General features: G+C 49.2%; 165 protein-coding genes and 1 tRNA gene. 67 read left to right on the top strand and 99 right to left on the bottom strand.

Annotated elements, in window-relative coordinates; genetic code table 11:
- From KO087_RS00830 to KO087_RS00775, 12 genes are all read right to left on the bottom strand, one after another.
- Positions 1-123: transposase (locus KO087_RS00830; protein ID WP_215506744.1), on the bottom strand; the 123-nt coding region annotated here is incomplete at its 3' end.
- Between the two features lie 160 nt (positions 124-283).
- Positions 284-1,681, bottom strand: a complete 1,398-nt coding sequence (locus KO087_RS00825; protein ID WP_215506742.1) for an alanine/glycine:cation symporter family protein — start codon at positions 1,679-1,681, stop codon at positions 284-286.
- 432 nt (positions 1,682-2,113) lie between these two features.
- Entirely contained in the window at positions 2,114-2,611 is a 498-nt protein-coding gene (locus KO087_RS00820; RefSeq protein WP_215506740.1) for an NUDIX domain-containing protein, read from the bottom strand.
- A gap of 11 nt (positions 2,612-2,622) precedes the next feature.
- On the bottom strand, positions 2,623-3,240 hold the full coding sequence (locus KO087_RS00815) for a V-type ATP synthase subunit D (RefSeq protein ID WP_215506738.1): 618 nt from the start codon (positions 3,238-3,240) through the stop codon (positions 2,623-2,625).
- A gap of 9 nt (positions 3,241-3,249) precedes the next feature.
- A complete protein-coding gene (locus KO087_RS00810; protein WP_215506736.1) occupies positions 3,250-4,623 on the bottom strand; it encodes a V-type ATP synthase subunit B in 1,374 nt (457 codons plus the stop codon).
- A gap of 3 nt (positions 4,624-4,626) precedes the next feature.
- Positions 4,627-6,498, bottom strand: coding sequence for a V-type ATP synthase subunit A (locus KO087_RS00805; protein WP_215506734.1), 1,872 nt, complete (start codon positions 6,496-6,498; stop codon positions 4,627-4,629).
- Positions 6,491-7,117 (bottom strand): hypothetical protein, encoded by a 627-nt coding sequence (locus tag KO087_RS00800; RefSeq protein WP_215506731.1) that lies wholly within the window; start codon positions 7,115-7,117, stop codon positions 6,491-6,493. Before KO087_RS00800 ends, KO087_RS00805 begins: the two co-directional genes overlap by 8 nt.
- Positions 7,118-7,128: 11 nt before the next feature.
- Positions 7,129-7,437, bottom strand: a complete 309-nt coding sequence (locus KO087_RS00795) for a V-type ATP synthase subunit F (RefSeq protein WP_215506729.1) — start codon at positions 7,435-7,437, stop codon at positions 7,129-7,131.
- A complete protein-coding gene (locus KO087_RS00790; protein WP_215506727.1) occupies positions 7,437-7,856 on the bottom strand; it encodes an ATP synthase subunit C in 420 nt (139 codons plus the stop codon). Before KO087_RS00790 ends, KO087_RS00795 begins: the two co-directional genes overlap by 1 nt.
- 13 nt (positions 7,857-7,869) lie before the next feature.
- Positions 7,870-9,822 (bottom strand): V-type ATP synthase subunit I, encoded by a 1,953-nt coding sequence (locus tag KO087_RS00785; protein WP_215506725.1) that lies wholly within the window; start codon positions 9,820-9,822, stop codon positions 7,870-7,872.
- Positions 9,813-10,832, bottom strand: a complete 1,020-nt coding sequence (locus KO087_RS00780; protein WP_215506723.1) for a V0D/AC39 family V-type ATPase subunit — start codon at positions 10,830-10,832, stop codon at positions 9,813-9,815. Before KO087_RS00780 ends, KO087_RS00785 begins: the two co-directional genes overlap by 10 nt.
- Before the next feature lie 12 nt (positions 10,833-10,844).
- Positions 10,845-11,153 carry a hypothetical protein gene (locus tag KO087_RS00775; RefSeq protein ID WP_215506721.1) on the bottom strand — a complete coding sequence of 103 codons (309 nt, stop codon included), beginning with the start codon at positions 11,151-11,153 and terminating at the stop codon, positions 10,845-10,847.
- A 407-nt stretch (positions 11,154-11,560) separates the two neighbouring features.
- On the opposite strand from KO087_RS00775, the gene KO087_RS00770 reads away from it, so the two are divergent.
- Positions 11,561-12,052 carry an Lrp/AsnC family transcriptional regulator gene (locus KO087_RS00770; protein ID WP_215506719.1) on the top strand — a complete coding sequence of 164 codons (492 nt, stop codon included), beginning with the start codon at positions 11,561-11,563 and terminating at the stop codon, positions 12,050-12,052.
- 73 nt (positions 12,053-12,125) lie between these two features.
- On the opposite strand, the gene KO087_RS00765 is transcribed toward KO087_RS00770, so the two are convergent.
- Positions 12,126-13,265: a homoserine dehydrogenase gene (locus KO087_RS00765; RefSeq protein WP_215506717.1), complete on the bottom strand. Its 1,140-nt coding sequence runs from the start codon at positions 13,263-13,265 to the stop codon at positions 12,126-12,128.
- A 106-nt stretch (positions 13,266-13,371) separates the two neighbouring features.
- On the opposite strand from KO087_RS00765, the gene KO087_RS00760 reads away from it, so the two are divergent.
- The 4 genes from KO087_RS00760 to KO087_RS00745 all read left to right on the top strand — a co-directional run bounded on the left by KO087_RS00760 (position 13,372) and on the right by KO087_RS00745 (position 17,768).
- Complete coding sequence (locus KO087_RS00760; RefSeq protein WP_215506715.1) at positions 13,372-14,367, top strand: aspartate-semialdehyde dehydrogenase; 996 nt, start codon at positions 13,372-13,374, stop codon at positions 14,365-14,367.
- On the top strand, positions 14,364-15,158 hold the full coding sequence (locus tag KO087_RS00755) for a nitrilase-related carbon-nitrogen hydrolase (protein ID WP_215506713.1): 795 nt from the start codon (positions 14,364-14,366) through the stop codon (positions 15,156-15,158). The genes KO087_RS00760 and KO087_RS00755 overlap by 4 nt, the downstream gene beginning before the upstream one ends.
- A 4-nt stretch (positions 15,159-15,162) precedes the next feature.
- Positions 15,163-16,317, top strand: a complete 1,155-nt coding sequence (locus tag KO087_RS00750) for a M20 metallopeptidase family protein (RefSeq protein WP_215506712.1) — start codon at positions 15,163-15,165, stop codon at positions 16,315-16,317.
- Between the two features lie 266 nt (positions 16,318-16,583).
- Positions 16,584-17,768, top strand: coding sequence for an aminotransferase-like domain-containing protein (locus KO087_RS00745; protein ID WP_215506710.1), 1,185 nt, complete (start codon positions 16,584-16,586; stop codon positions 17,766-17,768).
- A gap of 261 nt (positions 17,769-18,029) precedes the next feature.
- Here KO087_RS00745 and KO087_RS00740 read toward each other — a convergent pair whose 3' ends face one another.
- The 11 genes from KO087_RS00740 to KO087_RS00690 all read right to left on the bottom strand — a co-directional run bounded on the left by KO087_RS00740 (position 18,030) and on the right by KO087_RS00690 (position 30,247).
- Entirely contained in the window at positions 18,030-19,034 is a 1,005-nt protein-coding gene (locus tag KO087_RS00740; protein ID WP_215506708.1) for an electron transfer flavoprotein subunit alpha/FixB family protein, read from the bottom strand.
- A 13-nt stretch (positions 19,035-19,047) separates the two neighbouring features.
- Complete coding sequence (locus tag KO087_RS00735; RefSeq protein ID WP_215506706.1) at positions 19,048-19,842, bottom strand: electron transfer flavoprotein subunit beta/FixA family protein; 795 nt, start codon at positions 19,840-19,842, stop codon at positions 19,048-19,050.
- Between the two features lie 19 nt (positions 19,843-19,861).
- Positions 19,862-21,001, bottom strand: a complete 1,140-nt coding sequence (locus tag KO087_RS00730; RefSeq protein WP_215506704.1) for an acyl-CoA dehydrogenase family protein — start codon at positions 20,999-21,001, stop codon at positions 19,862-19,864.
- Between the two features lie 281 nt (positions 21,002-21,282).
- Complete coding sequence (locus KO087_RS00725) at positions 21,283-22,470, bottom strand: pyridoxal phosphate-dependent aminotransferase (RefSeq protein WP_215506702.1); 1,188 nt, start codon at positions 22,468-22,470, stop codon at positions 21,283-21,285.
- Positions 22,471-22,514: 44 nt separating this feature from the next.
- Positions 22,515-23,885, bottom strand: coding sequence for a branched-chain amino acid transport system II carrier protein (gene brnQ / locus KO087_RS00720; RefSeq protein ID WP_215506700.1), 1,371 nt, complete (start codon positions 23,883-23,885; stop codon positions 22,515-22,517).
- A 51-nt stretch (positions 23,886-23,936) separates the two neighbouring features.
- Positions 23,937-24,926 carry a 2-hydroxyacid dehydrogenase gene (locus KO087_RS00715; protein ID WP_215506698.1) on the bottom strand — a complete coding sequence of 330 codons (990 nt, stop codon included), beginning with the start codon at positions 24,924-24,926 and terminating at the stop codon, positions 23,937-23,939.
- 108 nt (positions 24,927-25,034) lie between these two features.
- Positions 25,035-26,150, bottom strand: a complete 1,116-nt coding sequence (locus KO087_RS00710) for a 2-hydroxyacyl-CoA dehydratase subunit D (RefSeq protein WP_215506696.1) — start codon at positions 26,148-26,150, stop codon at positions 25,035-25,037.
- A gap of 2 nt (positions 26,151-26,152) precedes the next feature.
- Positions 26,153-27,415, bottom strand: a complete 1,263-nt coding sequence (locus tag KO087_RS00705) for a 2-hydroxyacyl-CoA dehydratase subunit D (RefSeq protein WP_215506694.1) — start codon at positions 27,413-27,415, stop codon at positions 26,153-26,155.
- Between the two features lie 13 nt (positions 27,416-27,428).
- Positions 27,429-28,214, bottom strand: a complete 786-nt coding sequence (locus tag KO087_RS00700) for an acyl-CoA dehydratase activase (RefSeq protein WP_285814616.1) — start codon at positions 28,212-28,214, stop codon at positions 27,429-27,431.
- Between the two features lie 39 nt (positions 28,215-28,253).
- The gene (locus tag KO087_RS00695) at positions 28,254-29,495 is read right to left on the bottom strand and encodes a CaiB/BaiF CoA transferase family protein (protein ID WP_215506692.1); all 1,242 of its coding nucleotides are present in this window, start codon (positions 29,493-29,495) and stop codon (positions 28,254-28,256) included.
- A gap of 80 nt (positions 29,496-29,575) precedes the next feature.
- Positions 29,576-30,247 carry a GntR family transcriptional regulator gene (locus KO087_RS00690; protein WP_215506690.1) on the bottom strand — a complete coding sequence of 224 codons (672 nt, stop codon included), beginning with the start codon at positions 30,245-30,247 and terminating at the stop codon, positions 29,576-29,578.
- A gap of 376 nt (positions 30,248-30,623) precedes the next feature.
- Between KO087_RS00690 and KO087_RS00685 the strand changes: the two genes are divergently transcribed.
- Entirely contained in the window at positions 30,624-32,135 is a 1,512-nt protein-coding gene (locus tag KO087_RS00685) for a class I adenylate-forming enzyme family protein (RefSeq protein WP_215506688.1), read from the top strand.
- Positions 32,136-32,219: 84 nt separating this feature from the next.
- Here KO087_RS00685 and KO087_RS00680 read toward each other — a convergent pair whose 3' ends face one another.
- The 4 genes from KO087_RS00680 to KO087_RS00665 all read right to left on the bottom strand — a co-directional run bounded on the left by KO087_RS00680 (position 32,220) and on the right by KO087_RS00665 (position 37,442).
- Positions 32,220-33,767, bottom strand: coding sequence for an acyl CoA:acetate/3-ketoacid CoA transferase (locus tag KO087_RS00680; RefSeq protein WP_215506685.1), 1,548 nt, complete (start codon positions 33,765-33,767; stop codon positions 32,220-32,222).
- A gap of 88 nt (positions 33,768-33,855) precedes the next feature.
- Positions 33,856-34,965 carry a copper amine oxidase N-terminal domain-containing protein gene (locus tag KO087_RS00675; RefSeq protein ID WP_215506683.1) on the bottom strand — a complete coding sequence of 370 codons (1,110 nt, stop codon included), beginning with the start codon at positions 34,963-34,965 and terminating at the stop codon, positions 33,856-33,858.
- Positions 34,966-35,070: 105 nt separating this feature from the next.
- Positions 35,071-35,907: a YjjW family glycine radical enzyme activase gene (locus tag KO087_RS00670; RefSeq protein WP_215506681.1), complete on the bottom strand. Its 837-nt coding sequence runs from the start codon at positions 35,905-35,907 to the stop codon at positions 35,071-35,073.
- Positions 35,907-37,442 carry a YjjI family glycine radical enzyme gene (locus KO087_RS00665; RefSeq protein ID WP_215506679.1) on the bottom strand — a complete coding sequence of 512 codons (1,536 nt, stop codon included), beginning with the start codon at positions 37,440-37,442 and terminating at the stop codon, positions 35,907-35,909. Before KO087_RS00665 ends, KO087_RS00670 begins: the two co-directional genes overlap by 1 nt.
- Positions 37,443-37,543: 101 nt before the next feature.
- On the opposite strand from KO087_RS00665, the gene KO087_RS00660 reads away from it, so the two are divergent.
- Positions 37,544-38,152, top strand: coding sequence for a Crp/Fnr family transcriptional regulator (locus KO087_RS00660; protein WP_215506677.1), 609 nt, complete (start codon positions 37,544-37,546; stop codon positions 38,150-38,152).
- Between the two features lie 318 nt (positions 38,153-38,470).
- On the opposite strand, the gene KO087_RS00655 is transcribed toward KO087_RS00660, so the two are convergent.
- The 10 genes from KO087_RS00655 to KO087_RS00610 form a co-directional block, all read right to left on the bottom strand.
- Positions 38,471-49,546: an InlB B-repeat-containing protein gene (locus tag KO087_RS00655; RefSeq protein ID WP_215506675.1), complete on the bottom strand. Its 11,076-nt coding sequence runs from the start codon at positions 49,544-49,546 to the stop codon at positions 38,471-38,473.
- A gap of 787 nt (positions 49,547-50,333) precedes the next feature.
- Complete coding sequence (locus KO087_RS00650; RefSeq protein ID WP_215506673.1) at positions 50,334-55,001, bottom strand: S-layer homology domain-containing protein; 4,668 nt, start codon at positions 54,999-55,001, stop codon at positions 50,334-50,336.
- Positions 55,002-55,018: 17 nt separating this feature from the next.
- Positions 55,019-61,216 carry an Ig-like domain-containing protein gene (locus tag KO087_RS00645; RefSeq protein ID WP_215506671.1) on the bottom strand — a complete coding sequence of 2,066 codons (6,198 nt, stop codon included), beginning with the start codon at positions 61,214-61,216 and terminating at the stop codon, positions 55,019-55,021.
- Positions 61,217-61,805: 589 nt separating this feature from the next.
- Positions 61,806-62,342 carry a hypothetical protein gene (locus KO087_RS00640; RefSeq protein WP_215506669.1) on the bottom strand — a complete coding sequence of 179 codons (537 nt, stop codon included), beginning with the start codon at positions 62,340-62,342 and terminating at the stop codon, positions 61,806-61,808.
- A 454-nt stretch (positions 62,343-62,796) separates the two neighbouring features.
- The gene (locus KO087_RS00635; protein ID WP_215506667.1) at positions 62,797-75,516 is read right to left on the bottom strand and encodes an Ig-like domain-containing protein; all 12,720 of its coding nucleotides are present in this window, start codon (positions 75,514-75,516) and stop codon (positions 62,797-62,799) included.
- 97 nt (positions 75,517-75,613) lie between these two features.
- On the bottom strand, positions 75,614-79,888 hold the full coding sequence (locus KO087_RS00630) for a hypothetical protein (protein ID WP_215506665.1): 4,275 nt from the start codon (positions 79,886-79,888) through the stop codon (positions 75,614-75,616).
- 260 nt (positions 79,889-80,148) lie between these two features.
- Positions 80,149-81,270 carry a hypothetical protein gene (locus tag KO087_RS00625; RefSeq protein WP_215506663.1) on the bottom strand — a complete coding sequence of 374 codons (1,122 nt, stop codon included), beginning with the start codon at positions 81,268-81,270 and terminating at the stop codon, positions 80,149-80,151.
- 653 nt (positions 81,271-81,923) lie between these two features.
- The gene (locus KO087_RS00620; protein WP_215506661.1) at positions 81,924-82,466 is read right to left on the bottom strand and encodes an LURP-one-related/scramblase family protein; all 543 of its coding nucleotides are present in this window, start codon (positions 82,464-82,466) and stop codon (positions 81,924-81,926) included.
- 48 nt (positions 82,467-82,514) lie between these two features.
- Positions 82,515-83,723, bottom strand: a complete 1,209-nt coding sequence (locus KO087_RS00615) for a CAP and S-layer homology domain-containing protein (RefSeq protein ID WP_215506659.1) — start codon at positions 83,721-83,723, stop codon at positions 82,515-82,517.
- Positions 83,724-83,937: 214 nt separating this feature from the next.
- Positions 83,938-84,495 (bottom strand): hypothetical protein, encoded by a 558-nt coding sequence (locus tag KO087_RS00610; RefSeq protein ID WP_215506657.1) that lies wholly within the window; start codon positions 84,493-84,495, stop codon positions 83,938-83,940.
- A gap of 63 nt (positions 84,496-84,558) precedes the next feature.
- Here KO087_RS00610 and KO087_RS00605 point away from each other — a divergent pair, with 63 nt between their 5' ends.
- The 4 genes from KO087_RS00605 to KO087_RS00590 all read left to right on the top strand — a co-directional run bounded on the left by KO087_RS00605 (position 84,559) and on the right by KO087_RS00590 (position 89,869).
- Entirely contained in the window at positions 84,559-86,280 is a 1,722-nt protein-coding gene (locus KO087_RS00605) for an ABC transporter ATP-binding protein (RefSeq protein WP_215506655.1), read from the top strand.
- Complete coding sequence (locus KO087_RS00600; RefSeq protein ID WP_215506653.1) at positions 86,273-88,078, top strand: ABC transporter ATP-binding protein; 1,806 nt, start codon at positions 86,273-86,275, stop codon at positions 88,076-88,078. The genes KO087_RS00605 and KO087_RS00600 overlap by 8 nt, the downstream gene beginning before the upstream one ends.
- A gap of 95 nt (positions 88,079-88,173) precedes the next feature.
- Positions 88,174-88,425: a GlsB/YeaQ/YmgE family stress response membrane protein gene (locus tag KO087_RS00595; protein WP_108832182.1), complete on the top strand. Its 252-nt coding sequence runs from the start codon at positions 88,174-88,176 to the stop codon at positions 88,423-88,425.
- 290 nt (positions 88,426-88,715) lie between these two features.
- A protein-coding gene (locus KO087_RS00590) for an IS3 family transposase (RefSeq protein ID WP_215506651.1) occupies positions 88,716-89,869 on the top strand; the annotation gives its coding sequence in 2 pieces (ribosomal slippage) (positions 88,716-88,994 and positions 88,997-89,869; 1,152 coding nt in all).
- A gap of 390 nt (positions 89,870-90,259) precedes the next feature.
- On the opposite strand, the gene KO087_RS00585 is transcribed toward KO087_RS00590, so the two are convergent.
- Genes KO087_RS00585 through KO087_RS00575 form a run of 3 tightly spaced genes read right to left on the bottom strand, consistent with a single transcriptional unit; the run spans position 90,260 to position 92,393 of the window.
- A complete protein-coding gene (locus KO087_RS00585; RefSeq protein WP_215506649.1) occupies positions 90,260-90,910 on the bottom strand; it encodes an amino acid ABC transporter ATP-binding protein in 651 nt (216 codons plus the stop codon).
- On the bottom strand, positions 90,907-91,551 hold the full coding sequence (locus KO087_RS00580) for an amino acid ABC transporter permease (protein ID WP_215506647.1): 645 nt from the start codon (positions 91,549-91,551) through the stop codon (positions 90,907-90,909). The genes KO087_RS00585 and KO087_RS00580 overlap by 4 nt, the downstream gene beginning before the upstream one ends.
- 20 nt (positions 91,552-91,571) lie before the next feature.
- Positions 91,572-92,393, bottom strand: coding sequence for an amino acid ABC transporter substrate-binding protein (locus KO087_RS00575; protein ID WP_251374883.1), 822 nt, complete (start codon positions 92,391-92,393; stop codon positions 91,572-91,574).
- 174 nt (positions 92,394-92,567) lie between these two features.
- Between KO087_RS00575 and KO087_RS00570 the strand changes: the two genes are divergently transcribed.
- Positions 92,568-94,085 carry a ClC family H(+)/Cl(-) exchange transporter gene (locus KO087_RS00570; protein ID WP_215506645.1) on the top strand — a complete coding sequence of 506 codons (1,518 nt, stop codon included), beginning with the start codon at positions 92,568-92,570 and terminating at the stop codon, positions 94,083-94,085.
- Positions 94,082-95,173: an ABC transporter substrate-binding protein gene (locus KO087_RS00565; protein WP_215506643.1), complete on the top strand. Its 1,092-nt coding sequence runs from the start codon at positions 94,082-94,084 to the stop codon at positions 95,171-95,173. The genes KO087_RS00570 and KO087_RS00565 overlap by 4 nt, the downstream gene beginning before the upstream one ends.
- A 63-nt stretch (positions 95,174-95,236) precedes the next feature.
- Here the strand turns inward: KO087_RS00565 and KO087_RS00560 are convergent, their stop codons facing one another.
- Positions 95,237-97,525: an S-layer homology domain-containing protein gene (locus KO087_RS00560; protein ID WP_215506641.1), complete on the bottom strand. Its 2,289-nt coding sequence runs from the start codon at positions 97,523-97,525 to the stop codon at positions 95,237-95,239.
- Positions 97,526-98,268: 743 nt separating this feature from the next.
- Here KO087_RS00560 and KO087_RS00555 point away from each other — a divergent pair.
- Positions 98,269-98,409, top strand: coding sequence for a hypothetical protein (locus KO087_RS00555; protein WP_215506639.1), 141 nt, complete (start codon positions 98,269-98,271; stop codon positions 98,407-98,409).
- 129 nt (positions 98,410-98,538) lie between these two features.
- Here KO087_RS00555 and KO087_RS00550 read toward each other — a convergent pair whose 3' ends face one another.
- The 6 genes from KO087_RS00550 to KO087_RS00525 all read right to left on the bottom strand — a co-directional run bounded on the left by KO087_RS00550 (position 98,539) and on the right by KO087_RS00525 (position 120,152).
- Positions 98,539-99,729: a pyridoxal phosphate-dependent aminotransferase gene (locus tag KO087_RS00550; protein ID WP_215506637.1), complete on the bottom strand. Its 1,191-nt coding sequence runs from the start codon at positions 99,727-99,729 to the stop codon at positions 98,539-98,541.
- 784 nt (positions 99,730-100,513) lie between these two features.
- Positions 100,514-101,491, bottom strand: a complete 978-nt coding sequence (locus KO087_RS00545; RefSeq protein ID WP_215506634.1) for an ATP-binding protein — start codon at positions 101,489-101,491, stop codon at positions 100,514-100,516.
- Positions 101,492-102,478: a DnaD domain-containing protein gene (locus tag KO087_RS00540; RefSeq protein ID WP_215506631.1), complete on the bottom strand. Its 987-nt coding sequence runs from the start codon at positions 102,476-102,478 to the stop codon at positions 101,492-101,494.
- Positions 102,468-103,049, bottom strand: a complete 582-nt coding sequence (locus KO087_RS00535; RefSeq protein WP_215506629.1) for a GNAT family N-acetyltransferase — start codon at positions 103,047-103,049, stop codon at positions 102,468-102,470. Before KO087_RS00535 ends, KO087_RS00540 begins: the two co-directional genes overlap by 11 nt.
- A 111-nt stretch (positions 103,050-103,160) precedes the next feature.
- Positions 103,161-112,364 (bottom strand): InlB B-repeat-containing protein, encoded by a 9,204-nt coding sequence (locus KO087_RS00530; RefSeq protein ID WP_215506627.1) that lies wholly within the window; start codon positions 112,362-112,364, stop codon positions 103,161-103,163.
- Between the two features lie 12 nt (positions 112,365-112,376).
- Positions 112,377-120,152 (bottom strand): InlB B-repeat-containing protein, encoded by a 7,776-nt coding sequence (locus KO087_RS00525; protein ID WP_215506625.1) that lies wholly within the window; start codon positions 120,150-120,152, stop codon positions 112,377-112,379.
- A 374-nt stretch (positions 120,153-120,526) separates the two neighbouring features.
- Between KO087_RS00525 and KO087_RS00520 the strand changes: the two genes are divergently transcribed.
- Together KO087_RS00520 and KO087_RS00515 are read left to right on the top strand one after the other, a co-directional pair.
- Positions 120,527-122,374, top strand: a complete 1,848-nt coding sequence (locus KO087_RS00520; RefSeq protein ID WP_215506623.1) for an LTA synthase family protein — start codon at positions 120,527-120,529, stop codon at positions 122,372-122,374.
- A 99-nt stretch (positions 122,375-122,473) separates the two neighbouring features.
- Positions 122,474-122,986, top strand: coding sequence for a macro domain-containing protein (locus KO087_RS00515; protein ID WP_251374882.1), 513 nt, complete (start codon positions 122,474-122,476; stop codon positions 122,984-122,986).
- A 60-nt stretch (positions 122,987-123,046) separates the two neighbouring features.
- Here KO087_RS00515 and KO087_RS00510 read toward each other — a convergent pair whose 3' ends face one another.
- From KO087_RS00510 to KO087_RS00500, 3 genes are all read right to left on the bottom strand, one after another.
- Positions 123,047-123,994 (bottom strand): putative ABC transporter permease, encoded by a 948-nt coding sequence (locus KO087_RS00510; RefSeq protein WP_215506621.1) that lies wholly within the window; start codon positions 123,992-123,994, stop codon positions 123,047-123,049.
- Between the two features lie 143 nt (positions 123,995-124,137).
- On the bottom strand, positions 124,138-125,298 hold the full coding sequence (locus tag KO087_RS00505; protein WP_215506619.1) for an ArgE/DapE family deacylase: 1,161 nt from the start codon (positions 125,296-125,298) through the stop codon (positions 124,138-124,140).
- 11 nt (positions 125,299-125,309) lie between these two features.
- Positions 125,310-126,584, bottom strand: a complete 1,275-nt coding sequence (locus tag KO087_RS00500; RefSeq protein ID WP_215506616.1) for an MFS transporter — start codon at positions 126,582-126,584, stop codon at positions 125,310-125,312.
- 278 nt (positions 126,585-126,862) lie between these two features.
- On the opposite strand from KO087_RS00500, the gene KO087_RS00495 reads away from it, so the two are divergent.
- The 3 genes from KO087_RS00495 to trhA all read left to right on the top strand — a co-directional run bounded on the left by KO087_RS00495 (position 126,863) and on the right by trhA (position 128,806).
- Positions 126,863-127,234, top strand: coding sequence for a CidA/LrgA family protein (locus tag KO087_RS00495; protein WP_215506614.1), 372 nt, complete (start codon positions 126,863-126,865; stop codon positions 127,232-127,234).
- A complete protein-coding gene (locus KO087_RS00490) occupies positions 127,227-127,928 on the top strand; it encodes an LrgB family protein (RefSeq protein WP_215506612.1) in 702 nt (233 codons plus the stop codon). Before KO087_RS00495 ends, KO087_RS00490 begins: the two co-directional genes overlap by 8 nt.
- Before the next feature lie 227 nt (positions 127,929-128,155).
- On the top strand, positions 128,156-128,806 hold the full coding sequence (gene trhA / locus KO087_RS00485) for a PAQR family membrane homeostasis protein TrhA (RefSeq protein ID WP_215506610.1): 651 nt from the start codon (positions 128,156-128,158) through the stop codon (positions 128,804-128,806).
- 460 nt (positions 128,807-129,266) lie between these two features.
- Here trhA and KO087_RS00480 read toward each other — a convergent pair whose 3' ends face one another.
- From KO087_RS00480 to guaA, 7 genes are all read right to left on the bottom strand, one after another.
- Positions 129,267-129,830, bottom strand: coding sequence for a KwaA family protein (locus KO087_RS00480; protein ID WP_215506608.1), 564 nt, complete (start codon positions 129,828-129,830; stop codon positions 129,267-129,269).
- Between the two features lie 13 nt (positions 129,831-129,843).
- Positions 129,844-130,752, bottom strand: a complete 909-nt coding sequence (locus tag KO087_RS00475) for a Kiwa anti-phage protein KwaB-like domain-containing protein (RefSeq protein WP_215506606.1) — start codon at positions 130,750-130,752, stop codon at positions 129,844-129,846.
- Between the two features lie 49 nt (positions 130,753-130,801).
- Positions 130,802-131,245, bottom strand: coding sequence for a very short patch repair endonuclease (locus KO087_RS00470; protein ID WP_215506604.1), 444 nt, complete (start codon positions 131,243-131,245; stop codon positions 130,802-130,804).
- A complete protein-coding gene (locus KO087_RS00465; protein WP_215506602.1) occupies positions 131,245-132,330 on the bottom strand; it encodes an HpaII family restriction endonuclease in 1,086 nt (361 codons plus the stop codon). The genes KO087_RS00470 and KO087_RS00465 overlap by 1 nt, the downstream gene beginning before the upstream one ends.
- A 3-nt stretch (positions 132,331-132,333) precedes the next feature.
- Positions 132,334-133,377: a DNA cytosine methyltransferase gene (locus KO087_RS00460; protein WP_215506600.1), complete on the bottom strand. Its 1,044-nt coding sequence runs from the start codon at positions 133,375-133,377 to the stop codon at positions 132,334-132,336.
- Between the two features lie 6 nt (positions 133,378-133,383).
- Positions 133,384-133,599 carry a helix-turn-helix domain-containing protein gene (locus tag KO087_RS00455; RefSeq protein WP_215506598.1) on the bottom strand — a complete coding sequence of 72 codons (216 nt, stop codon included), beginning with the start codon at positions 133,597-133,599 and terminating at the stop codon, positions 133,384-133,386.
- Positions 133,600-134,031: 432 nt separating this feature from the next.
- Entirely contained in the window at positions 134,032-135,564 is a 1,533-nt protein-coding gene (guaA, locus tag KO087_RS00450) for a glutamine-hydrolyzing GMP synthase (protein WP_215506596.1), read from the bottom strand.
- A gap of 145 nt (positions 135,565-135,709) precedes the next feature.
- Here guaA and KO087_RS00445 point away from each other — a divergent pair, with 145 nt between their 5' ends.
- Positions 135,710-136,285: a helix-turn-helix domain-containing protein gene (locus tag KO087_RS00445; RefSeq protein ID WP_215506594.1), complete on the top strand. Its 576-nt coding sequence runs from the start codon at positions 135,710-135,712 to the stop codon at positions 136,283-136,285.
- Positions 136,286-136,298: 13 nt separating this feature from the next.
- On the opposite strand, the gene KO087_RS00440 is transcribed toward KO087_RS00445, so the two are convergent.
- Genes KO087_RS00440 through KO087_RS00430 form a run of 3 tightly spaced genes read right to left on the bottom strand, consistent with a single transcriptional unit; the run spans position 136,299 to position 140,484 of the window.
- Positions 136,299-136,793: an NUDIX hydrolase gene (locus tag KO087_RS00440; protein WP_215506592.1), complete on the bottom strand. Its 495-nt coding sequence runs from the start codon at positions 136,791-136,793 to the stop codon at positions 136,299-136,301.
- Positions 136,790-138,397, bottom strand: coding sequence for a CTP synthase (pyrG, locus tag KO087_RS00435; RefSeq protein ID WP_215506589.1), 1,608 nt, complete (start codon positions 138,395-138,397; stop codon positions 136,790-136,792). The genes KO087_RS00440 and pyrG overlap by 4 nt, the downstream gene beginning before the upstream one ends.
- 8 nt (positions 138,398-138,405) lie before the next feature.
- Positions 138,406-140,484 (bottom strand): glutamine synthetase III domain-containing protein, encoded by a 2,079-nt coding sequence (locus KO087_RS00430; RefSeq protein WP_215506587.1) that lies wholly within the window; start codon positions 140,482-140,484, stop codon positions 138,406-138,408.
- 439 nt (positions 140,485-140,923) lie between these two features.
- On the opposite strand from KO087_RS00430, the gene proS reads away from it, so the two are divergent.
- On the top strand, positions 140,924-142,366 hold the full coding sequence (proS, locus tag KO087_RS00425; RefSeq protein WP_215506585.1) for a proline--tRNA ligase: 1,443 nt from the start codon (positions 140,924-140,926) through the stop codon (positions 142,364-142,366).
- Between the two features lie 52 nt (positions 142,367-142,418).
- On the opposite strand, the gene KO087_RS00420 is transcribed toward proS, so the two are convergent.
- A complete protein-coding gene (locus tag KO087_RS00420) occupies positions 142,419-143,720 on the bottom strand; it encodes an ArnT family glycosyltransferase (protein WP_215506583.1) in 1,302 nt (433 codons plus the stop codon).
- 163 nt (positions 143,721-143,883) lie between these two features.
- Here KO087_RS00420 and KO087_RS00415 point away from each other — a divergent pair, with 163 nt between their 5' ends.
- On the top strand, positions 143,884-145,065 hold the full coding sequence (locus KO087_RS00415; protein WP_215506581.1) for a coenzyme F420-0:L-glutamate ligase: 1,182 nt from the start codon (positions 143,884-143,886) through the stop codon (positions 145,063-145,065).
- Between the two features lie 54 nt (positions 145,066-145,119).
- Here the strand turns inward: KO087_RS00415 and KO087_RS00410 are convergent, their stop codons facing one another.
- The 7 genes from KO087_RS00410 to murJ all read right to left on the bottom strand — a co-directional run bounded on the left by KO087_RS00410 (position 145,120) and on the right by murJ (position 155,016).
- The gene (locus KO087_RS00410) at positions 145,120-146,475 is read right to left on the bottom strand and encodes an aldehyde dehydrogenase family protein (RefSeq protein ID WP_285814615.1); all 1,356 of its coding nucleotides are present in this window, start codon (positions 146,473-146,475) and stop codon (positions 145,120-145,122) included.
- Positions 146,476-146,716: 241 nt separating this feature from the next.
- On the bottom strand, positions 146,717-147,781 hold the full coding sequence (locus KO087_RS00405; protein ID WP_215506577.1) for an S-layer homology domain-containing protein: 1,065 nt from the start codon (positions 147,779-147,781) through the stop codon (positions 146,717-146,719).
- Positions 147,782-147,797: 16 nt separating this feature from the next.
- Positions 147,798-151,784, bottom strand: a complete 3,987-nt coding sequence (locus tag KO087_RS00400; protein WP_215506575.1) for a leucine-rich repeat domain-containing protein — start codon at positions 151,782-151,784, stop codon at positions 147,798-147,800.
- Between the two features lie 351 nt (positions 151,785-152,135).
- The gene (locus tag KO087_RS00395) at positions 152,136-152,564 is read right to left on the bottom strand and encodes a DUF3021 domain-containing protein (protein WP_215506573.1); all 429 of its coding nucleotides are present in this window, start codon (positions 152,562-152,564) and stop codon (positions 152,136-152,138) included.
- Positions 152,565-152,574: 10 nt separating this feature from the next.
- Positions 152,575-153,015, bottom strand: a complete 441-nt coding sequence (locus KO087_RS00390) for a LytTR family DNA-binding domain-containing protein (protein WP_215506571.1) — start codon at positions 153,013-153,015, stop codon at positions 152,575-152,577.
- 117 nt (positions 153,016-153,132) lie between these two features.
- Positions 153,133-153,438, bottom strand: coding sequence for a hypothetical protein (locus KO087_RS00385; protein WP_215506569.1), 306 nt, complete (start codon positions 153,436-153,438; stop codon positions 153,133-153,135).
- A gap of 15 nt (positions 153,439-153,453) precedes the next feature.
- Positions 153,454-155,016, bottom strand: coding sequence for a murein biosynthesis integral membrane protein MurJ (gene murJ / locus KO087_RS00380; protein WP_215506567.1), 1,563 nt, complete (start codon positions 155,014-155,016; stop codon positions 153,454-153,456).
- Positions 155,017-155,114: 98 nt separating this feature from the next.
- Here murJ and KO087_RS00375 point away from each other — a divergent pair, with 98 nt between their 5' ends.
- Both KO087_RS00375 and KO087_RS00370 read left to right on the top strand, forming a co-directional pair.
- Positions 155,115-155,999, top strand: coding sequence for an N-acetylmuramoyl-L-alanine amidase family protein (locus KO087_RS00375; protein WP_215506565.1), 885 nt, complete (start codon positions 155,115-155,117; stop codon positions 155,997-155,999).
- 9 nt (positions 156,000-156,008) lie between these two features.
- Positions 156,009-156,803: an AIM24 family protein gene (locus KO087_RS00370; RefSeq protein WP_215506563.1), complete on the top strand. Its 795-nt coding sequence runs from the start codon at positions 156,009-156,011 to the stop codon at positions 156,801-156,803.
- Between the two features lie 38 nt (positions 156,804-156,841).
- Here KO087_RS00370 and KO087_RS00365 read toward each other — a convergent pair whose 3' ends face one another.
- From KO087_RS00365 to sufC, 7 genes are all read right to left on the bottom strand, one after another.
- On the bottom strand, positions 156,842-158,485 hold the full coding sequence (locus KO087_RS00365) for a DUF1343 domain-containing protein (protein ID WP_215506561.1): 1,644 nt from the start codon (positions 158,483-158,485) through the stop codon (positions 156,842-156,844).
- 114 nt (positions 158,486-158,599) lie between these two features.
- Positions 158,600-159,094, bottom strand: coding sequence for a MarR family winged helix-turn-helix transcriptional regulator (locus KO087_RS00360; RefSeq protein WP_215506559.1), 495 nt, complete (start codon positions 159,092-159,094; stop codon positions 158,600-158,602).
- A gap of 200 nt (positions 159,095-159,294) precedes the next feature.
- Entirely contained in the window at positions 159,295-159,720 is a 426-nt protein-coding gene (sufU, locus tag KO087_RS00355) for a Fe-S cluster assembly sulfur transfer protein SufU (RefSeq protein ID WP_215506557.1), read from the bottom strand.
- Positions 159,707-160,954 (bottom strand): aminotransferase class V-fold PLP-dependent enzyme, encoded by a 1,248-nt coding sequence (locus KO087_RS00350; RefSeq protein WP_215506554.1) that lies wholly within the window; start codon positions 160,952-160,954, stop codon positions 159,707-159,709. Before KO087_RS00350 ends, sufU begins: the two co-directional genes overlap by 14 nt.
- Positions 160,941-161,960, bottom strand: a complete 1,020-nt coding sequence (locus KO087_RS00345) for a SufB/SufD family protein (protein WP_215506552.1) — start codon at positions 161,958-161,960, stop codon at positions 160,941-160,943. The genes KO087_RS00350 and KO087_RS00345 overlap by 14 nt, the downstream gene beginning before the upstream one ends.
- Complete coding sequence (gene sufB / locus KO087_RS00340) at positions 161,960-163,366, bottom strand: Fe-S cluster assembly protein SufB (protein ID WP_215506550.1); 1,407 nt, start codon at positions 163,364-163,366, stop codon at positions 161,960-161,962. Before sufB ends, KO087_RS00345 begins: the two co-directional genes overlap by 1 nt.
- Entirely contained in the window at positions 163,359-164,105 is a 747-nt protein-coding gene (sufC, locus tag KO087_RS00335; protein WP_215506548.1) for a Fe-S cluster assembly ATPase SufC, read from the bottom strand. The genes sufB and sufC overlap by 8 nt, the downstream gene beginning before the upstream one ends.
- Between sufC and mutY the strand changes: the two genes are divergently transcribed.
- Genes mutY through KO087_RS00320 form a run of 3 tightly spaced genes read left to right on the top strand, consistent with a single transcriptional unit; the run spans position 164,096 to position 166,434 of the window.
- Entirely contained in the window at positions 164,096-165,250 is a 1,155-nt protein-coding gene (mutY, locus tag KO087_RS00330; RefSeq protein ID WP_349665968.1) for an A/G-specific adenine glycosylase, read from the top strand. The two genes, sufC and mutY, sit on opposite strands and share 10 nt — an antisense overlap.
- Positions 165,237-165,779, top strand: a complete 543-nt coding sequence (locus KO087_RS00325) for an NUDIX hydrolase (RefSeq protein ID WP_215506544.1) — start codon at positions 165,237-165,239, stop codon at positions 165,777-165,779. Before mutY ends, KO087_RS00325 begins: the two co-directional genes overlap by 14 nt.
- Complete coding sequence (locus KO087_RS00320) at positions 165,769-166,434, top strand: YoaK family protein (protein WP_215506542.1); 666 nt, start codon at positions 165,769-165,771, stop codon at positions 166,432-166,434. The genes KO087_RS00325 and KO087_RS00320 overlap by 11 nt, the downstream gene beginning before the upstream one ends.
- Before the next feature lie 45 nt (positions 166,435-166,479).
- On the opposite strand, the gene KO087_RS00315 is transcribed toward KO087_RS00320, so the two are convergent.
- On the bottom strand, positions 166,480-166,836 hold the full coding sequence (locus KO087_RS00315) for an arsenate reductase family protein (RefSeq protein WP_215506540.1): 357 nt from the start codon (positions 166,834-166,836) through the stop codon (positions 166,480-166,482).
- A gap of 63 nt (positions 166,837-166,899) precedes the next feature.
- On the opposite strand from KO087_RS00315, the gene KO087_RS00310 reads away from it, so the two are divergent.
- The gene (locus KO087_RS00310) at positions 166,900-167,544 is read left to right on the top strand and encodes a thermonuclease family protein (RefSeq protein WP_215506538.1); all 645 of its coding nucleotides are present in this window, start codon (positions 166,900-166,902) and stop codon (positions 167,542-167,544) included.
- A 110-nt stretch (positions 167,545-167,654) separates the two neighbouring features.
- On the opposite strand, the gene KO087_RS00305 is transcribed toward KO087_RS00310, so the two are convergent.
- The 14 genes from KO087_RS00305 to rpmH all read right to left on the bottom strand — a co-directional run bounded on the left by KO087_RS00305 (position 167,655) and on the right by rpmH (position 178,308).
- Positions 167,655-168,509 (bottom strand): diacylglycerol/lipid kinase family protein, encoded by an 855-nt coding sequence (locus tag KO087_RS00305; RefSeq protein WP_215506536.1) that lies wholly within the window; start codon positions 168,507-168,509, stop codon positions 167,655-167,657.
- A complete protein-coding gene (locus KO087_RS00300; RefSeq protein WP_215506534.1) occupies positions 168,506-169,093 on the bottom strand; it encodes a cyclodeaminase/cyclohydrolase family protein in 588 nt (195 codons plus the stop codon). The genes KO087_RS00305 and KO087_RS00300 overlap by 4 nt, the downstream gene beginning before the upstream one ends.
- Positions 169,090-169,962, bottom strand: a complete 873-nt coding sequence (locus KO087_RS00295; protein ID WP_215506532.1) for a PhzF family phenazine biosynthesis protein — start codon at positions 169,960-169,962, stop codon at positions 169,090-169,092. The genes KO087_RS00300 and KO087_RS00295 overlap by 4 nt, the downstream gene beginning before the upstream one ends.
- Entirely contained in the window at positions 169,955-170,791 is an 837-nt protein-coding gene (locus KO087_RS00290) for a ParB/RepB/Spo0J family partition protein (RefSeq protein ID WP_215506530.1), read from the bottom strand. The genes KO087_RS00295 and KO087_RS00290 overlap by 8 nt, the downstream gene beginning before the upstream one ends.
- Positions 170,791-171,540: a ParA family protein gene (locus KO087_RS00285; protein WP_215506528.1), complete on the bottom strand. Its 750-nt coding sequence runs from the start codon at positions 171,538-171,540 to the stop codon at positions 170,791-170,793. The genes KO087_RS00290 and KO087_RS00285 overlap by 1 nt, the downstream gene beginning before the upstream one ends.
- Before the next feature lie 81 nt (positions 171,541-171,621).
- Complete coding sequence (locus KO087_RS00280) at positions 171,622-172,041, bottom strand: hypothetical protein (protein ID WP_215506526.1); 420 nt, start codon at positions 172,039-172,041, stop codon at positions 171,622-171,624.
- Position 172,042: 1 nt separating this feature from the next.
- Entirely contained in the window at positions 172,043-172,744 is a 702-nt protein-coding gene (gene rsmG, locus KO087_RS00275; protein WP_215506524.1) for a 16S rRNA (guanine(527)-N(7))-methyltransferase RsmG, read from the bottom strand.
- Positions 172,725-174,632 carry a tRNA uridine-5-carboxymethylaminomethyl(34) synthesis enzyme MnmG gene (gene mnmG / locus KO087_RS00270; RefSeq protein ID WP_215506522.1) on the bottom strand — a complete coding sequence of 636 codons (1,908 nt, stop codon included), beginning with the start codon at positions 174,630-174,632 and terminating at the stop codon, positions 172,725-172,727. Before mnmG ends, rsmG begins: the two co-directional genes overlap by 20 nt.
- A gap of 9 nt (positions 174,633-174,641) precedes the next feature.
- Positions 174,642-176,000: a tRNA uridine-5-carboxymethylaminomethyl(34) synthesis GTPase MnmE gene (gene mnmE / locus KO087_RS00265; RefSeq protein WP_215506520.1), complete on the bottom strand. Its 1,359-nt coding sequence runs from the start codon at positions 175,998-176,000 to the stop codon at positions 174,642-174,644.
- 38 nt (positions 176,001-176,038) lie between these two features.
- Positions 176,039-176,869 (bottom strand): RNA-binding cell elongation regulator Jag/EloR, encoded by an 831-nt coding sequence (gene jag, locus KO087_RS00260; protein ID WP_215506517.1) that lies wholly within the window; start codon positions 176,867-176,869, stop codon positions 176,039-176,041.
- Between the two features lies 1 nt (position 176,870).
- Positions 176,871-177,590 carry a YidC/Oxa1 family membrane protein insertase gene (locus KO087_RS00255; RefSeq protein ID WP_251374879.1) on the bottom strand — a complete coding sequence of 240 codons (720 nt, stop codon included), beginning with the start codon at positions 177,588-177,590 and terminating at the stop codon, positions 176,871-176,873.
- 17 nt (positions 177,591-177,607) lie between these two features.
- The gene (gene yidD, locus KO087_RS00250) at positions 177,608-177,823 is read right to left on the bottom strand and encodes a membrane protein insertion efficiency factor YidD (RefSeq protein WP_215506515.1); all 216 of its coding nucleotides are present in this window, start codon (positions 177,821-177,823) and stop codon (positions 177,608-177,610) included.
- Positions 177,820-178,170 (bottom strand): ribonuclease P protein component, encoded by a 351-nt coding sequence (gene rnpA / locus KO087_RS00245; RefSeq protein WP_215506513.1) that lies wholly within the window; start codon positions 178,168-178,170, stop codon positions 177,820-177,822. Before rnpA ends, yidD begins: the two co-directional genes overlap by 4 nt.
- A 3-nt stretch (positions 178,171-178,173) precedes the next feature.
- On the bottom strand, positions 178,174-178,308 hold the full coding sequence (rpmH, locus tag KO087_RS00240) for a 50S ribosomal protein L34 (RefSeq protein ID WP_215506511.1): 135 nt from the start codon (positions 178,306-178,308) through the stop codon (positions 178,174-178,176).
- A gap of 475 nt (positions 178,309-178,783) precedes the next feature.
- On the opposite strand from rpmH, the gene dnaA reads away from it, so the two are divergent.
- The 18 genes from dnaA (at position 178,784) to KO087_RS00150 (ending at position 194,329) form a co-directional block, all read left to right on the top strand.
- Positions 178,784-180,118, top strand: coding sequence for a chromosomal replication initiator protein DnaA (gene dnaA / locus KO087_RS00235; RefSeq protein ID WP_215506509.1), 1,335 nt, complete (start codon positions 178,784-178,786; stop codon positions 180,116-180,118).
- 156 nt (positions 180,119-180,274) lie between these two features.
- A complete protein-coding gene (dnaN, locus tag KO087_RS00230) occupies positions 180,275-181,372 on the top strand; it encodes a DNA polymerase III subunit beta (RefSeq protein ID WP_215506508.1) in 1,098 nt (365 codons plus the stop codon).
- On the top strand, positions 181,369-181,590 hold the full coding sequence (gene yaaA, locus KO087_RS00225; RefSeq protein ID WP_215506506.1) for a S4 domain-containing protein YaaA: 222 nt from the start codon (positions 181,369-181,371) through the stop codon (positions 181,588-181,590). Before dnaN ends, yaaA begins: the two co-directional genes overlap by 4 nt.
- A gap of 57 nt (positions 181,591-181,647) precedes the next feature.
- Positions 181,648-182,748, top strand: coding sequence for a DNA replication/repair protein RecF (gene recF / locus KO087_RS00220; RefSeq protein ID WP_215506504.1), 1,101 nt, complete (start codon positions 181,648-181,650; stop codon positions 182,746-182,748).
- Complete coding sequence (gyrB, locus tag KO087_RS00215) at positions 182,742-184,661, top strand: DNA topoisomerase (ATP-hydrolyzing) subunit B (RefSeq protein WP_215506502.1); 1,920 nt, start codon at positions 182,742-182,744, stop codon at positions 184,659-184,661. The genes recF and gyrB overlap by 7 nt, the downstream gene beginning before the upstream one ends.
- A 9-nt stretch (positions 184,662-184,670) precedes the next feature.
- Positions 184,671-187,097 carry a DNA gyrase subunit A gene (gene gyrA / locus KO087_RS00210; protein WP_215506500.1) on the top strand — a complete coding sequence of 809 codons (2,427 nt, stop codon included), beginning with the start codon at positions 184,671-184,673 and terminating at the stop codon, positions 187,095-187,097.
- A 53-nt stretch (positions 187,098-187,150) separates the two neighbouring features.
- Positions 187,151-187,465, top strand: a complete 315-nt coding sequence (locus tag KO087_RS00205; protein WP_215506498.1) for an STAS domain-containing protein — start codon at positions 187,151-187,153, stop codon at positions 187,463-187,465.
- The gene (locus KO087_RS00200) at positions 187,465-187,821 is read left to right on the top strand and encodes an ATP-binding protein (RefSeq protein WP_215506496.1); all 357 of its coding nucleotides are present in this window, start codon (positions 187,465-187,467) and stop codon (positions 187,819-187,821) included. Before KO087_RS00205 ends, KO087_RS00200 begins: the two co-directional genes overlap by 1 nt.
- Before the next feature lies 1 nt (position 187,822).
- Positions 187,823-188,614 carry a SigB/SigF/SigG family RNA polymerase sigma factor gene (locus KO087_RS00195; protein ID WP_215506494.1) on the top strand — a complete coding sequence of 264 codons (792 nt, stop codon included), beginning with the start codon at positions 187,823-187,825 and terminating at the stop codon, positions 188,612-188,614.
- Complete coding sequence (locus tag KO087_RS00190; RefSeq protein WP_215506493.1) at positions 188,611-189,237, top strand: phosphate-starvation-inducible PsiE family protein; 627 nt, start codon at positions 188,611-188,613, stop codon at positions 189,235-189,237. Before KO087_RS00195 ends, KO087_RS00190 begins: the two co-directional genes overlap by 4 nt.
- A gap of 72 nt (positions 189,238-189,309) precedes the next feature.
- Positions 189,310-189,386, top strand: a tRNA-Arg gene (locus tag KO087_RS00185).
- A gap of 149 nt (positions 189,387-189,535) precedes the next feature.
- Positions 189,536-190,024 carry a MarR family winged helix-turn-helix transcriptional regulator gene (locus tag KO087_RS00180; protein WP_215506491.1) on the top strand — a complete coding sequence of 163 codons (489 nt, stop codon included), beginning with the start codon at positions 189,536-189,538 and terminating at the stop codon, positions 190,022-190,024.
- 3 nt (positions 190,025-190,027) lie between these two features.
- Positions 190,028-190,213, top strand: coding sequence for a hypothetical protein (locus KO087_RS00175; protein ID WP_215506488.1), 186 nt, complete (start codon positions 190,028-190,030; stop codon positions 190,211-190,213).
- Between the two features lie 101 nt (positions 190,214-190,314).
- Positions 190,315-191,448: a TlpA family protein disulfide reductase gene (locus KO087_RS00170; RefSeq protein ID WP_251374878.1), complete on the top strand. Its 1,134-nt coding sequence runs from the start codon at positions 190,315-190,317 to the stop codon at positions 191,446-191,448.
- A gap of 1 nt (position 191,449) precedes the next feature.
- Positions 191,450-191,596: a CD1871A family CXXC motif-containing protein gene (locus KO087_RS00165; RefSeq protein WP_215506486.1), complete on the top strand. Its 147-nt coding sequence runs from the start codon at positions 191,450-191,452 to the stop codon at positions 191,594-191,596.
- A gap of 13 nt (positions 191,597-191,609) precedes the next feature.
- Positions 191,610-192,476: a 4Fe-4S binding protein gene (locus KO087_RS00160; protein WP_215506483.1), complete on the top strand. Its 867-nt coding sequence runs from the start codon at positions 191,610-191,612 to the stop codon at positions 192,474-192,476.
- 70 nt (positions 192,477-192,546) lie between these two features.
- A complete protein-coding gene (locus KO087_RS00155; RefSeq protein ID WP_215506481.1) occupies positions 192,547-193,218 on the top strand; it encodes a response regulator transcription factor in 672 nt (223 codons plus the stop codon).
- The gene (locus KO087_RS00150; protein ID WP_215506479.1) at positions 193,205-194,329 is read left to right on the top strand and encodes a sensor histidine kinase; all 1,125 of its coding nucleotides are present in this window, start codon (positions 193,205-193,207) and stop codon (positions 194,327-194,329) included. The genes KO087_RS00155 and KO087_RS00150 overlap by 14 nt, the downstream gene beginning before the upstream one ends.
- 283 nt (positions 194,330-194,612) lie before the next feature.
- Here the strand turns inward: KO087_RS00150 and KO087_RS00145 are convergent, their stop codons facing one another.
- Both KO087_RS00145 and KO087_RS00140 read right to left on the bottom strand, forming a co-directional pair.
- A complete protein-coding gene (locus tag KO087_RS00145) occupies positions 194,613-196,337 on the bottom strand; it encodes an ABC transporter ATP-binding protein (RefSeq protein WP_215506477.1) in 1,725 nt (574 codons plus the stop codon).
- A complete protein-coding gene (locus KO087_RS00140) occupies positions 196,330-198,099 on the bottom strand; it encodes an ABC transporter ATP-binding protein (RefSeq protein WP_215506475.1) in 1,770 nt (589 codons plus the stop codon). Before KO087_RS00140 ends, KO087_RS00145 begins: the two co-directional genes overlap by 8 nt.
- 129 nt (positions 198,100-198,228) lie before the next feature.
- Here KO087_RS00140 and KO087_RS00135 point away from each other — a divergent pair, with 129 nt between their 5' ends.
- The 5 genes from KO087_RS00135 to KO087_RS00115 all read left to right on the top strand — a co-directional run bounded on the left by KO087_RS00135 (position 198,229) and on the right by KO087_RS00115 (position 202,184).
- Positions 198,229-198,840 carry a TetR/AcrR family transcriptional regulator gene (locus tag KO087_RS00135; RefSeq protein WP_215506473.1) on the top strand — a complete coding sequence of 204 codons (612 nt, stop codon included), beginning with the start codon at positions 198,229-198,231 and terminating at the stop codon, positions 198,838-198,840.
- A gap of 134 nt (positions 198,841-198,974) precedes the next feature.
- Positions 198,975-199,562: an MptD family putative ECF transporter S component gene (locus KO087_RS00130; protein WP_215506471.1), complete on the top strand. Its 588-nt coding sequence runs from the start codon at positions 198,975-198,977 to the stop codon at positions 199,560-199,562.
- Positions 199,562-200,293: an energy-coupling factor transporter transmembrane component T gene (locus KO087_RS00125; protein ID WP_215506469.1), complete on the top strand. Its 732-nt coding sequence runs from the start codon at positions 199,562-199,564 to the stop codon at positions 200,291-200,293. Before KO087_RS00130 ends, KO087_RS00125 begins: the two co-directional genes overlap by 1 nt.
- Positions 200,294-200,305: 12 nt before the next feature.
- A complete protein-coding gene (locus KO087_RS00120; RefSeq protein WP_215506467.1) occupies positions 200,306-201,811 on the top strand; it encodes an ABC transporter ATP-binding protein in 1,506 nt (501 codons plus the stop codon).
- On the top strand, positions 201,798-202,184 hold the full coding sequence (locus KO087_RS00115; protein ID WP_215506465.1) for a metal-dependent transcriptional regulator: 387 nt from the start codon (positions 201,798-201,800) through the stop codon (positions 202,182-202,184). Before KO087_RS00120 ends, KO087_RS00115 begins: the two co-directional genes overlap by 14 nt.
- Before the next feature lie 55 nt (positions 202,185-202,239).
- Here KO087_RS00115 and KO087_RS00110 read toward each other — a convergent pair whose 3' ends face one another.
- Positions 202,240-202,572 (bottom strand): helix-turn-helix transcriptional regulator, encoded by a 333-nt coding sequence (locus KO087_RS00110; RefSeq protein ID WP_215506463.1) that lies wholly within the window; start codon positions 202,570-202,572, stop codon positions 202,240-202,242.
- A gap of 439 nt (positions 202,573-203,011) precedes the next feature.
- Here KO087_RS00110 and KO087_RS00105 point away from each other — a divergent pair, with 439 nt between their 5' ends.
- From KO087_RS00105 to KO087_RS00090, 4 genes are all read left to right on the top strand, one after another.
- Positions 203,012-203,476, top strand: coding sequence for an RNA polymerase sigma factor (locus tag KO087_RS00105; RefSeq protein ID WP_215506461.1), 465 nt, complete (start codon positions 203,012-203,014; stop codon positions 203,474-203,476).
- The gene (locus tag KO087_RS00100; protein WP_215506459.1) at positions 203,469-204,149 is read left to right on the top strand and encodes a DUF4367 domain-containing protein; all 681 of its coding nucleotides are present in this window, start codon (positions 203,469-203,471) and stop codon (positions 204,147-204,149) included. Before KO087_RS00105 ends, KO087_RS00100 begins: the two co-directional genes overlap by 8 nt.
- Before the next feature lie 73 nt (positions 204,150-204,222).
- The gene (locus KO087_RS00095; RefSeq protein WP_215506458.1) at positions 204,223-204,435 is read left to right on the top strand and encodes a hypothetical protein; all 213 of its coding nucleotides are present in this window, start codon (positions 204,223-204,225) and stop codon (positions 204,433-204,435) included.
- 40 nt (positions 204,436-204,475) lie between these two features.
- Positions 204,476-204,721, top strand: coding sequence for a hypothetical protein (locus KO087_RS00090; protein WP_215506456.1), 246 nt, complete (start codon positions 204,476-204,478; stop codon positions 204,719-204,721).
- 156 nt (positions 204,722-204,877) lie between these two features.
- Here the strand turns inward: KO087_RS00090 and KO087_RS00085 are convergent, their stop codons facing one another.
- From KO087_RS00085 to KO087_RS00075, 3 genes are read right to left on the bottom strand one after another with little or no spacing between them, the layout of a single operon-like run.
- Entirely contained in the window at positions 204,878-206,155 is a 1,278-nt protein-coding gene (locus tag KO087_RS00085) for an MFS transporter (protein ID WP_215506454.1), read from the bottom strand.
- A 13-nt stretch (positions 206,156-206,168) separates the two neighbouring features.
- Positions 206,169-208,106 (bottom strand): oxidoreductase, encoded by a 1,938-nt coding sequence (locus KO087_RS00080; RefSeq protein WP_215506452.1) that lies wholly within the window; start codon positions 208,104-208,106, stop codon positions 206,169-206,171.
- An 8-nt stretch (positions 208,107-208,114) separates the two neighbouring features.
- Positions 208,115-208,588 (bottom strand): nuclear transport factor 2 family protein, encoded by a 474-nt coding sequence (locus tag KO087_RS00075; RefSeq protein WP_215506450.1) that lies wholly within the window; start codon positions 208,586-208,588, stop codon positions 208,115-208,117.
- Positions 208,589-208,749: 161 nt separating this feature from the next.
- Between KO087_RS00075 and KO087_RS00070 the strand changes: the two genes are divergently transcribed.
- Positions 208,750-210,255 carry a PucR family transcriptional regulator gene (locus KO087_RS00070; protein WP_215506448.1) on the top strand — a complete coding sequence of 502 codons (1,506 nt, stop codon included), beginning with the start codon at positions 208,750-208,752 and terminating at the stop codon, positions 210,253-210,255.
- Between the two features lie 158 nt (positions 210,256-210,413).
- On the opposite strand, the gene KO087_RS00065 is transcribed toward KO087_RS00070, so the two are convergent.
- Both KO087_RS00065 and KO087_RS00060 read right to left on the bottom strand, forming a co-directional pair.
- On the bottom strand, positions 210,414-210,944 hold the full coding sequence (locus KO087_RS00065) for a DUF3783 domain-containing protein (protein WP_215506446.1): 531 nt from the start codon (positions 210,942-210,944) through the stop codon (positions 210,414-210,416).
- 109 nt (positions 210,945-211,053) lie between these two features.
- On the bottom strand, positions 211,054-211,701 hold the full coding sequence (locus KO087_RS00060; protein ID WP_215506444.1) for an HAD family hydrolase: 648 nt from the start codon (positions 211,699-211,701) through the stop codon (positions 211,054-211,056).
- A 67-nt stretch (positions 211,702-211,768) separates the two neighbouring features.
- Between KO087_RS00060 and KO087_RS00055 the strand changes: the two genes are divergently transcribed.
- The 11 genes from KO087_RS00055 to KO087_RS00005 form a co-directional block, all read left to right on the top strand.
- On the top strand, positions 211,769-212,800 hold the full coding sequence (locus KO087_RS00055; RefSeq protein ID WP_215506443.1) for a DNA polymerase IV: 1,032 nt from the start codon (positions 211,769-211,771) through the stop codon (positions 212,798-212,800).
- A gap of 10 nt (positions 212,801-212,810) precedes the next feature.
- Positions 212,811-213,221, top strand: a complete 411-nt coding sequence (locus KO087_RS00050; protein WP_215506441.1) for a PaaI family thioesterase — start codon at positions 212,811-212,813, stop codon at positions 213,219-213,221.
- A 9-nt stretch (positions 213,222-213,230) separates the two neighbouring features.
- Positions 213,231-213,647: a hotdog domain-containing protein gene (locus tag KO087_RS00045; protein WP_215506439.1), complete on the top strand. Its 417-nt coding sequence runs from the start codon at positions 213,231-213,233 to the stop codon at positions 213,645-213,647.
- Positions 213,637-214,527: a DMT family transporter gene (locus KO087_RS00040; protein ID WP_215506437.1), complete on the top strand. Its 891-nt coding sequence runs from the start codon at positions 213,637-213,639 to the stop codon at positions 214,525-214,527. Before KO087_RS00045 ends, KO087_RS00040 begins: the two co-directional genes overlap by 11 nt.
- Before the next feature lie 91 nt (positions 214,528-214,618).
- Entirely contained in the window at positions 214,619-215,731 is a 1,113-nt protein-coding gene (locus KO087_RS00035) for a hypothetical protein (RefSeq protein WP_215506435.1), read from the top strand.
- The gene (locus KO087_RS00030; protein WP_215506433.1) at positions 215,728-216,369 is read left to right on the top strand and encodes a DNA alkylation repair protein; all 642 of its coding nucleotides are present in this window, start codon (positions 215,728-215,730) and stop codon (positions 216,367-216,369) included. Before KO087_RS00035 ends, KO087_RS00030 begins: the two co-directional genes overlap by 4 nt.
- A gap of 47 nt (positions 216,370-216,416) precedes the next feature.
- Positions 216,417-217,526, top strand: coding sequence for a cysteine desulfurase family protein (locus KO087_RS00025; RefSeq protein WP_215506431.1), 1,110 nt, complete (start codon positions 216,417-216,419; stop codon positions 217,524-217,526).
- On the top strand, positions 217,523-218,599 hold the full coding sequence (mnmA, locus tag KO087_RS00020) for a tRNA 2-thiouridine(34) synthase MnmA (protein ID WP_251374877.1): 1,077 nt from the start codon (positions 217,523-217,525) through the stop codon (positions 218,597-218,599). Before KO087_RS00025 ends, mnmA begins: the two co-directional genes overlap by 4 nt.
- 9 nt (positions 218,600-218,608) lie before the next feature.
- A complete protein-coding gene (locus tag KO087_RS00015) occupies positions 218,609-219,064 on the top strand; it encodes a MaoC/PaaZ C-terminal domain-containing protein (protein WP_215506429.1) in 456 nt (151 codons plus the stop codon).
- Positions 219,065-219,271: 207 nt separating this feature from the next.
- On the top strand, positions 219,272-220,600 hold the full coding sequence (gene brnQ, locus KO087_RS00010; RefSeq protein WP_215506427.1) for a branched-chain amino acid transport system II carrier protein: 1,329 nt from the start codon (positions 219,272-219,274) through the stop codon (positions 220,598-220,600).
- 167 nt (positions 220,601-220,767) lie between these two features.
- The coding region (locus KO087_RS00005; RefSeq protein WP_215506744.1) for a transposase at positions 220,768-220,890 on the top strand (123 nt) is incomplete at its 3' end.

Below are 220,890 nucleotides of genomic sequence, written 5' to 3'. Positions count from 1 at the left end.
TCCAATTTCTAAGCGCTTCGATCCATAAAATACTTTTCGCCTGTATTTCGGAGCAAACACTACGTGATACTTACAATTCCATTTTGTGTGTGATAAACTATGGGTGTGATTTAGTGATGTCATTATTCCCTCCTGATTGTGATTGGTTGGCAGACCTTTCTTATCATACCATTCTGGGAATAACGGGTGATTATCGCTAAAGCTAAACGGAACCCCCGGTCTAACCGGGGGTTTTCTAATGCAAAAAAAGCGCCTGCGAGAGGCGCTTCAAAAGGCGATGCTTTTATTTCCAATAATCCAATTTGCTTTCGTCGAGGCCGATGTTTCTGCCGATAAAGTGGGGATTTTTGCCGGCGTGGGATTGTTCCTTGTAGTCTTTTAATGCGGCCAGGGCCTGATTGCCCAAAAGTAAAATGGCGGGGATGTTGACAAGCACCATGAGGGCCATTAAAAAGTCCGCCACGTTCCATGCCAGTTCCATTTTCATGCTGCTTCCCAGGAAGATGAGGAGAATCGCCACGAGTCGGTAGCAAAGCATGAAGGTTTTCGAGGGGGCTTTTTTGTGGAGATAGTTGAGGCAGCTGTCCACGTAGTAGAGATTGCCCAAGAGAGTGGTAAAGGCGAAGAGGGTCAAGGACAGGGAGATAAAGACGTAGCCGTAGTGGCCGAAGACCGTGGCCAGTGATTCCTGTACATAGGCGGCGCCGGCCAATTCTTCCGTGGCTTCAACCCCCGATGCCATGGCCATAAATGCCGTAGCGGAGCAGATAACCAGGGTGTCTAGGAAGACGGAAAACATTTGAACCAAGCCTTGTTTTACCGGGTGGGACACATCCGCCGAGGCTGCTGCGTTGGGCGCAGAACCCATACCGGCTTCGTTGGAGTAGAGCCCCCGCTTGATCCCTTGGACCAGGGCGGAACCGGCCAAGCCGCCGAAGATGGCTTGGAAGTTGAAGGCATCGGAGAAGATGTTTTTGAATACGGTGGGCATGTAGCTGATGTTTCTAAAGATCATAAACAGGGCCATGGCCACGAAGATAATGCCCATGAAGGGCACCAAGGTGGAGGTGGCCTTGATGATGCGCTTGCCGCCGCCTAAGATGCAGTAGCCGGCGACGATGGCGAGGACGGCGCCGATGATCCAGGTGGTCTTGCCTTCCACGAAGAAATCGTAGACGCGGAAGGAGTCGGTCATGTTGAAGGAGGCGAGCATATTGAAGCCCACGGCGTAGGTTAAGATCAAGAAGACGGCGAAGAGTACGCCGATGGTTCTGGAGCCCAAGGCGATTTCAATATAATAACTGGGCCCGCCGTAGCTGGTGCCGTGCTCGCCCCGGCGCTTATAGATTTGCGCCAGTGTGGATTCGATAAAGGCCGATGCGCCGCCGATTAAGGCGATGAGCCACATCCAGAACACGGCGCCGTAGCCGCCGAGGCAGATGGCTTGGGCCACGCCGACGATGTTGCCCGTGCCGACACGGGAGGCCGTGGAAACCATAAGGGCTTGGAAGGAGGAGACTTCCCCTTCGTGGGGCTCTTCTCTCAAGACGCGGAGGGATTCTCCGAACATCGATAATTGCAAAAATCCCGTGCGCACGGTGAAGTACAGGCCGGCGCCGATTAAGATAATAATAAGTATAGGGTAGTACAAATATCCGTTTACTTTCAGTAACAGATCCATGGGTCACCTCAGTTTCATCACAATGTATACAGCGTTCACAGTTGCTCACATTTTATCACAACCGACTACATTGTAAAAGTTTGTTTTGCATTAACACGGATTTTTCCGCTCTGCTCTGAAAAAGCGATGCCTTTCTCTCGAAAAAGCCGCTTTTGACGCAAAAAACCTCTCCGTCGCGGGGCCTGAGACGGAGAGGTTTTTCATCCCTTAAGAAAGTGAGGCGCGTTTTATTTTTTATTGGCTATCTTCGCCAGATAGTAGACAACCAATACCATAAAGACGAGCTTTACGACGATGGCGATTCCGGAAAATATACTTCCAAACAAAACTGATTCCATAAAACACCTCGCAAATAATCATTTCTACAAAAACGTTCGATTGCTTCCTTTGATCTTAAAGCACAGTTACTGTTTGTAAAGGCGCTTGTTGAAATTAATCGGCGAGCTTCGGTGCGATTTTTTCCATGTAGGTTTCGATGCGCTTGGCCATGGGCGGGGCGAAATCCCCGGCTTTTAACATGGCGTCGAGCTCGCTTTTCCCAACAAATTTGTAATCTTCTACTTCGCTTTTCTGCATTTTAATTTTGTCTACGTCCCTTACGAGGAGAAAGACTTTGGAAAATTTCTGATTTTCCTTCAAGGTACCGAGGAAGGTAAGGTCTCTGTCCGTGGCGGCGATGCCCACTTCTTCTTTCAGCTCCCGCAGGGCGCCTTCAAGGGGGCTTTCTTTATCCACGACGCTTCCCATGGTAAATTCCCATTGGTGGGGGAAGGTCTTGTTCTTGGCCCGCCTCGTCACCAGGAGTTTGCCTCGGGAGATGACCATGACGCCTGAGACGACGAAGTATTCCGTCTCCTCCAACACCTCTTTACGATCTTTTAAGTAGCCCAGGTAGTTAAAATCCTCGTCGTATATGCGTCTCAGTTCCACAGCGACCTCCTTTATTTGCTCACATTGTTTTTCACACGCTTCAGGCGGAAGAAATCTTCCCGCTCTTTTTCCGCCAAAATCTCTTCGATTTCTTTTTTCGCCGCCTCGTATTTTGGTATTTGGATTTTTTCCAGGGCATTGGCCCGCTTCACGGTTTTTTTGATTTCCTTGGCCAGGCGGTACAAATCCGTTTCGATTTCCGCCAGCTCATAAATCCTCGCCCGCATGTCGTGCATGCGAATGTAGGCTTCGTCGAAGGCGAAATTGGATTCAAACATACTGAAGGTGGATTGGGGCTTGAAGGCCTTGTAGTGAATCTCCGGTATCTCCACCCCCATGACGGAGCGGTAGCCGATGTGGTAGGGCTCTTCCGTGGGCATGGATTTGCTCATGCTCACCACGGATTCCCATCCCATGGTCACTGAGGCCATGGTGAGGGCGTCGTAGGACTGGCCGAAGCGCTCTTCCACCTCTTGTTGAATGGTTTGGGCCCGGGCGTTTAGGCGCATGATCTCACGCATAAGCACGGCCCGCTTTTTGTCTAAAAGACCGTAGCCTCTTTGGGCAAAATCCAGGGCGCTTTTTATTTTGATTAAATTGGCTTTCGTCGCCGTCACGCGTTTCGCCATAGCTCACCTCTAATAATATTTTTCCAGAATTTTGGGATCGATGCGAACCAAATTGTCTTTGGGCAGTGTCCTCAAGAGCTCCCAGGCCTTGTCCAAAGTCTCGTAAATAGTCGAGGATTCGTTAAAGTCCTGGCCGATAAATTCGTTTTCGAATCGTTTACCGAATGCCAAAATCTTTTGGTCGTTTTCCGAAAGTTCTTCTTCCCCGATAATTTGTGCCAAGGACCGCACCTCGATGCATCGGGAATAGGAGGCAAAGAGTTGGGCGGAGACGTCGGCATGGTCTTCCCTGGTGTAGTCGGCCCCGATGCCGTCTTTCATTAAGCGGGACAGGGAATCCAAAATATTAATGGGAGGATAAATGCCCTGGCCGTGAAGATCGCGGGAAAGGACGATTTGCCCTTCGGTAATGTAGCCGGTCAAGTCGGGGATCGGGTGGGTGATGTCGTCGGAGGGCATGGTCAGAATGGGAATCAAGGTGACCGAGCCCTTTACGCCTTTAATCATGCCCGCCCGTTCATAAATGGCGGCGAGGTCGGAGTAAAGGTAGCCCGGGTAGCCTTTTCTCGAAGGCACTTCTTGTTGTTGGGAAGATACTTCCCGCAAGCTTTCCCCGTAGCTGGTCATGTCGGTCATAATGACCAAGACGTGTTTGTGGCGCTCAAAGGCCAGGTATTCCGCCGCGGTAAGGGCGCATTTCGGCGCGATGATCCGCTCCATAATCGGGTCGTCGGCGTAGTTCATGTAGATGACGACTTTGTCCATGACGCCGGCTTCCATAAAGCTGTCGGTAAAGAAGGAAGCCACTTCCCGCTTCAGGCCCATGCCGCAGAAGACCACGGCGAAGTCGTCGCTGCCGCCGTCGTCGGCAATGTTGGCCTGGCGAATAATTTGGGCGGCGAGCTCGTTGTGGGGAAGCCCGGCGCCGGAGAAGATGGGGAGCTTTTGCCCCCGAATCAGGGTCATAACCGAGTCGATGCCCCGAATCCCCGTTTGGATGAAGTTTCTCGGGTATTCCCGCGCCACCGGGTTCATGGGTTGGCCGTTGACATTGTAAAATTTGTCGGCATAGACGGGGCCGCCTTTGTCGATGGCGCGGCCGATGCCGCTGAAGCGGCGGCCTAAAATTTCCGGGGACAGGGGAATTTCAAAGGGCCGTCCTTCGAAGACCACATTGAGGTTTTCCGTGGAGACCCCCATGGATTCGCCGAAGACCTGTACCGTGGCGGCATCGTCGTTGATGCCGATGACGCGGCCTACCAACATCTCATTGGTGTCTCGATTGGTAATGGAGACGATTTCGCCGTAGCGTACTCGGTGCAGGCCGGAGAGTTGAATCAGGGAGCCTTCAATGGTATCTAAGCGTAAATACTCTTTCTTCACGTCCTACACCTCCTTTTCTTCCGATGGGCTTTCGCCATCCGTCTCTTTGCTTTGCCCTTCGGCTTGTTTCTTTTCTTTAATTTCGTAGGCTTCCATTTCATTTTCGGCGATGCCGTATTCGATGCGGATTTCTCTGTAATGTTCTTGAATGTCGTTGATTAAGTGGGTAAAGGCCCTTAAATCGTCGTTTTCGATGTTGTACTTCATGTTGACGATTTTCGTGTAGAGGGCATTGTCTTTCACTTCTTCAATGGAAATGCCCTTTTCCAGCACCACTTTGCCCTCTTCGTACAAGGTGTCGATGACTTCCATCATGGCAAATTGTTTTTCCAAAGGCACGTATTGGTCGATGGGGTTAAAGGCATTTTGTTGCAGGAAGGCGTCTTTAATCATGCGGGCGACGATTAAGAGGAAGCGTTCCTTATCGGGAAGCACGTCCTCGCCGACGAGCATGACGATTTCCTGGAGCCGGGCTTCTTCGGTGAGGATGTTCATGAATTTCTTCCGAAGGCCGGGGAGATCGCCGTCCAGGCGGTTGTCGTAGTAATTGGACAAGGCGCCGATGTAGCCGGAGTAGGAATGGAGCCAGTGAATGGCCGGGTAGTGTCTGGAATAGGCCAGGTCTTTATCCAGGGCCAAGAACACATTGACGAAACGGCGGGTGTTTTCCGTGACAGGCTCGGAGAAGTCGCCCCCTGCCGGGGAGACGGCGCCGATGGTGGTGACGGAGCCTTCCGCACCGCAAAGGGTTTTGGCGGAGCCGCTGCGCTCGTAGAAGGAGGCGATGCGGCTGGGAAGGTAGGCCGGGTAGCCTTCTTCGGCGGGCATTTCTTCCAGTCGGCCGGAAATTTCCCTGAGGGCTTCCGCCCAACGGGAGGTGGAGTCGGCCATCATGGCCACGTCGTAGCCTTGATCTCTGAAGTATTCGGCGATGGTAATGCCGGTGTAGATGGAGGCTTCACGGGCCGCAACGGGCATATTGGATGTGTTGGCGATTAAGATGGTGCGCTCCATGAGGGGCTTGCCGGAGTTGGGGTCGATAAGTTTCGGGAAGTCTTCCAATACTTCCGTCATTTCGTTGCCCCGCTCGCCGCAGCCGATGTAGACGATAATGTCCGCGTCGCAGAATTTGGCAATGGCGTGCTGGGTCATGGTCTTGCCCGTACCGAAACCGCCGGGAATGGCCACGGTGCCGCCTTTGGCGATGGGGAAGAACACGTCCAATACCCGCTGGCCGGTGACCAGAAGTTGGTCGGCGTCTAAAAATTCGCTGACGGGTCGGGGAATACGCACGGGCCAGGGATGACTCATGGCCACGTCGTGTTCTTCGCCGGCTTCGTCTTTGACTTTGCAGACGGTCTCGACGATATTGTACTCGCCTTCCTCGGCGATCCACACCACTTCCCCGGAGACGTTGGGGGGAAGGATGATGCGGTGGGTGATGATTTCCGTCTCTTCCACGGTGCCGATGACGGCGCCTTTTGAAAGCACATCCCCTACTTTGACCGTCGGTTTAAATGCCCACAACTTTTCCAAATCCAAGTTCATCATGCCGATGCCTTCGGGGATAAAGTTGCCGTATTTTTCATTGATGCGGTTTAAGGGCCGCTCGATTCCGTCGAACATATTGCCCAACAGGCCCGGGCCCAAACGCACGGAAAGGGGGCCTTCGGTGCTCACAATGGCTTCATCCCGCATAAGGCCTTCTGTTTCTTCGTAGACTTGTACCGTGCCTTCGTCGCCGTGAATGGCGATGACTTCGCCGATGAGCTTTTTCTCCCCGACCTGCACCATTTCCCGCATGGAGAAATCCCCCATGGGTCGTCCGATGACGACGGGGCCGTTGATCTTGATGATTTTCGCTTCTTTACTCATGGTCCATCTCCTCTCGGAACAGGCGGTAGAGCAACTTGCCGATGGCGTAGCGCTTTTCGTCGATCATGGTGTAGATATCGTAGTTTAAACTATAGGTTCTGTCCATGTCGCTGATGGTGTGCCCGCCGATGCGCGTATCCTCTAGCGTCTCTCCGTGAAGGGTGATGCCCATGCCTTCGGCCATGACCTTAAATCCATCGAAGAAGCGATCCATATCCGCCGCCACCATGGAGAAGCGGTATTCCCCGGGCTTTAACTCCTTCAAGGATTCTTCCACGCGGGCAGCGAGGTCCTCGGCATACTTTTTCGTCCGCGTGTATTCCACGGCTCGCTCGCGAATGGCTTCGATGAAGTCTTTTTTTAATTCGTTGATCTTTTTCAGTTCCAAGACACGTTCGTTTTCCTTGGCCTTGGCAATTTTTTCATTGCCCATGACCCGGGCGAGCTCCGCACGACGACGAACGATGTTGTCTTTTTCTTCGTCCAGTTGTTTTTCCTTGCGCTCAATAAGGCTGTTTTTTTCCTGTTCCCAAGCCTTTTTGCGCTTTTGTAAATCCACGAGACGCCGCTTGTAGACGACGTCTTCGAATATTTCCAGTTTGTTTTCGACTTGCAGCATTTTCTCACCTACTAATCCAGTTTGACCCCGATGGCATCGCGAACGTATTTCATAATGAAATCTTCTTCCGAGTAGCCATCTCTACCGGGCAATGTGCAGATAAAGGGACTGCGCTTTTTCTCTTTCACCGCCAGAACCTTCTCTTCCAACGCGCGAAAGTCTTTTTCGTTTAAGATAATCATGCCGATGTTTTTGTCTTCAAGGGCGGCGTCGAATTGGGTGTTTAATGCCTCTGTATCGCTGCAAAACACGCCTTCGAAGCCGCTCATGCGAAGGGCGACGAGAAATTCGTCGTCGCGAGAGATGACCCGGGAGATCATTAGAGCTTGCCCAGGATCATAATGGAGATGATCAAGCCGTAGATGGCGATCCCTTCCGCCAAACCGACGAAGATCAGGGTTTTACCTAAGATGGAGTCGTCTTCACTGACGGCACCCAGTGCGGCGGACCCGACGATGCCCACGGCATAGCCCGTGCCGATGGTGGCAAGGCCCGTGGAAATGGCGGCGGCCAAAAGGCCCAGGCCGTTTACTTCAGTTGCGCCGGTTGCGGCGTGAACGACGCCCGGTGCGAGGAGCACATAGGCGGCGAGGACGGTGGGGATAAAGGCGAGGAGATTGGTGCGCATAGCTTTTTTCAGTTTCACGCGGTCGGCGGAGACGCCTCGTTCCAAAAAGACGAAGCCGGCTGCAATGGTGGATAAGACGACGAGGGATGCTAAAAATAATATTTTTTCCATAATAAACTCCTTCTCAATGCTTGTTTTTCAATTTCAGATTGTCGGAGCGGAATTCCCGTCCGCTGCCGTCGTAGTAGCGACTGAACAATTCGTAGTATTCCAGGCGCAGGCCTTGAATAAAGACGATGAGTCCTTCCAGGCCGATGATTAAAATGTTGCCTAAAATTAAGATCACGTAACCGCCTATATCGTGGGAGGCCATTTCGCTCATGACGTGGAAGGCCATAAAGAGCCCCACGTGGTTAATGGCAAAGGCGCCGACACGAATAAAGGACACGATCCCCGATAAGGTGGAGATCAACAGCTCGATCATGGAGAAGGAGCTTTCGATGAAGTAGCCGCTCTTGTTGCCTTGATAGTCCACATCGGTCTTTTGAATCTTCGCCATAATGGGCTTTTTGAAGATCATAAGCACGATGGATAACACGAGGATTCCCGCCGCCACGGGCATGGGAATAAAGGACACGATGCCGGCCACATCGAGGATCATGGCTAAAAGCATGGCGAAAACCAAAAAGCCGAAGAGGCCGTGTTCGCCGAAGAGGCCCCGGGCCAGGTCTTTGTTTTTAATGGCATTGGCAAAATTCATGCCGTAGGCCATGACAAGGAGCACGATGCCGAAGCCGATGGCGGCCATAAGCACTTGCTCGATGTTTTGGAAGGGCCTGAGCCACAAGGCGTCGATAACATCTTCGTAGCCGAAGACGGAGCCGTACAAAAAGCCGAAGACCACAGAGGATGCGCCCATGCGCATGAGGAGGCCGCCCATGTCTTTTTGTCGGCGCTTCGAAAGAATCAGGCCGATGAGGAAAAAGACCGCCCCTTGTCCCACGTCACCGAACATGGCGCCGAAAAGGAGCATATAGGTAATGCCGACGAAGATCGTCGGGTCGATTTCATTGTAGTGGGGAATGCCGTACATGCGAACGAGAAGTTCGAAGGGCTTGAAGAATTTCGGGTTGTTCAGCTTTGTCGGCGGGGTAATGCCCTGAGCCGCTTCTTCTTCACTTTGGGTGGTGATAATGACATCGGGGAATTTTTCCGTGCGGCGGCGTATTTCTGCAACGCCGGCCTCGTCGGTCCAGCCCGTAATGAGGAAGTGTTCCTTGGCCGTAGCCATTTGTTGCTTGGCTTCTTCCACCCGGCCCAAAAAGAGCATGTGACCTAAAATTTCACGCACCTTGTCCCGATCGTCGCGGTAGAGGGTCTTTCGCTCCTCATCCAGCTCCGACAGGCGAGTGTAGAGATCCGTTTCTTCTTTTTCAAGCTTGGTCAGGGTTTCTTTGGCCGTACCCATGGCATTTTCCATAACGGGCACGTCGATCCAGTGCAGGGATTTCAACACCCGATCGATTTCATCGGCGACCTCGTTGGGGTAGACGATCATGTACACTTCTTCATCTTCAAAGGTGCCTGTGTGAAACACAATGGCCAGAAGATTTTCGTAGCTGTTTTTCAAGCGCACCCGCGCCGATTTTTCCAGGCGGCCGAAGCGGGCCGTGAAATACTTCATGTCCCGAATTTGGTTTAAATCCACATCCACGTTTTCAAAAAGAGACACATTCTCCTTGAACATGGCGATGGCCTCCAGGCGCTCGTGAATCGCGTCGTACTCCTTGCGCATGGGCTCGACTCGATCTAAAAGGGCCTGATACCTGCGGTTAAGGCTGTCGGCATCTTCGAAACCGGTGATCTTTAAGTCCTTAATATGGAAGTAGTCCACCAATTTTTGCGCCTCTTGGGCCTTTTGTCTGATGTCCGTATTGACGGGAAAAGGCGCCAGATTGTTTAAATCCACCACCATGTCCACATTGTCTTCGAGAGAGTAAATATTGCTGTTCTCCGCCAATTGCGTCATGGCATCGACCATATCCAGTGCCTGGGAATCCAAAATCTCGAAGAGAATATCCCGCAGATTTTCGATTCGGCCGACGGCACTAAGCATGACCATTCTCTCTACTGCCATACTTCACCTTCTTTCATAGGAATCGTAAGTAGACTCCTGATTAAATCTTTTCCGAAACCGAGTCGGAGCCCTTCCAGCGTGGTGGAGACGTCTTTAATGGCATCTTCCATCAAGATGGACAGGGCCACGATTCGGCCCAGGCTTAAACCCGCCTGTTGGTACTGTTTCATATACATCAGGGCGAGATCTCGCGTCGCCAAAATGTCGGTCATGTGATTGTCCCTTTTTTCCTGAAACAAGAAAGAAAAGGAGGAGGCGCGCACGGAGCGCACCAGAGCTTCCACATCGTCGGCGTAAATCCACGTCTGCAAGAGCTTTTTGGGAATGTTGCCGCCGCGAATGGCGAAGTTTTCCATTTCCGACTTTAAAATGTCGTAGGTTTTTTTGCCACGGTAAATGTATCGGATATTCAACAGATCCACCCGGCGGTTCAACATGGCCGTCACGGAAGCTCTGTCTTTTTTCGGCAGCTGTTTCGCTTCTTTAATTAAATGCTCGTAATAGCTTCTGTCCAGCTCCATTTCGATGTAAAAAAGAATCCGATCCCGGGAGACGTCCTTGTAGGGCGCAAGGATACGTCCGTAGGGGGTGGCATCTAAGATTTTAAATAATTCATCGGGACCCAGGGGCTGATCCTTCGGAAACAGGGCGGGGTCCAAGGCGAGAACGCTGTTTCTTACAATGTTCACATCCTCGTCGTGGTACACCGCCCGAAAGATTCGCTTCAAATCCTGAATTTCGTAGCGCGTTAAGATGGCGTTGTAAAAGCGCCGGGCCGGTCCCTGTAAGTAATAGTGGAAGCTGTTCAACGTGTCGTAGACTTTGTGGGCCATTTTCACGTTGACTTCCAGTAAATGGGGATTCTCGGAAAGTTCCAAGCCCCAAGTGCTTTCCAAAATCGCCAGGCCGTCTTTAATGTTTCCCGCATCCAGAATCCTCAGAGGCACTTCAGGCTTGAGAAAGCGGGCGTAAACGGCCACGGCTTTGGTGTTGACTGCCGCGTAACTCATATTCGCCTCCCACTAAATGTCCAGGAGTTGAAACGCTTCTTCCACCAATTCCGCTTTGTGGGCTTTATAGACCGCATCCACCGACTCCAACTTTTTTCGATTGTTTTCTTTAATTCCTTCGACCACTTCCATGGCCTCGTTGTAAATCTTATCGTAACTTTCCTTCGCCGATGCCTTCGACGCTTCCCGCTCGTCTACTTCCAATTCCGTGAAATGTTTCTGCAGATCCGCCTTTTCGTCGTCGATGGCTTTTTCTTCATTGCGAACCATGGCGTCGGTTCGTTCGTCTAAATCAATGACGCTTCGAATCAAGTGTTCCAACGTACTCCCCTTTCCATTTTATATTCGGTAAATCCTCAGGCGAGAATTCACAGTTATGATCATTTTAGCACTTGCCCCATGTTAAAGCAAAAAAACGCCCCTGTAAAATCCGCAGAAAACGCCGATTTGTGCCGTTTATATTGCGAAAAGAAAGGTTTATCAGCAAAAAAACGGATCCGAAAAAAATCCCCTCTGTCAAAACCAGTCGAAAAAACATGTTCTTACATTAAATAAAGGGAAAAAAGGACAAAAGAACGTCTCTTTCGGCCCGCCTTTTCTATTTTCTCTACACCAAAGTAAAAAAAGGTGGCTTTTTTGCAAATTTTTTCCAATTCTCAGTGAAATTACGCCGCTTTTTTGGTATAATCTCATTAACCCATTTGTTTTGATTAAAGGAGGTGCATATCGTGCACATCAATCGCTTTACCGGTGATTCTATCGACACATATATTATTTCTCTATTAAACGAAAACAGCCGCATGTCCTTAAGCGATATTGCGAAAAAGGTAAGCTTGTCCGTATCGGCCACGCGCAATCGCATCCATCGCCTGGAAGATGCAGGCGTCATTGCCGGCTACACCATTCTCCTCGGCGGAGAAGCCGATGATTCCTACATCCACTCTTTCTGCCTTATCGACATTTCCGAGGAAGACAACACATTGGAAGAGTTTATTAACTACATCCAAACCTCGGATCAAGTCACCGACTGTTGGAAGCTCATGGGGGAATACCAATTCTTAATTCGCATTAAATCCACTTCGTCCAAGGCTTTAGACGACTTTTTGATGCGCCTCAGGGAATCCATTTCCATCAAACGAACCAACACCATCGGCGCTTTGAATCAAGTCAAGGGCAAGGACATTCGGGAACACAATGCCATTCGTATTAAGGAAAAATAAAAGCGGGCGCTTCGGCGCTCGTTTTTTCGTGGACGCAAAAAAGACAAACCCCCTCGAGGTTTGTCTTTTCTTTTTAGTCTTCGATGCGGGCAAAGAAGGTGTCGTTGTCCAGTTGCTTCAACAATTCGTCTCGTGCCACGCTCTTGGTGTAGGTGAAGCCTTCATCCACGCGGTCCACGAAGTCGCCTTCCAGTTCTTTGGCCACGAAGTAGCGGCCGCGAATGGGCATGAGTTTCACATCGCCTCGTTTCATCAGGGGCATGGCGCTTTTTGTGGCGGCGGCGACGATGTCGGCTACCACGGCGTTGCCTGTAGGCTCTTTCCCTGCGCCGGGGCCGGTGAAGGCCAAGTCGCCGACCCAGCTGCCTTTCACATTCACTTGATTAATGGCATCGGGCAAAATGGCCAGGCTGTTTGCACCGTCTAAAAGCACCGGTTCCACCACGGCTTCGATGCCGCCATCTACCGGTTTCGCCGAGGCCACGAGCTTCACCTTCTTGTCATTTGCCTTGAGATAGGCCACCACATCTTGATTGATTTGGGCAATGCCCCGAGTGGGAATGGCGTCGCCGTCCACGTGACCGAAGGCCATTTCGATTAAGAGGTGGAGCTTTCTGCGGGTGTCGTAGCCTTCCACATCGTCGGTGGGGTCTTGCTCGGCATAGCCCAGCTCTTGGCACAGGGCGAGGGTGTTTTTGTAATCGGCGCCGTCTTTAAACATGGCGTTTAAAAGGTAGTTGCAGGTGCCGTTTAAAATGCCCTTCACATCCAGAATGTCGTTTTGAAGGCACAGGGCCCGAAGGGGCGTAAGGACGGGAATGCCCCCGCCGACGGCCGCTTCAAACAAGAAGGGCGCGCCGGTTTTTTCCGATAGGGCCACGAGCTCTTCGTAGTGGGCGCTGACGCAGGCCTTGTTGGCGGTCACCACGCCGACGCCTTTTTCCAAAGCCCGGCGCATGTAGTCGTAGGCCATGTCCATGGCGCCGGTGGCTTCGGCGATGCAGTCTACCTCGGCCAGGACCTCGTCGTATTCCTTGGCCGTGACCACGGGCTCGTCGATTTCAAGCTCCAAGGTGTTTCTGCTGCGATCGGAGGCCACCACATAGGCGATTTCCACAGGGCCCACGGTCTTCTCCAAAACCTCTTTGCGATCCTTTAAAATGTCGTAGGCGCCGCGACCCACGGTGCCGAATCCGATTAGTGCCAGTTTCATGTTTTCCCCTTTCTTTTCATCTCTTCATTTTATGAATTGACTATACTAGAGTGTTTTTGCTATAGTCAAGAAAAACATTGCTCATTCATAAGAAAGAAGGTTTATTATGACGATCTATCGCACAGCTATTTTAGGCGCGACCGGGCTTGTAGGCCAAACCATGCGCAGTATTTTAGAAGAAAGGAAACTCCCCCTGGAACTTTCCATGTTCGCATCGAAAAACAGTGCGGGAAAGACCTTTACTTTTAATGGTGAAGAACACGTCATCGAAGAGCTTACGGAAGAAGCCTTGAGAGAAGGCAAGTTCGACTATGTCCTCAGTGCATTGGACGGGGATTTGGCCGCGAAGTTTTGCCCCGTCGCCGCCGAAGCGGGGGCCATTGTCATCGACAACAGCTCCCACTTCCGCATGGTCGACGGCATTCCCTTGGTGGTTCCGGAAATCAACCCGGGGGACATTTCCGACAAGGCGGGCATTATCGCCAATCCCAACTGCTCCACCATTCAATCGGTGGTGGCATTAAAGCCTGTGGAAGACCTCTTCAAAATGAAGCGAATCGTCTACACCACCTTCCAAGCCGTCAGCGGCTCCGGCGTGCGGGGCATTGCCGATTTGGAAAAGGGCGTCAAGGGCGAAGCACCGGAATTTTATCCCTACCCCATTGCCTTCAACTGCCTTCCCCACATCGACGACTTCCTGGACGACGGCTACACCAAGGAAGAAATGAAGATGGTCAATGAATCGAAAAAGATTTTCCACCGCCCGGATTTGGCCGTGACCGCCACCGCCGTACGGGTGCCGGTAAAAGGCGCCCACGCCATTTCCATTAACGTCACCTGCGAAAAGCCCATCGACCTGGACAAACTCCGCGCCGCCTACGAAGCCATGGACGATGTCATCCTTCAAGACGATGTGAAGAACCTTATCTATCCCCTTCAAATCAATGCCGAAGGCAAAGATGAGGTCTTCGTCGGCCGCATCCGCAAAGACGATTCCTGCGAAAACAGCTTAAATCTTTGGGTCGTCGCCGACAACATTCGCAAAGGCGCCGCATTAAACGCCATTCAAATTCTGGAAAAACACTTACACGCACGGGCATGAGAGTCTCTGTTATTCAGGCCCCCATCGGCCCCATGCTCATGGAGGAAAATCGAAAGACGATTTTCCACGCCATGGAATCGGCATTAAAAGATGATCCCGATGTGATCGTACTCCCGGAAATGTGGAACACGGGCTTTTATCCGGATAAGTTTTCAGCCGACGACGATTACATGGAAGAAGCCCTGTGCCGGGATCTGTCGGCCTTTGCCGCAGCCCACGGCGTCAACCTCGTGGCGGGGAGCCTCACCGTGTGGGATAAGGGCCGTCGGGCGAACCGTGCCTTTATCTACGACCGCAACGGTGCCCTTTTAGGCACCTACGACAAGGCCCATCTCTTCCCCATCGGGGCGGAAAAAGAACTTTTCACCCCGGGGGATAAAAATCTCGCCTTCGAACTGGACGGCGTGGATGCGGGCATCGTCACCTGTTTCGATTTGCGCATGCTTGAGTGGGTGCGCCTCGCCGTCATGGGGCGGGCAAAAATTCTCTTCGTTCCCATGGCCTGGGGCTTTTCACGCATCCCCCACATGCACCTCTTCGCTCGGGCACGGGCCGTGGAAAATCAATGCTTCGTCGTGTCGGTGAACTGCACGAAGCTTGCCGACTACCACGCCATGGGCGGCGGAGGCAGCTGCATCTACGATCCCATGGGCGAGGAAGTGCTCATGACGGGCACAGAGGCATGCATCCACACCGTGGATCTGGATTTAAACAAGGTAGACGAAGCCAAGGCCATGTTCGATCTCTACAACGAGCGGCGGTCGGAAATTTACGGCGGACTGGTGAGGTAATACAATGAAAAAAGACATTCTACGGGCGGCGGAGGCGGCAAAAGCCCACTACCGCCATCTCCACACCCATCCGGAACTAAGCGGCGAAGAAGTGGAAACGGCCCGCTACATTCAGGGGGTGCTGGCGGATCTTTCGATCCCCGTACACAACTACACAAACGGCGGCTTTCACGGCGACATCAAGGGCGCAAAAGAAGGCCCCGTGGTAGCCATTCGCGCCGATATGGACGCCCTGCCCCTGAAGGAAGCCACAGGCCTTGCCTTCGCCTCGGAAAACGACGGCGTCATGCACGCCTGCGGCCACGACATGCACATGGCATCCCTATTGGGTACGGCCATTTACTTCGCCGCGCACCGGGATTTTCCCGGCACCATTCGCCTGATTTTTCAGCCTAATGAGGAAAAAGACGGCGGCGCCGAAGTCATGGTCAAAGAAGGGGTCATGGACGGCGTGGATTACGTCACAGGCCTCCACGTCTCTCCCTTCCTGGATGTAGGCACCGTCGGCGTGCGCCCCGGCTTTATGTACGCCGGCGTGGAAGACTTTAAAATCACCTTAAGGGGCAAGGGCGGCCACGCGGCCAATCCCGAGCGCTGCGTGGACCCCATTGTCTGCGGCGGCCACGTCATCGTGGCCCTGCAAAGCATTGTGGCCCGCCACGTCTCCCCCTTTACCCCGGCAGTCATCACCATCGGCGCCGCGCACGGCGGCAACAAGCACAACATCATTCCCGATGAAATGATCCTTGAGGGCACCATTCGATCCGACACGGTGGCCAACGGCGATGCCCTTCGCCGCGGCCTCACCCACATGGCTACCGCCACCGCCGAGGCCCACGACTGCAGTTGCACCGTGGAAATCATCAAGGGCTACATTCCCCTTATTAACGACGAAAAGGCCACGGAAATCGTGGCAAGGGCCCTTCAGGCGGCCTGGGGCGATGAATCCGTCGTCGCCCTTCCAACCCCCACCATGGGCGCGGAAGACTTCGCCTACTACCTGCAAAAAGCACCGGGCACCTTCCTGAACCTGGGCGTAAAAAAACCGGGCGAGGAACGCCACGCCATTCACACGCCGCAGTTTTTCCCCGACGAGGAAGCCCTCCGATGGGGCATTTACGCCGAAGTGACGGCCGCCTTGGCCTTTATGAAGCAATAACCCTTCCCCCGCCTTGTCGGGGGAATTTTTTTGCCGACAGGTCGTTTATTTCCGTGAGATTTTCGTCCGCCTTCGATGATACGTTTGTCATCAAAAGCCCCATCCCTATTAAAGATTTTTTTCTTTATTATGCCCGCCATCACGGCTTTTACCGGGTCTGTTACATTTCGGGCCATACAACATCATTGACTTTCAACAATGTACGATATACAATAATTCTGTAAAACGTTACCACGCAATTTTTTCTACGATGAAAGGAGTTCTTAATGCCTAAATTTGCAAAAAGAATGGACAATCTGAAAGCGTCTGAAATCCGTGAGCTACTCGCTTTAACGGCTGACCCGAGTATTATCTCTTTCGCCGGCGGTCTTCCCGCAGCTGAATTATTCCCCATTGACAAATGGATCGAAGCTGAAAACAAGGTTATGAAAGAAAACGGCGCCGCAGCCCTTCAATATGGCCCCACCGACGGCTACAAACGCTTGAGAGAACACTGCATTACCCGCATGAATAAAGTCGGCGTTAAAAACGTTGAAGCCGATGACATTCAAGTTCTGTCCGGTTCCCAACAAGGTCTGGACTTTATGGCCAGAATCTTTATCGATCCGGGCGATTACATCGTCGTTGAAAGTCCTACTTACTTAGGCGCATTGAACGCCTTCAAGGCTTACGAACCCAAATTCCTTCAAGTACCCCTCGATGAAGACGGTATGGTTCTTGAAGAACTGGAAAACCAATTAAAGAACCATGACAATGTCAAATTCATCTATGTCATCTCCGATTTCCAAAACCCCTCCGGCAAAACCTGGACCATGGAACGCCGCAAAGGTTTAATCGAATTGGCAAACAAATACGACGTTATGATTCTTGAAGACAACCCCTACGGCGAATTACGTTTCGAAGGCGAAATTCAACCCTCTCTTCGCAGCTTAGACACCGAAGACCGCGTTATCTTCATGGGTACCTTCTCCAAAATCTTCAGCCCCGGCATCCGCGTCGGTTGGTTCAACGCAGCCAAAGAAGTACTCGAAAAGTTCAACATGGTTAAACAAGGTGCCGACCTTCAAACCTCGACCACGACGCAAATGATTTTGGCTCAATTCCTCGACGACAACGACTTGGAAGCACACATCGACGAAATCATCAAGGTTTACGGCAACCGTAAAAACATCATGGTCGACGCCATGAAGAAATACTTCCCGAAAGAAGTTACCTTCACCAACCCCGAAGGCGGCCTCTTCCTGTGGGTAACCCTTCCCGAACACTTAAATGCCCGCGACATCGCTGTTAAGGCCATCGAAAAGAAAGTTGCTTTCGTACCCGGCGGCGCTTTCTATCCCGACAGCCCGGAAGAAAACCACTTCCGCCTGAACTACAGCTGCATGTCCGAAGAAAAAATCGAAGAAGGCATTAAGCGCTTAGGCGAAGTATTAACCGAAGCTGTTAAATAAGTCTATTTATAAAAAATCCGTTGGCGATTGCCGCCGGCGGATTTTTTATTGTGCGAAGTTTTTTCCGGTGCGAAGCTTCTTCCCGGCCCTAAGCTCTTCCTGTGCTAAACTTTTTTCCGGTACGAAGCTTTTTTTCGGTGCGAAGTTTTTTCTAAATCATGGTGTCGCCTTCCTGCCGCGAAACCGCCACACCCCCGGCGAGACCGGGGGTTTTTCATGCAAAAAAAGACCTCCCGCAGGAGGCCTTTTCGAAACCGGCGATTAGAGTTGTTCGCTCAGTTCTCTTTCTTTTTTGATGAGTTCTTCAAGCTTCGGTACGATGGCGTTTAAGTCGCCGACGACGCCGAGGTCGGCTACGTCGAAGATCGGTGCGCCTTCGTCTTTATTTACGGCGATGATCAGGTCGGATTCTTCCATACCTGCCAAGTGTTGGATGGCGCCGGAAATACCTAATGCCAGGTACAATTCGGGACGTACGGTTTTACCGGTCTGTCCGACTTGTTGGGATTTTTCGATCCAGCCGGAGTCGACAGCGGCTCTGGAGGAAGAAATTTCAGCACCCAGTTCGTGTGCCAGGCCGTCTAAGGCGTCGAAGCCTTCGGGACCGCCTAAGCCGCGACCGCCGGATACGAGGATGTTGGCTTCAGTGATGTCTTTTTTCTTGTTTTCGATTTTCAAGACTTCTTTTAAGCGAACAACGGGTTCGGCGTGGCTGAATTCGAATTTGTCTTCGATGATTTCGCCGTCGTCGGTTTGTACTTCAACGCTGGGCATAACGCCGGGGCGTACGGTAGCCATTTGAGGACGGAAGTCTTCGCAGACGATGGTAGCCATTAAGTTACCGCCGAATGCGGGACGGGTCATGCGAAGGAGTTTGCTTTCCGGGTCGATTTCCAGTTTCGTACAGTCGGCGGTCAAACCGGTGTGTACGCGGGCAGCCAAGTTCGGAGCCAAGTCACGGCCGATGGAGGTTGCGCCGAAGAGCACGATTTCGGGTTCGTATTTTTTGATGATGCCGTATACCATGTCGGCATAGTCTTCGCTTAAATATTCTTTTAAGCGGGGATCTTCAACAACGACGGCTTTGTCTGCGCCGTGGCGGAAGAGGATTTCAGCTTCGCCCTTGACGTTTTCGCCAATGAGCATACCGACAACTTTTTGACCTAAATCGTCGGCCAATTCGCGGGCCTTGCCCAGGAGTTCGATACCGACTTTTTCAAGTTTGTTGTCTCTTTGTTCGATAAATACGTATATATCTTTACTCATGTGGTTCTCCCCCTTAAATGATGTATTTTTCTTTAAGTTTTGCGAGAATAGCTTGTGCAGCTTCGTCAGCGGTTAAGTCTGTAAGCAATACGCCTGCTGCCTTACCTTGTTTCGGGAAGGATTGTTTAACGCGGGTCGGAGAACCTTTCAGACCGATGTTGGACAGGTCGAGTTTGTCTTCGATGTCTTTTAAACCCCAAACGGTAATGGGTTTTTCTTCCGCTTCGTAGATGCCGCGAATGGTCATGTAACGGGGTTGAGCACATTCAGCCAAGGTGGTAATCAACAAAGGCATGTCGGCTTCGAGGATGTGGTAACGATCTTCGAATTGACGTTTAACGATGACTTTGCCGTTTTCAACTTTTACATCTTCCGCATAGGAAATGGCGGGGATGTTCAGGTGTCTTGCAATTTGGGGACCGACTTGTGCCGTGTCGCCGTCGATGGCTTGACGACCTGCGATAACTAAATCGTAGTCGATGTGTTCGATGGCTGCGGTAATGGTACAGGATGTTGCCCAGGTGTCGGCGCCGCCGAATGCGCGGTCACTGACTAAGATGGCTTCGTCTGCGCCCATGGCGAGGGCTTCGCGAAGTGCGTATTCTGCTTGGTTCGGGCCCATGGAAAGTGCGTAAACTTTGACGTTTTCCGGATCTTGGTCCTTAATGCGCAAAGCGACTTCCAAACCGGATAAGTCGTCCGGGTTGATGATGCTGGGGACACCTTCACGGATCAAGGTGTTGGTTTTGGGATCCAAGCGTACTTCCGTTGTGTCAGGTACTTGTTTAATACATACCACTATATTCATGATAACCTCCTGTATGCTCTTATTTCAAAAGTTGGCTGCCGATAACGAGGAGTTGAACTTCGCTGGTACCTTCGTAAATCGACGTAATCCGCGCGTCTCTGTAAAGACGTTCGATCTTGTAGTCTTTGATGTAGCCGTAACCGCCGTGTACTTGAAGGGCGTCGTAGACGATTTCGTTGCAAGTTTCAGAGCAGAAGTATTTAGCCATGGAGCAAATCTTCGATGCGTCTTCGCCGCGGTCTTTTGCTGCAGCTGCTTCGTAAACGAGGAGTTTGGCGGCTTCTAATTTAGCGGCCATTCTTGCGATCTTGAAGCTGATGCCTTGGAATTTAGCAATGGGTTGACCGAATTGAACACGTTCTTTAGCGAATTTAACGGCTTCGTCTAAAGCAGCTTGAGCAACACCGATGGCTTGGGCGGCGATACCGATACGGCCGACGTCCAAGGTCTTCATGGCGTTGGTGAAGCCTTTGCCTTCTTTACCTAACATGTTTTCTTTCGGTACGCGGACGTTTTCGAGTACGATGTCCGAGGTGGGGCAGCCGATGATACCCATTTTTTCTTCGGGCTTACCGAAGGATACGCCTTCGCTCTTTAAGTCGACGATAAATGCGGTGATGCCGGCACTGCCTTTGGCCTTCATGTCGGTCTTGGCATAGATAATGCTGTAATCGGCAATGGGCGCGCCGGTAATAAAGGTCTTGCGACCGTTAAGGATCCATTCGTCTCCGTCCAATACGGCGGTGGTTTTGGTGCCGCCGGCATCGGAACCTGCGCCCGGTTCGGTTAAGCCGAAGCAGAACATGAGCTCGCCGGTAGCGATTTTGCTTAAGTATTTTTCTTTTTGTTCGGGGGTACCGCTTAATTGAATCGGTGCGCCGCAAAGGGAGTTGGGGCTCGATACAAATACGGAAGCTACAGCGCTTTTCTTTGCGATTTCTTCCATAACGGTAACGTAGGCTACGTGGTCGCCGCCGGCGCCGCCTAATTCTCTGGGAACTTTAATGCCGAAGAATCCGGCTTTACCCATTTTGCGAACGACGTCCAGGTCCAAACAGCCGGTTTCTTCAGCTGCATCCAAAACGTCATCGGTTAATTCCTGTTCAGCAAATTTAATTGCCAAATCCCGAATGAGTTTGTGCTCTTGCGTAAATTCCATGTTTTCCTCCTAATTTTTCTGCACTGTACTCATATGTACAGCCTGCGTTTGTCGAATTGGTAGGGACGTTTTCCCGGCACCCGGCAAATTCCGTTTTTTGCTTTATGCCGCGTCTTTTACCAACTAAATAAGATTTGGTCACAGGGAAGGAAATGAAAACCTTCTTGTATACCAGTATACCTCATATGCATAAACATCACAAGAAAAAAAAGCAAATTTCCAGGCTTCGTTTCCGAAGCCCGGATTTGCTTTTTTCAGATGTTTTGCCTACACCATAGGGTTTAGCGATAGTATTTGTCCATCATTTCTTTGAAGATGGGCAGGGATTTTTCGCAGGTTTCCGTGTCGACACAGTAGCTCAAGCGCATGAATGCCTTGGAGCCGAAGCCGGTGCCGGGAACGACGAGCATATCGTATTCTTTTGCACGATCGGAGAAGGTTTCGCTGTCTCCGTCCGGCGATTTAATGAACAGATAGAATGCGCCTGCCGGTTTTGCTACGACATAGCCCATTTCGGTTAAGCCGTCGAATAAGAGGTCTCTGTTTTTCTTGTAAACTTCGACATCGGCATCGACATCGACGCAGCGTTCGATGACTTTTTGCATCAAAGTCGGTGCACAGACGTAACCTAACGCACGGCCTGCGCCGCCGATAGCGGGCATAAGGTCTTTGTCTTCAACTTTTCCGGGAACGAGGATGTAGCCGATACGTTCGCCGGGTAAGGACAAGGATTTAGACCAGCTGTAGCAAACGACGGTGTTGTCGTAAATGCTGGGTACCCAAGCGACTTCCACGCCGTCGACGAGGACGAGTTCGCGGTAGGGTTCGTCACTTAAGATATAGATGGGGCGGCCGAACTCTTTGCTCTTCTTTTCGAGCATGGCTGCCAATTCTTCCAATGCTTCCTTGGAATAGATAACGCCTGCCGGGTTGTTCGGCGTGTTGATTAAGACGGCACGGGTGTTTTTCGTAATGGCCTTTTCGACGTCTTCGGTATGCAGTTGCATGTCGTCACGGGGATCGACGAGAACCATTTTTCCGCCTTGGGATTCGATAAAGACGGTGTATTCGGGGAAGAAGGGTGCGAGAACGACGACTTCATCGGTGGGTTCTTCGATCAATGCTGCCAATGCAATGTTTAAGGAAGCAGCGGCACCACAGGTCATGTAGAGGTTGTCTGCGGTGTAGTCGGTGCCGAAGCGTTTGTTTAAGTTGTCGGCGATGGCTTTTCTCGTGGATTCCAAACCGTTACCGGCGGAGTAGCTGTGAACCGCTTGGGGCGCTTCGTTTTGGATGATGTCCAAAATTGCTTCTTTTACTTCCTTCGGTGCGGGAACGCTGGGGTTACCGATAGAGAAGTTCAAGACGTTTTCGGGACCGACGATTTTTGCACGTTCTGCGCCAAAACCGGCCAATTCACGGATAACGGATTTTTGTTTACCCAGAGAGGTCATAATTTTATTTGCCATATAAAACTCCTTTTTTTAATTTTGCTTTTAAGTGACAGGGTGGATTATGCGTTTTCCAACGCTTTGCGTTTTTCTTCGCGGATGGCTTGTTCGCGATAGGTGTCTTCGCGGGTACCGCCAAAGCCGGTTGCCTTGCCGATGAAGCCGCCGATCACCGCACAGATAATGGCGGGGACGATCCATTCAAAGGCGAAGTTAGCCAAGGGTAAGGTGTTGATTTTTTCAACGAGGCTACCCAAAGCATTGCCGCCGTTCATTTGAGAGAACAGGTTGATGGCTTCGATGACGCCGATAGCGCCTGCGCCGAGTACGCCGCCGATGAAGACGCCGTTGTACTTGATTTGGAAATCAAAGATCGATGCGAGGATCAAGAAGATAACGATGGGGAATACAGCCGTGAGTACGGGAACGGCGATTTTGATGATGCCTTCGACGCCGATTAAGGAGATAGCGAAAGCGATGACGTCAGCCACAATAACGATGTGTTTGTATTGTAATTTGCCGTCGGTAACATCTTCGAAGAAGTTCCCGCAGGTAGAGGTCAAACCGGTGGAGGTGGTGAGGCAAGCCAGTGCAACACCTAAACCTAAGAGGAATTTACCTACGCCGCCTAATAAGGTTTCGACGGTGCCAAGTAAGATGGCGGTACGGTCCATATCCGGTGTGAACATAGAGCTGACGGTACTTCCGACGTAAACGAGGGAGCCGTAGACGAGGGCCAAGCAGATAAAGGCGATGATACCGATTTGGATGCTTGCTTTAACTTGGCTCTTGTCGTCGGTGTAGCCGCGGCGGATCAAGTCGGTTAAGACGATACCACTCATGAGGGATGCCCCAAGGGCGTCCATGGTTTGGTAACCTTCTTTAAAACTCATTTTGAAGAGTTCCGGGGTGTCGGTAGTAATGGCTGCTGCCGGCGGGTTGGCAATGGCTACGGCGGTAATAACCGCGAGGATGATTAACAGGCCCGGTGTGAGGAATTGGCCGATGTAGTCCAATACCTTGCCGGGGTTAAGAACCAGGTACAGGGTCAAGCCGAAGAAGACGACGGAAGTGACCAACGGGGGTACGCTGGGAAGGTTCGGTGCAATAAACATTTCGTGGGTCGTGGCACCGGTTCTGGGAACGGCGAAGAACGGCCCGATGATTAAAATACAGATAGCCGAAATAACAGCCGAGAATTTCCAACCGACGCGCTTTCCGAGGTCGATGGCCCGTCCGCCTAAACGTGCGGTGACGATAACGCCGAGTACGGGAAGAACCGGGTCAGAGAGAAGGAAGCCGAGTGCGGCGGTGAACCAACGGTCACCGGCTTCTACGCCCAGGTAGGGCGGGAAGATCATGTTACCTGCGCCAAAGAAGATGGCAAATAGTGCAAAACCACAGACGATTATGTCTTTTCTTTTAATTTCCATAAGCACTCCTTAGCCCTTTCGGGCTTCTGTGTTCGTAGCCTGAATTTACGATTACAGACCGTTTACGATGTTGATGGGCTTTTCGCCTTTTTCGATTCTTGCCATGTTGTCGTAGGACCATTGGCTCATACGCATGAAAGAATCATCGGTGGTACCGGCAATGTGGGGCGTAATGGAGAAACGAGCCAAGCCGGTTTCATTTAAGTGGAACAAGGGATCGTCCGCTGTCGGCGGTTCCGGTGCGATAACGTCGATGGCAGCGAAGATCTTGCCTGCGTTTAATGCTTCAGCAACATCGGCATTGTTCATTAAGTCGCCGCGAGCAACGTTTACGATAATTGCGTCTTGTTTCATCTTTGCGATGGCTTCTTTATTGATCATGCCGCGCGTGGAATCCAATACCGGTACGTGGTAGGAGATGATGTCGCATTTTTCGTAGATTTCGTCGAGGCTTAGGTATTCGACGTCGTATTCTTTTTCGAATTCTTCTTGACGGAAGACGTCATAGTAGTACATTTTGCAGCCGAATGGTTTTAATAATTTAACTGCTTCGTGACCGATGGCACCGAGGCCGACGAGACCGACGACGCGGGAACCCATTTCAACTTGTCCCTTTTCGGTAAATTCTTTGTAGCTTTCTTTGAAGCCTTCAGCGCCTTTTAATTTAATCTTCATGTCTGCTTCGGGCATTCTGCGAAGGCTGGTGAGCATGTGGCCGATGGCCAATTCAGCGACGGGGCGAGCGTTAACGCCGCGGTTGTTACATACGTAGATGCCTTTTGCCTTAGCAGCTTCTAAGTCGATCTTGTCGAAGCCGACGCCTAAGGATTGGATCAATTTGACGTTTTCCAATTTGTCGATGACTTCTTTTCTGAAGAAATCGACGGGACCGCAGTGGATGACGTCAGCGTCTTTACATTGTTCCGCTAATTCTTCGTCGGAGCAGGGATAATTAATGTACTTGTAGTCCCAGTCTGCCGGTCTTTCCACGCCGAATTTTTCAACGTAGTTTTTGTTACAGGTACTTCTGATTTTTAACATTGTTTCCTCCTTCTTCTTGGGTGTGAAATAGTTTTCCTACCGTTCAGCCGAAACCCCCTCTCGGGGGCGGCTAAACAAATTTATATACACGGGACACCGGTATACAGCTTAGATAATGTCTGCAAAAGTTTGAAGTGCCGTCTTCGCTTGTTCGAAGCTGACCATTTGTTGATCCACTTCGATCATGTTCATGGGAATACCTTCGGCTTGCAAGTCTTTGCGGACGATGGGGAAGTCGAACTCGTCGGTGTCGCTGAACTTGGTCAGGAGATAGACAACGCCGTTTGCACCGTGTTTTTTGACCTTTTCCGCGATAATGGGGCCTCTGAGTTTCTTTTCGTCGAAGACGAAGGTGTTGCCTTCGATATTGGCAAATACTTCGGCCAAGGCGCGAACCGGGTTGCCGGTCTTTTCTTTTGCCGAGGCTTCGTATTGATTGGATTCGTGGATGACGTTGTCGTCAACGATGCCGAAGCCGAATTCTTCGAAGATCTTTAAGATGTCTTCCGAGTTGGCGATGATGCCGGTGGTGACGATTTTTTTGCCTTTAAATTCTTCTTCGGGCATGGCGCGAAGTGCTTCGTTAATGGCTTTTACCTTTTCGAGGTGTTCGTCCTTGGCATAAACATAGGCACTGGAGAATACGCGATTACGCAACAGCGGCGTAATGGTGTTTAAGTGCTTGGCAGCCAATTCGTTGAATTCCAACATGGCTTTTCTGTGTTCGTTGTAAAGCACGATGGCTTCTTCGATTTTTTCGTCGGCAATTTTTTCACCGGCGATTTTTTCCAATGCATCTTTGAAGTGCAGGAATTGTTTTTCGTTGAAGACGATGCCGGCTTCGATCTTACGGTTTTGGCCGTAGGGGATGTAGAGCATGGGCACGTCGATGGCGCGTTTCCAGTTTTGGCTGAGGCCCTTTAAGCCGTCGCTTAAGTTGGTAATGACCATGCCGGAGAGTTTGTCCAGCTTGCCTTCCAAGCCTAAGTCCATGGTTCTCAGGATCACCGAGGCGTAGAATGCGGGGAAGTATTCCTTGCTTTCTACGACTTCGCCTTTGGCGCCCCAAATGGTAATGGGGACCATGCCTGCGGCGTGGATAATTTCTTCCGGAACAACGCCCGGTGCCGAAATACCGATGACTTTCTTGCCTTCGTTTACATAGCGATCGATCCCTTTCAGGGCATCAATTTCTAAGGATTGAATTAAATCTACCGCGCTCATCCTTATGCCTCCTTCGATTTCTTTTGCTTGTTCGCTTCCATAACTTCGATCAGCCCTTGGACACGGGTGTCATATTGGGCCTCGGAGAAGTTTCTCGGGTCTGCTTGGTCGCCGTCGAAGGTCGCCGTGGGAAGGCCGGTCTTTTCTCTGAAGTCTCTTTCCATTTGATAGGAAATGGCACTCCATTGTTTGCAGGAGCGGTTGATGTGAACGAGCATGCCGTCAACGTTGTTTTGCTCTGCGAGCTTCAGACGCATATCTAAGGCGCGTTCGTAGCTGATGGCATTGGGGGTGCCGCAGTAAGCTTGCATTAATTCCCTGGTGTTGTCATAGACGTAACCGAATGCGTCGGCATAAACGGTACCGACGACGTTGACGCCGGCGCCTTGAAGGCCCTTGTAGGTGTGGCGCAGGTGCGGCCAGCAAGCGATACCTTCGAAGATGATGCGGTATTTTTCTTCGCCCTTGAAGCCGGAGACGCCGTCTTTGACTTTTTGGTCGAATTCTTCAGCCAAGCGTTCGAAAGCGATGGCGGATTCCAATTTACCTCTTGCACAAACGGCAACGGCCATGTGGTTGAAAATGTCGAAACCGTTGAAGGGCGAGGGGGTGTATTTGGAATAAGCCGTGGCGTCGAGCCATCCTCTACCGGTTCTGTCGGAGATTTCCATGACTTCTTCGAATTTTTCTTGATCCCATTTCTTGCCGGAAATTTCTTCCAGTTGTTTAATGGCGACGTCGAATTGTCCCTTTAAATAAGCGACGCGGTCTTCGCCGGCTTCGTATTCGTTGTTGTAGGGAACGTCGATCATGATAAAGGGAATGTCCAGGTCTCTTGCCAGGTTTTCATACCATTTGATCATGCAGTTACAGATGTTGTTGCAGCAAGCGACAAAGTCGGGTTGCGGCATGTTCAATTCGGGAATGTCCGTTTCTTCTGTGTAGGCCATGGAAATTCTGGCGTAAGCACAGATGTCGTTGGAATAGCCTTCGTCTTCGGCAACATTACACATGCGTTCCCCGCCGCCTTTGGCTGCAACAGCCGCTGCGTGGTTTTCCGGATATACGACCTTAATGTCTAAGGTTTCCAGAATTTCTTGGGGGAAGTTCGATGCACACCAGCCCACCGGTTCGCCGGCGGCCTTGGCTTCTGCTGCTTCCTTGTAGCCGTTGCCGGCGATCATGGCGATCATTTTTGCCGGCGGAACGTCTTTATACTGTTCTCTGATTTGCGCTTCTCTTTCTTTTAACGATTCTTTAGACATACTCCATCCTTCCTTAATCCTTCTGTTGACAAGCTTCATAGGCGTAAAGTGCTGCGCCTAATGCACCTGCCAGTTGCGAATCTTCTGAAACTTTAATTTCGCAGTCCAATTCGTCTTCCAATGCGCGTACGATGCCGGGATTTCTCGAGACGCCGCCGGTCATGACCACCGGTTGTTTTAAACCGACTCTGCGTGCCAGACCTGCCACTTTCGTCGCCACGGAGGCGTGAATCCCGCGAACGATGTTGGGAATGGGATTGTCTTTTGCCAGGGCGGAGATAACTTCCGATTCCGCAAACACCGTGCAGGTGGAGCTGATCGACGCTTTGGCCGTGGCTTCGGCATCGAGCTTTCCTAAATCGTCGATGTGCACGTCCAGGACGCGGGCCATGACTTCCAGGAAGCGGCCGGTCCCTGCGGCACATTTGTCGTTCATGAGGAAGTTTTGCAGCATCCCGTCTCTGACGGCCAAGGCCTTAATGTCTTGGCCGCCAATGTCTACAATGGTGCCGATGTCGCCAAACAGGAAGACGCCGCCTTTGGCGTGGCAGGACAACTCACTCATGGTCTTGTCCGCCCCTTTAAAGGAGTTGCGTCCGTAACCTGTGGCTACGAGGTAATCGATGTCTTCTCTCTTGAGGCCCGTCTCGGCGACAACCTTGTCGATGACTTGTTGTGCACCGGTGGTGCCTGCGCCTAAACTGACCACTTCTTTTGCCAAAACATCTTTTCCGTTCTTCAAAATCACTGCTTTTGAAGAAGTGGAGCCGATGTCGATGCCCATGGTTATAATGTCCACTTTCCCATCCTTCTAATTTCTTAGTATCGTTCGTTCAGCTTATTTATCCCATTCGTAAGCAATTTTGCTTTCGATGAGTTCCTTGATCTTGGCGTCGTCGTAGCCCAGTTCTTTTAAGACTTCTACGGTGTGTTCGCCAATGAGGGGGCCTTTTTCGTAAGGCGTTTTACCCATTTCGTGGTAACGAACCGGTTGGTTAACGAGAATGCGTTCGCCGCTGGGGTATTCCATCTTGCGGAAGCAGTCGTTGGCCCAAGCTTGTTCGTCTTCCAGGAGTTCTTCCCAGTTCTTTGCCAATGCGAAGGGAATGTCCGCTTCAACTAAGATTTCGTTCCATTCGGCGATGGTCTTGGTTTCGAAGCGTTCCATAATGGCGTCGTAAAGCTTCGGTCCTAAGCCGTTTTCGATTAAGTTTTGTACGGGGAAGTACTTGTCTTTGTCGTCGCCTAAGAATTCCGTGAGGCCCAATGCCGTCATGAAGCGTTCGAAATAGGTATTGTAGTCGGGCATACAGGTTTGTACGTAGCGACCTTCTTTACTCTTCCAGCAAGCCAGGAAGGGGTTCGGGGAATTGCGAATGTCGATGGGGTATTTTTCGCCGTAGTCGGTGTATTGAGCAGCTTGAACCATCATACCCATGTTGAAGATGGCGGTTTCGAACAAGCTGGTTTCAACTTTTTCGCCCTTGCCCGTCACTTTTGCATGATAGAGGGCTGCCAAGATACCGGCTGCTAAGTTCATGCCGACATTGTGGTCGCCGACGCCGGGTACGACGTTCATGGGGACATCGGATTTTTGTCTCAATGTTTCCAAATAGCCGCCACGTGCGAAGAAAGAGGTAAAGTCAAAACCGGGAAGGTCTTTGTCCGGGCCGTATTCGCCGTAGCCGGTGCAAATACCGTAAACGAGTTTCGGGTATTTTACCTTTAAGGTTTCGTAATCCAAGCCGGATTTAACCAAGGCTTTGGTACGCCAGTTGGTAATTAAGATATCGGCTTCGTCTAATAATTTGAAGAGGATTTCTTTTCCTTCTTCCGTACGGGTGTCGATAGAGAGGCAGCGTTTGTTGCCGTTTTCCAATTCCCAAGTGGTATTTTCGTGCATATCCAAGGGTCTGCCTTCAGAAGGGGCAGTGTAGCGAAGGGGGTCGCCGTTTTTTTGTTCGATTTTAACGACGTCTGCGCCTAAGTCTGCTAAGAACCGACCGGTTGTAGCCGCTGCAATAAATGTGGCCAGTTCAACAACCTTTACACCTTCTAAAAGTTTTCTGCTTTCTGTCATCTGATCCTTCCTTTCAAGTCCTTCGGGACTAAACATCCCCATAACCTTGACAAAATTACTACTTAACAATCTTAACGATCCTAAACCTTTTCAAAATAACTTGAAAATTTCGGATCGCTGAGAACCAATTCGTGGACCGTGTTAATGTGCACGTCCGTGGCATCCAGCGCTTCGTTTAAATTCCGCGCTTCGATAGCCCTTAAAATGCGGTGGTGTTGATCCACCAAGATCGACAGGGACACGCCGCTGTCGACGTAAATATTGCGCCATCGGGCAATATGAAGAAGGTGATCGTCCAATAAGTGCAGCACGTCTTGCGAGTCGTTGGCGCCTAAGATAAAGTTGTGAAACTCTTCGTCCAGAAGGCGGAAGCGCTCGACGTATTTTGTTTCGCCGACAAAACGCCTCTGTTCTTCCAAATTGGCCTCCATCTTCCCGTAAATGTCTGATTTATCAACGGGACACTTCATAAAACCGCGTAAAACTTCTTTTTCTACTGCCGCCCGTATAAACAGGGCTTTGCGTATGTAGACCGGGTTTACCAAGCTTACGTAGGTGCCGCGTTGCGGGTAGACGACTAAAAATTTTAATTGTACCAAGCGCGCAAATGCGCTCCGAACTACCGACCGAGACACATCGAATTGACGGCTGATAGCGTTTTCGCTGATGCCCATACCCGGATACAGCGTCAGGTCGATGATCTGGTCCAGAAGTGCCTGATACAGGGTGTCCGAGTTGGTCCTGCTTTCCATACACGTCTCCTTCTTGTCTACTAGTCTACTATGTCATAAAAACAATTGCAAGTTGTTTTTATATTGTGTAATAATCCAACTTCCATATTCGAATCTATTCTATCACACTTCGCAAAAGCCGTGTTTAACCTGTTTTTTCTTTTCCGACTTTTTTCCAATGAAATTGCATCGCCACGGGCAATTTTTGCAATAGTTTTCCCGTTCTCGCCTTAAAAAATTCATCCCCCGAGATTTTCTACGGTATTTATCTGCTTTTTTCTGTTTTTTCTCTTGATAAAAATTTCATTTGTAGTAAAGTATTACTTGTATACAAGCATTTATAGCCCACGCATTGAAAAAGATAACGCTTTCTGCAGCGAAAACATAGGAGGTCACCATGGACTATAACAAGACCCTCGGGCACATGCCTTTTTTGTGGCATGAGATGTATCCCGAACGCGTCGCCATTATACATAAGGAGAAGGAGTACACCTATAGGGATTTACACCATATTTCTCTGTCTTTCGCCGCGTACTTCGCCACCTCGGGCATCAAGCGAGGCGATCACGTGCTTATTATGGGCAAAAATTCGGCAGACTGGATTTTCACCTTTTTCGGTTTGCAAATGCTCGGTGCCGTCACCGTGCCGGTGAACCCTTCTTTTACGACCTCTGAAATCGCACAAATCATGGACATAGTCGGCGCCAAAACCGTGGTGACCAACGGCCAGCAGGATTATGCCCAACACATTCGCGACCTCTACAAAATCAACAAGGATTTCCACGTCCTCTACACCAACGAAGGCTACAATTATTCCCACTTGCTGAGTTTGGAGCTTGCCGATAATCCCACGGAAGTGGCGTGCATTCTCCTCACCTCCGGCACCACCGGCGTGCCCAAGGGGGTGCAGCTCACTCACAGAAACCTTATTTCCAATGCCGATACCATGGTAAAAGTCGTCGGTTGGGACGAAACGGATCGCTTCTTGCTCTGCGTACCCATGTTCCACTGCTTCGGCCTGTCGGCCACGGCTTTGTGCGCCTTTATGTGCGGCGGCTCCGTGGTGATCTTGGATAATGTGAAGTCCTACAATCAATTGGCCTCCATCGGTCGCTACAAGATCACGGTCTTTAACGGCGTGCCCACCCTCTTTATCGTGGCCATGCGCCACAACAATTTGGAGGACTACGACCTCTCCTCCTTAAAGAGCGGCATTATCGCCGGCTCGCCTTTGACGCCGCATGAATATGAAACCATCAAATCGGCCTTCGGCTTCGAGCATTTGATTCAGTCCTACGGCCAGACGGAGACCTCCCCCGCCGTTACCCTGGTGCGCCCCGGCGAAAGCGAAGAAATTGCCTCCACCAGCGTGGGCACCCCCATCGACGGCGTGGAAGTGGCCATTGTGGACAACAACCACAAGGAACTGCCTCCCAATTATCCCGGCAATATTTACGTTCGCGGCATCAATGTCATGGTCGGCTACATTAACGGCAAAAACCGCTACACGGAAAAAGACTGGCTCTGCACCGGGGATGTGGGCTACAAAGACGAAGCGGGCCACCTTTATATTTCCGGCCGCACCAAGGACATTATTATTCGCGGCGGCGAAAACATCTCCGCCATTGAAATCGAAAATGTGGTGAAGGAACTGGACTTTATCGATCAGGCCCGGGTACTGGCGACGCGGGACGCTTTTATGGGCGAAGAAGCCTGCCTCCACATCTCCCTGTTGGAAAAAATGGACGAAGACGAGGTCAAGGACACGATTCGCAGATACATCAACCGCAAATTGGTGAAGTACAAGGTGCCGAAATACATCGTGATTCACGACGCCCTGCCCACCAACGGCACGGGAAAAATCGACGACAAGGCCCTTATCGCCTACATGAAAGACCATTTGAACTAATAATCGGACCGCTTCGGCGGTCTTTTTTTATTGCACATTTGCGAGGCGGGTTTTCGCCCGCAAAAAAAGGACGGTTCCCCGTCCTTAAGCCAAGTGCATTTTTTCCGGCGCGAAGATCCGCGGATCCATTTCCTTCACATCCGCCGCCACTTTCGGCGGAAAGGCCATGTGGGCCGCAATGTCTTTCTCGATGTCCACCCCCGGCGCCACTTCCGTAATGAGGAAGCCTTCTTCCGTAAGCTTCATGACGCAGCGGTCCGTAATAAAGGTGATGTCATGGCCCTGTTCCAAGGCGTAGGCGCCGTTAAAGGTTCTTTGGGGCAGGGCGTCGATAAATTTCATGCGACTGCCCTCTTTGTCGATGACGAGCTTGCCCCCTTCCACGTGTTCTACCAGGCCCCCCGTGGTAAGGGTGCCTACGAAGAAAATCCGCTTCGTGGCTTGGGAGATGTCGATGAAGCCGCCGCAGCCGGCGAAGCGCCCGCCGAAGCTGGACACATTAATGTCGCCTTTTCCGTTCACTTCCGCAAAGCCCAAAAAGGCCACGTCCAATCCGCCGCCGTTGTAAAAATCAAATTGCTGACTCATGGGCATGACGGCGTGGGCATTTAAGGCCGATCCGAAATTCGCCCCGCCCAGGGGCACGCCGCCGATAATGCCGCATTCCAAGGTGAGGGTGATGGAATCGCTCAGGCCCTCTTCCGCCGCCACGTGGCCCACGGCCTCGGGCATGCCGTAGCCTAAATTCACCACATCCCCCGGGCGAATCTCCATGGCCGCCCGGCGGGCGATGATCTTCCGCTCGTCCAAAGGCGCGTCCTTCACCTTGGCCACGGGCCGCTTCGTGTGCCCGGCGATGGCCGGATCGTAATATTCGGCCACGGTCTGGCGGTGGGTCTTTTCAGGCTCTGTGGCCACTACCACATAGTCCACGAAAATCCCGGGAATCACCACGCGGTTGCGATCCAGGGATTTGCTGTCCGCCGTGTACTTCACCTGCACGATGACCTTGCCGCCGCAGGCCTTGGCCGCCATGGCGATTTCACGGGCATCGACGATCCCCGATTCCTCTTCCATAGTAATGTTGCCTTGCTCGTCGGCGGTGGTGCCCCGAATAATGGCTACGTCCACAGGCTGGGCCTTGTAGTACAAATACTCTTCTCCGCCTAAGGTGACGACTTCCACCAAATCTTCCGTGGTGATGTTCGTGAGCTTGCCGCCCCCTTCCCTCGGATCCACGAAGGTGTGAAGGCCGATGGTGGTGAGCACGCCCTTTTGCCCTGCCGAGAGAGCCCGATACATTTTCGACAGCACCCCTTGGGGGAAATTATAGGCCTCGATTTCGTGCTTGGACGCCTGTTCCGCCAAGCGGCGATTGCGAGCGAAGTGCCCCGTTAAATAGCGGCGCACCATGCCCCGGTGAGAGATCTCCATAATCCCCTCGTCGCCGTTGTTTCCCGTGCCCGCCGCCTGAAGCAAGGTCATGTTCCGGGGATGGCCCTCCTCCAAAAAGCGATTGCCGATCTCCCGCAAAAGCTCGCTGGGCGTCGTGGCCAACAAAAAGCCCGATACGGCCAAAGTGTCTCCGTCCTTAATCAGTCGCGCCGCTTGTCGCGCATCGATTCTCTCCATTCCTTCGTCCTCCTTTATCTAGTCCGTTTCAGTGTATCTTAGGAAAAAATAGAAGTCAAACAAAAAAGGAGCCCCTCGGCTCCTCTTCTTATTTCACGGTCTGGAGAATGTCTCCTGCTTTCCCCACACCTTCTTCGTAGGCTTTTTTCAGAACCGGATCCTTCAGGCTCGGCTTATCCGCCCTGACGAAGATCAGGCTGCCGTCTTTATTGTATCGGAACAGGCGGTAGTCCTCTTCTATTTTCTCCAATTCCTTTTGATTGACCACGCGGAAGGTGCCGATGAGGCCGCTGCCCTTTTTCGCCTTTTCATTGGTCTTTTCAAAGAGCAACACATTTCCGCCGGCTTCTTCCACGCCGATCACGTCTTTGTAGGCCTCGGGAAGCACCATGGACACCTCGCCCACCTTCACGCGGTCGGCTTCCTTAAATACGTCGTTTATTTCCACGGTCTTTAAAATTTCCCGCACCAGTTGATTAGATTTCGTGTAACTGTCACAAAGCTTTTTGTTCCCCGTATCCGCCACCTGCACGTCGCTCGAAAAAGTGAACAGGGTGTAGAAGCAATTGCCCTTAGCCAGAAGAATGGCGGGCACGGGATAGTCGGGATTCGCCGTGTTATAGATTTCGCCGATGCGGCCGTAGCCGTCCTGAGCGTCGTGATTCATTTTGTCGTAAAAGGTCACTTGATTATAAGCGTAAGTAATGGTCAGCTGTTTTTCCCAATCTTTCGGCAGGGAGAAAGTCACATTGCCGTAGGTCACGGTCTTCTCCGGCGTAAAGGCGGGCGCGCTCTTGTACTCGCCGACGACGGCCGCCCGATTGTTTTCGTCCCAAGTGACGGGGAGCTTCATCCCCTCGGCCAAAAAGCGCACGGGCACGTAGGTGCGATCTTTTTCAATAAAGGGGGCCACGTCCATGGTCTTTTTTTCGCCCTTCGCCACATAGTCTTTTTCGCCGACGACCATTTTAACATCGCCGACGGTGACGGTCTTGCTCTTCTTGTCCCAATCTGCTTTCACGCCCATGGCTTCCGTGACGCTTCGCACGGGAAGGAACAGGCGATCCTCCCGCACAATGGGCTGTTCCTTGTAGTCTCTCGCGTCGATCCCGTTAATATAAAGGGTGATGGGTTCAGCGGCAAAGGCCAGGCCGGGAATCATGGCCAGGGCCAGTGCCAAACCGAGTAATTTTTTCATGTTAACCTCCTTTTCTCGATCCTTCTTTCTTTCATTATACCCCCCCCCTATATAAAATCAACACCCTCAATTCACGGCACAAAAAAACCTGCCGAAACAGCAGGTTTAAATATCCACGACTTCATGAAAGCCCAGCTCCTTCGCCAAGGCCAAGAGCTGGTCTTTTTCTTCTCGATCGGGGGCGCGAAGCTCGTCGATGAATTCGCCTCGTACGCCGAAATGGCGATAGCTGATAAGTTTCGCCCGAGTGGTGTGAATCCTTTCGCCCAACACCTTCGCCGCTTCCCGCAGGCTGTGTTCGTTGTCCAAGGTGTCCAGGAGCACGAAGCGCAACTCTTCGATTTTATCCGCTTCGGCGAGATAGGCGAGGTTTTTCTTCACCGGTTCGTTATCCCGGCCCGTAATCCGAAGGTGGTCTTCCTTCTCCCAGGCCTTCACATCCAGCATAACCCCGTCGGAAATCTCGAGGAGGCGGTTTAAATCGCCCTTGGAGAAATCCAGGCCGCCGTTGGAGTCGATAAGGGCCGTGAGGCCTTTTTCTTTCGCCATGTGAAAGAGGGGGATCAGCTCCTTCGCCTGCAAGGTGGATTCGCCGCCGCTCACGGAAATCCCTTCGATAAAGGGCATGGCCTTTTCGATTTCCGCCATTAAATCCGCGGCGCTCATGGCCCGCACCTTCGGCGAGGCCCCGTGGGTGCAGGTGGCGATGCACTTGTCGCAGTCCACGCATTTTACGGGATCCCACACCACTTTTCCACCCGCGAAAGAAAGGGCATCCGCAGGGCAAGTGGCCACGCAGTCGCCGCAGTGGATGCAGCGGTGAATGGTCTCGGGATTGTGGCAGTATTTGCAATTGAAATTGCATCCCTGGAGGAAAATAGCAAAGCGATTCCCCGGACCGTCCACGACGCTCATGGGAATCAGCTTGTTGACGAGAAGCATTAAACCCCTTCCACCTTCCGGTCCAAAATGCCGTATTTTGTCAGGGGATCGGCGGCGTATTGCACCGTGTCGTAGGACACTTGCTTGCCCGCCTTAAAGGCTTCCACGTCGGATTTCTTCACGAGGTAGCCCGTGACACGGATCAGATCCCCGTCGTCGTTGTAAGCGGAAAGGTAGCGGTTCCCCAGCTTAAAGCCGCCCTTAAACACATCCAGCACCGCCTTCGGGTTTCTCTTTGCCGTTTCGTCGAAGGGGAAGTGATCGCCGACACCGGAGGGGAAGTATTTTTGGAACTTCGCCGCTTGGCGAATGTGGGTATAAAGATCCGGCTCTTGGCCGATGGGAATGCGGTGGGCCGCCGTGGTGCCTTCGTCGTTGGCAGCACCCACTTGGGCGTGCAGCATAAAGCGGTGGTTCCACACCGGGCTGTAGGCCGATTCAAATTGGCCGACCCGCTCTTGAATAAAGTCCATGACGCGAATGCCCATGGCATCCGCCGCCTCGTCCGTGCCATACTTGCCTTCCACGCCGTCAAGCTTCAGAAGCGCTTCCGTGCATTCCGCCAGGCCCACCATGCCGAAGAGGCCGACGAAATTGTTTATATCGATGAAATCTTCCTTTACGAGGAAATTGGATTCAAAGAAAGCCGTTTCTTCCACCAAATAGCGAATCTTCGATTCCATAAAGTGGAGCATGGTGTCGATGGCGTGAGGTAGATTCTTTTCGAAGAAGGATTCCACGCTGTCGGCGCCCAAGGCGATTTTGTTCAAACGCAGGCGGCTCAAAGTAAAGGCGCCGCCGTGTTTCGGCAGGGCATTGTAGCAGGAAGCGATGCCGTAGGGGACCTCGCCGAAATCGGCGCTGTAATAAGCGTCGTTGGCGAAGGCCGGATTGGCGCAGGTCAAGCTGCAGGCCAGTGCCTTTTCAGCGAAAGTATCCGGCGTCTTTTCTTCGTCGTAAAGAAGGGTCATGTTCGGCGTCACGATTTGCAGCTCTTCCAAAAGTTCCAGCAGCAGATTCCCCGTCTTCGTTTCGTAGGGGCCGATGTTGGCGTGGCAGAACGAGTCGTCCACCGTGCGGTCCAGCTGCATTAAAAAGCTCTTTAAAATCGCCCGTGCGTCGTCTTCGCTCGTCTTTTCAACAAAGGGCTCGAGGAGATCGTCCAATGCGCCGATGTAGACCGGGAAGCGGGTGATGCTCGGGACGTGGTGATACATAATCAAAAGGGCCGTCGTGGCTTCGATGAGCGTCTTCGGCGGTTCGATGCGCAAAAATTCACTGCCTTCTTTCAAAAACTTTTCGTAATCGGGCAAAATGTAGCGCGGCGCATAGGGGGCGTGGCCTTCGTCTAAATCGCAAATTTCCCCCTTGGCGTAGAGGTCGTAAAAGGCGTCGTCATCGGCCACGGGATAATCCAAACTGTTTTCCGCAAGCTTTGCCAGGCGGAAAGTTTGTTGCTCGTAAGTTTGCGCCGTGTCCTTTTGCACGTCCCGCACCGCTTGATGAAATTCGTCCATGGTGAAAAAGCGTTCCATAATAGCCTCCTGTCTCAAATAACGTCCCTTTTTTCTTAACTACAGTGTATACTTATTTGTAAGAAAAAAAGATGCCACTTGGCACCTTTTAGGAGGAAAGTATGAATTTTCAAGAACTTTTTCAGAGGCTAAACGCCCCGGCCATCGCCTTTCGTCCGGGGGATGTGCTTATGTACCCCGACAGCGCCGAATTTTCCATTCTGCTTTTGGAATCCGGCACCGTGGAAGTGTCCCGCTACGCCCAAGACGGGAGTCGCATCCTGCAAAGCTTTATGACCGCCCCCCAATGCCTGGGCCTCATCGAAAGCCTCACCGAAAGCCCCGTCCTCTCCGGCGTAAAAGCCGTTACCGCCGGGCGCTACTACAGCCTGAGCCTAAAAGATCCCCTCTTTCAAAAGCCCGAGGTCCTCATGCTCCTCTTGCGCTACCTGGCGAGCCTCAGCGAAGAAACCATGCGGCAAAACGCCGAGGAGAAACACCTGTCGAAAAAAGACCGCCTCGCCTACGCCATCTATAAAAACACCAAAGCCCCCTTCCCCGCCACCTTGCCCCTGAAGCGAGAAGACCTGGCCGATCTCTTGGCCATCCCAAAAAGGAGCTTGTATCGGTATTTAAATGAACTGGAGGAGGAAGGGTGTGTGTTTAGAAAAAACGGAAAAATTTTTGTCGGCGAGGAAGAGCACAAGAGACTGGGAAGTAAGATGCGGTGATTTTATTCGAGCATGACCTGGCCTTGGTTTCAGATCCATGATTAACAAATATTAAGGCACGAAAGTTGATTGAAAATCATTTGTTCAACCAATTTGAAAATTACTTCTTAAATTAAATCACCAAAAAATAATAAGAAGAGCCTAGTTTTCACTAAACTCCCCAATCATTGATGTAGAACCAAAAGAACCTGTTACACAGCGTAACAGGTTCTTTCTTTCCCCATGCATATACAGGAAATGGCAAAACTGCCGTCCCCTGGACCAACGCCAGGGCGAGGAGTAAGGTGATGATTTTTTTTATCAAAATTCTCCTTTTCTTTAATCTACAGTCTCACTATATATACCATCGTTATAACCGACTTTGCTGGCTTCAAGGGTTACATCTTGATCTGCCTTCAGCCCTTCCGATAAACCTTGCGAGTAGGTGCCAAAGGAGCTTGTTGTAATGGTTTTGATTGTTTTTCCGCCAATCTTAATGACTACGGTGGCACCAGGTACGGAGGTCCGAATTTCTAAAGTTTCTAGGCCTCGACCCAAACTTTCGACGCCAACTTTGATTCTTTCCTGATTGATTTTAGCAATGGCATCGTCGATTTTCTTCGTGGCATCGGTTTTGGTCTTGTCATCCTTAGCGTCGATGGCCTTCTTGCCTTCATCAATAGCGTCATTCAGGTCTTGAACGTCTTTTGGCGGTTTATCTTTGATGTCGTCTTTCTTCAGCCGGTCTTCGCCTTCCACAATTTTCTTCGCCAAGTCCAGTCGATCTTGCAGGTCTTTCTTATCTTTGTCGTAATTAGGAGCCTTGGGATCGGTGGAGCCTTCGATCTTATCGATGGCTTCTTGTGCAGCTTGAATGTCTGCAGGTGACGGTTTTTCGCCCTTCTTGACTTTATCTTCCACTACGGAAACTTTGGTGTCGGCGTCCTTCTTGTTCAGGGCGTCGCGCAGTTCTTTTTCCGCTGTATCGATTTCGTCTTGAGTCGGGTCATTGGCGTCGCTATTGTCTTCGGCATCTTTAATGACTTTGTCGGCCTTATCCATCTTATCCTTCAAGTTTTTGTCGAAGGGATTGGCGTCCGGGCCATCGGGCTTCCAGTTACCGTCTTGTTTGGCCTTATCGACGACGCCGTCAGCTTCTTTCTTAGTTTCCTTGATCTTATCCAGTTCAAGGCCCACTTTCTTGGAAGCTTCAGAGGGGTCTTTGTCTTTGGCAGAAGCCTTGACGGTGACCTTTTGACCGTCTTTCAAGTCATTGACCGGGACGGTAAAGGTTCCATCTGCATTGACGCTTTGGTTCGTTTTCTTTTCAGCTTCCGAACCGTCTTTATTGGTAATAATAACGTCTACTTTTTCTGCACCGGGGGCTGTACCGGATACGGTCTTGTCCCCTTGTTTCGGCGTGTTGATTTCAGGTTTGGCCAAGGGATCTTTGTTGCTGACGGTCTTGATGGCCGGTTCGGATTCGTTGTTCGACTCATCGTAGACATTGGCAATGACTTTTTGGTCTTCCCTGAGTTTGGTATTCGGCAGCGGGATGGAAATTCTGTCCGTATCGTCTACGGTCAGGGGCTTGCCATCGACTTTCCAAGCATCGCCGTCTTTGATTGCTTCGACGGTGGTGACGGGATTGCCGTCTGCCTCGGTTACTTTCACGATAATCTTCTTCGCATCCGGTTCCGTAGGCACTTTCATGGTGACTTGGGTGTCCTTGGTCCGCGGCGGATCCAGCTTCGGTTGTGCCGGAGCTTGCAAGTCGCCGTCGGGTATGCCGTCGCCATTGGCGTCGGGCAGGACGATGACGGTTTGCGGTTCCGATTCGGTCATCGGTGCCTTGATTGCGGTGACCTTGGCTTCCGTGCGGTCGGGCAATTTCTTGCCGTCCTTGGTAGCCTTGATGGTGTAGTTACCCTTGTCGTCCGCTACGGCTTCGCCGACTTTTTCGCCGTTTACTTTGGCGATAACCGTTGCGCCCGGTGTGGCTTTCCCTTTAATGGTGGTGAAGTTATCTTTCCCCACATTGAGGGCGGTGGCCGTCGGGGTGTTGGTTTGTCCGCCTTGGTATTGGGCTTCGATGGTTACATTGTTTGCAACCAAGTAATCATCAGGCTTGGACCAGCCTTCAAATACATTGTCGCCTTTGGCGGTCAAGGTCAGGTTGGCCTTCAAGTCGCCGACGGTTTTGGTCTTGGGCAGGACGTCCATGCAGACAACGGAAAGGTTGGTCTTTTCGACGCTGTTAATGGTTGCCGTCATGGTTCCCTTGCCGTCTGTCTTAAAGGTGGCGCGTACATAGCCTTTGGGAATTTCCGAATTGGGATCGTCGGTAATAATCACGTTTTGATTATAGGTTGCCGTTACTTCCGTTTTCGCATTGACAACTAATTCCGTCGTATCCGCTTTATCCCAAGCCTTGAAGGTGTAGCCGTCAGCTGCTGTTACTTTCGGCTTCTTCACTTCGCCTAAGGTGCGCTTAACGTCTTTCTTCATCAGGACGTCGTAAGCGGTGGTTTCGCCTTGGGCAAATTTCCCGTGTTCGCCGGCCTTAAAGACCACGCGGGCGTAGCCTTTGGGAATGTCGGAGTCGGGATCGTCGACAGGCTTCATATCGTCGTTGTAGAGCGCTTTTACCGTCAAGGCTCTGTTCGCAATGTTTTCATCCAGCTTGGTGTCATCTTTTGTATCCCAGCCGGAGAAGACATTGCTGCCTTTTCCTTGGACCGCCGGCTTGGTCAGATCGCCTAAGGTCTTATTGGCGGCGATGAGGACGTCTTGCGTGGCGGTGCCGGAGGTGATGGTCCCTTTATCCGTCGGGTCAAAGGTGACGCGAACGTAGCCGTCGGGGACGGGCTTGGTCGTGTCGGGATTGGTGATGACGGTTTGTTTATAGAGGGCCAAGACGATCATGTTTTGATCCAGCTTGGTGGTGTCTGCCTTGTCCCAACCGATGTGGGTGTAGCCGTTATTGGGGATGACGGCGGGTTTACCCAGGTCTTTCAAGGTCTTGTTGGCGTCCTTCCTTACATCGTAGAAGGTGGGTTCGCCGGCCTTGAATTTACCGTCGGTGCCGGGGGCGAAGGTGATTCTTACGAAGCCTTCTTGCGGCGGTTTATTGGGATCGGTGCCGGGGATAATATCGCCGGAGTACAGAGCGGTAACGTTCATGGACTCAGTGATGAGGGTATCGTTGCCCTTATCCCACTTGGTGAAGAAGAATCCTTCATCGGCCTTGACCTTGGGTTTGTTCAGATCGCCGATGGTTAATTTCGCGGCGATGCGAACATCGAAGTTGGCCTTGGACCCGGCTACGAAGCTGCCGTGGTCGCCCGGTTTAAAGATGACGCGGGCGTAGCCTGCCGGCGGCTGCGGCGTGTTCGGGTTGTCGATGATGTCTTGGTTGTACGTTGCAGTAATGGTGTTCGTTTCGTCGGTGAACTTGGCTTTAATAGATTCGGTGCCATAGGTCTTTGCTCCGAATGTCCAGCCGCTGTGGCTGTAGTTTTCGTTGGCGATGACCTTCGGTGCCCGAGCGCCTAAGTCCACTTCCGTGTTCTTTCTTACATAAACTTCAGTCGTTGCGCCTTCTTCAAACTTCCCGTTTGCACCGGGTGCGAAGGTGACTTTCACGAAGCCGTCTTTGGGCTTGGTCGAAATGTCGCCGCCGATGAGGGCGTAGATGACGGTGTCTTGTTCGAATTTTGCTTTCAGGTCGTGGTTCCATCCGTCTAAGGAGTAACCTGCCTTCATAATCTTGACATCCGGCGCCGTTAAGGTGACTTCTTCCTTGGGATCGACCAAATACTTGGTGATGCCGCCGGAGATTGTTGCTACACCGGTGTCGTAGTCGAAGATTCTGAATTCGACGGTCTTCCAGTTCTTGGGAGCCGGTGTCGTATCGCCGGGCAGTTGACCCTTGGATACAACATTTGCTTCAAAGGTCCAGGCTTTATTAACCGTAATGTCGCCATCCACTTCCGGCGTCCACTTGGTCTTGCCTTGCTTGTAACCGTCGTAGTATTCCAGTTCGGGTTCGGCGAAGTTGCCGGTAAGCAATTGACCTAAAGTCTTATCGGCATTCGGGTTGACGTAGTAGGCGATTTCACGCTTACTCGGATCCATACCTTTAAACTTGGCAAATTCACCGGCTTTAAAGGTGATGGCTACATAGCCTTTTTGCGGTTTGTCGGAAATGTCGGCTAAGTCACTGTATTGCGCTTGATATTGAACCGGGGTACTTCCGTTTTTCGGGAATTTGCCCTTAATGGCATCTCCGACTTTAACGATGTCACCAGTTGCCAGGTTCTTCCATCCGGTGAGTTGCCATCCTTGATCCGCGTCGATTTGCGGCGGTTGAATGGTGACCACTTTTCCCGGGTTGGCCCACAGGGAGTAGGTCTTGTCGGCGACGCCCACTAATTTACCATGTTTGCCTGCCAGGAATTTGATTTCCGTGTAGTTGTCGTTCTTGTTAGGCGTTACGTCCGTGGATTCCATGGACGTGGGGGTAATGGTCGTGTCTGCCGTGAATTTTTGAGTCAGGTTGGCGGTCCAGCCGATGTGCATGTAGCCGGCATCAACGGTAACGTCCGGTGCGGGCAGGCTGACGACTTTGTCCGGGTTGACCCAGTAGTCTTTCACGGCGCCCTCGGCAATCTTCACGTGGTCGCCGTCGGCGAAGGTAATGTGTTTAAAGCCTTCGACGGGTGTCGTGGAGATGTCTTTGGGGTCGTTGTAGGTGGCGGTGATATCCGTAGCGGCTGCAAAGGTGGCTTTCAACGGTTTATCCCAGCCGGTGTGGACGTAGCCTTCGTTGGCCTTAATCTTCGGCGCCTTTTCGGTTAAGTCCACTTCTTTGTTTTGTTTTACATAGACCTTGGCGTTGCCGCCTGCAATGCTACCTTTATCCCCTGCTTTAAATTCCACGAGCACGAAGCCGTCTTTGGATTCGCCGGAAATATCCGAGGTGTAGGTGGCTTTGATAACCGTGTCTTTCGTGTACTTGACGGGTTTGGCGAGATCCACTGCTGCGCCGTCGACGCTCCACTTGTCGAAGGACCAGTTGGTGTCGGCCACGACTTTGGGCGCTTTTTTATCCAGAGCGATTTCTTTTTCCGGATTGACGAAGATGATGGTCTTCTTGCCTGTTTCTTCTACTACTTTACCGTGTTCGCCGCCGTCAAATTGAACCATGACGTAGCCGGCTTGCGGTGTGTCGGAGATATCGGGCAGGGCTTCGTATTGAGCGGTGGTAGTAAAGTCTTTGTCGAAGGCAGTTGGAATCAAGGGATCCCAGGCTTCGGCCTTTACCTTGTAGCCGGCATTGGGGATGGGCGTCGGTGCCGGTACGTCTTTCGAAGGCGTATTCGGTTTCACATAGAATTTCGACGTGCCTTCCAATTTGCCGTTGGTTCCTGCGCTGAATACGACGTCCAGGTAGCCTGCCGGTTTGGTGACGTTTACGCCATCTTGAACGGGGATAACTTTATCCTTGTCGTAAAGACTTGCCGTTGCCGTGGTATCTGCCATTACAATGCTTGCCGCATTTTGATTGTCAGAGTAGGTCCAGGCGGGGTAGCTGACGGCGTATCCTGTAACAGGCACGATTTTCGGTGCCAAAATGCCGCCGAGTTTTACATTGCCCTTGGGGTTGACGTAATAGGTGGTTTCGCCTTCCAGCGTAGCTTGGCCTGCGTCGGCCTTGAAGGTAACGGTGACGTAGCCATCGGGCTTGTCGTTGCCGGTGCCCGGGATGACGTCGCGGCCTTCTCTGTATTGCGCAAAGACAGAGGCGTCTTGATCAAATTTCTGTCCTCCTGCCGGGAAGGCATTGGTGCCTTCTTTATCAAGAGCCCATGCGTTAAAGGCCTTGTCTTTCGGCGGGGTCAGTCCTCTTTCCGCAACGGCAAAGTCGTTTGTCGTCATGGTGTAGGTCTTCTTTACATAGAAGGAAGACTTGGTGCCTTGAGCGAAATGTCCGCCGTTGGCGTCGAGGCTGACGGTGACGTATTTGTTCGGATCCGGATTGTCCGGTTTGTTCGGATCTTGCGGATCGAAAGGAATGACGTTGTCGTTGGCCTTGTAGCCGGCGTAGATGGTTGCATTTTCAGCAAAGGTCTTGCCGGTAAATTCTTTTGTATTTTCCTTATCTTCCGTCCACTTGTCAAAGGCCTTGTTGGCCGGTGCTTCCAGGCCCAGGCGAGCTTGGTCAAAGTCTGCCGGTTTCACTACATAGGTCTTTAAGACGTAGAAGGAAGATTTGATACCTTGGGCGAATTGGCCGCCGTTGGCGTCGAGGGTTACGGTGACGTAACGTTTGTCATCGGGATTGGGTGTCGGTTTGGGATCGTTGGGATCGAAGGGGATGATGCCCGCATTTTCCGTCACGGTGGTCTTGGCTAAGGGGCTTTCCTTGCCGTGTTGGGTTGCGACGGCGCCTACTTCCGTGCCAACTTTCTTGGCAGGACGGATATAGGTGGTGTACTTGCCGTCTTTATCCACGATGGCGGTGCCGATGGGCGTGCGGATTTCCGTTTCTTCGCCCGTGGTCGGATCTGTAATCTTGGTAATTTCGAAAATGGTTACCGCAGCACCCGGGTTTTTCGACGTACCGCTGACGGTGGTCGTGTTCGCATCTTTGTTTTCAGCGACGATGGTGGGCGCATCCGGTGCGACGTAGTCTTCAACGATCTTAATCATGGACCGAGGATTCAGCATATCGTCCAAGACGATGACTTGCGCCTTGTCCTCCGGATTGAAAATGCGGTTGAATTCGACGGTGAGTTTGCCTTCTTTCATGATAAGCGGGTTAAACTTATCATCTTTCCACAGATCGGTGTGGTCTTTATCGCGAGTCAGGGTCTTTTCTTGTCCGCCGACGCGGATAAAGATCTTGGTCGTGTCATCGGTAATGCCTGTGAGCGTTAGGCTTTTTTCACCCGGCGGCAAGGATTCGACTGTAGGAGAATTCGGTGCCTTGACGTCCATAGGAACGACGAGGGCTTTGGATTCTTTCTTGTCTTTTTCAGTTTGGGTAATCCAAACTTTGTCGCCAATGTTCGTACCCACGCCTTGGCTGATGAAGATTTCTTGATCGGCTTCAGTGCAGGGCACAGTGACCGGCGCTGTTACTGTGGCATTGGTCGGCTCGGCCAGGTAAACCTTGAGGGTGGTACCTACTTTGCCGCCTGCGATTTTAATCTTATGACTGTATTCGCTGTAGTCTTTGCTAATCTTATTGGGTACTTGGACGGCGCTATTTACATTGTCCGAGGTGGGTCGGTCGACCACTTCCACGGTCCAATCTTGTTCCGTCTTGTTGCCGAATTTATCTGTCATGACCAAGGTGACCGTGCTGGATCCCTTGGTGTCGCCGGCTTTACCGGTGGCTTTCCACTTGGTAGCAAGTTTGGTCGCTTGTTCCTTGGTTAAACGCATGGTTTTCGGCAAGCCTTCAAAGCTCGTAAGCAAAGCGTCTTCGTCGGTGGTAATGGCGGAAGGTACATTCACATCTTCCCCTGCGTAGACGGTAAGCTTATCGGCGGTGATGCCCGGGCCCTTTAAGTCTACTTTACAGGGAATGGTGGAGCGAGAGGGCTTGTAGCCTTCCTGCTCTGCGTAAGCCGCTACGTTGCTGCCGTCTACCAAGCCCGGGTTCTTGGACTTAGGTACGCGGAAGACGTAGTAGCTTCCTTCGCGGGTACCGGTGACGTCGGAACCGTCCAGGTTCTTGTAGGCTTTTTCCTTTTCCTTGCCCTTTTCAGCCGAAGCGTCGAAGAGGGTGAGGACGGCGCCGGCTTGGAATTGTTCCAATTCTTTGGTCGGTGCCAAGGCTTTGATGACCACGTATTCTTCCCCGTTTTTAGTTTCAAGAACATCTTGTTCCAAACCATTTAAGGACGGGGCATCTTTTTTGTCTTGAACGACTTCGACGGCGGTGCCGGATTTGTCGTTTACGGTCACGCTGTAGTAGGTTGCGCCTACCTCTTGACCTGTTTTCAGATATTTGTATCTGTTCTTACCTTCCAAATCCAGCTTGAGAACCAGTACTTTTTCGCCGCCGTCATCTTTTTCCGTAAGGGTATAGTTTGTTTCGTTTGAAGCATCCCATTTACCCGTGCCTTTGTTGACGGTGACGCGATTCCATTTCGTTTTGTCGGTGTCGTCCCGCTTGAAAATAATCTTTTCAGCGACTTCCGGCAGATCAAATTCCACAACTTGTACGCGGGGATCTTCCGGCGCCTTTAAGGTGACTTCTTTGTCTTCATTGTAAAGTTTCTTAAAGATCGGGTTGGCCAAGTTGACTTTTACATTGTAGAACTTGGTTACATAAGCGGGCTTGGTGCCGACAGTGGAGTTATTGGCTTGAGTTTCGGTGATGGCCGTGCCGTCTTCGTAAAGTTTACGAACCGTGGCGCCTGAGAAGGCATCCACTTTGCCATTGCCCTTGGGCACAACCAGGGTTTGAACTTTGGAAATTGATTCGTTGTCCCAAACTTCGCCGGGCTTTTTGTGGAGATTGTCCGCTACGGAGGCCCAGATGTTGGTCCATTTTTGACCGAATCCGTTGTACTTGTCTTTACCGGATTGACCTTGTTCAAATTCTACGGCAATGTAGGAAAGCCGTTTGCCGTAGGCGTCATAGGATGGCAGGTTCCATTTTAAGGGACCGCCGTTTTTCGGTAAGTCTTGCAGACTGCCGTCGACCAAGTAGTAGTTGGCTTGACCGGTAATGGTCGGGTCGTTGGCTTCGGTAACGGCCGTCCGGTAAAGGAGACCGATTTGAATGGGTTCTGCCAAGGACGCATCCGACGGCGGCGTTTGTTGTTGGTTGCCGTGAGCCAGGAATTGCAGGATTTCCTTGACGGTTTTATCCTTGAATTCCGGTTTGGTGGAGTCGTACCAAGACTTGGACAGGGTAACGTCAAAGTAAGGTTTCCACGCCGCGTAGAGATGGACTTCATTGTTTTTGTCCGGCGTGATTTGTTTAAAGAGCTTACCTGCCGCCGCTTGGCCGATGCCTTGCGCTTTGGTGCGGACGGTGGACAAGTAGTACTTCCCGTCTTTACCTTCTCCATCTTTGGCAAGCATCCCCATATTGGAGTACAGATCTTCGATTTTTACATTGCTGTTGTCTTTAACGGTAGACCAGCCTACGAGGTTGTAACCGGCGCGCTTGCCGAAGACTGCTTGTTCGCCGTCTTTGGTCGCATAGCCGTTCGGCAGTTTGGCTAAGGAAGAGTAGTGGCCCTTGGCCAATTCGCCGTATTGTTCTTCCATGGATGCAATGCCGTCCATGGTTGCCTTAGTCGGCAATTTTTCGTCGTAGGCCAGCTCAATTTTCTTTTCGCGATTGGTGCCGTCGTTGGCGTGGAGGACGATGGTAATGCCCTTGCTTTCTTCTTCCCATACCGGGTAGACCCGATAGGATTTGTTGACGGGTACGGTGCCGTCAAATTGATAGGCCTTGCCTTCGTTCCATTGTTCGACCTTCGTCAGTTTTTCCGCTTTGGCAAATTCACTTGCGGTGGTCTTTTTCGTGGACCAGCCTTTGAAGATGTAGCCGTCGCGTTTGGGGTTTTCGGGCATCTTGGCTTCGCCCAGACCGTTTTCTACATAACCGGTTTCGCCTCTGAATTTATCCGAGGAAGGTACGGTTACGGCTTTGTCTTTAACGCCGTCGTACTTGTCGAAGATAATCCGCGCTTTTACCTTTTCGATGGTGGGACGGGATTTGTAGTAGTTGGCGTAACGGTAAATGGTTTCAAAGGAGAGCTTGTCGTCCTTTTGCATATTGTCGAAAACGCCGTCAAAGTTTTGCGGATAGAATTCGATTTTTCCGTCGGAGTTGACCAATCGGGTCTTGGTCTTCGCCGGGTCTTTGAAATTCTTGGCGACGACGAAAACATTGCTGTTGGCATTGTTGTAGCCGGTGTCCCCGGTAATCTTCTGATCGTCGGTATAAATATCGTCGATTTGCGGCGAATTGGTCATGTTCTTCGTGACGGCGAGAGAGTTCATGGACTCGGAGTTTTTAAGGACACCGCCTTCAATTTCATTATCATTTCTTGTGACAAAGAAAGAGCTGAATTGTAAATCGTCCAGATTGTCAAAAGCTTTCATGAACTTATCCGGATCGATGTAGTAAATCATGTGGTTGGCAATGGGTCCATGGGTCTTGGAGTAGGCCATGTAGCGGCCATTGCTGGCACTCAAATTGCTTCCGTAGGCTTGGGTCGTTTCGGTAACCCAGGTCCAGGGGTGGGTGTAGCCGGAGACATTGTTCGGAATACGCAGACGATAACCGGCCAGGCCATCTTTCGTTCCCGCAAACGAATTCAAGTCCGTAAAGGCAATCCCCCTGTCATTACCCCAAGCCAGGTCACCCCGTTTATACACGTGGTTAAACTTGGCGTAAACGCCGTTTCGCGGCGCTAAGGCTTCCTTTAATTTTTCAGGGAACAATTGCACGAATTGGGTACGGTCATGGGCTCTAATATCTTCTGTCGTCTCATAAACGTAGTTAACGTGGAGCTCGTTAGTATTCCAATCGATGTAGACATCCGAGTAGGCATTTGACATCACATCTTGCCGGTAGCTTGAATACTTTGGCGGATTGCTTACCGTATTGTAAGGAACATTCAAGTTGCCGGTGTATTGCATATAAGCCGGCGAGTCAAAGGCTCGGACGTCTGTGTTTTCGATCCCCATGATGTAATCTCGAATATAAATTTGGGAATAGAGATCATTGGTTTTGCCCATGGTGCGGTGCTCAATTAAATAATTGGTGCCGCTGACTAAGTTGTGGCCATCTTTCAGGTACAACTTCATCGTTGCCCGTTGATCTTCTTGGGGTGTCCAGTCCTTTTTGAAAATACTCGTCATGGGAATGGACACCGAGTAATCGTCGGTCTTATAAATATCGGCATTGCCCTTTGCTCTGAATTTCAGATAAAAGGTGCCTGCAGGACCCGTAATGCTTGACTTGTCCAAGTCCAGATTTTCAAAAAGCACCGGGTCAAAGTGCAGAATCAAGTGGGACCAGCCCACAGCGTTGCTCAAGTTGCTCGCGCTGAAGTTGCCTTCGTCGTAAACTTTGCCGACTTGAGTGACTTGAACATTAATGTACTCACCATCATTGCCGCGAACGGTTCCGCCGTACTTGAGACCGGTGGAGCCGGTGGCATTAGGCGTCTGACCGCTGTAGTTTGGCATCAGCGGAAAATTGCCCGTAGGCCATTGGTTGCTGACTACCTCTTCACCGGTGCCTCTCGGCTTCGTCTTTAAAGCCGGAGCTTCAGTGCGCTCTGCCGTATACTGCCGACTTGCGGCTAAAGTATGTAGCGGAAGCGCAGTAATCACCATAATGATTGCAAGAAGTGTCGCTAAAAATCTTCTCATCATAACCTCCCTAATTTGTGAATGCGTTCTCACAAGCTTTAAAAAGCATATGTGCCATTCCCACCGACAAAATCGCCGAGTCGGGAATCCTTTCAGACAATCCTTCGGCACATTTAAGTGCCCGAGAAGTAAACCATAGAAACCACCCCTTTATTGCGTATAGCGCATTTCATTGAAAAATGTATGATAAAACAGTTATTAGCGTAAACACCAAATACCACAGCTTTCACCGAAAGGCGAAAGAAAATACAACATTCGATGAGGTATTCTATACCTGTATACTTTTATTTATTGAAATCATTATAGACCTTTCTCATAGATAATTCAATACTTAAAGGCGGCTAAACGTTGAAATCAAGCCTTCTCTCCGAGGCTCCGTCTCAAAAAATGAATATGAAATCACGGAATTCATACTGAATCATTTTTCAGTTTTTTTGCAGCGCTTTTCTTCAAGAGTCTCCCGAACAAAGGACCCTACCCTGAAAAGCCTTGAAATAACAAGGATATAAAAATATATCCTTCTGTCTGATTACAAAAAATTTTTCTCTTTCCGCTTTGCTTCATGTTTTAATGAAGTGAATGCCGCTTCAATATATTGCCACAAAAAAATTTTCCCTTTTTTTATTAAAATAAAATGACCACAGTCCATGGAAAAATACCTTGGAAACCATGAGCCAAAGGCTTTCCTCTTGCCAGCCAAAGCTTTCGCTGACAATGAGATAATCAAAACGTCTAAAGCTTTACACAAAAAAAGAACCGAGAAATTTCTCGGTTCTTCTTCATTGCTTTAGCCGCGTGCTAAAAGATCTTTCCAAGTTTGAATAATCTTAACCCAGGTTTCTGCTACCTTGCCTTTTTCGGTGCGGTAGAATTCGTGGGTGTTGGATGCTTCGATGACTTGATAGTATGCCCAGTGGCTGCTATTCGTGTCGTTGAAGTCAACCAAGCTGCTTCTAACATTGGCGAGACCTGCTGCATCCACGCTGCGATCGTAAAGCTTGTTAAATACGGTCACCGCTTCAGCACGGGTGATTTGGTTGTCCGGGCGGAAGGTTCCGTCGGGATAACCGGTGATCCGACCGTTGGCGTAAGCTTGCGCAATGGCGGGCTCTGCCCAGTGGCCTTTCGCATCGGCGAAGGGCATATCGGCGGTGTTGGCCTTGTCGATGGATTTGATCATTTGTGCAAATTCCGCACGAGTGATCTTACCGTCGGGACGGAAGGTGCCGTCGGGATAGCCTTTCATATAGCCGGCGTTGACGACGGCATTGATGACTGCATTGTACCAGCCGCTGCGTACGTCGACAAAGTCGGGTCTTGCATCGTTGGAGGTATCCAAGCCTTGCAGACGAGCGAGCATGGCTGCCGCTTCGGCACGGGTCATATTGCCTTCGGGACGGAAGGTGCTGTCTTCGTAGCCAAAGATGTAGGCCTTGTGAATGGCGGTTTCAATCTTCGGTTCCACCGGAGTGACGGGATAGAGGATAAATCCGCCGCCACGTCTTGCACGTTGAACCGTGACTTCTGCCGGATAAGATTCTTTCAAGTCCTTCGTCTTTTGTGTTGCCGTGATCTTGTCGCCGTCTTTCAGGTGGATATCATTTGGTACTTCTACCGTCCAGTCGCCGTTTTGATCGACTGTCACCTTAATGGGATCTTTTACGCCGGGGATCGTTACCTTAACTTCTGATCCGGGCTCACCCTTACCGGTGATGGTCTTATCATCAGGCTTGACGGGATTGATGCTCGGAGTTAAGGAACGACCTGGTTCTGTAAATTTCCAGGTTAAGGTATAAGTGATGCTACCTTGAGTTGCGCTTGACTTTTCCCAATTGCCAGCGATTGACCAGGTGCCTACCTTTTCCCCGTTTACAGACTCAACAAGAGCGGATTTTTCGGGTTCTTTTGATACATCCGGTAGAGCCGGAACTACTACCTTGTCTTCATAAATAGGAGTAGTAATATTTTCAGGTTTTAAATCTGCAAGAGCCTTAGGAAGGGTCTTATCAGCAGGGTCAGTTTTGAATACATAGTTAACAGTAACCTTGCCTTTTTCAGCAACCACTGCCCAGATAGTTGTTGCTTGTGCAAATTTCTTATTCGTGTAGTCTGCTTGGTTGAATTTAGCAGTGTAAGAAGCATCTTTAACTACTAGTTCAGGAGCTGTAAGTGTTACTGTAGCCTTAGGATCAACTTTGAACTTAGCTTGTTGATTAGCTTTGATTTCGGCTTTGTCTGCATCTGTATCTTTAACTTTAAATTCTACAAATACATAGTTGGTCGGAATTTCTTCGCCGTTCTTGCCTTTTTCATCATTTTCATTGTCAACAGGAATGACATCTTTTGCGGTCTTTTCCCATTGTGCGAAAAGTTCTGTGTTGGCTTTTATAGCAAACTTAGCACCTGCTGCATAAGCAGTACCTTTGCCGTCAGCTTGAGTGTTCCAACCCGTAAATTTGTAGCCGGCTAGCTTGTTGTCAGCTGCTAAAGCTTTTACTGTAACTTGATCATCTTTCAGGTAGTTATCTGTATCAGTCGGAGCATTTCCTCCTACTGTTAAACCTTTCGGAGCATTTAGTTTGTAAGTTACAGAGAATTCATCAGCTTTACCAAATACAGCTGTATAAGTTACATCAGCGTCGCCTACTTTAGCAAATTCTGTAACTTTAGTTCCATCTTTTTGCCATTCTTTGAATGTGTAGAATTTAGTAGTACCTTCAAATTCAGTTGGAACTACTACTCCACCTTTAACAGCGTCTGCCCACTCAGTGTTCTTCAATACTGCGTAAGCAATACCCTTTTCTTTTACAGTACCATTTTCCTTGATCTTACCGTTAGCATCAGCAACGAATTTTACAGTTACATAGTCTGCATCTTTTTTGCTGTTGTCAGTAGGATCTTTCGGGAAGTTGGTCGGATTTTCCGGATCGTCAAGTTTAACAACTTTATCTTTTCCGGTAGCCTTTGCTGTGAAGACTGCATTTGCTGTTACTTTGTAATCATTGGCGGTTGCTTCTGTTGTTGCTTCGTCCTTGTACCACTTGGCATCTTTAAATCCTTCTTTTGCACCTACTGCAGGTGCATCTCCTTTAACGTCAGTGCCCGGTTTAACATATTCAGTCTTTGCTGTACCTGTTACACCGTCACCGATCTTAAATTCAACCTTTACGGCATCTTTCGGTAAATTCGTGTTGTCGTCATTCTTGTGAGGTGCTACATAAAGTGTTTGATCCTTAACATCTAAAGAAGAACCATCTTCAAACGTAACTTTTAAGTCGCCTTTTTGTCCTTTGGGAAGATTTGCAGCATCAGAATTTCTGTTGCTTTCGTCAGTAACTTTAGTTTCAGCTTTGTCTAAAATCTTTTGAAGATCTTCGTTAGCTTCTTTAAGCTTAACGCCCTTCTTCCAGTCGATTGTATCTCCAACCCAAACTTTGATGTCTTGATGGTCAAGTTTATCTTTAAACTTATCCGCAGTGGTTTGTTTGAAGTTGACTTCCATGGTGACGCCAGTATCTTTAACATTGTCTTTTCCTACAACAGTAGTAAGAGCAAAGTCAGTGGCCGGATCGGATTTTGTTTTTTCAGTTTGAGTTGGATCGAATTTCCAAGGTTTAGTTGTATCAATCTTATCCTTGTTTTCATCTACTGCTACTGCTGTTAAACCTGATGCTGTTAAAACATCATTAAGATTTTTTCCTTCAACAGGATTTACATAGTAAACAAATTCACTTCCGGTTACGTCAGCGCTATTCTTTTGGAATTTACCCTTATTGCTATCAACCTTGATAGTTACAGGCTTGTAAGTCGCCTTTACATCAGGAGTTACCTTAGGATTGTCATTACCATTATCATCCTTAGCAGGGATGATAGGATCAAGCTTTTTGTACTTATAGATGACCCTGAATTCGCCATTTTCCGTGTAATTTGCAGTTTTTCCTACAGGCGGTACAGGTTTCGACAGAATGTTGTCGATTTTATAACCGATAAACTTAGGTGCCTTCGTTTTATCAAAGACTGCATCCGCGATCTTTTCGCCCAGGTTGCCCTTTAATTCTGCCGGATAATCTTGACCTTCGATTTTGTACTTCGCATCAATTTCAGATGCATCCTTTTCGGTACCATCAAGATCAAATTTAACCTTCGCTATGCCTTGTGCCTTTTCTGCATAGATGGCATAGAAGGTTTCATCCTTAGTAATAGGGGTGGCGTAGGTGTTGTCTGTAAAGAGTGCTTCAGTCGCATTTGCATCGGTGTTCCAGCCGATGAATTTCTTTTCTGGTTTGCCAGCATCAACAGCCGGTGCTTTTAAATCAGCTTCCTTAGGAACGTTAATAGGACCTAAACCTGCCCAAGAATCACCCAACTTCATGGAGTGGCCAATGGTTTGCGCTTCCGGCGCATTCCCGGATTTCCACGTACCCTTATTGGCATCAAAATTCACCTTTAAGTCTTGGCGAATGGTGAAAATGTGGGTCTTTATATGGTCGCCAGTGACTTCGTAGTGATAGGGCGTACCATTGTCCTCAAAGGTGCCGGGACCACGGTCAAACTCGGTTTTTCCCGGAGCCTTCATTTTCATCCTACAACGGCCTGCGGTAATTTCTTCAGAAATTTCCAAGGAATTCAAAGTGTCATTCCCATAATGCTCTTTAGCAATCTCCAATTTCTTACCATCGTAATATTGATCTACATATCCGGAAACAGGTTTTGCCCAAGAATAATACTCGTTGTCTCCTAAATTTTTACTATTAATAGAGACTTCGTCTGTTTCGTTATTCTTATTTGTCCGTTGAACTTTTATGGTGGGGTTGGTCTTGTTTGTGTAATACTCTGCCCGGTAAATAGGGTTACTGCGTTGAACAATTTGTGCTGCCATATCAGAGGTAGATAAGTGGCCATTAGCTCCTGTCTTTAATCGGACATCAAACTTGTAATTATCGAAGGCTCGCATGTTCCAATTTTTTGGATCGTGACTAACATCCGAATCATTCCATGCCGGTAGTTTGTAAAACTTGTGTACACCCCCGGCGGTTATATTATCTGTTTGGGCAATGAATTTTCTCGTTGTCTTATCCCGAATTTGAAAATAAAGAGGAAACCCTAAATCACCCGGCTGAAGGTCATAGGTGGTCCATTGAACATCCACACTGTACTCTGTTTCTTCTCCGAGAGCAGGGTTTGCAGTTTGCATGGGTTTCATGGCTTTCATGGCTTTAAAGGCTTTCAGCCGTAAGGTATTCACGCCACCTGATTTTTTCAAATCTTTACGAGGCTGCGTTCCAACCAGATCCGTAAATTCATAGACCTTGTAGATCCTACCGTCTTCCTTTTCTACCTTGTAATCCGCCTCTTTAAATTCGTTCGAATTTCCCTTTGCAAGGACCGGAGACGGCAAGATTGCCGTCCCCAGGACCAATGCCAGGGCGAGGAGCAAGGTCATGATTTTTTTCATCAAAATTCTCCTTTTCTTTAATCTACAGTCTCACTATATATACCATCGTTATAACCGACTTTGCTGGCTTCAAGGGTTACATCTTGATCTGCCTTTAGCCCTTCCGATAAACCTTGCGAGTAGGTGCCAAAGGAGCTTGTTGTAATGGTTTTGATTGTTTTTCCGCCAATCTTAATGACTACGGTGGCACCCGGTACGGAGGTCCGAATTTCTAAAGTTTCTAGGCCTCGACCCAAACTTTCGACGCCAACTTTGATTCTTTCCTTATTGATTTGATCGATGGCTTTTTCGATAACCTTCGTCGCTTCAGTGATGGTTTTGTTATCTTTCGTCTCAAGGGCTTTTTTGCCGTCTTCAACCGCTTTCTTCAAGTCATCGACATCTTGTTTTGGCTTATCTTTGATGTCCGGTTGTTTCAACCGATCTTCGCCTTCTTTGATTTTCTTGATGAGGTCAAGCTTGTCTTGAAGGTCTTTTTTGATCGGGTTGTAGTCTGCCGCATTCGGATCTGTAATAGATCCCGAGATCTTATCGATCTTATCTTGCGCATCCTTGATGGCTTCATTTTTAGCATCATCGGTTGCTTCGGGATCTAAGACTTTGTCTTTGGCGTTATCCACGGCTTTATCGGCTTCTTTTTGTGCAATGGCTTTGTCTAGTTCTTTTTTAGCATCGTCCACTGCTGCTTGATTCGTGTTGGGATCGCCGTTGTCGCCGGCTTCCTTAACTTTTTTACCCTTATCTAAAGCGTCTTTCAATGCTTTATCGACCGGGTTTGTATCAGGCTTAAAGTTTGCACCATCGTCCGTAACAATCTTGTCCGCTTTGTCGATGGAATCTTTCAGCTTGGACGTGTCAACGCCGACAACTTTTTCGTCGGATGTGTTGTCTGCCTTGCCGGGTTCGGATGCAGTTACGACCACTTTATCGCCATCTACTAGAGGATCGGTCGTTACCTTGTAGTTTCCATCTCCATCAGCTTTGCCTGTAAAGGTCTTGGGTTCTCCGCCTTTAGGCGTGACGGTTACTGTTACTTCAGCACCCGGTGCTGCCGTACCGGATACGGAGTTTTCATCTTTGTTGGCCGTTTCAATGGTCGGCTTTTCCGTCTTTTCCAGATCCACCTTGCCGTCGTTGTTGGCATCTCTGCCAACCGTTTCTTCGACCGGCTCGGATGGTTTCTTTTCCGTTCCGTCTTTCGCTGTCGGTTCGGTGACGATGACCTTCACGATTTTTCCGGGCTCTTGTTTTTCAACTTCGGCAGTGAAGTTGCCATCATCATCGACTTTTACTCCGTCTGCCGGTGTAATGTCCTTGCCGTTTTCGTCTTGGATGGTGATCTTGGATCCCGGTACCGCCTTACCTGTTACCGTAGTGGTATCCTTCGGATCGTTCCTTGTGGGATCTGCATTGGGCTCCGTCTTGTTTTGGTTAAGAGCTTTAACATCTTCAGCCGGTTTTGACGCTTGTTTGTCGTCGTCAATTCCGTCGCTGTCTTTGTCAATAAAGACCTTCGTCGGAACTGCATTGGACGGATCTTTGCCCTCTTCTTTTGCTGTGACGAAGACGACCGCTCCCTTATCTTGCAATGGGATTTCTGCAGTAAATTTGCCATCTTGATCTGCAATAACGGGTTTATCCGTTTCGATGGGTCTGCCCATGGCATCCTTTAAGGTAATTTCCGCACCCGGCGTCGTCTTACCTTCAACAGTTGTCGTCGTCGGATTTTCTCCCTTGTTGGATGCTTTTACATCTTCTGCATCAGCCGATTTAGAGATAATCGTTGCCGTCGCTTCATCAGACGGGTTGTTGAACTTATCATAGGCGACTGCAACATAATCTTTAGCAGTGTCTGCTTCAACACCCTTGGGTATTTCAAAGACTGCCGTGCCATTTGTAAAGTCTTTCTTTTCTTGAGTTAAGACTCTTCCGTCGGGAAGTTTCAAAGTTACTTTTTCAGTATCCTTGTCCCTCGGCACGACGATAATCTTATCTGCACCTTCTTTGGCTGTTGCAATATACGGTTTGTCCGGACCTTCCGTATCAAGTACTACCGGAACATCTTTTGAAGGTCTGTGATTTTCTTCTTTTTGAGAAACAATAATCTTGCCCTCTACGATGTCTTTCGGATTGACAATCAATTCCGTCTTACCGGAATCGTCCAGTGTAATGGTACGAGCCACATTTCCATCGGCATCTTTGAAGCCGATTTGGGCATTTGGCTTACCTTCTACTACAATTCTTGCCGTTTCATCACCTTTTTTGGCGATTTGAGTAACTTTCGGTTGAGCGGATTCCGGCAATGGATTTACCTTAAGCGTAAAGACCTTTTCCGATTTATTACCTAAATCGTCTACGGCATGTAATTTAAGGGTCGTCTCATTCACCACTTCACTCGACTTACCAAGCAGCGTCGATGTTTTTCTATCGTCTTTTCTCAAATCGAAACCTTTTGGCAGTGGCGTTTTTGTATCCAAGGTTAAATCTGCATATCTATTGGTTGTGATCGCTTGATTTAAATCTTGATCCACGGTTAAGACGATGTCCGGCGCTGTGATTTCAGGTCCGTTTAATACCAAGGGTAGAGATAAATCGGAGATGCTATCCGTCTTTCTGTCTTCTGAAGCCCTTACCTTCACTCTTTGGCCGTCTTTTAAAACGCCGTCAGGTACTGTAAAGCGAATGGTTTTATCGCCTTCGACGGCATTGGAGAACTTGCCTTCTATTTCCTTGCCGTCATTTGTGGTAATGGGCTTATCTTGATCATCCACAAGGATGTACTTGTTCGATGAGGAAATGCCGAGGAAAGGTCTTTCGGCTTCAAGAACTACATTATAGTTTTCGTCTCTCTTGGCTTGTGTCGGTGCCTTGGTTTTAGATGTTGGAGGTTTTGGAATAACCGTCTTTGTTATCGTATCTGAAGTGGCTGCGTCTACTTTTGAGTAGGCTTCTACCTTATCTCCCGCCGTAAATGTTACGCCGTTGGGTAAAGTGATTCTATAATTCGGTGTGCCCTCAATGGCTTCCGCTGTGGCATTGCCGTCTTGTGCCTTCCACTTTCCGTGTTCATCTTTGATTAAATTGATGACGTACTTCTTCGTTCCGCCGCCGTCTTTCACCTTTACGACGACGTCGACCTTGGCCACTGTATCTTGTTGGGGAAGGCCGATGGTGAAGTAATTGTCTCCGTCTACAATGTCTTCGAGACTTGGCGGTTCGATGCCGAGCTTGGTGTTTTTGGCTGTGATTTCATATTTAAAGGTCTCATAGCCATTATCTACATAAGATTTAACCCTACGAGTTGTGGCGCCGGAGTAGGCGTCGATTTGACCGCTGTCACGTTTGGCGTAAACAATTTGTTTCTTGCCGCCGTCTGTGGAGGTCGTGTTATCTGTAATAACGATGTTGATATCGGACCATTTACCCGACCAGTTTTCGAGTTTTGCTTTTTGCTCCGGCTCGATTTCGCCCAGTATAAAGGATAATCTCTGTCCCTTGGCGTCATAGCCCGGAACTTCCCAGTTAAACTTAATGGATTTGTCCGCATCACCATCTGCAAAAACTTTCTTCGCACTCTCTTGGTAAGAGCCCGGGTAGTAACGGTAGTCTGCCAATTGCGCATCGATAACAGGGTCGGATGCTTCCCCTACGGCCGTTCTGTAAAGTAGTCCAACGCCAATGGCAGGTGAGTATTTCGTCGCTCCCGATGTGGCGTCCGCATGCCAGGTTTTGGTTGCAGATACTTTTACATAAGGTGCATAGACCGCATATAAGTCCATGGTGTAGGGTTTGGTCTTTCCTTTAAAGGATACCTTGGATCCGTCGAATTGGTAGGTTACCCTTTCGACAGACTTCCCTGTACGGGGATTGTTGAAAGTTTCCGTTCCCGTTGCCTTCGGCACTTTATCTGTGGCATTTTCTGCCCAGCCTCTAAAGGTGTACTTGTCAATGTGGAAATCTTTTAATTCGGAGCCGTCCTTGTTGACTTCCGGTAAAACCCAGTTGCCGTCTTCATCCGGCTCAGCCACATATTCCACAACCTTGTCATCTGTCGGGCTAAGATTTCTATGAAGGCGCACTTTAAATGTGTCTTGTGCCCAAACGGCATAGACCGTTTCTCCCGATTTGCCCGGAGAAGTGGCATCTACCTTCATCGCGCTATCTTTATCCCAGTCGGCTTCGGTTGCCAGTGTGGCTAATTTTCCAAAGTCACTTTCTGAGATATTGGCCTTTGTAGACCAGCCCAATAGGGTGTAGCCCTTTCTCGTAGGCGCTTGCTCAGGTAAAGTAACTTTGCCTTCCTTCATGATGACAGGTTGTGACGCCGTGGAATCGCCAAATTGACCACCATTGGGGTTGAAGTTAATGACGGTACCTACCGAAATAATATCGCCGATCACCGGATTTTTGCCATCGGGGCTATAGGTTACAATGGCAATTTGTTTGACGCTATCCGGAATGATGTTGGGTCTGATGTTTAAGGTAAAGGGACCCTTATCTAAATTCGCTTTGGAGATGGTCGTTCCGGCATAGACGACTTTCTCGTTAATTTCCGGCTTTCCTTCTTCATTTACAGAATAGGGAACAGCTCGTACAATAAGACCGCCTGCATCATCGCTTTCAACCGGCAATGCTTCCTTGGGTTTAACGAAAGGTTTAGCATATTTGCTTCTCGGTGCCATTCCTTTTATAGCAATCGCCTTGTCGCGCGGAATAGCCTTCGTATCCGTTGTTGCCTTTCCGGGCTTGTAGCTGTTCGCCTTTAAGGGATCGGTTTTGTCCGTCAGAACTTCTTGCCCGTCGGGCACGCCGTCGCCGTCTGTGTCGGGATTTCTGTAATCTGTTTCATAGATCCACTCCAGCATATCGAACAAGCCGTCGCCGTCGGAGTCGGTCGATTCGATAAAGCCGATGTGTTCGGAACGGTCCAGTTTTCTGGGCGGTTCTGCATCGCCTTTTTCAGCCCATTTTACATAGTCCCCTTCCATCCAAGATGTGAATTGAACTTGTTGGTTGTGCTCTTGAACGTACTTAACGATAGTTTCAACAAACTCTTTGCTGGTCTTATCGTCTTTAAGCTTGTATTCAATGGTGTAGTTTCTCGATTGACCGAGGACGCCGTAGAAGACGTTATGGTCTAAGTTTTTCCTAGCTTCATCCAAGTTATCTTTATTGGCATTGCCTGTCGTTCGAATAGAAATATTGGAGCTTTTTGATGTGTCAAAGACATAGCGCCCCTGGTCGTCGGTGTACAATTCGACGCTTAACTTGCCTTTGGTAAATCTATCTTCATTACCTACTTCATCAGTCCTCTTGACCCAGGCAACATTTTCTATAAACGGAACCAGTTCTTTGGGAACTAATTCTTTGATATATACAATCCAGTTGTAGTCCGATTGCAGGAAGTTTTCATCCGACTTGAAAGAGTGAACCGTTTGTAAAACGCCTTCTTTCGGTCTGTAGATAATCTTCATACCCGGCTTACCTGTCAGGAAGTTGTTTTTAAACTCGCCATTGGTAGTTTCCTTGTTGCTGTTGATCATCGTATTGGATACAGATTCAGCTGCAATCTTGCCGTTATTAAGAACCCAGACATGATTGATGGCAATGTCCTTGCCTTCAAGGCCAAGGTCTTTTAAGGTCTTGCCGGATTTCATGGTGATTTTAAGTTCAGAGTTTGTAACAACACCTACTAGAGCGTAGCTAACCGGTGCGTCCGTGATTTTAATCATCCATTGAGCACCGTTAGGGATAACTTCTGATTCGTTTTTATACTTTAGGTCTTTTGTTAATTGCCTAGTGGAGCCACCTCTTGAGAGCTCTATCTTCTCGATGTTTTCATAGAAATTCTTATCGAAAAAGTTCAGGATGATTTGACCTGAATACTTGTCATCTCTTTTGTGACCAAAGCCGACACTTGAGTCTGTCCACTTGGACAAGTTCATTGTGATGGTTTCGACCCCATCTTTTACTTCTGTGCTTTCATAGTTGATATTGGCATACCGTAAATTCGACCTTTCCATCCCGCGGACATCGTAATAGGTCTTCAGGTTCGTGGAAAGGGTCGGGTTTGCAATATCGAGGGTCGGGTCTGAAGTTTCAGTCCCCTCACCCGTGCCCCCTGCCGCCAATGCGCTGTAGGGGATCATGCTGAAGAGCATGGCTATCACCAAAAACAGTGATAAATGCTTTTTAAGTATCCCTTTGTTTATCATTTTACCTTCCTTTGTGTTTCCACTAATTCTTCAATTAGCTTTAATTGTCGTACATCCATTCTCTCCGGACATCACCCCTTTAACTCTGCGTCTCCATTTTCCCGCTGAATGGTGATTTAAACTGCTTTCGGCAAACGAAGTGAATTTTCTTGGTTGCCATGGAGGTGATTCTAAAAGGTTGACACCTGTTAAAACCGACTGATTTTAAATTGTGACAAGAAATTTGTTCACCGCCTCCATATACATTGCTATTTTATCATAGATCATTAGGAAAAACATTGAAATTCCAAAGCTTTTTTCCTTTTTTTATGTTCACGCTAATTCTTCTTACGTGGAATTAAAGTAATGTACCTTCGGTCTGTTTTAAAGGACGCATTAAAGACCCCTTGATCTTTCAAAGGACCTTCACTTTTTCTATGAATTCCGGCTCTAAAATACCCATTGAGGAGGTTACTCTACTCGATGGATTTTTAGAGCCTTTTTATGACTTCTTTATCTTTTGGCCAAAAAAACCCCGAAGATGGACTACATCTCCAGGGGACTGGTTACGATTCGTGTTCGTTTTTGAAATTTGGTTAGAAAACCGGTTTTACTTCTGTTTCAATAGGGATTTGAGTAAGAGGAGGTCGCGTTTTAGTTCGAGGCTTGCGTTCCATAAATCTAACATTTTTATGCAAAAATAAGTGATAATTGCCGCCATCGCTACAAAGGTACCAATAGAAACACCAAATTCGATGCCGCCCGCCGATTCCTGTTCCGTAAAAAGTAGAAGGCCTGTTTTGATTGTTTCTTTTATCAAATCGTTCATTGCCGTTGCAACAAACGCCAACATCGTACTGACAAGTATTGGTCTAAAGCTCTTCGAGAAATTACTGTTCAAGTAGATATCGATTGAATTGGCAATTTCTTTTCTTTGTTCGCAGGAGCCTTCTAGCTCTCCCGCAATTTTATACACATCCTCTGTATTCCTGACTAATTTGCGTATATCCTCGGATGTGCCTTTGAGCAACGCATTTTTTAGTAAAACATAGCTTGATTCCGGGATTTTTGTTTTTTCCTCTTTCGTTGTGCCCTCAAGTAGCTGTTCCTTTAATGACTTCCTTTTTTGTTTTTTTGATTTTTTCATAGTGCCTCCGTAATTACATTAGTTTACTTTATTCTATCTATTTTTTTATATTATACGAAGGACATGGGCTTTTCGCAAGGTTTGTATCGCCACTTCCCAAGTCACCGGAATGCTTATGTTTCCTAAATGCTTTCGCTACGATCCTCTACCTCGCCATTCCCAGTGGGTGGACTGCCATTTCGAACTTCGCCCCCGGCCCCTAAGCAGTTTCTCCGTTTGGTTTATAACTGAAATTTGCCATTAAAAGACCCCCAAGGATTGGATCACTTGTCCAACCCCTGGGGGTCCGTGCATTTTAGACGCTCTTTTTTTTGCACGATTTTTATGCGGCTTATTACAAAAGATCGTCTCTTCCTTAGAACCATTTTGTCAGGTCGATTCGACGGTTGACTACGAGAAGATTTTGCTGGGATGAGGAAATAATAGAGTTACTTCCACTAATTACCTCTCTTCTTTAATCTACAGTCTCACTATATATACCATCGTTATAACCGACTTTGCTGGCTTCAAGGGTTACATCTTGATCTGCCTTCAGCCCTTCCGATAAACCTTGCGAGTAGGTGCCAAAGGAGCTTGTTGTAATGGTTTTGATTGTTTTTCCGCCAATCTTAATGACTACGGTGGCACCCGGTACGGAGGTCCGAATTTCTAAAGTTTCTAGGCCTCGACCCAAACTTTCGACGCCAACTTTGATTCTTTCCTTGTTGATTTGATCGATGGCTTTTTCGATGGCCTTCGTCGCTTCGGTAACAGTTTTGCTGTCTTTTGAATCGATCGCCTTTTTGCCTTTGTCAATGGCATCTTTCAGGTCTTGAACATCTTTTGGCGGCTTATCTTTGATGTCGTCTTGTTTCAACCGTTCTTCGCCTTCTTTGATTTTCTTGATGAGGTCAAGTTTGTCTTGAAGGTCTTTTTTGATTGGGTTGTCATCAACCGTACCAGGAATGTTGTTGATCTTGTCTTGGGCATCGTTGATGTTTTGATCAGAAGGATCGACTTTTGCTTGATCGACGGCTTTATCGGCTTCTTTTTGGGCAATGGCTTTGTCTAATTCTTTTTTAGCGTTGTCCACTACTGTTTGATCCGTATTCGGATCGCCGTTGTCGCCGGCTTCCTTAACTTTTTTACCATTATCTAAAGCATCTTTCAATGCTTTATCGACGGGGTTTGTGTCAGGTTTAAAGTTCGTGCCATCTTCCGCAACAATCTTATCTGCCTTGTCGATGGATTCTTTCAGCTTGGAGGTATCGACGCCAACGGTTTTTTCGTCGGATGTGTTGTCTGCTTTTCCGGGTTCGGATGCCGTTACGACAACTTTATTGCCGTCTACTAAGGTATCTGTCGTTACCTTGAAGTTTCCATTTTCGTCGGCTTTGCCTCTAAATTCAGAGGACGTGCCGTCTTTCTTCGTCACTTTAACGACGATATCTGCATTCTTTTCAGCAGTACCGGTTACGAAGTTGGTATCTTTTGTTGCCTCTTTTATTACGGGCTTCGTAGTTAAGACTTTATCTTTAACTTCGATTTTTGTCGGATCCGATTCAACTTTCGAATCATTGATCGTCCTTACTTCGATCTTGTCGCCTTTTACAGCTTTCGGATCGAGGGGAACGACGATTTTTCCATCTTCTACTTCCACTTTGGTACCCGGTTTTTCTTTTATCTTCCAAGTACCGTTGTCTTGTTTTTCGATGGTCATTGAGTCGTTGTTATTAACCTTTACCTTAATGGTCGTGGCCGTTTCGTCTGCACGGGTCGGGTCGGCAATTTTTACATTGTCGTCGCCGGTGTAGACTTGATCGACGATGGGTTTTTGACTTGCCTTTTGAACGGCTCTGCGATCAAAGGCTTCGTTGGCCGGAACTTCTCCGTCTTTGAAGGTGACTTTGATCAGTTCTCTGTCCTTTAAGGGAAGTTTACCATCGACGGGGATTTCAATCTTACCGTCTTTTTCTTTCACTGTCGCTGCCGGATTAGAGCCTTGAACGTTCCACGTTTTATCCGCCGTATCTTTTACAAGGGTGACGGTGTTTCCACTCGGATCTTCGACGACAATGGTTTGAATCTTGTCTTCCGCCTTCGGTGCTTCGACCGTTACGGTTTTATCATTTTCACGGATGGGTGAAATGACCGGAGCGGAAAGATTGATGGTCTTGCCACCTTCCCAATTCGAATTTTTGTCGCGAATGACACGGGCTTGTTCGGGGGAAGATTCTTTCTTGCCGCTTTCTTGAGCAGTGATTTCCACTAAGGTTCCTTCGGGAAGTTTGGTATTTAATGTGGCGATGAAGTAGCCTACATCTTTACCGGTTCCTGCAACAGGTGCGTCGACAATAAGATTTGCCTTAGTCGCATCATCTGCTTTGTAAATCTTAATGGCTGCACCGTCAGCAGCTTTGAAGCGTACCTTGGTTGCAGTGTCGCTTCCTTGGTTAGCTGCCGTAACGTCTGTGGGTTTCGCCGTTTGATCTTTGTTGACTTCAAGTGCCGTGGGTGTTTCACCGGAATAGGTTTTTTCGCTATTTCCGATGGCCACTTTGACTTCGGCCTTGATCTTTAGACCGTTGTGACCGCCGTCGGCAACATTTTTATCGGAAAGCTCGATATTGTTCAAGGGGCTTACTTTGATGTCATAGGCTTCAAATTCTGAGAATTCGACAAGTTTCTTGTTGCCCATTTGATCGGTCAAGAGTACTTTCATGCCCGTGAGATCGAGTTTTTCTTTGTTGTTGTAAACCATTTTGTTCGGCGATGCGACGACTTCAAGTCCTCTGATCTTGGTCTTGTCAAAGGCTTGTGAAGTGTCCGGTTGTCCATCGCCATCGAGGTCGTCGTAAACGACGGTTTCTTGTGCAGGCGATGTGCCCTTAGGATCTAAGGTGGCGGTGACGCTTACTTTGGTTCCCTTGGGTAGTTTTGCGTTATTTTGGGTTGCGCTGATTTCGTACTTACCGTCTTTATCGGCTGTTGCGTTGCCGACTTCAACGGTTCCTACTTTTGCTACAACTTTAGCGCCCGGTTCCGCTTCGCCCTTGATGGTGGTTTTGGCTTCGTCTTTAAAGTTGTAAGCCAATGCGGAGGGGCGTTCGGTCTTGTTGGCATTGGGATTATCTGCTTTTCCATCTGCGTCTAGGTCGTCAAATACTTTAGTTGTGATTTCGCCTGATGGGTTCTTATCGCCGAACTTAGCGCTTGCTGAAACCTCTGTATCAGCAGGAAGTAGAATGTTTTCTGCTTCTGTCGCACCTTTTAGTTCAAGTTTATAAGCTCCAGTTTGGTCATCTGCTTTGACAGTCTTGACTACTTCTTGTCCATTATTTTGGAACTTGATTGTTACTGTTGATCCTTTTTCTGCCATACCTTCAATTGTTGTGAAAGTTGCAGCTTTCTTAGGACTTGTAGTTCCAGTACCAATATTTCTAGCAATCACTGATGTGATTGTTGTTGTTTCGTCATTGTCAGCTATACCATTTTCGTCTGCGTCAACTTGAACTGTGATAGGTTTAGTAGATTCTACTGATGGTTTTTCTGTTAAATCAGAACCTTTTACGGTAACTTTAAGTTTGGTATTGTTTTTATCCACACCAATTTCTGCTTGGTCAGCAGGTTCTACCGTAATTTTGTCAGTCATGTTCTTTAATTCACTAGCAGTGTATTTAATTTCTTTTCCTGCTGAGTCAGTAATCTTAATTACTAGTCCAGCTGTTTCAAATTTAGTTTTACTATTCTTATCTTTAACTAGATAATCCATCTTAGTTGGTTCTTCGACGATTTCTACCTTGGCTGCTTTTTTGATGTCAAAGTCTTGACCCTTGTCATCTTCTTTGTTGTTATCAGCGTCTCTTCTGACGACTGTCGCCGTGGGATCGGAGACGAGTTTCTTATCTGCTTGAGCAGTTACTTTGATTTCAGTGTCTACATCAATCACGCCACCATTTGGTTGACCGTCTTTAGTAGCTTCGATAGTGTATTCGCCAGTTTGAGCATCTGCTGTCGTTGTGCCGACGATGGTGTTACCGACTTTGGCAACGACTTTCGCACCTTTTTCCGCCGTGCCGATAATTGTCGTCGTCGCTTTTGGTTTGTCCGTTACTTTGCCGCCTTCTTCAATGTTTTGATTGAAGGCTTTAGCTGTAGGTGTTGCAGTTTTTTGGTTTGCATCTTTGTCAGCTTTGCCGTCGTTGTTGGCATCCCGTGCTACGGTGGCGTCTGCCGGTTCAGCCGGTTGTTTGCCTTTTTCCGTGGCGATGACTTGAATCTTGTCGCCTACATTTTGTTTGGTAATTTCGGCTGTAAAGTTACCATTTTGATCGATAGTAAGCTTTGCATTGTCTGTTGGTGTAAGGTCTGTTTGACCATCTGCCGAAGTGATTTTAACTGTCGCACCCGGTTTGACCTTACCGGTAACGGTGGTGGTTGCCTTCGCCTTGTCCGTGGGCTTGTTATTGCCATCCACTTCGTTTTGGTTCAGGGCTTTGACATTTTCTGCCTTGGCAGATTTGTTTTCATGGATCTTCAGGGCTGTGATGGTTTCACCGGTTACCTTGTTGGGATCTTCGCCCTTGGTGACGACGATGTGTTTGTCGTTGTCGGCCATTGCCAATTCTGTGGTTACGACTTTCTTGCCTTGTTCTTCTTTAAAAGTAACATCTTTATCGGCAACTTTAATTGTTGCACCTAGTTTGGCATTGTTGTTTGTTTTATCGACCAACTCGCCATTGTCGTAGTCGTAGGTCTTTTGCAAGCCTGCGTCGTCAATAGCGATGACTTTTAACCCATCGAGGTTCAGTTTTTCACCGACGCCGTAGCCCATTTGGGTGGGGCCGACAACCATAATCTTCTTGATCTTTGTCGCATCAAATGTTCCTTCAGTATAAGATGCTGTAATTTTGGTTGCCTCCGTCACCTTTACCTTGGTCAGGTCGTTGGCATTGCCGTTGATGGTCCAGCCAGTGTGACCGTAGCCGGTATTTGGCATGACCTTCGGAGCTTTTTCTCTTAGGTCAAGTTCTACATCTTTTTTGACGTAAATTTCTTTTACCGCTTCTTTCACGAATTTACCGTGGTCGCCTGCATCAAAGGTAACTTTTACAAAGCCTTCCTTTGCTTCCGGTGAGAATGCATCTTCGTAAGTGGCGGTAAAGGTCGTCGCCTTAGTGAATTTTTGTGCTAGTTTTGCGTCGACATCATTCGTGCCGTCGTTCCAAGCTTTTAAGCTCCAGTTGGGATCCGGGTTGATCTTGGGCGCGATGTCTTCGAGTTTCAAGTCAACGGCGGGATCCACCCATTTCACATTCTTTTGACCCTTAGCAAATCTACCGTGGTCACCTTGGTCGAAGTCTAATTGGGTCCAGCCTTCCACAGGCTTATCGGAAATGGATTCCGTGTACTTGGCATTAATGGTGGTTGCATCCGTAAATGCTGCTTTTAACGGTTTGTCCCAGCCGGTGAAGGTCTTCTTGTCCTTGCCGGTGACTGTGGGTGCTTTGTCCGTCAAGTCGACCAATTTGTCTTTTTTGACGTAGAAGGTGGTCTTTTGGTCTGCACCGTTTACTTGTTTAAATTCGCCGTCGGTTCCGGCGTCGAATTTAACTTCGACAAAGCCATCCTTGGCTGTTTCGGAAATATCCGATTCGTATTGAGCCGTGTAGGTCGTTTCTTGAGTATATTTTGTCTTTGCAGTTAATGCGACGTCTGCCGTTCCATTATTCCATGCCTTGAAGGAATAGTTGATGTCAGGTTTGACCTCGGGGGCAATGGTGCTTAATTCAGTTTCCGAGTCGGGGTTGACGTAGACCACTGTTTCCGCATCTTTGGCGAAGGTGCCGTGGTCGCCGGCTTTAAAGGTGATCTTTTTATAGCCGGGTTTTTCCGTCTTGGACGTGTCGGAATCTTTTGCATATTGGGCTGTGAAAGTTCTAGCATCTTCTGCCGTATCAGCTTTAACAGTTACCTTTGTTATTTCCTTATCCCAGCCATTTGCCTTCCAGCCAACATGAGCTGTAACCTTCGGTGCTTGATCCGTCAGGTCGACTTCCTTATCGGGTCTTACCCATAGAGATTTTTCTTTAATAGGTGTTTCACCATTTTTGCCGAAGTTCCCGTTGTCCCCTGCCTTGAATTTCACTTCGATGAAGCCTTCCTTTTTTCCTTCAGAGAAGTCGGATTCATAAGCAGCCGTAAAGGTGGTGGACTTGTCGTAGCTTGCGGCAACACTTAAGTCCGTGACGCTTGTTTCTTTGTCTTTCTTCCAGCCGATGCAGGAGTAGCCTTTTTGGATTTCAAGGCCGGGTACCTGATCGTCTAATGTGATCTTTGTATTGGGTTTCACCCAAATGACGGTCTTTGCGTCTGGCTTAAAGAAGCCCTTGTCCCCTGCGTTAAAGGTGATTTGGGTCCATCCGTCTACCGCTTCCGTTGCAATGGCGTTTTCATTTTTCCCAGTGTGGATCGTATCTTGCGTATAAACTTTTTGCAGAGGCTTATCCCAACCGGTGAAGTAGTAGCCTTTTTCGGGGGTGACCTTGGGTGCTTTTGCCGTCATGTCGACTTCTTTGTCTTTTCTTACATAGACAATTGTTTGTTGATCTTTCTTTGGATCTCCAACTTGTTCAAATTTACCGTGGTCGCCGGCCTTAAATTCTACTTTTACAAAACCTTTCTTGGCTTCATCCGAGAAGTCGGATTCGTAGGTTGCCGTAAGGGTTTTTTCTGCATTGAATTTTTGAGCCGTGTTCATATCGGCGGCAGCTTGGCCGTCCATCCACTTGTCGAAGGACCAGTTGGTGTCGATGACCAGCTCCGGTGCGATTTCCGATAGTTTGACGTCGGACTTGGGATTGACCCAGATGTCCTTTGCTTTTACCGGGTTATTTTCCTTGGTGCCGAAGTTTCCGTGTTCACCGGAGTTAAAGGTAATCTTGGTGAAGCCTTCGATTTCAGTTTCGGAGGAAATCTTTTCGTATTGTGCCGTAAAGGTGGCAGGTGCTTCAAATAGCTTTTCTGTTTCCAGATCCACATTGGCGCTTCCGTCGTTCCATGCGGACAGTCTGTAGTTTTTGTCCGGAGTGATGCCGGGGGCGATTGCTCCCAAGGTGAGTTTCACCTTCGGGTCGACCCACTTCACGGTAACGGCGTCTTTGACGAAGCGTCCGTTTTCACCGGAGTTGAATTGGAGTCTTGTCCAGCCGTCCACGGGCTTGTCGGAAATGGCCTTGGTGTATTGGGCGGTGATGGTAGTGTCTGTGCTGACTTTAATCTTTGTTAGGTCAGCAGGAGCATTATCAATTGCCCAACCCTTGTGTGATAAGCCACTCTTAGGTGTTACCTTAGGTGCTTTTTTTGTAAGGTCGACTTCTTTGTCTTTTCTTACATAAGTTTCAGTAACAGCATCTTGTGCGAAGCTACCGTCTGTACCCGGAGCAAAGGTGACTTTTACGAAACCTTCTTGTGGTGTCGCAGATATATCAGACTTATAAGAAGCTGTATAGGTTTTTGCTTCCTTGTATTTGCCGGCAACATCCAAGCCGGTAGCGGCATTTTCGCCGTCCATCCACTTGTCGAAGGACCAGTTCTTTTCGTCAATGGTCTTCGGTGCTTTGTCGGATAATTTTACGTCGGCTTTCGGATCGACCCATAGTTTCTTTTCAACGATGGGTGTCTTGTTTAGGGTTCCGAAATTGCCGTGTTCGCCTGCCTTGAAGGTGATTTCCGTCCAGCCGGGAACCGGTGTTTCAGATGTGGAACCTGCGTATTGGGCTTTGATTTCCGTTGCTTGGTCGGATTTTGCAAAGCTGCCGACTAAGTCTTTGTCCCAGCCGGTGAAGGTCTTACCTTCTGCTGTGACCGTCACTTCCGGGGCGGATTTTCTTAAATCCACCAGGGTGTCCGGTTTGACCCAAATGGAAATTGCTTTTTTGCCGTCGGCAAATGTTCCGTCGTCGCCTGCCAGGAATTTAATTTCTTGGTGGCCGTCGATTTTTTCGGTGGAAATTTCTTGCTTATAGGTTGCCGTAATGGTGGTTTCTTCTTTGTATTGCTTCGCCGGGGTTAAGGCAGGATCCCAACCGGTGTGTTCAAAGCTCTTGTTGGGGATGACACGAGGTTCCGGTAATACCAGTTCCTTGTTCGGGTTGACCCAGTAGGTGACTTGGGCGCCTTCGGCAAATTTGCCGTTTGTACCGGCGTCAAAGGTGACTTTTGTAAAGCCTTCGGTTTCTTCCGTCTTAATGTCGCCGGCGGAAGCATAGGTCGCCTTGATGGTGGTTGGCTGTTCAAATTTAGCAACCAGCTTGTGATCCCACTTGATGAAGAGGTAGCCGGAATTCGGCGTAACTACCGGCGCCTTGTCCGTCAAGTTGACTTCTTTATTGGGATTGACCCAGTAATCTTTCTGGGCATCATCGGCAATGGTTCCGTTCTTGTTCGCATCAAAGGAGACTTTGACGAAGCCAGTTTTTTCCGTTTCGGAAATGTCGGATTCGTAAGCCGCCGTAATGGTGGTGGCTTCCGTGTATTTTGCTTTTTTGCTTAAATTAACCGCTGCATTGTCCTTGGTCCAGCCGGTGTGGGAATAGCCGGGGTGGGGAACGATGCCCGGTGCCGGTAAGGTTAATTCTTTTGCAGGGTTTACCCAAAGCTCGGTCTTTGCATCTTTTGCAAATTCGCCGTTGGCTCCCTTATCAAAAGTGATCTTGGTGTAGCCGGCTTTTTCTGTCGTGGAATAGTCGGAATCCAAGCCGTATTGGGCGGTGATGGTTTGGTTGCCTGCATCGGCCTTGAAGTTCACCACGAGATCTTGGCTCCAGCCTGTGTGGATGTAGCCGGCGTTGGCCGTTACCTTGGGTGCTTTTTCCCTCAAGTCTACAAGGGTGTCGGGTTTTACCCAGTAGTCTGTTTTTTGTGCAGGGTTGGTTTCATTAAATTTACCGTGTTTGCCATTGGCGAAGGTGACTTTAATGTAGCCTGCTTTTTCCTTGTCGGAAATTAAATCATCGCTGGTGTAGGTTGCGAGAATTCTTTCTTCCTTGGTGTATTTCTTTGCCGTGTCGATGGCGGGATTCCACGCCTTAAAGCTGTAGCCTGTGTTGGCTGTGACTGTGGGGGCATTTTCAGACAGGTTTACATCCAATGCCGGGTTGACGTAGATGGTCTTTGTTCTTGCGTCGCCAATTTTACCCTTGTCCAGGGCATCGAAGGTAATGGGGGTATAGCCGGCTTTTGGCGTATTAGATGTTGCGTCATCTAATTCGCATTGGGCAGTGGTCTCAAAGTCTGCGGCAAATGTTGCCGGAATGGCCTTATCCCATCCGCCGTTGTCGGTTTTTACCTTATAGCCAGCTGCCGGTACGATGGTCGGCACCTTCACTTCGGAGCTTGCAGTATCCTTCTTAACGAGGAAGGTGTTTACGCCATTGAGTCCGCTGTTTGCGTCTGCATTAAATTTTACGGAGACATAGCCTTCGCGTGTTTCGCCCGGTTTCGGGTTTTCGATCACACTCGGCCGTTTGTCTTCTACTTTAATGGCAGATGTTTCTGCGTCTAAGGTCTTGTTTTCTTTGTAGGTTAAGGTAACCTTGACCTTTTTACCGGTGTCGGCTGTCGTTAATTCTTTTGCCGCCGCTTTATCAAAGGCATCGGTTCCCAGAGCCAGGGCAAATTTAGTGTCGCCCTTGATTTCTTCGTAACCGAAGTATTTGAAATTGCCCAAACTGTCGGTGACTTTGACGACGATGGATTTCAAATCCAGGCTTGCCTTGCCGGTCTTGTGATCAAGTTCATAGTTCAAGGTCGGCTGATTGGTGATTTCCATGGACTTGGCCTTGGCGATATCGAAGTTTTCTTCGGTGTCCGCCACGCCATTGCCGTCGCTGTCGATTTGAACAATGATATTCTTGCCCGCATTGGCTGTTAACTTTGTATTGCCAGCTTCATAGGTCGCCGTAATCACTGCCGGCGATTCTGCAACGGCTACTTCTTTCGGCGCAATGGTCAGCTCGTCAATGGCTTTTTCGCCGATTTTGAACTTGCCCGTTGCTTTATCGTAGGTCGCCGTTTCTGTATCGCCATTGTTCTTGGTAAGGGTAATGACGGTGCCGGTGTAGTCGGGCTTCGCTTTCGTATCCTTATCTTTTACAAGGTATTTCGTCTTCGTGGGATCGGTGGTAACGGCGATCTTGGTGTAGACGATGTCCTTGACGACCAAGGTCATGGTGAAGGTGCCTTCTGCGCCGGATTTATCCTTTGCCATGTAGACAACTTCATAGGTGCCCGGTGTTTGATTTAAGTTCTTTAGAGCATCGCCTTTTACTTCAACTTTTTGATTTTCACTGTTGGTGGTGTAAACCTTGTAGCTGAAGTCTTTGCCGCCTTGTTGTGCAATGTCGGATTCGGTTTGCGTGGAATCCGCATCGGTCACTTTAATGCCGGCTTCTAAATTAAGGTCTTCGCCCTTAAAGATTTCTTTAAAGGCCGTCCCTTTAACCACGGGCGCGGTGTTGTCGGTTAATGCTTTAATGGCGTCGTTAATGGCCTTTGCCGCATTGTCCAGGGATTTTTGTCCATCATCGGAAACTGCCACGGATGCTGCAGGCTTTTGTGCCATTTGTTTATCAGCATCGGCGGCTTTTGGAACTAATGCATAGCCGGCATCGACCGCTTCTTTCAATTTATTCAGCTTCGCCTTGCTAACGCCGGGCTTGCCTTTCAGATTGTCGTAAAGCTTGTCGCCTACGGGGAGGACTTTGTTTAAATCGTCGGGATTGAGTTTGACTTGCTTTTCGACGGGGGCCGATGCTTTATCGACGCCGGGAAGGGTGACGATAATATTAAGTTTTTCCCCGGCGACGAGGGGTCTTCTCGTACCGACGACAAAGCTGCCGTCCTTGTTGGCGAGTCCTCTGCCGATCACTTTATCGTCTTTATCTTTAATGACGATGGTTGCCCCGGCGACGACGGTGCTTGTATCCGCTGCGGAAATCTTGCCTTTTACGACTTCTTCTTTTGCACGAGGTGCATTGGCGTCATCATTGGCATCTTTGTCGAAGTTGATTTTAACTTCCGTTTCCTTGACGATGAGTTTTTGGTTTTGTACTTCGATGGTGGAGCCGTCGGAGAAGGTCACTTTCAGTATGCCTAGTTTTTCGCCGGCTTCTTTCGTGGTTCTTCCGGATTCATCGGTAACAGTGGCTGCATCTAAGAGCTTTTGAAGGTCTTCGTTTGCAGTGCTTAATGCAACACCCTTGTTCCAGAATTTACCTTCTGTTGAGTCGCCCTTGAATGCTGTAATGTCAACTGCCTTTAAGCCACCGTTCTTTGTAATCTTGTCTGCTGCTTCTTGAGTTGCTTTTGCGATAAAGTCTGTTGGTCCGTAGATTACATGGTTTTCTGGTGTAGCTACTTTTTCAGTGCCAACATACCATGCTGGGTCTTTGTAGCCTTTATTAGCTGCTTCTGAAATATCAACAAATGCTTCTTTTGCTAATTTATCTCCTGGTTTAACTGTGTAGTAACCCTTCGTTACAGTTCCAGCTTTTATAGATGCATCGTCTTGGCTTACAGAAACTCTCACCCAGCCTTCTGGTATTGGGTCGTTCTCGCCAACTTTTGAGCCTGACTTAATAAAGTATGCTGTGTATACACTGCCTTCTTGTGGAACTCCTAGTTGTGGTTCCCATTTTGTAAAGCCGTAGTCCTTTACCGGTCTTGTAGAGATTTCTTCTTTTTTGGATAAATCTACATCAGGTTTTACTTTTGCAAGTACTGTTTCGCCTTCCTTGTCCCCAATTCTAACATTACCCTTTTTAGCGTCTTCTGACTTGAAGGTAACTGTTAGGTAATTAGTTGGAATTGGAAGTCCATCCTTATCCTTTGTAGGAACTTCTTCACCCGGAAGGTAAGGAATGATTTCCTTATCACTTGACTTGTAAGTTGCATTTAAAGTTTTTGTGTCTTTTGCAACGGCATTTCCTAGTGTGCCTAACTCTGGTGTCCATTTGTCAAAGGTCTTACCGGTGTCTTCTTTCTTTTCGGCGGTTAAGGGGTAGGGCTTGCCTTGTTTTTCGATTTCTGCTTGGGCAGTGGTGTAGGCTTTGCCTGCTCTTACGTCAACAACTCTTTGAGTGTCTTTTGGGTCGCCTTTTGTAAAAGTACCGTCGGTTTTTCCACCTAGGGCATCTGCCGAAAGGTTAATTCTTGCATAGCCATCTGGAGTATTTCCAGGATTTTTTGGATCTTTTGGTGTTACTACATCTTTTTGTCTTTGGATAGTAACTTTACCACCATTAATAACATCGTAAGTGGAGGTAAGCTTGTAGTCGATATCAATTGAAGTGATTTTATCTTTTGTTAAGGTCATTGCTAGAGATGAGCTCATCAACTCCCATTCATCTAGATTTTGTTCTTGCCAAAGAATTTCTTTACCTGTGTTCTTTAGGTCAAAGCTAATATCGTCCCCGATTTTACCGATGCCTTTAAGATCCTTTAAAAGTGGTTTTTCTTCCTTATCATCCTTAAGGTCAATTGCTTTGCCGTATTCATCGATTAGATTGTACTCTATCTCTGTACTGACAATTTGATAAATGTCCAAGCTGAATACTAATTCTTTTCCACCTTTTGGTGATAGCTGTGGAGCTCCCGGAAAAAATGCTTTAATCTTAAATGCGTTTGCCGAATCTTGATACTCAGTTCTCAAATAATATTTGTCAACTGTCTTTTCTGCATCTACTTCAACTTGAGTTTCAATCGTTCCGGCTTGGCTGATCTCGATATCTTTGGAAACCTTGTACTTTTTAGGTCTGCCGTTTTCATCTTTCTCGCCAATATAGGATACTTCAACCCAAGCTGTAAATTTTTGGTTATCTCCAAAGGCTTTCCAGTTAAACTCTCCTTCGTCGAGGCCGGTTGTTTCTGTAGTGATTTTTAAGTTTTCTGTCTTAGTTAATGAAGCATTTCTGGCCCCATATGTGGACTGAGTGCCTCTAGAAAACCATGACATTTTAGGTTTTTCAGTGTTGTTGAATGTAAACACTTCTGATCTATCACTTATTCTTTGTCCTTCTGATTTTTGAACCTTGCCGCTTTGTCCCATGGACAGGGCTTGAGCCGGCACCGGCGCAACTATTTGAAGGAGCATGAGAATGGATAAGATCAGTGAGAGATATTTGTTCTTGCTCATTATTCCTCCTTAGGAATAATCCCTTGGGGAGCAATCGCTCCCCTAAGGACAGTTAACTTCTTTCTATATTATATGGCAGATCTCCATCAAAATGAATTTAGTCGATGGGCATCTCCCAGGGATTGGTGGTGTAGGTCTTATTGCCTTCTACGCATGAACCTTCTATATCAAGGTCTGTACCTTTTTTCATCTTGTAGCCGTCGCTTAGTGTGAATTTTTGGTACTTGTTAGCTTCATTTATCGTAACTGTTTCAGTGTGATCAACTTTTCCATTGACGTAGAAGGTAAGCTTAACACTTGTGTTTGCCTTTTCCGACTTAAGTCTTAGATAGTTACGTCCTGGTCTAAGTCCTGTAACTCTCATATCTAGTTGATAAGTTTGGTCATAAGTCAACTTAGTTGTTTTTGTATTTCCAAACTCATCGGTAGCGGTGATCCAAACGCCGTGTAGGGTTATATCATCGTTGTGAGCGATTTCGTTGTAGAACTTAATGACTTTGTCCTTGTCGCCTGTGAAGATTGCGTTACCTTTAGCGCCTTGTTCACCCTTAGTGCCTACTTCAATAGTAACTTGTTTGCCGGGAACTTCATCAAGAGTAGCGTCGATGTTGATATAGCGTCTGAAGCGTTCGTCCTTGGCTTCACCTTGTACCGTCGGTCCTACCAGGTCAAGTTTAACGTAGTGGCCAGTATCTGCCGGTGGTACATTTGGTGTACTAGGATCTTGTACTTGTGGTGTGTATGCTCCACTGTCGGCATCGCCTACGGAGTAGGATTCCAGCTTGCCGGGTTCCTTGGACTTGATGCGGATAAGGTCGCCGTCTGCTACATCGCCAGTGATTGGCATTTCAGTTGAAGATCCTCTTAGGTTCGTTCCTCTAACAGTCGTTGTTCCTACATCAACCCACTTGTTTTGAGTTTTGTCAAATTTTTGAGCGGTATAGGTTGTACCTGATACAACTTGGTCTGTCGGGCCTTCGTCGGGGATCACAAATTTGAGTCTGGCTTTATCTCCATCTTTCTTTGCGATTTGTTCCATTTGTTTAATCGGAAGTGAAGTTAATACTCTGGTGATAACGACCTTGCCCTTGTCGCCTTCGACCTCTGTTTTTTCACCTTCAGCGCCAACTTCTTTGACATAGGATCCGTAGATTGTTCTGTTTGGTTCATCTATTGGAAGACCTTTGAAGTCAAAGTTTCCAATTGTAAGCTTTCCTGTGTTTTGATCTAAGGTGGCCGTCATGCCATTAGGTGCCGTGAAGGTTTTGCCATCGGTGCCGATTTCAAAGCGGAAATCTTTATAAGTTGTAATCTTTCCATCTGTTGATGTAGGAATCTTTAACTTAAGAGCTTTTAGCTTTTCATTGATAAGGCCTTGACCAAAGTTGATGTCGATAGTTGTATCTGTTTCCTTCACCGAGTTAAATTCAGGAGTCGGCATGGACTGCGGTGTGTTTGTAAGGGAGATGTTGTAACCTGTTACTTCTTCTTTGGTTCCACGAGCTGTTCTTACTGTAGCTTGTCTCGATGTTGCCGAGGTAAAGGCGTCTACCTTGCCAGCAGCATCTACACCAAAGCTTTGTTGCTTGGCAAGTCCGATTCCGTATGGGTCCCCATTTGGAATTGTTTCGTGTAGGTTTCTAGGCGCCCCCTTGTCTAGCTCTGCTGATTGGCCGGAAAGCTTAACATAAGTTGTAATGCCCAGGGAGTTCCAGTCGTAGATTCCGCCATCTGGCTTTTCTTGCTTGAATTTTTTGTAGGCTTCTGTCTTTCCTTGAGGTACTACAGTTGCTACATAGGATTGTCTCATACCTTCACGGTCGTAACCCGGTGCCTTCCATGTTAGGGTTTTATTATTATTATTTCCATCCCATGGTTTGATGACAAGGTCATTTGGAAGTAGGTCTTTTTCTGTAAGTGGGTTATAGGTTGCCCCTTGAAGTACGGTGGGTTCTTTATAACCAGTTACAGCAGTTCTATATAGTAGGGCAATTTCTAAGTTTTTCTTCTTAGCTGCTTCTACATCGTCAACATACTTACCATATTGATGATTTGCATCAGCTTCGCCAATGTTCATATATTGTGGCTTAACATTGATTTCGAAGTAAGGTCTATAGTTTGCATATAGGTGGATGTCCTTACCTTCCTTCATCAAGGCTTCATAGCCTTTAGATACGGCAAAGTTATAACCGTTGGGAACATAGGCATCTTTAAAATGACCTAGATATTGAGTTGACTCTGTTCTCTTTGGAAGACTCTTGCCATTCTTCGTTTCACCCTTTTGGATTTCGCCAAGACGGTCGTTGTTGTTACCTGCAACGAAGTCAGAATTTTTATCATTTGTATGACGGTCTAGAGTCCAGCCAACGAAAGTGGAGCCTTCCATTATAAAGTTTTCAAGTCTTGGGTCAAATTCCTCTCCAAGAGCTTTGGACCTATATTTGTAAGGTGCCAGCGGAAGTTCTTTGATTACATTATTGTTCTTTAAGTTTTCCTTAGTTGCCGATGTCATAGCATCAATAATCTTGTTTGTATGGGTAACGTCATCCGGCGTGAAAGGAATACGGACTACAGTTTCTTTATCTAAGCTAGTGTTGTTGGAGTGAAGCACTAAGCTCGGTGTACCCCAAACGGCATAGACTGTTCTGTTTTTATCAACCGGTGAGTATTCGTTGAAGATGTAGTTTTCTTTATCATCATCAACATCTTTCCATTGACTAAGGTCAGTTAAAACCTTCTTATTCTTTTCCAGTTCATAGAATTGGTCGACGGCATCCTTTGTAGGCGTATCCTTAAGTTCCTTGGTCGTCCAACCGATAACTGTCTTGCCGTCTGTTCTTGGTGAAGCGTCGGCTTTTCTCGATAAGGCTTCATCGAATTCGGCATCCGGATAGAGGCGCTTAATGAATTCTTGAGCTGCTCTTTCTTTTATAGCCGGATCCGAGCTGTTTACGCCGTAGGCATAGCCATCGTGGTTAAGGAAGTTTGGATAGGTTACTTCTTTGTCCTTATTAAAGGCGTCTGTTGATGTTAGAGATTTTCTCTTAACGGAAATGGTGGGATGGTCTTTATCCACACGAATGTTGTTTTCGCCTTCTTTTGCCTTAAAGCCGTTTCCTTTATAGTTCGGGTTCGGCTTGCCGGTGGTTTCAAGTCTTGCAGCTGCTTCAAGTCCTTTTTCGTTGAGTTTTTCAGGCTCGATAGAGTATTCCGTGTTTAGAGGCACTATCTTATCCAGGGCAACATTTTGCTTCGGATAGAGCATGAATTTAACTTTCGCTTGAACTTGTTCGTAAACCGGCGCAGATTTTAAAGAGGTATGTCTAAAGGAGTTGAACATAACCGGCTGGTCCTTGATAAGGCCCATGTCTTCAACTTTTGTTTCTTGATTGGCATCCTTAAATTCATCGCCACCAAAGTAAAGCTTTTTGATGGTAAATCTTAAACCTTCAAATTCCTTGTCTACAACATTGTTCTTAGTATCAAGGCCTTTAACCGTTCTCTTTTCCTTTATTTTGTCAGGATCTACAGTTTCAGGGTTTTCCTTGTCTTTAAGCTTACCGTCTATTCTTTCGTAGCCAGTGATGTTTCCATCTTTATCGGATTCTGAGTCAATCCAGTTTTCGCCGAAGTGTTCGGTAGTCGAGTTATCTTCTTTTTTAGGCTTGTAAAGGGATGCCAGGACACCACCTTCAGTTCTCATAATGCCTGTAAAGTCTTTAGAGTCTGTGAAAATTTCATCGATTATAGGTGTATATTGCTCTCTGATTGCTGAACCACCGATTGTGGAAACGGTGTTCTTGATATACATTGGTGGATAGAATACGTCAGACCCGTTTTTCTTCTTTTCCTTCTTAAGGGTTATCTTCTTACCGCCCATTAATGACTTGGCATTAGTCAGTTGGATCTTGGTAGCTCCAAGTTTGTCACCTGTTACTAAGTCAAAGTAAATTTTATCTACTTTTCTTGAATAGGATTTAGGAATATAGACTGTAATTTGCGTGCCTTTAGGGATTGTTCCACCAATGGTCATGTTGTGCTTAGTTAAATGCATTTCCTTACCATAAGGCGAAATTGCATATGCGTTAGTACCGTCATTAAACCAAGCAGCACCTTCACGCTTCCAGGACTTCCAGATTCCATTTGGTCCACCTATATTTAAGACAATATCTGCAACCTTGTTAGCGCCTACCATACCAGTAGTTATTGATTCGTAAGGCTCCGTGCTTAATCTGTAAAAGTTGTTTCTGTTTGGTCCAAATACAAGGTCTTCTTCTAAAACGCCTGTGTACTTACGAACACCATCATTGTTAGATGTTATATATCTGGTGTCAAACATAAAGTTCTTGGAGAACTCTTTCTTCTCGATCATAGATGCGTTAATAAGACTAGGGTCGATATTGTACTCAAATACGCCCAAACATCCATCACCTTGTTCGGCTTTAAAGTAAATGTTTTGGGCATCGGTGCTTTTCGTAAAGATATAGTTTGGATCTGACGAATCCGGGTTTTCCTTATCTTTGAATTCTGTTGTGCCAAATTGGATGAAGACCGATTTGTCCTCTCGCGTATAGATTGGGTTGTTATTTTCGTCTAGCTCAATTTTTCCATCTGCTGTCTTTTTAACGCCATTTAGGTCCTTTGCAAAGATATCAATGGGTTCACCATATTTTTTTCGTTTGGATAGAAAAGTTGGTAGGTACCGATCTTTGTATCCGGTTTTGATAAATCAAGGTAGCGTACAAAGTCCGGGTCAAGGGTTTGACGTAGGCCGATATCTTCACCATACATCTTATAGTCTGCACTATCAGTATATCCCTTTGCAACGTTATATATTATCCTTACTTTTTTATTTTCTCTATCTAGCTGCAATGTTGAGTCGGCTGTGTGGAATACGTCATCATAAAGACTTCTCATTGATGCAGTAGTTGATTCTACAAGGTCGCCAGGACGTTTTGAAAGATCGCCTACAACTGCCGTCTTTGTATGGGTGTTGTAACCGAAGGATGTGTACTGTTTGTCTGCGCCTCTGGCTGATGTGGAGAACATCTTCAAGTTATTATTGTTATCACTATATAGTCTAAGTTGTACTACTTGTGATTTGCCCGCAAAGTCCTTTTCCCAGTTGACGTCCTTCTTTAAAACGACGTTTACTTCTCTGTGACCGTATTGGGCACCGAAGTTTCTATATGGGAACTGATAGGTATAGGCAGTTTGCTCTCTTACGGTCGTGGTTTCGAATCTATCGAAGTTGTCGATTCGATAGGTTTCGGTTTGCTTCCATAGAACAAACGACGCATCTGTATCGATAGCATTGTAAAGTTCTTTTGGGAAGCGCATGACATATTTTTTCCACACACCGGAGTCAGCCATGGCTCTGTGTCCGATGTCGAACTTAAGTACGATACGTCCTTGATCGTCTAGGTATTTGCCTAGGTAGGTGAAACCAAAAGTGTTTATCACTTCCGGAGAGTTGTGGGCGTTGATGATGTTCACGCCTGACGGTAGCGACCAATAGGCTGAGCCGTCATCACGACCTTCTCCGGCACTTTTATCCCAGTCTACCAGGGGTTTACCTTCGGCATCCACGGCACGGGATGAGGTATTGGGTGGCGTCGCGCTTTCGTCGCCTGCTTGATTTTGGCCCGTATTGCCGTTTGCGAAAACGCCAAATGGAATCATGGTGATCACCATCACCATTGCCAGAACCAATGCAAGTAAGCGTCTTGAGTAGGTACTCATTGAATCGTGCATAATTTATCCTTTCATTGATAAGCTATTGTAATAACGTTTGCTATATAGGTGCTCCGCGATTGGTTATGATCTCCTTGCTCTCAGTACCCTCTCCTTTCATCTTTCTTCAATGTCATGTTCCAATCAAACCATCAATCACTGTCTTTAAATAGGGAGCCGCGGATTCCTCCGTTTCTTTACCCTCGACAGGGAAGGAAAAAATTTTTTTAATTTTTGGTTTGATGAAAAATAAATCTATATAGCTATATTATAGTTAGACCATTCCCCTGTCAAGCGATCTGCCCCTCCATTTTGCCTTTTATCCTTGAATTTACGCCATTTGTATGTGATCTACAGGATTTTACTTTCATACTTTATTGCTTTTTTGCGGCCGATCATTTTAGATTGGTTTTTCTATTTCCTTAAAATTATTTCTTTCGTGGTTTTGAGGCCCATCCCCTTCTCATAACCTATTCCGACGAGCGAGGTGCGTCGCCGGAAGATCAGATACCCTCTTGCGCCGGCTCGAGGCGCCGGTGCTTGTTCGAAACGGATAGGGCGTCGTAATGCCTCGCAACCTTTAGTCTGCATTGCTTTTTTTGCAAAAAAAGAGTTGTGAACCCATTGCTAAAGCGGCAACGGGTTCACAACTCACTTTCTTTATTGGCTATAGCCTAATGGCTATTCTGCTCCATATCGATGATATGATCCACGACGATCATCATGGCCACGGCCACATCGGCGTAGGCGTCGTCGATGACGTCGATGACGAAGGTGTCGCCCCAAGCGAAGACTTTTTTCTCGATGGCGGCCACTTCTCGGTCCGCATCATCTAATATTCGAAAGTCCCAAGAAAGGATGTCGCCCTCGAGGCGCAGAGTTTTCCCCTCGTAGGTAATGTCGATTTTCTTTCTGAAGAGGGCGAAGCGGGCCTTGATGTCTATGACCTCGCCGTTTTCGAAATACACATGGTAGGTGGGCAGCAGGTGCATAAGCTCCTGTTCCACGGAAAACAGCGGCTTTTTCTCACTGTCCGAGACGCGGACGTCGAAGCCGAAAAATTTCAGGTTTTGGTCAATATAGTAGACCGGCGTTTCCGACTCGTCGGTGACGGCGTAGTGATCTTCGAGTTTTAATACTTTCTGCTTTGCGTAAAGACGATACATGGCGACCTCCAAATCAGCCCTTTGTTTCGTTTCGTTTTCTTTTCTGCTCATCTCAGGGTGCGGCCTATGGCTCGTTTCCGAAAAAGCGGCCGCCCTTATTTAATGATATTCTCCGCGGAAATGGGTGGTCCCGACGAAGTACACGGTGTTTTTCCCGGGTTTTTGAAGTTGGGCGTAGTCGCCGACGCGAACTTGCAGATTCATGTAGCGAAAGGTCGGCTCCATCATATTGGCGCGGTGGCCGGGGGAATCCCACCACATGCGATAGAAATTCTTCGCAAGGGCCTGTTCGTCGGTCATGAAAAGGCGGCTCTTTTTTCCGATCCGATCGTTGGACATGTGGATGATTTCAGCCAAATTTTCACCGAACATGGTGGTTCCCGATTTCGGGCGAATGTAATTAAAGGCCGTGGTCCAACTGCTTCCGTCGAGGCGCACGTGGTCTTGGCCGTTGACGTCGATGGAGCCGTTTTTCAGAAGTTCCTCCACCCGCGCGGTGGCGCCGGGGGTTAAGTCGTCGCCCCATTTTAATGGCACGAGGCCACGCTTGGTGCGATCTGCATTGATTAATGCCATAAATTCTCGGTTAAACTTTTCGTGGTCGAAGGTTTTGCCGCTGTTAAAGGAAGCAAATTCATTGCCTGCTGAAGGCCTCGCCGGCTGCGGGGGATTTGCGGGGGCGGGTTGTTTGGTCGCCGGGCGAGAGGGGCTCTCACTGCGCGGCTTCACCTTTTCGCCCGCATTGTAAATCATGACAAACACATCGCCTCGCGTGGCAGGTGCTTTCACGTCCAACGGGCCGACATCACTGCCTGCGCCGACGATGCCTAATTCTTCCGCCCAGCGGATCCACGACATGGGCCATTCGGCGCCCTTTGCATCTGCCTGCGTCAGCCCTTTCTTTGCCGCCACCGTCAGCATTTTCATCATCTCGGCATTGGTGACGGGGTTTTCCGGTCGGAAGGTGCCGTCGGGATAGCCGATAATGGCCGAAACCCCTTGGGGATTTTTCAGGCGGGCGGCGGCTTCGACATAGCCGCTTGCCCAGTGGCTCGAAGGCACATCCTTAAACACCTGCGCCCCGTGCCCCTTGACCTTGTTGCCCGTCATGCGAATTAAAAGCGCGGAAACCTCCCCACGGCTAATGGGTCGCTCAAGGCCCAGACTGCCGTCGGGATAGCCTGTCACCAACCCTTCACTTTTTAGGACATTGATCTTATCATTGCGACCCTCTGCCCGGACAGGGCTCGGAGTCAAAAGAGAGGTGGCCAGCATGAGCGCCGCCAAAAATTTACACCATTTCTTCATATATTCCTCCTTTATACTGAAATCAGCGTAGCATACCACCAACAAAACTACAAGCGACCGATGCCTTCTAAACCACTGAGATTGGGTGACCTACACTATAGGCACATCATTTCCTCGCACTTCTCGCACACCTTTTTCAAAAAAATCGCGACACGCAAAATTTAAGTGTCCCTGAAAGCAGGGATAAGCGGTGTGCGAGAACAAAAGAAAAAAACTATTTTATAAAAAACATCCTCCTATACATCATTCCTCGCACAAACAGCTCTTCAAACCGCATTTTATACCGCCTCCCCCAGGAGGAAAACCGCACATACACCTCGCCCTCGTCTTCCACCAGCTCCGTAATGGTCACCCAATGATAGCGAAAGGCTTTATGGGGGTGATTGGTATTCAAAAGGGCCACGGGGCAATCACCATTTAGCGCACGAAGGAGAAATCCTTTGATCTCTTCATCGGTGGCGCGGGGTTTTAGAAATTCCGCTTTGTATTTCCTCCCCATGGGGCCCATGGCTCTAATGAGGATGCCCCCGGCGGCGATGCCCCAAGGTCTCGGCGGGGCGAAGCGGAGGATCTCGCCCATAAGCTTCAGGGCCGCGCCTCTGTCTATTCGTCGTTTGCCTTCGGTGTAGGCGATAAGGTTGGCCAAGGCGGCGATGCCGCAGGCCCGATCCGCCGCGTAGGCGCTCTTTTCTCGAAGCAGGCTTTGATCGAAGCCGTAGCCTCCGTCTACGTCGATGAAGTTTTTGTGTTTTAAGGCGGCCAGGGTCTTCATGTGTACGACCTTTCTTTTCGGGTAGGTATAATAGATAAGCGTTTTTTTGAAAAGGATGGTGAAATGAAACAATACATTAAACCCTATATACCCTTAATTGTCGGCGAAGTGTTGCTTATCGCCCTGAGTATTTTGGCGGATCTTTACCTGCCGCGGCTCATGAGCCACATTGTGGACGCCGGGGTGTTGCGAGGCGATGTGCCTCTAATCATCCATAAAGGCCTGGCCATGATCGGACTCGCCGCACTGTCGGTGCTGTTAATGACGGTGGCGGGGCTCATGGCGGCGAAGATTTCCATGGGCTTTGCCCGCGACCTACGCAGCGGCCTCTTTGCCCACGTGCTCTCTCTGGATTTTCCCTCCTTCGAGACCTTCGGCGCCCCCTCGATTTTAACTCGCGCCACCGACGACATCAGTCAGCTGGAGCGCATGGCCGTGGTGGCCCTTCGCCCCCTGGTTCGCGCGCCCCTTATGTTTCTCGGCGCCACCTACATGTGCCTTACCACCGACGTGAAGCTTTCCGCCATTATTTTGTTCTGCGCCCCCATGCTTCTCGCCGTGGTCATGGCCATCGCCCGTGCATCCATTCCCTGCTTCCGCCGCATTCGCGAACTCATGGACGAGATCAATCTCCGTTTCCGGGAACGGCTCACGGGGATTCGGGTGATCCGGGCCTTCCGCAAGGAAAGCTACGAAGATCGCCGCTTCGACGAGGTGAATCGGTCCATGCGCCGCACCTCGGAGCAGGTAAACAACTACCTCATTACCATGCTTCCCGCCTTTAATTTGATCTTTAATTTTACCATGGTTGCCGTTCTCTTCTTCGGCGCAGGCCGCATCCATGCCAATGCCATGGAAGTGGGAGATCTTATGGCCTTTATCCAATACGTGGTGCAAATCATGTTTGGCCTCAGTATGTTTGCCATGCTCTTCGCCATGTACCCCAATGCCAAGGCCGCCTACGACCGCATCGTGGAAGTCCTCCAAACGCCGCCGGCCAAGGAAAATGTGAAGGCCTCTCTACCGGATGGCGGAGAAACCTCTCTCGTCTTCGACCACGTGAGCTTTGCCTATCCCGGGGCGGAGCGGCCCGTGTTGTCGGACGTTTCCTTTGAAGTGAAGGCCGGGCAAAAAGTCGCCATAATCGGCGGCACGGGCAGCGGCAAGAGCACGATCTTAAAGCTCATCCACCGCTTCTACCACGTCTCCGGCGGCGAAATCCGCTTAAACGGCGTGAACATCGAAGACCTTTCCGCCAAAGACCTGCGCAGCCGCATGGGCTATGCACCTCAAAAGGCCATGCTGCTTTTAAGGAGCGTGCGGGAAAACATCGGCCTATCCCACGATATGCCCTTAACCGACGAAGAGGCGGATCGCTACCTTTCCATCGCCCAGGCGAAGGACTTCGTTCACGGCATGGAAGAGGGCGTCGATGCCATCGTGTCTCAAACGGGGAAAAACCTCTCCGGCGGACAGAAACAGCGCCTCTCCATCGCGCGGGCGTTGGCGAAAGCGCCTGAGGTGCTTCTCTTCGACGACGCCTTTTCCGCCCTGGACTTTCAAACGGACAAGGCCCTGCGCCGCGCCCTGGCCCCCATGACGGAGCACACCGCCACCCTCATCGTGGCCCAGCGGGTCATGACGGTGTTGGACTGCGACGAAATTCTGGTTCTGGACGACGGCAAAATCGTCTCCCGAGGCACCCACGAGGAGCTTATGAAATCCTCCACCCTGTACCGGGAAATCGCCGCCTCTCAATTGGGAGAGGAGGTGCTCTATGCCTAGACTCAAAGGCGTTACGGAGCGGGACCGACGGAGTCTTCGAAGCGCCGACAGCCGCCGCATTATGAAGCGGCTCATCGGCTATTTAAATCAAGACAAACTGCCCATGGTCCTGGCCATTCTCTTTACGGCCACGGCCACCATCATCGACATCTTCACGCCCTGGATTTTGGGCCTGGGGATCACGAACATCTACGATTCCGTGAAGGCGGGGGCGGGCATCGACTACGGTTATTTAAACCGCATCGCGGCCATCCTCCTCGCCATGTATGTAACCTCCTCGATTTTCTACTTCTTCCGGGGCCGCATCCTCGTGAAGATCACCCAGAAAACCGTCTTTACCCTGCGTAAAGAATTTTCCGAAAAAATTCAGCGCCTCCCCGTGGCCTATTTGGACCGCTTCACCGTCGGCGACCTCCTTTCCCGCATGACCAACGACATGGAATCCGTGGTGAACAATATGCGGCAAAACATCGCCCAAATCATCAGCGCCGTGGTCACCATATTAGGCACCTTGGCCATGATGGTTTACATCGAGCCCCGGCTCACGATCATTTCCTTGATCGTACTTCCGGTAAGCGCCTTTGTCACGGCGAAAATCGCCGGCCTCAGCCAGCGCTACTTTCGCGCCAAGAGCCACGACATGGGCCGGGTAGACGGCTACATGGAAGAGATCATCTCCGCCCAGGAAGTGGTGAAGAGCTTCACCTTCGAAGACCGCGCCATCCATGAATTTAATGAAATTAACGACGCCCTCTACGCCAACGCCTACATGGCCCAGTTTATCAGCAGCGAAATCATGCCCCTTATGGGCTTCATCTCCAACTTGGGCTACGTGGCCATCGCCGTCTTCGGCGGCTTCTTGGTCTTAAACGGCGCCATTACTCTGGGCGCCATACAGGCCTTCTTCCAATACTCGAGAAAACTCAATCAACCCATCAGCGGCATGGCGGAAGTGGTGGGGGCCCTGCAATCGGCCATCTCCGCCGCCGACCGCATTTTCCGCGTCCTCGATGGGGAAGAAGAGGCGCAGACCGACGACACCACCGTCCTGAAAGAATTAAAAGGCGAAGTCACCTTCGATCACCTGCGCTTCGGCTACGAGAAAAACCAAGTGGTCATCGACGACTTCTCCCTCCACGTGAACCCCGGCGAGACCGTGGCCATCGTCGGGCCCACCGGCGCGGGAAAAACCACCCTTATCAACCTTTTAATGCGCTTCTACGAGCCCGATCACGGCAGCATTTCCGTCGACGGCGTGGACATTCACCGCCTCACCCGCGACGATCTGCGCCGCCACTTCGGCATGGTGCTTCAAGACACCTGGCTCTTCACAGGCTCCATTAAAGACAATATCGCCTACGGCAAAGAAGGCGCCACCGAAGGCGAAATCCTCGCCGCCGCCAAGGCCACCTATGCGGACAACTTCATCCGCACCCTGCCCAATGGCTACGACGAAATCATCACCGAATCCGGATCGGAAATCTCCCAAGGCCAGCGCCAACTTTTAACCATCGCTCGTGCCCTCATCTCCGATCCCGACATTCTGATCTTAGACGAAGCCACCAGCTCCGTGGACACCCGCACGGAAAAACTCATCCAAAAAGCCATGGACCGCCTCATGCACGGCCGCACCAACTTCGTCATCGCCCACCGCCTCTCCACCATCGTCGGCGCCGATGTAATCCTCGTCTTAAAAGACGGAAACATCGTGGAACAAGGCGATCACGAGAGCCTCATGGCGAAGAAAGGCGAATACTACGCACTCTACCACAGCCAATTTGAAGGAAAAGAAATTTAACTGCAAATACTTTTCTCCTCACTGAATAATTTTTACAAGCGCGGGTAAGTATAAAATAACATCATTATTAGGACTCATTCGAAAGGAGATCTTTCATGTTATTTTGGTTAATTTTCGGCGCATTGGCCGGCTGGATCGCAAGCAAGATCATGGGCAAAGACGAATCCATGGGCGCTGTAGCAAACATCGTCACCGGGATCGTCGGATCCTTCATCGGCGGCTTCATTGCAAGCAACGTCTTCCACATGGGCAAAGTGTCCGGCTTCAACCTCTACAGCCTGATCATCGCCGTCATCGGCTCCGTGATTTTGCTGTGGATCGTGAATGCAGTAAAAAACAGAAAATAAGGCAAGAAAAGGGGCTTTTGAATAAGCCTCTTTTTTCTTGCCCTTTTTTCTGTTAAAAAAGACGGATCTTTTCGGGATTTTCTCACAGGGAAAGTCCCCGTGGCCCCAAAAATTGATATGCGTAGCGTAGGAAATTTCGTGTTGTTTTCTATTTCGCTTAAAATACCATTCCCGCAAGGTTTTGAAACCCGGGGAAGGGGCTAGGGCGTTGCGATTCGCCCTGGATAGGTTACAATAATTAGGACAGTTTCCTTAAGGTGTGATATCTTAAGATCACCAAGGAGGATCAAATGCAAAAAGTACCTAGAAAAAGAAGACACTTTACGAATGAATTTAAGCAGCATGTGGTTGACCTATACGAGGAGGGCATGAGTCGGCAAGAGATCATCGAGAAGTACGCATTAACTCCTTCTGCCTTTGATCGCTGGGTTAGCCAGTTTCGCACCACCGGTTCGTTTAAAGAAGCCGATTCGTTCAGCGATTCGGATAAAGAAAAACTCGCCCTAATTAAAGAAAATCAACGGCTCAAGATGGAGAATGATATTTTAAAGCAGGCCGCGCTGATACTTGCAGAGAAAAACGATACGTCATCGATCGTTTGAAGCACAAATACCCGGTATCAGCGCTTTGCAGAGCCTTAGGCATCAGCCGCTCCGCTTACTATTACCGGCCAAGGCCCCTTTCTGATGACGCCATCGAACTGGAGATCAAAGTCCGTTCCATCTTTCGCGCAAGCCACAACGTCTATGGCGCGCGCAGGATAAAAAGCAAGTTAGAGGCAGAAAACATCGTCGCCTCCAGGCGACGAATTCGCGGCATCATGAAGAAGCTTCACTTAGTATCTGTCTACACCAAAGCAAAATACAGGCACTACCCGACAAAGAAAAACGAAGAGAAAATACACAACGTTCTCAACCGAGAATTTAGTCATCGCAGGCCGCTGGAAGTCATCGTATCCGACCTGACCTATGTTCGAATCAACCAGCGATGGGCCTATGTCTGCGCCATTACTGATCTTTTTAATCGCGAAGTCATCGGTTACTCATGTGGCCTTCGGAGAGACGCTGCCCTTATTCAGGAAGCATTTAGCACCATCCCCTACCCCCTCGATGCCGTCGAATATTTTCATACCGATCGAGGCAAAGAATTCGATAACAACACCATTCGAGCCATTTTAGAGGCGAACGGCATCAAGAGATCCTTAAGTCGCCCGGGTATGCCTTACGACAACGCCGTAGCAGAAAACATATTTAAAAGTTTCAAAACTGAGTTTTTAGAGAGAGACACCTTTCAAAGCCTGAACGAATTAAGAGAAAAACTCAGCGACTATGTGCGGTGGTGGAACAACGAGCGGGTGCACACAAGCCTTGAAAACATGCCGCCGGTCGCTTACCGGGCAAAGAAAGCGGCGGAAGACAAAGGCCATGTAAAGTTGACACCTTAAGAAAAGTGTCCAAAAAAGTGTTGCCATTCCAATCGCAACGCCCTAGGCCCTTCCCCTGGTCTCAGAGCCATGTAAGAATCAATTTTAAAGCGAAAAAAGTAACTTGATTTCATTACGTTCACTACGCATTTAAAAGGAGCTACCACTTGAACTAACGCCCTTTTTCCCTCCCCCGGAAAGAATCACGAAGATATAAATTGTGAAAGAGAAAATAGGATCGCGAATTACAAAAAGTGAGCGCTATGAAAGCGAAGAAAAAAAGGTGTGCGAAGATAAAAGATGAGCGAAGAAAAAACACCGCAAAAAACCCACGATGGGGGCTCATCCGCCCTCTCGTGGGTTTTGCGAAACATGGTGGTGTACAAAGGAAAAACAAAAGACATTCCTCTCTTATGCTACAATCTCTTCTCTCAGTTGTCCTTCTTCGAAGTGCAATATCCTGTCGGAGATTCGCTCGGCGAAGGCCCTATCGTGGGTCACGACGATCATGCCCATGCCTTTTTCTTTTAGCCGCCCCAGGGTTTGGGCCAGCTTGTCGATGGTTTCCGCATCCAAGGCGGAGGTGGGCTCGTCGAAGCAGAGGATGTCGGGCTCAAGCATACAGGCCCTGACAATGGCCACCCGCTGTTGTTGGCCGCCGGAAAGGTTTCTCGGGTATTTGTCTTTTTCCTCGTAGATTTCCAGTTCTTTCATGAGCCGCTCGGCCCTTTCTTCCGCTTCTTTTCGGTCGATGCCGTGGTAGACGGGAGCCAGGAGGATGTTCTCCCACACGGTCATTTTCGGAAACAGGTAGTAGCCTTGAAAGACCATGCCGATTTTCTTCGCATCGGTGGTGCCTACAGGCATCACTTTGCCGTCGAAGGCGACGGTGCCGGCGTCGTAGGTTTCCAGGCCGTTGAGGCAGCGGAGGAAGGTGGTCTTGCCCTGGCCGCTTTTGCCCGCAATGGACACGATCTCATCGGAGGTAAAGGTGAGGTCGATGTTGCTCCAAATGCAGCGGTCGCCAAAGCTCTTTTTTAAATTGTCCACGGTAATTTTCATGACGCTTCAATCTTCCTCTCTGAGTATCTCAAAAGCAAGGTCAACAGACCGACGACGATAAGATAAACCACCCCGACGTAAATGTAGGGAAGGATGGATGACATGGTGTTGGAAACGGATTTGGCCGCTTTCAAAATATCCATGACGCCCAGGATATAGACCAAGGAGGTGTCCTTGACCAGGGTAATGACTTCGTTGGAATAGGCGGGGAAACTCCGCTGGATGACCACGGGCAAGATGACTTTAAAGAAGGTGTAGGGTTTGGAAAGGCCCAAGACCTTGCCCGCTTCCCACTGCCCGGGATCGATGGATTGAATCCCGCCGCGCAGGATTTCCGCCAAGTAGGCGGTGTAATTGAGGACAAAGGCCAGAAAAATGGAGGTAAACCGGCCCAAGGTAATGCCCGCAGGCAAAAGGGGCAGCCCGAAAAACACGAACATTAATTGAAGGAGCAAAGGCGTCGCCCGCATAATATAAATGTAAATCGCCGCCAACTTCGATATAATGGGGTTAGGGGACAAGCGCGCCCACGCCACCGGGATACAAAGGATGGACGATAATACGATGGTTACGGCAAATACCGACGCCGTCACTTTCATGCCTTCCCCCAATAGGGGGATTAAACGTTCCAGAACTTCCAAAACTGCCTCCTGCTATCCCATTAGTCGGCGAAATACTTGCTGTAGATTTCGTCGTAGGTGCCGTTGTCTTTCAGCGTCTTCAGCGCCTTGTTCAGTGCTTCTTGTAAAGCCACATCGTCTTTACGCATGCCCACGGCAAATTGTTCTTCGCCGAAGTTGTCGTCTAAGACCTTGTAGTTTTCTTCGCCGTTTTGCTTCATGTAGTAGCGCGCCAACACTTCGTCGACGACGATGGCATCGCAGCGTTTCGCTTCGATGTCTTTAAAGCATTCGTTGTTGGTGGCGTATTCCACCGGCGGTTCGGCCAAGGTTTTGACAAAAGCTTCGTCTTTCATGACGGCTTCCAGTGCGGAAGATTCGCCTTGCACGGTGATGCGCTTGCCGGCCAAGTCGGCCTTGGAGTTCACGGGAGAATCCTTTAAGGTAACGATGATTTGGCGGTTGTCCATGTAAGGATCGGAGAAGAGCAATTTCTTTTGACGCTCGGGGGTAATGGAGAAGCCATTCCAGAGGAAGTCCACATTGCCCGATTCAAGTTCCGATTCCTTCACCGTCCAGTCGATGGGTTGGCATTCGATTTTGATGCCCATTTCTTCGGCGGCCTTTTGCGCCAGGTCTACGTCGAATCCGACGATGTTGCCCTTTTCGTCGCGGAAGCCCATGGGCGCGAAGGTGTCGTCCATGCCCATGACGTAGGTCTTGCTCTTGTCCAGCTCGCCTGCGGCTTCCTGTTTGGCGTTATTTGCATTGTTTGCCGCTTTATTCTCCGGCTTCGCACCGCCGGAACAGCCCACAAGCAAAAGCATGGTCAGTGCGGTCAAGGTAAATAGTCTTTTCTTCATGATCGGTTTCCTTTCTCTGTTTATCGCTTTACTACGGTAAATTATCATGGACTTATAATACATCCTTTGCCCCCGATTGTAAAGCTTTTTTTCAAAATATATTGTATAGACGGTTTTTCGTCTCGTTTTTCATTTTATGTACGCCATCCTTCGTCCGTTGGGAAAGGAGTTTTCATGGATACCCACCACGCGACAAATTACGATCACAATCGCCTGCGCATGCACTTGGTCTTCGGCGGCTTCGTCGTCGGTCTGGCCTCGGGCATGATTTCCGTCCTGTACCGATTCACCTTAGGCAAGCTCGACGACGCGAGAATGTTGCTCTATGCCAACATCACCCTGGGCCGCATCGCCCTCATGCTCGGGCTCTTTTTCGCCATGGCCGTGGCCATGCACCTTTTACTTAATTGGTCCCCCTTAAGCGGCGGCAGCGGCATCCCGCAAATTCGCGGCGAGCTTTTAGGTAAAGCCGACATCGCCCCGGTGCCTACCCTTATTTCAAAATTCTTCGGCGGCGCCATGGCCGCCTTCTCCGGCCTCACCCTCGGGCGGGAAGGCCCCTCCATTCAATTAGGGGGCACCTTGGCGAAGCTCCTCGCCAAAGTTTTCCGCGCATCGGAAATGGAAGGGCGCTACTTCATCACCGCCGGGGCCTCCGCAGGTCTCGCCGCAGCCTTTAACGCCCCCTTGGCCGGCGCCCTCTTCGCCCTGGAAGAGCTCCACAAAAGCTTCTCCCACTTCTTCGTCGTGCCCTGCGTCGTGGCCTCCGTGGTGGCCAACTGGATCAGCTTCCGCATTCTGGGCATGGAGCCCGCCTTCTCCTTTCCCATGAAAGAAATGCTCCCCACCGGCATGATCTGGGCGCCTGTGGTCGTGGGCATCGTCGGCGGCATCTTCGGCGCCGTGTTCAACAAAGGCCTGCTCTTTGCAAGCACCCGCACGAAAAAACTCCCCATGCCCCGCTACCTCGTCATCTTTCTCGCCATGGTCCTCGCCCTTTTGGCCGGCCTCTACAACCCCATCCTCTTAGGCGGCGGCCACGACCTCATCGAGCATTTGGCCACCACCACCGTCGCCGGCAAGGCCCTTATCGCCTTCTTCGCCATCCGCATGCTCCTCGTTTGGACCGGATACGGCTCCGGTGCCCAAGGCGGCATCTTCCTCCCCGTACTCACCCTGGGCGCCCTCATCGGCGCCCTCCTCCACGGCATCCTCATCGGCACAGACATCTACTACGCCAACTTCCTCTACCTGGGCATGGCCGCCATCCTCTCCTCCGTGGTGCAGGCCCCCCTCCTCTCCATCCTCCTCGTCTCGGAAATGAGCGGCACCATGCTGCAAATGATCTCCGTCACCACCACCGCCATGATCGCCTACATCATCGCCCAGCTGTTAAAGAGCGGCCCCATCTACGAATCCCTTTACGACAATATGTTCCAAAAAGACATCGGCAAGCTTCACGACGACTACACCATGCAATACTTCCTCGTCCCCGGCGGCGCCAACTACATTAACGTTCCCCTGAAAAGCCTCCACATCCCCCACCACCCCGTCATCGCCTCCGTGCAGCGGGAAGACATTACCTTCACCCCCAACGCGGACACCACCCTGGAAGGGGGCGACGAACTCCTCGTCCTCTGCGAAGAGCGGGATCTGGAAGCCCTGGCGAACTTTTTCGGAGATGCAGAATGAAACGACTCCTTACCCTTCTCGTCCTTTTGCTCCTCGTGGGCTGCACAAGAGAAAAAACAACTGATGGTGTCACCATCGGCGTCTTTGAGCCCCAACAAGGCCTCTACGGCGAAACAGGCCAAGACACCTGGCGGGGCGTCAAACTCGCCCACCGATTGCGCCCCGTGGCAGGCGGCAAAAAAATCCACCTCGCCCTCTACGACACCAAAAGCCAATCCATGGAAGCCGCCAACGGCGTCAGCGTCCTTTCCGATGAAGGCGCCCTGGCCCTCATCGGCACCTTCGGCACCGACAGCATGAACCACGCCCGCCCCGTCATCAAAGCGGCGAAAATCCCCACCGTCACCGGCTCCACCGCCGCCGATCTGAACAAAGACTACCGCATCACCCCCCTGTCCATGAACGACAACGAACAGGCCCGCGCCATGGCCGCCTTTGCCGCAAACACCTTGGGCCTCAGAGACATCGCCGTGGTGGTGGACGCCGAAACAGGCTACGGCAACGACCTGGCACACGCCTTCATCGAAAGCCTCCCCGACTACGTCCGCACCTACCCCATCGACTACCACACCGGCGAAACCCGCTTCAAACGAGAAATCGCCCGATTGAAAAAATACCCCGTCGACGGCATCTACTGCCCGGGAGACGCTGCCGCAAGCGCCTACTTCATTCGCGCCGCAAAAAAAGCAGGCATCCGCGTCCCCCTTATGGGCGCCGACCGCTGGGAAAACCCCTCCTTTAAAGAAATCGGCCGAGACGCCGTGGAAGACGCCTACTTCACCGCCCACTACGCCCGCTACGAAACCTTTAACCAGGCCTCCGACGCCTTCTTAAAAGCCTACGAAAAAGAATACGACCGCGCCCCCACAAGCTACGCCGCCATCGGCTACGACGCCTACAACCTTATCGCCGACGCCATGAACCAAGCCGGCCCCGATCGAGACGCCATGGCCCGCTACCTCCGCCGCCTCAACACCTTCGACGGCGCCCTGGGCATCACCAAACGCCACAAGACCAGAAACGTGCCCATTATGCGGCAAAAAGGCAATAAGGCAAACTACGTGAGCACCGTGGAAGTGAAATCGTAAAGGCCGGCACATAAAAAGACCACAGATTTTTCTGTGGTCTTTTTTCATGTCATACAAAGGGACTTAATAGCGCGTGTATTCGGCAACCTTGTTTTCGGAATAACGAATCACCAAGCGTCCGTTTTCCAGCTCCGGACCCTTGTCAGCCCCTCTAGTGGAGATGCCTTCCAGGCTCACGTAATTGCTTCGCCGAAATTCCAATTCCCCGGTGGAGGGATTCAGGCGTACATTCCTGTACTCGCCTACATAATATTCTCCCGTTTCGACGATACGACCGGTTTTGCGCACCAAATACGTCCCATCGGGGTTTTTCGAAATACGGAAAGTGGCTTCTACATTGTGAATCGCTCCAATGCTTACTCTACGTAAATAATCGTGGCCGATCCAGCTTCCCACGAAGCCTTCGCCGGGCTTTTGATCGTACTTGCCGAACTCGTCGTACTTAAACTTCAACTGATCGTTGTCCTGACGAATTTGCACGACCTTGGCCTTCCGGTCCACGGTTTTTTCCTTGGCCACAAACTTGTCCAGGGCCGTGACGCGGGCGCCCTTTAAGTTTTCGCCGCGAAGCGAATAGCCGAAGGGATCCTTATTCAAATACAGATCCCGCTCGCCGCTGCCTTCCACTTCCACGGCATTCCACTTAAACAGCTTATTGGGCGCATCTTCACCCATGCTCACCCAATACTTGCCCGTCTGATCCTTCATGTGGAACGTGCCCTTGCCCGCATCCAACGCGGTAGGCCGCTCCGTTTCAAAGGCTAAATAATAGTCCTTGCCGCGAATGGCAATATTCCCTCCGGCAAAGGAATACACCTTATACACCGACCTCGCCGGTACCGTATAGATGTACGTATCTTCATCCGGCACCACTTCGGCCTTCTTGGGATCCAGTACCCAGGATTCGGAACCGCTCTTCACGGTAACCTTTTGCTTACCCTTGACAATAAATTGCGTGGGAGTATTCGTCGGCGTAGGATTTGCCCCCTTCATAATCGTGTTCGTGGGGAAGGCATAAGAATATGCCACCATGATCCGCCCGGACCCGCCGGAAGCCGTCGTCGCAGACTTGGCGACCATGCGGTTCGTGCCCAAATCGATCACGACTTCCTTTTGATCCAAGCCGATGTAATTCGGGTCATACACCTTCAGGCGCAGCACATTGCCCTCTTGAACGTAATCGTAAATCGCATTGGCATGGCCCACATTCCGGCCGCCCATTTCCCAGAAATAAGCCAACTGCACCGTGGTGTTCTTCGCCTTCGCCTGATCCACCATGGCCTTTAAATTCGCGGCGTAAGTCGAAAGATCCTGCGTATTCCTCTTAATCCGAGGGCAAAGCCAGCCAATGCCGTTGTTGTTGCGGTTATTATGAAACGTACGCGTACTTTGCATGTTTTGATGCAGATTAATCACCGACTGCGCCTTGTAATTACTTTGCGCTTCCAAATCCCCGATCGTCGAGCGCGCGGGCTCGTTGAGATTATTCACCGGCAAGCGGCCTTCCTTATAAAGGCCCGCCGTCGCCGTAAAGCCGTAACAGGAACCGCCCCAGCCGCCCCGCATGGCCCGACGGATTTCCTGGGCGTCCGTCCCATTGAAAAACTTCGCCGCACGCTGCAAGACATCGGAATTAATCTGATAGCCCTTGCCGAAATTCGACGGCTCATTGATGAAATTCCAATTCCAATTGCCGGAAGGCGACGGCGACGGTGCGGGCTCCGGACCCAAATCGGGATGCAAGTGATTGGCCAGAACCGTCACCACTTCCGCCCGCGTCATGCTGCCCTCGGGGCGGAACGTCCCGTCGGGATAGCCTTGAATCAAATTATGTGTCTTCGACGCGCCCACGGCTCCCCGCAGCTCTTCCTTCACGGAATCATAATCCGCAAACTGACGGGCCGCTTCCGCATCGTCGTCCCACTTTTGAACGACGGCGAAAATCCGCACCGCTTCCTGACGCTCGATCTTTTCACCGGATTTCAGACTTTGCCCTTCACCCGATCCTAAGTAACCGGCCTGTACGCCCTTCTTTACCTCGGCATAAAACCAATCGTCCTCCTTCACGTCCGAATAATTCACCTTTACATCCTTCGACGAAAGCGCCGGATCGTGAAGCTGCGGCGTAAATTCATTGACGATGCGGTAATACTCCGCATTGCTCACCGGCGCATCGGGACGAAACGTGCCGTCGGGATACCCCTTCAAATACCCTTCCTTCGCGGCCCACACAATCGTGCGCTCCGCCCAGTGGCCCTTGACATCGCTAAAGCCCTCCGCCCGCACAAGCGTCGGCACCTGAGCAAAAACCATGATCAGAGCCAGAAGGACCGATAGATACCTCTTTTTCACAATAACTCCTTTCTAAAACCATATAACACCCGCGAAGAGAGAAAAATCCTCCGCGAGAACGACGAAGATCGCCGAGGAAATGGTTTTCCGCGTAGATAAACGATCTCCTCCGCGTCATCTAAAGTTATCATAATATGAATGATAATGGGAGTCAATGGAAAAGAGAGAGGATTTGTTGTTTTTATTTTTCTTCGCACACTTTTTATCTTTGCATGACAAAGGGCAAAGCTGATGTGGGTTGTTTTTTGAAACCCGGCCCACAGAAATCAAATCCCCCTCGAATTCGAGGGAGATTTGATTTCCGAAGATGTCTGCCCTATCGGCGGTCGAGAGGAAGCCTTATGACTTTCGCAACCGTCTCCTATTCTTTTTTCGCAAAAACCTGCTTTATCTCATTTCTATAAAGAATTCGTGCAGGCTCTTCTTTGGAAGGCGTGCTCTTTGCATAGGCTTCGGTTTGTGCCATGGCGCGGGCAATAACTCTTTTTTACTTTTGTTTTCGAACTGCCACCGACTTTAAAAAACTTTTTGTCGCCACGCTTCCCCTCCTTTTTGGCTTGATTTACATGGACGAGGCGATTTCATCTATTGTGCGTTTGTCACTTCGCTCTCTTAGTATTTTTAAGATATTCCGTAAAGGACCGCGCGCCGATCTGTCTGCGCTTATTCAACATAGCCTGCCAAATAGCGTTTCCCTCGGCCTCCGTAATCAGCCCTCGTTTAAAGAAATCGATCGAGACGCCATGGCCCGCTACCTCCGCCGCTTCAACACCTTCGACGGCGCCCTGGGCATCACCAAACGCCACAAAACCAGAAACGTGCCCATTATGCGGCAAAAAGGCAATAAGGCAAACTACGTGAGCACCGTGGAAGTGAAGTCGTAAAGGCCAGCACAGAAAAAGACCACAGATTTTTTCTGTGGCCTTTTTTATCCTTCCCACATCGGCGCAGGATAATCTATGTAAAAAAATAAGAACCACGGAGGATTTCACCCGTGGTTCTTATGGTTTTTCTTATCTCGCTTTGTAGGCTTTTAAGCCTTCGTCGAGGATGTGCATGGCTTTTCTCAAAGCGTCGACGTTTAATACGTAGGCCAAACGAACTTGGCTCATGTAGTCTTCGCTGTGTTCATAGAAACCTGCGGCGGGAGCCATCATTAAGGTTTCACCGTCGACGTCGAATTCTTCAAGCAACCAGCGGCAGAAGTCTTCGGCATCGTCAACGGGCAGGTCGGCTACGGTGTAGAAGGCGCCGCCGGCCATGTTGCATTTCACGCCGTCGATTTTGTTTAATTCTTCGACGATGACGTCGCGGCGTTCTTGATAGATTTCGGAGATTTGATCCAGGTAGGAATCGTCGATTTCATAGAGGGCTGCGGCACCGATCATGTCCACGGTGGGGCAGGCCAAACGCGCGGTGGCCAGTTTGTTGGCGGCGGCGATGAAATCTTTGTTCATGCAGGCCAGGTTACCGATACGAGCGCCGCAACCGCTGAAGCGTTTGGAGATGGAGTCTTGAAGGATCAAGCGGTCTTGGATGCGTTCGATGGTACCGAAGCTGTGGAATTTTTTGCCGTCGAAAATGAATTCGCGGTAAAGTTCTTCAGCAATGATCCAAAGGTTGTGATCAATGGCGATGTCGGCGATCATTTCGATTTCTTCTTGGGTGTAGACGGCACCGGTGGGGTTGCCGGGGTTGGCCAAGAGGATGGCTTTGGTTTTGTCGGTAATCTTCGATTCGATGACTTCTCTCGAGGGGAGGTGGAAGTCGTTTTCTACGACGGTGGGGAAGGTGGTTACCGTGGTGGAAGTTTCGATGAAGTAAGAAAGGTAGTTGGTGTAGTAGGGTTCGCAGGTAAGGATTTCATCGCCTACGTCGGTAATGGCGAGCAGGGTGAAAAGAAGGGCTTCGGAGCCGCCTGCGGTGACGACGATGTCATCGGCGGTCATGGGGGTGTCTCTGCGTTGGTAGTATTTTGCCATGCCTTCACGAAGTTCGGGAAGCCCCGGAGAGGGTGCATAGCTTAATACTTTCATGTCGATGTTTTTAATGGCATCGAAGAATTCTTGCGGGGTTTCAACGTCCGGTGCACCGATGTTCAGGTGATAAACTTTTTTGCCCGCTTCTTTCGCCTTGTTGGCGTAGGGGGTCAGTTTACGAATGGCACTATAGGGCATGGACTCGATACGATTGGATAATTTCATAATAGTCTCCTCTCTTTCTCTATGACTATCTTCATTATAGTGGATATAAAACGATTTCTCAAGGGAGGAAGGCAGGGAGATTCTCCCCTGAGCCCCCGGAATTATTTTGCCGACATTCTCACATGATTTTTTCTATTCGCCCATCTTTTATCCTTTGCTTTTGATAGCGCACTACATGTGCATGATCTCCTTTTATTTTTTCACACTATGTCTTCATCCACCGGTCCCGGGGGAGGGAAAAAGGGCGTTAGTTCGAGCGAGGCACCTAATTTAAATTGCAAAGCTTACGTTGTGGAATCAAGTTTTCTATTTCGTTTAAACAGCATTTTTCCATGGTTTCGAGACCCGGGGGCAGGGAAAAGAGCTCAGAGCGGAAGGCCGCATTTTCCCCGCCCCCGGGGCCCCCACCCCTTTTTTGGCCGCGTTTAAGCTGTATGAAAATGCCTGCGGCATTTTCTGCTATTTGGGCGTGCCGCGGACTGAAGAATGTGTGTCGGGCGACGTTTCTTTTTCGCTAATAAGAATTCTTTGCCTAATTCACTTTCTCACGTTGGCGACACAGCCCAATAGGAATCGAAGCCCGCCAGGGCTTCGCACATTAGAAAAGCGTTAGGGTGGAGGGGGATGGGGTCCAGGGGAAGGGCCAGAGGGCGAATCGCAACGCCCTAGGCCCTTCCCCTGGTCTCAGAGCCATGTAGGAATCAATTTTTAAGTAAGAAAGTAACTTGAATTCATTTACGTTCGCTATGCGTAGCTCGCTGAATAAAGCGACTCGCAAGTGGCTTTATTCAGCTTCCCAACGTAAATCTTTCCCGAAAAAGGCCATGGGTACAAATTTATGGAAGATGCGGCTGAAGATTCGGTCGCCGTAGACGGCGGAGAGTTCTCTCGGGCTCAGATTGGTGCTGATGATCATTTTTTTGCCGTCGATCATGCGGCTGTTGACGATGTTAAAGAGTTGGGAATTGGTGAAGGAATTGGTGAGCTCGGTGCCCAAATCGTCGATAATCAAAAGATCCGCGGAAAATAAGCTGTCGTAGGCCATTTTCACTTCGTCTGTCGCATCCCGATTAAAGGTTTTTTCTTCGAAGATGCGCACCATACCGAAGGCGGTTTCGTAGACCACGGATTTTCCCGCCGCCATAAGCTCGGCGGCGACAGCGTGGGAAAGAAAGGTCTTGCCCAAGCCCGTGGGCCCGTAGAGGAGCAGATTCATGTCGTTGGCCTCGTCGAAGGTGGCGATGAAGTTTTCCGCCACGGCGAGAATCTCTTCCATGTTTTGCCGCGGGGAAATGCCCTCGTCGGCAAAGGGCAGGTCGGAGTAAATGTCCAGGCGAAAGTTGCCGAAGTTGTTTTTTTCGATCTGCCGCTCGATGTGGCTGGAGCGGTGCAGATAGGCGGTGATCCGCCGGTTCATGCAGCTGCAGCGCAGGCCGTTTTCCAAATAGCCCGTGTCCTTGCATTGGCCGCATCGGTAGACGGGATCCAGGTAATTCGCCGGAAGCCCCGCCTCCACAAGCATGGCCCGTGCCATGGCTTCGTAGGTTTTGAGCTCCTTCACGGCCGCATCGGCCACAGACGCATCGCCGCTCACGAGGGTGGCCTTGGCCGCTTCAAAGCCCAGGGCGCGGATGTTTTCTTCCACCGCCTCAAGCCCCGGCGCCATGGCGTAGGCTTCCTCCCGGCGCTCGCGGAGGGTCTGTTCATTTGCTCGCCTGAGGGCGTCGTAATCCGCCCGAATTTTATCGAAGATGGATGCCATCTATTTCTGTCCTTTCCCCTCTATAAATTGCCGGCGCTTCCTTTGCGCCATTTTTTCCAAGGCGTCGGCGCTGTATTTGGCCGTGGCCGAGCCCGCCATGGGCTGGGTTCGATGGCCGCGAAGCACCTTGGGCTTTTGATCCTTGGAAAGATCCTCGGGCTTTTTAATGCCCTTCGCCTTCCACGCGGCGAGAATGCTTTCAAAATACCGCCAGTTGGGCTTTCCGATGCCCCCGGTGCGTTTCGCCGCCTCTTCCAACAGGGCGAAGTCCATTTCCTCGGCATAGGAGGCCACGGCGTCGGACTCACCGCGAATGTAGGGCTTATCGGATAAGCCCATCAATTGAAGCAAGTGGCGGTAGCGGTAGTAGGCCCCATCGTGGGTGCGGAAATTTTCCGCCAAAGCCTCGGGGGTGCGCACATTGGCGTCGGCCCAATTCCGCACAATCCCCTCGATGTAGGGGACAGAGCGCTTGTTTTTCTCCTCGGTGCCGTAGCGAAAAGCCTCCAAAATCATCTCCGGCGTCATGTTGTACACCTCGCGCCAGGCGGCGATGTCCAGCTTTTGCTGATAGGGCACCTGCTTGCGCATGTAATATTCCACCTTGGAAAAAAGATTGGCGATCTCCGTGTCCTCCAGCCGGCGCACGAAATCACTCTTCTTGTCCTCGGGGCTGTAGACCTCTTTCGTGTAAAGCTCCTTCAGACGTAAAAAGCGAATGCCGTAGCTTTCCCCTTCGTAGATCTTCTCCACAATGCCTTCCGATTCCCAATAATCCCAGGCCCGCTTCACGTCCGTCTCCAAGAGATTCAGGCGATCGGCCAACGCCTTGTGGTCTCCCTCGCCACCGTTTGAAGCCAGCTGCAGCCCGGCCAAATAGACCTTCACGAAATCCCCGTCGGCCTGGGGCATGTAATCGTTTAAAAAAATATTTTCAATGGGCGTATCCCCTAAATCCAATTTCGGCGGATCCAATTTAAATTCCACGCCGCCACCTGCCTTTCGTGAGTTCCATTTGATGCACCGACACGACACAAAACTGCCCCATGGTGCGCATCTGCTTTCGATAGGGGGCAAAGGCCGCTTCATACAACGCCCCTTGGGGCAAATCCACCCGGCGAAAAGCCCTGCCCATCCGTTCAAATCCCAAAGACGCGTACAAATGCATGGCCCGCCCGTTCCAGGGAAGCACCTCCAGAAGAATCCGCTCAAGCCCCAAGGTGTAAAAGCCGTAGTCCAAGAGCCAGCGCATGGCTGCCCGGCCCAGACCCCGATCGATGACCGCCCGGTCAAGAATAATGCCCACTTCGGCGGTGCGGGTAATGAGGGAAATATGCTTCAGGCCCATGTAGCCCACGGCGCGGCCCGCTTCCAAAATGGCGAAATACTGATCCCTGTGGCCCTTCGTCTTCCAGCGGTACCAATCCCCCACCGTGTCCTCGTCTTCCATAAAATTATACATACTAAAGAGCGGGTCCTCGTAATCCGTCCAGGTCAAAAAATCGCGGACGTGGGCTTCCTCTAAAGGCGCTACGTCTATGGCATATTTGTCGCGCAAAAAACCCCCTCCTCCTCCTATGATTGTACCATAAGGGGCGAGGGGGTTTTTTCACTTTTTCCTTCCCGGGCAAAAGAAAAAAGACAGGCGATGCTGTCTTTTCTCTTTACACTAGCGATGCCTCGGGATCCGTTGGAAGAGATCCTGCTCGATAATCGCATCCTTCACGTCGATTGTGTAGGCCTTGTCGCCGCGCTTGTAGGCGATGTAGGCACCTTGACGTTGGTGAAGGAAGGTATTGCTTGCACAGAGAATGTCGTCGTAAGCCCACATATCTCTGTTAATGTCCGTGTAATTAATCATGAACTTGTCATTTCTACGGATGTAATCCATGTCGCGCACCCGGCGGAACGCGCGGTTGGATACGGCGGCCACTTCCTTCCGAGAAATGGGTTCATCGTAATTAAAGGGGGCTTTCTTTTCCGTGTAGATGGAAAGCCATCCGCTCCGGTACGCCGCTTCCACCTCGGGAATGGCCCAGTGGTTTTTGCGCATGTGGAGGGAATTGCCGCCCACTTTATCCACGTATTGGAACCTGCGCAAGGTGGCGATCCACTCGGCGCGGGTGATCTTTCGTTGCGGCTTAAATTCGCCGTCGTCATAACCGATAAACACATCGGCTTGGGTGGTGATCCTTACCGCATCGTTATACCACATTTCCTTCGTCGTGTCCTTATAAGGAAGCTTGTAGCGGAGATCGAAGGGATAGCCGTCTTCCTTCAGTGCATTGGCCAAAATTTGCGCCGCTTCGGCACGGGTCAAGCCGTCGTCGGGACGGAACTTGCCTTCGAAACCTTGCATGTAGCGCACTTCGCGGCGAAGCACCGTGCGATCCTTATAGACCGTCTTCGTTTCACCGGGGACGGGATAAGGCACGAAATTGGGCTGCGGCGTGGGGTAGGGTTGCGGAATGGGATCCGGCTGCGGTGTGGGGTAGGGTTGCTCCTTATTTTGAACAAAGACCTGAACGGGAATTTGAACCGTCGTGTTGTCCTCATAAGTGACCGATACCCTGGCCGTCGTCATGCCTCCCTTATCCACATTGGGTTCTGTCACTACAGCGACACGCTTAATGGTCTTGCCTGCCGGAGGCGTAATAACTTTTTTATAGTCGTCCGGCTTGGGCTGAACCCCTCGTTCCGTTATAACGTAACCCGCTGTGGGGAGTGGCGTTTGTTTCTTGGAGAATTTCGCTGTAATCGTCGTTTCTTTAGCCGTAAATTGTTGAGTCAACTGATTGTCCCATTCGGTGAAGACCATGTCCTCTTTATTCGCCGTCGGGGCATCCACCGGAATCGTGACTGTCTTCGTCGGATTGACCCAGAAGACTTGCGTTTGACTTTCGCCTGCGGCGAGTTTCGCATTTTGGGTTTTATCGACGATAACTTTAACGAATTCGTCCGGAACGACGGGCTTTGTATTGGGATCCTTTTGTTCCACCACATCGCCGGTGACATTGTAAGTGACATCCACCGTCTTGGTTTCGCCATTGGGATAGGTGATCTTGATGCTCGTGGAATTATTCGTTCCGGGTTGATTCGTGTTCGGTTCACTACCCGGAACGAAATCAAATCTGGTTCCCGGAGGCAGATTGTTCGAATTGTTCGGGTCGTCGTCATTGTAGGGATTTTTGATGAAATCCTTCGGCGAAGGAACGCTTCCTTTAGGAATCCATTGACCGCTGTTCGGCTGAGGATCTACATTCTTACCGTACCCGTAAATAGCGACAATCTTCGATTCTTTTGCCGTAAAGATACCCTTGATGTCCGTTCCGTGGTCGTAGGTGATTTCGGGATTACTGTCTTCTAATTTCCATTTTTTGAAATTATTGGTTAGCGTAACGCCCTTCGCATCCGTTTCTAATTTACCCGTAGGATCGAGGATGCCGGGAATCTTGACTTCCACATTGGGTTTTACCCAGAACACTTTCACGAACTTGGTATTGTCCGCAGCTTTGTCCGTGGTGTCCACCGTGACCTTGACGTAGCTGGCGGGAACGAGAGGCTTGCTGCCGCTTTCGCCGCCCGTTTGGGGAACCACATGCTCTACAACTTTAATGGGCACTTCAACGATGGTCGTTGCCCCACCCGGATACTCAACTTTCACTTTTGCCGTTATATTTCCGACATTGTCAACCTTGGGTTCTTCCTCATAAGTGAAAGTCGTTCCCTCGGGTAAGTTATTTGTATTTGTCGGATTGTTCTTGTCATACTTGTTTTTAATCAAGTCTTCAGGTTTAGGTCTGTCACCTTTCCCCGTAACAATATTTTCTTCTGCAATAGGCTCTTTCACTATATTAATCCAGGTAAACTCATACTTAGCCGTAATTTCCGTTTCCTCGATAAATTTACCTGAAATAGCCTCGCCGGGCCAGGATGCAATAGAACCCCTGGTTACTGTCCAGCCGATAAATTTGAAAGAAGACTTGCTTCCATTTGCAGTAATTTCTTTACCTTGCGGTTTATTTTTAATTTCAACCGTTTCCTTCGGATTGACGAAGAAAACTTTATTTTCTTTCGTGTCATCCGTGGCCTTCGCCGTCGGGATAAGCGTTACTTTTACATAACCCTGGGGCTGATCATTCGTTGTCCCATTCGGATTCTTTTGCGGAATAACATTGCCAAGCTTCTTAAAGGTAAAGGTGAAGGTGGTATCGTCAGTGAATTTTTTATTAAATTCTTCTGAACTCCATGTTCCGCCGACATCTGTATAACTGAAGTCCGGCGTCTTCGTAAAGCCATTTACTGTATTGGTGAAATCTACGACCTTTTCAGGGTTCACATAGAAAACCGTATCGACAGCCAAAGTACCATGTTCTCCTACAAACCTAACTGTTTTGTAACCACTAGGTCTGTCGGAACCGTCGGTATTCTTTTGAGGAACAACCTCCTTGATGGAATCGTATTGAGCCCTGATGGTGGTGTCTTTGGTAAATGTTTGCGTTAATTGCTTATCCCAAGCCTCCGCTCCGTCTTTTTGCTTAAAGCCCGTTGCCGGCGTTACGGTAGGCGCAGGGACGGTCACTTCTTTGTTGGGCTTGACATAGTAAACGGTCTTGCCGCTTAACGTTCCGTGCTCGCCCTTGTCGAAGGTGACGGTAAGATAACCTGCCGGCTTGTCGCTGCCGCCGGTTTTTCCTTGGGGAATCACATCGTCCTTTGCATTGTATTTCGCTTTGATAACATCTTTGTCCTTGTATTGAATTGCTCTTTCGATTTGGGTATCCCAAGATGCAAAATCAAATCCGGTGTTGGGATCCACTGCCGGAGCAAATGTATCCAACGCGACGGCCTTGTTCGGATTGACATAGACGACTTTTGTCTTCGTGTTCGTGGTGTCTTTTATCTTACCATTTTCTTCCGTTGAGAAGGTCACAGTAATATATTTGTCGGGAATTTTGTTTTCCCCGCCCTCAGGATTATCCTTCGGTACGACATCCGGGATACCAACATATTTAGCTGTGATGTCAAAATTGCGGTCAATCTTGGTCTTATCTGGTACTGGCCACCCAACGAATTCCCAGCCGGTTTCCGGTGTTACCGTCGGTTTAATGTCACCTATCGTTTTCAGCGGATTAGCCTCCGGATTGACGTAGAATACCGTTTGACCCGACAATTCTCCGTGGTCGCCTTTATAGAATTTGACGGTGACATAGCCGGCGGGTTTTGGCTTACTGCCATCTACGATGTCATCCAGCTTCGTAAAGCTGGCTGTTACCGTCGTATCCTTGTCATACCTTTGCTTTCTTGTCGTTTTTTTGTCCCATTTTTCAAATTCATAACCGGTGTTCCCCTTCGCTGTCGGTGGATTGATGATTACGTCGCGATTGGGATCGACATAGTAAACGGTGATTTCGTCTGCGGGAATCTGCCCTTGTTTGTTGGCTTCAAAAGTCACAGTGACATAGCCGGGCGGCTTCTCAGACTCATCTTTCTTCGTCTTGGGAATGACGTCTCCCAGTCCGTTGAAAGAAGCGGTGATGGTGGTGTCTTTGTCGTACACCGTAGGAATCTTCGCATCTTGACTCCAAGCACCGAATTCATAGCCGGTGTTACCTTTCGCATCATCAGGCGGCGTTAAGGTTACATACTTATTCGGATTAACGAAGTAAGTCTTTTCTTTCACGGTGCCGTTTCCGCTGTTATCCGCTTTGAAAGTGACCGTCACGTATTTGTCATCAGGCTTATTCGGATGCTCGTTGGTCTTCTCTACGAAATCAGGAATCGATGCCGCCTTGGCTGTTACGACAATATCCGATGCTTCGATGACAAGAGCGTCTTCCTTGTCCCACTTAACAAACTTGTAGCCGGTTTCTGCTTCATAGCCCGGTTTCTTAAGCTCAGCATTTCCAAGGGTGATGCCTGCGTTTTTCTTGACGTAGTAGGCTTTTTGTTGAGTTAACTTTAAGCCCGGGTCCGCCGCAAAGGTAACCCTTACATAGGTGTCATCCGGTCTTGTTGTAGGGTTCTTAATCGGATCATAAGGAATGATCGTCTTATCATTTGTCCATTTTGCAATAGCTTTGCTATCTTTTGTTAAGATAATCTCTTCGCCGACTTTATAGTCTTTGCCATCAATTGTCCAGCCCGCAAAGCTTGCATCTGTCTTTTTAAGATCGCCTTGGTTTGCAAGTCTAACGCTTGTGTTGTAATCAACTTTTACTTCAGCAGGTGCCGTTCCTTCTGTAGCTCCACCTGCATCGTAAGTTAATTTTACTTGCTTAGGCTTAAACATTGCTATATGCACCCTACCTCTTGTGATAGGTGTTTCAGTGTCAATGTCTGCACGCCATTGGTCAAATCCATATTTAGTAGCGTCATAAGGAGCGGTACTTGGTACAGGTAAAACTGTATCACTTGCTGTTGCATTTGCAGCGGCAAGTTTAACACCCTTGTCCGGATTTACAAAGTAAACTATCTCATTTTCATTAGTTTTTGGATTAGTTTTATCTTCGTATGCTGCATTGCCTGTTATCGTGCCCCTTCCATCGGTTTCAAAGATAATTACTACATAGCCATCCGGGGCTGTGTCCTTGGGTCCTGCTTTGATGATATTTGGAAGTTGAGTATAGGTTGCTGTTACATTTATATTGTCCGGTCCTTTTATAGGTGTACTCATTGGCTTATCCCAAGCTTCAAACTTGTAAGTTGGACTTGGTACTACAGTAATTCCACTAGTATCAAGGTCTTTTAGCTTCTTGCCAGCATTTGGATTGACATAGAATGTCGTTTGTCCATCTAGCACGCCGTTTTTTCCCTTTAGGAATTGAACTGTTACATAGCCTTGCGGTTTGGCATTCACTGTACCGTCAGGATTTTTAGACGGAATTATCTCATCTAGCTTTGTGAATTCGCCTTTAACAGTTGTTACAGGATCAGAATATGATCTTACTTCTGTAGTGTCTATACTCCACTTTTCAAATTCATAGCCTACATTTGCTTTTGTCTTTGGTGGCTGTATTGTTACATCTGTATTCGGTCTTACAAAATAAGTGGTAGTTTGGCCAGCTTCAATCTTTCCACCTGTAGCTGGATCTATTACAAAGTTAACTGTAACAAAGTTTGCTGGTTTATTGTTTGCTGTTCCATCTGGCTTTGTCTCAGGTATAACATCACCTTCCGGATTAAACTTTGCAGTTATGGTTGTGTCTTTAGTGTAGTTTATATTGTTTGCCAATATAAAATCCTCACCATTACTGCACCAAGTTGAAAACTCATAGGAAGTATTTGGAACTGGTGTTGGTGGAGTAAGCTTTACATACTTAGCAGGGTTTACATAGTAAACTTTTTCTGTAATATCTTTGCTATTTTCTTGGATCTTACCATTGTCTCCGGACTTAAATGTTACTGTTACATAGCCTGCCGGTTTTTCATTTGGAGTGCCGTCATCTTTAAGAGCTGGTATTACATCGTCAATTGCTTCATATTGTGCAACTACAAATGTATAATCGTTTATAACTGTGGAATCTTGTACATCCCAGCCTGTATGCTTCCAACCTGTGTCAGGTTTTACCGTAGGCTTTGTCAAGTCTCTAATAGTTTTCGCAGGATTAGCCTTTGGATTGACATAATACAAGATTTGTCCATCCACACTGTTCGCGTGGTCTCCTCCGATGAATAAGACAGCGACATAGTCTATCGGTTGTAGGTTCGGCGTTCCGTCTTGATTTGTTGCCGGTATGATGTCTTTCAGTTTAGTAAAGCTGCCATAGATGGTCGTGTTAACCGTATATTGCTTTTGGTCAGCAGGATTAATTATTGGGTCAGTAGGGTTCGTTCCCAGTCTCCATTTATCAAAGATAAATCCTGTGCCGGCCATCGTCTTAGGTGCTTTAAGGGATACTTGTCTTGTCGGATCCACATAGTAAGTTTTAACTTCACTGTCAGCAATCTTACCGCCTATGCCGGAAATTGCAAAAGTAACTTCTACATAGCCGGCCGGCTTTGTTGAGCCATCCAGTTTTGGATACACTGCATCCTTTTGGTTGAACATTGCAGTTATAACTGTATTTTCTTTATAATTTACAAAGTTTGCTAGACTAAAATCACTTTGAGACTTGTCGCTCTTCCATGTGCTGAAATCATAGCCTGTGTTGCCTACCGGCGTAGGTGCCGGTAATTTTACAAACTTGTTCGGGTTTACATAGTAAACTTTTTTATCTACCTTTGTACCATTGTCCCTTATCTCGCCATTTTTATCAGCTACGAAAGTAACTGTTACATAGCCTTTCGGCTTATCTGTTCCGTCGGTATTCTTTTGAGGGATAAATTCATCAAAAGGAGTCGCCTTTGCTGTGACGACGATGTCATTTGCTCCAATTGGAGTTGTGTCGTCTTTATCCCACTCTTTAAACTTGTAGCCGGTTTCTGGTTCGTATTTCGGTTTTACAAGAGTCGGGTCGCCAAGTTTAATGTTTGCGTTTTTCTTGACGTAATAGGCTTTTTGTTCCTTGAGCTTTAAGCCCGGATCCGCCGCAAAGGTCACTCTTACATAACCCTCCGGGCGGACCATAGGATCTGCTGCGCTCGGATCATAAGGGATGATGTTCTTCGATTCATCATAGGTGGCGGTGATGGTAGTGGCTTGTTCAAACTTTTGTGCTTCGTTAGGTTTATAAACTGCACCTTCCGCATTTACCCCTACCTTCCATTCCTTAAAGGTGTAGTAGGTTTTCCCTACGGGATTGGCCACGGGAATGGTGACTTTCTTTTCCGGATTGACCCAGAAGATTTTTTCCGCTTTGGTTGCATCCGTCGCCTTGTCCGTGGGAACGAATTTCACTTCCACATAATTCTTCGGAACTGTATCCGGTTTGCTTCCATCTTCATTCGGGGAAATGACATCGGAAACGTATTGAGCTTCGATGGTGGTTTCGCCACTAAATTGATATCTCGGATGCTCGGAAAGTTTGTATTCCGTCTTCGTTCCCTTGATTAACCATTTGGTAAATTGGTTACCGTCCGTTCCCGTGGGGTCTTCCCCGGGGATAACCACTTTCGCTTCGGGATTGACATAGTAATAGGTCTTTTGAGGATCCTTCGCCTTGGTGGTGGGATCGACAATGACTTTTACATAATCAGTCGGTACATAGTAGGGCCTATCCGTTAAGGTCTTGGCTTCGTAAATGTTTTTGACGACCTTAATTGGAATGTCCACGGTTTGGCTCGTGCCGTTTGCGTGGGTGACTTTGGCCTTGACGGTGACCTTACGGGAGACTTCTGTAGTGTCCTCTTCTTTTAATTTGTCATAAAGATAATTCTTTAAGTCATCGCCGTCAGCTTTATATTCATTTGAGCCGTCAACTATTGCAAAGATATCATCATTTGCTAATGCTTGTGGATCTCCATTTCCGTCTTTAATCGTCACTTGTCCCTTTAAGGTTTCAAGTGTCGGAATAAAGTCGTTAGTATATTCTGTCGCTCCATCAGCTTTAAAAGACTCATGAACCGTCAATTCTTCCGCCGCAATGGCGTTGTTGTCCCAAATGGCGTAGAAGGTTTTGGCTTTCGTAATGTTTTTAAAGTCTGCGTCGGTAGCAGGGGTTTTCCCGTCTTCGGTTGTCGACCAGCCTTTAAAAGTTTCACGATCCTTCGTGGGCTTTTCCGCCTTGTCCGTCAGCGTGCCGTCGTAGTCCACTTCCTTCTTAATCTTTTGCTCTGCATTCGGATCAGTAATGGAAGCAAACTTCCCACCATTAGCATCAAAGGTCACGGGCAAGATCTCCGTCATGGTGAGCTTACCACCATTGATGACGTCGTACTCTAGGTCATACTTGTAGACCTTGTCATTGGCCGTAATGCGCTTGGCATTTTTGTCGATGGTATAGGTCTCCGGATCTTCAAGCTTATCCTCATCGACGGTAACTTTGGGCACCTCTCTTAACTGGATCGGTGTTTGAGGCATATAACCCGGCCATTCGTCCTTATCTAGGTCAAACTGTTCCCTACGTATTTTTAATACGTCAGTGTCATTTATTGGAAATGGAAAATAGTTGTAGTCGTCTGCAGTTTTGTTGTTAAAGCCACCCACGACTTTCGGCCGTTTCGCTTCTTGGACATTGGTGTTCCATTTGGACACAAACTTTGTCGAAGCTGTTTGGCCTATTTTCAAATACAGGGGAATGTCGGCAACAAGATTTCCCTCGCTATCCGTTGTGTAGGAGGAGGTTTCACTACCCGTATTTGATAAATTCATGGTTAATAGGGTTATTTTTTCCGAAACGCCTGTTTCCAGTTCCACCTCGTACTTATAGGGCTCTAAGGCTTTGGAGTACAAGGGCAACTTGGCGGGCTTTCCGTAGAGGTCCTTTAAACTGTATTTCCCTGCCTTATCGACGGTTAATTTAAAGGTGTTAATTTCCTTGTTGGTCTTGGCATCTCTTTGAACGAAGTAAATATTGGCCGTTCCCGGATTGCCATTGGAATCTGTGCCGAATATTTCATTCCATTGGAAGGGTTTTGGTTCTCCCTTGTCTTTCAAACCTTCGGTAACAAATTCTACCCGTAAATTACCGTAAGCCGCCGCCTTTTCATTGTCCGTCGGATTTTGTCCGGGCAGGTAGGGGCTTCCTACTGAAAAGAAGCCGCTACGCCCCGTTCTAAATCTGCTTTGATTTGTTCTTGCTTGTTTTTGAATTGCTAAGATCGCCTTTTTATCCAGTTTAGGATACGTTTTGGGATCTAATGCACCCATTTTCACGAGCTGAACCGTCGTTTTCTTTGTTGGTTCACTCGTTTTCGCCCGTGCCACTTCCGGCGCAAAAACTTGCGCCAGCATGAGCAGGGCCAGCATAAATGCTGTATATCTTCTTTTCAAAGTATCCTCTCCTTACTTAATGGTGATCTCTTTGATGTTTGATTTCAACTTGTCGTTTTCTGCCCAGTGACGAATCAAGTCTCCGGATTGTAACTTACCTACTTCTGCAGGAATCTTAAATCCGAACTTCACTTGTTTTACTTTGAATTTGCCGATTTTTTTTGTGTTGGTATATTCCTGAGCAGGTTCGGCACTGTATTTTTTGCCGTCGCGAATAATTTCCAGATGACCCACTACGCCTTCTGCCAGGCTTTCTCTCTTAACATCGACAAAATCAAAGCCTGCCTCCGGAGACACTATTTCCATTTCCGTAAGGGCTAAGCCAATGGCATAAATCGAAGTGTCTGCAGTATAGGTTTCTTTCAAGAGTCCCTTTTCATCGAGTGTTATCTTTTGCCAGCCTTCAAATTTATTTGCACCCGGTCGATTGTAAACCGTCGGCGGCGTAATGGTGACTTCTTTATTCGGCGCCACATAGAATTTGCTGGGTGCCAGCATAAAGGCTTTTTTATCGTCGACGACAAATTGAACAAGAACCATACCTTCCGGCTTTTCTTTATCAATGATTTTCGGATCCGTTTGCTTCGGGTCGATGGGGATGAGGTCGGCGACCGGTGCGTATTTCGCCGTAAAGACTTTTTCTGTTTCGCCTTGAGCTAGGGTTAAGTCGAGTGCTTTATCCCATCCGGCATTAGCGTCTAGTGCCTTGTAGTATTTGTTCGGTTGAATTTCGGGAACGACGAGGCCCTTGGCTTGTGCTTGTACCAGGTCATAACCCTTGGCAACCTTGTAGGTCACTTCACCGCCTGCTAGTTGTCCGTGTGCACCTTGTTTGAAGATGACTTTGACAAATTGGTCTTCAACCGGATCGCTCTCTTTAATCTTTTGAACCGGATCTTGCCAAATGGCGACGAGGACTTTATCTTCGGTAATGGCTTGGTCGAGTTTGAAGAAGGGATCTTGTTCTCCTTCCTTCTTGATTTCTTTCCAGCCCATAAAGACTTTACCTTCGTAAGTCGGCGGATCGAATGCTTTTATTTTTTCGCCGTGTACAACTTCTTGAATGTCTACGTTACTTCCACCCTTGGTGTCGAACCGCACGGTATGAGTTACGGGTTTCCATTGGGCGATGGCTTTTGTGTCACCGTTTAGGGTTACTTCTTGGCCCGCTTGATAAGTTTTGTCGCCAATCTTCCAGCCGGTAAAGACGGAGTTGTCTTTCGTCAAACCGTCGGCATTTGCAAGGACAACCGTTCCTCCATAGGGTGCGGATTGCTTGGTGGGTACAGTGCCCGTTCCTCCGCCGGCGTCGTAGGTTAAGGTGACGTCGTTCTTGGTGAACTTGGCTACGTGTTCTTGATCGCCTTTGATGGGGTTGGAATCGATGGGTTCTACCCAGCCTTTGAAACTGTAATTAGCATCGGGGCTCGTTTTTGGTACTGCAAGTTCTTTTTGACCTGCTGTTTCATTTTCGCCTAATACTTTTAACTTAATGTCGGCGTCAGGGTTAACGAAGTAGGTTTTTTCTGTAATGCCACCTTCGAGCTTACCGTTTGTATCCGCCCTAAATATGACGGTGACATAACCATCCGGCTTGTTGGGATTTTTGTCGGTTTTCTCTACGATATCTTCGGATTTAAAGAAGTCGTATTTAAATACCGTTTCTGGGTCTGCGAAAGTACCTTTCAATGCTTTATTGTCTTTATTTACCCACTTGCCGCCGTCAGCAATGTAGCCGGTATCCGGTGTCTTGCCGATAGCATTTGCCGTTGCATTCATATCCACTTCAACTTCGGGGCTTACATAGTAGGTGAAGTTGCCGGTGAGGGTTTTGTCCAGCTTTCCGCCTGTGCCTGCCGTAAAGACGACTTTGACGTAGTTGGCCATGGCATCACTAGGTTTCTTACCATCCGGCGTTTCCGGAATGATGTTTTTGTGAACTTCCACGGGAATGACGATGGGCTTGTCAGTGCTGCCTTCGGTGGAGCCATCTTTGTATTTGATGGTGACCTTGGCTTCTTGTTTGCCCGGATTGTTCGGATTGGGTTTTTCGACAACCGTAATCGATTCAATTTCCTTGCCTTCACGCGGGGTAATCTTACCGATTAAGTCTTTGTCGGTGATTTCTTTACCTTCAGGGGTATCGAGTTTTTCAACCTTAATGGGCTTGAGAATCGGTGTGGCGGCAAATCGTTCGAAGTAGGATGCTTCGATGACGGTGACTTTGTCGGTGTATTTATTCTTGGCCAGGTCGATTTTTACTGCCGGATCTACTTTTGTTAAGCTGTCTTCCTTTTCGCCAGCTTGTACCTTTTGCCATTGGTTGAAGACGTAGTTGACTTTCTTCTTGCCGATCTTCGGTAAATCTACTTCTTGATCCGACTTGCCTTCGGGTTTCGTAACCTCAATGGCCACTTCCGTCGTGGGGTTAACCCAGAAGGTTTTTTCGAATTCTGTCGTCGCCTTGTCCGTAGACTTCACAATGACTTTCACGTAGCTTTCCGGCACATTGGGTTTGTCTTTGCCTTTTTCTTGTTCTACCACATCGCCGGCAAAGCCCGGTGTGATGACGGTGTCTTCGGTAAACTTATGACGCTTCTTAAAGTCGAAGACGCCCTCTTTTTTGCCTTCTTCATTTTGAGCATCTTTATCCGCTGTCCAGTTGGTAAATCTGGAATTGTCTTTCGTGTCAATTTCAGGAATTTCCACCCAAGCCTTGGGGTTGACGTAGTAGACCTTTTTGTCTTTGGACTTCAAGTCTTTCGTCGGCGACACGGTGACCTTGACATAAGCTTTCGATACAGTGTCGCTTAAATAGTCTTTCAGCCCGCCGTCTTTTGCTTCTTTTCCTTCCGCATCGGAGAGGTATTTGGGCTTGTCGCCTTTTTCGTTCAAGGCTTCGTAGCGGTTTTTGTAAACGGTGATGGGGATGGGAAGCTCTTGGGGCTTCTTTGCATCTCCGCCCTTAAAGGTGACCTTGGCGACGATGTCGAGGACGCGGACGGTTTGATCTTTATCCTCTACGTTCATTTCTTTGACCAGGTTAAAGAGGTCTTCGTCAGTCTTGATTTCTGTTTCTTTTCCAGCTTTATCCTTATAGACGAATTTGATATCCGTGCCTTCGGGAATGTCTTTAACCTCATTCCCTTCTTTCCAGACAAGTTGCGCTTTCAAGTCGTCCAGCTTCGGAGCAAAGTCATTGGTCCATTTGCCGTTCGGATCCGTATAGGCTTCGGTGCGTACCAAACCGGTGGATTTTGTGGACATGCCGGACCAGTCGAAGTAGGCGGTGAAGGTGTAGTTTTTGTTGATTTCGGTTTCGGCATTGAGCCACTTTTCATTATCCCAGCCTTTAAAGGTCTTGCCTTGGTCGGGGGTAATGTAATAGCGGTTTGCTTCTTTTTTCTTTTCGTTGCCTTGGGCATCCATGCCGCCTTCCCAAATGACGGGGTGGGGCAGGTTGTTGGACTTAAGTCCCTTGATGACGTCGTAGTGGAGTTCGGTCACTTCTTTGCCATCTTTGTCCTTAAAGACGCCGCCTTTGTGCTTGTCGTCGATTTTAAAGGTGACGCGGACGTAGCCGTCGGGTACGGGATCCTTGGGGTTCTTTACTTCGATGACGCGGGCGTCTTTATAATAGAAGTAAATTTCGTTGGAGCCGGTGCCGTTGATGCCCAAAAATTCGTTGGTGTTTTCGTTGACATCGTAGAAAAGTTGTTGTTGGGGATCGCTGACTAAGGTCCAGCCGGGAATGGGCCGGTAGTTTCGGGCATCGTAGTGACGACATTGACTGGTCACTTTTTCCTTGTTGATGACTTTGTAGTCGCCGAGGATTTTTTCCAGTTCTGCTCTCTTGGCTTTAAACTTCGCCTTGTTTGCAGTATTTGCCTCTAAGAGCGCATCGTCTGTTAGGCCTGCGGTATTTGTAAGATCCAAGCCTTTGAAGAAGTCTTCAACTGCCTTCTTGCCCCGTTCGTCAATGTAATTGACCTTGTAGTTCCGAGTACGGAAGGGGCGGTAGTAGAATCTGAAGATGTTTTCTGGATTGGGCTCGTAGATCGGATTATCTTCGGTGCCTACATTTATATTGTCTTGCACCCTAAAGGATTGGAAGAAGGTGTTGTTTAGCTTAACACGATCGTTGTAGGCTTCGTATTCCGGCTTTAAGGCATGGTCTTTCCCGCCATCCTTATAGGTGCCATCGAGTTTTTCCATTAACTCGCCATGGTCGGCCAGGATCCAGTGCTCGTCTTGTTTTTCCCCTGTGGCGGGCACGTAGTCGCCGACGCGTTTGAAGGCGAGGTCGTTGGGTTCCGGGTTGGGGTACTTCGATGTATCCAGGACGAGCTTTTCGCCGTTCTCGGTTTTTTCGTTCTTCAGGTAGTAGTGCAAGACTTTCACTCTGGCTCGCTTGTTTTCGACCCAAATGGCCTTGAGGTAAATGGGGGATACCACATCGGTGCCGAAGGAGTAGAGCTCGGGCACCTTGTATTTGTCGCGGTAGGAATTGTCTTGCTCATTGGTGTAGTTACCGAGGTTATCTGTTTTGTAGCGGACAACTTCCCAACCCAGGAAGTCGTAGCCGTAGCGTTCCGGTTTCGGAAGGTTTTTCAGCTTTTGTTTTTGGACTACGGTAAAGACTTGGGTGCCCGCCTTGGCCGTTTCTCCCTCATAACCTGCTACGGGATAGGTGTTTTCTTCTTCACGACCGATGTCCCCTTCTTTGATTTTCTTCATCTCGGTGGTGAGGCTACCCGGATCTATGGCGCTAAGTGTGCCGCCATTGGGATCGACGGTGACCTTCCATTTGTAGTCCGGTTCGTCCCAAATGGCATAGAGGTTCATCGGGTGGAAGGGCATGGTTTCGTCCTTGTTTTTCCAGACCATTTTTTGTCCGGCAGGGTCCATGGCCCAGCCTTTAAAGATCATTTGGTCGGAAAGGCCTTCCGGTCGTTTGATTCTATAATGCTTGCCTTTGTCTTGGGCAAATTTCTTCGGATCCGTTTTATCTCTTTGCAAGAGATCGTACAGGCCCAGTTTGTATAGATTGTCCGGATTGTCCAGGAGGTTTTTCGGGTTTTCTTTGAAATACTCTCTATCTTCTCTAGCTAATTTATCATCAACTAAATCGGGACTTAAAACTTTTAGAGGGAATTGGTAGAAGGTTTCCAGGGCGTTGGCCTTCTCGTTTGTAAATCCAGTTCCACCTTTCACAGGGTAGCTAAACTCACTGTCGTCCTTGATCTTGGTGGGGTCTGTATTAAATCTTAGGGGATACTTGTTGCGTTTGTAATGGAATTGAAGGTAGCCGTTTTCTGTAAATTCTTGACCGCCTTCAATTTTGTCGCCAAATTCATCGGCATCGCTAAAGAAAACGCGGATAAAGTTCAGCTGGCCGATGGGCAATTTGACGCCCTGGTTGTTGTAGTACGTCCCACTGGTGTTGGGGGTGATTTCGTCCCGTTCGTCGTTTAGTTCCCCAATTCTATCTTCATCCACACGGCCATCCTCCTGCGAACCCTCTTCAATTGTCGGCCATTGTTTTTTAGGATCATAGTCACGAGGGGTAAAGCCTGTAACTATGGGGTACCGGTGACCATAGCCCAGACCGGCGGTGTCCGCCTTGGTCCGCACCAAGTCGTAACGGATGATGGTTTCGCCTTTCTTAAAGCCGTCCATCCAAAAGTCCATGTGGTGAGGGATGGAAGGATGATCCTGTTTGATGCCGAAGGAAAGGGTTGTAAAATCGAGTGTATCTAAATCGATGGTTGTGCCGTCGCCCTTGTCTATGTGCTTCACATAGCCGCCCCATTTAATGTAGTTTTCCATGTCGAGGAACTCATCGGCATTAAGTCGATAGGGGGGCGTATCTAAGTGAAGGGGCCAGTTGGGCGTAGTATAGTTGGGGCCCCAACCGAAACTTTGATAGCCGAGAGTGAAGCCCTTGGTTTGCTTGGCATCATTGGGCCACTTATACATCATCTCGTTGAATCTGGCCTTGTAGTGGTAGGGATTGCCGGGGCCGCCTAACATCACCGATTCTCCCTTTGCCGGATCGTATCCCCAAATTTCGGGGTAGATGGTATTTTTCTCAGGTTGTACATTGGACTTGGTAAAGTAAAGATCGTAGACCTGCCGGTCGTAGTAGATGTTGTAGACGGTTTTGCCGGTGGCGGATACGGCCTTTGTCACGGTTGGTTTGTTAGGGTCTTTGTTTTGCTCGTCGGTTAATTTTTCATTGTAGACAAAGAATTTATTTAGATAAAGGTCTCTGCCACGATTGAATTTATCGCCGTTCCAGATTTTTTGTAAGCGCGTTTTGTCCAGGTCGGGGAAATTTAATCCCGGTAAAGTTTTTGTACCTCCATTGACTTCAATCGTTACCGGACCCGGATTCTCGTCTTTTAAGGCAGGTCTTTTGCCCGTAGGCTGCTGTTCATAGACGCGGGTGCCCATGTAGTCGTACTTATTTAAGAGGGAGGCATTTTCCGGGTGGTCTGCCTTTTCCGCCCAGAATTGGATGGCGTAGTCGGCCTTTTCCTTGTCTTTCCACACGGCGGTGAAGGTGAGCTTTTCTCTGGGGATGGATTTGCCGTCTCCCAGCTTCATGGCGGGCACCTTGAGTTGAATGTCTGTGGCATTCTTTTCTTTTACAGGATCGCCGTTTTCTACGACAAGTTTGTTGCCATTATCTCTTTTGTAGTAGATGTTACCCAGGTCGACGACGGCATGGCCATTGGCATCTTTAATGATGTCGCCTTTTTTATATTTTGTTCCGTCTGCCCCCTCCAGGTCGCGGGAGGGTTTCCAGCCCAGGAATTCGCAGCCGATCTTGGTGGGAATGCTGTTTTCATCGATTTTGGGAATTTCTTGGTCGTAGTAGTAGGTGCGAGTGGGCAGGGGGGTGCCGTCTTGGGTGTCGAAGACCACGTCGTAGGCCGCCCGGTTGTAGCGGTACTCGATTTTAAATTCCGAGGTGTCTTCCGGCACTTGGGTCTTTAATTTTTCTACCTGGGGTTCAAAGCCCGGCCGTTCATTTTCTTGCAGGGGTTGGACTTCCAGGGTAGACCCGGTGTTGCCGCTCAGGATTTTGATGGTTTCGTGGTCGCGGACGAATTCTTGGTATTGTTCCTTTTGAGCCGGATCTTTGAGATCATACTTTGTTTCTGTTCCGTCTTTTTCGATGACGGTGCCGTCATTTTTAGTGATGGTGCCGTCTTTGTTGGTAAACTTGTTAAAGTCTTCCATGTTTTGGAACGTGTGTTTGACTTGAATGTTGTTTTGAATGGCCGTGTACTTGTATTCCTTGAGGGCCAGGTATTTCTTCCCGTTGTCCGTGGTTTCGTGGCCATCTTTTGCCGCATCGACAATGGCGTCATAGGAATTAGTAAAGGATGTTTCTCCCACGGGCATTTTGTAGCCCGCCATGTTGGGCAGGTCGATTTTCTTGTTGACCTTGGCTTTTTCTTCCGGCGTCGCTGCTGCCCCAACGCTGGCCACATAGGGCTGGTAGTTGACGCTGTACTTTTCGCCCTTTTCCGCCTTAAAGTCGGTGCGCAGGGTGTAAATGGCCGGCAGATCGGGCGCTTTTACGAGGTCCGCCGCCGTCTTGCCTTCTCCCGGCCGTGCAATTTGCACCGGGGTCAGACTGTTGACGAATTTGGCCTTGTCGCCGGCGATGTCGTTGTGATTTACGTTCAACGCCTCGGCATAGGCGCTCATGGGCCCGGACAGTACCATGGTCAGGATCAATGTCCAGAGACAGAGTTGTTTCAAAATGTTTTTCATATGCCCTCCTCGTTTCTATGTCTATCTATTTCATCTGTCGGCCGGCCGCTTTTTGCCGGGCAGGAAAATATAATTGCATACAGTGCCTTATTTTTAATAGTATCCTTGTTTCATTTACTTAGCAAGTCTTTTGAAGGCTTTCAATCGTTTTTATTTTATATTTCTCTGTTTTCGCAAAAATATGCCGATGGCGGCGGTGCAATTGCCTTTGGGCTTTACTATTTTCCCACGGCTTTTTGCCAAAAAGGGTCTCTTCTTTTTTGTTAATATAAAGGAAGTTTTTGTTGCCTGCATTTTTCTTTTCTACCTATTTTTGTAAGGGCGGCGCCTATTTGTGGTAAACTGTGTGTAAAGTTTTTTGAAAGGATGTCTGCATGAAGCGTGAAACTTTTTGGTGGCGGCCTCTTCTTTTTATGGTCGTTGCAAGTGGCTTGATTACGTTGTTTACTTTGCATTACGCCTGCGGCACCGGCCCGATGCACGAGGCGCTGTTCAGCAGTTATTTACATAACCCGCTGCTTTTGTTTATGAATTTTCTCCCGGTCTTTTGCACTTTGGTCTTTCTCTATGCTTTAAGCGGCAGGATGTGGCTGGGCTTTTCCGTGACGTCGGCTTTGTTTTTTGTGCTTTCCGTGGTGCAGCAATTTAAGCTCATGTATCGGGAGGAGCCTTTTGTCATGCCGGAGATTTTGCTTTTCCGCGAATCGCTGATGATGAAGGGCCATTACAATATATCGATCTTCGCCTCCAATCCCTTGACTTTAATCGGCCTCATTGCCATGGTTTCTGTGACTGTCTTTTTGTTTTTGCAGCATCGCGAGCCTTGGGTGGGCAAAGCGCGGCGGCGGCTTTTAATTGGCTCGGCTCTGGCTGCTCTTTTTATTTTTCAGGGGGTGAGCGGCCCGTATTTTTCGCCGAAAATTTCTATTTGCGTCGGCGAAAATGCGCCGATCAATACTTTAAACGCCACGGAAAATTACATGGCCCGGGGGCTGGTGTATCCTTTTATTCTGAGTGCTAAAAAGTTTAGCGGCAACAAGCCCGAAAACTACGACAAGAAGCTTTCGGCCATGTTGTGGGAGAAGGTAAAGGAGCCGAAGGTGCCCGAGGAGAAGAAGGTGCACGTGATTTCGATCATGCTGGAATCTTTCTCGGATTTTTCGGTTTTCGACAACATTCCCATTCACCGGGACGTGTATAATTCCTTCCACGCCATTCAAAAGGAATCGGTGCACGGCCGCATGATCGCCGATATTTTCGGCGGCGGCACGGTAAACACGGAGCGGGGCTTTTTAACGGGCTTTTCCGGCACGGGCTATGCGGAATCCACGGCCATGATGAGCGACACCTATTCCCACGTGCGGTATCTGAAGGAAAATGGCTACGTCACCGAGGCGCTCCACCCGATTTACGGCTGGTTTTATAATCGGAAGAATGTCAATCCCCGCTTGGGCTTCGACGCGTTTCTCTCTTACGACAATTACTTCAACGAGGTGGAAGAGCGGGTAGGGGACACGGATTGGCTCTACACGCGGGACAATCACTTTTTCCCTGAAGTGGAAAAGCGCATGAATGATGCGGCGGCCAAGGGGCAGTATTATTTTTCCTACGCCCTCACTTACCAGGGCCACGGGCCTTATGCCGATTACAATATGGCGGACAGAAATTATGTGGACCGAATGGAAGGCCAGGACGTAAAGGACTGGGCCATGTTTAACAATTACCTCTCCAACATCGCCGCCACGGACGATGCCCTGGGGGATTTGGTGGAAAGCCTCAGAAAAAATCCCGCGCCGGTGGTGCTGATCTTTTTCGGCGACCACAAGCCCGCCCTCGGCGAAGGGGACAGCGGCTACAAGAGCATGGGAATCGACATCGACCTATCTACTTTAGAGGGGCAGATGAATTATTACACCACGCCTTATGTGATTTGGGCCAACGACGCCGCCAAAAAGAAGCTGGGCAAGGATTTCGTCGGCGAGGGTCCGGATCTGAGTCCATGCCTCTTGATGCGCTATCTTTTCGACACCATGGGCTGGCCCCACGACGGGATGATGGCGGTGCAGGACGAGTATCTGCCCGAAACCACGGTGCTTCATACACCCTATATTCGTAAGGACGGGAAGTATCAATTGATTGACGACAACCCGTCGCTGTCTGAAATGGTGCACCAATACCGCTGCATGGAATATTACCGCGCCAATGAAAAGGTGAAGAAATAAGGTCGCTTGAGCGGCCTTTTTGCCTTCTTGCATTTTTCGCGCTGCTTCGATAGGCTATGGGAAGAATGGATTCGATGATGATAAGAAAAGGGGTTTTATATGTTAGGTACGATTACCATGGTTTTAGGGGATCTCACGAAGGCCAAGGCCGATGTGATTGTCAATGCGGCCAACGAGCACCTGCTTCGGGGCGGTGGCGTCTGCGGCGCCATTTTCCGGGCGGCAGGGGACGAGCTGGATGAGGCCTGCGGCGAAATCGGCTATTGCGCCACCGGGGATGCGGTGATCACGCCGGGCTTTGATCTTTATGCGGATTATATTATTCACACGGTGGGGCCGGTGTGGCACGGCGGCGAGAGGAATGAGGCGGCCCTTCTCGCCTCTTGCTACGACAAATCCCTGGCCCTCGCCGAAAAGCACGGGCTGAAATCCATCGCCTTTCCCTCGATTTCCACGGGGATCTTCGGCTACCCCACGGAGAAGGCGGCGAAAATTGCCGTGGCGCGGGCCCTTGAATTTGTGGAAGACCACGCCATGGATGTGATGTGGGTGCTCTTCGACGAAAAAACCAAGGCCATTTACGACGGGGCTTTGGCGGAGGCGATGAAGTAGGCTGTTTTTCGAAAATCTATGCAATGAAAAAGGCGCAGACATCACGGTCTGTGCCTTTTCTTATTCCGCCCGCATGAGCCGCAAGCGGCGTTCTCTATTTTCCAGTGTTTCTTTGTTTTCACGAATGGCTTCTTCCAGCGCCTCAAGGTCCTTCTCGTCACCGCCGTCTTTTAACGCGGCGATGAGGGCGTCTTGTTTTTCGATGATTTCACGCTGCAGGATTCGAGTGGGGGTGAGGTTTTTCGAAGCGGCTTCCCGGGCGTAGGCTTCCATGGCCTCGACTTTTTCTTCGGCGAGTTGGCGAATGGCTTCGCCTTCGTTTCGAATGCGCTCCAGGCGGGCCTTCACCTTCTCGGTACGGAAGGTGAGCTCGGGGTAGGCATCGAGGATCCGCTTGTGGAAGACGGAGCGGTTTTCCAGAAGGTAGCGGACTTCGGCGGCGATTTCTTCGCTCTTGTCGGCCCGGCTTTTTTCCACGCCTTGCTTCAGGAGGTTCATGATGAAGTAGCTCGTGATGCCGTCGGCGACGAAAAGGATGCTTAGGGCGGTTAAGAGGGCGGTGAAAAGCCTCGGCTCCATGTGGGCGGCCAGGGCGAAGAGGCGGGGGTTAAAGACTTTTAGGATTAACACGCCGCCGATGCCGAAGAGGATGAGGTTTCCGATCCACACGCGGCCGTTTAGATTCATGGGCCGACGGGTGTAGTCCCACCAGCGGGCGTGGAAGTATTTTTCCAGCAGGTAGCTTGTCATGTATTCCAAGAGGCCGCAGAGGACGAAGGCGATGAGAAAGCTCATGGCCCAGGAGCGATCCACGGGCAGAAGGAGGCCTGCACCCATGGTGATGATGACGGCGCCGGTGCCGTAAATGGGGCAGTAGGGCCCGATGAGAAAGCCTCGGTTAATGAAGCGTTTGTATTCTAAGAATTTTAAAAAGACTTCCGTCACCCAGCCGGCGAAGGAATAGACAAAAAACAGCCACAAGAGGCGGTATCCCTCGGCAAATTCCATAGCATCCTCCCTTTCTTTTCTTCCCTTCTATGGTACTCGCCCCGCGGAAAAAACGCCACTCTCTTTTCGCCTTTTGCGGGATATTTTTGCAGCAAAAAAGGCAGGGGCTATCTGCCCGTGCCTTCGCTTTATTATTCGCTGTTTTATTCGCCGCTCAAAAATAGATTCGCCGTGTCTTTAAAGAGGCGGATGGTGTCTTCGTATTCGTCCAGCTCGATGTATTCGTCGACTTTGTGGGCCATTTTCGTAAGGCCCGGGCCGTAGACCACGAGATCCACGTCCTGAGGCAAATGGATGTAGCGGGAAAGTTCGCAGGTGCCGATAAGGGGGCGAACCTGAATGTTTTTGTCTTTGCCCGCTTCTTTTAATGCGCGGATCAGGGCCGTGTCTTTTTTCGCCTCAGCGGCATCCAGCACTTGGTTCAACTCCAAGGTGAGGGTGGCCTTTTCGGGATCTTCGTTGTTTTTGTCCACGGCACGTTGAAGGAGCTCGACGGCGCGGGCGGAGTCGTATTCCGGCACGGTGCGGGCGTTGCCTTTTATAACCACGTGATCGGGGACGGAATTAAATTGCCGGCCCCCTTCGATGACGGAAAAGACATTGAGTGTGACGCCCAGCTCCTTGTTGTGGTAGTCGGGATTGTTTGTAACCTCGTCGAATTCTCTTTGGGTGCTTTGAATAAATTCCGCTGCGGTCATAATTGCGTTAATCCCAAGCTCCGGCATGGAGGAGTGGGCGGCTTTGCCTTCGCCGTGGATGGTGTACATAATGGAGCCTTTGGAGGCGAAGATGGCTTGGTTTTCGCCGTCGCGCTTGGTGGGCTCGGGGATGATGATGCCGTCGACCTTATCCAGGTGGCCGCCTTCCACCAAATCCAGGGCGCCTTGCATGCCCACTTCTTCGCCGACGGTGCCGATAAACCAAATTTCTCCGGCGAAATCTGCGCCTTCATCGGCGAGATCCAGCATCATGGCCAAAGCCGCCGCCACGCCGGCTTTCATGTCGCAGGTGCCGCGGCCGTACATTTTGTTGTCTTCGATGACCCCCTCAAAGGGCGGGTGCGTCCAGCCTTCGCCGGCCTCCACCACGTCCAGGTGGCCGGAGACGGCAAAGATTTTTCCGGGGCGGGCGCCTTTTAGCTTCACGAGAATGTTGGCCCTGCCGGGATAGGAAGGGATGAGCTCGGTGTTTACGGCGTCGTAGTCTTTAAACAAATCGGCGATGTAATTTGCCACGGCTTCTTCGCCGTCGTTGACCGATTCGATTTGAATCAGCTCTTTTAAAATCTGAAGGTGTCGTTTCATGGTTATCTCCTTTATTTTTCTGTCTTCCCTGCGAAGGGCTCGGCCTTTTTATGGGCGAGGAGCCACAGGAAGGCGATGAGCAGGGCGAAGCCGATGTTAATGATCCAGGCCATGTAGTAGCTGCCTGAGGCGTCGAAGATATAGGATACGAGCAAGGGACCGAAGGCCGCCCCCACTTGGGTGGCGGATTGCACGAAGCCGTAGGCCTCGCCGTACATATCCCGCCCGTAAATGGAGGCGGTAACGAGAGGCGGAAGGACGGATCCTAAAGCCAGGCCGAAGCCGAAGACCACGGCCACGAGCCAGGGCCCCCACGCAAAGGGCACAAAGAGCATGGCCACGAAGCTTAATGCCAAGGTGGCTGCGCCGAAGAAGAGGGCGTGGTAGATGCCGTATTTATCGGCGATGCGGCCCAAGAGCAGCTTGCCGAAGACGCCGAGGAGCAGGTAAATGGATACGACGGTGCCCGCCGTTTTAAAGCCCGCCGCTTCTTGCAGGGCCGGCGGAAATTGCAGGGACGCACCGTTGGCCAGGCCGTTCATCACCGAACCCAAGAGCAGGAAGATAAAGAAACTGCAGGAGAGGGATGCGGCAATGGAAAGGCCGACGTTTAAGGATTTGTTGGTGTCCTTTGTGGGATCTGCGGGCAGGTCGTCGGATTCTTTGTAGCCGTAGGGCTTCATGCCCTTGTCTTCCGGCCTGAGGTAGATCAAGAAGATGCCGAAGACCACAGCCAATGCCAGAATAATCAGGGCGTAGACCCGATAGGACATGCGCCAGCCCACATTGGCGATGAGGCTGTTGACCAGGGGGCTCAACAGGGCGCCGCCGGCGGAAATGCCGGAGACGGCGATGGAGGTGGCCAGGCCTTTCTTTTCCGAGAACCAGTTGTTAATGAGCATCATCATGGGAATTTGCGCCGTGGTTATGTAGGCTGCACCGACGACGAGGCCCAGGGCGTAAAACTGGTATTGATTTTGCGCAAGGGAATAACCGAAGACTGCCGCGGCAAAGGCGATGGCCGCCGCCGTCCATATGCGCTTGAAATTATATTTCGTGAGAAACACGGAGACGACGGGCCCGAGAAAAATCCCCACGGCCTGGGTGATGGTGCCGGTAAAAGAAAATGCCGTTCTGGAAAAGCCCAAGTCTTCGGTGACGGCGATCTGCCAGGTGTTGGACAGGGAATTGACCACCGGCACATAGACCCCGAGGACCATCATGGCCACAATTAAAATAACCCAGGCGTAGTGGAAGCCGCCTTCTCGATTGGATTCACGTTTCATAATTGCCTCCCTTACTGAATAGGATCTTCATATTGCTCTCATGTATACCCTATATTTTTTGAAAAAACCCTTTTCTTTCTTTCATGTCGTTTCTTTCACCGCCATGTCGTTTTCTCGCCAAATCGCCGTTTTCCGCCCGCAAAATTCAGTACTTTGTATAATTGTGCAGTAAATACGTTATATTTCCGCAAATTTTAATTTATCTCTTGTAATAAACTCCTTTGTTTTATATATTAGAGGCGCTATGTTATTTAATAAACTAAGTGAGGAGTGAAAACGTGTTATTCCAATTATTCGTCATGTTCGGGACGGCACTTTTGGGCCAAATCATCTCCGGCCTTCTGCCCTTCCCTTTCCCCAGTACCATTATCGCTGCGTTGATTTTGTTTCTCTTGCTGGAGTTCAAAATCGTCAAATTGGATCAGCTGAAAGACGTGATCCGGCTTTCAAACAAGTACTTAGCCATCGTTTTTATCCCCGTCGGCGTGGCCGTCATGGAGTATTTCTCGGAATTTTCTCTGGACGTGTGGCTTAAAATCGTCGTAATCATCGTCATCACCACCGGCGCCACCATGATGGTGACGGGCAAAGTGAGCGATGTGGTGATCGCGCTGCAGGAAAAAGTGACAGGAGGTAAAAAAGATGCTTGATCTCATCACCCAAACCCCTTATTTCGGGCTGGTGCTTTCCCTTCTCTTCTTTATTTTGTTTTCGAAGCTCAGCACCCGCTTAAATGCGCCTATTTTGAATCCCCTTTTGTTTTCCATTATCGCCATTATTCTCGTGCTTACCGTCTTCGACATTCCCCTGAAAAATTACCAGGCCGGCGGCTCCATGATTCAAATGGTGATTTCCCCGGTGGAAACCATCGTTATCGGCGTGAGCCTTTACAAACAAAAAGACACCCTGATTAAATACCTGGTGCCCGTCCTCGTGTCGGTCACCGTGGGCTGCGTCTTTGTGGTGCTTTTTGTGGTGTTTTTAGGCAATGTTCTGGCCGTGCCCCAAGAGGTACTCATGGCGTCGATTCCGAAATCCGTGACCACCGCCATCGCCATGGAAATTTCCGGCAAAATGGGCTGGATCGTCTCCATTACTGTTATGTTCGTTATCTTGACCGGCATCGTCGGCGCCGTCATCGCGCCCTACTGCATCAAGCTTGCGCGCATTAAAAGCCCTGTCTCCAAAGGCTTGGGCATCGGCACCGCCGCCCACGCCGTGGGCACCAGCTACGCCATTACCCTGGGCGAAGTGGAAGGCGCCATGAGCGGTTTAACCATCGGCCTGCACGCCATTATCGCATCCATGGTCATGCCCCTGTTGATTCGCCTCTTGGGCCTGTAAAAACGCCCCCTATATCTTGAATCGCGTACGCACATAAAGGACCCCCGAAGCATGGATTTTTCTCCCGCCTTTGGGGGTCCTTTTGTTTTTGGCTTGTTTTTTCCGGTGTGTTGTACGCACGGCGCCATGAAGGATATAATGGAGACAAATCGTTTACTCGATTCCTACAGCCCATTGGATCTTTCATCGATTGATTAAAACGTGTTAAAATTTTCGGGAGGCGAAAAATGAGAATCATTAAATACAGCAAGTCTGAAGAGGCTTTAAATATTGCCACCCACATTATCGGCTTTCTCTTAAGCCTGATTTTCTTTCTACCGGTCATCGTCGAAGCGTACAGAGGCAAAGACGTGATTGGATTTTTGGCGTGGCTCGTTTATTTTATCGCCATCGCCGTCATGTTTTTATCCTCAAGCCTTTATCACGCCATGACCCGGCCCATGGCGCGGACCATCTTTCGGGCCATCGATCACGGGGTCATTTACCTGACCATCGCCGGCTCATATACGCCGATTATCTTAATCGGGCTCAGGTCCTCTTTTGCCATCGTTATCTTTGTTCTCATCTGGATTCTGGCACTTATCGGCATCGCGATGAACATCATCGCCTTTGCCACGGCCAAAGAAGACAAAATAGGCAAGGCTTCCATGGCGATCTACATGGCCATGGGGTGGATTTCCCTTCTCCTTATCTATCAGATCTATAGGGCCATCGGCCTGAGCTACATTCTGTTTTTGGTTCTCGGCGGCCTTTTCTATACCCTGGGCGCTGTTTTCTATTCAATTAAGAAAATTCCCTACAACCATGCGATCTGGCACATTTTTATCCTCGTGGCAGCCTTCGTCATGTTTTACGGCAACTATAAATTTTTGGGATGATGCAAGAAAAGAGACGGAAGAAAAAAACGGCCCTGGAGAAGGACATGCACAGCACGCCTCTTTTAAACCTTCCCGCAAGTGACACAAAAAGAGTCGATGGGATCAAAATCTTTTTTCCGGAAATTTCTTGCGATCTCAGCAATCTGTCGCAGCTTTTACGATTCACATAACCACCTACTTGCAAATACGCAGTTTAAAACCGGTGCTTTTCATACAGATACGCATTAGAGAAGGATAGGTACGCGCCTATCCTTTGTTTTTCACTTATTCCCATTCGATATGTCCATTGATACTGTTTTGTATGAACGACATAAAATCAAGGTTTTTTATATCGGTTTTAGTTCTATTATCCATTTTATTTCTGTTTATCTGATTTTTTGCAAGCATATTGCAAGCAGAGAAAACGCTCCTCTCTAGTTTCTCATTCTTTATATCATTGGGATTTATTAAGACGAGAAAACTAATTGTCTTTTTTATGAGCAATAAATATATCATTACTTATATAGTATCCTTTTAATCTTTCTTTATGCCTTAACACTTCTCTAGAAATGTTGGTTATTACAATCTCTTTATTGGCGTCTCTATATATAATATATCCAAACATAGCCCACAAAGGATTTAAATATATTAAGTTTAATCTTAAATAAATATATCCAATTAAGATAAACAAAAGAATGTCAACTATATAAACTTCTTTTGAGCTATCTCCATTAGTAATGAGTGGAATTATATATGTCATAATATAGCTTAATACTGTATCATCAGGATTTTCAAGATTATTGTTAATAACTTTTTCTTGAGTTCCTTTTCCGAGTTTCAATAAAATCACGCTTATAACTGAAATAAATATTAAGATCAACGTCAATGCAGCAAATATTATTATTAATATATTTTTTCCCAGGAACCCTTTTTCTATTTTAGGGAGGTACAGAATTATAATCATAATGTAAAGTGGGAAATAGGATGATATAAACATAATAGTTCTTGTTATTATGTTATAAATTTTATCCATTCTATTATTCATAAAACACCAGCTTTTATTTATCATCTACCCCTATTTGCTCATTAATGATACTTCTATAATATGAATCTCTCAATATTCTTAAAATATCCATTATCTGAGTTTTATCTTCATACACTATTGAAAATGAAGGCTCTTCGTTATAATTTATCTCTAAATTAAACATATCTATAGTTTTCTTTATATTTTCATAATTTTCATATGTTTTATTAATATTTATGTTTTCACTGGTCATTTTTGTAAGAGTTTTTCTATAACGCCCATCATTTAAACAATCTTCATAAAAACTTTCAAAGTTAGTTATGCCATCACTTAATCCCTCTTGATTTAAAAAATCTGATGCTGTATCTCTAAATTGATCGTCTAAATTAAAAATTCTCTCTAATGAATAATGAGATAATATTAGTATATCATCATTAACAGCTATAAAATCTACTTCTCCATCTATTCCAATTAATTTACTTTCAATTTTATTTAAGGTATTTCCATTAAATCTTGCAATAATCCCTCTTGAATGCAACTTCTTAAATTTGGTTACTCTTCTAAATATTTTTATATTGGGAAATTGATCATCATTTTTAGTTATCTCAAAAGTATAAAAACTATAATTGTCAGGATCTATTTCTGTTTCAACATGATCTGAATTATTAAAACTTTCTAAAACCCTACAATAATCATTTATATAGGATGTTTTACAACTTTCTATAGTCTCATCTCTGTACCCTGTTGGATTATAATCTACACTCAACTTCTCTGCAAATTTATCAATGTAAACTATTATTAAACTAATTAAATCGTCATAGATTTGTGCATCAATGTTAGGCGAAAAGCTCACATAGTTTCCATTTCTTAATTTTCTAGTAAAGAATAGATTGAATTCTAAATCATTTTCTTGCAGCTTAGTTCTTAAACTATTTATATCCATAACTTCCTCCTTAAATTATATCAATATTATGCTCAACAGTTTTGACATTTCATTCTTTTTCAACAATGCGTATAATCTCATGAACTAAGTTATCCAGTCTCCTTTGTACTAATTCCTTGTCTTTCATCATCTGTTTAATTTCACACCCCCAAACAACGATTACTTTAATGCCCATGTTTTCAAGTTTGCTGTAGTTTTGCTTATCTCTTTCAACATTTCCTTCAAGTTTGTTTTTCCAAAAATCGTGATTGTTTTTAGGAATGGATGAATACCTACAATTTTCATGCATATGCCAAAAGCAACCGTTTACAAAAATAGCAACTCTGTATTTGGGAATATATAAATCAGGACTTCCGGGCAACTCCTTATAGTTTAATCTATATCTGAACCCCTTATGCCACAGAAGTTTTCTCAGGAAAAGTTCCGGTTTTGTATTTTTACTTTTCACTCTTGCCATATTTTGACTTCTGGTCATAGGCTTCTTTTTCTTCATTATCTGAATCTCACTTGCAAATTTAAGTTAATAAAATCTTCCCCGTTCTCGCTGTATATTTCTCCAAAACCATGCCTTGAAGTGGATGCCGTTTCATATCTTGTGTTCTTCAATAGATATTCTTCAAAGTAATTTCTGTTGTATATATGATATGCAAGAATATTACCTTCTTTCGTTACGACAATATACCCTCCAGTTGCTTCATCCACACCGTCCCAAACCGTAGCAGGTTTCATTCCCAATGCTACGGCGGTCAGGAACTTCTTGAACTTATACCTATAAGCATTAACATTTCCGTAGTTCATAGGATTTACCTGTTCAAGTTTTTCAACCATTTCATCGCAATTGCTGATCCCGTCCCTATAGAAATATAAAAGAGTTTCGGCAATAATTTTATCCATATTGCTGTCAATCAATACCAAATTATCGCTAAAAGTCCGATTATTCATTTTCCAATATTTCAATCGCCCGTTTTCATCAATGATTTTATTGATACGTCCTCTAACATCCGTGTGATTTTTACCCGCCGATACGATATATATTTCATTTGCTTCTCGAACCAAGTCGGGATAACTGTGGATGATTTTATAAATAAAGTTTGTGGTTTTTCCAGCATTTAACAGAGTAGGAGAGGAGCCCAATTCCGATTTTATGGAAAACCCTACCGTAGGGCTGTAACCGGTATTTATATCGATTATTTTTATTGTAATGTCGCTTTTGTCCGTTGCAGGTGCCGACAACTTATAGCACAAAATTTTATCCATAAAATTCTGCGTTTTTTCTACAGAAAATGCTCCTTTCGAAGTTTTAGAATTAATTTCATTTAACAGAAGTTCGGACTGCGTTTCAAACTCGGTCGCAGATAATTCTTTCACTTTTGAACCGTTAATGTATATGGATATGATCTCTCCTGTAGCATACTCCTTGATTTCACCTTTGTTCTCTTCTCTTATTATCTTAATGATAGGAAAGTACACATTCTCCAATTTATTCAATTCACTGTCGGCTGCATATATCTTTCCGTCAGCTAAGAGTCTTAACAAAACATATATTTCGGACCATTCACCCTTGTTCCCTCTTATCACTTTTTACCTCCACGCAAACTCTAATTGTTCATAATACTCATTCTCTTGAGCGAGATCATCAATTATAACACCCTCCAGCTGGTTTTTAATTTTTTCTGCAATCGCTTTAATAACTGGAACCGTTACAGAATTTCCGAATTGCTTATATAAGTGAGTATCGGCAACAACCAGTTTAAATTTATCTGGAAATCCTTGTAATCTTGCCCACTCTCTTGGTGTCATTTTTCGTATATATTCTCTGTTTATCTTTCCTTTTATATGAGTTACAGGCGTGAAATCAGTTAACCTTTTATCTATGATTAGATTTCTTTCTCTTCCCATGCCTCCACACACGATGGCTCCGGCAACAGAATTGACATCTCTTATTTCATAACCAAAACCGTTTCCCTTATCTTGGTGCCTTTGCTTATGTCTTCTTAAAGAATCAAGATATACATCAGATAAATAATATTTGGGAGATGTCTCTTTTTCTTCCATTATGTCGGCAATGACCTTCGTATCATCGATTTTGTCTGGGAATATAAAGCTATTGGGTGAAATATCTTCTCTAAATGCAACTATATATATTCTTTCTCTATTTTGTGGTACTCCAAAATCTTTACTATTAAGAACTTTGTGAAAAACCCTATAACCAAGTTCATTCAACGTTTTTTTAATTATCTTAAATGTTTTACCCTTGTCATGATTAACTAGGTTTTTAACATTTTCGCAAAAAACAACTTTTGGTTTATGCAATTTTACTATTCTAGCTACATCGAAAAATAAAGTACCTCTAGTATCTTCAAATCCCTTTTTTTGACCTGCTAATGAAAATGCTTGGCACGGAAATCCTGCAAGAAGAATATCGTGACTGGGTATATCTATTTCATTGATTTTTGTAATATCTCCAAAAATATTTATTTTATCTCCGAAATTTGCTAAATAGGTTTCCTGCGCTTTTTTATCCCATTCGGATACGAAGACAGTATTGATCTCCTCACCAAAGGCTTGCTCAAAGCCAAGTCTAATTCCTCCTATTCCTGCAAATAGGTCTATGGATTTATACATCATCAATCACCTACTGTATTCCACTATATCTTTAACATCGCATTCTAGAACATAACAAATCTTTGCAATGGTTTCTAAATCTATCCTTTTAACCTTATTATTGCAATAAGAATTAAGTTGCGTCCTTTGAAGATTTGCCTCTTTTTCTAATTTATTTTTGCTGATATTTTTCGCTTCTAAAACTTTGTCTATTTTAAAAATAATCTTTCCAAAATTCTGCATAAATTCCTCTCCTTTTAAATCTCCTGAATCGAAATTTAATCTATCCCTATTATAACATAGCCTAAAACTTCTTACAGGTCTAAGATTTCATCTTTATTCGACTTAGATTATAAATCTAAGCAAAAGAAAGACCGTAGCAGCTCACTACGGTCTGATTTTGTCCAAATGCAAACCATTTGGAACGATTATTTCGTGTATTCTTTTTTACTTCCGGTACCATTTGAGTACCAGTAGCCATTTTTCATTCTCTTTATAGCTTATCGTTTTTCAAATTTTACTTAAAATTGTTCCCGCTCCACGACTAAACATTAATTTTTGAGGAAAAATAGATGAAATAGACGAAGTGCAAAAAAGCCCACAGTGAGGCGTACACAGGTACGCCGCAGCGCGGGCTTTTTGAAACGAGTCTAGTTCGCCATTTTCACCAAAAATTTACTCCCATTCAATCGTAGCCGGGGGTTTCGATGTAATATCGTACACAATTCGGTTAATGTGCTCCACTTCGTTAACAATCCTCACGCTGACTTTGTCCAGCACGTCGTAGGGGATGCGGGCCCAATCGGCGGTCATGAAGTCGGTGGTGGTGACGGCTCTAAGTGCCAGGGTGTAGTCGTAGGTTCTGAAGTCGCCCATGACGCCGACGCTCCTGTTGTTGGTAAGGACGGCGAAGTATTGGTTGATGTCGTGGTCCATGCCGGCTTTGGCGATTTCGTCGCGGAAGATGTAGTCGGCATCTCTTAGAATGTCGAGTTTTTCTTCGGTGATTTCGCCCATGACGCGGATAGCGAGGCCGGGTCCGGGGAAGGGTTGGCGCCAGACGAGTTTGGGATCGAGGCCGATGGCTTCGCCCAGTTTTCTGACTTCGTCTTTAAAGAGGTCTCTTAAGGGCTCGATGAGGTCTTTGAAGTCGACGACGGCGGGCAGACCGCCGACGTTGTGGTGGCTTTTGATGACGGCGGCGTCTCCCGCCCCGCTTTCAATGATGTCGGGGTAGATGGTGCCTTGGGCCAGGAAGTCGACGGCGCCGATTTTTCTGCCTTCGTCTTCGAAGACGCGGATGAATTCTTCACCGATGATTTTTCGTTTTTGTTCGGGGTCGGTGACGCCTTTTAGGCGCTTTAAGAAGCGGTCTTTGGCATCGACGCGAATGAAGTGCATGCCGGTGTCTTTAAAGGCTTCTTCCACTTCGTCGCCTTCGTTTTTGCGCATGAGGCCGTGGTCGACGAAGATGCAGATGAGGTTTTCGCCGATGGCATCGACGAGGAGTTTGGCGCACACGGAGGAATCGACGCCGCCTGAGAGGGCGAGGAGGACTTTTTTGTCGCCGACTTTTTCTTGGATGGCGCGCTTGGCTTCGATTGCGAAGTCGTCCATGTTCCAGTCGCCTTTGGCGTGACATACTTTTTTCAGGAAGTTGTCGATGATTTCGTGACCGTGTTCTGTGTGATTGACTTCGCCGTGGAATTGAATGGCGTAGATGTTTTTCTCTTTGTTTTCCATGGCGGCCACGGGGCAGCTGTCGGTGGATGCCACGGTGCGGAAGCCTTCGGGGAGTTCTTTGACGTAGTCGATATGGCTCATCCAGGTGCTTTGTTCCACATCCAGGCCGTCGAAGAGTTTCGAGGCGGGATCGACCATGGTTTTGGTCTTGCCGAATTCTCGCTTGTCGGATTTGGTGACGGTACCGCCCATGTTTTTGGCGATGAGTTGCATGCCGTAGCAGATGCCTAAGATGGGCAGGCCCATGTTCAGTATTTCGGGATCGATGTCGGGGCTTTTGTCGTCGTACACGCTGTTGGGCCCGCCTGTGAAGATGAGGCCGATGGGCTTTTCTTTTTTAATGGCCTCCAGGGCTTTTTTGTAGGGCACGACTTCGGCGTAGACGTTTTTTTCCCGCACGCGCCGTGTAATCAGTTGATTGTATTGACCACCGAAGTCGATGACCAGTATTTTTTCTCTTTCCATGGAAAACCTCCTTTTCGGCTTTTATTATAGCATATTCGGCGCCGGTCTTTTTCCCGCGCGGCCGCATTGTTTTTTCAATTTTTCGAAGAATGTATGGTATACTATGTTCAGTATATATTTTTACATTAAATGCAGGGGGTGTTGTATGTCCGGAAAGTTTTCGGGACAAAAAATTCGAACCATGCGCAAGGCTTTGGGCATGAGTATTAAGGATTTGGCGGAGGCGGCCAATTTGTCCACGGGGCTGATCAGTCAAATCGAGCGGGATTTGGTTTCGCCTTCGGTGAATGCCATGTTGCGCATTGTGGATGCTTTACATACGACCATGGGGGAATTTTTCGAGGATGTACCTTCGAAGAAGAAGCCCACGATTATTCACAGCGGCGACCACATGATGTTGGACGACGGTGCCGCGGACCGCAGGGTGCGCCTTTTGTCGCCTGAAGGCCGGCGCCACTACGAGGTGGTGGAGATGCGCTTTGAAACCACGGACAGGAAGGATGTGCTTCCTACCACCGACGATGAGGGGGAAGCCTTCGGCTTTATTACGGCGGGCCGCCTCACGGTGATGGTGGACGATGTGCTCTATCCCATCGAGGCGGGAGACAGCATTGCCTTCGACCGCAGTGCCCGGTATGCGCTTTTTAATGAACACCGGGAGCCGTGTCTGTCTATGTGGGTGTTTTTACCGCCTTCGAATTTGAAAAAACAGGGGTCTTGAGATCCCTGTTTTTTTATTTCCATTTTTCGAAGAATTCTCGGTAGTAGGACAGTTTGGTCATGTGTCTTGTTTCCACCCAGTTCATGATGGCGTCTTTGTCAAGGAAGATGAAGTCGTCGACTTCTTCCGGATCCATGGTGATGTCGGATTCGGTGAGTTCTTTTTCGATGCGATAGATGTAGTAGTGGGCGGGAAATTCTGTAATGATCCGATCGAGGATCAGTTCGTCTTCTTGAAGGCGAATGCCCATTTCTTCCTGCATTTCGCGGATCATGGCTTCTTCCGGCGTCTCGCCTTTGATGGCGCTGCCGCAGGCGGTGCAGGACCAGTAGCCGGGGTAGTTTTTCTTGTTCATGGAGCGTTTTTGCAGGATGTAGCGCCCGTCGGGGGTGCGGATCCAGGCTTCCACGACGCGGTGGTAGCGGCCCTTGGGCATGCGCTCGCCTCGGCGGAGTTCTTCGCCGGTGGGGCGATTGGCTTCATCGTAGAGATCCCAACGTTCGCTCACACCAAGGCTCGCTTTCCCGCTGCTTCGACAAAGCCGTGGAACAAGGGGTGGATGTGGTTGGGGCGGGATTTAAATTCCGGATGGAATTGACAGGCCACGAAGTAGCTGTCTTGCTCCAATTCGATGACTTCCACGAGATCCAAGTCTTCGTTGATGCCGGCGATGGTGAGGCCGGCGTTTCTAAGCATGCCTCTGAATTCGTTGTTGAATTCGTAGCGGTGGCGGTGGCGTTCTAAAATGTCCGCTTCTTTGTAGAGCTTGGCGGCGCGGGTGCCCTCGGTTAAGTGGCAGGGGTAGTTGCCCAGCCGTTGGGTGCCGCCCATGTTTTCCACGCCTACTTGGGCTTCCATAAGGTCGATGACCGGGTAGGGAGCGTTGACGTCGAATTCCGTGGAGTTGGCGTCTTTTAAGCCGGCGATGTTTCTCGCAATGTCGATGACGGCGATTTGCATGCCGAGGCAGATGCCGAAGTAGGGAATTTTGTGTTCGCGGGCGTATTTCGATGCGCGGATCATGCCTTCGATGCCTCGCTCGCCGAAGCCGCCGGGAACGATGATGCCGTGAACGTCTTTTAATGCCTCGTCCAGGGCCTTTTCATCGACCAAATCTTCCGCATCCACGTAGTCGATGGTGACCAAGCGGCCCATGTCGTAGCCTGCATCTAAAAGGGCTTGGGTGACGGAGAGGTAGGCGTCGTGAAGCTGCACGTATTTGCCGACGAGGGCGATGCGGATGGTGCCTTCCGCTTGTTTAAAGGCTTCCACCATGTGGCGCCAATCGTCGGCTTTTAATGCCTTGGGCTCAAGCTTCAGGTGGTTCATGATGATTTCGTCGAGGTTTTGTTCTCTGAACACATTGGGTAGTTCGTAGATTAAGTCGACGTGGCGGGATTCGATGACATTTTCTTCGGGCACGTCGCAGAAAAGGGAGATTTTCTTGCGAATGGAGGCGTCGATGGCGCCGTCGCTTCGGGTAATGATGATGTCCGCCTTGATCCCTTGGCTCATGAGTTGTTTAAAGCTGTGTTGGGTGGGCTTGGTCTTCAGCTCGTCGCTTCCCGGAATCACGGGAATGAGCACGGTGTGCACAAAGAGCACGTCTTCCACGGCACATTCCGAGTGGATTTGGCGAATGGCTTCGATAAAGGGAAGGCCTTCGATGTCGCCGACGGTGCCGCCGATTTCGGTGATGACCACATCGGCACCGGATTCTTTGCCGGCGCGGTAGATGGCGTGTTTGATTTCGTCGGTGACGTGAGGAATGACTTGCACGGTGGCGCCGTCGTAATCCCCGCGGCGTTCTTTTTTAATGACGCGGGAATAGATTTTTCCCGTGGTGACGGAGGCGGCTTTGGTGAGCTCCTCGTCGATGAAGCGTTCGTAGTGGCCCAAATCCAGGTCTGTTTCCGCCCCGTCGGCGGTGACGAACACTTCCCCGTGTTGGTAGGGGCTCATGGTGCCGGGATCCACATTCAGGTAGGGATCGAATTTTTGCATAAATACGCTGAAGCCGCGATTTTTCAAGAGGCGGCCGATGCTTGCCGCGCTAATGCCTTTGCCGATGCCGGAGACCACGCCGCCGGTTACAAATATATACTTCGTCATAATGCCTCCTAGTTGAGTTCAGTGAAAATGTCTTCGTAGGTGGGAATCGTCCAGTGTTTTCTGGAAATGCGATTTTCCAGTTCGTCGCAGATTTTGCGTATGTGGGGGAATTGGGTAATGACTTCTTTTTCGAAAAATTCCGCCCGGGCGTAGCCTTCCAGGGTCTTGGCCTTGGCGTAGGTGGCTTTTAATTTCTTGTGGCGCAAAAGGAGTTCCTCAAATAGCACATTTAAGGTTTCCAGGCGCTCTTTAAGTGCCGCATTTTCCAAGCGACCGGTGACGTTTAAAATGTCGTTTAATTCCGCCACCACCGCCGGTTCAACGTCTTTTGTGAGCATGGTCATAAGGGTTCTCGCTTCCAAAAAGCCGTGGACGGACACGGATTCCAGGCCCACTTCGTAAATGGCCTCGACTTCGCTTTCGCTCAGGATGTCGTAGTCGCCGAAGATCTTGATTAATTCTTTGTCCTTTAAGGCTTGAATGGCTTCAAAGAAGGTGCGGTAATGGGGCAGGCCCCGGCGCTCGGCTTCTTCTATCCAGGCTTGGGCGTAATTGTCTTTATTGTAGAGAATCCGCTCGTGGTCTCTGATGATTTCCGCGATGACGGTGTAGGCTTCTTTTCTGAGGGTTTCCTCGTCGGCGGCAAAGGGCTCCAGGCGCTCGGCGATTTTTCTTAAGCTGTGGCCCAGGGCCGTGTTAATGACGATGTTGGCATCGGCCCCGGTCATGGAAGAGCCCACCATGCGGAATTCGAATTTGTTGCCCGTAAAAGCCAAGGGGCTTGTCCGGTTGCGGTCGCTGGAATCCCGCGGCGTGTAGCCCAGGGAATTGATCTTGATTTCCGGCAGGGCTTCGATTTTCGCGTGGTACTCTTCGTGGGCGATGTCTTTTAAAATTTCTTCCAGGTCGTTTCCAAGGAAGATGGAAATAATCGAGGGGGGCGCTTCCAGCCCGCCTAAGCGCCTGTCGTTGGACGGCCCGCCCGATGCGATGCGAAACAGGGGTGCGTAGTCGTCGGCGGCTTCGATCATGGCCGCGAGGAATAAAAGGAAGGTGAGGTTTTCTTTCGGATTGTCTCCCGGATCGAAGACATTTTTACCGTAATTGGTGGTGAGGGAATAATTGTTGTGCTTGCCGCTGCCGTTGACGCCGGCAAAGGGCTTTTCGTGGAGCAAACAGACCAGGCCGTAGTCGGTGGCCGTTTCTTTTAATATGCTCATAATGAGCTGATTGTAGTCCACGGCGATGTTGGCATTTTCAAAAAGAGCCACGATTTCAAATTGGCAGGGCGCCACTTCGTTGTGCTCCGTCTTGGCGAAGATGCCCAGTTCCCAAAGCTTTTCGTTCACGGCCTCGTAAAAAGCCATGACCCGCTTGGGAATGCCACCCAGGTAATGGTCGCCCATTTCCTGGCCCTTGGGGGCGCCGGCGCCGATTAAGGTGCGGCCCACGCTTTTTAAATCGCTCCGTTTGTCGTAGTGGCGCTTGTCGATAAGGAAAAATTCCTGCTCCAGGCCCACCTTCGGCTTCATGCGGTAGGTGTATTCTTCCTTTTCAAAGAGATTCACCACCCGGGAGCCGTACTCGCTAATGAGGCCCATGGAGGCGAGCAAGGGGCCTTTTTTGTCCAGCTTGTCGCCGTTAAAGGAAACGAAGATGGTGGGGATGTATAAAATCCGGTCGATAATAAAGGAATTGGCCGTGGCATCCCAATAGGTGTAGCCTCTGGCTTCGAAGGTGCTGCGCATGCCGCCGGTGGGGAAAGAGGATCCGTCGCTTTCGCCGCGAATCAATTCCTTGCCGGAGAACCGCTGAATCACTTCGTATTTGTCCGTGCGGTCCAAAAAGGCGTCGTGTTTTTTCGCCGTAAGACCGTTTAGCGGCTGAAACCAGTGGCAATAATGGGTGGCGCCCTTTTCCAGGGCCCATTCTTTCATGGCGTGGGCGATGGCATCGGCGGTCTCCCGATCCAACGGCGCCTCGTTTCTGACGGCATTTTTCCAGCGGTGGTAAATGGCGTGGGGCAATCTTTCCCGCATCATGCGCTTGTTAAACGCCATTTCCCCGAATTTTTTGTCTAGATCCATATTCCCTCCTAAAATAGAAAAAATTGGTTCTCTCGAAAGATAACCAATATAAAAAAACCTATGACCCTCGCGGCGCAAGGGGTGTTTTCTTTTATAATAGTAAAAGGAATTTTCAATGTCAAGAACCGATAGAGGGGCCCGGGAAAAAATATGAAATCGACGCCCCTTCACTTGACAAGACCCCTCGTCCCTGTATAATGGATGTATTAAAAACTTCGATGGAGAAAAGTACGCGTGGCTAAATCTCAGGGAGTCGAATTCATCGATTGCAAGATTCGACGATGGCCGCCCGCGGAATCCCGCTCCGGAGTTGTCCGCAAAACGGACCGCTTGTCCCGTTACGACATGGAGGATACCCGATGAGGGTATTGAATTTGGGTGGTACCACGGTTTTTCGTCCCTGAGAAACCGTGGTTTTTTTATAGTCTAGGAGGATAAAATGGCTAAAGACAAGGAAAAATTTGTAAGAGAGATTACAGCCCGCGACGATGATTTCGCTCAGTGGTACACCGACGTGGTTTTAAAGGCGGAAATGGCAGACTACGCCCCGGTTCGCGGCTGCATGATTATTCGCCCCTACGGTTTCGCCGTGTGGGAACGAATTAAGGAAGAAGCGGACAAGCGCTTCAAGGCCACGGGCCACAAAAACGCCTACTTCCCCATGCTGATTCCGGAACATTTGCTGCAAAAAGAAGTGGAACACTTCGACGGCTTCGCCCCGGAAGTGTTGTGGGTTACCCACGGCGGCGACGAAGAACTGGCGGAACGCTTAATCGTACGCCCCACGTCAGAGACGATTATTAACTCCATGTATTCCAAATGGGTGCAAACCTATCGGGATCTGCCGGTGTTAATTAACCAATGGTGCTCCGTCTTCCGCTGGGAAAAGACCACCCGCCCCTTCCTGCGCACGGTAGAATTCTTGTGGCAAGAAGGCCACACGGTCCACGAAACCTACGAAGACGCTCAGGAAGAAACCCTGCGCATTCACGAAATTTATCGCCAAGTCATCGAAGATGAAATGGCCATTCCCGTCATCTTAGGGAAGAAGAGCGAATCGGAACGCTTCGCCGGCGCCGATGCCACCTACACCTTAGAGGCCATGATGCACGACGGCAAGGCCCTGCAATCGGGAACGAGCCACAACCTGGGCCAAAACTTCGCGAAAATGTTCGACATTCAATTCCAAGACAGAGAAGGCAAGCTCGCTACGGCATGGACCACGAGCTGGGGCATTTCCACCCGCTTAATCGGCGGCCTCATCATGGTTCACGGCGACGACCGAGGCATGGTCATGCCGCCTCACGTGGCGCCGACCCAAGTGGTCATCGTGCCCATCGCCATGCATAAAGAAGGTGTCAAAGAAAAGGCCCAAGATCTCTACGACAGCTTAAAGAACCGTTTCACCGTGGAACTGGACGACCGTGAACAATACAGCCCGGGTTGGAAATTCAACCAATGGGAATTAAAAGGCGTGCCCCTACGCGTGGAAATCGGCCCGAAAGACATCGAAAAGAACCAAGTGGTCTTCGTGCGCCGCGACACCAACGAAAAAATCTTCGTTCCCATGGACAACCTGGCGGATACGATCGACGACATGCTTGAAACCATTCAAAAAGAAATGTTTGAAGCGGCGAAAAAACGCATGGAAGAAAATACCTTCTCCGTCACGGACTACGACGACTTCAAGGAAAAAATGGCCGCAGGCAATCCCTTCCTGAAAGGCATGTGGTGCGGCGACGAAGAATGCGAGGCGCAAATCAAAGAAGAAACCACCGCCACCATTCGCTGCATCCCCTTCGAAGAAGAACACCTGTCAGACACCTGTGTCCACTGCGGCAAACCCGCCAAGCACATGGTCTACTACGCAAAGGCTTATTAATTTCACAGAAAAAGCACTCGGACGCATCCGAGTGCTTTTGTTTTGCTCGAAATTAATTTTCCATCTTCTGCTTTTTCAGCCCTTCCCGATAGGCCCGCTTGCCGCGAATGTAGCGCCGCAGGCGCCGGAAGATGTCCACCGCCGCGGGAATCAAGAAGCCGATGGCCACGTAGCGGTAGGGCAATAAGGTTTGGGCGTAGCGATCGAAGACGTAGGCGTAGGCGTACATGTAGACCTGAACCCAGTAGGCGAAGAGCACGAAGTAGGTTTCCGCCACGGTTTTTTTCGCGAGAAGCACCGCCACCGCTGCGGCCATGGCCAGGGTAAAGTCGATCTGCCGCAGGTGGATGATGGGGTATTTCGTTTTGGGAATGACTTCGTCCCAATAAAAGGTATCGAAGAGCATGCTCTTGGGCTTGAGCCACAAATAACTTTTCAGCATGGAATCCCGGTCGTGTTTCCACCAATAGACCATGCGGCCGCGGGCCAGTTTTTCGTCGGTTAAAAGCTCCAGGTAGCGCTGGTGTTTCGCGGAAAATTTGCCGTCTTTGTCTTTTAAGAAGGCGTGTTCTTCCCGCACTTTTTCATCGAAGGGTGCCCGATCCACTTCCTCATCGGTTGGATAGCCTTCGCCCTGATAGGTGCCTAAGAGCAGGGGATTGCCGATGCCGTAGGTGGTGGGAATAAAGGCGCGGAATTGTTTGTAATTGCGCACGCTCCAGGGCAGCATAAAGGCCAAGAGGGCCAAGAAGATCATAAAGGCCTGACCGTAGAGGCGGGTGGAGGGGTATTTCTTGATCCACAAGTAAGGCAGGGGCAAGAAAAAAAGGCAAATGGCCTGGGCTTTGAGCAGAAAGGCCAAGAAGGCGCTTAGGGCCATGATAATGAAGCCCGCCCAGTCTTTTCTGTTGCCCATGCGAATCACGCCGTAGAGGTAGAGGGTCACGAGAAAGAGGTAGGGGGTCTCCGTTAAAATCAAGTTGTCTTGCCAGGCGAAGTCCGGCGTAAAGTACATGAGGGTGGGCAGGACGGCGGCGTAGGTGGGGGCTTTTTCTCTTATGGTGAGGTAAGTAAACCAGGCGGCCAGGGTGCCCATGAAGCACCAGGCCACTTTTAAGGCGAGCCATAGCCCGCGGCCGGTGCCGAAGGCCTTGGCGAATAAGGCGATGAGAGCGGGAAGCCCGGGCATGATCTGGGCACTTACGACGCCGTGCATGGTTAAGGTGGCGGTGCGGTACATGGTAATGCCCGCCTTCATGTAGCTTAAGTCGTCGCTTTTAAGGCTGTAGGCGGCGCCTAAACGGGAAAGCATCCACAGGCGCTCAAAAAAAAGCAACCAAACAATGATAAGCATCACCCAATGGTTGCGGAAAAAATTGTTTCTTTGTCGATACACGCCTTCCACCGGCCGCCCTCCTTTTCCATCTCTTTGATGTTCATCATACCACCTTTTGGCGAAGTATGGTAGAATAGGATAGTCATTTTTACTTTTGAATATGAAAGAGGCGATACGTATTATGAAGCGTTACATTGGAACGACAACCCGAGGCATTCGACTGCCCATCGTAAAGAAAGGTGACAACCTGGTCGACGTGGTTTTTGATTCGGTGAAAAAAGCCATCGAATCGGAAAACATCGAACCGAAGGACAGAGACATTATCTGTGTCACGGAATCTTTGGTCGCAAGAAGCCAAGGCAATTACGCCACGGTAGACGACATTGCCAAGGACGTCGCCGAATCCTTCGACGGCCCCTTCGGCGTTGTTTTTCCGATCTTATCACGGAACCGCTTTTCCACGATCTTAAAGGGTCTGGCAAAGAGCGGCCGCAAGCTCCATATCTTGCTGAGTTTTCCCTCCGACGAAGTGGGCAACCACTTAATGGATGAAAACAAGCTCTACGGCACAGGCATCAACCCCTACCGCGACGTCATTACGGAAGCGGAATACCGGGAACACTTCGGCGAAGAAGTAAAACACGAATTCACGGGCATCGACTATGTGAAGCTCTACAAGGAAATTGCCCCGAACAGCGAAATCTACTTCTCCAACGACCCCCGCACCATCCTCTCCTACACCAAGGACGTGTTGGTGGCAAGCATTCACACCCGGGAACTGATTAAGCGGGAATTAAAAGATTCCGGCGCAAATAAGGTTCTGGGTCTGGACGATGTTTTGGCCAAGGAAAGCACCGAACACGGTTACAATGCCGACTACGGCGTTCTGGGCAGCAACATGGCCGGCCCGGAAACCATTAAGCTCTTCCCGAGAGACGGACAAATCTTCGTCGACGCCCTGCAAAAGCGTCTCAACGAATACTTCGATGCCCACTTCGAAGTCATGATCTACGGCGACGGCGCCTTTAAAGATCCCGTCGGAAAGATTTGGGAACTGGCCGACCCGGTGGTCTCCCCGGCCTACACCGACGGCCTGGAAGGCACGCCCAGCGAGCTGAAGATGAAGTATCTCGCCGATACGGAATTAAAAGATTTGAGCACGGAAGAAATGCAAGCGGCCATCGTGGACAGAATTCACGAAAAAGATGCCAACTTGGTAGGCAAAGACGAAACTTTGGGCACCACGCCCCGTCGTCTCACCGACCTTTTAGGTTCTCTCGCCGACTTAACCAGCGGCAGCGGCGACAAGGGTACGCCGGTGGTCATGGTTCAAGGCTATTTCGACAACTACGCAAACGACTAATCGTCTATTATGAAAGCCCCGAATTGAGTTTCGGGGCTTTTTCTATGCTCAGATTTAAAAAGGATGGTAGCGGAGGGAAAGATCGAAGCGGGGGGATTTTTTCAGCACGGTGCGGGGGCGGGAGAAGGCCTCGTAGCTCCACTTGCCGTGGTAGCATCCCATGCCCGAGGGCCCGATGCCGCCGAAGGGCGCCTTGTTTGACGCCAGGTGCATGAGGGTGTCGTTGACGCAGACGCCGCCGCTGTCCACGGCGCGGATGGCGCGGCGAATAAAGCCTTCGTCCGTTGAGAAGAGATAAAGGGCCAGGGGCTTGTCTTTTTCCCTTAATTCTGTGAAGAGGGCGTCTTCCGATTCGTAGGCGATTACGGGCAGAAGGGGCCCAAAGATTTCTTCCTCGAGGAGCCGCCCCCGAGGATTTTCCACGACGCAGGGAAAGACGTGGAGGCTCTCGTCGTAGAAAATGCGCCCGTGTTTCGTGCGAATGTCCCCCTCCTTCGCCAGCTCCTTCATGCGTAGGTAGCGGCCCCGGTGGTTCATGCGCACGGTTTCGTTAATAAAGTAATCTTCCGTGGGAAAGGCTTCTTCAAAGGCATCGGCGAGGGCATCGATGAGGGCCCCTTTTTGCGACCCGTGAACGTAGACCGTATCCGGCGCCACGCAGGTCTGCCCGGCGTTCATGGTTTTGCCGAAAGCGATGCGCTTCGCCGCCATGGGAATGTCGGCGGTTTTATCGACAATGACCGGGCTCTTGCCTCCAAGCTCCAAGACGACGGGCGAGGGGTGTGCCGCCGCCTGGTTCATCACCGCGCGGCCCACATCGCTATTGCCTGTAAAAAACACCTTGTCGAAGGGCTCGGCCAGTAGGGCTTTCGCCGCCGCTTCCTCGCCGAAGACGAAAGACACCAGGCCTTCATCGAGCACGCTACGGCACAGGGCCTCGAGCACCTTTGCCGTCTCGGGCGCAAACTCCGATGGCTTCACCACCACGGCGTTTCCCGCGGCAATGGCTCCCACCACGGGCAAAAGGCTTAGCTGAAAGGGGTAGTTCCACGGGCTGATAATAAGCACCGCCCCATAGGGCTTGCGGCAAACGGCGAGAGTACTCGGCAATTGGGCCATCCCGGGAAGGGGGCGCAACGTGCGGCCGTAGCGATTCATGTGGCGAATCATGTGGCGGATCTCTTCTTTTACGAGATAGACTTCCGTGAGAAAGGCTTCTCTGGAAGACTTGTTTAAATCCGCCTTTAAAGCGGCGTCGATGGCGCCGCGGAAACCATCGATGCCTTTAAGGAGGGCGTAGAGTTGTTTCTTTCGATAAAGGAGGGGCCGGGTCTTTCCCGAGCGGAAAAAATCCCGGGCCGTCATGTATGCGTCGTGGCTGTTCATTGTTTCACCTCTTTTTAGATTCATACCCTTCGCAATAAAAAAACCGCCGTTGTGGCGGCGGCTTTATTTCACCACAGATGCCGTAATTTATATTAACTCTAAAATAATATATATTAATTAGATTATATTAAAAGGAGCTACTATAGATTTAAGCAAATCAATTCTGAAGTAGCTCCTTTTATCATTTGATTTTCATAATAAGCCTACAGACTTACGGGCAAGGATAATTCTAATGATCTTGCACCACTTCTGCCGGTGGCATTCCTTATCTTTTCCCCATTGTCCTCCAGATGAGAGTAACGATCTGTGCTCTAGTACAATCGTTACTCGGACCAAATGAGGATTCTGTTATCCCTTTTGTTACATTTTCCTTAACTGCCCACATTACCGCTCTTGAGTAGTAAGCGTTTGACGCCACGTCATTAAACGGGTTACTTACATTGACCTCCGGAGACTTTTGTTCTCGCCAAATAAATGTCACTATTTCGGCGCGATTGCAATTTTTATTCGGGCTAAATGTATCTTTGCTTGTACCAAAGCAGATACCTTTTTCTACTGCCCATGCAACTGCGTCGTAGTAATAACTATCTTTCGTAACGTCCTTAAACTTCTTAATAGACGTATTTGAAGTCGGACTACCTGAAGCTCTCCATAGGAATGTAATAGCCTCAGCACGAGTACATACTTTGTTAGGTGAAAAGGTATTGGTGGACGTGCCCTTGGTAACGCCTTTATTGACTGCCCAAGTGACCGCATTTTCATAGTAGGAACCAGACGGAACATCTGTAAAATGATTAACCATTCCACTAAATGCGTCCGGAGTACTCCCTGGAGAAGAACCGGACCCTGCATTTGTTCCTTTTTCCGGTTTGATGGGGCTTCCTGGGCCTACAGGATTATTATGCCCACCAGGTTTAACCGTTCCGCTTGGATTATCTGGATCTTCTGGCTTGACGGTGCCTCCTGGACTGTCCGACCCGCCGCCTACTGTGAACGTATTACTTACAACCACAGAACCGTCATCGTTACTATAAATATAAATATGGTAAGAACCTTTTTCCAATTTTCCCGTCGGGATTTTTTCTTTCATTTTTCCCTCGGCATTAGAATCCCCACTTTTTAACGCAATAACAGAATCTTCTTTCTGAATAGAAATCAGATGATACAACTTGTTCGGATCAAGACCTGTCGAGGCCACTATAACTGTTCCGCTTGCTGCATCATAAGAAGCATTTATTTCAGGCTGTGCTGCATGTACTGGCACAGCTAAAATAAATGATAATAGAATCCCTGCCAATAAAGATGATATTCTTTTACGTTTTTTATTCATAGATATCCCCCATTGACTACAGAGAGGCCGATCCAAAGATTCTACCACCTGCATTTGGTGTTTCGGCGGTCATTTTTGGTTGACGTTCTGTTAGCCATACAGTCACACGATTATCTTTGGCATAAGAAAGGTTCATTAAGCCGTTTTGGGGTACGGGCACTGCGTAAATGGAATTTACACCAGAGGGATTCGTAATTTGAACCAACAGATAATTACCATTTTGCATGTTTGAAACCTTAACCTGAGCCACCTTACCTAATCCTCCATTTCCTTGAGCGACAAGCTTAACGGTGGGTGTTTCTAATGACTCGCCATTTTTTACTCGTATATGAGAGCCGTCAACCAATGCTTCGGAGACCAGTTTATTTTTGACCGCTTCGTTTTGGACTGTAATGACATAGTCGCTTGCCATTCGATAGAATGCATTTGCTCCAACCTTTGATAATGCTGGTGATTCGATAACAATACTTCTTAGCTTATTACAATCTCTAAATGTGTTTTTACCAATAACATCCGTTTTTTCCGGAATGTTAATTTCTTCCAAAGAAGTACAGCCCTCAAAGACGCCGGTCAATTCATCTTCATCCTTTTGAATTAGGTCGCCCAATACCTTCAAGCCACTTCCTAATTTAATACTTCTAAGTCCTGTGCAACCCTCAAAAGTTCCGCCCTTTAATACTTCAATGTCGTTGCTAAGCTCAATGGAATTGAGCCCAGTACAATGAAAGAACGCTTTCTCGCCTATGTTGCTGATTTTCGTCAAATCAATGTCTTTCAGCGCATTACAATTCCAAAATGCAGTATCGCCAATTGATGTTACGGTGGCCGGTAAAATAACTCTTTCCAACTTGGAATCGCGGGCAAAGGTTCCTTCAGGCAATTCCGTCCATGAAGAACCTTCTTCAAAATTTACCTCACGCAGACTATAGTTAAAGAACATCGTACATTTTCCAATATCCTTCACCGTCTTTGGTAAAGAAATTGTCTCAAGTGCGGAATTATCACTTAAGGCTCCATTTCCTAGCTTTTTCAAATGGCTGCCGGGTTTATAAGTGATCGCTTTTAGCTTATGGCAACCGCTAATCGCATTAACCCCTATCGTCTCCACGCCTGAAGGAATTTCAAACATTGTCAACTCCGGAGCTTTGTAGAGAGCATGATCTGATATGGTTTTTACCGTATCTGGTAAATGAAATTCCGTAACAAGGCTATTTAGCAAAGCATTTGATGCCACAGAGATAACATTATAGGATTTGTCTTCATTTTTTATAGTCGCAGGAATCGTAACAATACCTTTTGCTTTAATTTCATTGGACCCATCACCGATTTGAACAGTGCCATTCTCTCCGGAAGCCGGTTCTGTAAGAACTTTATAAAAGACACCATTCACTGTGAAAGAGCCGCTTGGTACAGGTAGTGGCGAGTCCTTTATCTTAACTTGTGCTTCACTAATACCACTAGCTACAACCATGTTTTTTATAGCATTGTTAGTAACTGTCACAACCAAATCGGGTGATGTTACAGAGAATGCACCTTTTGCCATAGAATTCATTTGTGTTGCTAAAATTTCAATGGAAGAAAGGCCAGGGCATTTACCAACGGCGGAGTTTTCAATCTTCTCTACAGATGCAGGGATTTGTAAATTGCTTAAGCTCTCACAATCCCATATTAAATATGTGACCATTGTTTTTAGGCCGGAAGGAAGTTTCAATGTTTCCAGATTGGGGCATTTGTAAAAACTGAGTCGTTCAATTGATGTTACAGAATCGGCAATTGAAATACTTTCCACTTTCGATTGCTGGAATGCAAGAGATTCAATGTTTTCTACGCCTTTTCCAATAACAATCTCTCTCAATTTAGGCGATGTCCCTTGAAACGCATAAGTCGAAATTTTTTTCACGCCCGCCGGTGTTGTGTAGCTAGAGCCTTTTTTATTGGCCGGATATTGCAATAATGATGTCCCATCTTTATTAAATAAGACCCCATCCACAGACTTAAACATGGGGTTATTGTTCGCAACAGTAATTTCTGTTAAACCATTACAGCCTTCTAAAGGCCGCTTGCCAACTTTATTTAGAGAAGCAGAATAATGAAAATTAGTGATCGAAGTAGATTGGAAGGCATTCTCTCCCAAACTATTTAATTGATTGTTTTTTGTCAAGCCAATGCTTTTTAGTGCCGTGCAGTTATTGAATGCTTTGTCTTCAATAATCTCCAAGGTGTCAGGCAGTTGAATGCCCTTTAAACTATTGCACCATTGAAATGCGATTTTACCAACTGTTTTTAGCCTACTCCCCACGGGGATCACGACTTCTCGAAGTGCCTCATCACACCAAAAAGCCTGTTCTTTTATTGTTGTAAGGCTTGCAGGCAAACTCACCTTTTGTAAATCGCTGCAACTGCTAAAAGCCATCTCGCCAATTTCTGTAATGCCCTCCGGAAGATCAACTGTTCTTAGACCACTATAGGAAAAGGCATCTTTTGGAATAACCTTTAACTTGGGAGATAGGGTTATTTTCATCAAGTTGCTGGCCATGCAAAAGGAGCTTTCGTCTATTTGTTCTACGGTAGAAGGCATTTCAAAAGATGTTAATTGCGCTCCGCGGAATGCACTTTTCCCTATGGTTTTAATTCCTTCCGGTAAAGTCACCGAAGTAAGTTTGGAACCTTTAAATGCATAGGGAGCAACGGATACGACAGTATAGTCCTTTTCATCTCTCTTGACATTAGCCGGAATTGAAAGGCTTCCATTAGCATCGGTTGCTAAAGTTTTTCCATCCCCAATTTGGACTGTTCCTTTTTGACCGTCATTCGCCTCAGACAACACCTTGTACATCACACCATTGACTACAAATGTTGGCTCGGCAATTGGTGCTGATAGCGTAATGTTATCGTCAGCGATGCCAGAGGATTTCAACAGCGTTCTAGTTTCTTCAGAAGCAACCACAAACTTAAGATCACTACACCCATAAAAGGCATTTCTTCCAATGGAATGCAACGAGGTTGGGATGGTCAATGTTTCAAGCCTAGAACAATTCCAAAAAGCCAAGTCTCCTATTGACTCCAAGCTATTACCCAGGTCCAGTGACGTCAAGCCAGTAGATTTGGAAAAGGCATACTTTCCAAGGACTTTAACTCCTTCCGGTAATTTCACACTTTGAATATTGCTATTGTTCGCGAATGCATAATCCCCTATGTTTTTTACTGAAGCCGGGACAGTAAAGTCTGTATCTTTTTTCCCTTCAGGATACTTTATAACTGTCGTTTTATCCGCTGAGTACACCACTCCATTTTCACTGGCATAGAGTGTGTTCCCTTGAGTAACAGATATATTCTTTAAGCTAGGACAATTGTTGAATACATTCTTTCCCATTGTAGTTAAACTGGCCGGTAGAGTTATAGATGGTAACTGCTTATTATGTGAGAAAACTTCGTCTCCGAGGGAAGTGACCCCTTCAGGTATGACTACAGAAGTTAATTTACTACACTTCGTAAAAGCTGACGTACCTATCGTCTTTACTGAAGCAGGTATATTGATAGATTTAATAGATGTAGTGTCAAATGCATTGTCTCCAATAGCTTGTAACTGACTATTTTCTGCAAATTGGACGTCGCTCAATGATGTTAAATCTGAAAAAGCAGATTTGCCGATTGAAGTCACTGAAGCAGGTATTGTCACGCTACCTAAGCTATTTTCCTCTGTACTATTATCAAAGGCTTTGTCTCCAATAGCTACTACTTTAAAAGTTTCGTTTTTATCATTGGTAACAGTTTCTGGTATTTGAAGGCTCTTTTTGTTAATAGTCATAGAAAATTTTCCATTACCAACTTGGACGGCCCCAGGAGTGTCCTCTGTTTTATCTTTTATGACTTTATATGTTATTCCATCTTTTTCAAATGTGTCTTTCTCCCCATCTGCAAAAGTTGCTGATCCCATAGATGTAAATATAAGTAACAAGGATATTATAAATGACGCTATGCGTTGAAATAGTCTGCCTCTCATGTCTGTCCTCCTTTTTATAAATAATCTGCCTTGGCGCTTTATGCGAATTGCTGCCCATGAAACTAGCAAAATATAAGCTAAATTTTTAAGTGCCTTTCATGTCATTTCCTCCGATCTAATACCTGCTAAGTGACGCCAATAGTAGTGGCCTTAAATCAGACCCTTTTGCTACGATTAGCTTCTTGATAGATATTATCATAACCGGCATTCTATGTAAGCTTTTTTCCGAAGATTGCCTCATGCTAGATTTGCACTTGACTTGGCTTGACAATTCAAGCCATAAAAAAGAGACAAACCTCGAGTTTTTATCGAGGTTTGTCTGCAGTCTGACCGCCGTCATGGCGGCGGCTTTTATTTCAGTTGTCGATTCATTTTTTCCACCATACGCTTTTCCTTAAAGTAGATGGCGATCCAAATGATGAAGTAGATCGCAGCAAAGGAAAGGACGGAATAAAGGACCGAGGTCGGGTCTGTGAACCACTTTAGGTAAAATCCCACGAAGACAAAGTAGACGAGAAGGATGAAAAAGTGCAGGCCATGCATAAGGTAGAATGCGCCTTTCTTGCTTTTACAAAATTCGCCGCACAGATAGGACACGAGGCCGAAGCCGCCGTAGCAGAAACACTGAATGATTTTCGCATAACCGGGGGCCGCGGTATCGACAAATTCCGATACGCCGACGATGTTCATGCCCAGTCTGATGGAGACAAAGGCTTCGATAAGGGCACCGATGCCCACGCCGATTAAAAAAGAGACCATCGCATTTCTTAAAGTTTTCATAATAGACCTCCTAAAGTCCCAGGGCTTCTTTAAATGCCCGCAGGTTTCGCCGAGATACGTAGACCACGTCGCCGTTTTTCATTTCCACGGCGATGGTTCCCGTAAAGCTTAAATCCAATTTCTTCACGTAATCTAAATTAATGATGTCGAAGCGGGATATGCGCAAAAAGCGGTGGGCCCTGAGGCGCTCTTCGCAAGCGGCAAGGCTCAGCCTGAGGCGGTAGATCTCGCCCCCCGCCACGGCGTAAACCGATTTGTCTTGGGCATAGATCCGCAGGGTATCACCGTAATCAAGAAGAAAGACCTCTTCTTCCTTCATGCCCACTAGCTTTTCGATGGCTGCCGTATTTAATGCCTCTCGTAGTTTTTCCACTTCTTCCGTCATGGTCCGGGTGTAAATTTTCACCGACGGCTGCTCGTAAGCGTCGTCTAAAATGATTTCGACCTTCATGTCGCACCTCCTGCGTTTATAGTAATGGACGGGACGGATAATTTCCGCTGTTTTTCGACAAGCGGTATCTTTTTTCTCCCGAGCGGTACAAAAAAAGGCACCCGCAGGTGCCGCAATTTATATTTCCATGACGCCGTTGGTCACAAAGAGCCGGGTCACGCCTAAGAATTTTTCCGCATCGATGATGATGCAGTCTCCCTCCACTTCGGTGTAGTAGGGGTAGTACACGTCCACGCCGCGATCCTCGCACTTTTTGTAGACGATGGGATCTTTCTTCGGCAGACCCTTGGATACGGTGGCGCTCATGACATCGGCGACACCGCAGCAGGCCATCTCCGGCGTATCCACGGAGAGGGCGGTGATGTTTTTCTTTTTTACATAGGCCATGGCGGCGTCGGTTAAGCGGGCGCTGGTTGCTTTCATGGGTATCCTTTCTGTTTATGCGATTTTTTTCTTCATGAATTTAATGGCCACGATTTTTTTAATGTCCTTTACTTCTTTTAAGCCCAAGAGATCCAGGATAAAGAAGTAGAGTACGGAGGAAAGGGCCACGGTGAGGGTGAAGAGAATGAGTTTGACGGCGTTGCCCGCATTGCCTAAAAGGCCGAGGCCGCCGAAATAGAAGTAGTAGGCGAAGGCCCCCATAATCACCGAGGCGATGACGGTTTTTACGGTGATCTTCACATAGCTTCGCATGCCGATGTGGCCGATTTTCTTTCTCAGCATGGTGAAGGAGAACCAGGTGACCACGGTTTGGGCGATGGACACGGAAAGTGCCAGGCCGTTGATGCCCATGGTGCGTACCAAAATCAAGTTGCATCCCACATTAAAGAGCACATTGACCACGCCGAGGTAGAAGGGGGTCTTCGTGTCTTCCAGGCTATAGAAGACCCGGTTTTGCACATTGTTCACGGAGATGGACACGAGGGCCAAGGTGTAGAAGCGGAGGCAAATTGCCGTGGCGTCGGCATCGGCTTGGGTGAAGACGCCGCGCATAAAGGCGAGTTCCACAATGGGCTGCGCCAGGACGATAAGCCCGGCCATGGCGGGAATGGTGATGAGGAGCACGGAGCGCACGGAGCCGTTCATGATCCGCTTGCCTTTTTCCATTTCTCCTTCGTCGAAGGCCTTGCTCATGGCGGGATAGATCACCGAGGTAATGGCGGTAATAAAGATCCCGATCACGAGCACATTGAGCTTGTTGGCGTAGTCCAGGCGACTCATGGAGCCGGAGGCGAGGCCCGATGCCAATGCCCGGTTGACCAAGGTGTTAATGTTGTTGACGCTGACCGTAATAATGGCGGGAATGGCCAAGAGCAGGGTCTGCTTCGTGTGCTCGTCTTTTAGATCCAGCATGGGCTGAAAGCGGTAGCCCACACGGTGGGAGCCGTACCAAACGCAGATGTATTCCGCCACGACGGCGAGAACGGAAACGATGGTAAGGCCGTAGATGCCGAATTTCGTGGAGAAGATCATAAGGTAGCCCAGATACACCAGGTTCAACCAAATGGGCACCGATGCGGCGATGCCGAAGCGGTTGTGGAAGTGTAAATAGCCGGTGAAGATCCCCTCGTATGCGGAAAAGACGATGACGGGCATACCCAATTGAATGAGCTGCACCGTAAGGGCCTTGGTCCGCGGATCGAAGCGGGGGCCGACGAGCATGGTCAGAAGGGGCGCCCCCACAATGCCTAAAATCATGATTAAAATCGTAAGCAAACTTACGATGGAAAAGATGTTGTTGGTAAATTTATGCTTGCCTTCTTCTCCGTATTTGGAAAAGACCGACTGTAAACTGGGGATAAAAACGGTACTGATCCCCATGACGATGTACATACTCACCGTCGACGTTGCCGATTGGGCGGCGACGAATGCGTCTTTTTCAAAACCTGCCCCGAATATGGCGGCCACCATGGACTCACGGACGAAGCCCATCATTTTTCCGATAAGGGAAAATAAAATAATGAGCACCGTGGATTTGGCGATGGATGTCTTCTTCATACTGCCTCCTTACAAAGCTACATTATACCAAATGAAGAGGCGAGGAACTCAAAAGTTTTCCAAAGATCTATGGTAAAATGAGAGAAAAGGAGCGATTTATGAGAAAATGGATTATCGGTGCCATCCTTCTCCTTCTTGTGACGGCCGTGGGCCTGAAAATTTATGCCGCAAAAACGGAAGCGGCCCTTACCCGCCAGGTAAAACAGGAACAGGCGCGGCGCGAAGAAAGAGAAGAAGCCCGAAAAAAAGAAGCGGCGAAGAAAACGCCGCCGAAGGAAGTGAAAAAAGAACCGCCTGCCCCGGCAGAGATGCCGAAAGAGAATCCGCCTCAGGCGCAAACGCAGGTTCCTGCAGGCACGGGCCCCATCGTCGCCATCGACGCCGGCCATCAGGCCCACGGCAATCCGGAGAAAGAAACCATCGCCCCCTCGTCCAATGAAATGAAGGCGAAGGTAACTGACGGCACCCGCGGCGTGGCCACGGGCATCTACGAATATGAATTTAATCTGACTTTCAGTCGATGCCTGAAGCAAAAGCTGGAATCGGCGGGCTACCGCGTGGTGATGATTCGCGATTCCAACGACGTGGATCTTTCCAATCAGGCGCGGGCGGCCATCGCCAATGATTCCGGGGCGGATGTGTATTTAAGGATTCACGCCAACGGCGGGCCGAGGGCGGTCGCAGGCATCGAGACCTATTATCCGTCGAAAAATAATCCCGACGTGGGCCATTTAAGCGACGCATCCATGCGCCTTTCGGAGCTGATTTTAAGCGAAATGGCCGCCGCCACCTCGGCGAAGCCCCGCGGGGCCATCGCAAGAGACGATTTAACAGGCACCAATTTCGCCCATATGCCCACGAGCCTCATCGAGTGCGGCTACATGTCCAATCCCGAGGAAGACAAAAAACTCAACGACCCCAATTACCAAGAGGCCATGGCCTTAGGCATATTGCGGGCCCTGAATCGCTATTTCCAAAGATAAGGAGCGACTATGTTTACCATCCACAATTTTACCGACAACGACGACATTCGCATTGTAGAAGAAAAAGGACCTTTTCAGGTGCTGGAATACAAGCGGGATCTTTCCGTGCGCAGAGAAGAAGCCATGGAGGCCTACTTCGCTTCTCAAATGAATGTAAGGAAGCGGCAAGTGTACTGCGATCTTTCCAAGGGCGATGTCACCGTCCAACCCGGAGCCATGCAATGGATGCTGGGGGATGTAAGGGCCACCACGGGAATTAAGGGCGCCAAAGACTTTTTCGGCAAGGCCGTAAAGGGCAGCCTCTCCGGCGAAAGCGCCATTAAGCCGGAATACACGGGCACGGGACGCTTGTGCCTCGAGCCCACGGATGTGTATATCCTGCTGGAAGACCTGGCCGATTGGAACGGCGCCATCATCTTAAAAGACGGCCTTTTTATGGCCTGTGACGGAAAACTCGAGCAAAAAGTCGTGGCACGCACCAATGTCTCTTCCGCTTTCGGCGGCATGGGCCTCTTTAATCTGAGCCTCAAAGGCAACGGCGTCGTGTGCCTCGAATCCCCTGTGCCGAGGGAAGAGCTCATCGTCATCGATCTCGTGGACGACGTGCTGAAAATCGACGGCAATTTGGCCCTGGCCTGGTCCAACAGCTTGGAATTTACCGTGGAACGAAGCGGCAAAAGCTTAATCGGCTCCGCCGCCAGCGGCGAAGGCCTGGTCAATGCCTATCGAGGCACGGGCCGGGTGATTATGGCGCCGGTGAAGGACGTGCGCCGGCAATTGCAAGATGCCGTGAAAAACGATTAATGCCATGTAAAAAGCCTCCGATTTTTCGGAGGCTTCTTTTATTTGTAAAGTAAATAGGCTTGTCGTTGGGCTCTAAAGGCGTTTACATCTTTTTCATAGGCCTTCACCATGGCTTCCGGCGAGGTTCTCGCCCGGAAGAGGTTGGCGATTTCTTCCGATCCCTGAATGAGATAGAACATGGAGTAGGGCTTTTTGCAGGCGGGCACATTGATGGGCCGCATTTGATTGGCCATAGCCAGAGTGTAGATCCCGGTGCGGGCCGGATTAAATCGGTGGGGATCCGTGATCTTCACCCGTACGCCGCCCCTTGCGCCTTTCGGTGCGGGAACAAAGGTGACGCCGGGCAAATTCGATGCGTTGAGCCGGCGGGCGTATTCGTTGGAATCGATGTTTCTGCCGCCGACCCAGTGGAAGTATTCGCTTTGGCCGATGCCGGTTTCCTCGCCGCTTCCCGTGGCCATGTATAAAAAGGCGCTTTCCAAATTGGGAATGTTCGGGCTGGTTTGGGCGAAGGGCAGGCCCGTGTCTTGCCATACCATGGTGCGGGTCCAGTTTTTCATAGGCACCACGGTGAGGTCGGCGCCGATTTCCCGATTAAAGAACTGCCCCAGTTCCCCGACGGTCATGCCGTGGGCCATGGGGATTTTGTCGATGCCCACAAAGGATTTGAAGCGGGTCTCCCGAAGGAAGCCTTCCACGATTTCGCCGCCCAGGGGATTGGGCCGATCCAAAACCAGGATGGGAATGTTGTTTTCCTTCGCCGCGACCATGGCGTTTTGCAAGGTGGAGATGTAGGTGTAGGTCCTCGCGCCGATGTCCTGCATGTCGTAGACCAAGACGTCCACGCCCTTAAGCATGTCGCGGGAGGGCTTTCTCGTCGGGCCGTAGAGGCTGTAGACGGGCAGGTTCATTTTCGCATCGAAGTAGCTCGCCACGTAGGCGCCGGCGCTTTGCTTGCCGTCGAGGCCGTGTTCCGGACTGTAAAGGGCCACGAGCTTTGCGCGGGGATAGGCCTTGATTTTTTCCGCTACGGGGATGCCATTGGCATCGACCCCCGTTTGATTGGTAATGAGGCCCACCCGCTTGTTGTCGATTAAATTGTTGTATTCCGTAAGGAGCCGTTCGTTGCCTAAAATCACCCGGCCTCGAGGCGCCTCAGGGGTCGGTTTCGGCGCAGGCACCGGCTTTTTTTCCGCGGCTTTCGTCGTAATCACGGCTTCATTTCTCGCCGCGTCGTAGCTTACGTCGAAGCCTAAAATCACGCCCAAGCTTCTCAGGCGGAAGTAGTTAAAATCCTTAATATTATAGGCGGTTTCCACAAGCTCCGCGGGATGCGCGCCGATGACCGTGAGCTGCATTTGCCGCCCCAAAGCCCGCTCCCGCGCTCCGCCGATTTGATCCCCGGGGATGGGGGTGTAGGTCTTGGTGCAATCGATGGTGATCTGTTTGCTGTTTCCCGCAAGGTCGAAATCCACCTTGCCTTGAAGGGCGCGGGCCAGATCCCGGAGGCGGTAGTGGTTGTAGCCGCCGATATTATAGCCCCGCACCTTCGTCAGCTCGCCGTCGATGCGAAGGGCCTGGGGGCTTTTCACCGCCTGGGCCCCTTTGGCTTGGGCCGCTGCGGGAATCATCGCCATTAAAAAAATAAGCAGAAAGATGCTGCGTTTAAAAAATTTCTTCATGTTCTCTCCTTTCTCCTTCTATTATAAATCATGGGCCGAGGATTTTTCCCCGCTCTTAACGATGACTTGGATTTGACACATTTAAAAAACCTCCGCACCGAAGCGGAGGCCTGTTTATTTCTCGTGTTTTTGTCGCAAGAGGGGCATTTCTTTTCTCCGAATGGCCTTCACATCCTCCGACTCGTTAATTAGTTTGTTGACATTTTCCATGCTCTTTAAAATAAAGCGCAAATCGCCGTCTGTCAGGTAGTCGCCTAATTTTTCGATGAAGGGCGCCACGATGCTGCGAAATTCCCCCACATAGGCCTGACCCTGCTCTGTCAGCTTGATGTTCACGATACGGCTGTCCACATCGGAACGCTCACGGTAAACGAAGCCTTTTTCTTCCAGCACGGTACAGATCTTGGAAATGTTGCCGTGATCCCGGTGCAGGGACTTGGCGATGGAGCGAATGGAGGTGTCCTCGAGGGAGTCGACCTGGCCCATGACGAGCACCTGCAATTGCGTAAGCTCATAGGATTTTGAAAAGAATTCCGTTAGGGCGATTTTTGTATCCGACGCATCTTTGATTAAATTCCAATAAGACCATAAAAATTCTCTGGATTCCATAGGTGCCTCCTCGTGTTAACTAACTGCACAAACCCGAAAGAGCATGTGTCCGATCACCTTTTTGATATAGGTAGTTAGTGAGATTATACCACATATTTACATTTTTAAATACAATATTTAATTATTTTTCCATGTTTTTCTATTTTTCTGTCGTTTTATAACCCTTTGCATAAAAAAAGAGCCGCACCTGGCGGCTCAAATCATCGTTCCAAAATGTTTTTCAGGGTGTACCAGGGAAGCACGGCGCATTTCACGCGGGCGGGCAGTTTGGAAATGCCCTCGAATGCCATGGCGTCTTCCAGTGCGTCTTCTTCCTCTTCCGTAAGGGAGACGCCTTTAATCATGCCGATAAAGGTGTCGGCCAGGTGCACGGCTTCATCTCGCGTCTTGCCACGCACGGTGTCGATCATAATGGAAGTGGACGCTTGAGAGATGGCGCAGCCTTCGCCGGTGTAGGACAGGTCTTTCAGCACGTCGCCGTCCATTTTAATCTGCAAGGTGATTTCGTCGCCGCAGCTCGGGTTGTGGCCCAGTTCTTTATAGTCCGGGTTTTCCAAATCCCCTTTGTTGTGCTGCGAGCGAGACTCTTCCATAATCAGTGTGGTGTAAATATCATCGAGTGCCAAGGCCCATCAACCTCCTTACTTCGTCGAGATTTTTAATAAAGTAGTCCACTTCTTCAATGGTGTTGTAGACGGCAAAGCTTGCCCGGCAGGAGAAATGAATGCCGAAGCTTCTGTGCAGGGGTTGAGCGCAGTGGTGGCCGCTGCGAATGGCGATGCCCTTGGAATCCAAAATGGATGCCACGTCGTGGGGGTGGACATCTTTAAAGTTAAAGGTAATGAGTCCGCCTCTCGGGTTGGTGGGGCGGGAGAGAATGGTGATGTCGTCCATTTGGCTCATGGCCTCATAAGCGTAGTCCACGAGGTAGCTTTCGTATTCGTGGATTTTGTCGAGACCGATGGCGTTTAAATAGTCTATGGCCACGGGCAAACTCGATGCGGCGCCTACGTCTTGGGTGCCGGCTTCGAAGCGTCCGGGGGCGCTCAGGAAGGTGGAGTGATCTTCATAGACGTACTCGATCATGTCGCCGCCGTACATATAGGGCTTCATGGCGTTTAAATTGTCGAGCTTGCCGTAGAGGACCCCTGCGCCCATGGCGGCGAGCATTTTGTGGCCGCTGAAGACGTAGAAGTCGCAGTCCAGATCTTTCACATCCACGGGCATGTGGGGTGCCGCTTGGGCGCCGTCAACCACAGCCTTGGCGTCGGGGCTCACCTTTCTCAAGTGGGCGATCATGGCCTTCACATCGGGCATGGTTCCCAACACATTGGAGGATTGGGTAATGGCCAGAAGCTTGGTCTTGGCTGTGATTTTTTCTTCGATTTCTTTTTTGGGAATCTCTTTGTTTTCGTCAATGTAGAGGTAAACCAGTTTCGCGCCGGTTTTTTCCGCCACGTACTGCCAGGTGACGAGGTTGGCGTGGTGTTCCATAATGGACAGAACGATCTCATCGCCTGCTTTGAGGTTTTCAAGGCCCCAGCAGTAGGCGAGGAGGTTGAGCCCTTCCGTGGCGTTTCTGGTAAAGACGATTTCTTCCACGCTGTTTGCGCCGATAAAGTTTTTCACCGCTTCCCGGGCGCCTTCGTAGACTTCCGTGGCCGCCATGGACAGGCGGTGGGCGCCGCGGTGGGGCCCGCCGTTTTCATAGCTGTAGTAGCGGTTCATGGCTTCGATGACTTGTCTCGGCTTTTGCGTCGTGGCCGCCGAATCTAAATAGACCAGCGGTTTTTCTTTCGTAGACAGTTCCAGGAAGGGAAAGTCTTTGCGGATTTCTCTGATTTCACTACTTTGCAACATGATGTCGCCTCCCCATAATCCGTTCCAATTCCTCGTAGATGGCTTTGCGTTCCTCTTCGTAAATCACCGCGTCGATAACCGGGGCAAATTTCGCATCGATAATCATGCGCTCAGCCGTTTCGGCGTCGAAGCCGCGGGTGAGGAAGTAGTAGAGCATGTCCTGATCCAGTTTGCCGGCGCTGGCGGCGTGGTTGCCTTCCACGTCGTCTTCGTGGCTCAACAGGGCCGGCACGGAAATGCTCCGGGCCGTGGAATCCAGAAGAATGGCGAATTCTTCTTCGTTGCCCCGACTGTGTTTGGATCCTTCCAAAAAGTCGATGCGGCTCTTAAAGACTTTGTAGCTGTCTTCCATTAAGGCGCCGTCGACGATGAGGTTACTGGTGGTGTCTTTGCCTTCGTGAATCATGTCGTAAATGAAGTCGTAGGCTTGGCCCTTTTTACCCAGGTAGATGGACTGAATGTTTCCCAGGGAACCATCGCCCTTTAAGAAGCATTTCACATTGCTGGTTTCGTTGCCGTCGCCTAAGTGGAAGACGTAGGCGTCGAGCTTGGCGCCTTCTTCCAATATGGCACCCATGGACAGGTAGTTGTCCACTTCCGTCTGATCGATATTCACGAAGTAGAGGCGGGCGACGCCGTTTTTCTTCACGTGAATACGGCTTAAGAAGGAGCGGTAGCCGCCGGTTTTTTTGCTTCTGAAGCAGCCGGTCATGTGGGCTCCTTCTTCCACAATGAAGTCCATGGTAACCACTTCATCTTTCGTGCCTTCAAGGCTTTCGATGCCCATATCCAACGTGTCTTCGGCGACGATTTTCCGGTAGACAGTGGCGTGGTTGTCGTGGAGCTGAATCATTTCCGGGCTGATGCCGTAATTGTAGCCGTCGAAAACCGATTGGCCTTCGGCTTTTTTAACGCCTGCGGATTCCCGTGCCGCCACGTCGGTTTCGTTGACATTTAAATAGTCGTAAGTTTTGTATTCTAAAATATTTCCCTTGTGTGCCTTCATTAGCCAATGCTCCCTTCTAATTCCAAGGAGATGAGATTATTCATCTCGACGGCGTATTCCAGGGGCAGTTCCTTGGCGATGGGATCGGCAAAGCCTCGAACCACCGTGGCCCGCGCTTCTTCTTCGGGAATGCCGCGGGTCATAAGATAGAAGATGACCTCGTCGGAAATGCGGCCGATTTTTGCTTCGTGACCGAAGTCTACGTCCCTGTTGTGAATGTCGATGGCGGGAATCGTGTCCTGACGACTCATGTCATCGAGCATGAGGGATTCGCAAGAGACGGTGGATTTCGTGTGCTTGGCATGATCCGCCACTTTCACGAGTCCGCGGTAGACGCCGATGCCGCCGCCTTTTGAAATGGATTTCGATTGAATGGAGCTCTTGGTGTCGTTGGCCGCGTGAATGACTTGAGCGCCGGTGTCGATGTTTTGGCCGGCCCCGGCAAAGCTGATGCCGGTGTATTCGTTTTGCGCGCCGTCGCCTACTAAGACGCTCATGGGATAGAGCATGCTCACCTTGGAGCCGAAGGAGCCGGAGACCCATTGGATCTTGCCGTTTTTGCCGACAATGGCTCGCTTGGTGTTTAGGTTGTACATATTTCTCGACCAGTTTTCGATGGTGGAGTAGCGCAGGGTGGCGTCGTCTTTGACGAAGAGCTCAACGGCCCCGGCGTGTAGGTTCAGGGCGTTGTATTTCGGCGCGGAACAGCCTTCGATAAAGTGGCATTTAGCGCCTTTTTCGATAATGATGAGGGTGTGTTCGAATTGGCCCGCCCCCGGCGCGTTTAAGCGGAAGTAGGACTGCAGAGGCACGTCTACATCCACGCCTTCGGGGACATAGACGAAGCTGCCGCCGCTCCATACGGCGTAGTGCAGGGCGGCGTATTTGTGCAGATTCGGGTTGATGCACTTGCCGAAGTATTCCTTCACGATGTCTTCGTATTCGTGGAGGCCCGTTTCAAAGTCCGTGTAAATAACTCCTTGATCCAACAAGTGTTGTTGAATGCTGTGATAGACCACTTCCGAGTCGTATTGGGCGCCGACACCTGAAAGCATGGCTTCTTTTTCCGCCTCGGGAATGCCCAATTTGTCGAAGGTGCTGCGGATTTCTTCCGGCACGTCCTTCCAATCGGCGGCCAAATCCGCGTCGGGACGAATGTAGGTGATGACCTTGTCCATGTCCACTTCCGACAGATCCGGTCCCCAGTCGGGATTTTTCTTTTCGTTAAAGATCTTTAAGGCTTCCAGACGCTTTTCAAGCATCCAAGCCGGTTCGTTTTTCTCGGCGGAAATTTGGCGCACGATGGATTCGTTAAGGCCTTGTTCCGTCTTTTTGCGATAGGTGAAGGGATTTCTTTCGTCGTAAATCCCCCGGTCCATGTCTTGAATTTCTGTCTTCTTACGCATGTTGCCCATCCTTAATCCAGCCGAAGCCTTCTTCTTCGATGCGATCGATGATTTCGTCGCCGCCTTCGGTGACGATGCGGCCGTTGTTAATGACGTGAACGAAATCCGGGTGGATTTCCTTCAGGATTTCCCGGTGGTGCGTAATAATAATGGCGGATTTTTCGCCGTCCAGGTATTCCTTTAAGCCCCGGCTCACGGTGGCGACGGCATCCACGTCGAGGCCCGAGTCCGTTTCGTCTAAAATGGCGAGTTTGGGATCGAGCATTAAGAGTTGAAGGATTTCCGTCTTTTTCCGTTCACCGCCGGAGAAGCCCACATTTAAATAGCGGCCGGCGTATTCCGGCTTCATGTCCAGAAGCTCCATTTTCTTTTCCAGGGCCTTTTTAAACTTCACGATGGATGTTTTTTCGCCGCGAGCCAAGAGGGCTTGGCGAATAAAGTTTTCCACGCTGATCCCCGGAATTTCGTAGGGGGTTTGGAAGCTTAAATACAGGCCGCGACGGGCGCGCTTGTCTGTGGATTCGTCGGTGACGTCGTCGCCTTCGAAGTAAATCTTGCCTTCGGTCATGGTGTAGGCCGGGTTGGCCATAATGACATTGGCCAGGGTGGACTTCCCGCTGCCGTTGGGGCCCATAATGACGTGTACTTCGCCTTTGTTGACCTCCAGGTTCATGCCGTTTAAAATTTGTTTTTCTCCTGCAGAGGCGCGTACGCCTTCTACCTTCAATAATGCATTCATCTATTCAACTTTCCTCCTATATCCGATTATTTCTGTATGATATCCTTTTTTACTATAACATGGTTGGGAAATACCGTCAATATAGACCTTTTCGGCCTTTTTGTTATAATAGCTTTATGTGTATTTCGAGTAAAATTTTAAATTGGTACGCACCGGAGGACCGTGGATTGCCTTGGCGAAAAACGAAAGATCCATACGCCATTTGGGTCTCTGAAATTATGCTTCAACAAACCCAAGCGAACACGGTGATTCCCTATTACGAGCGTTTTATGGCGGCCTTTCCTACGGCAAAGGATTTGGCCCGGGCGGAGGAGGAGGCTCTTTTAAAGCTTTGGCAGGGCCTGGGCTATTACCGCCGGGCGAAGCATTTAAAGGCCGCGGCGGAGATTGTGGCCCGAGATGGCATGCCCCGGGACTTTGCCGGCTTAAAGGCCCTCCCCGGCATCGGCGAGTACACGGCGGCAGCCATTGCATCCATTGCCTACGGGGAGGCGGTGGCGGCGGTGGACGGGAATCTTTTGCGCATTTTCAGCCGCCTTTATAGGATCGATGAGAAGATCGACAAGTCGGCGGGGAAGCGGCTGATTTTTAATCTGGCCAACGAGGCCATTTCCCGGGATCGGCCCGGGGATTTTAATCAGGCCATGATGGATTTGGGGAATAAAATCTGCACCCCCACATCCCCGGCCTGCGGCCACTGCCCCCTTGGGGACAGTTGTATGGCCTATGATGCAAACTGCGCCGAAGATTACCCGAAAAAGACGCCGAAGAAGAAGCAAAAAGAAGAGGATGTGACGGTGCTTCTTTTGGATCTGGGGGGCCGCTTTTTTATCGAGAAGCGCACCGGCGGGCTCTTGGCGTCCATGTGGGGCTTTCCCACCATCGAAGGGCACCTTCGGCAGGAAGATGTCATGAAGCTTTTGGCGGAGTCGGATTTCGTCGTGAATGATGCAAAAAAGATGGCCGCCTACCGCCACATCTTTTCCCACCGCATATGGAATGTGTGGGTCTATTACGCCCATGTGGAGTCCCTCTTTGCCGCGGAAGATGCCCGCATCTGGGCCACGAAGGAAGCACTTGAAACTGTGTACGCCATACCGTCGGCCTTTGCGCCGGCACTGGAGGTCATTGATGGAATGGATTGAATCCTACGAACCGAAAAATGAAAAAGAAGCCGAGGACAGGGCCCATTTGCTACGGCTGGATCCCTCCCTTATTGCAACCAATCGCGACGCCCCTTACCACTACACCACTTCGTCTATGGTTATGGATTTTGAGGCGGATAAGCTCTTGATGATTTATCATCCCATTTACAAATCCTTCTCCTGGCCCGGCGGCCACGTGGAGGAGGGGGAGGATCTCTTTTATTCCGCCCTTCGGGAGCTTTACGAGGAGACGGGGATTCTCTATGTGAAGCCCCTCTCAGAAGGGCCTCTGGCCTTGGAGCTCATGCCCGTTTCCGCCCACATTCGAAAGGGCGAAGCCGTGGACAGCCACTTCCACATTAATTTTTGCTACGGCTTTGTGGGCCACGAAGACGACACCTTGCTTGAAGTGAAGGACAATCGCAAGTGGGTGGCGGTTAGGGAGCTGGACACCTTTGTCTCCGAAGCCCATATGCTTCCTATATACGAAGATTTAATCGAAAGGATGCGTGGGATTTATGAAAAATAAAGCTTGGTCCGAATCCCTGTTCTTCGCCACCTTTCTCACCTTGGCCGGCGGCCTGCAAGACGGCTATTCCTACGCCCTTCGGGGGAAGGTCTTCGTCAACGCCCTTACGGGCAATGTGGTGCTCATGGCTTTTAACTTGGCCGAGGGAAATTTCCCCGCCATGCTCCGCTACTTTATTCAAATCGCATCCTTCGCCCTCGGGGTCTATGTCTCCGGCCGCGTGGCCTTTGCTGAAAAAAGGCGCATGGGCCTGCACTTTAAGCAGCGGATTTTGGCCGTGGAGATTCTTATTCTCATCGTCGTCGGCTTTCTTTCCGGCGAATTCGACAGCCTGGCCAACAGTATGATGGCTTTCTCCTGCGGCATGCAGGTGAATACCTTCAGAAAATTCGCAGACATTAACGCCGCCACCACCATGTGCGTGGGCAATGTGCGCACCATTATGCACAATTTGGCGGGCTACCACCACACCAAAGGCCTCGTCCACCGGGACACGAGCCGCACCGTGCTTTTTATCGTATGTATCTTTTTTATCGGCGCCCTTATCGGCGGTCTGTTCTTTTCCCTTTTGGGCCTTAAGACCATTTGGCTTTCCGCCGCTTTTCTCGCCGTCTCCTTTATGATTCTTCACATGGACCCCACCATTCGCACCTAATGGCACGGGTTTTACCAGAGAAAAAGGCACGCCCCTCAGCGTGCCTTATTTCTTTTCCTCTTCGGCCCATTTTTTCCACACGTCAGGCGCATGGCCCAATACTGCCCGCTTTTTGCTTCTGACAACGGGCAGCTTCATAATGCTCGGGTGATCGATAATATAGGCTTCTTTGCTTTCATCGGTCGCGTATTTCACATAGGCCAGGCCGTCTGCGTCTTTGGAATTTTCGTCGATCCATACGTCCAATCCGCCGATGGATGATGTAATGGAATCGAATTCGCCCCACGACATTTCTACTTCATTTAAATCAATAAATTGAAATTTAACGCCCCGCTCCTTAAAAAAACGTTGGGCTTTTTTCGTGTCATTGTTTTTCTTCGTGCCGAAAATTTGAATGGCCATGGCTTTCCTTCTTTCTGTTATACTGAGGGTATGAAACATTTAAACAAACGCTTACGAACATTTTTGCTGATTGTACTGGCTCTGGCGGCGACCTTTACCGCCAAAGGAAGTCTTTCCCCCGCCCCGGATGCTGCCGGCGTGATGGTGAAGCGGGTGGTGGACGGGGACACCCTGGTTCTCGACGATGGACAGGACACGCGGGTGCGCCTCATCGGCGTGGACACGCCGGAGACGGTGAAGCCTCGGGGTCGGGTGGAGCCTTGGGGAAAAGAGGCCTCGGATTTCTCGAAGAAGTCTCTCACGGGAAAGGCCGTCTTTTTGGAATACGACGAGGAAAAAGAGGATCACTACGGCCGCACCCTGGCCTATGTCTGGACGGAAGACCCGAGGACGAGCGAGAGGCCCAAGGAAGAGATTCTCTATAATTACCAATTGGTGGCCTCCGGCTACGCCAGAGAGCGGGCCTACGAGCCCAACACCAAGTATCAGGCCCTGCTCCACGAAGGGGAGATCGTCGCCATGGACCACGTCCGCGGCATTTGGGCCGTGGAGGGAAAGGAGGGCCCGGCCAAGGGCAATAAAAAAAGCAAGATCTATCATTTGCCTTCGGACAAATCCTACAACAAGGTGTCGCCGCAAAATGCGGTAATGTTTGAAAATGCCATGGCGGCGGAGCGTGCCGGCTATCAACGCACCTTCAGTCGGTAAATTTAACAGCCCTGTTCTTATGAATGGGGCTGTTTTTTTGCGGAAAATTTTCGCCTTTGTCTTTCATCGAAAGGGCTTTTAAAACCAATTCTATCAATAGAGTGATGTCTTTACTGATTCGACGGCCCTACATAAAGGAGCTCTTTCGGCAGAACGCGTACCGTCACCGGGCCTTTTTCTCGGAAGTTTTCCCCGTCTAAATTCACATTGGCTTCTTCAAGTAAGGTAAACTCCATGGACTGAAAGGATTGGTGCACCATGTCTTTTTTCCAGAGATGATCTTTCCCCGCAAAGAGGCAGATTAAAAAGGGCAGGATGAATTTCAATCGGCTCTTGCCCGCCCCCAAGAAGAGGAGCTCGCCGGAAAATGGGCTTGCTTTCGGAAAAATGGGAAATCCGCCGCCGTAATAGCCGCCGTTTCCTATGGTAAAAAGGGTCCAGCGCGTAAGGGGAATGCCTTCTTTTTCGATGGCCCTTGCTTTGTAGGTAAACAGGGTTTTGACTACGCTTAATGTGTAGCTGAAGGGGCCGAAGCGCTTCATTGAATCGCTGTTGTTGGCATTAACATCGGCATCAAAGCCCACGGATGCAATATTGATGAAGTAGCGATCGTTCCACATGGCGAGATCCATGGGGCGAGGCGCGGCCTCTTTCGCTTCTTTCAATATAGTGAATACATCCCCTTTGATTCCCAAGGATCTGGCAAAGTCGTTGCCGCTTCCCGCCGGCACGATGGTCAGCTTTCGCGCCGACGTCTCCATCATGGCGTTAACCGCGGCAAATATGGTGCCGTCGCCGCCGACGGCCACGAAATGATCGTAGTCCTTCAGGGCTCGGGCGTCGTAGTCGCGAATGTCTCCCTTTAAAAAGTCGTAGTCCTCGTTTAGACAGGCATTCGCCGCGTTTTCGACTTCCTTCTTTTTCTCAGGCTTTAATCGGGGGTTTAAGATAAATAATGTCTTCATGCCCGGTGAAATGCTGCGACGTCACCGTGAATCTCGATCATATGCTCGGTCATGGCCTGAATTTTTTCGCTGTAGACGCTGCGCGTCGCGTCGTCTTTTAATGCGGCCACATTGATCATGGCCGTGTCTTTGGCGCCGTTAAAGGCGGTAAGGGCCAAATCCGCCGCCATGTACAAATCGCTCAATGCCTCGTCGCCGATCAATGCTTCCTGGGCTTTTAAGGTTTCGACGACGCCCAAGGCCGCTTCCATGGTGGAAAGAGGCACGTCGATGGCCCGCTTATAACCCTCTTGAATGGCGAGGCTGCGGATTTTTTTCTCTTCCTCCGTGGTTTTCGCCATGCGAAAGGCTTTCAGGACGTCGTCGAAGGAGGTGCTGTCGTCGTCGATGTTTTTTTGAAGCACCTCGGAATATTTCCCGTAGTTCTTCGCCGCATCCTCGGCGCCGGATAAATTCAGCACCATGGCGGCCAGTGAGGCGGAGAGGGCGCCGCAAAGGGCGGCGATGGAGCCGCCGCCGGGCACCGAGGTCTTGTCTTCGGCCTTTTTTATATAATCGGTCAAACGCATATCCACTAATTTCATAGGCGCATAATTCCTTCCATAACCACGCAGGCTTTGCCGCCGACGTAAATGGCGCCGTCGATTTCCTCGAGGACAATTTCCGAGGGACGGCCGATTTCATCCCCTTGGTAGCAGGTGATTTTTCCTTGAGCCAAGCGGTTTTGCTTCTTTAAATAGGCGTACATGGCGCCGCTGGCGGTGCCTGTGCCCGATTCTTCCCAAGTGCCCACAGCGGGGGAGAAATTCCTTTGATGGACGGCGCCGTTGCCGTCGTAGTAAAAGAGGTGGAAGCATTGGGCGCCGTATTTTTCCGTGAGCAGGGCCATGCGTCGCCGCTTGGGCTCCATCTTTTTCAACAGATCCCGATTTTTTACGGCAATAATCATGGCCTTCATGCCCGCGTCCATGACGACAGGCTTTAATGTGCCGTCCAACTCCTCAGGCGTCAGCTTAAAGGCCGCCGCAACCTCATCCACAGCTTCGATTTCTTCGCCGATTGCCATTTTCGGCATTTCAACCTGTACGAAGGTGACTTTTTCTTCATGAAATTGAATTTTTACCCGCAGTGGGCCGACTTTCGTATACTGGCGAATTTGGTGCTCGTCGTCCCTGCCGTCGATGTAGCCTAATTCCGCCAGGATCCAGAAGGTTCCCAGGGCCGCGTGGCCGGAAAGGGACACTTCTTTCACGGGAGAAAAGTAGCGCACGTGGTAAATGTCCGTATCCATTTGTTGAACGCAAGTGGTTTCCGCGTGCTTCAGCTCCCGAGCTGCTTTTAGAAGCTCTTCGTCGGTCATTTTGCCTTCTGAAAGGACGATGCCCGTGGGGTTGCCCACAAAGGAGCGATCCGTGTAGGCGTCAGCAACAAAGTATCTGTATTCTCTAACCATCGATGTCTTCTCCTAAAATAATGTCGCAGAGGCGCATCAAATCTTCCTCCGTGTAATAATCGATGACGATTTTTCCCTTTTCGTGATTGCCTTTAATTTCCGCCTTCGTGCCTAATGCGTCCATAAGGGCGTTTTCCAAATAGCCGTAGTAGCCCTGATGGCCGCTTGTTTTTTTCGATTTCTTTTTCGTATTTTCCGCGCTTTCGGCAATGGTTTGGCCTTCTTCCACCATGCGCTTCGCCTGCTTAATCTGTTCGTTTCCATCTTTTACGGAGAGGAGGAGCTTGCCCTGGCTGATGGTGAGCTCTTCCCTGCGTAGCATTTCCATGACCACGGGCTCCAGCTTTAAAAGGCGCAGGCTATTGGCAATGTAGGGCCGTGATTTACCCACGAGGCCTGCGATTTTTTCCTGAGTGTATTTGTATTTCTTCCTTAATGTGTCGTAGGCCTCGGCTTCTTCCATGGGATTTAAGTCTTCCCGCTGGATGTTCTCAATAAGAGAGATTCGATCGCCTTTTTCTTCGTCCACATCGATGAAGCGCACGGGCACTTCCGTTAAACCGGCTTTTTTCGCCGCCCTAAGCCTGCGTTCTCCGGCGATTAAGAGGTTTTTGTCCCCGTCTTTTTTAATTAAAAGGGGCTGTAGAACGCCTACGGCTTTAATGCTCTCTGCTAATTCCTCGATGCTTTCGTCGGAAAAGTACTTTCTCGGCTGATGGGGATTGGCGACGATGGCGTCCACGGCCAAAGTTTCAGCCACTTTTTCCTCTTCTGTTTGGGGCCCGAAAAAATTATCCAGACCGCGACCTAAACCACGTTTCTTTTCCATTAGGACCTCCTCTTTTCCACTTCGTCGGCCAACGACGCGTAGGCCTTGGCGCCGCGACTGTTTTTGTCGTAATCCATAATGCTCATGCCGTAGGACGGTGCCTCCGCCAAGCGCACATTGCGGGGAATCACCGTGGAGAAGACGGCGTCTTTAAAGTAGTTCTTTACCTCTTCCACCACCTGCATGCTGAGATTGGTGCGTCCGTCGTACATGGTGAGGAGCACGCCTTCGATGGCTAAGTCGGGATTGAAGCCGCCCCGCACCAGCTGAATGGATTCCATGAGCTGAGAGAGGCCTTCCAACGCATAGTATTCGCATTGTACGGGAATTAAAATCCCGTCCGCCGCAGTGAGTGCCAAAATAGACAGAATGCCAAGCGAGGGCGGGCAGTCCATGATGATGTAATCGTAGCCTTTCAATTCGGCGATGCGATCTTTCAGCACACTCTGCCAGTTGTCTCTTCGAGCAAATTCGATTTCGATTCCTGCCAGCGTAGCACCGGAGGGGATAATGGACAGATTATCCTTCACCTGAACGGCGAAGTCGCCTTCCGCTCCTAAGAGGTAATCGTAAATCATGCTCTCTCGATCTTTTTCTATGTTTAGTCCGCTGGTGGCGTTACCTTGCGGGTCCAAATCTAAAATTAACACGTGATGGCCCTTGTTTGCCAGGGCATCGGCTAAGTTTATTACAGTGGTCGTCTTACCGACGCCGCCTTTTTGATTAAATACGGCAATACTTCTTGTCATAGTGCCACTCCCTTCTCCACTATAGTATCAAAGCTTCGGGCAAATAAAAAGAGCGGAGTGTTCCACGTGGAACATTTCCGCTCAATTTTCTTCTTCGTTTTGTTTCGTCTCGCCAATTGTTCCATGTGGAACATTTTTCTCACTTCGTTTTAAGTAGATTATTTTTTCTTCGTCGGACTTATCGTTTGTAATGACGATGCGCTCATGCTCATCGCCTATCTCCGCCTCGTGCTCCGCTGCCTCCCGAGCCATGCGCCGCTCCTTTAAGTACTCGCTTCTGGCATTGGTGTATTCCCGGCGGGACAGATAGATCAAGTAAAGGGAAGAGGCAATGGCCACGGCGGGGAAAATCACGTGGACGGGCTCGATGAAATAGTTCTCCGCCCCCATATAGAAAGCGCCGCTGACTAAACACAGAAGAATGAGAACCACAGCCGTCTTCGTGCGGCTTTTGTAGAGACGGTAGATGAGAAAAATAAGGGCCGGTATATAGAAAATCATACTACAGAGGATCCTTTCGCGGTTTGCCGCCGCCGCGAGGGTATTTCGCCGGCGTTCCCTTCACTTTTTTTATGACCACCAGGTGGCGTTCGTCGCCCCCGGGGAGCCGGAGGTCGACTATTTCTTCAATCTTTCCGCCTAAAATGTCGATGGCTTTCTTGGCTTCCTCCACCTCTTCCACGCCTTCAGCGCCTTTCATGGCGATGAGATGGCCGCCTAAGCGTACGAAGGGGAGGCAGTATTCCGCCAGTATATTTAGCCGCGCCACGGCGCGGGAGACGACGAGGCCGTATTGTTCGCGAAACTTATTCTCCCGCCCTGCCTCTTCGGCGCGGCCGTGGAAAGTGCTTACATTCGTAAGCCCCAGTTCCTCCACCACGTGATCCAAAAAGGTGATCCGCTTATTTAAACTGTCCATTAAATGAACGTCTCGCTCCGGCGATACCATGGCGAGGACCATGCCTGGAAAGCCTGCCCCGGTGCCTAAATCCAAAATCTTTCCCGTGCCCTCGTAGGCCGAAACCAGCGTGGGGGTAAGGGAGTCGATGAAATGTTTATCCATCATTTCGTCTTCGTCGGTGATGCGGGTGAGATTCATGCGCTCGTTCCAGTCGAGGAGGATGTCGCCGTAGCGGTCGAAGGCCTTGGTGGGAATTTCTACGGGAAATTGCTTCAGATAGTCCTTACGCGTCTGCCAGTTCATTGCTCTCCTCCCTGTGTTTTTGCTCTAAATAAATCAACAAGACATTAATATCCGCCGGGCTCACGCCGCTGATGCGGCTCGCCTGTCCCACGGATTCCGGTTGAATCTTCGACAGCTTTTCCTTGGCTTCGTTCCTGAGGCCGCCGATGGCCGCATAGTCCAACTCCTTGGACAACAATTTCGTTTCCATCTTCCGAAATTTTTGAATTTGCGCCGCCTGCTTTTCGATGTAACCCCTGTAGCGTATGTCCGTCTCCACCTCGTCGATGACGTGGCGGGGCAGATGGGGCCTATCAGGATCAAAAACAGCCAGTTTATCGTAGGTAAGCTCCGGACGCTGCATGAGATTCAAAAGGGGCGTGGCATTTTTCAATGTAGCCGAACCGAGTTCATCCAGCTTTTCGATGTTTTCGTCCGTGGGATTGATCTGAATGGATGCGAGGCGCGCCCGTTCCTTTTCAATGGCATTCCGTCGGGCGATGAACTTTTCGTACTGTTCGTCGCCGACCAATCCGATTTCGCGTCCCCGCTCCGTTAGGCGCAGATCCGCATTGTCTTGGCGCAGGGTGAGGCGATACTCCGCCCGGGCCGTCATCATGCGGTAGGGCTCTCGGGTGCCCTTGGTGACGAGGTCGTCGATCAAGACGCCGATATAGGCCTGATCCCGCCCCAAAATAAAGGGTTCCTTGCCTTCGATGGCGAGGGCCGCGTTAATGCCCGCCATAAGCCCTTGAGCCGCCGCCTCTTCGTAGCCGCTGGAGCCGTTGATTTGCCCCGCCATGTAAAGATTCGGCGATTCGGTGACCTGAAGGCTTAGCCTCAGTTTCGTGGCGTCAATGGCATCGTACTCGATGGCGTAGGCCGGACGCATAAATTCGCAATGCTCCAAACCGTCGATCTTTTTGTAAAGGGCCATTTGCACCTCCACGGGCAGGGAAGAAGACACGCCCTGAACGTAGATTTCCTTGGTGTTTAGCCCCTCCGGCTCGAGAAACACCTGGTGGCGATCCCGATCGGCGAAGCGGGTCACCTTGTCTTCGATGGAAGGGCAGTAGCGGGGGCCGATGCCCTCGATGTCCCCCATGGCCATGGCCGAGCGGTGGATATTTTCCCGAATAATCTCGTGGCATTCAGGGGTCGTATAGGTTAAATAGCACTCAATCTGCTTCTTGTCACTGTAATCCACATCGAAATTAGAGAAGGAAAAGGGCACGATGGTTTCGTCGCCCTTTTGCACATCCATGCCCGAAAAATCAATGGAATCACGGTGCACCCGCGCCGGCGTCCCGGTTTTCATGCGCATGGTTTTAAGACCCAATCCCTCGATGGCGGCGGTAAGCTGGTTGGCCGGCTGCATGCCGTCGGGGCCGGAGGCGTAATTCACCTCCCCCATAAAGACCCGGCCACGAAGGTAGGTCCCGGTGGCTAAAATGGTTTTCTTCGATTGATAAATGGCGCCGCTTTTTCCGATAACGCCGGAAACTTCCCCGTCTTCCATGTAAAAATCAACGGCCTCGTCTTGAATTAGGTGGACATTTTTCGTGTTCTCTAAAGTCTCCTTCATGGCGGCGTGGTAGTTCCACTTGTCCGCCTGGGCTCTCAACGAGTGAACCGCCGGGCCCTTGGAGCGGTTCAGCATGCGGCACTGAATAAAGGTCTTGTCGATGTTTCTTCCGATTTCGCCGCCTAAAGCGTCGATTTCACGGACTAAATGGCCCTTGCCCGTGCCCCCGACATTGGGATTGCAGTTCATGGCCGCCACATTATTTAAATTAATCGTAAGTATAGCCACAGAATGGCCCATGCGCGCCGCCGCCAGAGCCGCTTCACAGCCCGCGTGGCCCGCGCCGACGACGACGATATCGACGGTTTTAGCTAAAAAATTCATTTTCGCTCCTTATTTCCCGATACAGAATTTAGAAAACACGTGATCCAAGACTTCCTCGCCGGCGGTTTGGCCGGTAATTTCGCCTAATTTCAAAAAAGCATCCTCGATATACACCTCGGCAAGATCCAACCCAATACCCGAACGTATGTCCTCCACCGCCTTCGAAAGAGATTCTACGGCTTCAGAAAGAAGAAGTTTGTGGCGCAGGGAATAGATCTGTGTCTCGTCTTCCTCGATGGTGCCGGAGAGGAACCAAGACTGGATTAAATCCTCTACGGCGGCGAGGCCCTCGTCTCGAATAAAGCTGGTCTCGATGACGGCGCCGGGGAAGTAGGCCTCCATGGCCTTCTTGTCCAATACCGAGCCGAGATCCTGCTTATTTAAGAGGCAAATCACCCGCTTATCCTTGACTCGCTCGATGATTTCCATGTCTTCCTCATCCAGGGGGCGAGAGGCGTCGAAAAGGGCGATAATGAGATCCGCCTCCTCCATGCTCGCCATGGCCCGCTCGATGCCGATTTGCTCGATGGTATCATCGGTCTTGCGAATCCCCGCCGTGTCCTGTATCTTGAGGTGAATCCCGTCCAGGGAATAACCGGCCTCCAGCACATCTCGCGTGGTGCCTGGAATATCCGTGACGATGGCCTTGTCTTCCCGGAGCATTTTATTCAAAAACGAGCTCTTTCCCACATTGGGCTTGCCTACAATAGCCGTAGCGATGCCTTCCTGTATCAGCTTGCCTCGAGTGAAAGTGGATTCCAAGGCTTTCATTTCATCTAAAATGGCCTCGCAAGTGGTAATTAAAGCGCTTATATCGACAGGTTCCACCTCTTCCGTGGAAAAATCGATATCCGCCACCAAATGGGCCAAGGTGTCCTTGATCCGCGTGCGAAAGTCTTCGATCTTACGATACAAATGGCCGGTGAGTTGGCGGGCGCTCTGCTTCTGGGCCGAAATGCTCTCCGCCTCGATCATGTCGATAATGGCCTCGGCTTCCGTTAAATCCAGCTTGCCGTTTAAAAAAGCGATCTTCGTAAACTCCCCGCGCTTCGCAGGCTCCGCCCCGGCACGAATAAAGCAATCTAAAATCCGTTCCAGGCCGATGCGGCTGCCGTGGGCCTGAATTTCCACCATGTCTTCGCCGGTATAGCTGAAGGGTGCGTGAAAGGCCACGGCCAAGACCTCATCCACCACCTCGCCATCGGAGACGATGTGGCCGTAAAGAAGCTTGCGGTCGTTTAAAGGGTCTGTGAGGCGCTGTTTGCCCTGAAAAAAACCGTCGGCCAGAGAAATGGCCGCCTCGCCGCTTAATCGCACGATGCCGATCCCCGCCGGGGACTTGGCTGTAGAAATAGCCGCAATAGTCATAGTCGTCAACCTTTCCTATAAAAAAGCCTTCATAGAGACTATGAAGGCTGGGATGTATCCTTATGAATAACGACGCGCCTATGGGGATCTTTGCCCTCGCTTCGCGTTCGAATGCCATCGACATTGGCCAGGCAGGCGTGAATAATGCGCCGTTCCTGTGCATTCATCGGCTCCAATTTAATGGATTTATTCGTCTTTAATACCTTATTCGCCGTCTTTCCGGCGATGCGCTTCAGCACCTGCTCCCGCTTCTTTCGGTAGCCGCTGCAATCCACGATGACCCGGCGAAATTCTTCGCTCCGTTGATTCACCATGGCGGAAAGCACGATTTGAATGCCGTTTAATGTGGATCCGTGCTTGCCGATGACAATGCCCGTCTCCTCCTTCTTGCCGTCGATGGAAACGTCAATTTCATTTTCCCTGAAATCCACGGACAAGGTGTAGGCCAACTCCATGGCCCCCATGATTCGGTCGATGTACTCGCGAATCATCTCTTCCATGGCTTCGTCGTCGAGATAATCGAAATCCAAAGCCTCCTCAGACGCCGCTTCCCCTTCATCCGCCTCGTCAGACGGAGCTTCTGATTCGTCGTCTTCGATCATCGCCGCTTCCTCTTGGGCTTTTTCCTCCAAGACCGTGCGCACACTTTGGATCTCTTCATCCTTTAAAATGGATTCCACAATGTCCTTGTGGTCCATTTTTTTCTTCACTTTGACAATCGCATCCTTGCCCCCAATCAGCCCTAAAAAGCCGCCGGAGGGCTCTTCAATTACTTCGATGTCCACCTCGTCTCGGGTGGCTTTCAACTCGAGAAGGGCCTTTTCCACGGCCTCGTCGATGGTTTTTGCCGACTGAATGGAGAAATTCATGCTATGCCTCCGCTTCTTTTTCTTTTTCGATGATTTTATTGCTCACAAATTGTTGGAAAATCGTGTAAATACTACCGACGATCCAGTACAAGACCAAACCCGCCGCCATTTTTCTCGCGAAAATAAAGATCATGACAGGCATCATCATAGACATGGTGCGCATCATTTGCTCCGATTGCTCCGTAGAAGGCGCTTTGTTGCTCTTTTGCACGAGATAGGTGGACAGCCAGGTAAAAAAGGCTGCGATAATGGGAAAGACCAACTTCGTAGGGTCCCCGTGGTCGAGATCTTGAATAAAAAAGAAATTTTTCTGCATGGACGCGTAAAATTCCGGATTCGTAAAGGCAAATTTCGTCGGGAACATAAAGATCCGATAAAAAGCCAAGAGAACGGGAAATTGAACCAGCATGGGCAGACAGCCGCTTAAAGGATTAAACTGCGCTTCCTTGTAGAGCTGCGACTGTTTTTGCGCCAAGAGCTGCGGGTCCTTTTCGTATTTTTTTTGAATTTTTTTCATTTCCGGCTGCAATTTCGCCATCTTCAGCTGGTTTTTCGTTTGGAATAAATTCAAAGGCAAAAGGGCCAAACGAAAAAGCAGGGTCGTGACGATAATGGAAATCGCATAAAAGGAAATCATCTTCGGTTCCGACCCGAGCCCCGCCACGAAATTGTAGATGGCGTGGAGAAGGGTGCCGAAGAAACTCGCTAAAGCGTTAATCAAGTGAACTTCCTCCTAATCTATGGAAGTGGATCATAGCCGCCCTTGTGGAAAGGGTGACAGCGTAAAATGCGCCTTATCGTTAAATAAAGCGCTTTAAAGAAGGGGTATGTCGAAAAAGCTTCGTAGCCGTATTGGCTGCACGTCGGGTAAAAACGACAGTGCGCCCCGGGCAGTATATAAGGAGAAATCACTTTTTGGTAGAAACGAATCAGTCCTAAGGCCAAAGTCCTCATGACTTTTTGCCCCCCTTTAAAAACTTCGATACGCGAAACAGATGGTAAAAGGCGGATTTTGTCGCTTTGAAATCCAATTCCGCCACATTGTTTTTGACGACGATGACATAATCATAGCCCGGTGTGAGACGCGGGTACGCTTCCTGATAAAGGGCCTTCAGTCGCCTTTTTATTTTATTACGAACAACGGCCTTGCCCACCTTCTTGTTGATGGAAAAACCCATCCTGGAATGGGCCAGGCCGTTTTGCTTGACGTAAAGAGTAAAATTTCTGTTTCCGAACGTTTTTCTCTTCCTATATACTCTTTTAAAATCCCCGTCTTTCGTAAGAAAGTACTTTTTTTCCATGGATTATGCGGAAAGTCTTTTTCTTCCCTTAAGTCTGCGGGCGCGCAAAACCTTACGACCGCCGCGCGTTCTCATGCGCGCACGAAAACCGTGTTCTCTTTTTCTTTGTTTGCGTTTCGGTTGGAACGTTCTTTTCATGATTACACCTCCTCTATGGGATAAAAAAATGCCCAATGGACCTATTTTTTTAAATACACTCTATATATTATAGGGACTCACGCCGCCGAAGTCAATAAATAGTGGGGAATTTCCTTCTTTATGGGATAAAAAAATTCGAAACAAAGGCCCTTTTTGCGGCAATCGAGGGCCGGCGAATATGTTGATAACTATTTTATCTTTGTGTATAATTATTTCGAGCCTGTGAATAAAAATAAAGTCTGTGGATAGATGGTGGTTATGCACAAATTGTGTATAAGTTGTTGATAAGTTTTCTTTATTCACTTTCTTTCTCGTAAAATACGAAAAAATGATCCCTTTTTATGAACAAGTGAATAACGACACCTTGTTCATAAACAGTTTATCCTCACAATCCACAATTATGTGGATTTTTTCATCCATAGGGATTTTTTCCACATGTGACTATGTTAATACATACCCTTAAGGAGCGACGTATATGTCAACGGATGTTAAAAAGCTATGGGACGATGCCTTTCAATTGATTCTCGAAGAAAACCTCTACGAGTCTCAAATAAACACCTGGTTTCGCCCCATTCAACCTCTGGCCATTCAAGGCGACGCCCTCATTTTAGGCGTGAGCCGGGAATTTGTTTTAAACCATTTAAAAAAGAATAACAACAATTACAAAAACCTCATTCGCCGCGTAGTGAAAGAAGCCGGCGGCCGGGATCTGGAGATTCAATTTGTCCTCACCGCCGACGGAGAAAACCGGTCCATGCCTGCGGAAAATACCGCCGAGGCCTTGTACCACTTAAATCCTAAATACACCTTCGATTCATTTGTCGTGGGCCAATCCAATCAATTTGCCCACGCAGCGTCTTTGGCCGTAGCGGAAAATCCCATCGAGGCCCACGCCAATCCGCTGTTTATCTACGGCGGCGTCGGTTTGGGGAAGACCCATTTAATGCACGCCATCGGCCATTTTATGCATCGCAATGATCCGAACAAGCGTATTTTATACGTCACCAGTGAGCAATTTACCAACGAATTTATCGCATCCATTCAAACCAATCGCAACGAAGAATTTCGCAGGAAATACCGCTCACAGGATCTGCTTTTAATCGACGATATTCAATTTATCGCCGACAAAGAATCCACCATGGACGAATTTTTCCATACATTTAATGAACTCCACGCACGAGACAAGCAAATCGTCCTGACCAGCGACAAACCGCCGAAGGATATTCAAAAACTGGAACAGCGACTGATTTCCCGCTTCGCCTGGGGCCTGGTGGTGGATATTCAAGCGCCGGATCTGGAAACCCGCATCGCCATTTTAAGAAACAAAGCTAAAAGCGACGGCTTCCACGTTCCCGACGAGGTGATTAATTACATCGCCACCCACGTGAAAAGCAATATTCGTGAACTGGAAGGGGCCCTGTCTCGGGTGACGGCTTATTCCAAGCTCACCACCGGCGTCATTACGGAAGAGACGGCGGCGACGGTATTAAAAGATATTTACGAAAACAATCGGCCCGTAAAGATTACGGTGGAGCGGATAAAAGATGTGGTCTGTAAAAAATATCAATTAACCGTGGAACAAATGGACAGCAAGAAGCGCTCCCGCCCATTGGCCTATCCCAGACAAATCGCCATGTACCTGACCCGGGAGCTGACGGACATGTCCTTGCCGAAAATCGGCCAGGAATTCGGCGGAAGGGATCACTCCACGGTGATTCACGCCTGCGATAAAATCAAAGACGATATGGAAAAAGACACCAATCTCTTCGTCACCATCGAATCCCTGAAAGAAACCATTAAGGGCAATTAATGGGATTGTGGATAAAAAGAGAAATCATCCACGGGAATATCCATAAATTATCCACAGGGCTATTACGAATCCAATCCTTTTAAACGAGGGTATCCACATATTCACAGCCCCTACTACGAATACGAAGTACTAATCTATTAGTTAGGAGGAAAGCATTTGAAATTTCAAATCGAAAAATCCGCATTAGCTTCTATTGTCTCTACCGTCTCCAGAGCCATCTCGGCAAAAACCAGTATGCAAATTCTGGAAGGCATCTACATGGAAGCCACAGAGGATCAATTGATTCTCAGAGCCACGGATACGGAAATATCCATGGAATCACGCCACGCCTGTTTCGTGGAAGAGACGGGTAGCATCGTATTAAATGCCTCATTATTCGGAGACATTGTGCGCAAACTTCCCAACGCCATGGTGCATATAGAAAGCGACGGCCAAAAAATCACCTTAATTTGCGAGCAATCGGAATTTGAAATCATGGGTCAAAACCCGGAAGAATATCCCCAATTGCCGGAACTGGGCGGCGATGAAAAAATCGTGGTCACCGGCGAATCCTTATTAAAGGCCTTTAAGGAAACGCAATTCGCCACATCCAACGACGACATGCGCATCGTCTTAACCGGGGTCTTATTAGACGTTCAGCCGGAGGGCATTACCTTCGTGGCATTGGACGGCTACCGCATGGCATTAAGCCGCATTAAGGGAGAACAATCCGTGCGTAGGGATTTAATTTTGCCCTCGAGAAGCGTCTCGGAAATTTCAAAACTCATCGACGAGACCAAGACCCTCACATTGGAAATCGGAAACAATCACATCTTGATTCAATTCGACGAGACGAAATTCTTTACCAAGCTCTTAAACGGCGAATTTTTCCGCTACAACAGCTTGATTCGCACGGAACACGACGTGAAAGTTGTCGCCGACAGAAAACAATTAATCGACGCCTTGGAGCGGGCCAGTTTAATGACGGGCAAAGAGCGAAACGGCTTGGTGCGCCTGGAAATTAAAGACGATCAAATCGAAATCCTCTCCAATTCCGAAGTGGGCAAAGTCCACGAAACCATTCGCGCCGAAAAGACAGGAAGCGATTTAACCATCGCCTTTAATGCCCGCTATTTATTGGAAGGCATTCGGGTCATGGATGACGAGCGCATCTCCTTAGGCTTTACCGATGCGGTAAATCCCTGCATCATTACGCCTTTAGAAGGCGCCGATACACTGTACCTCGTACTCCCCGTCAGGTTGGCCAATCTATGAAAATAACCACAGACTATATTAAACTCGACAGCTTTTTGAAATACGTGCAGTGGGTGGATTCCGGCGGCATGGCCAAAATGGTGGTATCAGACGGTTTGGTTTTCGTCAACGGCGAGATGGAGAAGCGCCGTGGCAGAAAGCTCTACCCCGGCGACGTGGTGGAATTTATGGGAGAAAAAGACACCATCGAAGGAGACGAAACCCATTTGTCGGAATAGAACATTTGTACTATACTAAGGTTAAACGACGAAGATGAATCGCGGCGGGAGGACGATGTGTTTGTTTCACAATTAAACATGGTCTCATTTCGCAATCATCGACGCCTTTTTATGGACCTTGAGCCCAAAATGTATCGCATTGTGGGCCCAAACGGCACGGGAAAGACGAATTTTTTAGAGGCCATTTACTTATCCATGACGGGGCGGAGCTTTAAAACCGCTTCTTTAAAAGAAGTGATCGCCTTCGGCGAAGAGAGCGCCTTTGTGGGAGCCACCGTCGTACTCGACGATTTCGAGCGGGACATGGAGATTACCGTAAAAAAAGACAAGCGCCGCTTTTTAAGGGATCGCAACCCGGTAAAAAACACCTCGGCCTACGGTCGAGGCATGGGTGTGGTGCTTTTTGAGCCCGGCCACTTGCAAATGGTGCAGGGTTCTCCCTCTCGTCGCCGTGGATTTATCGACGAGATGCTTCGCATGATCTCCCCTGCCTACGACGAGGCCTACAGTTCTTATTACCACGTGCTCTATCAGAGAAATGTTGTGCTCAGAAAACTTCGGGATACGGATCTTTTAGATGTTTACGACCGGGGATTGGCCTCCTTTGCGGCGGTAATTTTAAAAGAGCGGCTAAAATTTTTAAAGCGCATGGCCACCTCCGTGTCGAGCTACTACGAAGCCATTGCAGGAGCCGGGGAGCGCTTGGAGCTACGCTACAAGGCGTCCTTTCCCGTGGCCCTGGACGGGGAATTGGAAGGCGCTTTTTACGAAAGCCTGAAGGCGAGACGCGAAACGGATCGCGAGCGGGGGCGGACGTCCATCGGGCCCCACTTAGACGATTTATCTTTTCTGCTAAACGGGGAAGAAGCGAAGAAATTTGCATCAACAGGCCAAATACGAAGCATTGTCTTGGCCATGAAGTGCATGGAAATTGATCGCATTACCGAACACGTCGGCGAATCGCCGGTGGTACTTTTAGACGACGTCATGTCGGAATTGGATGAGAAGCGGCGGCGCATGCTTCTTTCCATGATACGAGGCCAATGTTTTATTACGGCGGCGGAGCCCATGGAGGCCTTGGAAGAAGCCTCTCGGCCCATTGATTTAATCAGTATAAAAAAGAGCGCAGACACTTTGCGTGAGGAGGATTTATGGTAAGGGAAAATGAATACAATGCCGGTAACATACAGGTATTAACGGGCCTTGAACCGGTTCGCAAACGTCCGGGTATGTACATCGGCTCCACCGGGCCCAAGGGCTTGCATCACTTGGTTTACGAAGTGGTGGACAATTCCATCGACGAAATTTTAGCCGGCCGCTGCGATCAGGTCATCGTGGAACTAAACGAAGACGGCTCTGTTTCCGTGCGCGACAACGGCAGCGGCATTCCCGTGGATATTCATCCCCAAACGAAAAAATCCACCGTGGAAACCGTCCTTACCATCCTCCACGCCGGGGGTAAATTCGACAGCAACGCCTACAAAGTTTCCGGCGGCCTTCACGGCGTCGGCGTCAGCGTCGTCAACGCCCTGTCGAAAAAACTCATCGCCCATATTCATCGAAACGGAAAGGCCTATGAACAGGTCTTCTCTAGGGGCATTCCCCAAACGGAACTCACCGTCGTAGACGAAAACATTGAAGATACGGGAACCACCATTACCTTCTGGCCCGACGAGGAAATATTTAAGGAAACCGTGGTATTCAGTCGCGAGGTATTGGCCCGTCGCTTCCGGGAAATGGCCTTCTTAAACAAGGGCGCCTACATCGAGTTTATTGACCACCGAGACGGCGATAAATTTAAGGAAATCTACCACTATGTCGGCGGCATTCAAAGCTATGTGGAATACATTAACCGCAATAAAAAGCCCATTCACGACAAAATTCTCTACCTGGACGAAACGGAACAAGACACCAATGTGGAAATTTCGATTCAGTACACGGACAGCTACCGGGAGACGGTTTTATCTTTCGCCAACAACATTAATACGGAAGAAGGTGGCACCCACTTATCCGGCTTCAGAAGCGCCCTCACCAAAAGCATTAACGAATACGGAAGAAAATACAATTACATTAAGGAAAAAGAAGAAAATCTCTCCGGTGACGACGTGCGGGAGGGGATCAGCGCCGTCATCAGCGTGAAGATTCCCGATCCCCAATTCGAAGGCCAAACCAAAGCCAAGCTGGGCAATTCCGAAACCAAGGCCATTGTGGAGCGGGTGTTGAACAATTACTTAACGGCCTTTTTGGAAGAAAACCCGAAAATCGGCAAGATTATTTTAACGAAAGCCCTCTCCGCCCGCCGGGCGAGAGAAGCGGCGAGAAAAGCCCGGGATTTGACGCGGAAACGCTCCATTTTAGACAACACCCCCCTTCCCGGCAAGCTCGTGGATTGCCAATTAAACGACAACGAAAAGACAGAGATCTTTTTGGTGGAAGGGGACTCCGCCGGCGGCAGCGCCAAGGGCGGAAGAGACAGCAGCTATCAGGCTATTTTGCCCCTTCGCGGAAAGATTATGAACGTGGAAAAGGCGCGCATGGACAAAATTTTAAACTCCAATGAAATTCGCGCCATGATCACCGCCTTCGGCACGGGCATCGACAAGGAATTCGACATCGAAAAGCTCCGCTACGGAAAAATCATCATCATGACCGATGCGGACGTGGACGGTGCCCACATTCAAACCCTGCTCTTAACCTTCCTTTTCCGTCATTTGCCTGCGCTTATCGAGGCGGGGCACGTCTTTGTGGCCAAGCCGCCCCTTTACGGCATTAAGCGGGGATCGAAAGTGTTGGAATACTGCTATAACGAAGACGAGCTTCGAGAAGCCATGAACCGCCTGGGCCGGGACAAGAATTTAAAAATCGGTCGCTACAAAGGTCTCGGTGAAATGAACGCGGAAGAGCTTTGGGAAACCACCATGAATCCGGAACACCGGGTGCTCCTTCGCGTAAGCGTCGAAGATGCCCAAATGGCCGACGAAGTATTTTCCATGCTCATGGGCCAAGAAGTGGGACCGCGGCGGGAATTTATCGAAGAAAATGCAATTTACGTCGAAAATATCGACGCTTAGGAGGATACAGTGGCAAAATTTGCAAATGAAAGCGGCATTCAAGACGTCGTCTTAGAAAAAGCCATGAAAAAGGCTTACTTAGAATATTCCATGAGCGTCATCGTCGCCCGGGCCCTGCCCGACGTGCGGGACGGCTTAAAGCCCGTGCATCGCCGTATTCTCTACGGTATGCAGCAACAGGGCCTCACGCCGGATAAGCCCCACAGAAAAAGCGCCCGCCTCGTCGGGGATGTTATGGGTAAGTATCACCCCCACGGGGACTCGTCCATTTACGACGCCGTGGTCCGCTTGGCTCAAGACTTTAACATACGCTATCCCTTAGCCGACGGCCAGGGGAACTTCGGCTCCATGGACGGGGACAGCCCGGCGGCCATGCGTTATACGGAAGTGCGCATGTCGAAGCTGGCCATGGAAATGCTCAGGGACATTAACAAGGAAACCGTGGACTTCGTGCCCAACTTCGACGAAGAATTAATGGAGCCTTCGGTGCTGCCTTCCCGTTTTCCCAATCTTTTGGTCAACGGCTCCGCCGGCATCGCCGTAGGGATGGCCACCAACATGGCCCCCCACAATATGAACGAAGTCATCGACGGGGTCATTGCCTATATGAACAACGAAGCCATATCTCTTGAAGAAATGATGACCCACATTAAGGGACCGGATTTTCCCACCGGCGCCTTTATTATGGGAAAAGACGGCATTAAAGAAGCCTACAAAACCGGCCGCGGCAAAGTAAGGGTGCGTGCACGGGCGGAAATCGAGCCCCTAAAGAGCAAGCACCAAATCGTGGTCACGGAATTTCCCTACCAGGTAAACAAGGCGCGGGTCATCGAAAAAATTGCCGAATTGGTGAAGGATAAAAAACTCGACGGCATTTCCGACATTCGCGACGAATCCAATCGCCGCGGCGTGCGCATGGTTATTGAATTAAAGCGGGATGCCAATCCCAATGTGGTTTTAAATCGCCTTTATAAAGAAACCCAGCTGCAAATCACCTTCGGCATTATTAATCTCGCCTTGGTCGACGGCGTGCCCCGAGAATTAACCCTTCTCGAGCTCATTCACTATTATGTGAAGCATCAGCGCGACGTGGTCACCCGCCGCAGCACCTTTGACTTAAACAAGGCCAAGGCCCGGGTGCACATTATCGAGGGCTTGAAACTCGCCATCGCCAATATTGACGAAATCATCGAAATCGTCAAAAGCTACCGCACCGACGAAGAGATTAAGGCGAAATTTACCGAACGCTTCGGCCTCACGGATATTCAGGGCCAGGCCATTTTGGATATGCGCATTAAGCGCTTAAGCGGCCTGCAAGTGGAAAAATTAGAAGAAGAGTATCGGGAGCTTTTGGCCCTCATCGAAAAATTAGAGCTGATTCTTTCCGATCCCAAGGTCTTGGACGGGACCATTCAAGAGGAACTTTTAGAGATCAAGGAAAAATACGGCGATCTGCGCCGCACGGTCATCACCAAATCCGACGGAGAAATGGACGATGAAGATCTCATTGAAGAGGAAAAAGTGGTGGTCACCCTCACCAATTCCGGCTACATCAAGCGCATGCCGGAAGGCACCTACAAGCCGCAAAATCGCGGCGGCCAAGGCATTAGCGCCTTAAATAAAAAAGCCGACGATTTCGTCACCAGCCTCTTTATTACATCCACTTTGGATACGATTTTATTCTTCACCGACTGCGGCCAAGTCTACAAGAAACAGGCCTACGAAATTCCCGCCGCCGGCAGAAATGCCAAGGGCACGGCCATTGTCAACCTCCTTCAATTGGAAGAAGGGGAGCGGATTCAAAGCATTATTCCCATCGATCAGGTGGCGGACGACGACAATCTCTTCCTCGTTACCCGACAAGGCTACATTAAAAAGACCAAAATGGGCGAATACAAAAACATTCGCAAAAACGGCCTTATTGCCATGGGCTTACGAGAAGGCGACACCATGATCGGCGGCATTCAATGCGGCGACGACGAAGATCTGCTCTTTGTCACGAAAAAAGGCATGTCCCTGCGCTTTAAAGGCAAGGATCTCAGAGAACAAGGCCGAACCGCCATGGGCGTCATCGGCATTCGCCTCGATGAAGACGACGAAGTGGTCAGCTTCGTAAAGGCCGAAGCGGGCAAGACCCTGGCCGTCATCAGCGAATACGGCTACGGCAAGCGCACGGCCATCGAGGAATACAACGTACAAAACCGCGGCGGCAAGGGCTTGATTACCTACCGCATCAAGGAAAAAACCGGCCAATTGGTTGCGGCGAAAGTTTTAAATGATTCCGATGAAATCATGATGATCTCCGAAGACGGCGTCATTATTCGCCTGAAAGCGGAATCCATCTCCCTTTTAGGCCGCGCCACATCCGGCGTGAAGCTCATGAACATTAAAGACAGCCACATCGTCGCCGTGGCGGAATACGTGGGGGAAGAATAATTCATTGCCTCGACGCCTTACAGCCGATATACTGAGAGATAAAGGAGGGCGGAATGTTTACACTGAAAATAAAAGAAGAAGGGGATCATTTATGCCTCATCCCCTGCGGCGAAATGGATATGTACTACACGGCCCAATTCAAAGATGAAGCCACGGCCGCTTACGACGCCCATAAGAAAAACATTCTCGTGGACTGCACCGATTTAAACTACGTGGATTCCACGGGACTGGGCGGGTTTATTTACCTGCTCAATTACGTCAAAGAAAACGGCCATCAGGTGCAATTAAAGCATTTGGATCCCAATGTAAAAAAGCTCTTTACCATTACGAAACTGGACAAATTATTTCACATTGAAGGAGAGGCCTAATGGGAGAAAAAGTCTATTTAACCATTCCGGCCAAGCCACGCTACCTATCCCTGGCCCGCTTAAATGTGTCGGGGATTTGCGTGGAAGAAGACATCGACATAGACACTTTAGGGGATATTCGCCTGCTTCTTACGGAAAGCTGCAATTTATCCTTTGCCATCGGCATGAAAGACACCATCGACATCGTCATGGAGCCGGAAGAGGGGGCCATTCGCTTCCGCGTCTCGGGCATTAGCGAGGAAAAAGTGAAGGCCGACGAGCGCCTGGCCATTACGGCCATGATTATCGAATCCTTGGCCGATGAATTTTCCTATGGCGACGATTATCTCCTCGTCTACAAAACCTTCGGAGCGTAGCATGGACAAAGAAGCCTATTACAACATGGATCGGCCCCTTTCAAAACAGAAGCGAAAGGAATTATTTGCCGAATACGCCGAAACCGGCGACAAGACCCTTCGGGACATTTTAATCGAAGAGCACCTTTACATCGCCGAAATTCTGGCGAAAAAATACACGGGAAAGGGCATCGACTACGACGACATCTTTCAAGTGGCTTCCATGGGCCTGATCTTTGCCGTGGAGCGCTATGATCCGTCCAAAGGCTTTGAATTTTCCTCCTTTGCCACGCCGACCATTATCGGTGAAATTAAGAAATACTTCCGGGACAAGGGCTGGACCATTCGCGTGCCCCGCAGGGTGCAGGAGTTGTCGAAAAAAATCAACGACGCCAAATTAACCCTGGCCCAGACGAACCAAAAGACCCCCACCATTTCTGACATTGCCGAATTTTTAGACATTTCCACGGCGGAAGTGCTGGAAGTAATGGAGGCATCGAAGGTGTATTCGCCGGAAAGTTTGGACATGAATTTCGATACGGGAAGCGAAGACAGGGATCTGTCCCGGGGAGATAAAATCGGCGTGGAAGAAGAATACTTCCAAAAAGTCGAGATGAACGATTTTATTCAACGGGCCATGGAAAAGTTTAACGATGTGGAAAAAACCATCTTAATCGACCGCTACCAGTACCGGAAGACCCAGGTGTCCATTGCGAAAAAATTGGGTATTTCCCAAATGACCGTGAGCCGCATCGAAAAAAAACTCTTGGAAAAAATGCGTAAGGAAATGGAAAAGTCGGGAGAAATGGGATGAATCGAAAGCAATATGTATCCGGGCTCCAAAGCCTGCTCTACGCCTTGGAATTTGCTATGGCTGTCACCATTATTTTCGGGATTATTATCTCCGTTCCCGATCTTTTTAAATACATGGTGGACATCCTCCACAGCACCAAAGGAAGCAGCTATCAGCTCTTTCAGGATTTTCTCTCCCACGTGCTGTTAATGGTCATCGGCCTGGAATTTGTGGCCATGCTGATTAATCACGAGGAATACCAAATCATCTACATTATGATTATGGTGGTGGCGAGAAAAATGCTTATTTACGGCGACAACACGCGGGATCTTTTCATCGGCGTCTTGGCCATCGCCGTCTTATTTATCGTGCGCAAATACTTTACCATCCACAAAATCCTCGCCAATGCCGGCGTGGCTATTTTCGATGCCAAAACGAAAATGGACAAAGTCAATGAGCACTTGGTTCGAGACATCGAAAGCAAAGAAGAGCTATTAGGGGATTACATTCAAAAAATATTCGACGAACAGGGTAAAATCGTAGAATTAGGCGGTGTCGTGGAAGACGAACGCTACGTCTATCAAGTGGAAGAAATGGAAGAAGGACGCATGCGCATGATCGCATTGGAAGATAAATACAAATAAATGTAAAAGATTTTTGTGTGGCAATGAATATGAATTGCAAAAAATAATTTACCTGCGTATACTATTCATTGTGGAGCTGTAGCTCAGTTGGATAGAGCAGTGCCCTCCTAAGGCACGTGCCGGGGGTTCGATTCCTCTCAGCTCCGCCAATACATAAGCGACAATTCGCTTTAACGAAAAAAGAACAATCCCGATGCGGGCATTGTTCTTTTCTAAATTCAATGGATTTGGCAAGAATCTAACGATTAATTATGTATGGCACGATCATAGTCTTTTATCTAATCGAGTGAGGTGTGTAATGGAAAACAATAAATCGATGAAAGAAGTCATGAATTCAATTTATTTGAAATACAAATTAAATTTCTACAAGAATCTGTATCGCAATAACCGACAAGCGGATTCTTTAACGGTGATGGAAAAGTTTTGTGCCGAGGCAATTTATGCCTTGCAAGGGCCGACCATTAACGAACTGGCAAATTTTATTCGCGTCAGCCAACCCAATGCCGCCTACAAGGTCAATAACTTAGTGGAAAAAGGCCATGTAGAAAAAGTACGCAGCCAAAAAGACCGCCGCCAAGTACACCTGTTTGTTACGGACAAATTCAAGAAGTACTACCAAGTCAATTACGATTTTGTGGAAGATGTATTGAAATGCCTGGAAGAAAAGGTGCCCGAAGAAAAGATGCAGGTCTTTAAAGAAGTTCTGGACGTGTTAGACGACGGCATTGTGGAAGCGGTCACCGAAGAAATGGACGAAATGTACTACCCCAACCACAAGGACGTGTAAGGCGTGGACAGAGAATCCCTTCGCACCTTTAGGCGATTGCAAAAAGATATGTTGCGAACGGAAAAGGCCTATGTCCGGGCGCTGACAAAAGCCCTGGATGAGAAAAATGTCGATTTAGCTGCCCTTCAGGGGCTTCAGGATCGATTCGAGGCGGCCATTGGGGAATTTAAAGATGCCCTGTCCGATTAAACATTCCGAGGAAAAATAATTCCTCGGATTTTTATTGTCTTAACATGGCCTTAACAGGCCGTCGGTTAAAATGGATTTACCATCGAAAAAGGAGTGTTCACATGAATAAGAAAATGAAAAAGATTTTGGCAGGCGCTTTAATCGCAAGCTTAAGCTTCAGCCTCTTGGCCTGCGAGAAGAAAGACAATCGCCGGGAAGACCATCCGGAAGAAGTGGCCCAAGGCGAAAGCATCGAGGCCTCCAAGGCCGGCATGGGCAATGAAATGATTAAGCCCGCCGATTACGCCTGGCAAGTAAAAGATACTTATGAATTTCCCTACATGGGTGCAAAAATCACTTTGCCGAAAAACTTACAAGACATGATGACGAAAAAAGACGTGATCATGCTGGACGATCAGTCCTTAGGCGAGAAAAACGAAATTAAATACGCCATGCTCACCTTCTCCGCTTTAACGGAAGAAGACAAGAACAAGGAAATCCCGAAAATGGGCGACGACTATCCGAAGTGGCTGGAAGCCATTAAGCGGGCTGGCACCATCGGGATCTACGACAAATCCATGGACGAGGCCGCCATTAGTAAGGTCACCAAATTAGACACCCATACGAAACTCGGTGAAAGCAAAGACGGAAAGTACAATTACTATTTGTCCACGGCGAAAGATGTGGATCCCGCCATTCTGGAAGCCTTAAAGGGCGTGAAGCTTGAAACCATGGATCAAACGCCCATGGCGGAAAACGGCTATGTGTTCCAAGAAAAAGAAATGAAGCAAACGTCCGATGCGAAATCCATTGCTCCCTTTAAAACCCAAGACATCGACGGCAAGGCCTTTACCGACGCGGATCTGGCCAAGAACAAACTCACCATGGTCAATGTCTTCGCCACCTGGTGCACGGCCTGCATTCAGGAAATTCCCGATCTGGAAAAGCTGAACGCCGAAATGAAAGACAAAGGCGTCGGCGTCGTCGGCGTGGTCATGGACACCCACGAAGACGGAAAAGACATTCCCGATGCATTGGATAAAGCCAAGGCCATTCAAAAGAAATTAAAGACCACCTACCCCTTCTTAAAACCCGACGATCAATTAATGAAGGGCCGCCTCCAAGGCATTCAAGCATTGCCTGAAACCTTCTTCGTGGACAGCAAGGGCAATATTGTCGGCGATTCCTATTCCGGCGCCAAGAGCTTGGACGAATGGAAGGCCATTGTGGAAAAAGAATTGAAAAACGTAAAGTAAGATGAAAGAAAAATACCGTGCCTATTTAGGCCCTGCTATTCTCCTCGCCTCCGTGGCCATGATGGCCTACGGCGTCAATCGGGGAGAGATGCAGGTGGTTCTGAACAAGGCCATAAGAATTTGCATGGAGTGTATCGGCATTGGCTAGTGAAAAAAAATCCATGAAAGAAACGAAGCGCCACCTTTTTCAGGGCCTGTGGTTTCTCGCCACCAATTCCTACCTGGAAGGATTTAAGACGGGCAAAATCTATCAGGGCAAAATGAAAAACCTCTGCGTACCGGGGATGAATTGCTATTCCTGCCCCGGTGCCAAGGGGGCATGCCCCATCGGCGCCCTGCAGGCCGTCATAGGAAATATGGACTATAAATTTTCCTTTTACGTGGTGGGATTTCTCTTCTTTATCGGCGCCCTTATGGGCCGCTTCGTCTGCGGCTGGCTTTGCCCCTTCGGTCTGGTGCAGGATCTTTTGCACAAAATTCCCTTTCCGAAGAAAATAAAAAGCTTCAAGGCGGACAAGCATTTGAGAAAAATAAAATACGCCATCTTACTGATCTTCGTCCTACTCCTCCCCCTTTTTCTCGTGGACGTCCTGGGTCAGGGATCCCCGTATTTTTGTAAACTTATCTGCCCCGTCGGGATGCTTGAAGGGGGCCTCCCCCTGGTCCTGAAAAACGAAAGTATGCGTGGCGCCGTCGGCTTTTTATACGCCTGGAAAGGCGCCATCCTCGCCGCCACAGTGCTCCTGAGCCTCATCATCTATCGCCCATTCTGTAAATACATTTGCCCCCTCGGGGCTGTGTACTCTCTCTTCAATTCCATTTCCGTATTTAAATACAGACTGGACGAGAATGCTTGTGTGCACTGCGGCGCTTGTGCGAGGGCCTGTAAAATGAACGTCAACCCTGTTGAAAATGCAAACGCCGCCGAATGTATCCGCTGCGGCCAATGCGAGAAAGCCTGCCCCACCGGGGCCATTACCAAAGGCCTTTCTATGAAACAGACAACAAAAGCAATACCTGAAAACTAAAAGATTCCGAAAACGCAAAGAGGCGCCGCCTGTTTGCGTTTTTGCTATAATGAGAAAAAAGGAGGCGCCCATGCGACTGTTAATTGTAGAAGACGAAAAAGAATTGTTGGAATCCGTCGCCGAAGGGCTCAGGCTTTCGGGCTACGCCGTGGATACGGCCCGTGATGGCGTCGAGGCGGAGGATCTCTTTTGGAGCGAGACCTACGACCTCATCGTGCTGGACATTAATCTGCCGAAAATCGACGGTTTCACCCTGCTCAAAGAAATTCGCGAGGAAGACAAGCAGGTCAATGTGATCATGCTGACCGCCCGCACCCAAGTGGCGGACCGGGTAAAGGGGCTGGACCTCGGGGCCAACGACTACTTAATTAAGCCCTTTCACTTCGATGAACTGGAGGCGCGGATTCGCTCCCTCCTTCGCCGAAAACAGGTGGTGGAAGACAAAGTCATTACGTACAAAAACCTCTCCTTCGACACCGGGACGAAAATCCTCACCGTGAACGGGGAAGTGATTAAGCTTACGGCCAAGGAGCTGGGCATTTTCGAATACCTGATCTTGAATCAGGGCCGCACCATCTCCGCCGAAGAGCTTATGGAACACGTGTGGGATATGAATGTAAGCGACGTGTCAAACGCCGTGCGGGTGCATATGTCCGCCCTGAGGCGAAAGATCAAAGAGGCCCTGGGAGAAAACATCATTCGAAACGAAATCGGAAGGGGGTATGTCATTGATAGGGAATAAAACCCGGCGCTCCATTATATTCAAGCTGACGGCGGCGAGCGTGGCCCTTTTTATGCTCATGCTCGTCCTATCAAACTTTCTCATCGCCCGGCGCCAGCAAGACATCGCCGAAAACCTTACCGCTCAAGTGGAAAGCCGCATGAAAGGAAAGACAGACGACTCGGTCATGGTCTTTATCGACCAGGAGGAAGTGCGCCACCTGGCGGATTTTAAGCTCTACGCCCTCGGCGTCGTTCTCGCCACGGGGCTTTTCGGCGGCACCATATTTATTCTTTTGATTCGCCGCACCTTGAGCCCTCTCGCGGTTTTAACGGAAAAAGTGGCGGCCACGGACATGGATGCCATGGCGGAAAAAAATAGCCTCGTGTTAAAAGAAGGAGCCTACGAAATCGTGGCCCTTTCCGAAGCCTTTCAAAAGACCCTGGATAAAATCTACGACAATTACGAAAAAGAGCGGCTCTTTTCCGTGAACGTGGCCCACGAACTGCGCACGCCCCTCGCCGTGTTGCGCACCCGCATGGACGTGTTTAAGAAAAAAAGAGGCACCATGGATCCGGAACTTTCTGCCTTTGTGGAAAGCATGGAGAAAAACATCCGCCGCCTCAGCGATTTAGTAGAAGAGGTCCTCTTTTTAGGTCGCGACGGTGCCCCGGAATTTCGCCCGGTAAATGTGAAGGCCATGGCACAGGAGCTTCTTTTGGATCTGGAGGAAAAGGCCGAGGCGAAAGACGTGGCCCTTTCCCTTGAGGGAGAAGACATGGTTCTTGAAACCGACGACGCCCTTCTTGAGCGTGCCTTGTATAATCTCTTCGACAACGGCATTAAATACAACCGGCCCGGGGGCAGATTAACCATCACCTTCTCGGAAAAAGGCGACGATGCGGTGATCGCCGTGGCCGATACGGGGGTGGGCATGGATGATGACGCAAAGGCGAAAGCCTTCGACCTCTTCTACCGGGCCGATCCTTCGAGAAACCACGACGGCTACGGCGTGGGCCTGGCCCTGGTCAAAGAAATCGCCCGCCGCTTAGGCGGAAAAATCCAAATTAAGGACAATCCCCCGACGGGCACCATTTTCGAATTCATCCTTCCGAAAAAAGGGCTGCGGTAAGGATGAAATGATTTTTTAAGACAAATCTCAAGGCCTTCGGGATTTCAGGATGTTGAAAAAGAAAAAGACCACGGCCAGCGGTAAGCCGGTCCTGGTCAAAAGCGTTCACAGAACGCGCAGCCACAGAATGAAATTCTGTGTTCAAAGGGGCTTGGGGGCGCTGCCCTCAACAAGCAAGCGGAGAGGAAAATCACAAAGGGATTTTCTTCTCTGCGGGCCTGTGTGTATTAACACAGGCATTGCTTGCTACAATGAGTTTGCCCCTGAAAAGTACTTAACTTAATTAGAGTGCCCATCCAGCGGATTCAAGTTTTTGCTTTAAGAAATTTCTATAAATTCCTTCTTGTGAAATCAAAGATTGATGAGTTCCCCGCTGAACAACTCTACCTTGATTTATTACAACAATTTGATCTGCGTTCTGCACCGTACTCAAGCGATGGGCAATCGAAATCAATGTTTTATTCTTTGTTAGTTCTACAATGGCAGATAGAAGTGCTTGCTCATTTTCTGGATCGACGCTGGAAGTGGCTTCATCTAAAATGATAATGGGGGCATCTTTTAGCATGGCGCGAGCAATAGAAATCCGTTGCTTTTCGCCCCCGGAAAGTGTAGAACCGCCCTCACCAATGATTGTGTTGTAACCATCTGGCAATGCGGAAATAAAATCATGGCAGCAAGCGCGTTTTGCGGCGGCTTCCACTTCCTCATGTGTGGCGTCCGGCTTACCAAATTTGATATTGTTTTCAATGGAATCGTGAAAAAGATACACATTCTGAAAGACCATGCTGATATATTCCAAAATACTATCCGCAGTATAATTTTTGACATCTTTTCCTCCAATCCGAACAGCGCCGTCCTGCACATCCCAAAATCGGGCAATTAAATTACACAAAGTTGTTTTACCGCTGCCGGATGGCCCTACAATAGCACAGGTTGTATGTTCTGGAATTTCCAAAGAGATGTCATGGATAACCTGCCGCTTGCCATAGCCAAACGAGATATAATCCAGTGCTATATCGTAGTGGGAAGTTTTTAATTTATCTGTGCTGGTATCCATTTGCGGTATATTGGTGACTTCTTCCAAACGTTCCAGTTCTGTGATTATTTTCTTGCTCAAAAAAGCACTGTTTCCCATAGTTTCCAAATCAGAGTACACCGTAAACGCACAAAACAGGAAAGTCAAACAATACGGCAAACTAATTTCTCCTGCCATGAAAATCAATGCTGCCACAGCAATCAGCACACAGCTCATGAGCTTATATACCAGAATATAAAAACGAAGAACTCCGGCTGTGGCTTTTTCCTGCCCATAATCTGCATCCCACTTTTTTTGAAATGCGCTGCGTACTTCTCGTTGTCCTTCCTCACCTTTGGAGAAAGAGCGTAGAACAGAAATCCCTCGGATATATTCCATTGATTTACTCACCAGATTTTCCTGTGCTTCTTGATAAATGGGAGTATATTGTGCGGCTCTACTGCGGACCCAACGAAGAGCAAGTAAACCTAATAATAGCCCGATCAGACTCAAAATGGCAATAATTGGGTTGAAAAAGAACATCATAATTGACATGAGAGCTGTCATAGCAACACCGCTTGTCATCTGCTCGATTGCAAGCATGGAGTAACCCTCTAAATCCGCAATCGTCGTAGTAAGTATTGTCTGAATAGTTCCTAAATTTTGCTCTGAAAAGTAGCCCATAGGAGCCTGTTTCAATTTTTCTCCTATTTCCAGACGATAATCACGGAAAATATCATATCCCGTTCCACTCATGGTACGGTCATACATCCATTGGAAGAAAAAGCGTCCGATAACACTTCCTAATACAACGCCAAAGGCTTGCAGGATAATAGTGGGTGTAAGATTTTCTAAATGCAATAAAATCCAAAAAACACCGAACATCATAAAACTGTTGAAAAAGGATTTGAGAATATTAAATGTGATGCCAACGATGATTTTCTTTCGGCTTCTACCCGCAATCTTAAAAATTCGGCGTATCATTTCAAACATGGTTTTTCACTCCTCCTTTCATGTCTGCTTCTTCTATGGTTCCGGCATAATCTTGCCACATCTTTTGATAGATGGGGCATTCCCGGAGAAGTTCTTCTTGTGTCCCACGGCCTGCAATATTTCCGTTTGCCACAACCAGAATTTGGTCGGCATTGCGAATTGTATTCAAACGGTGCGCTACAACAATCAATGTCTTTCCAGCCACTAATTTGCTGATTGCCTGTTGAATGAGTGCCTCATTTTCCGGATCAGCATAGGCAGTGGCCTCGTCTAAAATGACTACAGATGCCGGTTTTAGCATGGCCCGCGCAATCGTAATACGCTGGCGCTCCCCGCCAGAAAGACGGTCTCCGGCATCACCGGCCAGTGTGTCATATCCCTGCTCTAACTGCATAATAAAGTCATGACAGTTAGCAGCTTTTGCGGCAGCTTCCACTTCTTCATCTGTTGCTGCTGGATTACCCATGCGGATATTTTCCCGAATGGATTTGTCGAATAGGTAATTGTCCTGTGCCACATAACTGATTTCACCCATCAATTGTTCAAAGGGGATTTGACGAATATCCTGGCCGCCGAAACGCACAGAGCCGGAAGTCACATCCCAAAAACCAGCCATCAGTTTCGCAATCGTGGATTTACCGGAACCGGAAGGCCCAACAATAGCCGTCATAGTGCCGGGTCTGGTTTGAAAAGAAATACCGTGGAGAACTTCGGTTTCTTTATAACCGAAATGTACATTCTCGAATTGGTAAGTACGTTCTCCCAAAGATACAGGTTCAGAGGGCCGGACAAGTTCCGGGGTTTTTAGGAAAGCTGTTACTTGCTCCAAATTACCTTTTATCATGCTGACTTGCTCCATCGCTTCAGACACTTTCATCAATGGAGCAACAAACCCCAGCGGAACTACTAAAGATATTAAAAATACGGGGAGTGAAAGCGTTCCTTCCATATAGAGCCATGCGCCAACCGGTAATGTACCCAAAAGAGTAGAGGGCAGAACGGCCCTCGCTGCGGCGTTCCAGAACCAGCATTGGCTCCACCACTCCATTGTGGAATCGTGAAAATAGTTGACAGATTCCGAGTATTTTCCATAAGAAGAAGCAGAGCGATTAAAGGCTTTAATGACTTGAATGCCGTTGACGTATTCCACTAAAGAACTATTCATATTATTCGCAGAGCGTATATAATTCTCCATTCGGGGGCCATAACCGCGCATCATAGCAGCAAAAAAGAGAATACCCAGTGGAACTGTGATTAGGGATGCAAGCCCCATGTGCCAGTCCAGGATGAAAATCAGGAGGATGCTGCACAACGGTGCCGCAATATTTGATGGAAGCTCTGGCATAAAATGTGCCATAGAATCTTCCAGCTTTGCAACATTGTCTACAATCAAGTTTTTGAAAGTTCCTGTGGGCGTTTCCAGCATAACACCCATTGGGACTTTTGCCATCCGATCTGTAATCGCTTCACGGACATTTTTCAAAATCGTAAAAGAGATTTTGTGGGAAATAAGAGAGGAACGCCATGTAAGAAGCATTTTTATAATCTGACATATGGCAGCAATTCCGCTGAAAAACAAAACGCTCTGCGGAGTAGCTGTACCGTGATAGAGTTCATCTGCCAACAGTGCCACCATTAGAAATGGTACGATACCAAATATCTCTCCCAACACAGCAAGAAGAATAGAAATGCGCATTTTTCCATTACTCTCACCGACAAAAGCAAATAGTTGGCGGATTGCACCCGGTTCTTTTTGGAACATAAGAAAGTCTCCTTTCAGGCCACAAAATGCAAGGAAGGTATTGCATTTTTCGTGTAACCGTGCTATAACGTAAATTACGATGTAATATTACACTGTAATTTAAGTATAGGATGAGGGATAGAAATGTCAATGGATTTTCAACAAACCCATGAAAATCTTTTAGCCTGTGCAAAAAAACATTTTCTGGAAAACGGGTTTGAACGTGCCAGTATCCGTAAAATATGCAAGTCTGCTCATGTGACAAACGGGGCTTTTTACAATCACTTTGAGGATAAAGAGGCTTTGTTTGGCGAACTTGTAGAGCCGGTAGTTCAGGCGGTATCAGAGATGTATTCCGATTCTGTTGCTAAGCACTTTGAATTGGCCCGGACGGATGAATTAAAGCAGCTCTGGAAACTGTCGGAGGACACGATCCGTCAGATTATCGAATACATTTACGAACATTTCGATGTATTCAAATTGCTGCTGATGCAGTCTGCCGGCACAAAATATGCTTCTTTTCTGGATGATGTGGTGCGTTCCGATGTTCGGGAGACAAAAAAGCTAATAGCAGAGCTGAAAGATCGCGGAGTTTCCGTACATGATCTGGAGGATGACGAGTGGCATATGCTCGTTCATTCTTACTATTCATCTATCGCAGAAATTGTCTTGCACAATTATTCAAAAGATGCTGCGATAAAATACGCTCATACATTAGCCACTTTTTTCAGTTCCGGGTGGCAAACCGTTTTGGGGATTTGATCCCCAAAATTTTTAACCATAAGTTAGCGTAGTCTAACTATCTATCTAGGAGGTGCGTCTGTAGCATTGCTTTTGTATAAAGAAATTTTTTTACTTATTTATTTATCTAATTATATGGAAAGGACTTTTTGAAAATGGAAAATACAAATAAGCTCACAGGTAAAGATCTTATTAACATCGGCATCTATTCTGCCATGACCTTGGTTGTTTTCTTTGTTGTTGGACTGCTGACTGCGTTGCCGGTAGTATACCCGTTCTTGTTCTTGATCTGGCCGATCGTTTGCGGCATCCCTATGATGCTGTATTACACGAAAATCAGAAAATTCGGAATGCTTACCATTACTGGCGCTATTGGTGGTATTTTCTTCTACCTCATTGGTTATGGATGGATTGGCCTGCTCGGCTGGTTTCTCGGCGGTTTTCTAAGCGATGTCGTGCTCAAAATCGGCGGCTATCAGAAATTTAAGGTCACTGTTCTGAGCTATGCCTGCTTTTGCTTCGGCTTCATGGGCTGCCCCGCCAATCTCTGGTTTGCCGGTGAAGCATATTGGAAAAACATTCACACCTCCATGGGTGATCAGTACGCAAACACTTTGCAATCCATGATGCCCTCCCGGATGATGTATGTGGGCTTTGCGCTGCTGTTTGTGGGCGGTATTCTGGGCGCGCTTCTGGGCCATAAAATGCTGAAAAAACACTTTGAAAGAGCGGGAATTGTGTAATGGAGCAGCTTCAAGCAGTTGTTGAAAACAGAACAGGCTTTTGCTTAGACCCACGAACCAAGCTTTTGCTAATGGCCGTTGTCGCTACTGCAGAATTCCTATACAGCCACACCGCCTTTATGATTGCGGTAGCGATGATCCCATTTATCCTGCTGTTGACTAACCGGCAGTATAAAACGGCAACCGTGTTCTTCTGCCTGTTTGTGGTCGGGCTGTTTGTGCAGGCCATCCAGAACTCAGTCCAGTTCCCCATGATCGTCAATATGCTGGTAGTCCTGCTGGTGGGGCTGGTCCTGCGGCTGTTTCCGGCCTATGTGATGGGGGCCTACATCATCAAATCCACTACGGCCAGCGAGTGCATTACCGCGCTGGGCCGGATGCACATTGGGCGGCAGATCACTATTCCACTCTCCGTCCTGTTTCGATTCATCCCCACTATGCAAGAGGAGTCGGCAGCCATCAAAGATGCCATGCGAATGCGTGAGGTTCAGTTCGGAACAAAGAAATTCTGGCAAAACCCCGCCGCTCTGATTGAATACCGTTTTATTCCCCTGATGATCTCGGTGGTCAAAATCGGGGATGATCTCTCTGCGGCGGCCCTGACCCGCGGCCTGGATAACCCGGTCCAGCGCACCAATATCACAAAGGTCGGTTTTACTGGCTGGGATCTACTGGTGGTGTTGATTGCCGGAGCCGCACTGCTCTCCACATACTTTTTCAGGCCGTGGTAAGGAGGTGATACTGTGATCGAATTGAAAGATGTTTCCTTTTCTTATGAGAGCGGAGAAACCCAAAACAACCTGAACCATATCAATCTGACAATCCAGGATGGCGAAACCATCCTGCTCTGCGGAGAGTCCGGCTGCGGCAAGACGACGCTGACTCGGCTAATCAACGGCCTGATCCCGCATTATTACGGCGGGAAGCTGACTGGGCAAGTCCTTTTAGATGGGAAAGAGTTAAAAGACTATCCTCTTTATCAAATCGGGCAACGGGTGGGATCTGTATTCCAAAACCCAAGAACACAATTCTACAATGTGGACACCACCAGTGAGATCGTTTTTGGGTGTGAAAACATGGCCCTGCCGGTCCCGGAGATGCGGGAGCGCCTGGAAGAGACTGCCCGCAGCCTCAAGCTGGAAAAGCTGCTGAACAGGAGCTTGTTTGCTCTCTCCGGCGGAGAAAAACAGAAAATCGCCTGTGCCTCTGCCGACGCAATCCACCCGGATATCTTTGTACTGGACGAGCCATCCTCCAACCTAGATATTGCCACTATCGAAGATTTGATTGGTGTGATTCGGCACTGGCAGTCAGAGAAAAAGACTGTGATTGTCGCGGAACACCGACTTTATTATCTCGTTCCCTATGCAGATCGAATTCTCTATATGAAGCATGGAAGTATTGTGCGGGAATTTACCGGGGCGGAGTTTCAAAAATTATCGCCCGATGAATTGCAGGAGATGGGGTTACGGGCACTGGACCCATTCCACCTGTCCCCAGAGGCTGCCCCCAAACCGACCGCTCCGAAATTGCATATCAAAGGATTCCGGTTCTCCTATGAAAAGCACGGCCCCCTCAATGTGGATGTTCCGGACCTAAACTTGCCTCAAGGCGAGATTATCGGCATCATCGGATACAACGGCGCAGGAAAATCCACCTTCGCCCGGTGTCTGTGCGGTCTAGATAAAAAAGCGAGAGGTGTGCTTGAAATGGATGGGGCCTCCTATGACGCGAAGCAGCGCAGGCATATCTCCTATATGGTCATGCAGGATGTAAATCATCAGCTATTCACGGAAGATGTGATGGACGAATTGCTACTTAGTATGGATGGCGAGGACGAGAAAGCAGACACAGCCTGCGCCAAGGAGATACTGACAAGCCTTGACCTGTCGGAGAAGGCAAAGCTGCACCCCATGTCCCTGTCAGGCGGTGAAAAACAGAGGGTGGCGATTGGCAGTGCAATAGCCTCGGACAAAAAGATCCTGATATTTGACGAGCCTACCAGCGGATTGGATTACCGGCATATGCTGGAGGTATCAGACAACTTAAACCGCCTGAAAGAACTGGGAAAGAGCCTGTTCCTGATTACACATGACCCGGAACTTATTTATAAATGCTGCACCTACCTGTTGTTCATTCAGGGGAGCAAGGTGCTGTGGCACCGACCTATGGACGGGGAGGCTGAGAGTCTCTTATGGGCTTTCTTCTCCCGCGAGCAAGAAGCAGGTGCAGTCAATGCCTCCCGGTAAAAAACTGTACGCTTCCGGCGAGGACTATCTGGAGGCTGTGTTGGTAATCCAGAAAAAGAAAGGCAAGGTACGCTCCGTGGATGTATCCCGGCACATGGAGGTGTCAAAGCCCAGCGTGAGCTATGCGGTAGCGGCTTTACGGGATGGCGGCTTTCTCACAATGGATGAAGATCGCTTTCTCCATCTGACCGATATGGGCCGCGAAGTTGCTGAGAAAATTTACGAGCGGCACTGTTTCTTCCGCGACAAGCTCATCGCCGCAGGCGTTGATCCCAAGAGAGCGGAATACGACGCCTGCCGGATGGAACACAATATCAGTATAGAATCCTTTGAGAAACTTCGGGATTACTATTCTTCTCAAAAGGGAAAATAGTTGGCCCATTCAGTAACGGACAGAGCAATGCGGCCGGGCAATACACCCGACCGCATTATTTGTCAGCTTTCTTCTCTTTGGTATCCGGCATTTTGTCAACCGGGGTAAGCAGCAACTCCTGATCCCGCTGGCTGCATTGTGGAACCAACCGCATGATCCGGTCAACGATTTCGCTGTCTGCGTTCACCTGCGGTGCAAGAATCTCATCAAAAGAAGCGCCAATGGCATTGTCAAGGCGAATCAGGACATCCAGGCTCGGCTTGCGCCTGCCGCTTTCTATGGCCGCTAAAAAACGAGGACTGATTTCTGCATGCTCCGCAATCTGTTCTCTCTTATAGTTTCGTTTTTCTCTGGCATTCCGCAAGGATGTCCCAAACGAAAAAGCCATAAGTCGTATTTTTTTATCTACTCTCCGTCACATCACATAATAATATCTTACGGTTTACAAATATTATGTGAAATGATTGGAGAGTTGCTTTTTTATAGCTACTATGCGTTGCTATTTTTGCTTAGGAGGAGATGATAAGCCTCCTTTTTTTCTATTTTACTATAATTGAGGCGAATGCTGTTTGATGACACAATAAAGAGAGGGTGAATCGGATGATTCTCCCTCCCTTTGTCATCACTCTGAAATCTCGATGCCTTCGGGATTTGTTTTTTTGTGCCCGAAAAAATTTCTGAGGGCAGGGGCGCGAATATTGTATTTTTCCATCTGCTTTGCTTTAATAAAAGAGAAAGGAGGGCGCCCCTTGCTTTTAAAGGACAGAAGAGACGAAGGATTCAATCAAAAAATCGAAGACCATTACGAGAAGTAAAAAGCCTTCCTTATGGCCTACGGAAGCAAAATCTTGGGATCAAAAGAAAAGGCGGAAGACGTCCTCCAGGAGTGTTTTCTCGCCATCATCGAGAGAAAAGCCAATTACGCCGATCTTTCCGACGACGAATTCAGAAAAGTGGCCGTCACCATGATGAAATACAAATGCATCGATCGCCTGCGAAGAGAGAAGAAATGGGCGAATCGGGCCGTCGACTCGTATGATAATGCCCTCGATGGTTTCGACGACCTGTCGGCGACCTATCTTAAAAAAGAGCGGGAGCAAATGGCGCGGGAGGCGTTAAACAAACTGGATCCCCTGAGCCAACAGATCCTGTACTTAAAGTATTTTGAAGAGAAATCCTACAAAGAAATCGCCGAAGCTCTGGCCATAAACACCAATTTAGTTCAGGTGAAGCTCTATCGAATCAAACAAAAATTGCGAAAAATGCTTGGAGAGGAGGGGGAAAATGAATGATCGTCCATTGGATCAATGGATAAAAAATGCCATGGAGAAAAACACGGAAGAAGAGATCCGCGCCCTCGAAGAGCAGTGGACAAGTGGCCACGACCATCGCTACGCCCCCTCGACCGAAACCGACCGAAAAATCCTCGCCGCCATTGGAAAGAGCAAAAAGAGAAATCCCTTAAAAAAAGCCGCTGCCGTACTTCTCGTGGCCGGGATCGGCCTTGTGAGCCTCTTTGCCTTTCACGGCGACGCCCTCGCCCAAATTCAATCCTATGTGGAAGCGTGGTTTAGCGACCATACCGCCATCTACTTTACCCAAAAGGAAAAAATAGAGAAAAAAGACTGGGAAATCACCTATATTCCGAAAGGCTTTAAGGTATCTAAAATTGAAAAATTAGATGAGGGATACCAAATTACATTTTTTGAGAACGAGGAAGGAAAAAACTTTAGCTTTGAGTGCGTCGCGAAAGACGGTGCATTTACCCTTGGAGAAGACAATGAAAACGGAGAAAGAAAAAAATTAAGAATAGGAAAAAATGAAGCATTCCTCTATGTGTCCAAACGTGAAGGGTTTTCAAATTCCATTACGATGGAAAATGAAGATTATATTTTCATACTTGATGGAGATGTTACGGTGGATGATTTAATAAAAATGGCCGAATCCATCCGTGAAAAGAAATAAAAATTTCAAAAAGACTGTACAGTTTTTCCTTCGTGAAACGTTATAGTAGTGAGACGAAAAGAAAGGAGCCTTTATGACCATTGTTCGAATTCAACTGATTGTCACGGTGCTGGTTACACTCTATGCCTTGGCCACTTTGCCCTTTTACTTGTCCGGGAAAAAGGTGCGATTGGAAAAGTGCCCGTGGCTTGAAAAACACGACCGAACGATCTCCCGCGTCTTGGCATTTCTGCTATTGATCGTTACCATTCTCCGTTTCGCCCTGGAGCGGGGTGCAGGGGCGTGACTCGGAAGGCGATAGAAAGTTTCTTCAATGAGGTGATTTTATGAAAAAAGATTTTAAGCAGGTCGGTTACGCCATCAGCCTATTTTTCTTAGGCTTATTGGCGTGGAAACCGTGGATCGCCCTTCCGCAGGAAGGTATGGATGGTGGAGACTATGAGTTGCGTCTTCTTTTTATTCTGGTGATTTTGATTATGCTTCCCCATGCCCTGGAGACCGTGGATTATAATAAGGCGGCGGAAAAAAAGGAGCAAAAAGACGAAAAAGAAGACGAGGTGGAAAAGCCGTAGTGCATTTCATCGAAACAAATCGGATTAAAAACAAAGAAAATGATCGAGCAAGCACTTTGCTCGATTTTTTTGAGCATGAAAAAGCCCCGCCATCGGATTTGAGATGTTGGGGCTGATTTCTAAAAAATGATTAACGTGTCGAATTGAAAGGAATTTTTACAGTGACGCAAAGGATTTGTTTTCCGTCGCTTTTGTTCCGGAAAAGGCCAATGCGATTAAACCGATGGTGATAAAAACCAGCACAACAGCCAATAGGAAGGGCATGCTGTAGCCTCCGGTGAAGCTGCGAATAACTTCAATGAGGGTTACGCCCAAAGACGAGGCCACGGTGGTAACGAGGACCACATAGGAGTAAATTTCGCCGTAATCGCGATTGCCGAAAACACTTCGAACGATCAGGGGCAGAAACATGCTGGTCGTCGGAACGATGAAGCCGAAGAGAACGGCCCCGAAGCTGTTGAACAGGGGATTGGATCCGGCAAAGTATAAAAGGACAAAGCCGGCCCCGACGAGGGTTAAAACGAGGCAGGTAATTTTAGAGATGCCGAAGCGATCGCAGGCGCTGCCTAAAACAAATTTACTCAGTGTATTGGTCAACATGACATAGGAGATCATGGAGGCGCCGAAGACAGGGCTCAGGCCCACCGACGGCGCGTAGGACGGCATGTGGTAGGTAAAACAAGTTAAAATCATCATAAGGGCCGCCGCCAGCAAGACGTAATAAAATTTCGCGGAACGAAGGGCCTGGGATTTGGTCATTCCCGTCAGTTCTTCATTGTTTACGGATGGGGTATCGGCCGCTTTTTTTTCTTCTTTGTAGCCGTAAGGATGAAGGTTCATCTCTTTCGGGCTTTTTTTAATGAGGAATAAAGCGGGCAAAACACCGAGAACAAATACTAACAGGGCGTAAAAGAGGTAGGCACGTCTCCAGCCGAATTTGGCGATGCAAGCGGCGCCCAAGGGGCTTAAGATCATGCCGCCGATTCCGGAAAAGCCGAGGGCAATTCCCAGGGCGAAGGCCATTTTTTCTTTAAACCAATTGCCGATTAAGATGGGGGTTAAGACGTAAAACACGACGCTTGCGCCCATTCCGGCCAGAACAAAGGCCAGGGCCATGGTAGTCAGTCCTTGGGCACGAGACATAAGGACCAAAGAAAGGGCCATAAGGGCAAAACTTCCCCCCGCCAAGAGATTGACTTTTTTTCTTTGGATGAGCTTGACGGCCAAGGGGCTCAAAAAACCGGTGACCAATCCGGAAAGGGTGGCCGTAGCGAGGGTAAAGGAGCTTTTCGCCACGCCGAGACTTTCGGATACCGGCGTCATAAAAATCCCCATGCAGCTTCCGAAAATACTGATTCCGGCAACACTCATCAAACAACAGGCAATTAAAATAATCCAGGCATAATGAATTTTTTTCGGCATACTCTTTTCCATGGCTGTCTCCTTCCTAATCCAGGGCGTAGGCGGCATCGAAGCCGTCTCGCATGGCTTGGCCGATGCGACCGGTGGTGGCGACGGCACTTCCGATGACGCGGACGTTTTCGAAATTGTCTTGAATCGTTTGGATTTTCTCGTTATTAGGGCGGACGCCTAAGGAAAGGATGACGGCATCAGCTTCCAAATCAAAGACCTTGCCCGTTTTTAAATCTTCGATGGTGACGGTTTTTTCTTGAATCGATTGAAGGGCGCTAGACGTGTGGAGAGTCACATTTTTTTCCTTTAAGTGGTCCAGTTCCGGCTTAATGTAGGTGGGAAGGACGCCGATGCCGATGGCTTTTTGCATTTCCACAACTTGGACGTCATTGTCCTCTGCCAGGAAAGATGCCACATCCAGCCCCGATAGACCGCCGCCGATTACGACGATTTTCTTTCCGGAAAGGGCTACCTCTTGATCCAAAATTTGGCCGACGGTGTAAATATGATCGGATTCGATGCCGGGAATTTTTTTAGGAATCACCGGATCCGCACCGGTGGCGACAAAGACGGCGTAGGGATTTAAAGCCTTGATCTCTTCGACAGTGGGCCCATGATTTAAATGAATGGTGACACCATACTTGTCGCATTCTCTTTTCAGAACCTCGGGCAATTGGTGGGTCCAATCTTTCATGGGCGGTTGGCCGGCCAAGAAGGTATCGCCGCCTAAATGGTCTTTTTGTTCAAATAAAGTGACTTTAAAACCCCTCTGACCTAAAACAGAGGCGGCTTCCATGCCGGCGACGCCGCCGCCGACAACAACCACTTGTCGCCCTTGGCCGTCGACTTTTAGAGGCGCAAGTTCAGACTCTCTGCCGGTTTTCGGATTGACGGCGCAGGAGACGACTTTGAACTTACTTTCACAGTCGGCGCAATACAGACAAGAAATGCAGTGATGGATAAGGTCTTCTTCTCCTGCCATGGCTTTTTTGCACCAATAAGGATCTGCCAGAGACTGTCTTGCCAAACCGACGAAGTCGCTGACCCCTTCTTCGAGGAGGGATTCCGCAAATTCCGGTGTTTTAATGGTGTTTACGGCAATTATGGGAATCTGAACGGCGGCTTTAATGGTTTTTGCCAAGTGCTTCTTCCATCCTTGGCCGAAAAAGACCGGTTCGATGACGGGCTTTTCAGCGCCGAAGGTGGAGTTGGAAATGTTTAACGCATCGGCTCCGGCCGCTTCGAGGAGTTTCGCCGTGATAACGGCATCCTCCAAGGTGGTGCCTCCCTCGACAAAATCCGAGCCGTTTATGCGGACACTGACGGGAAAATCTTTACCGCATTTTTCCTTAATGCCGCGGATGATTTCGCAAATGACGCGGGCACGATTTTCGTGGCTTCCGCCGTAGGCATCGTCCCGGCGGTTTAAGTGCGGGCTCAAGAAGGTCGAGAGAAGGTAGATGTGGGCGGCGTGGATTTCAACCCCGTCCGCTTCACCGATTTGTGCATAAACCGCCCCTTGAACGAATCGATCGATTAAGGTTTGAATTTCCTCGACGGTCATGGCCCGCACCCGACGACCGTCAGGGGTGGTGGATTCCGAAGGGCCGATGGGGTCTTTTCCGTCTAATAAGAGGGGATTGGCGCCCTGACCGGCATGGGCGAGCTGGGCGAAAAACTTGGCGCCGTGGCGATGAACGACTCTGGCGATTTTTTGAATGGACAAGGCGGAATTTAAATCCAGCATGGTCAATTGGCTTGGTGCCGCGCGACCGGTTTCAAAGTCGATATTGGCATATTCTGCAATAATCAGGCCGATGCCGCCTTTTGCTCTTTCTTCGTAATATTTCACCAAGGCGTCGTCGACGCGACCGTACGGATCCGCCAAAAGCGTCAGCATGCCGGGCATAACGACGCGATTTCTCGTCTCTACCTTATCGATTTTACCTCTTGAAAATAAATGGGAATACATAGTGCCTCCTAGTCGTTTATATCGTCGAAAATCACGCGGTAACGGTGAATCTTGCTGGTTTTAACCTTCCAGCAACCGTCGATCTTTTCGAATGTGTCTGCGTAGTAACCATAGCCTGTGAATGCGGCAAAGCCGTGGGTGATGACTTTGTCTTCAAAGGGGAAATAGGCCTTTGCCGTGGTTTCTGATGTAAGTTCAATTTCCGGAATATGTCCCATGTGTGCACTTTGCGTAGTCGCACCCATTAGTTTTTTTGAGTTGCTGATAATTTGCTCACAGGATCTCGAGGGCTCCAACTTTTCGGGAATGTCCGGATGCTGTCCCTTCAGGGGGTCTCGAGTGGAATCGGAAAGGTCAAAGACAATGTCTTCTGCAAAAACGGTTCTTAAGAGATCGAAATCTTTGCTGTCGATGGCGCGCCAGTATCTCGCTTTACATTGCTTGATTTCCTCGATTGCAAGTAACTTTTCAACTTGATCCATAATGATCCTCCTTCAAATTGTCTTATTCGTAACGAAATCTTCGTGCCCTTAGTATACGTTTGCAAAGGGAAGCCAACAATGGACGCGTCGGACAAAAAAACCTTGACCATTTGTGCAAAATGCACCAAAATAAAAGAAATCAATTGTTAGAGGAGCTTTTTATGTACTTTGGCGAACTCATTCATCTTTTGAAAAACCATTTTGCCCTTCAGGACTTGGCCATCGACGAGGCCCCCGCCATTCGCGAGGTGCGCCTTTTGGACGGCAGTGAAGAGAGCTACAGGGAGGATGTTCTTTACTTTGCTTATGATTTCGGAGAGAATCCGCCCCGTCAGGGCTTTCTTTTCGGCGATGCAAAAATTAAAGGAGAGGTGCATTGCTTCGTTCGGTTTCCCGAGGATAAGATTTTTTCCGTCTATAATAGGGCGCAGCAACTGCTTCGGGAAAAAGAAGTGCCGGATTTGTATGAAGAATTTAAAGACTTGGCGTATCAGGCCAAGGATTTTGAAAGCTTTATTAATGCCCTGGCCTTGCGTTTAGACAATCCCCTGATTTTACTGGATGCCGATTACCGCGTTATCGCAAGCTCCAATTGCCCGTCGGTGAAAGAAGACCTTTGGGCTCGAATCGTTCAGCGAGGCTACTGTTTGTATCCTTTAATCAAGGCAAGTGAAAGCTCCCCGCCATTTCGACATGGTGAGCGGAGCCGAGAAGCGTACCTTGGGGAAATTTGTCAGCATACGCCCAGTCCGAAGATTTACAGCAAGATTTTTTACAATGGCCGGTATTGGGGCGCCATCATCCTTATCGAAGAATCTTCCCCCCTTTCTGCGGTGCATTATGAAAATCTACCGAAGATCAGCCGGCTTTTAGAAGAAATCCTGCCTCGACTTCTTCCCGTTCCCTCTCCGGAGGGGCGACCTGTGGATCAGGCGTTTTATCGTCTCCTGGTCGGGGCCCATCCTGAAGAGTTGGACCATTCAAATGAATTACTTGCCATGGGAGAAATCCATCGAATTGCCGTCTTCGAGGGCTGCGGAAAAGAAGAGAAAATGCCGCCGCCTATGTCGACGATTCGGCGGCATTTTCCCGCTCCTCCCTTGGCTCAAATTCAAAACCGGGCCGTGCTCTTTCTTTCCTTTTCCAAAGAAAAATCTTCCTTCGCAAAAATAGTGAAAAAGCTGGAGGATCTGGCATCAGAACAGCATTTGATTGTGGGCCTCAGCCATGGATTTGAGGATTTGAACCGAGTGTCCGACTATTTTCGCCAAGGGCAAATGGCATTGGAAATGCCAACTCCCGAGGCGGTCAATTCCTACGATCAAGTCTTTTTTCTGGCCCTGTTACAAGAATTTCAAGGACGAAGCGAGAAGGGTTTTTCCTGGAGAAATTATCTTCATCCCGGCTTGGACATTCTTTTGGAATACGATAAAAAGAACAAAAGCCAACTTTATCGCACCCTGGAGGCTTACTTGGCCTGTGAAGCCTCTGTCCAAAAAACAGCCAAAGAACTTTACCTTCACCGAAACACGGTCAGTTATCGCCTGCACCGCATTACAGACCTTTGCCGGGTCGACTTGAGCGACAGCCAAACACGCTTTCTGCTCAATGTGTCCTTTCAAATCATTGCCTACATGAAGCGAGGCCTTTTAAAGGGAGAAATTTAATAACCCCCGGAGGCAACCGGGGGTGGAATGTTAAAAAATGACTGCCTCAGGCTTCATAAGGGAGCCTGTCGTGTAGAATTTTGCACTAGGCGGAATGTGCCCATAGGGCAGAAAATTTATCCGTAAAAAAAGAGCCTCCTCTCGGGGGCTCATTTCTTTTACAAGCTTTCTTTTAAGCGGCGAATGGCTTCTCTTACATCGCTCTCTTCGATGTCTTCGCCTTTTAAGCGAAGGTCTTTGGCAAAGGTGAGGGCCTCGTCCCGAGCTTGAGTGGGTTCGGTTTCCTGCGCCTGAATGACTTCTTTGGCCACGGCCATCATTTGGGACCAGGCCTGAATAATGGCATTTTCCCGGCGAATGTGCGTAACGAGCCGGGCGAAGGGCCAATCTTTGTTGGTTTCGGTCATGGCCGCCTTGTGGGGGAAGACTTCGCCCATTTCACGCAAGGTGAGCAGGATTTTTTGCAGATCGTGGGAGTGCAGGCCCACGAAAACCAAGAGCTCTTCTTCCGGCGCCTCTGCCGCCTCCCCGGTTTTTTCGTAGCCTTCAAGGCCTGCAAAGTAGCCCAAAAGCTCGCCCACTTCTTCTTTTTTAACTTCCCGCACGTCAATGGCCTGGGCCTCGGCGGCTTCCAGCAAATGGGCTCGCCGCGCCTCGTCGTCGACGCCGTAAAAAATTAATCGACTCATACTTCATTCCTTCCTAATCTGGGATCTATTATGTGCACGTAAAGGTGCATTCATCAATTTGTTAAATACTTTGGTCAATAGATACCCGGGAATGAATAGTTTAATCGAATCAGGCGCGAAGGGGGCCTTGGGCTTTTTCCTGCCAGTTCAGATGCAAATAGCCCTCGGCGTCGGTTTTGTTGTTGATTAAATAGCGTGTCTTCACGAGCTCCATCATGGGGCGATCGGCGGCCAGGGAATCGCTGTATGCCACGCTGTTTTCGTAGTCGATTTCCATGCCTTTTTCCGTGAGATGGGCGAGGATGTTGTCCACTTTTTTTGCGTGCCTGTTGTTGTCCCCCACCATTTCAAATTGCGCGTCGGTGGAGGTGCCGATAATGTGATCGAAGGGCAGCACGTCGCCTACATATTTCAAATAGTCCTCCACGGAAGCGGAGACGAGAAGCAGGTAGTAGCCCGCCGCCTTCAGGGCATAGATCTCGTCTACGGCTTCTTTAAAGGCGTAGGCCATGACGTCGTCGTAGACGAAGGCCTTCACTTCATCTTCCGTGTAGTAGCGAAGCATGGAGAGAAAACTGTTTTTAACATTTTTCTTCACCGTTTTCGGCGAGCGAAAGAGGCTTCCCGCCAAGAGCTCTTTGTAAAGTTTTGCCCGAAAGCCCGGGATTTTTTTTGCCGTTACGTCGTATAATATAAAAATGGAGTCTTTCGATATGACCGTGCGGTCGAAATCGAAGAGGGCAATTTTTTGTTTCATGAATTCTCCTTTGTCCGTCGCACTTCCGCCGGCGGCGGTTTTTTGTTATAGTGGATTGGTGATGCATTTGAACATTTTACATGTGGATATGGATGCGTTTTTCGCCTCTGTTGAGATTTTATTGAATCCCGCCCTGAAAAACAAGCCCCTGGCCGTCGGTGGGAGAAATCCTTCGGGGATCGTGACCACGGCCAGTTACGAGGCGAGAAAATACGGCGTCCACTCGGCCATGCCGATGTTTATGGCGAAAAGTTTGTGCCCGAATCTCATCGTGGTGCCTACGCGAAAGGGCGTCTACGGCGAGGTGAGCCGAAAGGTCTTCGGTTATTTGCACAGCTTCGGCTACAAAATGGAGCAGGTCTCCATCGACGAGGCTTATTTGGATTTAACGGGGGAGAAAGATCCCGAGGCTGTGGCGCGGACCATGCAGCGGGAAGTGGCGCACCGCTTCGGCCTTTCCATGAGCTGCGGGCTGAGCTACAATAAATTTCTCGCAAAAATCGCCTCGGATATGGACAAGCCCGCGGGTTTTACGGTCATCGACGGGGCGCGGGGGCAGGAAATCATCAAAACCCTTCCCATTTCGAAGATTCACGGCATCGGCGAGAAGACGGCGGCGCGGCTCAACGATTTGGGCATTCACACCGGGGCGGATCTGCTCCTTTTGGAGCGGGATTTTTTACAGGAAACTTTCGGCAAAATGGGCACGGAGCTCTACGACCGGGTGCGAGGCGTGGACATGCGGCCGGTAGTGCCGGGCAGGAAGCGAAAATCCATCGGCACGGAAGAAACCTTCGCCGAGACCAGAAGCCGCGCTTTTTTTAAGGAGCGGCTCATGGAATCGGCGAGAGAGACGGCTTTTCTTATGGAGAAAAAGGGGATTGTGGGCTACACGGTGACCGTAAAGATCAAGACGAGGGATTTCGACACCCACACCAAGTCCAAGACCTTTCCCACGCCGGTGGAAGGGGAAAAGGCGCTGTATCGTGAGGCAAAGGCCCTTTTCGATTCCCTTTACGGCGGCGAGAAGCTTCGCCTCCTGGGGCTGAGTGTGTCCGCATTGGAAGAAAATTACAGCAGGCAATTGCGTTTTTTATAGGAGGTGCAACATGGAAGCATGGAGAGAACAACGGGTGCAGGAGATTTTTCAGCGCTTTACAAGCCTTTTCGATCTCACGATTTTGGAGCATACAGACGATGAGATTCACGCCCGTTGGCATGTAGACAAGACGGTTTTAAATCCCGCGGACATCGCCCACGGCGGGGCGGTTTTTTCCGTCACCGACGCCATTTGCGCGGCGCTTGGCCTGCGAAACAATCATTTGCTTACCAAAAGCGTGAGCTTTTATTACTACCATTCCGTCCTTCCCGGTGATGCCTACATTACCGCCTCCTTTCAAAAAGTGGGAAGCTACACCTCGGTGATGGCGGCTGAGGTGCGTCAAGAGGGCAAGCTTTGTGCCAAGGGCATGTTTGATATGGCCTATATGCCGCAAGCGGAACAGATCGAGATGGAGTAAGGAGGATTTATGGCTCGCTACGAATACTTAGAAGACAGCGTGGATCACCGCCTCATGGCCGATTCCGAATTGACCGTTCTTGAGCAAAATCAAGAGGCCCTAACCGCCACTTGGCAGGTGTGGCCCGGCGCCATTAATTCCGCCGGCACTTGCCAGGGCATGATCCACTTCGGCATGGCCGATGTAATCAGCGCCATCCTTTGCAACCGCAAAGGCGTGGTGGTGACCCAAGGTGCCTCCTGCTTCTACCACGCCCCCCTTTACGAAGGGGAAGTGGTGGCCAAGGCCTTTTTCAACAAGCGGGGCAAGGTCAACGACAATGTGGAAGTCCATTTCTTTCAAAAGGACAAGCTCTGCTTTCAGGCGATTTTCAATATGCACGCCACCGGCGTGGTCTTAAATAAGGGAGGCGGGAATGAAGCGTAATCAAGCCATTTTCCTCCTGGTATTGACCACGGTGATTTGGGGCATGGGGGTGGTGGTGCAAGTCGCTGGCATGAACCACATCCATCCCTTTGTGCTGAATATGCATCGTTCCCTGGCGGCAGGGCTTTTTCTTTTGGTCATTCTCCTGTTTGTTCCGAAATTAAGGGATACGGGCAAGGATTTACATGCCACCATAAAAGGCGGCATTTGTTGCGGGATCTGCTTAAGTGTGGCCATGGCCCTGCAACAATACGGCCTGAAGTACACCACCGCCGGCAAGACCGGCTTTATTACGGCCCTTTACATCGTCCTCGTACCCATCGGCGGGATTTTGCTCCGCCACGCCATTTCCAAAAAGACCTGGCTCGCCGTGGCCGTCGGCGCCGTGGGGCTGTACTTTATCAGCATCAAAAAAGGCGCGGGCTTTTCCATGGGCCTCGGGGATTTTCTCGTCTTTCTCTGTGCCATCGCCTTTACCGTACATATTCTCGTCATCGACTATTTTGCCGAGGATGTGGACGGCGTGGCCATGAGTTGCATTCAGTTTTTTACGGCGGCGATCCTTTCTTTCTTTTTCGTCCTGCCCACCGGGGCCTCCCTTTTCGGGGAATACGCCAAGGCCCTGCCCGCCATTTTATACCTGGGGATTCTCTCAAGCGGCGTGGGCTTTACCCTGCAGATTTTAGGCCAACGCCACACAGACCCCACCACGGCCAGCTTGATTTTAAGTTTGGAATCGGTGTTTTCCCTCCTGGGGGGCTTTTTGTTTCTGCACGAAACCATGACGGGGCGGGAAGCTCTTGGCTGTGTGCTTTTGTTTGCGGCCATACTCATCGCCCAATTGCCCGTGGATAAATTAATCAAGATGGCGAAAAATTAAATAAATTTTTCGAGGCAGGGGCTTTTCTGCGATAAATAGTCATTCATCGGGTATAGATAAATCCAAAGGACTATGTCAAGGAGGGTATGAAATGAAGTGTCGATTTTGCGGAAAAGAAAATGTGCCCGGCGTCAAATACTGTGCGTCCTGCGAGACGCCCATGGTCTATCCCTTAGGCTACAAACCCGAGGACGAGGCTCCGGTGGTAGAGGAAGAAATTGCGGCGGAAGAAGCTGTGGTTGAGGAGCCTGTGGTTGAAGAAGCCGAAGCCCCTGTTGCGGAAGAAGCTGTGGCAGAAGAAACCGAAGCCTCTGTAGCGGAAGAAGCTGTGGCAGAAGAAACCGAAGCCTCTGTAGCGGAAGAAGCCGTGGTTGAAGAAGTTGCGGTCAAAGAAGCTGTTGCGGAAGAAAAGGCCGAAGTAATCGAAGCGGCAGATACATTTGAAGCGCCTGTAGCGGGAGAACCTGTGGTTGAAGAAGTTGCAGTCGAAGAAGCTGTAGTCGAAGAAGCCGTGGTTGAAGAAGTTGCAGTCGAAGAAGCTGTAGTCGAAGAAGCCGTGGCGGAAGAAGTTGCGGTCAAAGAAGCTGTTGCGGAAGAAAAGGCCGAAGTAATCGAAGCGGCAGATACATTTGAAGCGCCTGTAGCGGAAGAACCTGTGGTTGAAGAAATTGCAGAAGAAGCTGCAGTTGAAGAATCCGTGGTTGAAGAAGATTCCCAACCGGAAGAAAAAATTCAGGCGGCGGATGATTTCGATTTATCCAAGCCCATGGACAAGCGCAAAAGACAGGCCTTAAAGCGCAAACAAAAAGCGGCGAGAAAGCAATCCGCCGAAGGGGAAAGAAAGAGTGGCGAAGGCGAAGCCCGAAAAACCAAGGAAGAGAAAAAAGCCGCCCCCGTTGAAAAAGAACCTGTAGCAGAAGAAAAAATCGAAGCTGCTGACGATTTCAAGAAGGAATCGGTTGTGCCTGCGAAAAAAGCGGAAGAAAAAGCGGCAGAAAAACGGGAAGAAGCGGTAGAAAAACGGGAAGAGCCGGTGGAAAAGCCGAAGGAAAAAATCGAAGCCGCCGATGATTTCAAATTAGAAAAAGAGAAAATCCAAACCGAGGCGCAAGAGGCGCCGGCGAAAAAAGGCCGCATGAGCCCGGTCCTCATGGCCATCGCCCTTTTGGTCCTTCTCTTTATTATCTATCAGTTGGTGAAATGAAAACAGTAAGAGAGGCGCTGAAGCCATTGGCCACGGCGAAACACAAAGCTTTTTTGGAGAAACTGATCCCCACCGTGGCGCCGGAGATGATTTTAGGTGTGAACATGCCTACCTTAAGAAAGCTCGCCAAGGAAGCGGAGCCCTCTTTTTTAAAGAAGCTGCCCCACGAAAGCTACGAGGAAAATATCCTCCACGGGCTTTTGATTAACGACTTGCCCGCCGAGGAAGCCCTGAAAGCTATGGACGCCTTTGTGCCCTATTTAGACAACTGGGCGGTGGTGGATGCCATCGACCCACGGGCCTTCTATCAGGGGAATTACTTAAAGGATTACATTCGCCTCATGCAGTCCCCTGCGCCCTACGGCAGACGTTTGGGCATCGTTTTGGCCCTGCGCCATGTGACGGAAGACACAAAAAGGCTTATGGAAGCCGTGGCAGGCGTGGAAAACGGCCATTACTACGTGGACATGGCCATGGCCTGGTTTTTCGCCGAAGCCGCCCTATACGAGCCGGAGGCCGTGTTAAAGCGATTGGCAACAGGGGATCTTTCCCCTTCGGTGCAGAAAAAGACCATTCGGAAAATCAATGAATCCCGCCGCGTACCCCCGGCCCTCAAGGCCCGGGCGAAGGCCCTGTAGTGAGATGACGGCTCCTTTCGAGGGGCTGTTTTTATGAAAGGAGATCCATGATATACTTCGACCACGCGGCCACTTGTCCCATGAGCGAAAAAGCCATCGACACCATGACCGCCCTTTTAAAAGCAGGCTACGGCAATCCATCCAGCCAACACCGCTTGGGCAGGGAGGCGAAAAATGCCTTGGAAGGCGCCCGCCTGGATGTGGCCAATCTTTTCGGCCTTTCCATGAAAAACGTCCTTTTTACGGGATCCGGCACGGAAGCCGACAACATCGCCATGATGAGTGCCTACAAAAACAGAAAAAAGAGCCCGGGCCACATGATTACCACGGCCATCGAGCACGAAGCCGTGTTGAAATGCGCCGAAGCCCTTGAAAAAGAGGGCGTGGAAGTCACCTACATCGCCCCGGATAAAAAAGGCGTGGTCCGTGCCGAAGACATCCTTGCCGCCGTAAGAGAAGACACCTTTTTGGTGAGCGTCATGGCCGTAAACAATGAAGTGGGCTCTCTTCAGCCCCTGGCCGAGATAAAAGGCGGTCTCCCCGAGGGCGTGCACTTTCACGTGGATGCCGTGCAGGCGGCGGGCCATCGCCCAAGAGACAGCTACGCCTTCGCCGATACCGTGGCCATGAGCGGCCATAAATTTTACGGGCCCAAAGGCGTGGGCATTTTGCTGACGCGAAAAGAGCTGGAGCCCGTCATCTACGGCGGCGGTCAGGAGCGGGGCATTCGAAGCGGCACGGAAAATGTGCCGGGCATCTGCGCCATGGTGGAAGCCTTAAAAGAGGCGGAAGATCGCAGAGAAGAAGAGGCCGTACGAATCAGCCGCCTCAGTCTTCGCCTACGTGAAGGCCTCGCCGCCACAAAAGGCGTCGTGCTTACCGCAGAAGGCGGCGACGACCGCATCGTCCACGCCATGGTGGAGGGCATGTCCCGGGACGTTTTATTGTATCAATTGGACCGCCGCGGCTTCGCTCTCTCCGGGGGAAGCGCTTGTCAGGCCGGCGCCGCCACAAAGAGCCACGTCCTCGAAGTCATGGGCGTGGATCAACGAGGCCGCGCCCCTATGCGGGTGTCTTTGGGCAGAGAAAACACCATGGAAGAAGTGGAAGGATTTTTAGACGCATTAAAAGAAATAGTAGAAGGGAAGAGATCGTGAGTCGCATACTCGTCGCCATGTCCGGAGGGGTAGATTCCTCCGTGGCAGCCTACTTACTGAAAAAAGCCGGGCACGAATGCATCGGCGTGACCATGAAACTGTACGAAAATGACACGGTGGCCCACACCGGCCACACTTGCTGCTCCCTTGACGACATCGACGATGCCCGCATGGTGTCGGCGAAGCTCGGCATGGATTACTTCGTCTACGATTTTTCCGAGCGATTCGAAGAAGAAGTCATCGACAAATTCGTCGCCTATTACGAAAAGGGCTGGACTCCCAACCCCTGCATCGACTGCAATCGCTACTTAAAATTCGAAGACCTTTACACCCGGGCGCGGGAATTGGACTGCGACTACATCGCCACAGGCCACTACGCCCGCATCCAATACGACGAGAAGCTTAAGCGCTACGCCCTCTTGAAGGGCCCGGACGAAAAGAAGGATCAGTCCTACGTCCTCTACAGCCTGAGCCAAGAACAATTGGCCCACACCCTCTTTCCCTTAGGGGATTTGGAAAAGAGCGAGGTGCGTAAAATCGCCGAAGAAGCGGGCCTGGTCAATGCGAAGAAACACGATTCCCAGGACATTTGCTTCGTTCCCGACGGCGACTACAAAAGTTTTTTAGAGCGGAGGGAAAACAAAACCTACGCCGAAGGCAATATTGTCGATGAAGAAGGCCGCATTCTCGGCCGCCACAAGGGCGCCGTGGGCTACACCATCGGCCAGCGAAAGGGCCTGGGCGTGGCGGCAGGCCACCCGGTTTACGTTCTGGACAAGGACATGGAGAAAAACCAAGTCGTCGTAGGCAACAAAGGCAGCCTGAAGAAGAAGGAACTTGACGCCGTCGACTTTCAGTGGCTCAGCTACCCCGAAACCAACGAAATGAAAGTTACCGCCCGCACCCGCTACCACGGCGCGGAAACGCCGGCCACCTTAATCGACAAAAAAGACGGAAACATTACCTTAATCTTCGACGAGCCCCACGGCGCCATCGCCAAGGGCCAAGCCGTGGTCTGTTACGACGGCGATAAAGTGGTAGGCGGCGGCACCATCGTCGCCTCCCGCGGATAAGGAGGCAGAATGTATTTAGAAGATTATGTAGTAGGGCTGACCTTTCAAACCGATCCCTTCGCCTTAACAGAAAAAGAAATCATCGACTACGCCCGGGCCTACGACGACCGGCCCTTTCATACGGATCCCGAGGCGGCGAAGAAAAGCCGCTTCGGCACCATTATCGCCTCGGGCCTTCACAGCTTAAGCGCCACTTGGGGCCATTGGGTCGCCACGGGGCTGGACTGCGGCGGCGTCGTCGCCGGCATCGGCATGAATCACCTGCGCTGGGTCAATCCCATCTATCCCGGCGTGGACCTTTACACCACCATAGTCGTCGACGGCATCGAAATCAAAAGCGACGGCGACTACGGCGTCGTGCACATGATCGCCTCGACGCGGGATGAGAGCGGCACCCTTTTGTTGGAACACGACGTCCTCGTGCTCGTGGCTTCTCGCCATGCAAGAGTAAAAAAGGTCAATTGACACACCGTTATTCAGTATACAATATAACGACGATTGCATACGAAACGGTGATGTAAAAAATAGTTTGAAATCAAGTTAAACACACGAAATATTTTCCATGAATAAAGGTTTTCACAAATAAATCATTCTTATTTGTCATGAAAGTAGCGACCGCCTTCAATATTCTGTATAATGAATGACATATTGAACTGTTGGAGGAGTGACTATATGAAAAGCAGTAGAACGAAAGACGTTATTGTAATAGGCTTCGCGCTGTTCGCTATCTTTTTCGGCGCAGGCAACTTAATCTTCCCGCCTTATCTCGGCTTCCACGCAGGCGACTCGTGGACCTCGGTTATGCTGGGCTTCCTCTTGGCAGACCCGGTTATCCCCATTATTACTTTAGTCGTCACCATTTTTGCAGGCGGTAAAGCCGTGGACTTGGGCCGACGGGTCAATTACCCCTTCGCTCTGATCTTAGCCGTTGCGGCCATGATCAGTCTGGGTCCGGTCTTCGCTATTCCGAGAACGGCAGCCACCACCCACGAAGTCGGCATCCTGCCCTTCTTTCCCGGCGCACCGATTTGGGTAACATCCGGCATCTTTTTCGCCATCACCCTGGCACTGTCCATTAAAGAAACGGGCGTTATCGACATTATCGGTAATTACATTACGCCGGTACTGCTCATTTTCTTAGGACTTATTATTGCAAAAGCCATTGCGACCCCCATCGGGCCCGTCCTCCCCGCAGAGGGAACGGGATTCTTCACCCAAGGGATGATCGAAGGCTATCAAACCATGGATGCCATGGTATCCTTACTCTGTACCGCCATCGTAACCGGCGACTTGATTCGAAAAGGCTACGGCGATGCGCCGAAGGCTGAAAAGCAAAAAATGATCGTCGAAGTTTGCGTTTTGGCCATGGTGCTCTTAATCATCATCTACGGCGGCCTCACCTACGTCGGCGCCCAAGGCGGCACCCACTTCGGTCCCGATGCAACCCGCGTCGAAATCCTCGTCGGCAGCGTCGGCCTGCTCTTAGGTAAATGGGGTCAAGCGGCATTGGCTGTGGCAGTCAGCTTGGCTTGCCTCACCACCGCCGTCGGTTTAACCTCGGCTTGCGGAAACTTCTTTAACTCCGTTTCCAACGGCAAGTGGAAATACGAATACATCGTCTGCGTATCCGTCCTCGTAAGCTTTACCTTCTCCCTCGTCGGCGTCGAAGGCATTATCGGCTTGGCCGGTCCCGTTTTGGACATCGTCTATCCCGCCATTATCGCCATGTCCTTCATCATGATCTTCGATCGCAAGTTACCCTATGACGGAACCATTATCGGTATGGCTGTAGGCACCATCGTGGCCGCATCCTTTACCACCATTTACAACATGACCGGTTCCTTCGAAGGCGCCGCCAATTTGATCGACAGTTTGCCCTTAGCCGAATTCGGCTTTGGCTGGTTCGTACCCGGCGTCGTCGGCGCATTAATCGGCACGGTTTGCGGCAAAATGGGCATGGGCAAGAAACGTTCGGATCACGACATAAAGCCCGCCTTCTAAAAATAATTAAGATAGCAAAAATGCGTACTTCGGTGCGCATTTTTTATTGCATTAGAAAACCCCCGGTTAGACCGGGGGTTCCGTTTAGCTTTAGCGATAATCACCCGTTATTCCCAGAATGGTATGATAAGAAAGGTCTGCCAACCAATCACAATCAGGAGGGAATAATGACATCACTAAATCACACCCATAGTTTATCACACACAAAATGGAATTGTAAGTATCACGTAGTGTTTGCTCCGAAATACAGGCGAAAAGTATTTTATGGATCGAAGCGCTTAGAAATTGGA

It is taken from the genome of Peptoniphilus rachelemmaiella, from assembly GCF_943169845.1.
Classification (GTDB): Bacteria; Bacillota; Clostridia; order Tissierellales; family Peptoniphilaceae; genus Aedoeadaptatus; species Aedoeadaptatus rachelemmaiella.
The sequence above is the reverse complement of the archived record's forward strand: the minus strand, read 5'-3'. Positions and strand labels throughout refer to the sequence as shown.

Coding starts and splice junctions, on each gene's coding strand:
- KO087_RS00825 (WP_215506742.1), bottom strand. CDS start 1,681: ATGGATCTGTTACTGAAAGTAAACGGATATTTGTACTACCCTATACTT.
- KO087_RS00815 (WP_215506738.1), bottom strand. CDS start 3,240: ATGGCGAAACGCGTGACGGCGACGAAAGCCAATTTAATCAAAATAAAA.
- KO087_RS00805 (WP_215506734.1), bottom strand. CDS start 6,498: ATGAGTAAAGAAGCGAAAATCATCAAGATCAACGGCCCCGTCGTCATC.
- KO087_RS00800 (WP_215506731.1), bottom strand. CDS start 7,117: ATGCTGCAAGTCGAAAACAAACTGGAAATATTCGAAGACGTCGTCTAC.
- KO087_RS00795 (WP_215506729.1), bottom strand. CDS start 7,437: ATGATCTCCCGGGTCATCTCTCGCGACGACGAATTTCTCGTCGCCCTT.
- KO087_RS00790 (WP_215506727.1), bottom strand. CDS start 7,856: ATGGAAAAAATATTATTTTTAGCATCCCTCGTCGTCTTATCCACCATT.
- KO087_RS00785 (WP_215506725.1), bottom strand. CDS start 9,822: ATGGCAGTAGAGAGAATGGTCATGCTTAGTGCCGTCGGCCGAATCGAA.
- KO087_RS00780 (WP_215506723.1), bottom strand. CDS start 10,832: ATGAGTTACGCGGCAGTCAACACCAAAGCCGTGGCCGTTTACGCCCGC.
- KO087_RS00765 (WP_215506717.1), bottom strand. CDS start 13,265: ATGAAACTGGCACTAATCGGATTCGGCACCGTGGGTCGCGGCGCCTAC.
- KO087_RS00760 (WP_215506715.1), top strand. CDS start 13,372: ATGACGATCTATCGCACAGCTATTTTAGGCGCGACCGGGCTTGTAGGC.
- KO087_RS00755 (WP_215506713.1), top strand. CDS start 14,364: ATGAGAGTCTCTGTTATTCAGGCCCCCATCGGCCCCATGCTCATGGAG.
- KO087_RS00750 (WP_215506712.1), top strand. CDS start 15,163: ATGAAAAAAGACATTCTACGGGCGGCGGAGGCGGCAAAAGCCCACTAC.
- KO087_RS00745 (WP_215506710.1), top strand. CDS start 16,584: ATGCCTAAATTTGCAAAAAGAATGGACAATCTGAAAGCGTCTGAAATC.
- KO087_RS00740 (WP_215506708.1), bottom strand. CDS start 19,034: ATGAGTAAAGATATATACGTATTTATCGAACAAAGAGACAACAAACTT.
- KO087_RS00735 (WP_215506706.1), bottom strand. CDS start 19,842: ATGAATATAGTGGTATGTATTAAACAAGTACCTGACACAACGGAAGTA.
- KO087_RS00730 (WP_215506704.1), bottom strand. CDS start 21,001: ATGGAATTTACGCAAGAGCACAAACTCATTCGGGATTTGGCAATTAAA.
- KO087_RS00725 (WP_215506702.1), bottom strand. CDS start 22,470: ATGGCAAATAAAATTATGACCTCTCTGGGTAAACAAAAATCCGTTATC.
- brnQ (WP_215506700.1), bottom strand. CDS start 23,885: ATGGAAATTAAAAGAAAAGACATAATCGTCTGTGGTTTTGCACTATTT.
- KO087_RS00715 (WP_215506698.1), bottom strand. CDS start 24,926: ATGTTAAAAATCAGAAGTACCTGTAACAAAAACTACGTTGAAAAATTC.
- KO087_RS00710 (WP_215506696.1), bottom strand. CDS start 26,150: ATGAGCGCGGTAGATTTAATTCAATCCTTAGAAATTGATGCCCTGAAA.
- KO087_RS00705 (WP_215506694.1), bottom strand. CDS start 27,415: ATGTCTAAAGAATCGTTAAAAGAAAGAGAAGCGCAAATCAGAGAACAG.
- KO087_RS00695 (WP_215506692.1), bottom strand. CDS start 29,495: ATGACAGAAAGCAGAAAACTTTTAGAAGGTGTAAAGGTTGTTGAACTG.
- KO087_RS00690 (WP_215506690.1), bottom strand. CDS start 30,247: ATGGAAAGCAGGACCAACTCGGACACCCTGTATCAGGCACTTCTGGAC.
- KO087_RS00685 (WP_215506688.1), top strand. CDS start 30,624: ATGGACTATAACAAGACCCTCGGGCACATGCCTTTTTTGTGGCATGAG.
- KO087_RS00680 (WP_215506685.1), bottom strand. CDS start 33,767: ATGGAGAGAATCGATGCGCGACAAGCGGCGCGACTGATTAAGGACGGA.
- KO087_RS00675 (WP_215506683.1), bottom strand. CDS start 34,965: ATGAAAAAATTACTCGGTTTGGCACTGGCCCTGGCCATGATTCCCGGC.
- KO087_RS00670 (WP_215506681.1), bottom strand. CDS start 35,907: ATGCTTCTCGTCAACAAGCTGATTCCCATGAGCGTCGTGGACGGTCCG.
- KO087_RS00665 (WP_215506679.1), bottom strand. CDS start 37,442: ATGGAACGCTTTTTCACCATGGACGAATTTCATCAAGCGGTGCGGGAC.
- KO087_RS00660 (WP_215506677.1), top strand. CDS start 37,544: ATGAATTTTCAAGAACTTTTTCAGAGGCTAAACGCCCCGGCCATCGCC.
- KO087_RS00655 (WP_215506675.1), bottom strand. CDS start 49,546: ATGAGAAGATTTTTAGCGACACTTCTTGCAATCATTATGGTGATTACT.
- KO087_RS00650 (WP_215506673.1), bottom strand. CDS start 55,001: ATGAAAAAAATCATGACCTTGCTCCTCGCCCTGGCATTGGTCCTGGGG.
- KO087_RS00645 (WP_215506671.1), bottom strand. CDS start 61,216: ATGATAAACAAAGGGATACTTAAAAAGCATTTATCACTGTTTTTGGTG.
- KO087_RS00640 (WP_215506669.1), bottom strand. CDS start 62,342: ATGAAAAAATCAAAAAAACAAAAAAGGAAGTCATTAAAGGAACAGCTA.
- KO087_RS00635 (WP_215506667.1), bottom strand. CDS start 75,516: ATGAGCAAGAACAAATATCTCTCACTGATCTTATCCATTCTCATGCTC.
- KO087_RS00630 (WP_215506665.1), bottom strand. CDS start 79,888: ATGATCGAGAAGAAAGAGTTCTCCAAGAACTTTATGTTTGACACCAGA.
- KO087_RS00625 (WP_215506663.1), bottom strand. CDS start 81,270: ATGCACGATTCAATGAGTACCTACTCAAGACGCTTACTTGCATTGGTT.
- KO087_RS00620 (WP_215506661.1), bottom strand. CDS start 82,466: ATGAGCAGAAAAGAAAACGAAACGAAACAAAGGGCTGATTTGGAGGTC.
- KO087_RS00615 (WP_215506659.1), bottom strand. CDS start 83,723: ATGAAGAAATGGTGTAAATTTTTGGCGGCGCTCATGCTGGCCACCTCT.
- KO087_RS00610 (WP_215506657.1), bottom strand. CDS start 84,495: ATGAAGACCCTGGCCGCCTTAAAACACAAAAACTTCATCGACGTAGAC.
- KO087_RS00605 (WP_215506655.1), top strand. CDS start 84,559: ATGAAACAATACATTAAACCCTATATACCCTTAATTGTCGGCGAAGTG.
- KO087_RS00600 (WP_215506653.1), top strand. CDS start 86,273: ATGCCTAGACTCAAAGGCGTTACGGAGCGGGACCGACGGAGTCTTCGA.
- KO087_RS00595 (WP_108832182.1), top strand. CDS start 88,174: ATGTTATTTTGGTTAATTTTCGGCGCATTGGCCGGCTGGATCGCAAGC.
- KO087_RS00585 (WP_215506649.1), bottom strand. CDS start 90,910: ATGAAAATTACCGTGGACAATTTAAAAAAGAGCTTTGGCGACCGCTGC.
- KO087_RS00575 (WP_251374883.1), bottom strand. CDS start 92,393: ATGAAGAAAAGACTATTTACCTTGACCGCACTGACCATGCTTTTGCTT.
- KO087_RS00570 (WP_215506645.1), top strand. CDS start 92,568: ATGGATACCCACCACGCGACAAATTACGATCACAATCGCCTGCGCATG.
- KO087_RS00565 (WP_215506643.1), top strand. CDS start 94,082: ATGAAACGACTCCTTACCCTTCTCGTCCTTTTGCTCCTCGTGGGCTGC.
- KO087_RS00555 (WP_215506639.1), top strand. CDS start 98,269: ATGGCCCGCTACCTCCGCCGCTTCAACACCTTCGACGGCGCCCTGGGC.
- KO087_RS00550 (WP_215506637.1), bottom strand. CDS start 99,729: ATGAAATTATCCAATCGTATCGAGTCCATGCCCTATAGTGCCATTCGT.
- KO087_RS00545 (WP_215506634.1), bottom strand. CDS start 101,491: ATGGCATCCATCTTCGATAAAATTCGGGCGGATTACGACGCCCTCAGG.
- KO087_RS00525 (WP_215506625.1), bottom strand. CDS start 120,152: ATGAAAAACATTTTGAAACAACTCTGTCTCTGGACATTGATCCTGACC.
- KO087_RS00520 (WP_215506623.1), top strand. CDS start 120,527: ATGAAGCGTGAAACTTTTTGGTGGCGGCCTCTTCTTTTTATGGTCGTT.
- KO087_RS00515 (WP_251374882.1), top strand. CDS start 122,474: ATGTTAGGTACGATTACCATGGTTTTAGGGGATCTCACGAAGGCCAAG.
- KO087_RS00510 (WP_215506621.1), bottom strand. CDS start 123,994: ATGGAATTTGCCGAGGGATACCGCCTCTTGTGGCTGTTTTTTGTCTAT.
- KO087_RS00505 (WP_215506619.1), bottom strand. CDS start 125,298: ATGAAACGACACCTTCAGATTTTAAAAGAGCTGATTCAAATCGAATCG.
- KO087_RS00500 (WP_215506616.1), bottom strand. CDS start 126,584: ATGAAACGTGAATCCAATCGAGAAGGCGGCTTCCACTACGCCTGGGTT.
- KO087_RS00490 (WP_215506612.1), top strand. CDS start 127,227: ATGCTTGATCTCATCACCCAAACCCCTTATTTCGGGCTGGTGCTTTCC.
- trhA (WP_215506610.1), top strand. CDS start 128,156: ATGAGAATCATTAAATACAGCAAGTCTGAAGAGGCTTTAAATATTGCC.
- KO087_RS00480 (WP_215506608.1), bottom strand. CDS start 129,830: ATGAATAATAGAATGGATAAAATTTATAACATAATAACAAGAACTATT.
- KO087_RS00475 (WP_215506606.1), bottom strand. CDS start 130,752: ATGGATATAAATAGTTTAAGAACTAAGCTGCAAGAAAATGATTTAGAA.
- KO087_RS00470 (WP_215506604.1), bottom strand. CDS start 131,245: ATGAAGAAAAAGAAGCCTATGACCAGAAGTCAAAATATGGCAAGAGTG.
- KO087_RS00460 (WP_215506600.1), bottom strand. CDS start 133,377: ATGTATAAATCCATAGACCTATTTGCAGGAATAGGAGGAATTAGACTT.
- KO087_RS00455 (WP_215506598.1), bottom strand. CDS start 133,599: ATGCAGAATTTTGGAAAGATTATTTTTAAAATAGACAAAGTTTTAGAA.
- guaA (WP_215506596.1), bottom strand. CDS start 135,564: ATGGAAAGAGAAAAAATACTGGTCATCGACTTCGGTGGTCAATACAAT.
- KO087_RS00445 (WP_215506594.1), top strand. CDS start 135,710: ATGTCCGGAAAGTTTTCGGGACAAAAAATTCGAACCATGCGCAAGGCT.
- pyrG (WP_215506589.1), bottom strand. CDS start 138,397: ATGACGAAGTATATATTTGTAACCGGCGGCGTGGTCTCCGGCATCGGC.
- KO087_RS00430 (WP_215506587.1), bottom strand. CDS start 140,484: ATGGATCTAGACAAAAAATTCGGGGAAATGGCGTTTAACAAGCGCATG.
- proS (WP_215506585.1), top strand. CDS start 140,924: ATGGCTAAAGACAAGGAAAAATTTGTAAGAGAGATTACAGCCCGCGAC.
- KO087_RS00420 (WP_215506583.1), bottom strand. CDS start 143,720: ATGCTTATCATTGTTTGGTTGCTTTTTTTTGAGCGCCTGTGGATGCTT.
- KO087_RS00415 (WP_215506581.1), top strand. CDS start 143,884: ATGAAGCGTTACATTGGAACGACAACCCGAGGCATTCGACTGCCCATC.
- KO087_RS00410 (WP_285814615.1), bottom strand. CDS start 146,475: ATGAATCTAAAAAGAGGTGAAACAATGAACAGCCACGACGCATACATG.
- KO087_RS00405 (WP_215506577.1), bottom strand. CDS start 147,781: ATGAATAAAAAACGTAAAAGAATATCATCTTTATTGGCAGGGATTCTA.
- KO087_RS00400 (WP_215506575.1), bottom strand. CDS start 151,784: ATGAGAGGCAGACTATTTCAACGCATAGCGTCATTTATAATATCCTTG.
- KO087_RS00395 (WP_215506573.1), bottom strand. CDS start 152,564: ATGAAAACTTTAAGAAATGCGATGGTCTCTTTTTTAATCGGCGTGGGC.
- KO087_RS00390 (WP_215506571.1), bottom strand. CDS start 153,015: ATGAAGGTCGAAATCATTTTAGACGACGCTTACGAGCAGCCGTCGGTG.
- KO087_RS00385 (WP_215506569.1), bottom strand. CDS start 153,438: ATGAAAGCAACCAGCGCCCGCTTAACCGACGCCGCCATGGCCTATGTA.
- murJ (WP_215506567.1), bottom strand. CDS start 155,016: ATGAAGAAGACATCCATCGCCAAATCCACGGTGCTCATTATTTTATTT.
- KO087_RS00375 (WP_215506565.1), top strand. CDS start 155,115: ATGAGAAAATGGATTATCGGTGCCATCCTTCTCCTTCTTGTGACGGCC.
- KO087_RS00370 (WP_215506563.1), top strand. CDS start 156,009: ATGTTTACCATCCACAATTTTACCGACAACGACGACATTCGCATTGTA.
- KO087_RS00365 (WP_215506561.1), bottom strand. CDS start 158,485: ATGAAGAAATTTTTTAAACGCAGCATCTTTCTGCTTATTTTTTTAATG.
- KO087_RS00360 (WP_215506559.1), bottom strand. CDS start 159,094: ATGGAATCCAGAGAATTTTTATGGTCTTATTGGAATTTAATCAAAGAT.
- KO087_RS00350 (WP_215506554.1), bottom strand. CDS start 160,954: ATGTTGCAAAGTAGTGAAATCAGAGAAATCCGCAAAGACTTTCCCTTC.
- KO087_RS00345 (WP_215506552.1), bottom strand. CDS start 161,960: ATGAAGGCACACAAGGGAAATATTTTAGAATACAAAACTTACGACTAT.
- sufB (WP_215506550.1), bottom strand. CDS start 163,366: ATGCGTAAGAAGACAGAAATTCAAGACATGGACCGGGGGATTTACGAC.
- mutY (WP_349665968.1), top strand. CDS start 164,096: ATGCATTCATCTATTCAACTTTCCTCCTATATCCGATTATTTCTGTAT.
- sufC (WP_215506548.1), bottom strand. CDS start 164,105: ATGAATGCATTATTGAAGGTAGAAGGCGTACGCGCCTCTGCAGGAGAA.
- KO087_RS00325 (WP_215506544.1), top strand. CDS start 165,237: ATGGAATGGATTGAATCCTACGAACCGAAAAATGAAAAAGAAGCCGAG.
- KO087_RS00320 (WP_215506542.1), top strand. CDS start 165,769: ATGAAAAATAAAGCTTGGTCCGAATCCCTGTTCTTCGCCACCTTTCTC.
- KO087_RS00315 (WP_215506540.1), bottom strand. CDS start 166,836: ATGGCCATTCAAATTTTCGGCACGAAGAAAAACAATGACACGAAAAAA.
- KO087_RS00305 (WP_215506536.1), bottom strand. CDS start 168,509: ATGAAGACATTATTTATCTTAAACCCCCGATTAAAGCCTGAGAAAAAG.
- KO087_RS00300 (WP_215506534.1), bottom strand. CDS start 169,093: ATGAAATTAGTGGATATGCGTTTGACCGATTATATAAAAAAGGCCGAA.
- KO087_RS00295 (WP_215506532.1), bottom strand. CDS start 169,962: ATGGTTAGAGAATACAGATACTTTGTTGCTGACGCCTACACGGATCGC.
- KO087_RS00290 (WP_215506530.1), bottom strand. CDS start 170,791: ATGGAAAAGAAACGTGGTTTAGGTCGCGGTCTGGATAATTTTTTCGGG.
- KO087_RS00285 (WP_215506528.1), bottom strand. CDS start 171,540: ATGACAAGAAGTATTGCCGTATTTAATCAAAAAGGCGGCGTCGGTAAG.
- KO087_RS00280 (WP_215506526.1), bottom strand. CDS start 172,041: ATGATTTTCTATATACCGGCCCTTATTTTTCTCATCTACCGTCTCTAC.
- rsmG (WP_215506524.1), bottom strand. CDS start 172,744: ATGAACTGGCAGACGCGTAAGGACTATCTGAAGCAATTTCCCGTAGAA.
- mnmG (WP_215506522.1), bottom strand. CDS start 174,632: ATGAATTTTTTAGCTAAAACCGTCGATATCGTCGTCGTCGGCGCGGGC.
- mnmE (WP_215506520.1), bottom strand. CDS start 176,000: ATGACTATTGCGGCTATTTCTACAGCCAAGTCCCCGGCGGGGATCGGC.
- jag (WP_215506517.1), bottom strand. CDS start 176,869: ATGAATTTCTCCATTCAGTCGGCAAAAACCATCGACGAGGCCGTGGAA.
- yidD (WP_215506515.1), bottom strand. CDS start 177,823: ATGAGGACTTTGGCCTTAGGACTGATTCGTTTCTACCAAAAAGTGATT.
- rnpA (WP_215506513.1), bottom strand. CDS start 178,170: ATGGAAAAAAAGTACTTTCTTACGAAAGACGGGGATTTTAAAAGAGTA.
- rpmH (WP_215506511.1), bottom strand. CDS start 178,308: ATGAAAAGAACGTTCCAACCGAAACGCAAACAAAGAAAAAGAGAACAC.
- dnaA (WP_215506509.1), top strand. CDS start 178,784: ATGTCAACGGATGTTAAAAAGCTATGGGACGATGCCTTTCAATTGATT.
- yaaA (WP_215506506.1), top strand. CDS start 181,369: ATGAAAATAACCACAGACTATATTAAACTCGACAGCTTTTTGAAATAC.
- gyrB (WP_215506502.1), top strand. CDS start 182,742: ATGGTAAGGGAAAATGAATACAATGCCGGTAACATACAGGTATTAACG.
- KO087_RS00205 (WP_215506498.1), top strand. CDS start 187,151: ATGTTTACACTGAAAATAAAAGAAGAAGGGGATCATTTATGCCTCATC.
- KO087_RS00200 (WP_215506496.1), top strand. CDS start 187,465: ATGGGAGAAAAAGTCTATTTAACCATTCCGGCCAAGCCACGCTACCTA.
- KO087_RS00195 (WP_215506494.1), top strand. CDS start 187,823: ATGGACAAAGAAGCCTATTACAACATGGATCGGCCCCTTTCAAAACAG.
- KO087_RS00190 (WP_215506493.1), top strand. CDS start 188,611: ATGAATCGAAAGCAATATGTATCCGGGCTCCAAAGCCTGCTCTACGCC.
- KO087_RS00180 (WP_215506491.1), top strand. CDS start 189,536: ATGGAAAACAATAAATCGATGAAAGAAGTCATGAATTCAATTTATTTG.
- KO087_RS00170 (WP_251374878.1), top strand. CDS start 190,315: ATGAATAAGAAAATGAAAAAGATTTTGGCAGGCGCTTTAATCGCAAGC.
- KO087_RS00165 (WP_215506486.1), top strand. CDS start 191,450: ATGAAAGAAAAATACCGTGCCTATTTAGGCCCTGCTATTCTCCTCGCC.
- KO087_RS00160 (WP_215506483.1), top strand. CDS start 191,610: ATGAAAGAAACGAAGCGCCACCTTTTTCAGGGCCTGTGGTTTCTCGCC.
- KO087_RS00155 (WP_215506481.1), top strand. CDS start 192,547: ATGCGACTGTTAATTGTAGAAGACGAAAAAGAATTGTTGGAATCCGTC.
- KO087_RS00145 (WP_215506477.1), bottom strand. CDS start 196,337: ATGTTTGAAATGATACGCCGAATTTTTAAGATTGCGGGTAGAAGCCGA.
- KO087_RS00140 (WP_215506475.1), bottom strand. CDS start 198,099: ATGTTCCAAAAAGAACCGGGTGCAATCCGCCAACTATTTGCTTTTGTC.
- KO087_RS00135 (WP_215506473.1), top strand. CDS start 198,229: ATGGATTTTCAACAAACCCATGAAAATCTTTTAGCCTGTGCAAAAAAA.
- KO087_RS00130 (WP_215506471.1), top strand. CDS start 198,975: ATGGAAAATACAAATAAGCTCACAGGTAAAGATCTTATTAACATCGGC.
- KO087_RS00125 (WP_215506469.1), top strand. CDS start 199,562: ATGGAGCAGCTTCAAGCAGTTGTTGAAAACAGAACAGGCTTTTGCTTA.
- KO087_RS00115 (WP_215506465.1), top strand. CDS start 201,798: ATGCCTCCCGGTAAAAAACTGTACGCTTCCGGCGAGGACTATCTGGAG.
- KO087_RS00110 (WP_215506463.1), bottom strand. CDS start 202,572: ATGGCTTTTTCGTTTGGGACATCCTTGCGGAATGCCAGAGAAAAACGA.
- KO087_RS00105 (WP_215506461.1), top strand. CDS start 203,012: ATGGCCTACGGAAGCAAAATCTTGGGATCAAAAGAAAAGGCGGAAGAC.
- KO087_RS00100 (WP_215506459.1), top strand. CDS start 203,469: ATGAATGATCGTCCATTGGATCAATGGATAAAAAATGCCATGGAGAAA.
- KO087_RS00095 (WP_215506458.1), top strand. CDS start 204,223: ATGACCATTGTTCGAATTCAACTGATTGTCACGGTGCTGGTTACACTC.
- KO087_RS00090 (WP_215506456.1), top strand. CDS start 204,476: ATGAAAAAAGATTTTAAGCAGGTCGGTTACGCCATCAGCCTATTTTTC.
- KO087_RS00085 (WP_215506454.1), bottom strand. CDS start 206,155: ATGGAAAAGAGTATGCCGAAAAAAATTCATTATGCCTGGATTATTTTA.
- KO087_RS00080 (WP_215506452.1), bottom strand. CDS start 208,106: ATGTATTCCCATTTATTTTCAAGAGGTAAAATCGATAAGGTAGAGACG.
- KO087_RS00075 (WP_215506450.1), bottom strand. CDS start 208,588: ATGGATCAAGTTGAAAAGTTACTTGCAATCGAGGAAATCAAGCAATGT.
- KO087_RS00070 (WP_215506448.1), top strand. CDS start 208,750: ATGTACTTTGGCGAACTCATTCATCTTTTGAAAAACCATTTTGCCCTT.
- KO087_RS00065 (WP_215506446.1), bottom strand. CDS start 210,944: ATGAGTCGATTAATTTTTTACGGCGTCGACGACGAGGCGCGGCGAGCC.
- KO087_RS00060 (WP_215506444.1), bottom strand. CDS start 211,701: ATGAAACAAAAAATTGCCCTCTTCGATTTCGACCGCACGGTCATATCG.
- KO087_RS00050 (WP_215506441.1), top strand. CDS start 212,811: ATGGAAGCATGGAGAGAACAACGGGTGCAGGAGATTTTTCAGCGCTTT.
- KO087_RS00045 (WP_215506439.1), top strand. CDS start 213,231: ATGGCTCGCTACGAATACTTAGAAGACAGCGTGGATCACCGCCTCATG.
- KO087_RS00040 (WP_215506437.1), top strand. CDS start 213,637: ATGAAGCGTAATCAAGCCATTTTCCTCCTGGTATTGACCACGGTGATT.
- KO087_RS00035 (WP_215506435.1), top strand. CDS start 214,619: ATGAAGTGTCGATTTTGCGGAAAAGAAAATGTGCCCGGCGTCAAATAC.
- KO087_RS00030 (WP_215506433.1), top strand. CDS start 215,728: ATGAAAACAGTAAGAGAGGCGCTGAAGCCATTGGCCACGGCGAAACAC.
- KO087_RS00025 (WP_215506431.1), top strand. CDS start 216,417: ATGATATACTTCGACCACGCGGCCACTTGTCCCATGAGCGAAAAAGCC.
- KO087_RS00015 (WP_215506429.1), top strand. CDS start 218,609: ATGTATTTAGAAGATTATGTAGTAGGGCTGACCTTTCAAACCGATCCC.
- brnQ (WP_215506427.1), top strand. CDS start 219,272: ATGAAAAGCAGTAGAACGAAAGACGTTATTGTAATAGGCTTCGCGCTG.